Raw genomic sequence first — 209,256 nt, forward strand, 5'->3', positions numbered from 1 at the left:
TAATCCGGCGAGCATAGTTTTTATCTGCCGTTTTTTGGACAATTTTTCTCATTTGACGCCGCTCATTGCGCGGAATTGGTGGTACGATGGCCATAACTCAGTCCTTCCTTTTTGTGTTTTTTTGGTTTTGCGATTAAAAAGTTCGCAAAAATAGGACTGAGTTTCTTTGATTCGCCTACCATTTTGAAAAGCTATTTAGCAAACAGATCGGAAAGATACTAAATATCTCCTACCGCACCGTTGAAAACTATACTGCACAAATATATAAAAAAGTTGGTGTCAGCTCTGCTCAACAATTGGAAGAATACTGCCGATTGAATAATTTCGATCTTTACGTACCCGAAAAATTCTTACAACCCGGAAGTCGTATCTTGATTTGATTATCAATAAATAACAATATCAACAAAAAAATTGTTCAATTGAATTATAGTTTCAAATCACAGTAAAAATATCTTGAATCAATACCGATAGTTAACACCATATAATGCTACAAATGGCGTTAAAAATATCGGTTTAATCCTTTTTTAACTTCCAATGACTCCGATAAGAAATCCATCCAATCAGTGATCTACCTTCCATTTTTACAACCCAATGCAGATTTACATTGATCATTCTTTGAACGCAATATATTTATTGTTCAACAATAAAAAACAATTAACCAACAATGAATACAAATTAAATCAACAATAAAACAACGTTCCATTTATGCAGAGGGAAGTAAAATATGCAGCATACTGTCAATTTTTGGCCCCTAATCGGGATTGCAGTCATCATCATTGGTTTTATTATCAGGTTTAATCCTGTTCTGGTTGTAACAATTGCAGGGCTGGTCACAGGGTTAGCGGCCAATATGCCGCTTCTCGATATTCTGGAAAAGCTCGGATCTGGCTTTCTTAATACAATGAACCTATCGCTGACTATTCTATTACCTTTGGTCATCATCGGATTGCTGGAAAGGCATGGTTTAAAAGAGCAGGCTCAACGCGCCATTGCTCATATTAAAAGTGCTACAACCGGGCGTTTATTGATTGTCTATCTGTTTATACGTGAAATTTCTGCCGCTCTGGGTTTAACCAGCCTGGGTGGGCATCCACAAATGGTTCGTCCATTATTGGCACCAATGGCTGAAGGGGCTGCCGAAAATCAATATGGTGATTTACCCAAAAATGTCCGCTATCGGATCCGCGCTATGTCCGCCGCAACAGATAATACCGGATTGTTTTTTGGCGAAGATATTTTTGTCGCATTCGGCGCCATTATTTTTATGCACAATTTTATGTTGAACTCCGCAGGTATCGAGACAGAACCCCTACATATTGCCCTATGGGGAATTCCGACGGCGATTTGTGCGTTCTTCATCCATTCAGTTAGGCTATATCGGCTGGATAACAAACTTGCCAAAGAAATTGCCTCCCTAAGCCATAAAAAACACGCCAGCAAGGAGGCTATATAATGTTTCAGTTACAGTATCTCTATTATCTGGCAGGCGCTATTTTGCTTATTGTGACGGTGATGTCCTGGCGTGATAAAGCCAATCCCCGTCGTTTGACTACAGGACTGTTCTGGGGGCTTTATGGTTTTATTTTTCTGCTAGGAAACTGGAGCTATCGTTTGGCCGAGCTCTGGCTCGATAATGAAGTTCTGGCAACAAGAATCGTACATATCGGAGTAGGGATTTTAGTGGTTGTGATGGCACTACTGGCTGGATTTGGCGGAGTTCGTTTAGGTAATTATCATCAGCCAACGCCAGAGCAACGGCAGGAAAGTGCAACCCGCCTCGGTAATCGGTTATTTTTACCCGCCTTACTTATTCCGGTTATCACTATGGTGGGGGTTCTTGCGTTTAACCATATTCCCGGATTAGAACGTGCAATTTTTGGCGAAGGCAATCATACAACGCTGGCAACCCTCTTCTCTATCACTCTCGGTTGTCTTATCGCACTGATAATTGCTATCCGTATCACTCGCGAGAAAATTATACAACCTATGCAGGAGACTCGCCGCTTACTGGACTCTATAGGCTGTGTATTCATTCTGCCACAAATTCTGGCTACGCTCGGTTTACTGTTTACAGCAGCCGGGGTGGGAACAATTATCTCTTACCTGACAGAGAGTTATCTGGCAGTTGATAATCGGTTTATCGCGGTCATGGCTTATGTCTTTTGCATGGCACTCTTGACCATGATTATGGGAAATGCTTTTGCCGCCTTCCCTATCGTAACAGCCGGAATTGGGATCCCTATTCTTGTACTTCAACATGGTGGTAATCCGGCTGTAATGGCAGCAATCGGCATGTTTTCTGGTTACTGCGGTACATTGATGACACCCATGGCAGCAAATTTTAATCTTGTTCCCGCAGCGCTATTAGAGCTACCTGATCGAAATGCTGTCATCAAGGCACAGATCCCTACGGGATGTACTTTGCTGATTGCTAATGTGTTTTTACTCTATTTTCTGATGTTCTGACAACAAATGACAGGAAACAGCTATGAAAACAATTTTAGTGACTGCCTTTGAGCCTTTTGGAGGCGATACCACCAACCCTTCATGGGAAGCGATTAAGCGACTACAAGGCAGCCGAGTTGCTGATGCAAACATTGAAGTTCATCAGCTTCCCTGTATCTTTGATACATCACTGGCGCAGCTTTATACCATGATCGATAATTATCAGCCGGAATTGGTAATTTCCGTTGGATTAGCGGGAGGCCGGCCTGATATTACAGTCGAAAGGATTGCCATTAATATTAACGATGCAAGAATTGCCGATAATGCAGGTAATCAGCCGGTTGATACACCTATTATTGTCGGTGGTCCTGCCGCGTATTTTTCCAGTTTACCTATCAAGGCGATGGTCAGGGCGTTAAATATGTCTGGTATCCCTGCTACTGTTTCCCAAACAGCCGGTACGTTTGTCTGTAACCATGTAATGTATGGCTTATTACATTACCTTACACAAAAATACCCTGCCGCACGTGGAGGGTTTATCCATGTTCCTTATTTGCCAGAGCAAGCCACTGAATATACAAATATGCCCAGCATGTCTTTAGAAATAATAACGTCAGCATTAAAAACAGCTATTAAAGTCGCCTGGGAAAATAAATCAGATATCGTTGTAGCGGGTGGGGCGACACATTAAACTTACTACGCAGGTATGACCCAAGATTCATACTCTCTGAATTCAAATTTACGTTTTATTGGCGGCAACGCTAACTCTGCCGCCATAAAAAAGATTAAGATTTATTGTGTACAGATTTGTTAGGAAGCAAATATGAAAATACGAATACGAGCCCAACAGCAATCAATACAATAGTAAATCCTTTTGCATTGAATATATCCATTGCCACACCTGTTATTAAAGGCCCCATAAGACTGCCAATACCCCAAATAATACCAAATAGAGAGTTTATGGTAATCAATGTCTGACCTGAATATTTTTTCCCCGCTCTCACCAAGGATAAAGTATAAATCCCACCTCCGAATGCCCCCATAATAATGATATTAACCCATAAAAACATAGAGTTTATACTAAATGGTAATACCAATAGGGTAAGGATAAAAACTACCCCACAAATAATGTGCATTCTCTGATGATTAGTTTTATCTGCCAGCCAGCCGATAGGCATCTGGAAGATGGCATCGCCTAAAAAAATTATTGTTATCAAGGTAATGGTGATATTTTCGGGTATTCCCAATGATAAACCATATAGCGGAAACATAGATAATGCTGCTGAATCAAAAAAGGAAAAACAAAAAACACCAATCATAAGGCTGGATGCCGATATGAACAGTGGTAAGAAAGAACTTTTTATTTTTTCATTTTTTTCTGTTTGTTGCGATAGTTGTGATGAGGGGTTTCTTGCTATAAGAACAAGGCAAAGAATAGAAAATATGCTCAATAAAATGGCAGGAATTAGAGAGACAATACCAAAAATAGAAATTAACAATGGTCCAAGAAGTTGACACCCAGTGAATACAGATGTGTATAGCCCCATAAATGTCCCTTTGTATTTACCACTAGTATTATCGCTAATCCAAGATTCCCCTATAACCACAATGACACCACAAGCAAACCCCATCAGAAATCGGGGAATAGTAAGGTAATATACCTGAGTTACATAAGTAGAAAAAAAAGTAGAAACAGCTAGTAACAATAAACTAAAAATCAATAATTTATTTAAGTTAAATAAACGCGTAAGTATTGGAACAATTATGGAAGAAGTCAGCATTCCTAGCGCTGGTAATGCTGACATTATACCCATTATTGTTGAAGCACGATTTTGCTCTGCCAGCTTTAAACTGACCATTGGTAATGTATATCCCATCGCTAATCCTACGAGCGATGCCCCCAATATGATGGAAACCATATATGATTTATTAAAGCTGGCCGTCATTTTTATCTTTTTACCCTTTGTATGGTTCAACTAGATATTGGTATATATCTCTTTGTGGTAATGTGCTTCCATTAATTCTTTTACCATCATGCCAAAGGCATGATGCTGCGGGTCCCTGTCCACCATATGGGAGATAACCATGTTCCTCTAAATGTAAATCAGTATTAAGCAGGATACTGTCCGGTAAGTGTAACCTTTTATTTAATTGATGACTAATATAATCACTTGTACCAAATAAAGAAATATACATCGCATTAGCAGAATAGTTTGAATGAGAGAAATAATCTGTCAGCTCTTGATCTCCCTGATATCTTTGCAAAAAGAAAACAGGGGCAAAAAACTCTTTGTAATTGCCACCTAAAACGAGAGGCTTTTCAAATACTGTCGGCTTTATCATGCCATCTATAGGGTTTATTTCCCCACCATAGGTACAATAATTTCTATTAAGTTTAAATAGCGATGCTATTTTTATACTATGATCAACATCACTGTTAGGACCTACAATATTATTGTAGTCAGAATAAGAACCTACCTTCCCTTCTATTTCTTTTAATCTTAATATTAATTTATCCCTGAACAAATCATATATATCGCTATGGACTAGTATAGAGTTAGGGCCAGCACAATCTTGACCTTGATTGTAAAGCACAACCCGTTTAGTACTTTCGATAGCTAAATCTATATCCGCATCTTTTGATATAACAAGAGGGTTATGCCCTGCACCATTCAATATAAAAAGCGTATTTTTTCTGAAATGTTTTCTGACCTTAATTGCATTTTCTGGCGTACCGGTAAAGATAACAGCATCTGTTATTTTCACTCTTTGACTTAAAAATAATTCTTTTTCTTCATAAGAAACTGAAAAGGATTCAGATATCTTCGACATATCAATAACATTTTCAAACTTTTTGTAATGATAATGCATTGCTGTAGGTGGGCGTATACAAACATTTTCAGCCATAAGAGAAGGTATGAAACCGAAACATACAGATGCGTAAATTGGCTGATTCAATGGTAAAAATGATGTAATGCCATAAATTTTTTCCTGAAAATATGCTTCATTTTCCCCAATATTTTCTAGAATATCGACTGAACGGGAAATCTCGTCTTCAGTGACAACTTTGCATTGATATTCAGATAGGGCCTCTATCAAAGAACTACTTTGTTTTTTTAATTCACGGGATAGGATACTACACTTTTCCTTCACTTGATTAAAGTTAATTTTACCGAATAACTTTGCCATATGTAATTCTTCACTTTTATCTATATTTATCACTATGGATGAATTTGATGGGTTTATTTTAATATCAACATTTTCTTGTGAGTTATTTTCTTTTTTCTGTATATATGGGTTACTAAAGCAGTCAATAATATCTTTCCCATCATTTAACTCTATCCATGTTTTAATTCTAGGGCCACAGATATGACCAAACAGCCCTCTATACAGTAAATTCCATATTTGCGAGCTATCTTTTTCTGGAAAGATGTTTTCATAGGTATCAAATATCAATTTGAACAACCCTTCTTTATTAAAAGATATTTCTTTTTTAATTAAGCTTGTAATAATAGAAAAGTACTGTCTTTCTTTATCTGTTGCTAAACCAGCATAACGATTTTTATTGGCTTTCAAATAATAATTATAACTTATAGTTAATTCCTCTTCTGATATCGCCTCCCCATCGATTAGGTGTAAATCAAGAAATTTCTTTGCTGAGAGAAGAGTTATAGGATTTGATGCTTTTAATATTCTGGTCATCTTAATAAAAGAGAGGCGCTTTTTGTTTTTTTTCAAAACATTGACTTGATCATTTAATCTGGGGGATTGTTCTATATAAAATTTAGTCGATTTTTTAGGGTCTTTTGATAAAAAAACTTGGATAGCTTCTCGTGTCAGAAGACTTTTGGCATCTTGCAGAGAAAAACCATTTCCTTTTGACTTAGATATTTTTTTCCCGGAAGAATCAAGAAATAATCCATATTTGTAAAGACGAGGGCTAGGTCGATTTAATACACTGAAAATCTGACGAACAACTGTAGCTGAATCTATCAGATCTTCTCCATGCATTTCAAAGTGGATGTTTCTATGCAGTAATCGCATACTCCAATCAGCTTTCCATTGGAGTTTAGATTTTCCGTTTAATACTGAAGTTGTTTGTTCCTGATCAAATAATTCACCCTGATAAAGCTCCTGAAGTTCTACACCATATTCATACCCGGGTTTATTCACAATTTCATCTGATGGTATATAATAACTTATCTCACCTCTATCAGGATCTACATTTGTTATGATGATATGCTCAAGTACTTTCCCGGTCATTTCGGAAATAGGCATTATTATATTATATGTTCGCTGCCTCAAAAATCCGGTAGATTCTTTGCATATTTGATTTATAGCTGTAAAGTTTTTTAGAAATAACTTAATTGAATCATTATAATCACCATTTTTATAAGCCAGCGAATTTTTTATGATATTACAGTCTATACCATATTCTTTAGCAAGCTCTAACAATCGAGTTTCTGCCATTTCTGAGAATGATGAGAAAACCCCGAATGGATCTGGAACTTTGTTTACCGGCAGCCCCAGATAGCCCTTCAATTTTTCTGGATTAGGTATATTAGACGGTATCTTTCTAAATGGGTCCAAATCATCTGAAATAAGGTAAAAATTATTTTTCCTTCCTAAATTAGTTAGTTCCTTTTTAACTAAACCAGTCCGGATAATTTCACAAAGAGTCCCTATATGTGGAATTCCTGTTGGACCAAACCCAGCTCCAATATTAATGTCTTTTTCGGGGGTAACTTTATTATGTATTTCTAATGATTCAGTAACATACCACTTCATAAATAATCAACTCCTATACGAATGATTATATTGACTTGCTGCGGATAAAAGTCACACAAACCAGATTTTAAGCTCGACAAATCCCTTTACAAACCATTACCAATGGAAAGTAATAATAAAACTAAACTACATTATAATAATTTGGGTTAGAACAAAAAAATAATACTCCTATGCTTCTTCAAGTCAACGGATGCTTAATTTATCCCGTTATTATTTTTTATAATATAATTTTATTTTTTAAAGGTAATTTCTTAAACCTTATTCATATAAAAAAGAAAAATAAATTATATAAGCTTAAAGCTATTGCATAATAGAATAGGAACAAATAAAAATTAAAATAAATAACTCTCTCTATATAAAGCAATTAGAGTGAATGAATGAAATCAACAAAAAAATGGTAATTTGAAATTCAACAGGTATAGAAATAAATTAGCCACTGTAAACAGTGGCTAATCAGTCAGTGATGCAGGTAATAGTAAGAGATTCAGAAAGGTAACAACTGGTAAAAATTAAACAGCCAAATAACAATTACCGCAAAAATTGCAGCGATAATATCATCCAGCATGATACCAACCCCGCCTTTAACGTAGCGGTCAAACCAGCGGATTGGCCAAGGTTTCCACATATCAAAAATACGGAATACCACAAAAGCGACTAAAACCCATTGCCAGTTGAGAACAGGGATCGCCATTAAGGTAATCCACATTCCGATAAACTCATCCCAAACCACACAGCCCGGATCATCTACTTTCATGGCATCGGCTGCTTTCTGACAAATCACACAACCGATTATTGTACCCAACAGAATAGCCAGCCAGATCCCCCATTGCGGTAACTGTACCAACAGTAACCAGAATGGAATAGCCGCCACGGAACCCATTGTGCCCGGCATTATCGGCGATAATCCGCTACCGAATCCGGTAGCCAGCAAATGCCACGGGTTGCTCATTTTCAGGTGGCGTTTTGCGTCATCCATGCGTTCCCTCCGTCTGGTCATCCTCTGCATGTGCTGATGGATAGTGAGCTTCCTGCGGTTTTTTGTCAGTTCTGAAATGGTCAAACCCTTTCAGATCCAGCTCAACTTCTTCGTTATTGTTAAAGTAACGGATGCCTTCTGATTCTGGCCTGATTTGCCCAATACAACAAAAACTGGCGCCTGTATGTGCTAATGCCATATTTAATGCACCACGATTCAGTTCCGGTACAGTAAAGCACAATTCATAATCTTCGCCACCACTCAAAGCCCAGTTTAAGGCCTGTTCTGGCGTTGCATATTTCTGCACTGCTTCAGAAAAAGGCAGAGCATCAAGATTAATACGTGCGCCACACTGGCTGGCGGTCAGGATATGATTCAAATCAGAAATCAGCCCATCAGACAGATCAATCGCTGATGAGGCTAAATCACGCAGTGCCTGCCCTTGCAAGACTCGCGGTTGTGGACGAAGATGGCGTTTAACCAACCAGTTGTGGATCGATATTTCTTCGATTTTCAGACGATCCTGCAACAAAGCCAGCCCTGCCGCACTATCGCCCAACGTTCCGGTGACATAAATCCAATCACCGTTTTTAGCACCTGTACGACGTAATGCTCTACCAGCGGGAACCAGACCATGTACAGTCAACGTAAGACTCATCGGGCCTTTGGTTGTGTCTCCGCCAATTAACTGCATTCCGTAATAGTTCAGTTGTTCAAACAGACTATCACTAAACCGCTTTAACCACTCCTCATCCACAGAAGGCAAGGTTAAGGCCAATGATGCCCAGGCGGGGTCTGCCCCTACAGCAGCTAAATCACTGATATTGACAGCCAGTGCTTTATACGCCAAATCTTCTGGAGCAATATCAGGCAGAAAATGAACACCAGAAACTAATGTATCTGTTGTCACTGCCAGTTCTTGTTTTTCTGCAACGGTCATCAGCGCACAATCATCACCAATCCCTAGATTCACATCACGTCGGCGGATAACATGGCGATTGAAATAACGTGCAATGAGGTCAAATTCACCACATGCCATAATAGAATTCCAAAAAGTGACTGACGATAAGAACATGAGGCCGGGAAACCGGCCTCATGTTTAAAATCATCGAGTTATAATAGGGGCTATTGGCAGGCAATCACTTTTTTCTACGTGCTACCGGGCCAGCTTTGTCCAATACCCCGTTCACGAATTTATGGCTGTCTTCAGCACCGAAGGTTTTCGCCAGTTCGATACCTTCATTGATAGCCACTTTGTAGGGGACATCATCACGAAAGCTTAGTTCAAACATCGCAACGCGCAAGATAGCCTTTTCCACCTGACCCAACTCTTCGAGCTGGCGGGAAAGATAAGGAGCCATCAAGGCATCCAATTTTGTCGCATTGACCGCTACCCCGGACAGCAATTCACGGAAATAGGTGACATCAACACCGTTTACGTCCTGCTCTGACAGAAACTGCAATTCAACATCCGCGATGCTGTTTTTAGATAATTGCCATGAATAAATTGCCTGAACAGCACACTCACGAGCACGACGACGAGCAGCAGGTTTCACAAAATTCCCCTTAATTAAAACTAAAACTTAAGCCTTAATGGCTTTAATTACATTGATCATTTCCAATGCGGTCAAGGCAGCTTCTGCGCCCTTATTACCCGCTTTAGTACCCGCGCGTTCAATTGCCTGTTCAATATTTTCGGTTGTCAGCACACCAAATGTGACAGGAATATTGCTGGACATTGCCACGCTAGACAGGCCAGAGCTACACTCGCCGGCAACATATTCAAAGTGGGCCGTACCGCCACGGATAACAGTACCCAAAGCGATCACCGCATCATATTTTTTGGACTCAGCCAGTGCCTTAACGGTCAACGGCAATTCATAAGCCCCCGGAACCCATACTACGGTGATATTGTCCGAAGAAACCTGACCGATGCGTTCCAGCGCATCCACGGCCCCTTCCAACAGGCTGTCATTAATGAAGTTGTTAAAGCGGGCGATCGCAATAGCGATGCGGGCTTCAGGAGCTGCAACAACACCTTTGATTACGTTCATAGCCTTCCTTATATCTTATTCATATCCGCAGGGGCGCGGATCTTATCACATTCTTTTTCTCTGCGTCTTGATTTATGTTCAAACTTAAATCAGAGCGGTTTTAAACGAAGACGGACATCAGGCCCAATCTGTTGGACATCTATCAGCGTGAATTCAGGCGCATCCGATAACTTTTGCAGTTCAGGGATGGCGAACAGCCCACGGGCACTATTTCCTAATACCTTGGGAGCAATATAGAGGATAAGCTCATCCACCAGCCCCAGAGACAGTAATGCACCAGCCAGCGTTGGACCACATTCCGCCCAGACAGAGTTTACCTGACGTTTACCAAGCTGCATCATCAACAGCACTAAATCAACACCTGTACCGTGTACCGGCAGTAATATTTTTTCTATATTATCGGGCCATTGCTGTTCATTTTTATCAGCACTATCTGCTCTATCTGAACCATCTAAGTCAGTGTGTGCTAACCAACATTGACCGGTTTGCTGAACTACCTGATGCTGCGGAGTGACTCGATTTTTACTATCGACAATGATACGAACAGGCTGACGCAAAGATTCCTGCGGATAGACGGCCTGTGTTTCTGCGTCCAGTTCATTCCAGCGGACTGTCAGTGACGGATCGTCTGCCAGTACCGTTGCACTGGTACTCAGGATTGCACTGCATTGTGCTCTCAGTTTCTGTACATCCTGCCGGGCGGCTGGTGAAGTGATCCACTTACTTTCACCCGACGCCAGTGCGGTACGCCCATCCAGTGATGCTCCCAGCTTCAATTGCAGATAAGGAAACCCAGTGCGCATACGCTTGAGGAATCCTTTATTCAGCATTTCGGCCTGTTCCATCATCAAGCCATGTTCAACCGCAATACCTGCCTGCTGCAATTTATATAAACCGCGTCCCGCTACCTGTGGATTCGGATCCTGCATTGCCACTACAACGCGGCTGATACCTGCTGCAATCAGAGCATCAGAACAAGGAGGGGTTTTACCGTGGTGGCTGCATGGCTCAAGAGTCACATAAGCGGTTGCACCTTTTGCTTTTTCACCGGCCATACGAAGCGCATGGACTTCGGCATGGGGCTCACCCGCACGTAAATGAAAACCTTCCCCGACAATCTGATCATCTTTAACGATCACACAACCTACATTCGGATTCGGGGATGTGGTAAAACGCCCCTGATACGCCAATTCCAGCGCACGGGACATATATGTTTCATCAAGAGTCATATAGCAGCCTCTAGTCTTGTAGTCTGGCGATCTCTTCGCCAAATTCCCGGATATCTTCAAAACTACGGTAGACAGATGCAAAACGGATATAAGCTACTTTATCGAGCTTTTTCAGTGCATCCATCACAAAATTTCCAATCATTTTAGAGGGGATTTCACGTTCTCCCGTTGCTCTAACCTGAGATTTAATGTGGCTAATTGCTGTTTCCACATCATCGGAGCTGACAGGGCGCTTTTCCAGTGCTTTCTGCATACCACGACGCAATTTTTCTTCGTCGAAAGGCTCCCGAACATCATCACTTTTAATCACTCTGGGCATGACCAGTTCTGCAATTTCAAACGTGGTGAATCGTTCATGACATTCGAGACACTGACGGCGGCGGCGCACTTGTGAGCCATCCCCTACCAGACGGGAATCAATAACTTTTGTATCAACGGCTGCGCAAAATGGGCAATGCATATTGTTTCCTGACAGTTAACCGAACAGGAAGACAGTTTACCCTGAAGTGATAATGAAAAACACCCTGTAAGTGAGCACTCACAGGGTGTTTAAATTAGACGGTTTATGTTATTAAAAGCTATGCAATTACATACAGAAACATAATTAAGGAAGAATGGAAGGCTGATCTGCCCCTTCTTTCTCTACTTTCTGCACAATCATATGCTCACGCTTCATGCCCAGTTTTAACGCCAATGCAGAAGCAACATAAATGGAAGATGCCGTACCAATGGAAACCCCGATTAACATCGCCAGTGAGAAGCCTTTCAGCATTTCGCCACCGAAGATATAAAGCATTACCACTACCAGCAATGTTGTTGCAGAAGTCATGATCGTACGGCTCAGGGTTTGAGTCAGAGAAACATTCGTAATTTCATACGACGTACCACGACGTATCTTACGGAAGTTCTCACGAATACGATCCGAAACCACAATACTGTCATTCAGTGAATAACCGATAACAGACATCAACGATGCGACGATGGTCAGGTCAATTTCAATGTGGAATAACGACAATACGCCCAATGTAATGATAACGTCATGCGCCAGTGCGATAACAGCACCTAGCGCCAGACGCCATTCGAAACGGAATCCGACATAAATCAGGATACAGATTAGCGCCACCAACAGAGCCATTGCCCCAGTCTGGGCTAATTCGCTTCCCACACTTGGGCCTACAAATTCAACTCGTTTAACAACTGCGTCTTTATCTATATCCGCGTTAATGACCGAGATGATTTTATTACCCAGCTCCTGACCCGCGTTACCTGTTGCCGGAGGCATACGAACCATCACATCACGGCTGCTGCCGAAGTTTTGCAGAAGTGGATCAGCAAAACCATTTTTCGCCAGACTCTCACGCATCTTGTCCAGATCTGCGGGTTTGCTCAGGTTTATCTCAATTACCGTACCGCCGGTAAAATCAAGCCCCCAGTTAAACCCACGCGTTGCCATCATAGCGATGGAAGCAACCAACAGCAGCAATGAGATAGTAAAAGCAACGTTGTCCCAGCGCATAAAGTCAATGACTTTACGCCCATAGTTTAATTGTTCAACAGTATAATCCTGTGCCACAACGTGCTCCTTAAATTGACAGCTTATTGATGCGCTTACCACCATACAGCAAGTTCACGATTGCACGTGTTCCTACAATGGCAGTGAACATTGACGTCGCGACACCGATACTGGTTGTGATTGCAAAGCCCTTGATGGAGCCTGTTCCCACAGCATACAAGATCACAGCGGTAATCAGCGTCGTCAGGTTGGCGTCAATAATACTGGAAAACGCACCTTTATAACCTTCATGTATCGCCTGCTGGACAGTACGCCCGTTGCGCAGCTCTTCTTTAATACGCTCGTTTATCAAAACGTTCGCATCGACGGCAACGGCCAGAGTCAGTACGATCCCCGCAATACCCGGCATCGTGAGTGTCGCCCCCGGCAGCAGAGACATGATACCAACAACCAGTACCAGGTTCGCCAACAGTGCGCTACTCGCGATCAGACCGAATTTACGGTAGTAAACCACCATGAACAGTACGGAGGAAATCAGCCCCCACAGACAGGCTTCAAGCCCCTGTTCGATGTTCTGCAAACCAAGAGTTGGCCCGATTGTACGCTCTTCAACAATCTGAATGGGTGCAATCAGAGCACCGGCACGCAACAATAACGATAGCTGACGAGCTTCGTTCGGGTTACTAATCCCTGTAATACGGAAACTATTACCCAGACGAGACTGAATAGTCGCAACGTTGATGACTTCTTCATGTTTAGCCAAGAGCGCACGACCGTTAGCATCTTTCTTACCGCTGTCTTTATACTCCACAAACAGGGTAGCCATCGGCTTCTGTAAGTTATCTTTGGTGAAGTTAGACATTGCAGTACCACCGGCACTATCCAGTGAGATATTGACCTGCGGATAACCGTTCTCATCAGTGCTCGAGGTTGAATCGGTGATATGGTCACCGGTCAGAATCACGCGCTTATACAGCACAACAGGATTGCCATCGCGGGTATATTTCAGCTCTGAATCGCCCGGAATACGGCCCGATACAATGGCACTCTGATCAACATTGGTGTTTACCAGACGGAATTCCAGTGTTGCCGTTGCACCAAGAATTTCTTTCGCGCGGGCGGTATCCTGAATACCCGGTAATTCAACAACAATACGATCCGCACCCTGACGCTGTACCAGAGGCTCAGCAACGCCTAACTGGTTAACACGATTACGCAGGATTGTGATGTTCTGCTGAACGGCATAAGAGCGGGCTTCGCGCAGACGCTCATCCGTCATAACCGCTTTCAGCGTACTGTTATTACCAGTAGAGAATACAAGGTCACGGTGACGAGGTTCGAGGTAGTCTTCTGCTTTAGAGCGGGCATCATTATCACGGAAACGGATTTCTACACCGTAATTTTCTGCCTTGCGGATAGTGGAATAAGCAATGCCCTGTTCACGCAGTTCGGTACGCAGGCTATCAATATTCTGTTCCTGAAGCTTGCTCAGGGCGGTGTCCATATCGACTTCCATCAGGAAGTGAACCCCACCACGCAAATCCAGCCCCAGTTTCATCGGCTCTGCACCGATTTTACTTAACCAGACAGGTGTCGCAGGCGCAAGGTTTAATGCCACGACATATTGTTCGCCCAAAGCCGAAACCAGTGCTTCACGGGCGCGGAGCTGAACATCAGTACTATTGAAACGAGCAAGGATTGCGCCATTTTCCAGCGCAATGGACTTACTCTGAATATGATCTTTATCTAAAACATTACGGACTTGGTCCAGCGTTTTTTCACTGGCGGCGATACCTCGCGCGCCAGTGATTTGTACAGCCGGATCCTCACCATAAAGGTTGGGAAGTGCATAAAGCAGACCGATGAGGATCGCAGCGATCAGCATCAGATACTTCCACAAAGGATAACGGTTCAACACGGCAGTTCCCTTCGGGAAAATCGGAAAATTAAATAGCTTTCATTGTACCTTTCGGCAGAATGGCAGCAACGAAATCACGCTTGACAGTTATTTCTGTGGTGTCATTCAGGGCAATAACAACGTAGCCCGTTTCAGACACTTTAGAGACACGACCAACCAAACCACCAGAAGTCAGCACTTCATCTCCCTTGGAGATGGAATCCATCAGTTTTTTATGTTCTTTGGTGCGTTTTTGTTGTGGACGCAGGATCATGAAATAGAAAATCAGGCCGAAAACAACCAGCATGATAATCAGAGAATATGGGTTTCCCTGAGCTTGTGCTGGTGCGCCAGCAGCTGCCGCAGCTTCAGAAATAAAAAAACTCATCAAATATCCCTCATTGTTATCGAAAACACTTATTTTGCGAAAAAACAGTTTACAAACAAACAGATTACGAAAATTGGTTATCGAAAAAATTGCTATCGAAAATCGACAGTGGCTCGATCAAAAACCAGCCCAATATGCTACACACATTGAGGCTGGTTAGTCACGCCAAATTATACATTTAACGGTGGAACGGGTTTACCGATCCGCTGATAAAACTCTTCAACAAACTGTTCCAGTCTGTCTTCTTCAATGGCTTGACGAATTCCAGCCATCAGACGCTGATAATACCTTAAATTATGTATCGTATTCAGCCTTGCACCAAGAATTTCGTTACAACGATCAAGGTGATGCAGATATGCACGACTATAATTCCGGCAAGTATAGCAGTCACAATGCTCATCTAATGGCGATGTGTCTTCTTTATGCTTCGCATTGCGGATCTTGATCACACCTTCCGTTACAAAAAGATGACCATTTCGGGCATTACGGGTCGGCATAACACAGTCAAACATATCAATGCCGCGACGAACACCTTCAACCAAATCTTCCGGCTTACCAACGCCCATTAAATAGCGTGGCTTATCCTGCGGAATTTGTGGGCAGACATGTTCCAAAATGCGATGCATATCTTCTTTTGGTTCACCCACAGCCAGACCACCCACTGCGTAACCGTCAAAACCGATTTCCACCAGCCCTTTGACAGATACATCACGCAAATCTTCATAGACACTGCCCTGAATAATACCAAACAGCGCATTTTTATTGCCCAGCTCATCAAAACGCTGGCGGCTGCGTGCTGCCCAACGCAGTGACATTTCCATAGAACGTTTGGCATAATCCCAGTCCGCTGGGTATGGCGTACATTCATCAAAAATCATAACGATATCGGAACCCAGATCATGCTGGATTTCCATTGATTTTTCCGGGCTGAGGAAAACAGGCGTTCCGTTAATAGGATTGCGGAAATGAACACCTTCTTCCTTAATCTTACGCATAGCACCGAGGCTGAAAACCTGAAAACCGCCGGAGTCAGTCAGAATCGGGCCGTGCCACTGCATAAAGTCATGCAAATCTCCATGCAGTTTCATAATTTCCTGACCCGGACGCAACCAAAGATGGAAAGTATTGCCCAGCAGGATTTGTGCTCCTGTATCTTTAACCTCTTCCGGTGTCATACCTTTAACTGTGCCGTAAGTTCCCACTGGCATAAAGGCAGGTGTTTCCACTACACCACGATCAAAAATCAGACGGCCACGGCGGGCATGCCCATCCGTTTTTTGTAACTCAAATTTCACTTAACCTCCAGACATCAGAAAAACAGTCTGATGTTTGACTTAAAATGATGCATTCTAAACACTAATGACGCCACTGTACACGCCAGCCTTGTGATATACGGTATGTCAATATTTACGAATTTTTGTGCCATTCTTACTTCCTTGTGACACAATTTTGTCAAAGTTGACACATCATTAAAAAAGTTTGAAGGATATTAGGAAATTTTTGTGTGCCAAATGTGCCTCACCTTTTTGCTAACCTTCTGATATAGCTTCGGTCCAGAGGGTTCAAAAAAACTGCATGAAGCAGCTTATCTGAATTGACGGGTTTTAATCCAATATCAATGGTGTCAGCCTGCATTCATAAAGTGCCGCCAATGTTTCTGGTAAAAATAAAAAACACCAATAAACCAGAGATGAAACTTCCACCAATCCCATCAGTTATTTGATAAATTTGATTAATTACCTGCCTGTCATTGTATGTCATCCTGCAATAAAACATGCACCTATCAAATATCGTTTAAGACAGTTATTTCAGTATCGATAAACCACGTTATTGATATTCACTGGCGGAGAAGTCATCCAACGCCTTTATATTACTTGGCAATGTGTATTGTTGATTAAATGAGGGAATAACGATGCAAAATCAAAAGACTGACGTCCTTGTTTCAGAAGAGAGTAACCTCGCTGTTGTTACAACACCAGAATATGTCAAAAAAGCGATTGCAGAACACGCTCAAAGCCGCAACCATCCAGATGCCACTCTACAAGATAAAGGTTTTACTATTCTGAGTAATGATACCGGCAGTGATAGCGAGACGATGGCGGCAACACCAAAAGCGGTTAAAACGGCTTATGAGTTGGCGAATACGGCAAACAATAACGCTAATAACGCGAACAATGCGGCTAATAGTGCAAATGACAATGCTAATACTCGCTTAGCAAAGGCTCAGAACGGGGCTGACATACCGGATAAGAAAGAATTTGTTAAAAACCTTGGAATAGAAACAGTCATGGAAGGATTATCCTTGCCTGTTGGCGTTCCTGTACCCTGGCCAACAGAAACACCACCAGAGGGTTGGCTGATATGTAATGGTGACTCATTTGATCCTGTAAGATACCCGAAACTTGCGCTTGCTTATCCCTCTGGTGTACTACCCGATCTGCGAGGAGAGTTTATTCGCGGTTGGGATAATAGCCGAGGAGTGGATACTGGCCGACATTTACTTTCTAATCAAGCAGCAGATATTGCGCCACATAACCACAGAATTCACCGCATGTGGTCTAGATCCACTGCTGGGGCTGAGAATTTAGGGACAGGAAACGCCATTTTTAATAGCGTTCAAAAAAACATTAACTATGGTGCTGATCCCAGAGGATTAGGCATTGCCATAGGGATGGGATCTGGTGGTTATGGTTATATGGATAATGCGGTTGCTAACTCGACAGGAAAAGAAACTCGCCCCCGCAACATAGCCTTCAATTATATAGTCAGAGCTGCTTAATTATGAGTAACCATTTAACCCGCAATTTTCTGCGGGTTAATCATTCCCTCAATCCATCTATTCAGATTGATCAATATCAGTGGCAACCTCTACCATCTCTTTTGCAGCTATTGAGTTGCGATTAATAAACATCGCATCGCCATAACTAAAGAAGCGATACTTTTCAGTTACTGCTTCCTTATAAGCACTCATGGTATTTTTATAACCCGCAAATGCAGAAACCAACATGATTAAAGTGGATTCCGGCAAATGGAAATTGGTAATCAGAGTGTCAACAACCTGATATTCAAACCCCGGATAGATAAAAATTTGGGTATCATCAAAAAACGGGGCAATCAGCCCATCCTGACAAGCTCGGGCCGCACTTTCCAGCGAGCGGACGGATGTTGTCCCCACAGCTACAACTTTATTGCCACGGGCCTTACATGCCAGTACTGCATCAACAACATTCTGCGGTACTTCTGCATACTCAGCGTGCATGATATGGTCTTCGATGGTATCTACACGCACCGGCTGAAAAGTCCCCGCTCCGACATGCAGAGTGACAAACGCCATTTCGACACCTTTTTCACGTAAGGCAGCCAAAAGCGGCTCATCAAAGTGCAATCCGGCAGTCGGTGCAGCAACGGCGCCCGGACGCTCATTGTATACCGTCTGGTATAATTCCTTATCTGATTCTTCATCAGGACGGGCAATATAAGGCGGCAATGGCATATGACCGATTTCATCCAGAATGGTCAATACATCACGCTTATCATCGAAACGAATCTCAAATAAAGCATCGTGGCGGGCCAGCATGGTAGCCTTAACGATCTGATTACCATCAGGCGCTTTATCTTCGCCGAGGATCAGTTCAGTACCCTCTTTTGGAGCCTTGGATGCACGAACGTGAGCGAGTACTCGCTTATCATCCAACATCCTTTCGACCAAAACTTCTAATTTGCCACCTGTTGCCTTACGGCCAAACAGGCGGGCAGGAATAACCCGGGTGTTATTGAAAACCAGCAGATCACCTGCTTCCAGTTTATTCAGCACATCAGTAAAAATACCGTGAGTCAGCTCCCCCGTTTCCCCATCAAGGGAGAGCAAGCGGCAGCCACTGCGCTGTGGTTGGGGATAATGAGCAATTAACTCTTCTGGCAGTTCAAATGTAAAATCAGCGACACGCATTATTATCTGTATCATTCAAAAAAACAGGCGGACTAGTCTAGTGCTGCACGGGCAATGGTGCAAGAAAGAAGCATATTAGTTTAACTATTTGCGTTATACTCTCACCATGAATTTTCTCGCACACCTCCATTTAGCTACATTATCTGAAAGCTCTCTGCTGGGTAATTTAATGGCGGATTTTGTCCGTGGAGCCCCGGAAGGCCGGTTCGCTCCTGATGTTGTCTCGGGCATTCGACTTCATCGCAGGATAGACAGCCTGACAGATAGTCATCCGCTGGTCATCGAAGCCCGGACTCTATTTCGTAGCGAATATCGGCGCGTAGCCCCTATAACCCTTGATATTATCTGGGATCATTTTCTGTCCAAGCACTGGAACAAACTCGAAAAGAACTACTCCTTGCCTGAGTTTGTGCAGCTAGCGCGCAATCAAATAGAGCCTCACATCAGTGTTACCCCTGAAAAATTTCAGGAGCTGAATCAATACCTCTGGTCACAAAATCTGCTTATCCGTTACGCTGATCTGACATGCATTGCCAATGTGCTACAGGGTATGGCACGCAGACGCCCTAAATTATCCGCACTGGCAGGTTCTTATCAGGATATCGAAGAGCATTACTCTGATTTTGAAACACTATTCTGGCAGTTTTATCCGCAAATGATGGATCTTGTTATGAACAACAGCCTGCCCAGACAGGAAATTTCGCCAGAACCTTGCACTTTTTCCAAATAGCTTTATCTTATGGTAGGCCAAAAGGAATTAAAAATAGGTTATTGATAGGTAAAAGCTATTATATCAATTGGTAATTTATCCTTTATTGCTATCACTTAATTCCTTATGCTGTAACCCGTTTCCACAAACACCTACAGAATTTTTAGGAGTCAATTATGGTTTTAGTAACCCGCCAAGCCCCTGATTTTACAGCTTCTGCAGTTCTCGGTAACGGCGAAATCGTTAATAACTTCAACCTGAAAAATCACCTGAATGGTCGTCCAGCTGTTATCTTCTTCTGGCCAATGGACTTCACTTTCGTTTGTCCTTCTGAGCTGATTGCTTTCGACCATCGTTATGAAGAATTCCAAAAACGTGGTTTTGAAGTTATTGGTGTTTCTTTCGACTCTGAGTTCGTTCACAACGCATGGCGTAAAACTCCAATCAGCGAAGGCGGCATTGGAGAAGTTAAATACCCAATGGTTGCTGACATCAAACGTGACATCATGAAAGCATACGGCATTGAGCATCCAGAAGCGGGTGTTGCTCTGCGTGGTTCTTTCCTGATTGATAAAAACGGTGTTGTTCGTCATCAGGTTGTTAACGATCTGCCACTGGGCCGTAACATTGACGAAATGCTGCGTATGGTTGACGCGCTGCAATTCCACGAAGAACACGGCGAAGTTTGCCCTGCACAGTGGGCAAAAGGCCAAGAAGGTATGGGCGCTTCTCCTGAAGGCGTAGCAAAATACCTGACTAAAAATGCTGACAAACTGTAATCTTCGTCAGTATTCAATCCTTTAATAGCATCACATTGTTAACGGATTTTATAAACCAGCCGCACTGTCGGCTGGTTTTTTCTTATCCATTGTCTTGCAGGCTGCCTCTTTGTTAGTTGCACTCACTTGCCACAATCACACAGTTTTTTTACTTGTTTTTTACTTGCCGCCGCGAAGTAACTTCAAATCCGAAGTATGCAAATGAAGATTCATTATTAAATATTCCGAATTATTGACTGACACATAGAAAATCATCTTCCCAAAATCCTGAGCTTCCGATAATGTTATATTACAAATAATTAACATAACCTTATAACCTTTTGGGCCTTCCCCTACAGCCCAAAAATCAGGAGGAAAATATGTCCAAAACATGGAAAATTCCGTTCATCGTCGCCTCACTATTCGTTTCATCCTCTCTTTACGCAGCCACCGGACTGGCAGTTGAAGCCAAGCAGGGCATGGTTGTCAGTGCACAACATCTGGCATCCCAGGTGGGTGTTGATATTCTCAAAATGGGTGGTAACGCTATTGATGCCGCTGTTGCTGTAGGCTATGCAGAAGCTGTCGTTAACCCCTGCTGCGGTAATATCGGTGGTGGTGGTTTCATGACCATCCATCTGGCAGATGGTACAGATAAATTTATTAATTTCCGTGAAACAGCACCTGCGGCGGCCAGTGCCGATATGTATCTGGACAAAGACGGTAATGTTATCAAAGGAGCCAGCCTGTACGGGTACTACGCTGTTGGTGTACCGGGAACAGTTATGGGGCTGGATACTGCGCTACAAAAATACGGTACATTAACCCGCGAACAAGTAATGGCTCCGGCCATCAAGCTGGCTCGTGAAGGTTACATCCTGACCCGTGGTGATACCGATATTATGGATACCACAGTCAAACGTTTTGCTCAGGATCCAGAAGCTGCCCGAATTTTTCTGCGTAAAGATGGCACTCCATTCCAGCCCGGAGACAAATTAATTCAGACTGATTTAGCCAACACGCTGGAAATGATTGCCAAGCAAGGACCGGATGTTTTCTATCATGGCAAAATTCCTCAAATCATTGAAGAAACTTCAAAGAAATCAGGCGGGATCATCAAAGCAGCTGATTTTGCCAATTATACTATTACCGAAACAGCGCCCGTTACCTGTAGCTATCGCGGATATAAATTTATCTCTGCGCCTCCACCCAGTTCCGGCGGGGCCACACTGTGTGAAATACTGAACATTGTTGAAGGTTATGACCTGAAATCGATGGGGTTCAACTCAGCAGCCTATATTCACACCCTGACTGAAGCCATGCGCCATGCTTACATCGACAGAAATACCTATCTCGGCGACCCTGCATTTATTAAAAACCCGCTTGATCGCTTGTTAAGCAAAAGTTATGCAGAATCCATCCGTAAAGAGATCCAGCCGAACAAAGCGACACCTTCCAAATTGGTGCAACCGGGTATTGGTCCGCATGAAAAACCGGAAACAACGCATTATTCTGTGGTAGATAAAGATGGTAATGCGGTATCAACAACTTATACCATTAATGGGCGCTTTGGCGCTGTCGTTATTGCACCGGGAACCGGCTTTTTCCTCAATGATGAAATGGATGATTTCACCACGAAAATTGGCGCGAAAAACATGTATGGTCTGGTTCAGGGAGCAACCAACTCCATTGCCCCCGGTAAGCGCCCACTATCATCAATGAGCCCGACATTAGTGACCAAAGATAATAAAATTTTTCTGGTTTTAGGTTCTCCGGGGGGTTCAAGAATTATCTCCATTACTTTACAGGCCGCGCTGAATATCATTGACTTTGATATGCCGCCACAAGAAGCCGTGAACAGCCCACGTATTCATCACCAATGGCTGCCAGATGAAGTCTATTATGAGCAGCGTGGTCTTTCGAAAGATACCTTAAATCTGCTGGAAAAAATGGGCTATAAAATGGTGGAGCAGACTCCATGGGGTGCAACTGAATTAATCATGATAGGTTTGCCGGGTGCAGCCGGAGTTTCTCCGGTCAACTCATCAGGTAATGACTCTGCTGTTTCAGGCAAGGTCCGCGAAGGATATATCTATGGAGCCAATGATGTACGGCGACCAGCCGGTGCAGCCATCGGCTATTAAAAACAATACCCTCAGCTAAAAAACGCAGTTAAAAAAATAAGGGTGGGCATTCAAATGCCCACCCTTATTTATTTTAGCTATTTTTCAAAGCCACTCAGATAGTGTGTTAGCTAGGCATAAGACCGTGTACTAAAATCACCCCAATGCATAATGGCCCGACATATCTCCATATAAACAATAAACACTGGCGGCTCCGCGATGGCATATTCTCAGGAATTAAATCATTAGCCTTACGTGACCAGCCAAATACGAGGCAAATGATAATCCCGAACAATGGCATCAGAACATTGGACGTAATGAAATCCAGCATGTCAAAGATGGTTTTTCCACCTAATGTAACGTGACTTAGCGGGCCAAAAGATAAGGAAACAGGGATCCCCATTAACATAATCGATGCCGTAACGACTAAGCTTGCTTTACGGCGCCGCCATTTAAAACGACTCTGAACATAAGCAACAATGTGCTCAAGTAATGAAATTGCTGAGGTCAGTGCGGCCATCAGTAATAACAAAAAGAACGTGACTGCTAGAATTGAACCACCGGGCAGACTCGCAAAATAAATTGGCATTGTCATGAACGTTAAGCCGGGGCCTGCATTGGGTTGTAAACCAGCCGCAGCCAAAGCAGGAAAAATCATCAGACCAGCCAATACACAGACCAAACAGGAGAGGATTACAACCCAGATACTCGACCTACAAATACCTTTGTTACTCGGTAAATAGGAACTATAAGTAATGTGGATACCCAAACCGATAGAAAGTGAAAAGAATGCCAGCCCTAATGCATCTAAAACACCTTTTCCGGTCAATTTATTGAAGTCTGGGTATAAAAATAATTTTAGACCTTCTGATGAGCCGGGTAAGCGGATACCAACAATAATCAGCATTATCATGATCAGGAATAACATTGGCATCATGACCTTAACTGCTTTTTCCAAGCCTTTTTGCACACCAGATAGCACGACGTAACAAGTTAGCCCTGAAAATGCCAGATGTGCAATTATCGGCCACCAAGGATCACTAATGAAATTGGTGAAAATAGATGTCAGTTGAGAGGTATCTGTAATATTTAATTGGCCTGTGCCCGCCATCACCGTATAACCGATGGTCCAGCCACCGACAACACTGTAGAAACTATAGATACACCATGAGCTCAGTACACCTATAAAGCCAACCCATCCCCAGTGTTTACCGAGTAATTTTTTAAACGCATTAACAGCCACTTCACTTGTACTACTGCCCAGTATATTTTCAGCTAACAGGACAGCTAGTCCAATCACAAAACTAAACAATAAAAATACAATCAGAAATGCACCACCACCATTTGTGGCTGAAACATAAGAGAATTTCCAAATGGCACCAATGCCAACGGCAGATCCGGTTGCTGCTAATATATGTCCCAAACGGGAAGTCCATTGTTGACTCATGCTAACCCCCGAACAGATACGGTGCCAGCACATGTATCCAGTTCCACAGCAGTCAGCAAAAGAGCCGCATCAGCGTTCCAAACACGCTCACTTGCCTTCAGGTTAACCATAGATGGGGAAATCGTATCTTCTGCCCCGCGGGATGGGGCAAAGGTCATAAAACCGAATGCCCAAATATCTTTAGATGATAAACAGTATGTCATAATAATTGTTAACTTATTGTTTTAAATACAATTACAGATAAGATAGTAACCAATGCAGTTAATTGGGTTCCACTCGCGAAACTGGATCCTGATCCAACAATCAGTGGTAGCATCATATTCACTAATCCCCGCAAGATACAAAATGATAGCGATAAAAACAGCCACAATCGCCAATAACTATCTCTAGATAAGGTGCCACTTATCCAAACAGCGTTTAAGTGTCTCCATTATCTCGTCGATATTATTGTGTAATGAGTCTGTTAGTATCTCATTTATGTTCTGAATCATCTTGACCCAGAATAGATATGACGGAGCAGTGGATTATCGTAGATAATGCCACGATATACTGTTGGGTGCTACGTTTAGTGTTTTCACTCAATCTAATGAGCCTCACGCTCGTTGCCATCAATTAAAGTAGTGCAAACTCCACCACGTTCGGCATACCTAATGCCGGAAGTCATCAGAAGAAAGCATCGCAATCTGGTAAAATAACTACCTATATATTCCTTAAGTACCTAAATATATATAATTTTTCGTTAATACCAAAAAGGTGATATTTAAGCTCACATTAATATTAAAGAATATTGACTCAATAAATATAATCTGAGTAAACGTATAAAGGTGCCGAAATAGTTACTCTGATTGAGCAAACTCATAGCCCTATCGAATCCGCTCCCCCCCTTGACTAACACGCTATTAATGCTATAAAACTTAAAACTGTCAATTCATTTTTATATCCAACTATATTTTATAGGGGATTAATTTTTATTATTAAACTCATGAATGATTTTCCTGCTTGGAAAAAATTATTAGCATTAATTACCCCATAATGGTATTCAGCCTTACCTTTACACTCACCAGAAAAACTTCAGAACACTCGACAGTAATTACCTTTCTTTCAAACTTTTTACTTACATTATTGTGGAGATTTATAATATCGCTTATCAAGCGAAACAAAATTCTATTTACTGTTCAATAACGCAATTATCTTTTAAAAATAATAGATAACCCATAAAGGTAAAAAGCGGCACAAATTAGTGCCGCTTATCGTTTCTAAAAATAAAATTAACGAATAATAATCGCTTCTATTTCTGCTATACCTCGTGCTTTGGAATTTTTCTTTCTGCCACAATAAGGTCATAAATAGCAAATATACCCACCGACGACAAAGTCGGAATTAGCCATGCCAGTCCTTGGTCAGCCAGAGGGAGATGTGTCGCCCATTCCGGCAAAAAATGAACAAGATAATTTGAAGCCTTAGCTGCATCCAGCACCCCAAACATCAGACTCACCAGCATAGCCGGAGCCAGTATCCGGGAAAAGTTATTCCACAAACCACTGGTGAAACTCAATAGTACTAACACAATACAAGGTGGATAAATTGCTGTAAGCACCGGAATTGAAAACGTAATCAAATGGCTCAACCCCAGATTGGAAACCAGCATGGAGAAAAAAGCCAATAATAAAACCATTGCACGATACGACAATGGCAGGTAACGACTGAAGAACTCAGCACAGGAGCAAGTTAAGCCAATTGCAGTCGTCATACAGGCCATAAAGATCAGTACCGCAAGGAGAAAACTGCCATAGTTACCAAAAGTATTCTGAACATAAGCATGTAAGATCACTGCACCATTCTCAGCATTAGGTACTAATGCACCGCTACCTTCACCTAATTTGAAAAAAGAGAGGTAAGCCAGCGTAAGAAAAAGCCCTGCGATTAAGCCTGCATATATGGTGTAGCGAGTCAGTAATGCAGAAGACTCCACTCCTCTGGAACGCACAGTATTAACAATCACAATACCAAAAACCATTGCCCCCAGAGTATCCATAGTCAGGTAACCATTCACAAAACCATTTGAGAATGGCATTTCCTGATAAACATCAGTCGCCGGAATCGGATTACCTGCCGGCCACAATATAGCTGCAATCCCCAGAATAACTAATGCAGACATCTTAATAGGCGCTAATATACGTCCAACATTATCCAATAATTTACCGGGATAAAGAGATATCAGGATCATCAACAGAAAATAGATGACACTGTAAATGAAAAGCGGAAGTTTGCCGCCTCCGGTTATTGGCGCAATACCGACTTCAAAAGAAACCGTTGCCGTTCTCGGTGTTGCAAATAGTGGGCCAACCGCCAAATAACAGACAGTAGCCAATATCAAACCCGCCGTTTTCCCCATGGGAGAACTCAGCGCTTCAATACCGCCACCGACTTTCGCTAGCGCAATAACAGTGATAACAGGCAGACCAACAGCGGTCAGCAAAAAGCCAGCAGCTGCAATCCAAACATTCTCTCCGGCCTGTAAGCCAACCATAGGCGGAAAGATAATATTTCCCGCCCCGACGAATAAGGCAAAGGTCATAAAACCTAATGCCAAAATATCTTTAGATGATAAACGATGTGCCATAGTGATTGATAATATATTATTGTTTAAAATTACATATGAAATGATAAGTGCTATAAACGCGGTTACGAAATGTAAATAAAAAAACCGCTATAAGCACCGAATTTTCATTGGTAAACTGAATTTTTACTTTAATTCTGAGAGGAGCTTATGCTCAGTGATAAGCACATGCTACCCAATCAGAGTAACAACCAGAATCGCCAACAAACAAGTATAAGTAAAGCGTTTATATCGCAAAAAGGCAAGTAGCAAACCAAAAAGCAGAACAATATTCCAAATTAAATTTCAAACATGGTGGTTACTCTTATCTATAATTGAATGCTTAATATATGATTTTCATTTTCCCATTATTTTTTACTAATAAGTCTGAATTTAAAAAAACACTTTCTAATAATGATTAAATTCACCAGAGTTTTTTTCATTATGAATAAAATTCGGTTTTATATTTACTGATAAGCACAATTATTTTAGTGAAAAAATGAACAACAAAAACACCACAGCATAAATCCATGCTGTGGTGTTTCATTTTCTTATTACTACAAAAACATCAAAATATAATAATCAGCTTTGTCCCTGCTGGATTTCATGCTTTGGGAGTTTGGCTTCTCCCGCAATGCGATCATAAAGAGCAAATACAACCACTGACAGCAGAGTTGGTATTAACCATGCCAGACCTTTATCTGCTAAAGGTAGATGAGTGGCCCACTCTGGCAGCAAATGTAACAGGTAATGAGATGATTTAATGGCATCCAAAATCCCAAACATCAGGCTTACCAGCATAGCTGGGGCCAGAATACGGGTAAAATTATGCCACCAGCGGTTAGTAAAACTCAGCAATATCAGCGCAATACAAGGGGGATAAATTGCCGTAAGTACCGGAATTGAAAACGTAATCAGATGACTCAGCCCCAGATTGGAAACCAACATGGAAAAGAGCCCCAAAAGTAAGACCAGAGTGCGATAAGAAAGTGACAGATAGCGGCTGAAAAACTCAGCACAGGCACAAGTTAAGCCTATTGCAGTTACCATACAAGCAATAAAGATCAGTATCGCAAGGAAGAAACTGCCATAGTTACCAAAAATATTCTGAACATAGGCATGCAGAATAGCCGCACCATTGTCAGCCGTAGGTACTAAGTCGCCACTACCCTCTCCCAGTTTGAACAAAGAAAGGTAAACCAGAGTCAGACAAAACCCTGCAATCAAACCTGCCCACATCGTATAACGCGTCAGTAATGAAGAAGATTTCACTCCTCTAGAGCGTGCAGCATTGACAATAACAATGCCAAATACCATCGCCGCCAGAGTATCCATTGTCAGATAGCCATTCACAAAGCCGTTTGAAAACGGAATCTCCTGATAAGTATCAATGGCAGGAATAGGATGCCCTGCCGGCCATAGTACAGCAGCACCTCCAAGAATCACCAGTGCCGCTATTTTGATTGGTGCCAGAACATGCCCGACGCTATCCAATAATTTGCCCGGATATAGCGAAACCAAAATCACCAGCAAAAAATAAATAACACTATAGATAAAAAGTGGAAGGTCACCTGAACCTGTTAACGGAGCAATACCCACTTCAAAAGAAACTGTTGCTGTTCTCGGCGTTGCGAACAACGGACCAACAGCCAAATAGCAGATCGTTGCCAGTATTAAACCCGCTGTTTTACCGATAGGAGAACTCAGCGCTTCAATACCGCCACCGACTTTTGCCAGGGCAATAACAGTGATAACAGGCAAACCTACAGCCGTAAGCAAAAAACCAGCAGCAGCGACCCAAACATGTTCACCTGCCTGTAAGCCAACCATAGGTGGGAAAATGATATTTCCCGCACCAACAAACAGGGCAAAGGTCATAAAGCCTAATGCCCAAATATCCTTAGATGATAAACGATGTGTCATAATGATTGTTACATTATTGTTGCTAAAAGAATTGCATATACAATAGGAAATATTGCAAGCACTTGAATTTTCACTGGCGAAACTGGTTCCTGATGAAACAGTCAGTAATTAGTATCATATTTACTGATACTTGTTAGATACAAAATGATAGTGGTAATAACAGGTAGAATCGCCAACAACTGCCCACAAGTAAAACTTTTATAGCGTTAAAAGGCAAGTAACAAACCGAAAAGCAGAGCAATATTTCAAACTAATTTCAAAATTAGTGATTATTATCATCTATCATTGATTACACCCTATATGATTTGCACTTTTTTTGCCCACATTGGCTAATAAATCATTTTATTGCCTGTATTATTACCATTTAATTTTATTAACCTTATGATTTTTTAATCAGTTTCTGTATCAGGAGCAATACACTGCAGAGGTAATAAAAAGCTGAATACAGAACCTTTCCCGACCGTACTTGTGATATCAAGATGAGTATTGTAGTGGTGTAAGGCATGTTTCACGATCGCCAGCCCCAACCCGCTTCCACCCGCTCTTCTCGAACGTGAACGTTCAACGCGATAGAAACGTTCTGTCAGGCGCGGTAAATGTTCAGGGCTGATCCCGGGTCCATTATCCTCGACTTTAAACAGCGCTCCATGAACTGTTCTCAACCAACTGACCTCTATGCGGGTTCCTTGTTCGGTATGGTTAATAGCGTTATGGATAAGATTCGACATTGCGCTTCTGAGCTGCTCTTCACTTCCGAGCACATATAGTGTGTTATCGACATTAAATACAATATCATGCTGTTTATCTGCCAATGTCTGTACTTCCTGCTCTAATAAAGCCAGCATAGCCGGAACATCGACCATATTGTGCACATCTACCTTTGAGCCACTCTCAATTCTGGAAAGATGTAGTAACTGACTGACCAGAGAATCCATTCTCCGTACCTGCTCCTGCATAGTACCCACTACTTTCTGACTTGCTTTCCCGCTGAGCTCCTGATCCTGCATCATTTCCAGATAACCCTGTAGCACTGTTAACGGCGTTTTCAGTTCATGACTGGCATTTGCGAAAAAATCACGACGGGAGTTTTCCAACCGTCTTTTTTGCGTGATGTCACGGGCAATCATCAATAATTGATTTTCCGAGTAAGGCATCAACTGAAATTCCACGATATGACCATTATTTAATTCAAGAGAGAGAGGAGAAGTAAAATCACCCGCTACCATATAACGGCTGAAATCAGGGTAGCGAAGAAGATTGAAAATAGACTGCCGATTATCCTCTGGCCAGCGAAACCCTAATAAATGCTGAGCCAGACGGTTACACCAGAAAATATTCCCTTCCACTGTCATCATTACCAAAGCATCCGGCAATGATTCTGCGCCACTGCGGAACCGTTTAATTAATAATGCCAGTTCCCTGCGTCGCTTACGATTACGTTGCTGTAACTGGTAAATACCATAGAAAACTGGTTCCCATCCTCCCCTGCCAGTCGGAGGCAACATACTGCGATCAAGCCAGAGCCAGTCAGATAACTTCAGTAAGTTATAGCCATGCCATACTAATGCCAGAAGTAATGCAATAACCAGTAACCACGCCAGTTGGCCGACAAAGAAAGACAAAATCACTGCGGGCAGACAGAAAATAAATAACCCCAGTACCAGCTTTTTCCAGGATAATCTCTCAAGCACTTAACTCTCTCCAGTACAGGTTTGTTGTTTTTCAAGTTGCCTCATTATTGGCTTCTCAAACTGAATTTATGTAGGTAGCCAAAACCTGACCGGAAAGGTTAATAACGGGTAGAAAAGCGATAGCCTGTGCCACGAACAGTCTGCACCATTTTATCATGTCCACCCATTTCTAGTGCCTTACGCAAGCGGCGAATATGTACATCTACCGTGCGATCCTCTACATAAACATTCGCTCCCCACACATAGTTGAGCAACTGCTCGCGACTATAAACACGCTCCGGGTGCGTCATGAAAAAATGAAGAAGTTTGAATTCGGTTGGTCCCATATCAACACTTTGCCCCTGACTGGAAACACGGTGAGATATAGAATCCAGCATCAGTCCTTCTATATTGATAATATCTTCTGCTGCCATAGGGGAGATACGACGCAATACAGCTTTAACGCGGGCAATTAACTCTCTGGGGGAAAATGGCTTGGTAATATAATCATCAGCACCAACATCAAACCCACGCACTCGATCTTCCTCTTCCCCCCGTGCAGTCACCATCATGACAGGAATATCTTTGGTGGGGTTATTACGCTTCATCTGTTTGATAATTTGTATTCCTGAACCACCTGGTAACATCCAGTCCAACAGGACTAAATCAGGATAAGGTTCAGACAAACACCCTACGGCAGTGTCATAATCTTCTGCTTCAACAGGCTCATATCCGTTTTGCTCCAGAACAAAACAGACCATTTCACGAATTGGGGCTTCATCTTCAACAACCAAAATACGTCTAACCATGGTTAATCCTGTCAGTATGATTGAAGTCAGCAAAATTCACAGTGAACTATTGTGAGTCAATTTTATTACAGTTTTATGAAATAGATTTCATCTTAATCATAAAACTGTAACCAACCTTACGAGGAATTTATCAACCAATTACTCTATTTCATTGCCATTGCGAAGCCGCTCGAAAATCTGTGAATGAAATTATAATTACCCACGACATCCGCAGAACACACATTATAATTAACATCTGAACAGGGCAGGCTGGACGCAAGGACAGCGCAGAGCAGTAACACAGGCAAGATAAGCAGAGCAAAAATATGCGGATTATTCATACGTCAGACTGGCATCTTGGGCAATATTTCTTTACTAAAAACCGTGCGGCAGAGCATCAGCACTTCTTACAGTGGCTTATCAGACAAATAAATGAACATCAGGTTGATGCCCTGATTATTGCCGGAGATGTTTTCGATACAGGTTCTCCGCCCAGCTATGCCCGGGAACTGTACAACAGATTTGTGGTAGACCTACAATCCACTGGCTGTCAGCTTGTCATTCTTGGAGGAAACCACGACTCCGTCGCAACACTCAATGAATCAAAAACCCTGTTCTCTTATCTGAATACCACTGTTATTGCCTGTGCTGAAACTGATACCCAACAGCAAATTAAGGTATTGAATAACAAAAATGGTCAGGCTGGAGCCATTCTGTGCGCTATTCCTTATCTACGCCCGCGAGATATTATGTTCAGTAAAGCAGGCCAGTCAGCCATACAGAAACAACAGGCTTTACAGGATGCCATCTCTGCACATTACCACCAGCTCTACCAACAGGCGTGTAGCTTACGGGAGCAGCTTGGCCAATCTCTGCCGATTATTGCAACCGGGCATTTAACCACAGTTGGAGCCTCCACAACTGACTCCGTGCGGGATATTTATATTGGCACATTGGATGCCTTCCCGGCACAAGCATTCCCTCCTGCTGACTATATTGCTCTGGGGCATATTCACCGCCCTCAGTCTGTCAATAAAACTGAGCATATCCGTTATAGCGGTTCTCCCATTCCATTGAGTTTTGATGAAGTTGGACAAGAGAAAAGTGTCTGTCTGGCGGATTTCAAGGAAGATAAATTCAATCGCCTCACCCTGTTACCTGTCCCGAATTATCAACCAATGCAACTCATTCGGGGTAATCTGCAACAAATAGAAGAGCAATTACACACTTTCAGTGACTATCAGGGAGAGCGCCCTGTCTGGCTGGATATTGAAGTAGCAACGCAGGATTATCTGCATGACATTCAGAAACGTATTCAAACTATGGCTGCGGATTTACCTGTAGAAATTATTCTGTTGCGCCGCAGCAAAAGTGCTCGTCAAATCTCATTATCAGAGAAAAATAAAGAGACGCTGACTGAATTAAGCGTTTCCGAAGTTTTCGAACGACGGCTGGCTATGGCTGAAATTGACGATCAGCCAAAAAAACAGCGCCTGACGACTCTGTTCAGGCAAACATTGGATGATATTACTCAGCAGCGTACACAGAAATAATAGTCAGAAATAACGGTCAGGATGCAGTATGAAAATTCTTAGCTTACGGTTGAAAAATATTAATTCTCTACAGGGTGAATGGAAAATTGATTTCACAGCAGAGCCTTTTGCCAGCAATGGATTATTCGCCATTACCGGCCCAACCGGAGCGGGAAAAACTACGCTTCTGGATGCCATCTGCCTCGCCTTATATCACGAGACTCCCCGGCTCAGTACCATTTCAGCCAATCAGAACGAATTAATGACCCGTCATACCGCAGAATGTCTGTCAGAAGTCGAATTTGAAATCAAAGGTGTTGCTTATCGGGCATTCTGGAGTCAGCGGCGTGCCCGTAATCAGGCTGATGGAAAACTCCAATCACCGAAAGGAGAATTGGCGGATAAAAAAACAGGCAAAATTCTGGCTGACAAAATTCCCGATAAAAAAGAAAAGATTGCTGAAATAACCGGACTTGATTTTAAACGGTTTACTAAATCTATACTCCTGTCACAAGGGGATTTTGCGGCATTTTTAAACGCCGATGATAAAGATCGGGCTGATTTATTGGAAGAACTTACCGGTACAGAAATTTATGGCATTCTGTCACAGGAGATTTATCAGCGCCATAAAGAAGCCCAGTCCGAATTGAATATTCAGCAGGCAAAAGCATCTTCAATTGAATTATTAACAGCAGAACAACTGGAAGAATATCGCAATCAACAACAACGGCTGATTGCCTCAGAAATTCAGCTTGGTCAACAGCTAAAAGATTTACAGGTTGCTGAGCAATGGGTTGTACGGCAGCATGAACTAGAACAGTCACTAACGAACCATAAGTTATCACTGCAACAGACTGAACAGGCTATACAGGATGCTTCTCCTCAGTTACAACAATTGACTGCCAGCGAACCGGCTGAAAAAATCCGACCATTCTGGGATGAATACAATCGGGCTTTAACCGAACAACAGCGCCTTGATGAGCAAAGCAGAAAAATCCAATTCGAGCTGCAACGACAGGTTGCTTTACTGCAACCCGCCCAACAAAAACAGCTTAATTTGGAACAGGCTCAAAAAGAATATCAACAGCATCATATACAGCAGGAGAAATTGATCTCGGAACGGGTTACGCCACTCGATCATAAGATTGCTATTCAGTCTAAGGATCTGCTCACGCTGGAAAAAGAAGCTACTGTACAGAATCAGGAACTCGCTGAAATATCAGCTCAGTATCAACTGGCTGAAAACCAGCACATATCGCTGAATAAAGAACAGAAAGTGTTGGAGACATACGATGAAAAACATCCTCATTTCCGCACTCTCGACAAACAGTTACCGAAATGGCAGCAACTCTTTTCCCGTCAGAAAGAAAAACAGGAACAGATAACCAAGCTCAGACAAAAACAACAACAAATGGCTACTGAGCTTGCCCGTACAACTGAAAACCTGAATAGTTTAAATACAGTTCTGGAAAAACAGGCGGCACAATACCAACCATTACAGAATTCACTTGAACTTGCAGAAAAAAAACTGTTGAGCTTACAAACCCAATATTCACCCGATCAACTACAAAAACAGTTATCAGATTACCAATCACAGCTCAATTCACAAAACCAACTGGAAATTTTTCTGCCTCAAGTCGAGCAAATACAGGCAACGATCTTAACTAATCAAGCGCAATTTGCACAAACACAATCATTACTGAAGCCTTTACCTGATCAGTTAAATACCCTTGAGATACAACTGACAGAAACACAACAACACCATCAGGATTTAACCGCCCGAATTCGTCTGGAACAGCGTATTATTAGTCTGGAACAGGAGCGTAATCAGCTCAAAGAGGGGGAAGCCTGCCCGCTTTGTGGGTCAAATAACCACCCTTTGATTAGTGAATATCAGAACATCACCCTACCAAAATCAGAAGAGCGGCTGAAAATTCTTAGCCAAAAAATAGAGCAGCTACAGGGAGAGCGTTCTGCTTTACAGCAAAAGCAGCAGTTCCAGCAACAGCAGAGTGAACAACTACAGCAATCCATAGAACGTTTCACATCCCAGCTGGCAGAAATCACTAAACAATGGCAGTACCATTGCCAACAACTGCTAGCACCCGAATTACCAATGGAAGCTGAATCTGTCAGGCACTTTATTACCCTGCGCCAGTCAGCCTATACCCAATCTCAGAAACAATATGAAATACTGACGCAGGCTGAAAAGCAGTACCAAATTGCAGAAAAAACACTCTCAGCTCATCGTGAACAATCCAAATCAGATGAACAAAAATCAGCATTGGAAAAAGTCAGGCAAGAGTCATATCAGAGGCAATTGAAGGAAAATACGGCTGAACTCCATCAGGCAGAAACAGAATATGCCACAACAACAGAGCAATTAATCAATACATTACACGATACGCCGTTTACACTGCCAGAGCCGCAGGAAGTAGGAAATTGGTTACAACAACGTGAAACTGAATTGAAAAACTATCACAGCTCCCGCGAAAAATGGCAGCAATTGCAGCAGGAACAGGCCGTCCTGCAAAGCAAACTGAATGAACTGGAAAAACAAAAAAGCAGAATAATCAATAAACACCAAATACTGACTGAACAGCAACAACAGCAGAAACAGGTATTGCAGGAAACCCAGCAGCAACGTTATCAATTATTTGGCGAACAATCCGTCAACACTGTACGTCAGGAATTGCAGCAAAAAGCGAGCGAACTGGGTAACGCCTGTACACAAGCCACTGCTGATCTACAACAGTTACAGAATCAGGTAAATCAATTAACGGGTGCTGCGGGTGAAATCACACGAAGCTGCCATATTGCCGAAGCCGCATACAAACAGGCATCCGACACCTTCCAGCAAGGTCTGCAACAACAAGAGTTTCCTAATCAAGCCTCTTTTGAACAGGCTTTACTGATGCCGGAACAACGAGAAAATCTTCAACGGCTGCAGGAACAACTTGCCAAACAGAATCTGCAGGCTAAAACACGGTGCCACGAATCTGAAACCCTGTTACAGCGCCACAGGGAAAAATCACCGTTACTGTTGGAACAGTTTGAACCATCACAACTAGCTGAGTTGTTAAGTAATACCGCCAATGAATTAAAACAAAATAACCAGCAGCAAGGTGAAGTCAAAAACCGGCTCACCAGTGATGCCAACAGTAGACATCATCAGCAAGAATTGTTAGATCAAATAGCTCTCTCACAACAGAATTATGATGACTGGAGCTATCTCAATAACCTGCTCGGCTCTGCGGATGGTGCTAAATTCCGGCGTTTTGCTCAGGGGCTGACACTGGATCATTTGGTACATCTGGCAAATAGCCGGTTAGAAAAATTACATGGCCGTTACTATCTGCAACGCAAACGACAAAACAAAGATGATGTCGGCCTTGAGTTACAAGTGGTTGATATGTGGCAAGCCGATGCTATTCGAGATACCAAAACGCTTTCCGGCGGCGAAAGCTTTCTTGTCAGTCTGGCACTGGCATTAGCACTATCTGATCTGGTGAGCAACAAAACCCAGATAGAATCCCTGTTTCTTGATGAAGGATTTGGCACGCTGGATTCTGAAACTCTCGATATCGCACTGGATGCACTCGATCACCTTAATGCAACCGGGAAAACCATCGGCGTTATCAGCCATGTTGAAGCCATGAAAGAGCGTATCCCTGTGCAAATCAAAGTGGAAAAGATGAATGGATTAGGGGTTAGTAAACTAGAGTCAGAATTCAGGGTTCGTTGATATGTATTAGCTCACACACGATCTTGATCTATAATGCAGCTCCTTTTGCAACATATTCAGAACAACATGGAAAGATTTATTGAAAACACAATGTATGCCTCTCGTTGGCTACTTGCACCTGTTTATTTTGGTTTATCACTGGCTTTATTTGCACTAGCTATAAAATTTTTTCAGGAGATCATTCACGTCCTGCCACATATTTTTTCCATCGCTGAATCAGAGTTGATCCTGACTTTGCTTTCTCTGATTGATATGGCTCTGGTTGGCGGATTATTAGTGATGGTCATGTTCTCCGGTTATGAAAACTTTGTTTCAACATTAGATATCGAAGAGCACAAAGAGAAATTAAACTGGTTAGGAAAAATGGACGCCACTTCGCTTAAAAATAAAGTTGCGGCTTCCATTGTTGCCATTTCATCCATTCATCTGCTGCGTGTCTTTATGGATGCTCGGAATGTGCCGGATAGTAAATTAATGTGGTATGTGATTATCCACCTCACTTTTGTGGTATCAGCATTTGTGATGGGATATCTGGATAAACTCACACGCCATCATCATTAGAAAGAAATCTTACCCGCCCTAATGCCAGTTCAATATTACTTGCTGGCATTAAGGGGCTCCGTTCTTTTTCGTGAATGACCATTCGCGGTTTCTTTCTGTAATTCGTCGATAAACCTATCTACGAACATTTCAACTATCTCACTTCTGCTCGTTCCAAGCCGATTGGATAGCCCGTCTATTTTTCGGATGACAGACATCCGTAATGACAGGGAAACCGGTTTCTTCTTTTCCTTATCAAGGAAAACGTGGCTGGTGGCTTCCTTTAATTCAAAGTTATTATGCTGAGTGAGCAGCTCTTCAATCCTGCGCACCTCTTTTCTGGTCAATAACCCCTTATCTACTAGTTGGTAAGTATTTCCAATTTTGCTAAACCGGATATCAGCACGATAGTGATCCCTTAGTTCCCTTAAAGTACGAGTCAATGTTGGACCAGAACAACTAAGTGCCTCGATCACTTTTACCTTGCTGACAGGTCTTTCATGAGAAAGCAGCAAAGTTAATTTAAAATTTCTGAGTTGTTTGGGGCTAAGTAACATCGTTTTCAATTACCAAGTCAGGAATACGGTAACTTCCTAATATATAAACACAGCATCCAGCATAGCTTCTCATGCTGGTAAATCAATATTAAAGCGAGTTAAAAACCCCATAATTTTCAGTTTCACTTCCTGAACAGACACCATTATATTTCGCCCGTTCCAGAATATTTACAGCCCAGCGCCAGTGTGTAGCCGGTTCACACATTGCGCCCTGAAACTTAAATACCGCCTGCTTTGTATTAAGGATTTTTAAGGCATCAGCATAATCATGGTTGTTCACCATCAATGCCTTATGGATATGTTCTATTTGCCGTGGATGAATAGCTGTTTTCCCGACAAACCCATGAGCAATATCCAATACAAGCTCTTTCTCAAGTAACTCCAGATTATCAATATGCTCACAAACGGGAGCTGTTAAATAAAAACCTCGTGAACCAAAAACAGCCACCAGCATTTTTATCACATACCCCATTGGGCCATCATATAACGTGAGTTCACGCGAACGACGTATCGAAATAAGATTCATCAGATCATTACCACCAACACGTAACGCAATGACCCGCTCGCAGAAAGGGTGAGATTTTAGCTTATCGGCCAAATAGTTCATTTGCTGCACATCAAAAACATCTTCAGTTTCCAATGTCGGCATAACGCCAAGATGCGTTGAAGCAATAATATCCCACCATTCAGGTAATAATGATTGCGTGAATTTAGGCAATACCAGACCCGTGACAAGGCTAAGATCAACAGTATTGACCAGATATCGTCCCATAGACTCATTCCGTGGGCGGATAAAAATCAATGGATAATGATCAGTATTAGCGGCTGAACCCTTAGCCGCAGCCAGTATCTGTAATACAGATACGAGGTTTTCGATAGCGACGGGAATATCCTCTTCTACGACCGAATCCTCCAGACAAATCACCAAAGAACGTAATCCTACCACTTTATTACACAGGATAATTTCCGGAATATCTGGGCGGGTCGCTGGCATATAAAGTGTCGCGCCAAGCTGGTTTGCGAAAGGGTTCTGTTTCATCGGATCACCTTTTTTATGCTACTTTTTTGATAATCGTGACTGCCCGATATTGGCCAATCAAATCACCTACTTCTGTAATGGCAACATTTTTCTGCTGTGCCAGATAAACCAGCAAAGCAACGTCAGGATCATTTTTAGAACGGACAAGTACCTGTTCAGGAACACGCCTCAGCACAGCACGCGTTGCTTCCGCAATTCCCGGTTTGATACGATTAATGCTATTGACCTCATATAAATCAGCAAGAGTGGAAATAACTTTCTTACTTAATTGCAGTAAAACCATTTTCTCCTGAGGCTGCCAATCAGCCGCAGGTATGGTCGCCAAATCCAGATGCCCCCGGCATTCAGCAACAGTATCTACCAGCATTCCACTGCATTCAAACTCACTCAGATGATCACATTTCACACATCCATGCAACCCATTTTCACTCCAGATTGAACGCGATATTAACCCTGATACCGGTGCTCCCATGATCCCAAAAGGAATTAACCAATCATCATCACTGGCTGCCAGCCACGAACATCCACACGGATCGGCCAGTACGACCAAACGGGGAATACCTGAATAACCCGGCCGTCCAGCTAATGAACGGGATAATTCTGCTGTAATCGCACCTTTACCTGTCCAGCCATCCACAAATACCAGACCAGCCGTCCCATGCTGCTGTTCTATATACGAGAGCGCCGTATCATCAATGCCACGATCCCGTATGATACTGATCCCATAGTGATACGAATGTTGCCCCATATCCCGTAAAACCTGATGCAACATCACACCCAGAGGAACTCCCGCCCTGACTAAGCTCACCAGCACAATAGGTGTGTCACCAAAACGTGATACCAAAGCTTTGGCAAGCATAACAACTTCAGTTGCCAGTCTGGTTGCTCCTATTTCCAGTGCTTTATCAAACAGTTCAAGGTGATAAGAGGTCGGTTCTGGTTCCTGACTCAACATTTCAGAATAATGACGGGTGCCAGACTGAATTAACTGTTCTTTAATCTCAACCGGTGTCATTTCAATCTGAACAGGCTTTAGTAAGAAATGAACATCACCGCTGGCGTAAGAGCCAGAAAAAGGAAGAAAACTATTCATTTATTTAGGGTTCCGAATAAAGAAGCCGTTAATGTGTCAGCAAATTGACTGCGTTGAGGGATCGCAAGCCAGTCACACCATTTCATAAACCGATGATCACTTAAGCTATCCCCCATGCCAATAACAGGAAAAACACCTCTCTCATCGTGAAGCCTTTGCAGAAGGTGATGAGTTGCCAATCCCTTATCGACACATTTAGGTAGAAAAGCGAGGTTATTATCGTTGTAGTGAAAATAAAAATCGTCGGCATCAAAAATATCACTCATCACCTGAGTCACTGCTGTAAGCAGCGTCTTAAGCTCTTTTGCCCGATTATGCTTATTACACTTAAACGAAATATAAACAGGGACATCACCATATTCATAGTTAATGCGTGACCATACAGAAAAACCGCCGGATGCTATCAGTCGATTCCCCTGATATTCCAATTCCAGCAATTTATCCCGGTAATGCTGAAGTTCAGCCAACATATGTGACTGCCATACCTGATCCGCATGCCCTTCCGGTGTCAGAAGCACCGCACCGTGAGTGGCAATACGCCATGAAGTGAACGGAAGCTGTACCCGGCTAAGCTGCTCTGTATTTCTGGCTGTCACAGGGATCACTTCCGCATTCGCCAACAGCCAGTCAACCAGCATAGCCTGCTGTTCTGTCATATAACTATGAGGAGCCTGCTGCCTGTCTACAGTCGCTACGCGAAGCGAGGTAATATCCGTCAGATCATTTATTTTCCGGCAGGTTTGAAATAACGTATCGTCAAGATCAGTAAAAAATACGGGCTTAATCATAAGTCACAATCTCTATCACTGGAGCAACCAGAGATAATTGCTCCATCAGATTCGGATCAACTGCGGCTTTAGGTGTTTCAAGGCAGAGTAGGACGCGATCAAACTGCTGGTGCGCTACGTTATAAAGAAAATTGGGGATCCCCAGACCATAATTATCCGTAAATGCCATCACAGACTGAATAGCGTGCCCGCAAGAGATAGGAGAACGGGTTGTCGAACCAAACTTCACGGCAGCCCCTTCTTGTTCAAGGCGTTCTGCCAGCAAAAACGGTTGCCAGACAAATTCACTGGAGCCCAGCACCAAGACCTTTTCACCAACGTTAGCCAGGATCTCAGCTCCCAGATCATATTGAATATCGTCCAGCCCCAAGCGCCCCCAGTTCTGCGTGCCGATAATATCGATTTTTCCCCGTGCCGTGACATTCACCGCAGGCATAACCGGCACAGGAGCTGAACTATCCGCATCCCATTGCCACTCACCTTCTATCAGGGAAATAACTGAGACAGGAAGCGGGCAGCGTTTTATGATGCTTTGCCCACTCCAGTCCGTCAGAGTCACTGTAATGATATGTTCAATATGTTCCAGCCCGGCACAACGCAATGCTTCAAACAGATTGAGAAAAGTATTGCCAGTCGTTGCTTCATCATCAATCAGAACCAGTGTACGGGCATGGCTTACCCGCTGGCGCAAATGTTCTTCTTTCGGCCAGTAGATCAGATGGTCTGTTGCATGACTATGATTTTCCTTAAACTCACACAACAAATCACCTTCAACCGGATGGCGTGTTGATGTCAGAAATATCGGAGAAGTAACTTTATGCCGGGTTTCCTGAAAAACCCCCGCCGCCAGACCAACCGCCGTTTCTGCCATCCCGATATAGAGCACCGGCCCGGGAAGATCAACTGGGAACTTATCTGACAACTGCTGATAAACTGTACGCATAATAGACGGACTGACCGGAATATGACGCCCGAGCACTTTGCTGACAAATAAGAATGCCCTTTTCGGATTACGTCGTTCAGCAATATCAAACAACGCTTCCAGAGACGTTTCACCACACTCAGCCGTCACAGTTAATGTTCCGCTGTTTAACTGTTTTTGATAGCTTTGTTTTTGATAACTTGTTTTTTGGTAACTTTGCTTTTTATTCGCCGGGAATGAGTGACGCTGAAGATGATTACATGCGGTCATACAGAAGCCTTTTAAAAGAATTTCAGCAATATCAGGAAGTGAGGCAAAAGCAGTGGTGATTCTTTCATAAAACAAATTTCCCTTTCATAAACCAAATTTTTTTATCCAGACAACGCCTATTGCTAAATAGACGTTAGCCAAATTTGTTACGTCCATTTTCCAGTTCAAATTCGGTGAAATATGCGCCGAAGTCTAGAGCTTAGCCACACTTAATGTCAATCATAATATGATTTTTTAAATAAGAATTTGTTTGACTTTTCTCCATGGAAAAGAAATGATAAAACACGAAGCCAGATTGCTCTCTATCATACATTTAACAGATAGTTGCAATTTGTGAGGATCATAATATGACAGGATTTCAGCTATATATCTGGTCATATTATGATTTTCTACATAAGTGAAATTATCGCAATTCACTGATAGCGATTCACGATAAAAAACAAATCACTTATAAAACAATTCACCGATAAATAAGAGGTGTTATTAATGGTTTCATTGAGTAAAAATCAGTCCGTTTCGCTGACCAAACAGAGTACTTCGCTGGCTAAAATTGATTTTGGTCTGGGATGGGATCCAATAGCTCAAAAAAAAGGCTTCCTGTCACGTTTGTTCGGCGGAGACAGTAATGAAATTGATCTGGATGCCAGCTGCATTCTGCTCGATGCATCCGGCAATTCCATTGACATTGTCTGGTTCGGCCAGCTTAAATCCGAATGTGGTTCGGTAAGGCATAGTGGCGACAATCTGACAGGAGAAGGCGACGGAGATGATGAAGTCATCAGCGTCGATTTGGTTAAACTGCCTGCCAATGTTGAATACCTTGCTTTTACCGTTAATAGTTTTCGCGGTCAAACCTTCAACGATGTTGAAAATGCGTTCTGTCGTGTTGTTGATCAAAACGGCAAAGAGCTGGCGCGCTACCAGTTAAACGAACAGGGTGCTCATACCGGCATTATTATCTCTTCCCTGCGCCGTAATAGCGGTATGTGGGATTTCACCGCACATGGGGTTCCCTGCCGTGGGCGTACCATTGATGATATGTATCCACAAATCGTTGAAACGGTGGTGTGCTGATGAATCTGACTCCGGGGGGAAATGCCCCCGTCTCCAATCAAATGCTGACCATCAGGGTACTTTCAGGTTCAGCAGTCGATGTCTCCGCTTTCCGTCTGTATGCTGATGGTAAGGTGCAGGGCGATCCGGATATGGTCTTTTATGGGCAACCGGATAATGACGATAACACCATTCGCCTGTCCGGCGGTAATACCAATACCGCATTTTCCGTTAACCTGCCGGCTCTTCGGCAAGACGTCCAAAAAGTTGCATTCACCGCGACCTGCGATGGCAGCCAGACTATCTCCAGCCTTCGCAGCCTTTCTATTCAGGTCGAACTGAATGGGAGTGTGATTTTACAGGGGCACGTTGAAGTTCAGGGGCGTACAGAAGCCGCATTGATCCTCGGTGAACTTTATCGCCGTAATGGTGAATGGAAGTTTCGTTTTATTGCTCAGGGTTTTAATGGTGGCCTTCAGCCTCTGGCAGAACATTTTGGTGTTGATATTGTCGATGATACGCCAGCGTCGCCACCAACTCCTGAACCGAAAAGTGTCAATCTGAGCAAGGTTTCTCTGACGAAAGAAAAACCCGCTATCAGCCTGAGTAAATGTGACAACTTCGGTGAGATCCGCGTCAATCTTAACTGGAATCAGGGAGCAGCGCCTGCCAGCCGTGGCATGTTCCAGAATCTGTTTAATACCAGTAAAGGGGTAGATCTGGATCTCGGTGCCTTCGTCCGGCTCCGCGATGGCACCCGTGACGTTATACAGGCATTAGGGAACGGTTTCGGTGCTTATCATAGCGAGCCTTATGTCCAGTTACAGGGGGATGATCGCACAGGCAGTGTTACTGATGGTGAATGGCTCCATATCAATGGTCTTGAGTGGAAAAATATCAGTGAAGTGCTGATCTATGCCTTTATCTACGAAGGTGTACCGAGCTGGAACAATACGGATGGTATTGTCACGATTTACGTCAATGACCAGCCTCCGATTGAAACCCGTCTGACAGAAGGGCATAACCGCAAAAATATGTGTGCCATTGCCCGTCTTGTTAATGACAACGGTGACATTCAGGTAGAGCGTATCAACCAGTATTTTAGTGGTCATAAAGAGATGGACCAAGCTTTTGGCTGGGGCTTTCGCTGGACATCGGGCAGTAAATAATACGTTTAATACATACTCGTTATACAAACTAACGGAGGGACTTATGTCCTTTTTAAACAAAATCAAATCGGCATTCAGTGCAGGCCGCGAAGAGCTGACCAATCAGGTTGGCCGTTTCAAAAACAAAAAATTCATGGAAGGAACTGTTGCTGTGTGCGCGCATGTCGCAATGGCAAGTAACGGTGTCAGCTCTGAAGAAAAACAGAAAATGGTGGGATTCATCAAAAGCTCCCCTGAACTGAAAGTCTTCGATACGACTGAAATTATCGAATTCTTCAACAAGCTGGTCAGCAGTTATGAATTTGATGCTGATATCGGTAAAGGCGAAGCGATGAAATACATCATGGCGCTGAAACAGCAGCCGGAAGCAGCACAGCTTGCTTTACGTGTCGGAATTGCTGTTGCCAAAAGTGATGGCGACTTTGATAACGATGAAAAAAATGCTGCCAGAGAAATATGCACAGCCTTAGGCTTTGTACCGGCAGATTTCGATCTGTAATCGCGGATAATTAAGAGGCTTACTTCATGGTATCCACGCACATTGGTTTTCCGATGGAAACCGTTGCTGTATTTATTATTCTGTCGGTTGGTGCGCTCTTTATCGACCTTTTTATGCATCGTCATGATAAGCCGATTTCGCTGCGCAGTGCCGCTCTTTGGTCTGTCTTCTGGGTTGCTGTCGCTTTTGTTTTCGCGGGATTCCTGTTTGTCCATCACGGCGCCGAAGTCGCAAGCCTGTTTATCACCGGTTATGCACTGGAGAAGGTGCTTTCCGTCGATAACCTGTTTGTCATTATGGCAATTTTTTCTTGGTTCGCTGTCCCGGATCGTTATCGCCACCGCGTTCTTTACTGGGGCATAGTTGGTGCCATTGTCTTCCGTGGTATTTTCGTTGCTATCGGGGCAAGCCTACTGACATTGGGACCGTGGGTTGAAATGGTTTTTGCCGCCATCGTCGGCTGGACAGCAGTTATGATGCTGAAAAGTGGTGACAATGATGATGAAATCGAAGATTACTCACAACACTTAGCCTACCGCTTGGTGAAGCGTTTCTTCCCTATCTGGCCGAAACTGCGCGGTCATGATTTCATGCTCACTCAGAAAGAAGTCGATGCAGAGCTGGCAAAACCAGAAAATGCTGATGTAACGATCGGCCGTAAAACCAGTGATCTTAAAAACAATAGTGAAAAAGCGGGGCGTGTCGGTAAAGCGGCTCTTTATGCCACGCCACTGATGCTGTGTCTGGCTGTAGTTGAACTTTCTGACGTCATGTTTGCTTTTGACTCTGTTCCCGCGGTGATTGCTGTCAGCCGTGAACCATTGATCGTTTACAGTGCCATGATGTTCGCCATTTTAGGTCTGCGTACACTCTACTTTGTACTGGAGGCACTGAAAAAGTATCTCGTCCATCTGGAAAAAGCCGTTATTGTCCTGCTGTTCTTTATTGCTATCAAATTGGGGCTTAACGCATCTGAACATATGTTCCACCACGGTTACTCTATTTCGGCGACAAGCAGCCTGTTTGTCGTACTCGGGGTACTGGCTGCCGGTATTATTGCCAGCTTGCTGTTTCCCGAAAAAGAAAAAACAAGCTAACTCCATAAATAAATGAGGAAAAAATAATGGGTGTATCTCTTTCTAAAGGCGGTAACGTTTCTTTGACCAAAGAAGCGCCAACAATGAAAAATGTTCTGATCGGTCTCGGCTGGGATGCCCGCGCGACTGACGGACAGGACTTTGACCTTGATGCTTCAGCGTTCCTGCTGGCAGCAAACGGCAAAGTACGCGGTGATGCTGATTTCATTTTCTACAACAACCTGAAATCTTCTGATGGTTCTATTATGCACACTGGCGATAACCGCACCGGTGAAGGGGATGGTGATGATGAATCACTGAAAATCAAACTGGATCAGATCCCTGCTGATGTAGATAAAATCGTTTTTGTTGTCACCATTCATGATGCTCAGACTCGTCGTCAGAGCTTCGGACAGGTTTCAGGTGCGTTCATTCGTCTGGTTAACGATGACACACAAGCTGAAGTTGCCCGTTATGACCTGACTGAAGATGCTTCGACTGAAACTGCGATGCTGTTCGGTGAACTGTACCGCCACAATAGTGAGTGGAAATTCCGTGCAGTTGGTCAAGGCTATGCGGGTGGCCTGGCATCTGTTTGTGCTCAGTATGGCATTAACGCAGCCTAATTCGCTTTAATTAAGTGATTTAATACAAAACCCTGCCTGATAATATCGGCGGGGTTTTTATTTCCTGAATAAGATTAACACTTCTCACAACATAATTTTCTCACCACTTAAAGTACTGCTAAAGTATTACGAAATCTCCAAATAACACAAGGAACGTCAAATGAGTCTTCATGTTTTATTTCGCCACACTGATATCCCCGAGTTAACCCTCAGTGGCAGCAAACTCAGTGATGCCGGGTTTATTTCTGATTCACTCTTTCATATATCCCAGCACTCAGATGGGATAATTCTTTCTCTGCTTGCCCCCGAGACTGATCTTACTGATCTGATCCACCAAATTGAAAACAAGCCAGAACAGGGAATAGATAATATTCGTGAAAATGGAGAACTCTATCTTGCCGGCGACTGGCTAACTGACAGTCAATTGATAGAGCAACCCATTAATATTGAAATAACGTTCGGGAAAATAATTCTTAAACCTAAGCAATAATGTCAAACTTTTTGTCGCAATATGCCAGATAACTCAACCGGAAAAATACGCCATTTTCTCCGGTTGAGTTCTTAGTTCCAAAAAAGCGAAAGTCTATTTTCCTCCCGCCAAATCCATAAAATTACCCGTTACATACGATGCATCATCAGATAGCAACCATGCAATCGCTGCTGCGACTTCTTCAGGCTGCCCGCCTCTTTTCATCGGCAGGGAATCTTTAATTCTGTCAACCCTGTCAGGTTCACCGCCATCAGCATGGATTTCGGTATAAATTAATCCGGGGCGAACGGTATTTACCCTTATCCCCTGTGCCGCAACTTCCAGAGATAACCCCGTGGTCAATGTATCTACAGCCCCTTTTGAAGCAGCATAATCGATATATTCATAGGGAGCCCCCAACCTTGCCGCTGCTGATGAAACATTAACAATCGCCCCACCCTGTCCCCCATGCCGGAAAGCCATTCTTTTGACTGCCTCTCTGGCACACAGAAAATAGCCCGTGATATTGGTGGCAAACATCTCATTCAAACGCTCAGCAGTTAGCTGCTCAATGGTAGTCTGAGCCTTTAAAATGCCCGCATTATTCACCAGCCCAGTGATATACCCCAGTTCCTTTTCCGCCTTCTGAAACAGAGCCATAACCTGCTGTTCATCGGTTACATCCATCTGAACAGCCAGTGCCGATTGCCCCAGGCTTTGGATCATGTCCACAACTTCCTGTGCGCGTTCTCTGCGAGAGCGATAACTAATGCAAACATGATGCCCTTTCTTTGCCAGATCAAGCGCTGTTGCTTTACCAATACCACGGGAACCACCCGTAATAATTGTGACTTTCTGCATAGGGCTATCTTCCTCATTATTTATGTTGAGTTTATTAATGCTTAATGACAAAAAGATCTTTCGTGGCTGTAAATCCGGATATATTGGCATAATATCCCCCAATATAAGGTTTTACTAATACCGCAGTCACAGCATAATAAACGGGTGCGATAGGAGCATCTTTTATCAAAATATCAACAGACCTCTGAAAGTCAGCCTGATTATTGGTTTCTCCCGCTTTTTCCACCGAATTATCAAACTCTTTATTTGAATAGAATGAAGTGTTATTACTCTGGTTAGTACTGAATATATTTAAAAAGGATACAGGATTATTATAATCCCCAATCCATCCTCCCCTGACGACATCAAACTTACCCTGATGTTCATTATCCAGCATGACTTTCCATTCTTCGGCTTGTAATTTCGCAATGACACCAAGATTCTTTTTCCACATAGAAGCAGCAGCAATTGCAATTTTTTTATGTTGCTCTGATGTATTATAAACCAGGTTAAATTTAAGGGGATTGTTCTTATTAAAACCTGCTTCAGCTAATAATTCCCGTGCTTTTTTATTTCGTTGTTCTTGTGTCCACGAAGCATATTCCGGCAATTTAAATTTAAACCCACCAATCCCCGGTGGCAGTATGGTATAAGCAGGTATCTGGCCCTGAGCAACAACCCGATTAGCAATAATATTCCGATCCAAAGATAAATTTAAAGCCTGTCTGACTCTGGTATCATTAAACGGATATTTTTTATTATTAAAATCATAATAATATGTACTCAGAAGCGGCGTAATATGAATCTGTCCTCCTATTGTTCGTTTTAATGAAGAAAAGTCTTCTAACGGAATAGTAAATGTCATATCAACCCCTCCGGCTAAATAACGATTTAATTCTGATTTATTTGACGAAATGGGTAGATACGTGACTTTATTAATTACCGTATTTTCATCATCCCAATAATAGTGATACCTGACTCCAACAACCTTTTCATTAACATGCCATTCAGATAGCTTAAATGGCCCACTAGAGACAAAATATTCAGGTTTTACCCATTTATCACCATATTTTGTCACTACTTTTTCATTAATCGGGTACAGAATCGGAAAGGCTAACATTTGTAGAAAATAACCAACCGGTTTCTCCAATTTAACCTCAACCGTCGCATCGTCCAGCGCTTTAACACCCAATTCTTCCGCTTTCTTCTGGCCATTAAGAATAGCTTGCGCATTGACAACGAAAGCATCAGCAAGATAACTGCCATAAGGAGAAATTGTTGCAGGCTCAATCAACCGCCGCCAGCTGAAAACAACATCATGAGCAGTGATAGGTGTACCATCAGACCATTTGATACCTTTTCTTAAATGAAACACCCACGTTTTATTATCTTTTGTTTCCCAGCTTTCAGCCAATCTGGGTTCAATTTTATTGTTTTTATCCGTTCCGACTAATCCTTCAAAAAAATCATTGATAATATTCAGTGAAACATTATCTTCAGCTTTATCAACATCAAGTGATGCAGGTTCTGCACCATTATTACGAATAACCTCCTGTTTTTCATTCAATTGTATACCGGGTGGAATAACGGCGGCATAGGATGAAGTAATACTAAAAAATATCATAGTCATAGAATAAACTAATATTTCCATTCCTCTATTAATTATTTTATTTAACATGTCATTTTCCTCTATTGCTGTAATATAATTTTTATTATTAATTAGAAACATTGTCGTGTACTTTAAATAAGGCATACACATCTATTATTTAATAATAGCACTTGAAAAAATAACATTTTAAAAAAAGCCAATTAATGATTTCGATGATGAATAGCACAGTAAAAAAAGCTGCAACTGAGCCAGATGCAGCTTGAATTCTGATAAGGATAATTTTCTTATACTTTAATGTTCTATAATATAAAGATCTTTAGTAAAGTATTCCCCCCTTGAGTTGATATTAAAACCACCAACATAAGGTTTAACCATATTATGATTAACGTAATAATAAATAGGGATAGAAGGTAAGTCCTTTGTTAATATATCTGATGCCTGCTGATAATAATCTTTAGAGTTAGTCTCACCTGCTTTTTTCACCAAATTATCAAAGATACTATTTTCATACAGGGATGTATTTTTTACTTGATTAGATAAAAATAAAGCTAAAAATGTCATCGGGCTATCATAATCCGCAACCCATGCCCTGCGGATAACATCAAACTTCCCTTGATGCATGTTATCCAACATAACCTTCCATTCTTGGTTTTCCAAAATGGCATTTACACCAAGATTTTTTTTCCACATTGAGGAGACAGCAATAGCAATTTTTTTATGTCCTTCCTGCGTATTATAGAGCAAGTTGAATTTAAGTGGATTGTCTTTATTAAATCCAGCTTCATTTAATAACTCCTTGGCTTTGGCAACCCGCTTCTCCTGAGTCCAGGAAGCATATTCAGGCTGGTCAAAATTAAATTTTCCAATATTAGGAGTAAGCATTGTATAAGCTGGCAACTGCCCTTGCCCTAATATTTTATCAACAATAACATCGCGATCTATGGCTAAACTCAGTGCTTGTCTTACTCTGATATCATTAAAAGGTATTTTTTTATTATTAAAATCATAGAAATATACGGTTGATTTGGGAGAAATATGTACCTCGTTAGGAAGTGATTTCTTTAATGATGGATAAGAGTCTGCCGGAATAGTAAAGGTAATATCAATTTCTCCCGCCAAATAGCGGTTCAAATCTGCTTTCTCTGAGGACAAAGGAAGATACGTCACTTTATTAATAACTGTATTTTTATTATCCCAGTATTGGGTATTTCTGACGCCAACTAATTTCTCATTTACAACCCATTCAGAGAGTTTATATGCCCCACTCCCAACAAAAGCTTCCGGTCTAGTCCACTTATCGCCATGTTTTTTTACCGCCCTCTCACTAATAGGAAACATAACCGGATGAATTAACATCTGTAGAAAATCCCCAATAGGTTTCTCTAATTTGACTTCCAGAGTCAAATCATCCAAAGCCTTTACGCCAAGTTCTTCTGCTTTTTTCTTTCCTATCAACACTGCGTTTGCATTCACAATAAAAGCATTTTCAAGATAACTGCCATAAGGTGAAACAATATCAGGATCAATCAAACGTCGCCAACTGAATACCACATCATGAGCGGTAATAGGAGAACCATCTGACCATTTAATATCTTTTTTCAAATGAAAAACCCATGTTTTATTATCACTAGTTTCCCAACGTTCTGCTAATCTTGGTTCGATATCCCCCTGTTTATTAATATGAATAAGCCCGTCAAAGAAATCACTGATAATATTAAATTCAACATCACTTGAAACTTTATGGATATCCAGTGAGGCCGGTTCTGAACCATTATTACGTACAATTTCCTGCTTAGCCGCCAGTTTTGTTCCTTCCGGCACAACAGCGGCGTAAGATAATGAAACATTTCCAAATATTGCTGCAATAACACAAGAGAGTATGCTGATTTTTTTCTTTACTGCTAAATTAGTCATCATTTTTTGTATAGCCATAATAAAGCTCTCCATAATTATATTATCACTTAAACATTCATCATTATATTTCTCTATAAAAAACTGACTTACCTGCCATCTAAAAAAACACTTCAACACTTGTTTTCACGTTACATATTTGGCATATCTTCTGACGCCAATATCAAAAAATAATTTAGCCACAATAATTAAAATTAATGTGATGGCTGACTGAATAAAAAACCACTTCACGCTCATTATCCCATTTGCAACTGAAGCGGGAACGCCAGTTATAAATAAACAAGGAAGTACAAACATCAGAATAATACGTATCAAGCCGTGAAAAGACTGCTCAGGCCTGACTAACACCTTAAAACAAGGGTTAGAATATTTAATACTGACTAAAGCAGATGTCCAGAATATGCTCGTTCTTATGATCCATGTGATCGCTGTCAGAACTGAAACCCCCTCAAAGACCATGATTAAATGTAAAAATATGTACAAAATATCAGTATTTAAATAAATATGAACAGCAAAAAACAATACTAAAGATAAAAATGACAATAAAAAGTGTTCAAATGCAATTCCTGTTGCAACATAAAGAAACTGAGTATTTATCGGCAGTATCAAATGTGGATCTAATTTTAATGACTTAACTTTATTTGTCAGTAAAAAACTTCCTCTTCCGAATAAAAAAAGATAAAAATTATCTACTAGACATACAGTAGTAAAAAAGATAAAAACGAAGTCATTAGACAAAATATAATCAGAAGATTTTGATCCTAAAATGGCATACCAGAAAAAACCCTGCGCCACATAGAAGTTAAAATTAATAAAAGCCGCCATCCAAAAATTAAAAGGGCTTTTTTTAGCTTCTGATAAACTATTTTTAAACCCCATAAATATAATATTAAGCATTGCCATTATACCCTTGATTATATTTTATCATATAACTCCAGATGACACTGAAAATTATCATCAGGAAGAACATTACCAATAAACCACTCAGTATAAAGTAAAGAGAAATTGAATTTGTTGCAATTTTCACAGGAACGTAAGTAATATATTGAAAAGGAATATAATTAAAAAACATTTTTATGGTGTCATTAAATACATCTAATGGTATTACGGCACCTGATAATGCCCATGATAACGTATCCTTTACCATAATAAAGGAGTAAGCCCCTCTGAACTTAAAAGCCATACAAGATAATATCATTGTTAAATATAAGTTAATGAATAAACCTATACATAACGCAACCAACAGCCATAAAAAGTTTGGCAAGTTACCCTGATACCAGATGATGAAAATAACTAATGGAGACATAACAAACATTCTGGCTAACATCTGCCCAAAAGCATACTCAGAATAATACAGCAATATTGACTTTGGCATGATAATTAACCTATCAATACTACCATCTTCAATATTGAATGCTAACCTCTCCGGAAACCCTGAAATACTTGTTAACTGAAAAATCATCACTGACCATAATATATAAGTGATTATCTCATTACGTGTGTAATGAGCAAAATCACTTGAACCTGTCATTGTACTCCAAAAGGATAATTCAACAGCATACAGTGTTATTATAAGAAAGTAGTAGCCTAATATAATATTCTTAGCTCTGATAGCTTCTATAAAAGAGAATTTAGCAATCACAAGAATAACCTCTCTAAATATATCGCATTCTTTTCCTTGGAATCACATTCATTCAGGTTTACTCTTGATACTTCGCCCTCTTTCAGAAAGATAATATCCTTACAGATATCAGCTATATCTATCATATTATGTGAAGTAATAAGTATTTTACTCTCATTGTTATCAGCATAATCTTTTAAAATACTACGTAATAAAATCTGTGATTCTATATCCAATCCAATCGTTGGCTCATCCAAAATAAGAAGCTTTGGCTTATTCAACATATGTATTAATAAATTAGATTTAACAGACTGGCCTAAAGAACACGTTTTTGCTGGTTTCCTTGCAATATTTCTAAGATTCATCATCTCTATCATGCTCTCAACATGATCTTTATCATAAATACGTTTATATATTTTTGAAAAAAGTTCTATATTCTCATAGAGAGATAACTCCTCCCAGAGCATTGACCGATTTCCAAAAAGGACACCAAGGTTAGATAAAAGCTTTGCAGGACGCCCATATGGAGAGGTGCCAAACACAGTAATATCACCAGAGTTTGGTGTTAAAATTCCCGTAATTAACTTTATTAATGTTGTTTTACCTGCTCCATTTTTCCCCAGCAATCCAATAATTTTCTCATCATTAAATATTTCAATACTTAGGCTTTCAAATAATTTCACCTCAGTTTCATTTGATTTAAATAAATTCTTAAAAAATCCATTCTGGATTTCCCTGTTTCGATAGCTAAAATATAAATTATTTATTTTTATCATATAAATTTACTAATTGTAGTCAGAAATATACATGCCCACTAAATATGTGTGCTCTCTACCCTTCATAACTCAATAAAAACTTATAAAAATTTCAACCCTGCTGGCTGTTTTATAATTCTTGCCAACATCTGATGTCAATGTTTATTTCTTATTGCTATCTGGCCTAATTACATACGTGTGATACTATTCATTACAATATTTTATCATGACCATTATCACCATAATCACCTGATTTAATAAATTATTTATTTTATTGATTGAGAGAGAAATAATTGCCCATTGAATAATAATAAGAAAAATTAATTCATAATGAAAAATAAAACATGAGTTTTTCATCAACTAATAAAAAGAAATAACACCTCTAAAATACAACAAAAACAAATCTAAAAAAACATAATATCTGGTATCAGACATATAAATTAATGTTAAATTTCACACCTAAGTTATAATTACATGCAAAAATAATGATTTCATATAGGAATTATTTGATTAACAAAAACACAACATTTGTTTCCAAAAACATTATATGCATCACAATTATCATGTAGTATTAGCTCATATCTCCGTGATCAGAGATATGAGCAATCATTTTATTAGAACCGTATTTAGTGTTTAATCACATACATATCTTTTGTCAGATAGTAGCCTCGTGGATCAACATAAACACCTCCAAGATAAGGTTTAATCATTTTATGATTCACAGCCGAATAAATAGGGATAATTGGGGTATCCTCAGTAATAATATCTAGTGCTTTTTGGTAACCCGCTTTATCATTTGTTTTCCCTGATTCCATAACTATTTCATCAAATTGTTTATTTGAATAATATGATGAATTTTGTGTGTGATCTGTAGTGAATATATTGAAATATGTCATCGGGCTATCATAGTCTGCAATCCAGCCATATCTGACAAGATCATATTTACCCTGATATTTATTATCAAGAACTACTTTCCATTCTTGATTTTGTAGGGTTGCCTCAATACCCAGATTTTTTTTCCACATTGAGCTGAGGGCAATAGCCACTTTCTTATGAGCTTCAAGCGTGTTATACAACAGAGTAAATTTAAGTGGATTGTTCTGGTTAAATCCGGCTTCCTTTAATAATGCTCTGGCTTTTTCGACCCGTTGTTCCTGCGTCCAATCAGCAAAATCCGGTTGTTTAAAATCAAAACCGCCAATACCGGGAGGTAGGAAAGTATAAATAGGCTTTTGCCCCTGCCCTAACACTTTATCAGCGATAATATCTCTGTCTATTGCCAGATTTAATGCCTGCCTGACCCGAATATCAGTAAACGGTGCTTTTCCGTTATTAATTTCATAATAATAAGCGCCCAGTCTGGGAGAAACATGCACTTGTTCCGGATATTTTTGCTTTAATGATGCGAATGAGTCCTGTGGAATTGTCAGGGTAATATCTATTTCACCCGCCAGATAACGGTTCAAATCAGATTTTGCTGATTCTAAAGCAAGGTATGTGACTTTATTAATAACAACATTTTTATTATCCCAATAATAGGGGTTTCTGATACCCACTACTTTTTCATTAACTACCCACTCAGATAATTTAAATGCACCGCTACTAACAAAGTGTTCAGGCTGTATCCATTTATCACCATATTTTCTGACCACTTTTTCGCTGACAGGAACCATGACAGGATGAGCCAGTCTCTGTATAAAATCCCCGATAGGTTTATCTAACTTCACTTCGAACGTATAATTATCCAATGCTTTTATGCCTAATTCATTAGCACTCTTTGTGCCTTTAAGCACATCTTTAGCATTCATTACCGCAGCATCAATCAGATAGTTTCCATAAGGTGAGCCAACTGCCGGATCAAGTAAACGCTGCCAGCTAAAAACCACATCATGGGCAGTGATAGAAGAACCATCAGACCATTTAGCATCCTGTCTTAAACGAAAGACCCAGTTTTGATTATCCTGAGTTTCCCAGCTAGTTGCTAATAAGGGAGCAATATTACCTTGTTTGTCGGTATACACCAGATTATCGAAAAAATCATAAATAATATTAAAATCGGTATCACTTTCAACTTTATGCACATCCAATGAAACAGGTTCACTACCATTATTACGTACCACTTCCTGCTTTTCCGCCAATTGTGTTCCGGGTGGAATAATGACCGCATGGGATACAGTGACTACACCGGCTAATGTTATTGCAGCCAAACAGGATAATTGTTTTATAGCTCTATTTTTAATATTTTTTATTTTCATTGTTTTAATCCTGCAAATGGGATGAGAGCCTATTAAGACTCTCTATCTGTTTATTAATGTTTTATGACATAAAGATCTTTCGTTGAAATATACTCCATGGGAGTAGGATGAAAACCACCAATATAAGGTTTTACCAGCTTATTACTCACGTAGTAATAAATAGGAATAACAGGTGTGTCATTGGTTATGATATCCATTGCATTTTGATAATGTTTTATGTCGTTAGTTTCCCCTGATTTAAGGACCATTTGATCAAAATCACTATTTTCATAGAGCTGGATATTATTACTATTGCCTGTTACGAAAATATCCAGAAATGACATCGGGCTATTATAATCTGCTACCCATGCATACCTGACTATATCAAATTTACCCTGATGCATATTATCCAGCATGACTTTCCATTCCTGATTTTGCAGTACAGCATTCACATCAAGATTTTTTTTCCACATTGAACTGACTGCTATAGCTATTTTTTTATGAGTTTCTCTTGTGTTATAAAGCAAATCAATTTTTAGTGGATTATTTTTATTGAATCCGGCTTCATTTAATAATTCTCTGGCTTTTTTAATCCGCTGTTCTTGTGTCCACCCTGCATATTCAGGCGGAATTAAATTTAACCCACCAATATTAGGAGGAAGGACATTATAAGCCGGTAACTGCCCCTGCCCCAAAACCTTATCGGCAATAACATCTCTGTCAATGGCTAAACTTAATGCTAACCTGACCCTGACATCATTGAATGGCGGTTTCTTGTTATTAAAAGCATAATAATAAGTGGATAGCATAGGCGTAATATGCATCTGATCGGGAATTTCTTTTTTTAATGATGCAAAGGCATCTAATGCGATTGTTTTAGTTATATCAATTTCACCTGCAAGGTAACGGTTCAGATCGGCTTTTTCAGATACGATGGTGACATAAGTCACTTTATTAATGACTGTGTTTTTATCATCCCAATATTGAGGATTTCTGACCCCAACAACCTTCTCATTCACTGTCCACTCAGACAGTTTAAAAGCACCGCTACCAACGAATGTTTCTGGCTGCGTCCACCTATCACCATATTTATTGACTGTTTTTTCACTGATAGGAACCATAACCGGATGAGTTAACATTTGTAAGAAATACGCGACTGGCTTCTCCAATTTCACTTCCAATGTAGAATCATCCAGCGCTTTTACCCCAAGCTCTTCGCCTTTTTTCTTACCCAGTAATACATCATTCGCATTTGTCACATGAGCGGTTGCAAGATAACTACCATAAGGAGAACCCATTGTCGGCTCAAGTAAACGCCGCCAGCTGAATACCACATCATGAGCGGTAATCGGCGTGCCATCAGACCATTTAATACCTTTTCTTAAATGGAAAACCCATGTCTGGTTATCCTTCGTTTCCCAGCGCTCCGCCAGTCTGGGTTCGATATTACCTTTTCTGTCGGTGTAGACCAAACCATCAAAAAAATCATGAATGATATCTAACTCAGTATTACTTTCTACTTTATGTACATCCAATGAAGCAGGAAATGAGCCATTATTACGCACGATTTCCTGTTTTTCTGCCAACTCTGTGCCGGGTGGCACAACCGCCGCCTGAGCAGAAAAACTAATACTGCCTAATGCAATGGCTATTGAGCAGGTTAATACTTTCGATGTTGTGTTTTTTATCATTCCAGAAATTATTTTCTGCATCGTTTGGTTACCCCCATTATTATATTTTTACTTTTTTTACATTAATTATTTTAATTAGATTTTTAATTCAGAAATAGCCTATTACAAGCAGGCTATTTCTATTGAAGATTAATGTTTAATAATATAAAGATCTTTTGTCATAATATGTCCCAATGGGCTAACAAACAGGCCGCCGACATAAGGTTTGACTAATTTAACACGGACGAAGTAATAAACTGGAATGGCAGGTGAATCATGGGTAATAATATCAAGTGCTTTTTGATAGATTGCTTGCTCATTAGTTTCATCTGCCTTTAATACTAACTTATCAAATTCTGGATTACTGTATTTTGTTATATTATTTGTGTTTCCTGTCATGAAAATTTCCAGAAAGGTAAATGGGCTATTATAATCTGCCTGCCAAGCATATCTGCCAACTTCAAAGTTACCCTGATACAGCGATTCTGTCTGCGATTTACTTTCCTGATTTTCCAGAATAGCATCAACACCGAGGTTCTTTTTCCATATTGAACTGGCAGCAATAGCAAGTCTTTTATGAGCATCAGAAGTGTTATATAAAAGTTTAAATTTCAGTGGATTACCTTCATTAAAACCCGCTTCATTTAATAACGCTTTAGCTTTTTCAACGCGCTGCTCCTGCGTCCACGAAGCATAATCAGGATGTTTTAATTCCATCCCTCCACTACCCGGAGAAACTACATGATAAGCTGGTTTTTGGCCTTGCCCTAGCACCCTGCCAGCAATTACATCCCTGTCCAACGCTAAAGTCAGTGCCTGTCTGACCCGCACATCGTTAAATGGGGGTTTTTGCGTATTGAAAAGATAATAAGAAACACTCATTATCGGTTTAATATGGTATTGATCACCCAGTTCTTTTTGTAATTTAGAAAAGAAATCTGTTGGCCCACCATTAGAAATATCAAGTTCTCCTGCCAGATAGCGATTAAGATCCGCCTTATAATCAGATATTGGCAAGTAAGTAACTTTATTAATTATGGTATTTTTATTATCCCAATAATGAGGATTTCTGACACCAACAATTTTCTCATTCACGACCCACTCAGAAAGTGTAAAAGGCCCGTTACTGACAAAAAATTGTGGCTGTGTCCATTTGTTACCATGTTTTGTAACAACCTTTTCATTAAGTGGAGACATAACCGCATGTGCCAACATTTGCAAAAGGCCTGCTTTTGGTTTTTCCAGTGTGACTTCTAAAGTTTTATCATTCAGGGCCTTAATACCGAGTTCTTCCGGTTTTTTCTTACCGGATAATACAGCCTGTGCATTGGTAATATTAGCCTGAACCAGATAACTCCCATAAGGAGAAACAGTATCCGGTGTCACCAACCGCCGCCAAGTGAACACCACATCATGGGCAGTTACCGGTGAACCGTCTGACCACTTCGCCTCTTTTCTTAAATAAAAAATCCATGTTTTATTATCTGTAGTTTCCCAACGTTCGGCTAAAGCAGGGATAATTTTTTCTTCTTTGTCGGTATCCACTAGACGTTCAAAGAGATCCACTAAAATATCAAATTCACTGCTACTGTCTGATTTATGCGGATCCAAAGAAGCGGGTTCGGAAAAATTATTGCGGGTGATTTCTTGCTTTTCGGCTAATTGGGTTCCGGCAGGGACTACAGCAGCGTAAGAATATGTGGCACTTCCCAGTATAAGACTTACAGAACAGGTTAATACTCTGGCAATTTTATTTTTTATTAGCCTTGCCATTATTTTTTGCATATTAGCGCTCTCCATAACTGTTTTTATTATTTATTCAATATCTCATTTATTATTACTACCTTAATTATTATTACGTTATAAATATTACGTTTATAAGTAATACATTCACTTAATTTGAAAAGATTAAAAATATAAGTGCAATGCATAACAATTAGCATTGCACTTATTATTTAAAACAGCAGAAAGATTACAGTACCTGTTTGATGGTGATTTTATCTACAGTAATTTTTTGTATTTACAATCACCATCACATTATTGGCTACTTATATCCGTGATTCTGTCTTTTTTCGGGTAAGCAATCGGTGATTTCTCGGCAAAATATTTCACCACCGCATCCACATCAGGAACACTGTATACCGGATCGGTGCCTTCTTTAAATACGGAGAAATTACTGCCTCCGGTTGCCAGATATTCGTTAGCCGCTACACGGTACTTGGCTTTCATATCAACTGGCTTGCCATTAATCTTCATAGAGCTGGCGATCACACGCTGCCCTGCCGGTTTTGAGCTATCCCACGAGTATTCAAGAGAATGAGATACCGCCATCACACTTGGGCGCGTGCGATCCCACTGTTGTTCCAACGCGCGCTTGATCTGTTCACCGGTCAGCGTCTTAGTCACCATCACATTAGAGAACGGCTGCACGGTGTAAATCGCGTTATAAGTGACATCCCCTGCATCCATTGGCGCACGGATACCGCCATTATTTACGAAGGCAATCACGGCACCGCCACTCTCTTTTGTCGTTGTCGCATACAGGTGTGCATCTGCGATCACTTTACCTAATGCAGATTCACCACCGGATGTCGGTTTCTTATTCAGATCACTTTCCAGTTTCCCGATCACGCGATTTGCCAAAGGTGTCGCTATTTTTTCGTAAGAAGATAATAACTCCGTCACTTTCGGGTCTTTGCCATATTTATAGTTATCAACCCAAATATTTTTTGCTTTGAAATCGACAACATCTCTGGTGGTTTTATCCAGTTTCAGATCCAGCTTAGTAAGCAAAGCACCATTAGCCTGAGCAGAAGTGACCGATTTACCGTTAATCACGCAGTTATAAGCCTGATGAGTATGGCCGCTGATCACGAAATCCACTTCTTGATCCAACTGATTGACGATATCGATGATTTTTCCGGTTATGCCATTACAGGCATTAACATCAACACCACCAGCGTCACGTCTTTGCATTGCGCCTTCGTGGATCAGTACCCCAATGGCTTTTACACCCTTTTTCTGCAATTCTGGCACCAGCGCATTGATAGTTTTAACTTCATTGGAAAAGCTCAGACCAGCCGTTCCCTGAGGTGTGACAATTGCCGGTGTACCTTCCAGTGTCAGGCCAATAAAGGCCACCGGAATTCCTTCAAATTCTTTGATGGCATATTCCGGAAATAAGGTTTTACCGGTTTCATCAACTGTGACGTTAGCCGACAGATACTGAAACCCAGCGCCTTTAAATGGTGCTGGCCCCTGACAACCTGTTACCGGATGGCAGCCACCATTCTGCTTACGCAACAGCTCAGTTTTACCTTTATCAAATTCGTGATTCCCCACCGAAGTGGCTTCCAGACCAGCAAGGGTCAGAGCTTCAATACTGGGCTCATCGTGGAACATCGAGGAGAGCAACGGGCTGGCACCAATTAAATCACCGGCGGCAACCACGATATTATTCGGGTTATCCTGTTTCAGCTCTTTAATCAGCGTTGCCATATGTTCGATACCGCCGGACTGATTTTTAGGTGCCTTCAACGCGCCATGAAAATCATTCAGACCCAGAACTCGTACATCCACGATATTTGATGATTCATTAGCCGGCTTGGTTGCACACCCTGCCAGCAATGCTGTGCCAATTACAATCGGAAGTAATTTATATTTATAATTCATCTCATTATCTCTTTAAATCAGCTATCAAAGTGTAACCGTCATCTTTCAGGTTACAGCCCAAAGCTGCAACCTGAAACTTATAGGCAGTACAATTAAGCGTTATTTTTTATCAGTCAGATCAATTTGATAAATGGCAAACCCGACATCATCATTTTTCAGGTATTTCACCGGATATTGGGCATGTTCTTTAATAAATTTCGCTGCTTTTTCTGATGGAGATGTTTCAAAACGGATATCCAGTTGCTTATCTGTTTTGATTGGCAGGAATGACCAGTTATTTTCCGCCTGTGTTGATACCACACCCTGCTCTTTGGTTGTTCTGGAAATATAAGCTGCCAGAACGGAGCGGTTTTCATCCGGTGAAGCAAATGCGATGTGATCTTCTCCGGTTCCGGCAAATTTACCGCCGTAACCACGGTAGTTATTGGTGGCAATCAGGAAGGTGGCTTTTGGATCGATAGGTTTACCCTGATAAGTAACATCCTTGATACGGTTCGCATCTTTATTGATAAGCTGGCAATCCGTGTCGTATTTCGCGGGTTGAGTCAGATCTACCTTATAGTTGACGCCACTAATAGTATCGAAATTATAAGTACGGAAACCATCCCAGTTCAGTAATTCCTGTGGCTTGGTCGAGTTCGGATCGATCTGGTTATACATACCAACTGAACATTCCAGCCATTCAGTAACATCAGCACCACTCGCTTTGACTACAACTAACGTGTTCGGGTAGAGATACAAGTCTGCGGCATTGCGGAATGTCAGATCACCTTTTTCTACTTCAACGAAGTCAGCAGGAGCATTTTTACGTCCACCCGCTTTGAATGGTGCAGCAGCTCCCAGAACCGGTAAGTCAGCCAGATCAGGATCGCCTTTGATAAAGCGTTTGGTGTAATCAACCTGCGCATCATTGACGATCTGAACCGTCGGATCACTCTGGATCAGGGCAAGGTAACTGTACATATTGGCAGAGGCTTTACCAATGTGCTTACCGACAAAATCACGGGTTCCCTGATTAGCTTTATCGATAATCGCTGCCAGCTTATCATCACGCTCAACCAGTGCTTTCTTATGGGCTTTATCGTAGATAGGGCGCGCTTCTGCTTTAGCAGATTCCACTTTCCATTCACCACCGTCGTTGTTGATAACCATATCAACAACGCCCAGATGATCTCCCCATTGGCCCGGCATTACCGCTGGAATGCCATTGACTGTGCCGTTAGCCACATCGACACCTTTAATCCCGGCATACTCTTTATTTGGGAAAACGCCGTGAGAATGACCGAACATGATGGCATTGATGCCAGGAACTTCGCTCAGGTAGTAAACCGAGTTTTCCGCCATCGCTTTATAGGGTTCCTGCGAGAAGCCGGAGTGCGGAATGGCAATAATCAGATCTGCACCTGCTTTTTTCATTTCAGGTACGAATTTTTTCGCCGTTTCGGTGATATCGTTGACAACGACTTTGCCATCCAGATTCGCTTTATCCCAGATACTGATCTGTGGCGGAACAAAACCGATATAACCGATCTTAATCGTGTGCTCTTTGCCTTCCCGATCTTTAACCGGAGTATCGACAATAATATAAGGGGTAAAATAATTTTTACCGGTTTTGGCATCCATAACATTGGCGTTGACATAAGGGAACTCAGCTCCCGCTATCGCCTGTTTCAGGTAATCCAGACCAAAATTGAACTCATGATTACCGAAGTTACCTACGGTATAACCCATGGTGTTCATAAGTTGGTGAGCCGGGTGAACTTCACCCTGTTTCAGCCCTTTTGCCGCCATATAATCTGCCATCGGGCTACCCTGAATCAGGTCACCGTTATCAACCAGAATGGCATTGGTCACTTCAGATTTGGCTGCTTTAATCAGGCTTGCAGTACGAACCAAACCAAACTGTTCAGTCGGTTTATCCTTAAAGTAATCGAAATCAATCAGATTGCTATGAACATCTGATGTCTCCATAACCCGTAAATCAACGGTCGCTGCATTGACATTAAATGCCACCAACATTGCCAGTGCTGAAATTTTCAACCCATGCTTCAACATGTTATACCCCTTTGTAGAGAGGAGAACCGGTAAAAGCTCTCCCATAACATTTTTCTTAGAAAGAATTTATTCAATTAAAAAAACAAACGTGCACCGGTTTCCAGAATGGTCTGTTTCTTATCTCTGTAAACCGGGTTGTCACTGCGGGCATCATCATATGCCGCTTCAACAAACAGACGTATGCTATTGTACTGAGAAACAGAAAAACGTTTATCTAAACCAACGGTGTAAGTCTGTTTTTTATAGTTGAATGTGTTGGAATCACCGTCACGCAGGTAATAACCTGCATACATGCCGCTTTCAATTTTATCCCAGTGCCATTTCGCACCCAGGCCATACAGGTTTGCTTTCCAGTTTCCTTTGACGGAATTGGAACTGAGTTTACTGTTTCCGCCTTCCTGATAAATCATGCCTGAGTTGCGGGAACGTGCCTGTCCGTAATCCACACCAACAGAGAATTCACGTCCGGGGAAGTAATATTCCATACCAAAAGCCAGTAAACTGTCTTGTGGGGAAACATCAGCAACTTTACGCTCGCCACCCGCTATTTTTCGGTGTGCTTCTCCCGTTGCCGCGGAGTAACCAGCATCAAATTTCAGGCCAAACTTTGATTCATAGAAACCAACAACAGAATAGGCGTGGCGCAAATCACCATGCTGGCGATCTTTATCTGAACCAGATTTACCACTGTAAGTGGCAGCAAGCTTAAAGCCTTCATAACTGTTGGTCTGAATAAAAATTGTTTGCGGCAGGCGAGTCACGAAATTGTTTTTGCCCACCCCGTCATTGCTGTAGCCTGTTGCACGGCTCAGGACATCACTGAAATAAAATACGCCTGTGTTGCCATAGCCGTAGCTGGATTTTTTTACCCAATCAATAGGAATATAAGTCCGGCCTAATTGAATCTGGCCATAATCACGATGGGATGCGCCGATATAACCAAGACGATTGTACATTTCAAAACTGGTTTTAGAATTATCGCTATTTGATCTTTGAGTATCTGAACCCCATTCCATTTTACCAAATACGCGAATATCTCTGGTTAATTGATGACTACCACCAATACCAATGCGGCTGCCATCATCGCGAATATTGATATCGCGATCCTGACTGGTGGTTTTTGCCTTCAGACGAAACTGCCCAATCAAATCGACTTTGGTTCCCTTGTCATTGTAAACCGTAACAGCACCAGCGCTGCCAGAAATAACCAATAATCCAATTAATGCCGCCAATGGCTTCATGCTTTTCATAATAAGACACCCACAAAGATTAATTTTTAGGTAATACGTCCCGCTATCACGAACTGTGCGCAATATATTCAGGGCAATAAAAACCCGTCACTATTTTCGTGAAAATAAAAGACGTGTTTAAAAAATGATAGAATCAGTATTATTGATTATTATTTCTAATGAAATTTCCTCGTTAGAATATTTATAACATGCCATATTTAACCAGCAATAAGATTAAAAAATGAAAGTGAAAAATAAAAAACAGGAGAATTAAATCTCCAATATCATGTTGTACTACATTGATGTATTAAGTTCGTGTGCTGTATTCATCCCATTACACGTATTTATAATAACTAAAGAAAACAATGTTTTTCGTGAAGGGGTGCACACTAATTAAAACAGGTTAGAAAAAATTTACACTAATATGTGACATGAATCATAAAACAGCCTTTCATCGTTTAAATATCATCATTACAGACTATTTTTACCACAGCACAAAAAATGTATTCTTTATATTAATTTTTATTATTCACAATTTAATAAATCGATTTTTTTATAATCTATAAAAACTCATAAAATTAAATTCAATGAATATATTTAATCAACCTCAATCGAAATATATTTTTATTATTATAAAAAATATATGATTAATAATACGCATTGATTGCACTTTTATTTTTGTTATTACCCGTAACATAGAAATACAACTCATGCATTAAATTGAAAATTTAACTTAAGTCAGGTTAAGGTAAAATTTATTTTTTTACACGCAGTCAGCCAAAGACAAAAAGAAATGTCTTATACATTATGTTTATTCATCGGTCTAAATGGTATGCCCTTCATCTTTCAGAAAAAATAAAGGGCAATATGCGGTTATTTATGAGAATGAGGCCATAACCACGCAGCTCCGCGCACTCCACTGGAATCACCATGCAGCGCTTTTTTGAAAGGTGTTGCACACTCGCCACCAAACACCCACTCGCTGACTAAGCCGGGCAGAGTCTGATAAAGACGATCAACATTACTCATACCACCGCCCAAGACAATAACATCGGGATCAAGCAAGTTAACGACCTGTGCCAATGCCCTCGCCAGACGTCTTTCATAACGCTGGATAGCCAGTTCTGCGATTTTATCCCCTTGTGCCACGGCCTCCATGATTTCATGGCCTTTTTTGTGTATACCACTGGCGCGGAAATAATCTCTCATAAAGCCGGTTCCCGATACAAACATCTCGGTACAACCAGGTTTACCACAGAAACAACGCACCTCTTCCTGATATGCACGGTCTTCATCATCCATCCACGGCAACGGGTTATGACCCCACTCTCCAGCCAGACCATTGCCACCCGCATGGACTCTGCCATCAAATGCCAGACCCGAGCCACAGCCAGTCCCGACAATAACCGCAAATACCATTTGTTTGCCTGCCGCCGCACCATCAGTCGCTTCTGATACAGCCAGACAGTTCGCATCATTAGCAACCCGGACTTCGCGCCCCAACAGGGCAGAAATATCTCTGTCCAGTACCTGATCATTCAGCCAGACAGAATTGGCATTTTTAACTTTTCCGGTAAAAGGTGAAATTGCACCCGGAATACCAATACCGATTGTTCCTCTCTGACCAGTTGCCTGTTCAGCATCTGCTATCAAACCGGAAATCGCAGCCAAAGTCTGCGGGTAATCGTTGCGGGGAGTATCTACCCGCTTACGAAACAGCTCTTTTCCCTGATCGCCCAATGCGATCACTTCAATCTTGGTTCCACCAAGATCAATACCTATACGCATAGCTTACCTTTTTCTCTGTGGTTAACCGTTAGCTGAATTTTTCAGCCTAACTGGATCGTGTTGTTACAGGATCATTGCCTGAGCAGCATTAACAATCAAGAACTATAACGTCACTTTGTTTTAGGAATTGGACGTTTGTTTTCAGAATTGTGCATAACCAACAAAAAGAAAACCTATAAAACAACGGGTATGAATTTCTAGGGCTTCACCACATGATTCGTTATCATGCACAGCTACGCTTTTCAAATAACGTTTATATGACGTTTGTCACAATGCATAAATATGGGGTAACCGCATGTTATGGTTCAAAAATTTAATGATTTACCGTTTAAACCGAGAAATATCGCTTTCTGCGGATGAACTGGAAAAACAATTAAGCCCACTGGCATTCACCCCATGTGGCAGTCAGGATATGATGAAAACAGGCTGGGTTCCGCCAATGGGTGCTCATGGTGAAGCACTAACACATGCAGCAGGTAATCAGATCCTGATCTGTGCACGCAAAGAAGAAAAAATGTTGCCTTCTCCGGTCATTAAACAGGAACTTCAGGCCAAAATTGCCCGTCTGGAAGGAGAACAACACCGGAAATTAAAAAAAACCGAGAAAGACTCGCTGAAAGATGAAGTGATTCATACTTTATTGCCAAGGGCATTCAGCCGTTTCAGCCAGACTTATATCTGGATAGATACTGTTAACCATCTGATTATTGTCGATTCCGCCAGTGCCAAGCGCGCTGAGGATAATCTGGCATTGCTCAGAAAAACGCTGGGTTCATTGCCTGTCGTTCCTCTGACGTTTGCTGATCCTATTGAGTTAACATTAACTGAATGGGTTCGTTCAGGAGACCTGCCTGCGGGTTATGCTCTGATGGATGAAGCAGAATTGAAAGCCATTCTGGAAGAAGGTGGAGTTATCCGCTGTAAGAAACAGGAGTTAGTATCTGACGAAATAGCAACGCACATTGAATCCGGGAAATATGTCACCAAACTGGCGCTGGACTGGGAAGAACGGGTTCAGTTCATGTTGTCAGATGATGGCTCTTACAAGCGTATAAAGTTCAGCGAAACATTGCGTGACCAGAATGACGATATTGATCGTGAAGATGTCGCCCAACGATTTGATGCCGATTTTACGCTGATGACGGGTGAGTTAAGTGCGCTGATAAAAAATACGATTGATGCTCTGGGTGGTGAAGCAGAAAGCTAATTTATATCGGGTAGAGCCTCAATGACAGCACCATTGAGGCTCATTACTTCAGCTATTATCAGAAACGATATACTAGGCCAACACCCATTACGTTATCAGTATTAAGCTTAGTTGCTTTTGTGAAAGCATTATCTTTCAGAAGATTAATCTGATATTCAGCATAGGTGCCCAGATTTTTGTTGAAATTATAAGATGCACCGACAGAAATATACTTCACCAAATCTTCAGAATTTTTGTTTGTTAACAGATTATTCTCACCCAGATCCTTACCTAAATCTTTACCTTTGGAGTAAACATAAGCAATCCCCGGACGCAGACCAAAATCAAATTGATACTGAGCGGTTAACTCGATGTTTTCAGTTTTGTTTGCGAACATCACGCGGTTATCCACTGAGCTGCCAAATCGGGTCAGGTTACGAGCTTCTCCGTACATAGCGGCCAGATAAACGTTATTTTTATCGTATTTTGCTGATACCAGCCAGGCTTCTGCTTTGTTCCCTTTTGCCAGCACCTTAGCTGATGCAGTACCGTTTTTCTGATCTGTAGTACGGTTAGAATTGCCATAAGAAGCAGCTACAGTAAAACCATGCCCCAAATTATAGGAGCTGGAAAGACCGACACCATCACCATTCTGCCGCGCAATATCATTACGGGTATTTAGGGTTCCGCCATCATTCTTAGCCTGATATTGCAGAGCGAAATTCAAACCGTTTACTAACCCGAAAAAGTCAGTATTACGATAAGTTAACAACCCTGTTGCACGGCTCATCATGAAGTTCTCAGTGGCGGCCATACTATCCCCACCAAACACAGTCATCATATCTGTCAGAGCGTTAGCATCATAGACAACACCAAAGTTACGCCCATAATCCAGTGTGCCGTACTCACCCAGTTTAAAACCGACAAAAGCCAGACGCGTTCTTGCAAATTGGCTACTTTCAACTTCAGTTCTACTGGCACCCATATTGAATTCCCAGCGCCCATACCCGGAAATAGAATCTGTAAGCTGGGTAGTTCCTCTAATACCAATACGACCAAAGGAATTATCCCCTGCTTCTTTGCTTTTTGATTTAGCAAAATAACGCTGAACTTCAGCTTTGCCATATAAATCTATTTTATTACCATCCTTATTATAAATTTCAGCCGCATTTGCAGTCCCAGTTATAAAACAAGCCGGAATTGCCATTGCTATTGCCATTGCTATTACGTTGTGTTTTGTCATTATTATGGTCCTCACTTGTATTGTTATTTTACCTTTTGCCACCGCCATGAAATACACTTTCTAAGAAACACTTATTCAATAAAGAAATTTCCCAAAAGATTAATTAGGCGGATTAACATTTAGCAATCTTTGTTACTTTATGGTTAATTTTGTAATTAGAAATAGCGATACTAAGATCCAATTTAACCTTTTGCTAACAAAATTTATCCAAAAGTGCTATCCTGTGAAGCAGGTCACGTAATGAGCAGAGATTCAATACTCTAATAGCATCAATTATGTCAATTAATTATTAAAAACAGTAAGTTATAAAAAATCAGGCCAGTAATGAAAAAGAGACGATATAACCCTAAACAGCATTTTTCACTGTTAAGTATTATGGACCACATGATAATCACTTATTGTAAATATTGACAACTGCCGAAGAGATCTGTATTTCGTGGAAATTGGGATATTTCCTTTTATTCCGAGGGAGCATTCCTTATATTTTTAAATGAACAACGCCAATCCAGTACAATAAATATTAACAACCTATAAGGTGCTAAAATGGCAGAAAACTACCCGCGAGCACGAGGCAGACCAGCAATTCCGGAATCAGAAATACGCCAAAAAATTCATGATATTACTCTTTCTCTCTTGCTAAATCAGGGCTATAACAAAACAACCATGGATGTTATTGCCCAAAAAGCTAAAATCGCCAAAAAAACACTTTACCGTTTTTTTAAAAACAGAGAAGAACTAATTGAGCAAGTTGTATTAGACTGGCAAGATAATTCCCCTCCATCTCTAACCAAAAATGCCAGTACTTCCCATCAAGTGATAATATTATTAGAAAAATATTTAAAGGATATTTCTGATAAGTATTTGTCTGAAAATGAAGTGGGGTTATTTAAATTATTACAGTCTGATTTCCCTCATCGCAATACTTTACTGGAAAAGTATCAAAAAAGCGGTATCGAAAACAGTAAAGTTATTTTAGAAAGCTGGTTAAAAAATCAACATGAGCAAGGAGTGTTAAATAAGTTTAATTATAATACTTTCAGTGAGCTGGCTATTTCCATGGTCATTTCTGAACCACTTAGGAAAATGGTATTAGGGCTGATCCCGCCTTTACCAGAAACAGATGTTTCACCACAGATTACAGCAATAATAAAATTAATATCTATTGGTTCAGATAAGAAATAAACCTTTCCATTCTAATTTTATTTCACAGCAAAAGAATTGGCGTTGAGGTTATAATAAAAATCAACGCCTGCTTTTTAATAATTAACAAAATCCTCATCTTTCAATATCAACATTATCACCTGATCTGATGAAGATTCTCCGAAACTGTTCAAAGCAAGTTATTTTATTTAGCTGATTAATCATTTCATCCTGACTGAAAACATCCAATAACGCATCATAACACTCCGCAAAACACGCCCTGTCGATTCTGTTTATCGCAATCAAAAAAACAACATGTACACGCTCACTTTCCCCCCAGAGAATACCTTTTGGGCTGATAGCGACTGCAACACCGGTCTTTATCGCATCCATCTTTGCTGAATGCGGTAATGCCAGCATACCAAACGCAGTTGAAGAAGCGCTTTCCCGCTGATAAACATAACTGACAAAATCGGCCTCAGTATAGCCCTTTGCAAACATAGTCTGGCAGAGCACATCGATAAGTTCATCCCTATGCTGAAAACCGGGTTCAAACCAGAACAATCCCGGTTCAAAAAACAGGTCAAAATTACGTTGTAGCACTCTTCTTTTCCTGTTCGCATTAGCGATATCAATTTTACCAAGCAACTGTGCACGCCTATCTCGCATCTGAAAAGGAGAGATACACACTGTTTCATATTTATGACTGGAAGGAATATTTATAGTTGTAATCAATAACTCAAATTCAAAACACTCCAGTTCAGAAGGCTGTGATATTATTTTAATAATATTTATTTCATCACCAAAATCACGTAATAACTGGTGGTATATTTTGTTTTCAATGCCCTTATAGCCCGGACATAAAAGTACTGTCTGTACTTTGTGACCTTTAGTTTTTTGTCGTTCAAATTCAGCACCAACATGTAAAGCAAGAAAAGAAATCTCATCTTCATTCAGTTTATTACCAAAAAACTCATTTAATTGTAAGGAAATAAAAACAGCGATATCAAAAACAGTACGACATTCTTTTTTTATCATATCCAACATAGGGTTTCTGGTATGAACATTGTGCTGCAAGCGTATTTTCAGACCTGCAATATGCAAACAGAATAATGAAATAAAATCATCCGTTGCTAAATTAATCAAATAATGCTCTGCTACCGATTCAGCGAGCTGTCTGGAAAGCTGATATAAATCCGCTTTGTCTGATTCAATTAATTTATTTTTCCCTGTCTGAGTAATATTGGTATTGATTTTCAGTAAGGTGTAACAAAATTTTCTCTCATTCTCTTCTATAGGAGTATTAAAAGTATCTTGTAACCTGTCACACAGCTCTTCTGTTATTGATTTTAATCCCTGATTTTCTTCTATAAAGGCCAATTGGTTTTTTAAATACTTGCCATAATTTAATCGCTTGAGCAGTATCAAAAAGCGCAGCACAAGATTTGTATATGAGAGTTCATAAACAGAGTAGCCCCGATTATTAAATACCTGCGCAATAATATCAGATATAATTTCAACCTGCTGTTCCCCGAATAATATTACCAATTTTTTCAAATCCAGAGTTCTGTAGTCTGCCTGCTCCATGATGGTATGATAGGCTAACTCTCTTAAGTCCAGCTCAGAGCCTATAATTTCAAAGCGGTTATTTTTGCATAAGAACCTGACATTAAATTTTTCAAAGGAACCATTCATTTTATATATCACTGATTTTAAAGTTGAATCACTGATATATAAATCTGCACTGAGATCATAAATTTTATTACTTTTCCTGAATAACAGAATAGACTTAATCAGATAACATGCTCTTTCCTGATAGGTTCTCGGAAAATCACTGAGTTTTTGCTTCAATTTAAGATTTGAATCAGATGATAAAACATACCCTGAACGTCCGGAGATAATGATTTTACTCCTGTAGGATTCATTAATTTCCAGCACATAATTTTTGACAGTTCTGATTGAAACATTTAAAACCTGAGATAATTTAACGGCTAAAACCGGGTTATTTTGTTCCATTAAGTAATTCAATAATTCTTTCTGCTTAGGCCTTAGCATTATAACCCCCCTGTTAAATGAACAAGTAACGCTTAAAACTTACAAATTAAACCAATTAAAAAAACAGAAAATTGCCCTCCTGAAGTGAAAACAGATAATTGAATATTAAATCCGAATTTAAGATAGTAGTTTATATATCCGAAAACAAAAATCAATTAGCGACAAAATAATGAGGAGTTTATATGAAAACCATTTTTATTATGTTGTGTTGTGGTGCCGGTATTTCCAGTGGAATGCTGGCTACAAAAACCAGAAATGCTGCCAGAAAAAAAGAATTATCCGTTACTGTTGAAGCCAGAAGCGAAAGCGAAGTTACTGAGTATTTTTCAGTAATCGATATTTTATTTCTTGGCCCTCATTATGCCTCCCAACAAGAAGAATTCCAGAAACATGCTGATATTTATAATATTCCCGTCATTGTCGTACCTCAAAATATCTATGGCAAACTGGATGGCGAGGCATTGCTGGAATTAGCTATAGCCACACTAAACAAATAAATTGAATCATTAACATTATTATTTACAGCACCGGGGTTTTTTATTTATATCCAATTGATGGAAGAGAAAATAATAAAGAGAGATGCAAAATGAAAGCATTTATGTCGTGGTTATCTGATTCGTTTGCACCAGCGATGCAAAATTTCACTAAACGACCATGGGTTGCTGCTATTTCTGGTTCCATGCAGAAAAACATCCCATTTATTTTAGCGGGTTCACTGATATTTTTTTATAATGTATTTCGTTCTTATCTTCCTTTTTTACCCAATCTTGGTCGAATAGCTGAATATTCCTTTGGCATGCTCGGCTTAATTACAGCGTTTATGATTGCCAATCAGATGATGGAAAAACTTCATCATTTTCGGTATACCCTGATTGCCGGCCTGACGTCCATTTGTGTTTATATGATGTTCATTAAGCCAGAGTTTTCTGACGGTAATATGATTGTTAGTTTTGAACGATTCGGCCCTGCAGGAATTTTACTGGGGATTGTCACCGGCCTGTTTGTTTCCTATCTTTTCCACTTATACACAAAAATAGGTTTTCTGAAAGACAGTACTCTACCTGATTTTGTCACTGGCTGGATACACGCCATTATTCCGATTCTGCTTTCTATCGGAATCGGAACATTATTAGTATTCACCTTTGAAATTGATATTTTCTCCCGCCTGCTTTACCTCTTTTCACCTATTGCTGCATTCGGTCAGACACTGCCGGGCTTTATATTGATGGCATTAATTCCGGCTATTGCATTCTCAATGGGGATTTCCGTCTGGACATTTACTGGCCTGCAAATGCCTATTTTTATGCTTGGTATCAGCACCAATATTACTTTGGTGGCGGCAGGTCAGGCCCCGACCAATATTGTGACTTATGAAACCATGTATACAGCGGCGTTAATCACAATGGGTGGAACCGGTGCCACTCTCGCACTGAATCTTTTAATGCTGTTTTCAAAATCCAGAGATCTTAAGGCAACAGGTTATATCTGTATCGGGCCTTCGTTTTTCAATATCAATGAGCCACTGGTGTTTGGTACACCAATTGTGCTCAACCCACTGCTCATGCTACCGATGTGGATTAATGCGATCACCAGCCCGATCATTATCTGGGTGTTTATGCGCTCCGACTGGCTGAATATCCCTGCCAAAATGATTCAGGTCGGTCAAATACCAGCCCCGTTTTCCAGCGTCATGATTACTGAGGACTGGCGGGCGATTATCTGCTATTTGGTGCTAATGGCCGTGTTCCTCGTGACCTGGTATCCCTTCTTTAAAGTGTATGAGAAAAAACGCATTGAAGAAGAAAGCCTCAACGCAGCATAAAACGACTCTACTACAAGGAAAAACAATCATGAATAGTGAGGAAAATATCTTAATTGCTATTTCTATGGAAATTATTCTCGATGCAGGTAATGCCAGAGAAAAAAGTGAAAAAGCAATGAAATTCGCTCGTAATGACGATTTTGAAAATGCTCGCATATATATGGAAAAAGCACGAAAGATGATGTTGTCAGCTCATCAAACACAAACTGATGTTATTCAAAAAGAGACTCAGGGCGATGATATTAAATTAAGTCTGCTATTTATTCATGCTCAGGATACGTTAATGACGATACGTAGCGAGTTACTCCTGAGAGAAGAAATAATTGATTTATATAAACACATTAAAAATGTGAACGATAATAAAGGAAAAAATCATCATGACGAAAAATAACACGCTATTTCCTGAAACGTTTCTCTGGGGCGCCGCAACCAGTGCTTATCAGGTTGAAGGCGCAGCAGAAAAATATGGTAAGAAATTATCACAGCAAGATATTCTCAATAATAAACCCGGGTTAGCTGATTCTCATATTACCAGTGATCATTATCACCGCTATAAAGAAGATGTTGCCTTAATGAAAGAACTGGGATTAAAAGCCTATCGTTTTTCTATCGCATGGTCGCGTATTTTTCCTGATGGCATCGGGAAACCCAATGATGAAGGCGTACAGTTTTACCATAATCTTATCGATGAATTATTAGAAAATGGCATTACACCAATTCCAACGCTTTATCATTATGATATGCCAATGGCTTTGGTGGAAAAATACCACGGCTGGATTGACAGACAAAGTGTCAATGATTTTGCCTACTACGCTGAATTTGTTATCAAAGAATACGGCAGGAAAGCCAAGTACTGGCTGACGATTAATGAACAAAGCATTATCGTACAATTCTGGACGAAAAAAAGTTTTATTCCTGAACAGTATCTCGATAACGAACAGATTAAATATCAGATAAATCATCACATGAATATGGCTCACGCGATCGCCTGTAAATTAGTCCATCAATGGGTGCCGGAAGGTCAGGTTGGGGCAGCATTGGGATATTCAGCTATTTATCCGTTGACCAGCAAACCAGAAGATAATCTGGCAGCTCAGAATGCCAATGATCTGCGTAATTACTATTTCACCGATATTTATTTGAAAGGCGAATATAATCAATCCGCTTTGATCTACCTGAAAAGCCAGGGGCTGGCACCTAATATTGAAGATGGGGATATGGCGTTAATCAAAGAAGGATATTCTGATTTTCTGGCTCTCAATTACTATTGCAGCCATGCAGCCGCCGCCGCACCAGCAGGTGCTCAGAGGCGCATGGATGGCTTTAATCCGACAGGTATCAAAGGGCAAATGGACGGTTATGAGATCCAGCCTGATTACTATCAGATCCACAAAAACCCACAGCTTGATACTACCGACTGGGATTGGTCTATTGATCCGCTTGGGCTTGAGTATCTATTACGCGATTTATATACCCGTTATCAAAAGCCATTAATGATCACCGAAAATGGTTTTGGCGCTGATGATATTCTGGAATCTGATGGCACCATTCATGACAGCTATCGCATTGATTATCTGAAACAACACTTACAAGCGATTAAACGGGCAATGGATTCCGGCGTTGTCGTGCTTTCCTATAACCCGTGGAGTTTTATTGATCTTCTTTCCACCAGCAATGGTTATAAAAAGCGATATGGTTTTGTTTACGTCAACCGCACTGATGACGACCTCAAAGATCTCGCTCGTTATAAGAAAGATTCATTTTACTGGTATCAGAATGTTATCCAGACACGTGGTGGTTCATTAAACGAATAGAATAGGAATAAGTGATCTAATGACTGAATATTCCGTAATAGTCACAGCCCCTTCGGGGCTACATACCCGGCCTTCGGCACAACTCTGTAATTTAGCCAAGACTTATAGTGGCACAGTAGAAATTATCAGAGGAGATAAAGTCGCTAATTTAAAAAGCATGTTCAAAATTATGTCGATGGGAATTAAAAATGGCATGGAAATTATTGTTCGGGTAGAAGGAGAAAACGAAGAGGAAATGGCGAAATCCGTTGTTGATCTTATTCGTAGTATTAAAGAGTAAACTTTATTGTTTATTTATTGGAAATAAATTATGGTCTCTTTTGATGAAATGGAAAGTATTGCACACCAGCTTATTTCTCCGACACAATTAAATAAATATATTAAATATGGTCACGTCGCTGCGGCCATTCAGTGTGAATCCGGCCATATTTATACCGGAGTGAGTATTGATACTTCCTGCTCTATGGGATTTTGTGCAGAGCACGGTGCCATCGCCGATATGATAAAACATGGAGGGAACCGGATAATTAAAGTTATCGCGGTTAATAAATCCGGCGATATTATTCCTCCCTGTGGTCGCTGTCGGGAATTTATCAGCCAGATAAATCGGGAGAATATACACACCGAAGTGAAAGTAAATAAAGAGGTGGTTTTACTATTGGGTGAATTATTGCCGTTTGATTGGAAAAATATGTAAGCATTTTTACTTTTAATTAATGTCAGATAGAAAAACCTGCCCGAATTTATTATTCGGGCAGGTTTTTTTACTCATACAAAATTAATTTTGTAGCGTTTATTTCGCTTCTACCGCTTCCATTCCAACCAGCCCTACTTTGAGGTAACCCGCTTTACGCAGAGAGTCCATGACACTCATCAGAGTTTCATAATCCACGCTTTTATCCGCCTGGAAGAAAATCGTGGTCTCTTTATTGGACTGAGTTGTCTGATCCAAGACTGAAGAGAGCGAGTCACGGTCAACCTGTTGATCACCGACAAATAACTGGCTGTCGGCTTTAACTGTCAGAAAGACCGGTTTCTCCGGCCGTGGCTGTGGCTTAGCTGTGGATGCCGGTAAATCAACCTTGATATCAACGGTTGCCAGTGGTGCGGCCACCATAAAGATGATCAGCAGCACTAACATGACATCAATAAAGGGTGTGACGTTAATCTCGTGTAATTCACCGCTATCGTCCAAATCTTCATTAAGACGTATTGCCATAATTAATTACCTTGCTTCTGCTTTATCAGTTTTTCTGTCAGCCAAATCAAGATCACGACCAAGCAACAAAATTGCCTGTGCCGCAGTATCACCAACCTGCCCACGGTATGATGAAATAACACGGGCAAAAATGTTATAGATAACGACCGCAGGAATTGCAGCGACCAGACCCAGTGCGGTTGCCAGCAGTGCTTCTGCAATACCCGGAGCAACAACGGCAAGGTTAGTGGTTTGTGAATGGGCAATACCAATGAAGCTGTTCATGATCCCCCAGACAGTTCCGAACAGGCCGACAAACGGTGAAATTGCACCGATAGTTGCCAGATAACCGTTTCCACGTCCCATATGGCGGCTGATTGCAGCAACTGCACGCTCCATACGGAATGAAGTGCGCTCTTTTGTACCGTCTTTATCGATACTTTCGGCAGATAAGCTGCGCTCAGTCTGTGCTTCGCTCAGTAACAAGCGGCTAATGCTGTTCTTAGCGAAGTCTGAGGAAATTTTTACTGCCTCATCCAGACTGGCAACATCAGCTAAAGCCAGCTGTTCTTTACGTAAGCGGCGACGCGCTATTAACAGTTCAGAGCCTTTAGAGAAGAAGAGTGCCCATGTAATAATAGAGGCAATCACCAGACCAATCATGACGCTTTTTACGACCGCATCAGCATTCTGATACATACCAAAAACGGAAAGATCCGTTGCAAAACCGCTGGACAGATTTTCTGTTTCTGTCGCCACTGTGGTTTCTACTGCACCAGCTTCTGTTATTTCAGTAACTTCTGTAGTGACTGTTGGCTGTTCTGCCGTCGCTGCCTCGCCCGTTTTCTGCGCTTCACCTTGCTGTGTCTCTGTTTTCACTTCACTAGCCTGTGGAGCCACGGAAGATACCGGTGTTTCCGGCGCTGCTACCTGAGTGGCAGCCTGATTTTCTGGCGCGGTAACCGCTGTAGTTGGTGCAGTATTAGCTGGTGTAGTATCAGCCCATGCTGAACCTGTTAACCCGAATGCCAATAGAATAGAAGCTGTCAAATTACGCATCAGTTAGCCTTACTCTCTTTTTTATAGATTCTGTTACTTAGCAGTGAATCGCTACTCATCTTGCTAATCCTGATATATCTGTCGCCTTTCAAACCGCCTCTTTGTTGGCTGAAGCTCGAAATCGATTAGGTATATGTTTTATCACTTTTTGCCCAGTTTCATGTTTTTCATCACATAAGGGAAAAAGTCCGTTCCAAATGATATCAGACATTGCGCGATTTGATAGTAATTATCATTACTATTTAATAAAAAAAGTGGTAATAAAAAGGGGTTATCCCATCCATTTTTTCTTTTTTACCGTTCTCACTCACCTTGAATTTTTGTCAAGTTGTAAGAATCCCTTTGTAAAAAATCTGACTATTCTTTTAACTTGCTAATGATCATACACAATGGATTTCAAGATGCGTCGCGGCGGCAAGGGAGTTCATCCCCAGGAGCATAGATAACTATGTGACTGGGGTGAACGAGTGCAGCCAACAAAGAGGCAACTTGAAAGACGAAGTGTATATTTAAGCAATCGTGATGAGTCAGGGGGAGGGTTATATGTCAGAAAAAAAATTGGAAACCAGGCTAGTTGAAGTCGGGAGAAAGCGTAAATACACACAGGGAGCGGTTAATCCTATTATCCAGCGTACTTCATCCGTCATTTTCAAGACGGTTGATGATATGAGGCATGCGATAAAAAACAGGGCTAACGGTGAGCTGTTTTACGGGCGGCGTGGCACTCTGACGCATTTTGCTTTTCAGGAAGCAATGGCTGAACTGGAGGGTGGAGTGGGCTGTGCTTTGTATCCTTCGGGTACTGCCGCTATTACCAACAGCATTCTGGCATTTGTAGAAACAGGTGACCATGTTCTGCTAACCGGTACAGCTTATGAACCGACTCAGGAATTTTGCAAAAATATTCTTAAAAAGATGCATATCTCTACTGATTATTTTGATCCTCGACTCGGTGAAGAGATTGCCTCACTCATTCAGCCAAACACAAAAGTCATCTTTCTTGAATCCCCCGGTTCTCTCACTATGGAGGTTCAGGATATTCCCGCTATTGTACAGGCGGCCCGACGGGTTAATCCCGATATCGTTATTATGATCGATAATACCTGGGCTGCGGGTGTTCTTTTCAGAGCACTGGATTTTGGTGTCGATATTTCTATTCAGTCCGCGACAAAATATATTATCGGCCATTCAGATGGCATGCTTGGTACGGCTGTTGCCAATAAACGCTGTTGGGATCAATTACGGGAAAGCTCTTATTTGATGGGGCAGATTGCTGATCCTGATACTGTTTATTCCGCAAATCGAGGGTTACATACTCTGGCTGTCCGCTTAAAGCAACATGAAGAAAGCAGCCTTATCATTGCTAATTGGCTCTCCCAACGCCCCGAAGTCGCTGAGGTTTATCACCCTGCACTGCCTTCCTGTCCCGGTCATGACTATTTCCAACGTGATTTTACTGGTTCCTGCGGGCTGTTTTCTTTTATGTTGAATGTCAGCCTGACTCCCAAGCAGCTCTCTGACTATCTGGATAATATGCAATATTTTAAAATGGCATTTTCCTGGGGAGGATTTGAATCACTCATTCTGGGCATTTCCCCTGAGTCACTCGCAATCCTGCGTAATTATCATTTTCCCCAAAAAACAGGAACGTTAATTCGTGTGCATATCGGGCTGGAAGATCCCCAGGATTTAATAGATGATCTGGATGCTGGCTTCTCCCGCATTACGTTGAGTTAACTGTTTTATTTTTATACTCTTCATTTTACAGGTGCTTCTTTGCTGGCAATTTCCCCCCGCCACCACAACGCATCCTGTAATCCATGATGTGTATATGCTGAATCAAATCAACTATCCTGCTGTCGTTTTGCGGTACACTGGAACACATGGACTTGTATGATTAATTCGATTGTATGACACTGGTTGTACAAAAATTGTCATAAAGATATTGTACCGAAATTACAGGATAAATATGGAAACGTTAAGCGGGATCGTGCAAGCGCTTTGGCAGCATGATTTTACCCTACTCGCCAATCCCGATGTCATCTGGATTATTTATGGTGTTATCTTCGTCACACTGGTATTGGAAAACGGTTTATTGCCTGCCGCATTTCTGCCCGGTGATACTCTTCTGATCCTCACCGGAGCTTTAATTGCCAAAGGTGTCATGGGGTTTGTTCCGACTGTCATATTATTGACGATTGCTGCCAGTCTCGGATGCTGGCTGGGGTATTTGCAGGGGCGCTGGCTGGGACACACCCGAATGATCAAAAACTGGCTAGCCCAGCTTCCGGCAGAGCAGCGCCAACGGGCGAATGTCTTATTTGCCAAACACGGTTTAACGGCATTGTTAATCGGCCGTTTCCTCGCTTTTATCCGTACTCTCCTACCCACCTTCGCAGGTATTTCCGGTCTGAACAGCAAACGCTTTCAATTTTTTAATTGGTTAAGCGGCTTCTTATGGGTCATCATAATTGTGAGTTTTGGCTATGCCCTGAATCAGATACCCTTTGTTAAAGCGCATCAGGATTTGGTCATGAATATTTTGATGATCTTACCTGTTATTCTGTTAATCAGCGGACTAGGTGCTTCGCTATTGATGTACTGGCGTCATAAAAAAGCATCATCACACAAAAACAAATGAGCAAATCGGTTATTTACCGCTGTTCCCAAAATCACACTATTTTTTCTAGCTATTAACTTATCAACAAAAAAATTAAACAATCCGAGTCCACTCAGACAAGCATCATACAGCCAATAATCTGGCATTAAGATACATGATCCTGCATAGAGTGGACTCTATCACTGCAATAAACCAACATAACTCAATAACCGAATGTTAAAACATGGGAAAAGTTTTTGTTATTCAGTCAGTAAGGATTGTTGTTATGCAAAACTTCACACTACACACCCCAACCAAAGTCATTTTCGGTAAAGGACAGATAGCCCAGTTACGCAATGAAATACCTCAGGATGCCAGAATATTGCTACTTTATGGTGGTGGCAGTATTAAGAATAATGGCGTTCTTGCTCAGGTTCATGCTGCACTGGAAGGTTATTCCGTTGACGGATTCGGCGGAATTGAACCAAACCCTGCCTATGAAACACTTATCAAAGCGGTGGAATATATACGCCATCACGATATCAATTATTTACTGGCTGTGGGTGGCGGCTCGGTCATTGATGGCACAAAATTCGTTGCTGCCGCAGTCAATTATTCCCATGAAGATTTATGGGAAATTTTGACAACCAACGGTGAAAATATCACTTCTGCACTTCCGTTCTCATGCGTTCTGACGCTACCCGCCACAGGCTCTGAAACAAATAATATTTCGGTGGTCAGCCGCCTGAAAACACACGATAAGCTGCATTTTGTATCACCTTTTATTTATCCTAAAGTCGCTATTCTCGATCCTGAAGTCACTTATTCCCTTCCTCCCCGCCAAACCGCAAATGGTATTGTTGATGCATTTGTACACACACTGGAGCAATACCTGACTTACCCTGTCAATGCAAAAGTACAGGATCGCTACGCCGAAAGTTTGCTTCTCACATTACTGGAAGAAGGGCCAAAGGTACTCAAAGATCCCAGAGATTATGATGCGCGAGCCAATATTATGTGGACGGCAACTCAGGCCCTCAACGGGCTTGTGGGGGCAGGCGTTCCACAGGACTGGGCAACCCACATGCTGGCACATCAGTTGACAGCTTTTCACAATTTAGATCACGCTCAGACACTGGCGATTATTTTGCCGCATCTCTTACAGGAAAAGCGGGATACTAAACACGCAAAACTTCTGCAATATGCTGAGCGTATCTGGCATTTTACGGAAGGAACGGAAGAACAGCGTATTAATCAGGCAATCCATGCCACTCGTGAATTTTTTGAAAGTCTCGGTGTAAAAACCCATTTCTCTGATTATCAGCTTGATGGCAGCTCTATACCGGGAATGATCCAAAAACTAGAACAGCAGGGTTTGGTTGCTTTAGGTGAACACCAGGATATTACGCTTGAAGTTAGCAAGCGGATTTACGAGGCGTCCATCTGATATTCCAAATCTGGAGGAGGTAAGAATGGGTCAGCAGACAATTATTAAACTCGTTGACGGAAATCTCATGCCGCAATTAGGAATTGGAGTCTGGCAGGCGAGTAATGAACAGGTTGTTAAAGCCATCGATACCGCGCTGAATGTGGGTTATCGTTCTATTGATACAGCCGCGATTTATCACAATGAAACAGGTGTCGGAAAAGCATTGCGGGAAAGTTGTATCCCACGCGAGGAGGTTTTTATCACGACCAAGCTGTGGAATGATCGCCATCAGGATGCAAAAACCGCACTGCAAGAGAGTCTGGATAGATTACAGCTGGAGTATATTGATCTCTTTCTAATTCACTGGCCGGTTCCCCAACAGGATAAATATGTTGAAACATGGAAACAATTTATTGAGTTAAAAGAATCGGGGCTCGTCCGCAGTATCGGGGTATGTAACTTTCATATTGAACATTTGCAGAAACTATTTTCAGAAACAGGCATTGTGCCTGCTATCAATCAAATCGAACTGCATCCCCTGATGCAACAGAGGCAACTGCATTCATGGAATGCCACACACCATATTATCACTGAGTCCTGGAGTCCGTTATCCCGGGGCGGTAAAGGTGTTTTTGATCATCCATTAGTTGAAAGTCTGGCAATTAAATATGATAAAACACCTGCTCAGATTGTTATCCGCTGGCACCTCGACAGTGGCATGATTGCTATTCCTAAATCAGTCACGCCTTCACGCATTAAAGAAAACTTTGATGTTTTTGATTTCAGGCTGGAGAAAGAGGATCTGACTATCATGGCTGGATTGGATATTGGTAAACGCCTTGGCCCCAATCCCGATACTTATAATCTGACAGTCCTCAATTTAGGATGATACTCATATAAAACCACCAAATGATCTGCCTTAATAAACGACGAAATCGTTCCTCCAATCAGGCCTGAATTCTGTTTTATACAGAGTTCAGGCTGTTTAAATATGCTTATATCTGATGTTAAATTATACTTTGGTTAATGGGTACGAATATTGCCTACGGTTTGATTAAGGAGTGCTTATGTGGAACATATCTCCGAAAATAGGGTATATGCAGTATCTGGCAACGTTTATGTCGCCAATAGAAGCTCATATTATTCGGGGCAGAATGCTATCAGAAGGCATCTATGCCCAAATATTAGATGAAGGAGTGGTATGGAATACTTATATGTGCTCCCATGCCTTTGGTGGTGTGAAGCTGCTGGTTCATTATTCTGAGCATCAACGTGCTGAAAAAATACTTTCAGGTATTTATGATAATCAATATTTATTAGACGAAAAAAATGCAGAAATTAAAGACCCGGTTTTAAACCAATCAATCCCCCCTTTATATGAATTAACAAACACGGCATTAGTTATATTATTATTTCTGATATTTGGTATTGCATTACCCTTAAAATTTAATCACTGAATACTAACATTGGATAAAAAAGCAGAATATTCCTATATTCTCGCTGTAAGAATGATAATTAAAAAACTCATTAACATTATAGGAAATATAAATAATAACTATATTTAATATCTATATATAAAGAGAGGTCTATCTTTACCTCATCACTTTAGATAAAGCAAAAATAGATTGCACAGCGGAAAAGGAAAACAAGAGTAATAAAAGGAAAAACGTTTATTTATAGTGATACTCAGAAAACATTTTCATGGTGAAATTTTATAATACCGGAGTAAATGATAATGACTTACATAATAATTTCTTTATTCATGCTTATCCCTTTTTTCTTTTTGATAAAGCACCTTTTATTATCACATCATATTTATCACAATGTTTCAGGCATTATACTGACAATTCTGGCTATTTCTTTTCATATGTATGTTTTTCGTTTTGATCACATTCCGCTGCTTAGTTCAGCTCTACCGCATCACACCATCATTTTTTACGGTTCAATAGCGGCGGCACTGTTACATTGTGTGATTTATTCTATTTGCGTCAAATTGTATTACGATAAATAGCGGTAAGGAACAGCGCTGTGTTTGGCTTCATTTTAGTCAGCAGACCATCTTGCTCAATACAGCACCGTTTCTTTTCTGCCCGGAAAACTATTTCTCAAAGCACTTTTTATTTAAATAGTCTTTATTTAAATAAAGGTAGTTCTGGCACCAATACCAGTTAACGGGCAGATTCATCTCCTTTATTATTTTCATCCGATGATTTGGTTTTGGCAGTCAACAAATAAGGGGATTGCTGCCAACGGCTGGGAGCTAGCTGTAATAAATTATGAGCAAGAATAAAGCCAATCGCCAGAGCTAATAGCAACATGACCCTGAGCAGATTAGTCGTATTATCCACCTGCTTGGCTTCTGTTGCCAACCTGTGTGTATCCAGAGTCAGGCGCAGAAAACCTTTCGGTTTATTTTTTCCCGGTATAGGAACCACAATTTGCTGATTGAAATAACTGCCCGCTTTTTTACCATCCAAAGATAACCGTTCCCGGACAGAAACCAGTTCACCACTCCGCGCAATCTGTATTCCGTTTTCCAGATAAACACTGGCATCGAGAATACGACTTTTATTGGTTAAATAGTTCAGATTATCCATAATCTTTTGATTATTGACTTCCTTGCTGCCATTCTCCATATCAGCAGACAGGCTGAATGCAACCTGTTTTGCCAATGTCCTTGCCAGATCTTCAAACTGATCCATATGGGCCTGTTGTTGTGAACGGCTAAAATAGGATACGCCCTGCATCAACAAGACCAATAATGCTATACATATTAAGATAATTGCGGTTTTGTGCAGTCGAAATTTTAATTTTGCTTTACTCATAGTTATCCCACCTAATGCTCGTTACATTCCATGTTGCCAGATGCAGTAGTGATAAGATAGTTTGAAAAGCATTTTTTGCCTGCCCTATTTATTACATGTTACATGGAATTACAGGAGTCGATATTCATGTCTAACAATCTGGCCTATCGTTACTTACCCGATGAAATCCATAAATGGCCGGGATTACCACTATCTCTCAGTGGAGATGAAGTCATGCCACTGGATTACCGAGCAGGAGACAGAGGCTGGCTGTTGTATGGCCGCAATCTGGATAAACAACGGATCAGTGATTTTCAGCATCGTCTGGGAGTCGCTATTGTTGTTGTTTCCTCATGGCGCATTGATGATTATCAGGTTGTTCGTATCGCCGGCGGCTTGTCGCCGCGTATCAAACGACTGGCGGATGAGTGTTGTCTGGATGTTGTTCCGTTGGGACAGATCCCCCGTCTGCGTTCACCCGGTTTATTAGTCATGGATATGGATTCAACTGCCATTCAGATTGAATGTATTGATGAAATTGCACGACTGGCTGGTGTAGGTGATAAAGTTGCTGAAATTACAGAGCGAGCCATGCAGGGAGAGTTAGATTTCTCAGAAAGCCTGCATCAACGGGTTGCCCAACTGGCTGGCGCTGATGCCGCAATATTGCAGCAAGTCATGGATTCTCTGCCTCTTACATCCGGTTTAACCAGTCTTGTCCGCAAACTACAATCCCTCGACTGGCATGTCGCCATTGCCTCCGGAGGCTTTACTTTCTTCGCTGATACTCTGCGCCAGCAACTACGTCTTTTTGCCTCCGTTGCCAACCAACTTGAAATAAAGGACGGCAAATTAACCGGCAAAATCAAAGGGCCAATCGTTGATGCGAAATATAAAGCCACCACATTAATACGGCTGGCAAAAGAGCTGGATATCCCCCTTAGCCAGACTGTCGCCATAGGCGATGGTGCTAACGATTTGAAAATGATCCGCAAGGCAGGTCTGGGCATTGCCTATCACGCAAAACCAAAAGTATACACGCACGCTAAAGTAGGTATTCGCCATGCGGATCTAATGGGCGTTCTGTGTGTTTTGAGCGGTGGCCTGAAACACGAAGAACGTTAAAAATTATTTTGTGGAAGTATAGGGAGAATAGAGTGGCAAAAGCAGCAAAACGGGCATTTGTCTGTAACGAATGTGGGGCAGATTACCCCCGCTGGCAGGGGCAGTGTACTGCATGTCAGGCATGGAATACCATCACGGAAATCCGTTTAGCCGCGGCGTCCTCTCCCCGCAATGAACGTTTCAGCGGTTACGCAGGGGATGCCGGAGTCAGCAAAGTACAAAAACTTTCTGAAATCAGTCTGGAAGAATTGCCCCGATTTTCTACCGGATTTAAAGAGTTTGACCGCGTACTGGGTGGAGGCGTCGTTCCCGGTAGCGCTATTCTGATCGGCGGTAATCCGGGAGCGGGGAAAAGTACCCTGTTACTGCAAACCATGTGTCTGCTATCTGAACAAATGAAAACCTTATATGTCACCGGTGAGGAATCGTTACAGCAGGTCGCCATGAGAGCACACCGACTAGGCTTGCCGACAGATAAACTGAACATGCTGTCAGAAACAAGTATTGAGCAGATTTGCCTGATTGCCGAGCAAGAGCAGCCTAAGCTGATGGTTATTGACTCCATTCAGGTTATGCATATGGCTGATATTCAGTCTTCTCCCGGCAGTGTGGCACAGGTCAGAGAAACAGCGGCTTATCTGACCCGATTTGCCAAAACCCGGGGAGTTGCAATCATTATGGTCGGCCATGTGACTAAAGATGGCTCTCTGGCAGGCCCGAAAGTACTGGAACACTGTATTGACTGCTCAGTGATGCTGGATGGTGAAGCCGATTCCCGTTTCCGAACTCTCCGCAGCCATAAAAATCGTTTCGGTGCAGTTAATGAGCTGGGTGTATTCGCCATGACTGAACAGGGGCTACGGGAAGTCAATAACCCTTCTGCTATCTTTTTAAGTCGTGGTGATGAAATTACTTCCGGCAGTTCTGTCATGATTGTCTGGGAGGGTACTCGTCCCCTGCTGGTGGAAATTCAGGCACTGGTCGATCACTCTATGATGCCTAATCCACGCCGGGTAGCTGTAGGGCTTGAGCAGAACCGACTGGCAATTTTGCTGGCAATATTGCACAAACATGGTGGTTTGCAAATGGCTGATCAGGATGTCTTTGTTAACGTCGTGGGTGGTGTGAAAGTGACAGAAACCAGCGCCGACCTTGCTTTACTGCTCTCTTTAGTTTCCAGTTTCCGTGACCGCCCTCTGCCCCGTGATTTGGTTGTCTTTGGTGAAGTCGGGCTTGCAGGAGAAATCCGCCCTGTTCCCAGCGGTCAGGAGCGTATTTCAGAAGCGGCTAAACATGGCTTTAAACGAGCAATTGTGCCCTATGCCAATATGTCCAAAAAATCATTGCCTGACATGAAAGTATTCGGCGTTAAAAAATTGTCAGATGCTCTGTCTGTTCTTGATGATCTGGATGATTAATATATACCTCGTCTTTCAAGTTGCCTCTTTGTTGGCTGCACTCGTTCGCCCCAGTCACATAGTTATCTATGTTCCCGGGGATGTACTCCTTTGCCGCCGCGACGCACCTTGAAATCCATTGTGTATAGCCCGATAACCGGCCAGTTTTGTTTTTACCTTTCCCTGTTGGCATGCTATGTTGTTTAGTATACTAAACAACATAGGGGGTTATATGGGGCAGTTTGACTATTTAAAAGAGGCAATTAAACAGGCGAATCACACTTTACAACAAGTTGCTGATGCAAGTGGCATGACGAAAGGCTATTTAAGCCAGCTCATTAACGGCAAGATAAAAAGCCCGAGTGCACAGAAATTAGCATCTCTTCATCAACATTTAGGATTGGCGTACCCTATGGAAAAGAAAACTATCGGTGTTGTGTTTGGTAAATTTTACCCGTTACATACTGGGCATATCTATTTGATTCAGCGAGCATCCAGCCAAGTCGATGAATTGCACGTTTTTCTCTGTTACGATGAATTACGGGATCGAGAGTTGTTTATCAACAGTTCCATGTCTCAGCAACCTACCGTCAGTGATCGCCTGAGATGGCTGTTACAAACATTCAAATATCAGAAAAATATTCATATCCATTCTTTTGATGAACAAGGTATCGAACCCTACCCAAACGGCTGGGAAAAATGGAGTCAGAGCGCAAAACAATTTATGTCTGCAAAAGGCATTACCCCTCAGTATATCTATTCCAGCGAAGCACAAGACGTTCCTCTCTATAAAGAGCATTTTGGCATTGAAACCATTCTTGTCGATCCACAACGTTCATTTATGAATATCAGCGGTAGCCAGATACGGCAGGCACCTTTCCGCTATTGGGAATATATTCCAACAGAAGTAAAACCTTTCTTTGTACGTACGGTTGCCATTCTCGGAGGCGAATCCAGCGGGAAATCCACACTGGTCAATAAACTGGCCAATATGTTTAACACAACCAGTGCATGGGAATATGGGCGTGAGTATGTATTTTCCCATTTAGGGGGAGATGAGATGGCGCTGCAATACTCTGATTACGATAAAATAGCTTTAGGTCACGCTCAATATATTGATTTTTGTGTAAAATACGCAAACAAAGTTGCTTTTATTGATACTGATTTTGTCACAACACAGGCATTTTGTAAGCGCTATGAAGGAAAAGAACACCCCTTCGTTCAGGCACTGATTGATGAATATCGATTTGACTTAGTCATCTTATTAGAAAATAACACCCCTTGGGTCGCTGACGGGTTAAGAAGCCTGGGAAGTGAACAGGATCGTAAAGCGTTTCAGCAATTGCTTGAAAGTATGTTAAAGAAAAATAATATTGATTATGTATGTGTTAACTCACCTGATTATGATCAACGTTTTCTTCAGTGTGTAGAACTGGTTCAAGAAATGTTAGCGTATTAACAATTGTTCATGTTCTCCAAAATAAATTTCAAGTTGCAGCAACCGAAAATAAACAATTATACCGGGCGGCAACTTGAAAGATTAAAGTATATATACTATTAGCCTAAACTGTTATTAGCGTAATGATTAATTAAAATGATTTATTTTCTATGGCAATTTTTGTTATTTTATGTTTTATTCTCGATTGTACTCTAATTAAATGTTTCGTTTAGTTATTTTTACAATAGTAACAAAATAGATTCTGTTAATAATATTTTTTGATGCTTAGGTTTCTCCGTTTAGGCTTGAATTGTCAGAAGATAAGTCATTTAATGGACGGACCTGTTGATTTATCTATATAAAATTCTTTTATTATCAATGATAACCACACACTTTACATGTGATTTCTATTAAAGGATGGAGGTGATGTAAAAAAAAACATTATATTTTTTATATGAGTAAAATGACTTTTTTCCTTATTATAAAATTGGAATAAAAACAGAATAATTTATACCTTTTTTATGTATGTTGTCTTTTTCTTAGTAACGACGAAAATCATTAACATTTTACTCTAAGACTAAGAAATATCTCATTTATCATATAATAATTGTAAATAATAATTGACATAAGTTTAGTATATTATTACCGAGATATTTCACAAATGAACTATTTGAATTCATATTATGTCTTATTGATATTAATAATACTGTAAATAGATTTAGATAACATATTTAAGGAAAAAGCTTTAACTTTTTAACCTAATTGTGTTGAGAATATGAACTTAAATCAATTTAAATCGATTGAAGTTATCAATATTTCATATGGTTTAACTGGTAATACAGTTAATTATGAAATGATTTCAGACATCACATTTTCTATTATACCAGGTGAAATTACTTTGATAACAGGGCCGAAAGCATCCACAAACAGCACATTGCTATCGATTGCTTCGGGTATGTTACAACCAGATCAAGGAGATGTATTCATTAATAATAACAAGCTAAAACTAATGAGTGATTCCGAGTTAGGTCAGTTTCATTCACAAAGTAGTGGGTTCATTTTCCAGAGTTTTAATTTATCCAGTGAACTTACGCTGTTAGATAACTTGTTATTGTCTAATTCTTACGGATTATCCCTTTCCCGGGAGCTGGCAGTAAAAATTGCACAGAAGTCGTTAGATATTGTGAAATTAGGTGATAAGAGCCGTTACTATCCAGGTGAGCTTTCTGAAAATGAAAGACAGCGAGCAGCTATGGCAAAAGCCATCGTGAAAAGACCTGAATACTTGTTTGCTGATGAACCGACTCGTCACCTGAACCATCAGGAATTAAAGATGTTTATTGATATCTTTAAATTTATCGCTCATGAGCAGAAAGGCACCGTCGTTATCGCCTCTCAGGATAAGCGCCTGATTCAATATGCTGACAGCATGATTACTCTGGAAAGCGGTAAAATTGTTAAGACATATGAGTCCTTTCAGGAACGAAGAGTAATGGTATCCTGATTGTTATTTCCTTAAAAAAACGGCCTGATATCAGGCCGTTTTCTATTTCACTGAAATCAGTTTTACTTGCTGATTTTTTTATACTTAATACGGTGCGGTTCCAGTGCTTCAGCACCCAGAGTACGCTTCTTGTAATCTTCGTATTCGCTAAAGTTCCCTTCAAAGAAAGTCACTTTACCTTCATCCTGATAATCGATAATGTGCGTTGCAATGCGGTCAAGGAACCAGCGGTCATGGGAAATAACCATCGCACAGCCAGGGAATTCCAGCAGGGCATTTTCCAACGCACGCAGTGTTTCGATATCCAGATCATTGGTTGGTTCATCCAGCAGCAACATGTTGCCACCAACCTGTAGAAGTTTTGCCAGATGCAGACGGCCACGCTCACCACCGGATAATTCACCCACGCGCTTGCCCTGATCCACACCCTTAAAGTTAAAGCGGCCAACATAGGCGCGGCTTGGGATCTCAAAGTTACCAATGCGCATAATATCCTGCCCACCGGAAACTTCTTCCCATACCGTTTTCTTATCATCCATGGCATCGCGGAACTGGTCAACAGAGGCCAGTGTTACTGTTTCACCCAGCGCGATTGAACCGGAATCAGGCTGTTCCTGCCCGGACAGCATACGGAACAACGTTGATTTACCGGCGCCATTCGGACCAATAATCCCAACAATTGCGCCTTTTGGCAGAGAAAAACTCAGGTCGTCGATCAGAACACGATCACCATAAGATTTGGTCAGATTGCTGACTTCCAGTACTTTGTCTCCCAGACGTGGGCCTGGTGGAATAAACAACTCACTGGTTTCATTGCGCTTTTGATACTCAACATTGTTAAGTTCCTCAAAGCGGGCCAAACGTGCCTTACCTTTAGCCTGACGCCCTTTTGGATTCTGACGAACCCATTCCAGTTCTTTCTCAATGGATTTACGGCGAGCCGCTTCTGAAGCAGCTTCCTGCGCCAGACGAGCATCTTTTTGCTCCAGCCATGAAGAATAGTTACCTTCCCACGGAATACCTTCACCACGGTCAAGTTCCAAAATCCAGCCAGCCACATTATCGAGGAAATAACGGTCATGGGTAATTGCAACGACAGTGCCTTCATAGTCGTGCAGGAAGCGTTCCAGCCACGCCACAGATTCTGCATCAAGGTGGTTGGTTGGTTCATCCAGCAGCAGCATGTCTGGTTTTTCCAGCAGCAGGCGACAAATTGCCACACGGCGACGTTCCCCCCCTGACAGGTGCTCAATTTTAGCATCCCATGCAGGTAAACGCAGAGCATCCGCCGCTCTCTCAAGCTGATTATCCAGATTATGACCATCGTGAGACTGGATAATTGCTTCCAGTTCACCCTGCTCTTTTGCCAGTTTGTCAAAATCTGCATCAGGATCAGCATATGCAGCATACACTTCATCAAGACGTGTCAGCGCATGTTTAACTTCGCCAACGGCTTCTTCTACCGCTTCGCGAACAGTGTGCTCAAGATTAAGTTTAGGCTCCTGTGGCAAATAGCCGATTTTAATCCCAGGCTGTGGGCGAGCTTCCCCCTCAATATCTTTATCAATGCCCGCCATGATACGCAGTAAGGTCGATTTACCGGCACCATTCAGACCAAGAACACCGATTTTTGCTCCGGGGAAAAAACTAAGAGAGATATTTTTCAGAATATGCCTTTTCGGGGGAACAATTTTTCCAACCCGGTGCATACTATAAACATATTGAGCCAATGTAATTTACCTTTTGATAATTAAGGGAATATCTATATTCATTTACGTTTAAGGGGCATGGATGGGGTATTTTACCCTAAATTAATGCCGTCGTGTTGCTACCTGTTTAGCATTCTTTTCACACGATCAAACGGAGGTGAGGTAATGATCTTTATCTTCCGGGCTACCTCTTCGTTGGTTTGGTGTCGGCTTTCCTCACTCATCCCAGCCTACGTTTTTATCAATAGATGTTTATCTATTCTTCCAGAGATTAATGAGAAGTTCCTGCCCCACAGCGGAAATCAGCCTTTTGACTGAGGAAATTCGTTTCCGACGAATTTGCCATTTCCTTGCCACTGCGATGTATCTTGAAACTCCTTGGGAATTAAGAATACTGAAATGCAGCTTTTCTATTTTATCATCTAATTGAAATAATTAACGTATTGCATGAATCAAATGAATTAATAACCGATTATGGCAATAATATTTAATTCATATCTTTTTTCTTACTTAAACTTGCAATCAAACCACTAATTTTTACATTCATTAGTATGATAAAACACTTCAATATTATTATAATTAAAACAATTAATGTATTGTTTGTTACCGTCAATTTTCTGGAGGAGTATGTGACTATAAATAAGTGGCAGCATTTTATCATGGCTGTCAGTCTGGCTTCTGTTGTTGGTATAGCACAGGCTGATTCTCTGGAAGCCCAGCGTGAGCGGTATCAGGCAATAAAACTCGCATGGGATGCGAAAAACATGCAAGAAGTTGAACGGTTGATGCCCACACTGAAGGATTATCCCCTGTATCCTTACCTTGAGTACCGGCAATTAGTTCATAACCTAAAAATGACATCTCCTCAGCAGGTACGCCATTTTATTGACACTCACCCAACCCTGCCACCGGCTAATTCCCTGTCATCCCGATATATCAATTTACTGGCGAGTGACGGAAACTGGCATAGCCTTCTGGCATTCAGCCCCCATAAACCAAATACTGTAGTAGCAAGCTGCAATTACTATTTTGCTAATTGGGTAACCGGAAAGCACAAGACGGCGTGGGAAGGTGCCAGAGAAATTTGGTTACGAGGGAGTTCGTTACCCGATGATTGTGACAGTTTACTGAACGTCTGGGAGCGTTCCGGCTATTTATCCGTAAATTTAATATTGCAACGTATCGAACTTGCCGTAAACGAGAATAACACGACACTTGCCAATTATCTTATTAATCGCCTGCCCTTCGACTACCATAGCTTAAAGGCTCATTTACAAAAACTACAAAGTGATCCCACATCTGTTGAACATTTTGCCAGAATGGTAAAGCCAACGAACTTTACCCGCTTCTTTGTCACTAATGCGTTTTCCCACTTTGCCCGTAAAAATACAGAAAAAGCCCGGCTCAGTATTCCTTCCATCGCCCGGGCACAAAAAATGAATGAAACAGAAAGACAGAAATTAAAAGATATCGTGGCCTGGCAATTAATGGGGGAGATTACACCGGAACAAGAAAAATGGCGGGATAACGCAATTCGCACATCACATTCCAGTACATTAATCGAACGTCGTGCCCGTCTGGCTCTCAGGAATGCTGATGAAAAAGGGTTAGCTGAATGGTTAAGTCTTTTACCTAAAAATGTCCTGAAAAAAGATGAATGGCAATACTGGAGCGCCATCACCTTATTGAATACAGGAAAGAAAAAAGAAGGAGACTCAATACTACGTAAGCTAATGGAACACCGTGGTTTCTACCCTATGGTAGCAGCACAGAAATTACATTTGCCCTATCCTCTGGTTATCAATAAGTCAGAAAGGCCTGACGCTTCCATTGCGAAATTGCCACAGATTAAGCGGATACGTGAATTAATGTATTGGCATATGGATGATCTGGCCCGTTCAGAATGGATCAACCTCGTTGCAGCACAAAACAGCACAAAACAAGAGCAGCTAGCCCGCTATGCTTTTGAACAGAACTGGCCTACCCTCAGTGTGCAGGCTACGATTGTGGGCAAAATGTGGGATCATCTTGAAGAGCGTTTTCCTCTGGCATGGCAAAATGAGTTTGCTCATTTCACCTCAGATAAAAGTATTTCACAAAGTTATGCCATGGCTATTGCACGACAGGAAAGTGCGTGGGATCCACAGGCTCGCTCACCAAAAGGGGCAAGCGGATTGATGCAACTCATGCCAGCAACAGCAGAACATACCGCAAAGAGTAAAAAAATTGATGGCTACGCCAGCAGTAACCAATTGATGAACCCGACCATGAATATCAAACTTGGCACTGCATATCTGGAATCGGTGTACCAGAGTTTCGGTAATAACCGCATACTCGCCAGTGCTGCTTATAATGCAGGCCCCAGAAATGTTGAGCGCTGGCTGGCTAATAGTGCAGGAAACATCAATGCCATCGCATTCATCGAAAGTATTCCATTTGCTGAAACACGTGCCTACGTCAAAAATGTTCTGGCTTATGACATGTTTTATCATAATTTTATGGGAAAATTAGTTAATGTCTTAACCGATTCAGAATGGCAAAGACGGTACTAATTCCAGATACAATTATGGTATGATTTTGTACTAGTTAAATAGTATGGCTAAAAATTATGACACAAAATCATTTGATTGACCCTGCACTTTCCCCAGAAGAGGGTGATGACTGGTTTGCTTTTGTAGAATTATTACAAACAGCATTCGAACAAAATTTGCAACATCAGATTTTGCAGTTATTATTGACACCCGATGAGCGTACAGCACTATCAACCAGAGTTCGGATTATTCAAGAATTAATGCGAGGGCAAATGAGCCAGCGCGAGCTGAAAAACGAACTGAGTGTTGGGATTGCAACAATCACGCGTGGTTCAAATAGCCTGAAATCAGCGCCAGCTCACGTCAAAGAATGGCTGGAAACACAATTATTGAAGTAAATCTATTGTGGTAATAATCGGTTAGAAAAGAGCATTTCGATATTATTATACACAATGGATTTTAAGGTGCGTCGCGGCGGCAAGGGAGCTCATCCCCTGGAGCATAGATAACTATGTGACTGGGGTGAGTGAGCGCGGCCAACAAAGAGGCAACTTGAAAGACGAAGTGTATAGATACAGAGGCCATAACGTCATGGCCTTCTGTGACTGGATCATAAAAGTTGGTTATTCAATATCTTTGTAAATTTCATGATGAATAGGAACGAGAGCCAGTATCAATGCCTGATGATAAACACTAGTGCGAGTCAGGATACCATTGGTAAAAAAGCCAATTGCCCCGCCTTTCTGTTTGATATTATCAACACCGGTCAAATAAGCCATTTCGTGACCAAGCTCACGCCCTTCACGAATGCCTTCCAGTACCTTTTCAGGCAGCATCAGGCTGGCAGAACGCGATTCACCCCGAATTTGTTTATATTCAATAACCATCCAGGCAAATGTCATGTCATCTTCGATTCCGGCTTCAACACCGACCCAAAAATCGGCTTCCGGCCGAACCTGACGAGCAGCCATAACCCGATGGCGGGCACCAGTACGAGTTTCAGTATTACCAATTGGCTGTTGAGGAACACTGCTATCTACATCGACATCTTCTATACGATATGTTCCTGCTCCAAAAACATCATCAAATGCAAGGCTAATCGCTTTTATTTTCGCAGGGTTAGTGGTTGCAGCAATAACATGGTACATAATAAATAAGTAATCCTTTGAACTATTTCATGATGCAGTATAACGGAAAATAAATATGTTACAGGTATATCTTGTTCGTCATGGCGAAACAGAATGGAACTTGGCTCGTCGTATTCAGGGACAATCTGACAGCCCATTAACTGAAACCGGACGACGTCAGGCACTCTTGGTAGCACAAAAAGTAAAATCAGAGAACATCACACATGTTATCACTAGTGACCTCGGTCGCACACGCCAAACCGCAGAAATTATCGCACAAGCTTGCGGTTGTGAAGTGATATTAGAGCCTCGTTTACGGGAAATAAATATGGGTGTTCTTGAAAACCGTGATCTGAACTCCCTGACCCAAGAAGAAGAAACATGGCGTAAAAGTCTCGTTGATGGCACACCAAATGGGCGGATACCAGAAGGCGAATCCATGAGTGAGTTATCTGAACGGATGCGTGCCGCACTGGAAAGTTGCCGTGACCTGCCAGCCGGAAGCCGCCCTTTACTGGTAAGCCACGGGATGGCATTAGTCAGTCTGGTCTGTTCAATTTTAGGATTACCGGCCAACTCGGAACGCCGCTTACGGCTGAGAAACTGTTCTATCTCAAGAGTCGATTATCAGGATAGCCCATGGCTGGCTCCTGGCTGGATCGTTGAAACAGCGGGCGATATCACACATCTGGATATGCCCGCACTAGATGAGCTGCAAGGTTAGCGCTGAATCGGAATGAGATATTCAAATTCCACAACGTGGCTTTGAGACTCATCCTGCAATTTTTTCCTTTCAAGATTAGTCAGATAGTATCGCTCAACATCATACCCTTTTCTGCGGGTAATATTTAATTGAGGTAAACAGACAGTGTAGATATTGGAGAGAAACTCATCGAGCTGATCTTCTTTACCAAAATAACTGAATGAAATGTACTCCCCACCCGGTAAAACAACCGGCTGGCTATCCTTGGTGTCAAAGGTCGCATACTCCGGCTCTATTGCCGTGGTATAGAAAACTGTCTGCTCATCCTCATGCTCCGCGCTGACGGTGGAGTGATGCAAGCCATACAGTTTAGGCGGCAAGACTTCCGCGTGTTGCAAATAAGCAATCCAGTAATTGTGGCGCATTTCCGTACAGGCTTTTGACCATTGTTCCAGAGTGTAAGAACAGCTGTGCTCAATACCCGTCAGCAACTGATCTTCCAGAATCACAAACTTATGTTCAGGTAACGGTTTGTTATCCAACATAATAGGAGCACAAAGACCGCTAGCACACCACTCTTCACTTCGGCGGTAAGAGGCTGGCGTCCGATTAAACTGTTTTTTGAATGCTCTGGTAAAGGTTTGTTGAGAATCAAAACGATATTGCAGAGCAATGTCCAGAATGGGACGACTAGTCAAACGCAGCGCAACAGCAGCTTTAGACAGCCGTCTGGCGCGGATATAAGAACCAATCGCTTGTCCTGTAACATCCTTAAACATGCGCTGTAAGTGCCACTTGGAATAACCTGCTTTTGCTGCAACATGATCGAGGGACAGAGGACGATCCAGATTATTATCCAGCCAATGCAGCAGATCTCGAATGATGTTGGTTTGATCCATACATATCCCTAATTCATCAAGACAAAAAGAAAACCATACAACTGTAAGATAACTGACTGTTATAAAAAAATTTAAGAATGAAAATGCTATATAGATTAATTAATAATGAGTACCTATCATTTCCAAACACTAAGATGATTTTAACTACCTGATTTTTCACTTCATCAGGCATACCGTCGTTTTCACAACACAGTCCTTTTCCCTGTCATGACAGCAATACCTATTGTGGCTATCCAAACAAACGTTACTTTATTGCTACTCCTAAGAAGCGGCATTTTCTCTTGCGTGATAAAACAAAGCACCATGACATAATCGCAATGGATAAAGTCAGACACTAAATTAAACAAGAAAAATCTTGGAATAAACTAATGGTAAATCTGATCATTTGCAAGCTTAGCTTTAGGATCCTTTACAACAAATGTAAAGATCAATAATTAGATAATCGTCTCCTACCTGTTTATATTAGTAGATAAAAATCATCTGACCTTCGATTCCAGCGGCTTTCGATAAAGAAAGAATTTTCACGCAGTATTTAGAAAATAATGGAAATCATGAAGGCCAGCTTAAAGCCCTTTTGTTTACTCATTTTGCATGTATATTTAGCTATAATGCCATGTTTTTCTTTATAGATACATAAACTAATCAAATGACGTTACAAAAATCATTAATTCGCATTATATGCTAAAACTGGATATTTTCACTGCCTTTATTTAATTAAAGTGGACTAAATATGGTAACAATTAAGAAAATAGTGATTGCTGTTGTCCTGCTGTGTTCTCCAACGATCCTGCACGCTGAAGAGATCGGCTCTGTTGATACTGTGTTCAAATTTTTTGGCCCGGATAACAAAATAATCATTGAAGCTTTTGATGATCCTGATGTTAAAAATGTGACCTGCTATTTAAGCAGAGCAAAGACAGGAGGTATCAAAGGAGGCTTGGGATTAGCGGAAGATACTTCTGATGCCGCAATTTCCTGTCAACAGGTTGGCCCGATCGAAGTAGCAGAAAAGATCCTTAAATCGCCGAAAAAAGGGCAGGTTGTTTTCCAGAAAAGAACGTCGCTGGTATTTAAAAAGCTTCAGGTTGTTCGCTTTTTCGACCCAAAACGTAATTCTCTGATCTACCTTACTTATTCCGATAAAGTTATTGATGGTTCACCAAAAAATGCCATCAGCGCCGTACCGATTATGCCGTGGAAAGAGTAAGGTACTACAATCAATAAAATTAAAAGCCCTGATGCCATTAGGTATTCAGGGCTTTTAAAAAGATAAAGTATTTTTACGAATACGATATTTTTTAGAATAAATCGCTGGTAGGCATGGTATCGATTAGTCTTCTAAATCACCACAAAAACGATAACCTTCACCATGAATGGTAGCGATGATTTCCGGAGTATCCGCTGTAGATTCAAAATGTTTACGAATCCGGCGGATAGTCACATCGACAGTACGATCATGTGGCTTCAACTCACGCCCAGTCATCTTTTTCAACAGTTCTGCACGAGTCTGAATTTTCCCCGGATTCTCACAGAAATGGAGCATCGCACGGAATTCACTGCGTGGCAGTTTATAATGATCTCCCATCGGGCTGACCAGAGAACGGCTGTTGATATCCAGCTCCCAGCCATTAAACCTGTAGCTTTCAACCTGACGACGTTCTTCACCTACATGGCTCAGATTCATCGTACGGGAAAGCAGGTTACGTGCCCGAATGGTTAACTCCCGTGGGTTGAAAGGCTTAGTGATGTAGTCATCAGCACCAATTTCAAGCCCAAGTATCTTATCCACCTCATTATCACGCCCAGTTAAAAACATCAGGGCAACATTCGCCTGTTCACGTAATTCACGGGCAAGGAGTAACCCGTTTTTGCCTGGCAGATTGATATCCATAATCACTAAGTTGATATCGTTATCTGACAAAATGTTGTGCATTTCTGAGCCATCAGTGGCTTCATAAACAACATACCCTTCAGCTTCAAAAATGCTTTTCAGGGTATTGCGTGTGACAATTTCGTCTTCAACAATCAAAATGTGCGGGGTTTGCATAGTTGCTACCTAAAATCGCTAAAAAAATAGAACCTGTATGACATAAGCCGTTATTATTAATAGAAAATATTCTGTTCTCGTTCTGAATCACAGAAAACGGGCTCATGTCTAAAAAATAAATGTTGTTGATATGTTTTACGCTAAAAGCACCTGTTACTTTTCTCTGAGGGTACATACCTAAAAAACCCCAATCAGAACAGGAGCTATATTAGTCTATTAACAGCAATATAACAGCTAGTAATGCATTTGCCCTCTAAAAAAACCAACTTTTGTTGATACATATCAAAATCAATTGTAGCACGTTAACATTATTTGTAATTGTTAATTTTAAATTAACAATATTGTTATATTTATGGTAATTTTATGTTAATTAAAAGTAGTGTTATCTCCAACATCTAAAGAGATCACACGACACTCAAATGTTAAAATCAGCGTGTTTTATCATAAAGACGAAATAATTACAAAATATGTTTTTTATAAAATTAAATGCTAATAAAAATATTCGAAGCCGGATAATGACCAAATCAGTTAAAGATACTTTGAACGATTACAACACAGAAAATGGCGCTTTTTCCCGCTGTAATTGTAAAAATTATTTGACTTCGACCACACTTTCCTTTAACCAATAGGGGTCGAACAGAATAAAAAGACAGACAGGAAACCATGCGAGACATCAGCCCGAAAAATACAATTACCTCAAAAGTAATCACTGCAAACACAATCACCACGATTACCACCGGAACTACAGGTTACGGTGCGGGCTGACGCATAAAATAAAATAGTAAAAAGCCCGTATCCAACAAGATACGGGCTTTTTTTTGACCCTTTTTTAACAGTAAGTCAGGAGAGAAATACCAATGCGTGTACTTAAATTTGGAGGCACTTCAGTCGCAAACTACCAACGCGTACTGAGTGTGGCAGATATCGCTGAAAGTGAGCTACCCCTTGGGCAGGTTGCTCTAGTCCTTTCTGCCCCCGCAAAAATCACGAACCATTTAGTGGCTATGGTCGCTAAGACGGTTGCAGGGCAGGATATTGTTTCCAACATCAGCGATACTATCCAAATATTTACTGATTTACTGTCGGGGTTAAAAGAGCATCAGCCGAATTTCGATTATGAAAACCTGAAAACGCTCATGGAGCGTGAGTTTGCGCACCTGAAACAAACACTGCATGGTATTTCTCTGTTAAAACAGTGCCCGGATAGCATTAATGCCTCCCTGATTTGCTGCGGCGAAAAATTATCCATTGCTATTATGGCTGCCGTATTACAAGCCCGCGGGCATAAAGTTTCTGTGATCGATCCGGTTAAAAACCTGCTTGCTCATGGGCATTACCTCGAATCTACCGTTGATATCCACGAATCCTCCAAACGTATTGCAGCCCTGAATATTCCTTCTGACCATATTATTCTGATGGCCGGTTTTACGGCCGGTAATGATAATGGTGAGCTTGTCGTTCTCGGACGTAATGGTTCTGATTACTCAGCCGCGGTGCTGGCCGCCTGTTTACGAGCAGATTGCTGTGAAATCTGGACTGACGTAGATGGCGTTTATACCTGTGATCCACGATCTGTTGCCGATGCCCGTCTGTTGAAAAGCCTGTCATATCAGGAAGCAATGGAACTTTCCTATTTCGGTGCAAAGGTGCTTCATCCCCGGACTATTGCCCCTATCGCCCAGTTCCAGATCCCCTGCCTGATTAAAAATACTGTCAACCCTGATGCGCCGGGTACCTTTATCGGAAACGGGCAAAAAGATGACAGCATGCTTATTAAAGGGATCACTAACCTGAATCATATGGCGATGATTAACGTTTCAGGCCCCGGTATGAAAGGCATGGTAGGTATGGCAGCAAGAGTCTTTGCTGTGATGTCCCGTTCAGGTATTTCCGTTGTGCTGATCACTCAGTCTTCATCAGAATACAGCATCAGTTTCTGTGTACCGCAAAAAGAGCTGAACAGAGCACAGAAAGCGCTGACCGAAGAGTTTTATCTGGAGTTAAAAGATGGTGCGCTTGATCCTATTGATGTTATCGATAATCTCGCCATTATTTCTGTCGTGGGTGACGGAATGCGTACACAGCGTGGCATCTCTGCCCGGTTCTTCTCGGCACTGACCCGCGCCAATATCAATATCATTGCTCTCGCGCAAGGCTCATCAGAGCGTTCCATCTCCGCAGTGATTGACAATGATAACGCAACAACCGCAGTGCGGCTCTGCCATCAAATGCTGTTCAATACCGCTCAGGTGGTTGAAGTCTTTGTTGTCGGCGTAGGCGGTGTCGGAAGTGCATTAATCGAACAAATCCGCCGCCAGCAGTCATGGCTGAAGCAAAAACACATTGATCTGCGTGTATGCGGAATTGCCAACTCACGGGCGATGTTAACCGATATGCAGGGCATCAGTCTGGATAATTGGCAGCAGGCTTTGTCAGAAGCCAGCGAACCTTTCAGCCTGAGTCGTTTAATCCGGCTCGAAAAAGAGTACCATCTCCTGAATCCGGTTATCGTTGATTGTACATCTAATCAGTCTATCGCTGAGCAGTATTCCAGCTTCCTGAGTGATGGCTTCAACGTTGTTACGCCGAATAAAAAAGCCAATACGCTTTCCATGGCCTACTATCGTGAGATCCGTCGTGCGGCAGAAAACTCAAAACGTAAATTCCTGTATGACACCAACGTAGGCGCAGGCTTACCGGTTATCGAAAATCTACAGAATTTGCTGAATGCCGGTGATGAGCTGGTTCAGTTCAACGGGATCCTGTCAGGTTCTCTGTCTTATATCTTCGGTATGCTGGATGAAGGGATGACACTTTCGCAAGCAACCCTGCTGGCAAAAGAAAAAGGCTTCACTGAACCTGATCCTCGTGACGATCTCTCTGGCATGGATGTTGCGCGTAAGCTCTTAATTCTGGCCCGTGAATCCGGTTATGAACTGGAATTGGAGGATATTCACGTTGAGCCTGTTTTACCTGCCTCATTTGATTCCAATGGTGATGTCTCTGACTTCCTGCAACGTCTGCCACAGTTGGATCAGGAATTTACCCGCCGGGTTGTCGATGCCGCAGAGCAAGGAAAAGTGCTGCGCTATGTCGGTATTATTGAACAGGGCCGCTGTATGGTGAAAATCGCTGCCGTTGATGGTAATGATCCGCTGTATAAAGTTAAAAATGGTGAAAACGCACTGGCTTTCTATACCCGTTATTATCAGCCTATTCCGCTGGTACTGCGCGGTTACGGCGCTGGAAATGATGTAACGGCAGCGGGTGTTTTTGCTGATATATTACGCACTTTGTCATGGAAATTGGGAGTGTAATGATGGTCAGGGTTTATGCACCTGCCTCTATCGGAAACGTTGGAGTTGGGTTTGATGTGCTCGGTGCGGCGGTTTCTCCGGTTGATGGCTCACTGCTTGGTGATTGTGTTTCAGTCAAAGCCGCAGAAAAGTTTACGTTAAGTAATGAAGGGAAATTTGTCAGCAAGCTGCCCGGAAATCCCAAACACAATATTGTTTACCAATGTTGGCAACTCTTTTGCCAGCGTTTGGGTAAAGAACTGCCCGTTGCCATGACACTGGAAAAAAATATGCCGATAGGCTCCGGGCTGGGTTCCAGTGCCTGTTCAGTTGTTGCTGCACTGGTCGCCTTAAATGAATATACCGGCCATCCTTTTGATCGCGACCAGTTACTGGAGATGATGGGAGAACTGGAAGGACGAATTTCCGGCGGCGTACACTATGACAATGTCGCACCCTGTTATCTTGGCGGCCTGCAACTTATTATGGCACAGGAAGTGATGCCGCAGGGAGATGCTGTTTGCCAATCCATTCCCGCTTTTGAGGACTGGTTGTGGGTGATGGCCTACCCCGGCATCAAGGTTTCTACATCAGAAGCCCGCGCCATTTTGCCTGACCACTATTCACGCAGTGATATCATTAATCATGGCCGTTATTTTGCCGGATTTATTCATGCCTGCCATACCCGGCAATCCAGTTTAGCCGCCAACTTAATGAAAGATATTGTCGGCGAACCTTATCGCACACAACTTTTACCCGGTTTTGCAAACGCTCGTGAAGGAGTAAAAAAACTGGGGGCGCTGGCATGCAGTATTTCTGGCTCTGGCCCGACACTGTTTGCAATTTGCAATGAAATGGCAATAGCTGAAGAAGTCGCTCAATGGCTGCAACAACATTACGTACAAAATGATGAAGGTTTTGTTCATATTTGCCGTCTGGATCTCGCAGGCGCACGACAGATAGGGTAATAGGTAAGATAATAATGAAATTATATAATTTAAAAGACAGTCACGAGCAGGTCAGCTTTTCACAGGCCGTTAAACAAGGATTAGGAAAACAGCAGGGATTATTTTTCCCACAAGATTTACCTGAATTCAGTCGTGCCGAAATTGATGAATTATTAAAACTGGATTTTGTCAGCCGCAGCCAGCGTATACTTTCGGCTTTTATTGGTGACGAAATCCCGACTGACCAGCTAGCTGAACGTGTTAAAAATGCGTTTGCTTTCCCGGCTCCTGTATCGACTGTCGAAGATGACATCGCCTCACTTGAGCTTTATCACGGCCCGACACTGGCCTTTAAAGACTTTGGCGGCCGCTTTATGGCACAGATCCTGGCTCAGATTGCAGGAGAGCAGCCGGTCACTATTCTGACCGCAACTTCCGGTGATACCGGTGCAGCAGTTGCTCATGCCTTTTATGGTCTGAATAACGTGCAAGTTGTGATCCTCTATCCAGAAGGAAAAATCAGCCCGCTACAGGAAAAACTATTCTGTACATTAGGTGGCAACATCCATACTGTTGCGATTCAAAGTGACTTTGACGCCTGTCAGGCATTGGTTAAACAGTCATTTGATGATGAAGAACTGAAACAGGCACTGCATCTCAACTCTGCAAATTCCATTAATATCAGCCGTCTTTTGGCGCAGATTTGCTATTACTTTGAAGCCGTTGCACAAATTCCGGCAGAAAAACGTGACCAACTGGTCATTTCAGTTCCAAGTGGCAATTTCGGCAATCTGACCGCGGGTCTGCTGGCAAAATCAATGGGATTACCAGTGAAGCGTTTTATCGCAGCGACTAACATTAACGACACCGTTCCCCGTTATCTGGCAGAAGGAAAATGGCTGCCGAATCAAACCATTGCCACCCTTTCCAACGCAATGGATGTCAGCCAGCCTAATAACTGGCCACGCATTGAAGAACTGTTCCGCCGTAAAGACTGGGCACTCAGCGAACTGGGTAATGGCGTTGTCGATGACAAAACCACGCAGGACACCATGCGCGAACTGGCAGCAAAAGGCTATATTTCTGAGCCACATGCTGCGGTTGCTTATCGCATTCTGCGTGACCAGTTACAGGATGGTGAATATGGCTTATTCCTGGGAACTGCGCATCCGGCAAAATTCAAGGAAAGTGTCGAAGAGACACTCGGCCAGACATTACCATTGCCACAAGAATTAGCAGAACGTGCAGATATGGAATTGTTATCCCACCTCCTGCCTGCTGATTTCGCTACATTACGCAAATTTCTGATGGCAAAAGCCTTGAAATAACCTAGCATTTGTCACTCCACTCATTATTGTGGAGTGACACTATTTATTAATGCTTACTGGCTATCAATGCTAAGGGTTATCAATGCTGCTCAGGGCGTTTAAACACCAGTTCATTTTCTTTAGATAAGGATTCATCAAACGCATATCCTTCCAGACTAAACTCCACCAGCCGCGTAGGATCAGTTAATTGGTTCTGAATGATAAACCGGCTCATCAGGCCACGGGCTTTTTTCGCATAGAAGCTGATAACTTTGTATTTGCCATTTTTTTCATCCAGAAAGACCGGCTTAATAATCCGGGCTGCCAGCTTTTTCGTATTGACGGATTTGAAATACTCGTCGGATGCCAGATTTACCAGAACATCATCCCCCTGTTGTTCCAGTGCCGCATTCAGGTTTTCCGTGATGCGATCTCCCCAGAATTTATACAAATCCTTACCACGGGGATTTTCCAGTTTGATCCCCATTTCCAGACGGTAAGGCTGCATCAAGTCAAGTGGACGCAAAACCCCATATAATCCGGATAACATTCTTAAATGAGTCTGGGCAAAATCAAAATCAGCATCTGAGAACGTTTCTGCCTGCATCCCGGTATAAACATCGCCTTTAAAAGCTAAGATCGCCTGACGGGCATTTTCCGGTGTAAAATCCGGCTGCCATTCACCAAAACGTGCGGCATTCAGCCCCGCCAGTTTGTCACTGATCCCCATCAAGCTGCTGATTTGTGCCGGCGTTAACGTACGACAAACATCAATTAACTGTTTTGACTCCTCCAGTAATGCAGGTTGACTATACTTTTTTGTGGCAAGCGGACTTTCATAATCAAGTGTTTTGGCCGGTGAAATAGTAATAAGCATGATTTTGTTCCGAATTTTTGAATGGTTATTCTCAATAATCGAGGCTTTTCCTCTCCAATTTAGCAAAAATAACCGGAAAAAGGGGAATAACAACGATAGGATTTTCCTAGCTTACGAGCCGAGCCTGACCATGTTATTATCACAGGATGGCGAGGCAACAATGCCAAAGATTTTACGTATAACGATGAGATATTAAACATGACCGATAAACTGACTTCCCTGCGTAAACTGACAACAGTTGTAGCAGATACCGGGGATATCGCGGCAATGAAACTGTATCAGCCGCAAGATGCAACAACTAACCCTTCTCTGATTTTGAACGCTGCCCAGATCCCAGAATATCGCCAACTGATTGATGACGCCATTGAATGGGCACGTGCTCAGAGCGACTCCCGTGAACAACAGATCATTGATGCCGGCGATAAATTGGCGGTTAACATCGGTCTGGAAATTCTGAAACTGATCCCCGGCCGTATTTCCACTGAAGTTGATGCCCGCCTCTCTTATGACACCGAAGCCAGTGTCGCAAAAGCAAAACGCCTGATCAAACTGTACAACGAAGCAGGCATCAGCAATGATCGTATTCTGATCAAACTGGCTTCCACATGGCAGGGTATCCGCGCTGCGGAGCAACTGGAAAAAGAAGGTATCAACTGTAACCTGACCCTGCTGTTCTCTTTTGCTCAGGCTCGTGCTTGTGCGGAAGCCGGTGTTTTCCTGATTTCTCCATTCGTTGGCCGTATTCTGGACTGGTACAAAGCAAACAGCGATAAGAAAGAATTCGCACCAAATGAAGATCCGGGTGTGATTTCCGTTTCTGAAATTTACCAGTACTATAAAGAACACGGCTATAACACCGTTGTTATGGGTGCAAGTTTCCGTAACTCCGGTGAAATTCTGGAACTGGCTGGTTGTGACCGTCTGACTATCTCTCCTGCATTGCTGAAAGAACTGTCTGAAACGGCAGGCGAAGTTGAGCACAAACTCAGCTATGAAGGTGAAATCAAGCCACGTCCTGCAGCAATGACTGAAGCTGAGTTCTATTGGGAACATCATCAGGATGCGATGGCAACCGAAAAACTAGCGGAAGGTATCCGTAAGTTTGCTATCGATCAGGGTAAACTTGAAAGCATGATCGCTGACTTACTGTAGTCCTGAGCGGTACGCTATACCCATTGGATTTTGAGTTGCATCGCGGCGGCAAGGGAGAGAATCCCCGGGAACATAGAGAACTATGTGACTGGGGGGAACGAGCGTAGCCAACAAAGAGGCAACTTGAAAGACGAAGTGTATATTTTTTCTTCCTTAAAGGCGACATAATAACCGTGTCGCCTTTTTCACTTTCACTATTTTAATCATTTGCTGTTAATTGAGGTTCGCATGAATGTATTACGCATTGGCCTCGTGTCTGTTTCTGATCGTGCTTCCAATGGTATTTATCAGGACAAAGGTCTACCTGCATTAGAAGAATGGTTGGGAAAAACGGTAACGACGCCTTTCAGTATAGAAGCCCGCCTGATCCCTGATGAGCAAATCCTGATTGAGCAAACTCTGTGCGAATTAGTTGATGAATTGGGCTGCCATTTAGTTCTGACAACAGGTGGAACAGGCCCTGCTCGTCGTGATGTTACCCCGGATGCAACTCTGGCAGTTGCTGATCGTGAAATGCCCGGATTTGGTGAGCAGATGCGCCAAATCAGCCTTCAATTTGTGCCCACCGCAATTTTATCCCGTCAGGTAGGCGTGATCCGCAATCAGGCATTAATTCTCAACCTACCCGGGCAGCCTAAAGCTATAGCAGAAACGCTGGAAGGGTTGAAAGATGATAGCGGAAAAGTCTTAGTACCCGGAATTTTTGCCAGTGTACCTTATTGCATTCAGTTGTTAGATGGCCCCTATATCGAAACTGATGAAAGCATTGTCTCAGCCTTCAGGCCTAAAAGTGCCCGCCGTTAAGATCTTAATGCTGGCTGGCTGTTGTTATTACTCAACTTGTTATTGCTCAACCAGCAGAAGTTATATTTTGAAAAGGTTCTGAATACATCAGAACCTTTAAGAAACAGAGCGGGCTCAAATCAGGCTTCCACCATGAGTTTCAATAACCTGTTTATACCAATAGAAACTTTTCTTACGACGGCGTTCCAGCGTTCCGGTCCCTTGCTCATTCTGATCAACATAGATATAACCGTAACGCTTGGAAATCTCCCCTTTTGAGGCGCTAATCAAATCAATAGCTCCCCAGCTGGTGTAACCCATGACATCCACACCATCTTCAATGGCTTCCCTAACCTGCACAAGATGGTCATTCAGATAGCTAATGCGGTAATCATCCTGAATTGTCCCATCGGCTTCTACGGTATCTTTGGCTCCCAGACCATTCTCAACAATAAACAGCGGCTTCTGATAACGATCCCATAATAAATTCAGTAACGTTCGCAATCCGACAGGATCTATCTGCCATCCCCATTCTGAACTGGCCAGATGGGGATTCGGGATCATATTCAGAATATTGCTCTGCTTTTTCTGATAGTCCGCTTCATTCCCGGAAGTACACCCACTCATGTAATAACTGAATGAGATAAAATCCACCGTATTTTGCATCTCAAGCTTATCCTGTTCAGTTATCGTGACTTCAATTCCATTTTCCCGGAAATAACGCAGTATATAACCCGGATATACCCCACGAGCCTGAACATCACCAAAAAACAGCCATTTCTGGTTTTGCCGGAGAGTAGCCAGCACATCATCCGGTTTACAAGTCAATGGGTACATCAGCCCACCCAATAACATATTGCCGATACGGGCATCAGGGATAATTTCATGGCAAAGTTTTACCGCGCGGGCACTGGCAACCAATTGATGATGAATGGCCTGATAGATTTCTGACTGTGTGCTGTTTTTCGGCAACCCGACGCCGGTTAGTGGCTCATGTAGTGACATATTGATTTCATTGAATGTCAGCCACAATTTCACTTTTTTCTGATAACGAGTGAAAACTGTGCGGGCATAACGCTCAAAGAAATCAATTAGTTTACGATTTCCCCATCCACCGTGTTTTTTAACCAACGCCCACGGCATTTCATAATGGGATAACGTAATGACTGGCTGAATCCCGTATTTCGCCATTTCATCAAATAACCTGTCATAAAATGCCAGACCCGCTTCATTGGCTTGCATTTCATCGCCCTGAGGAAAAATCCGGCTCCATGCGATGGAAGTACGCAAACAAGTGAATCCCATTTCTGCAAACAGAGCGATATCTTCGGGATAACGATGATAAAAATCGATAGCGATATCTTTAAGGTATTGCGTACTCTCAGACTCTCGCTCAATGACCGGCCCCATAATTCCCTGTGGCTGGACATCCGAAGTAGAAAGACCTTTCCCGTCAGCTAAATAAGCGCCTTCAACCTGATTGGCAGCAATGGCTCCTCCCCACAGAAAATGTGTCGGAAACTGTTTCATACAAATATCCTCTCGGGTGACAAACTAATTGATCAATAGGGTGTTAATGATACTTTTCACTGTTAACTTTCTTTTGTAGAAGACCTGTGCGGAGAATTAGAAGAAGCCGGAAGCCCGAACAGCCACGTGAGTACAGTGGAAATGATAAAGGCCAGCGCTGTGCCAATCATTGCCCCCCACACCGTGTTATTGACACCTGTTGGTGGGATCATCTGAGTGAAGGTAAAAATATTCACCAGCCCCGCTGAATAAATTGCGCCTTGGTAATACCCCACCACCGAACCACCAATTGCCCCCGCAACGCAGCCAAAAATAAATGGGCGTCGGTAAGGCAAAGTCACACCATAAACCGCAGGTTCAGTAATACCGAACATACCGGAAGTCGCAGCAGAACCCGCCAGCATTTTTAATTTCGCATCCCGCGTTCGCAGAAATACCCCAAAGGCCGCACCTGTTTGCCCTATCACCGCGGGAAGCAACAGAGGTGTTAATGTATCGTGCCCGAGAACCGCCAAATTATTGATAGCAAGAGGAACGAATCCCCAATGAAGGCCGAAAATCACAAAAACCTGCCAGACTGCTCCCATAATCGCCCCAGCCAGTGCAGGAGCTACCCCATATACCGCCTGATAACCACCAGCCAGCAATTGGCTCAGCCATGTCGCCATTGGTCCGATAACCAGAAACACCAGTGGAACAATCAATATGAGGCAAATAAGAGGAGTGACAAATCCCTTAATCGTGGCAGGAATGTGAGCATTCAGCTTTCTCTCCACTTTACAGCTAACCCAGGACGCAAAAATAATGGGGATTACCGATGCACTGTAGTTCAGGAATGAGAGCGGGATCCCCATGAAGTACTCTGTAGAGCTTCCCGCACTTGTTGATGCCTTAAAGGCGGAGATAATCATCGGATGAACCAATGCTCCCCCGATAGCCATCGTAATAAAAGGATTGCCGCCGAATTTCTTACCGGCTGTATAACCGAGCAATAGCGGAAAAAAGTAGAATAAAGAGTCGCTGGCAGCATACCAGACATGATAAGTCCCGCTATCAAGAGACATCCATTTCAGAGTAACAGCAACCGCAAGCAGCCCCTTCAAAATACCCGCCGCCGCCATAACACCTAAAAATGGGGTAAAAATACCGGATACAACATCAATAAACTGGTTAAAAAGGCTATCTTTTTTATTATTAGCGAAATTCGGAAGCTCCGCGGTATCTGATGTTTGCTCAGCAGAAGTCAGTTCTTGCTGAATAGCCTGATAAACATCACCGACCTGATTCCCGATAACTACCTGAAACTGACCTCCGCTTTCGATAACCGTGATAATACCTGACTGAGCTTTTAACTTATCAATGTTAGCCAGAGCACTATCCCGTAATTTAAATCGTAGCCGGGTTGCACAATGGATGAGACTGATAATGTTCCCCTGACCACCAACATCCGCAATAATTTCCTGAGCTAATAGCTGGTATTTCATACTATTTTTTCCCCATTCTTCCATAGCGTGTTATTTTTCTATACCCCGTGGATTTCAAAATATATCGCGGTAGCAACTGCTCGATGAAAGGTCGAAGCCTCTTTAACAACCTCAAAATACATAAACTATACTTATGCAATGATAATCAGAATGAGTAGAATGCAGCCCACCAAAAGACAACTTGAAAGAGGGTGGGTATATTGAATGGAATACAAAGCAGTACACTTTCTTCAAGCGAAAAAAAACCTGACAACCCTTCCAACACAGCAATTTAGGAAATCATTGTCAGGAGTTATACCCTAAAGATCTTCAAGTGAAGCAACTGACAATAACTTCAACTTAAAGAACAACAAGTATATCTGCGTAAATGTTTAAAATAGTGATAATTCAATTTTAAAGCCTAGTTTCTTTTGTAAATCACTCAAATTTCTCGTCATAAAAATGTGACAATGATCGCGATATTCCAGATAACTCATTCCCGTTAAGAGCAAGCTGCGTCGCGGCCGCAAGGGAACTCATCCCTGGGAACATAGATAGCCATATATTTATAAAATCGGTGACTGAGGTGAGTGAGCACAGCCAACAAAGAGGCAACTTGAAAGACGAAGTATATAAGCTGTATTAGTCATCACTTTGCCTAGTGCTCGAACCATCGGGAAAACTTTGATATCATGATATTCAATGAATCTATTGAATATCATGATATTGGGAACCAGATGTCAATGTTTGATAAACAAATTCTTGTTGAGATTGCCGAAATAGCCAAAGTACTGGGAAATGTCCATCGCCTGACATTACTTGAGTGCCTGATGAGTTCTGAGCAATCCGTCGAATGCCTGTCAGAGCTTTCCGGCCTGTCTATTGCTAACACATCCCAGCATCTGCAACATTTAAAACGTTCAGGTATCCTGCAATCCCGTAAAGTCGGTAAACATGTGTTTTATCGTCTGGGGGATGGCCCGGTTATGGATATCATTACCGCTATCCAGAAATATGCTGAATTTAATCGGGCAGAAATGCGCAGATTGATCGATGATATGGATAATCAGGAAGCCATTTCATGGGATGAATTGTTGGATCGAATCAAGGAAAAGAGCACCATACTATTGGATGTCAGACCGAAAGAAGAGTTCAATCAGGGGCATTTACCGAATGCCATCAATATCCCGATTGATGAACTGGAGAACCGATTAGATGAACTGACTTCCAACTCAAATCTTATCGCTTACTGCCGCGGCCCCTACTGCGTTCTTTCTGCCAATGCCCTTGAGTTATTACGCGCCAAAGGCATTCGTGCCCGCCACTTTAAAAAAGGATTTTCCGGTTGGAAAGATGCCGGGATGGATGTTGAAAGTATCTCTTAGGTTATTATAGGCCTGTAACAGGCCTATCACTTACAGTTTTCTATTCTCAAAACACAGCGCAATGACACAATAACGGTTCTGCACTGTGCACAAAATCAGAATAATAAAATAAATCATATTATTAGAAATAGATAATGCTTATCGTAAATCTAATACATTGTTTTCTTTTATAGATAGCAATGCGCAGATTCATATATCCAATACTATGTTTATGGATCAATGTGATTGAACCAGATAAGAATTAAAGGAGGTCTATTTCATATATGGTCATGTCTTTCTGCTATTCCAATAGAATTAGATGATTATTGCACAAAAGGTGTTTTACGTAATCGGAAAATCCATCAGGTCGTTAATATTTTCAAGAATTATTATGAAGCAATGATTAACGATTTACTCCTGCATCAAATTGAAATAAAAAGAAAAAACAGAACACGCAATCTATAAGGTAAAATTTAATTTTGCCTAATGACGTGTCTTTTGTCTAAAAACCGAAGATTAACATCTATAATATTATAATGTTACCCCACCTTACAAAAATCACAGATTAAATACCTTTTAATATTAAATTAGATCTGTTTTTAGCTTTATTAGAGTCTGATAGAATCATCAGTATACCTGTTGTTTTTCAATATATAGTTTTCTTAACTACATATTGAGATCCATAAAGTATATAAACTCATATGAAAAATATTTTATAACTATAAATCGGTACCTTATGTCACAACATCACAATCGTTCTCTAAACAAACAGGATTATAAAACTCTTTCTCTGGCAGCTTTAGGCGGAGCATTAGAGTTTTATGACTTTATTATCTTTGTTTTTTTTGCTGTCGTACTGGGGGAACTGTTTTTCCCTGCTGACATTCCTGAATGGCTCCGACAACTCCAGACTTTTGGTATTTTTGCCGCCGGTTATCTGGCACGGCCTTTAGGCGGGATCATCATGGCACATTTTGGTGATCTGGTCGGGCGCAAAAAAATGTTTTCTCTCAGTATCCTGCTCATGGCTTTACCTACATTAATTATCGGCATGTTACCGACCTACGCTACAATTGGCATTATCGCCCCACTACTTCTGTTAGTGATGCGAATTATGCAAGGAGCGGCAATCGGTGGTGAAGTTCCCGGTGCATGGGTATTCGTGGCAGAGCATGTTCCCCGTAAACATATCGGTTTTGCCTGCGGAATACTGACTGCGGGATTGACTCTCGGTATTTTACTTGGCTCTCTGGTCGCAACTGCAATTACTTCGGTTTACAGTAAACAGGAAGTTTTAGACTGGGCATGGCGTTTGCCTTTCTTCCTTGGTGGTCTCTTTGGCCTCTGTGCCATGTACCTGCGTCGCTGGCTACATGAAACGCCGATATTTAAGGAAATGCAGGCACGTAAGGCATTATCAGATGGTCTCCCCCTGAAATCCGTCATTCAGAATCATAAACGAGCCATTACTGTTTCCATGTTGCTGACCTGGCTTCTTTCTGCGGGTATTGTCGTCGTCATTCTGATGACTCCTACCTATATGCAGACAGTTTTTCATCTCGAACAACCCATGACGCTGAAAGCCAACAGTCTGGCAATTGTGTCACTTTTTATTAGCTGCGTATTAGTCGGGCATTTCTGCGATAAATGGGGGGCTAGCAAGGTTTTATTAGCAGGCAGCTTATTACTGGGCACAGCCGCTTGGTTCTTCTACCACAATATCAGTCATGATCCCATCAGACTATACAGTGCTTATGCAATCGTAGGGTTCTCTGTGGGGGTTATCGGTGCTGTACCTTTTATTATGGTTCACAGTTATCCACCGGAAGTCCGCTTCAGCGGTATTTCTTTTTCATACAATCTGGCCTATGCCATTTTTGGCGGACTAACACCAATTATCATCACTCTGTTAATGCAGTATACGCAATTAGCTCCCGCATACTATATGCTGATGCTGTCTGCGATAGGAGTGTTATTAGGGCTTTATCTGAGTAAAAAAACAATATCAGGTAATCAGACAATATAAAGCAAGAGATAATCATAACCACCCGCTATATGGGTGGTTATGATTGGTGAGATAGGCTAAAGAGTTTAGTATAAAAATAGATCAATGCATTTTCACTGTTACTCACTTCTTTAATCCGACAGAACCTTTTTATTTCTCTAGAACAACTCCACCCAATTGTCGCCTCGGTAATGCTATAACAAGCTCTAGAGTCGCTATCACAGCGAGCGTAGTGATAAATAAGGATTTGCCTGCTTCAACTAATATCCAACCACCTATTATTGGAAAACCGAATATCCCTACAAAGTAGGAGACAACGAACCAAGTAAGCGCTGCATGGCGATTCTCAAGAGCAGATTCATTTATCGCCCAAGTTTGGATAACAGGATAGACCAATCCATACCCCAGACCCGTTAAAATAGCGGCTACAATCTGAAAGGTTGAATGAACAGGTACACCAAACAAAGATAAAATGCCCAGAACTAAAAATGACATAAGTGTGATAACAAGTGGAATACGAGGTACAGTTGATAAATAGCGAGCCAGCAGAAGCCGTGATATAACCACAGTCACTACATGAACAGCAAAAAATGTGCTGGCTCTTGAATCTGTTCCTTCCACAATTGAACTCTGGAACGACATCATGCCAGAAAACACGCAGCCCCCCAGTCCTACCATAATAATCGGACGGATTGCACTAGTAACCGCAATCTTCGATATATTCTTTATCCAGGGCCTTAATGACAATTCCCGTTGAGCCTGAGGTTCTCTAAACCCAAATACCATTAAAAATAGCGATGCAAAAATAGCAACAACACCAACAAGAAGAAACGCTATTAGAATAGGTATTTTTAGTTGTTCAACAACGAGGTAGAGTAAAATTGGGCTGCCACAAATTCCTGCCATCTGGAAAGCACTGAAACGTGTAAACCAGTATCCTCTATCTGCATCAGAAATACGTTCAGACAACGCCATTGGTCCGCTGATATAGAACATGCCCCAACCAAGGCCAATCAGAAACGCGCCTATACGTGGCATGTAGCTCAGATCACCCGCGGAACCGCTGAGAAAAAAATAACCACATGACACTGATAAAGCAGCTAAGGCTGCGAAACGCGATGCTTCCAGCCTCCCGGCAAACCATCCAACTAAAGGAACACCAATCAAAGTGCCGATTAAAGCCACACTCAGTGTCATTCCTGCGTCAATATCACTCCCTCCTTGTGACCGAAAAAATTCAGAAATTAAGAAAGTCGCTCCATATCCACCCGCAGTAAAAGTCGTGCCGAAGAGGAGAAAAAGTGCTGATGTCGTTCGCATAAATCAAATCCTATATCACTAAGAACTGAATGCTCTTGGAACCATAGACCTCAGTTTATTTATTGCTTCTTTCAACTTATGGCAAACATAGTCTATTTCTTCTTCATTGTTAAATCTTCCCAAACCGAAACGTACACTGGCTTGAGCTTGCTCATTACTAACACCTATAGCCTTTAGCACATGTGATGAAGCTCTGTTTGCAGACGTGCATGCAGACCCTGAGGACAGTGCAATATCAGAAAGCTCAAGCAACAGTGAATCTGCATCTATTCCTTCAAACGATACATTAAGTAACCCCGGCAGGCATGCGGTTAGATGGCCGTTTATCCGAATACCTTCCACATTTTCAATAAGATATTGTCGCAATATATTTCTCAGATGACCTAATCTCTGTGATTCGTCTGGTAAGTTTTTAACAGACAACTCAACTGCACGACCAAATCCCACTATCCCTGGGACATTAAGAGTACCAGAGCGCAGACCCCGTTCATGTCCGCCACCAACAATGAGGGGAGATAAAGCAATATTTTTATCACGCGAGTTGATATAAAGTGCTCCAATACCTTTGGGACCATATATTTTATGTGCAGAAAATGAGGCTAGACTAATATTCAGACGTTGTACATCAAACTCTATTTTGCCAAGCGCCTGTGTAGCATCGGTATGAAAAATTATATCCTGCTCTTTACAAAGAGCGCCTATTTCCTCAATTTTTTGCAATGAACCAATTTCATTATTTGCCGACATAATAGAAACTAGATAAGTATCATCTCTCAATGCGCGATGTATTGAATCAGGGGATACAACACCGTCACTTTGTGGTTGCACATAGGTAACGTCTATTCCCATTGATTCAAGTTTAGCGCAACAATCAAGAACAGCCTTGTGCTCAATCATTGATGTGATGACATGCCCTTTTTTATTTTTATGCTGAAGAGTTGTGATGGCAAGATTAATCGACTCGGTTGAGCCAGATGTAAATATAATATCCGATGGGCTTACTGCATTGATTGATGATGAAATTAATTTCCTAGCATGCTCAACGGCCTCTCTGGCTTTCCAGCCAAAAGCATGGCTGATACTAGATGCATTGCCATACTCATGAGTAAGATAAGGCATCATAGATTGAAGCACTTCAGGATCTAATGCAGTTGTAGCATTATTATCTAGATATATTAATTTGGATAGAGTTTGCATAATGTTCCACTTTGTAATGTGAAGATGGAATTATATTATTTAAAATAATTAGGCAATTGTTATATCACCCTGACTCACATCACCCGTTTCGCTAACGAGGTTAAGACGAATAGCACTGGAAACACCTAACATATGGCTAAGTTGGAGTCCGCGAGCATATGCTAGCGCTCTGGACCACACACAATCTTCAAAAAATACTTCCAAAAGTGTATCTGTATTATTACCTGCTGCTTTTTCAAAATATTCTTTTGTAATAGCTGCGCAGGTGAGTTTTTGAGTTGGCTCTTCATAAGAAACATCAGACATTGATGGTTTGGAATCTGATGTGCTTTTGGCAACCATACGTTGCTTGAGTATTTCGGGAATTTCCTCAGAGGCAAGAATGTGAACTAAGTGCTGCCTAGCGGAATCCTCATGAATAACTCGTATTTCACTAAGTGATATTTGATGCTTTTCAGCTATGGGTAAAAAAACGTTTACAATTGAGGTGTGGAGTTGGCTCAAACGAGGGTTTCTTTTTTGAGAATTAGATAGATTATCTGCCAAAAATTGTAGACGAAATATTCCACGGTGATCGAAAGCTATAGATATTCTTGGTAATTGACCACATTTATCTTGGATTTTTTTTGCTAATACAAGCGCTGCTTCAAAGGCTTTTAGTTGTGCTTCGACAACTATTTTATCCTCTTGGTCAAGATAAACACGTGAATTGCCAGCGAGTATACTAATATTATTTTCTTGTATATTTATATTCATTAACTATTCGCTCGTCATATTTAATTGTTAATCCACGCAGATGAAGATAGCACATGAAAAATTCATCAAAAAATTTTCAAATTGAAAAGTATAAGCTAGATCAAAATATTATATGAGGTTAGAATTAGGGCTTGGATAAAAATTAAATTCCTCGTTTAACTTATTAAAAGCAGTGACAATCATCCTTTCTCAATATTTACCACCCTGATGATTCCATGCTTTATGGGATATGTCTTCACACCAAAACAATAAAGTCTTAATTTTATTTTTAATTGTTCTCCAATAAACATTTTTATTGTTTGCAACTTAATAAAAATTAATAACCCTACTGTTACTTGAGTCTATTCATGGGGTTTTTAATATAAATCAGTAGCACATGTAAAAATTAACACTAAAGTTTTTTATTAACTAATACCTTTCCAATATGGGATATAATGGCTCTGTAATTAATTAAATAGAATTCAATATAGATATAGAAATTAAAATAGAAGTAATTATAAAATCTGGTATTTACCATAGCTTTTATTCGGTTATAAAGAAAAAACAGGATGAGTAAAACGACTCATCCTGTTCATTTTTGCCGGACAGCTAATTACATCTGATATCAGGCGTGTTTTTTCTCACCAATTGGCAAAATGGTACGGCCATATTGTTCATTCAGAACTTCAGCCATTGCCAGATAGAAAGCACTTGCCCCACAAATAACACCTTCAAAACCAGCAAAAGTCAGAAGGCTGGCGTTACCAGTGATGTTACCAATCGCCAGCAGAGCGAACAGTACAGTCAGGCTACCGAAAATGAACTGCAAAGTGCGGTTAGCTTTCAGAGTGCCAAAGAACATAAACAGCGTGAAAATACCCCACAGTGCAAGATAAACGCCTAGGAACTCAGAGCTGGTTGCTTCTGCCAGACCCATTTTTGGCAGGAACAGCACACCAATCAGACTCAGCCAGAACATTCCGTAAGAAGTAAATGCAGTTGCACCGAATGTATTTCCTTTTTTGTACTCAATGATGCCTGCCAGCACCTGAGCCAAACCACCATAAAAAATTCCCATACTTAAAATAACAGACGTTAATGGGAAAAAACCCGCATTATGCAGATTCAATAAAATGGTTGTCATGCCAAAACCCATCAAACCCAATGGGCCTGGGTTCGCCAACTGATTAGAACTCATATTTTCCCTATAAATTCAAATAAAACAAAGTATTAAAAAAGATTCTCATAGCACTTTTCTATGCCAGAAAACCATAAAAGGCGGCGGATCATAATGTGATGGCATCAACTACACAATGCCCTCAGAAAAATTTTTTTATTAAATCTCAATTTTTTTTCAATCTCCCCCTTGATGCTGAGCTGAATGACCCCATCTAAGTCTCAACTACAGTTACTACTGACACTTCAGTAACGGCTGAAAACATACAATGAGGAATTTCTGGCAGACAGTGCCATTGAAAAGAAAACATTCATCCTCATATAGCGTAGTAACTTGACCGAATATATGAATTCTTTGTGGAGGCGTTTAGATGGGTAAAATCATTGGTATCGACTTGGGAACTACCAACTCTTGTGTAGCAATTATGGACGGCACAACAGCACGTGTGCTTGAAAACAGCGAAGGTGATCGTACAACCCCTTCAATCATCGCATATACTCAGGATGGTGAAACTCTGGTTGGTCAACCAGCTAAACGTCAGGCTGTTACTAACCCGCAAAACACCCTGTTTGCCATCAAGCGTTTGATTGGCCGTCGTTTTCAGGACGAAGAAGTACAGCGTGACGTTGCTATCATGCCATACAAAATCACCAACGCAGACAATGGTGACGCATGGCTGGAAGTAAAAGGCCAGAAAATGGCACCACCTCAGGTTTCTGCTGAAGTCCTGAAAAAAATGAAGAAAACCGCAGAAGACTATCTGGGTGAGCCAGTAACAGAAGCAGTTATCACTGTTCCTGCTTATTTCAACGATGCACAGCGTCAGGCAACTAAAGATGCGGGCCGTATCGCAGGTCTGGAAGTTAAGCGTATCATTAACGAACCAACTGCGGCAGCTCTGGCTTATGGTCTGGATAAAGAAGTTGGTAACCGTACTATCGCAGTTTACGACTTGGGTGGCGGTACTTTCGATATCTCTATCATCGAAATCGACGAAGTTGACGGCGAAAAAACGTATGAAGTTCTGGCAACCAACGGTGATACTCACTTGGGTGGTGAAGACTTCGACAGCCGTATGATCAACTATCTGGTTGATGAGTTTAAGAAAGAACAAGGTATCGATCTGCGTAACGACCCACTGGCTATGCAGCGCCTGAAAGAAGCAGCAGAAAAAGCGAAAATCGAGCTGTCTTCCGCTCAGCAGACTGACGTGAATCTGCCATACATCACTGCAGATGCAACCGGTCCTAAGCATATGAACGTTAAAGTAACCCGTGCAAAACTGGAATCTCTGGTTGAAGATCTGGTGAAACGTTCTATCGAACCACTGAAAGTTGCACTGAATGACGCTGGTCTGTCTGTATCTGACATTCAGGATGTCATTCTGGTTGGTGGTCAGACTCGTATGCCAATGGTTCAGAAAGCTGTTGCCGACTTCTTCGGTAAAGAACCACGTAAAGACGTTAACCCTGATGAAGCAGTTGCAATGGGTGCGGCAGTTCAGGGCGGTGTACTGGCAGGTGACGTGAAAGACGTTCTGCTGCTGGACGTAACTCCACTGTCTCTGGGTATCGAAACCATGGGTGGCGTGATGACTTCTCTGATTACGAAGAACACCACTATCCCAACTAAGCACAGCCAAGTATTCTCTACAGCAGAAGACAACCAATCTGCGGTAACTATCCACGTATTGCAGGGTGAGCGTAAGCGTTCCAGCGATAACAAATCTCTGGGTCAGTTCAACCTGGACGGCATTCAGCCAGCACCTCGTGGTATGCCTCAGATCGAAGTGACTTTCGACATCGATGCCGATGGTATCCTGCACGTTTCTGCGAAAGACAAAAACTCTGGTCGTGAGCAGAACATCACCATTAAAGCATCTTCTGGTCTGAATGAAGAAGAAATCCAGCAAATGGTACGTGATGCAGAAGCTAACGCAGAAGCTGACCGTAAGTTCGAAGAGCTGGTTCAGACTCGCAATCAGGCAGACCAACTGGTTCACGGCACTCGTAAGCAAGTTGAAGAAGCTGGCGACAAACTGACTGCTGACGAAAAAACCGCTATCGAGAAAGCTGTTGCTGAGCTGGAAACTGCGGCGAAAGGTGAAGATAAAGCTGAAATCGAAGCGAAAATTCAGGCTCTGGTTGAAGCATCTAAGAAACTTCTGGAAATCGCACAGCAGCAGGCTCAGGCAGGCGCAGCTGATGCAGAAGCAGGCAATGCCGCGAAGAAAGATGACGACGCTGTAGACGCTGAATTCGAAGAAGTTAAAGACAAAAAATAATAGCCCTTAGCGGGCAAAGTAACAGGACGCCTGTTACTTGTTAACTAGCACGGGCGTTGAGGTAACACTCTACGCCCGTTTGTGCGTGTTAGGGGTAAACAATACGATGGCAAAAAAAGACTACTACGAGGTTTTGGGTGTCTCCAAGACCGCTGATGAAAAAGAGATCAAGAAAGCCTATAAGCGACTGGCAATGAAATTCCATCCTGACCGTAATCAGGGTGATAAAGAAGCTGAAGCCAAATTTAAAGAAATTAAAGAAGCGTATGAGATCCTGACAGACTCTCAGAAGCGCGCAGCTTATGACCAATATGGTCATGCCGCCTTTGAACAGGGTGGTATGGGCGGAGGTGCTGGCGGCTTCGGTGGTGGCGCTGATTTTAGCGATATCTTTGGTGACGTTTTCGGAGATATTTTCGGTGGTGGCCGTCGTCAACAGCGTCCAAGCCGTGGTTCTGACCTGCGCTACAGCATGGACTTAACACTGGAAGAAGCTGTCCGTGGTGTGACCAAAGAGATCCGCATCCCAACTCTGGAATCCTGTGAAAGTTGTCATGGCAGTGGTGCAAAAGCAGGCACTAGTCCTGAAACCTGTTCTACCTGTCAGGGTGCTGGTCAGGTACATATGCGTCAGGGCTTCTTTACTGTTCAGCAGCCATGTCCTCAATGTCATGGCCGTGGAAAAATCATCAAAGAACCATGTAACAAATGTCACGGTCACGGTCGCGTTGAAAAATACAAAACACTGTCTGTTAAAATCCCGGCAGGTGTCGATACCGGTGACCGCATTCGTTTAAGTGGTGAGGGTGAAGCTGGCGAACACGGCGCTCCGGCAGGTGATTTGTACGTTCAGGTTCAGGTTAAAGCGCACCACATCTTCGAACGTGATGGCAGCAACCTTTATTGTGAAGTGCCAATCAACTTTGCAACTGCAGCACTGGGTGGCGAAATTGAAGTACCGACTCTTGATGGTCGCGTCAGCCTGAAAATCCCGGCGGAAACTCAGACCGGCAAATTGTTCCGCATGAAAGGCAAAGGCGTTAAATCCGTTCGTGGCGGTGCACAGGGCGATTTACTGTGCCGTGTTGTCGTGGAAACTCCGGTTAAACTGAACGAAGAACAGAAAGAGCTGATGCGTCAACTGGGAGAATCTTTTGGTGGAAAAAGCGGGGAAACCAATAGCCCACGCTCCAAAAGCTTCCTTGATGGCGTGAAAAAGTTTTTTGATGATTTGACTAAGTAATTTAGTTTATTTATCAGAAACGAATTTACTCAGCCAAAAGTTGGTTTTAGTTCCCCAGTCACATAGATAAGACAATTGTGTGACTGGGAATGTTCTTAGCCAGCAAAAAATAGCTTAGAAGACGATAAATGTCTCCGACAAATTAGAGTCATCCCCCTACCCTAATTTCATTCCGACAACCCCACTGACAATCACAACACAAGCCAGCAATCGCATTTTGCTAAACGGTTCCCGTAAGATGAAAACCGATAATAGCATTGCAAATAATATGCTGGTTTCGCGTAATGCAGCGACCAGTACAATTGGAACATGGCTCATTGCCCAAATGGCAATACCATAGCTGACTAGCTGCATGAATCCACCAAGAAGCCCCGGTTTCCAATACTGACGAATACTTTGTCTGACAGTATTTCTGTATTTGAAATACATCATCCCACCCATTACCCAACCATAGACAGCAAACAGCCACAGAATATAAGTCAGGGCATTATCACTGACTCGGGCCCCTACACCATCAACCAACGTGTAACAGGCAGTAAAAACAGAAGTTGTAATCGCTGCAATCAATGCCCTGCGATCCAGTCGGAGAGATTTCTTCCCATAAGGAAATGCAATAAAAATGACACCAACAATAATTAAACCAACACCCAGCATCGCTAAAGGTGGTAACGTTTCCTGTAAAATAATCCAACTCAGCAAAGCGGTAATAAGCGGCGCACATCCTCTGGCTATGGGATAGATCTGGTTTAAGTCTCCCATTTGATAAGAGCGGCTTAAAAACAGGCAATAACCAATTTGTAGTACACAAGATAATATTAACCACGGCAGAGAGCTAATTGTCGGTAATCCAACCCAGAATAACCCCAAAGTTGAGATTAACCCGGAAAAAAACGCGATAAGTGCAATTCCCAAAAATCGATCAGCACTCACTTTTATCACTGCATTCCAGCTGGCATGTAATAAGGCAGCTCCAAGCACGGCAAATAATACTAGTGTTTCCATAATCGTATTTACCTTTGTCTTTTTATTGTTATTGATTAGTTTTTATTAAGTTAATAAATCATCCTCCATAAATCCCTAAGTTAGTCAAACTTAATTTCTCTCGAGTAACCCTCGGAAAACACAATGTTAAAAACACATTAAATCGAATATATCGAATCATATCGCATAAATAACCTACTTTTTCCGAAATCAAAGTTAATGTAGTATTTATAACTTCATTAGCCATAATCACGATATTTATAGCCACATTATTTATAAAAATAATATTTATACCCAATATTCAGGTAACTATTGTCTCTACAACAATAGTATCGACAACCTAATTCATCTTATAGGTTATTAATTTATGACTGCAATTATTCGTCAATTCTTAAAATTAGAAGCAGCGGGAGGGATACTCCTCATTATTGCTGCCATTATTGCGCTGATGATGGCAAATACGCCATTGCAGACTATCTATCATCAGTTTCTTAACTTGCCCGTTGCGGTTCAGTTTGCTGCACTGGAAATCAATAAACCATTATTACTATGGATAAATGATGGATTGATGGCCGTTTTCTTCCTGATTGTTGGTCTGGAAGTTAAGCGAGAACTCATGGAAGGTTCTTTAGCCAGCCGTGATAAAGCCATTTTTCCTGCCATTGCAGCCCTCGGAGGTATGCTTGCCCCAGCATTAATTTATCTACTCTTTAACGGCAATGATGAAATCACCCGTCAGGGTTGGGCTATTCCCGCCGCCACCGATATTGCATTTGCTCTTGGTGTGATGGCTCTCTTAGGGAATCGCGTACCTACAGCGCTAAAAGTATTTTTGCTGGCACTGGCAATTATTGATGATTTAGGGGTCATTATTATTATTGCCCTGTTCTACACCAAAAGCGTTTCAATGGTTGCTCTGGGGCTGGCTGCGACAATGATAGGGCTGCTTGTATGGATGAACTGGCGTGGTGTTGCCAAAACATCCGCTTATTTGGTGGTTGGAGTAATTCTGTGGGTTTGTATCCTTAAATCAGGTGTTCATGCCACGTTAGCGGGAGTGATTGTCGGTTTTCTGATCCCTCTGCGCTGTAAAAATGGTCACTCACCTTCCGAAGCACTTGAGCATGGTTTACATCCGTGGGTAGCGTATTTAATCCTGCCACTCTTTGCTTTTGCCAATGCCGGGATTTCACTACAAGGAGTCTCTCTGGAAGGTTTAAGCGGCATGTTACCTGTCGGTGTTGCTCTTGGCCTGTTTATCGGAAAACCGTTAGGCATTTTCCTGATTAGCTGGCTCTCAGTGAAGTTGGGTATTGCCAAATTACCGGCAGGAATTGGAATGCAGCAAATCTTTGCAGTCTCTGTCCTGTGTGGAATCGGCTTTACAATGTCTATTTTTATTTCCGGTCTGGCATTTGAAGGTCTTAGTGAAGACTTCAGTACCTACTCACGTTTAGGGATATTGATTGGCTCGACCACCGCTGCTTTTATTGGCTATGGTTTGCTCAATAAACTCCTGCCAAAGAAGGTTTTAGCGAAGAAAAAAATATAGCCAAATGCCGTCGAATAGACTAATTTAGGCGCATAATCGAGACAATTCCAAATTAATTCATCCTCTTAATATTCACGGTATAACGTCTCACCTGCTGTACCGTGGATATTCATATTAGAAGAAAATAGGAGAGCATCATAATCTGGCAGCCTGAAACGTAAGGTCACGGCTGTTGTACAGATATGAGGTATACACAAGGATAAATATATGCGGGTTTCACATTTAAACTTTAACCACCTTTACTACTTTTGGCATGTTTGTAAAGAAGGTTCTGTTGTCGGGGCTGCTGAAGCTCTATACCTGACACCACAGACTATTACCGGCCAGATTAAGGCGCTGGAAGAACGCATGGGTGGAAAACTGTTTAAGCGTCAGGGAAGAGGATTAGTTCCGTCAGAGCTGGGACAACTCATTTTCCGCTATGCTGATAAGATGTTTATGCTCAGCCAGGAAATGCTGGACATCGTCACCTACAGCAGAGAATCAAACCTGCTGTTTGATGTCGGGGTCGCAGATGCCCTGTCCAAACGTCTGGTCAGTAAGGTATTAGAAACCGCGGTAGTGGAACATGAGAAAATCCATCTGCGTTGCTTTGAATCAACCCATGAAATGCTGCTTGAACAGCTCAGTCAACATAAACTGGACATGATTTTATCTGATTGCCCGGTTGATTCCACTCAACAGGAAGGCCTGTTTTCCGTCAAGCTGGGAGAGTGCAGCATCAGTTTTTACTGCCGCGAACCGATCCCGGAAAAACCTTTCCCTGAATGTCTGGAAGAACGTCGTTTACTGATCCCCGGCCGTCGTTCAATGCTGGGCAGAAAACTGCTGACATGGATACGCAATAAGAACCTTGAGGTTGAGGTATTGGGAGAGTTTGACGATGCAGCATTAATGAAAGCGTTTGGTATGTACCATAATGCTATTTTTATCGCTCCATCTTTCTATGCCAATGATACTTTTGCTGACAGCGATATTATTGAGATAGGCAGACTGGAATCAGTACAGGAAGAGTATTATGTCATCTTTGCTGAAAGAATGATCCAACATCCGGCTGTTCAGCGCGTATGTAACAAAGATTTCTCTGATTTATTCAATGTTCCGTTAAAAAACAGATTAGAGAAATAATACGAGCCAACATCATCGGGTATATACAAAAAAACCGGCAAAAGCCGGTTTTTTCAGCATAATTAAAACAACGAATTACATTGCTTTAATTTGCGCTGCCAGAGCAGATTTATGACGTGCTGCTTTGTTTTTGTGGATCAGACCTTTACAGGCGTGACGATCAACAATTGGTTGCATGTCATTGAATGCGTTCTGTGCAGCTTCTTTATCGCCAGCAGCGATTGCCGCGTATACTTTCTTGATAAAAGTACGCACCATAGAACGACGGCTTGCGTTATGCTGACGGCGTTTCTCAGACTGTACGGCGCGTTTCTTAGCTGATTTGATATTAGCCAAGGTCCAACTCCCAAATATATTCTATCGAGGACAATTCAAAGGCCGAGGAATATGCCTGTTCAGCCTTCTTTTGTCAATGGATTTGTGCAAATAAGCGTCGTTGTACGGCGACGCTGGTTACGTTGTGATGGGGCAGGATTTTATCAGCTTACTGAAAGGGAATACAGCCTTTCACAATAAAAAACTCAATGAATCACTGAGAAATGCGATAAATTAAATATTTTTCGGGCATCTAACCTGTTTTTATTGTATGAATCAGGTTATTAATTAAAACCCTTTGTGATCGTGGGTTAACCTTGTGCGCTGTACAAGGTATAATCCGGCAATTTTCACGGTATTGAGCCAGCTATGGAGCTAATTCGCGGTATACACAATATCCGGGCGCGTCACCATGGTTGCGTGCTGACGATTGGTAATTTTGATGGTGTCCATCGCGGGCATCAGGCTTTATTGAAACATTTGAAGCAAGAAGGGCTGCGTCTCGGGTTACCGACAATGGTGATGATTTTCGAACCGCAGCCTCTGGAAGTATTTGTCGCTGATAAAGCACCAGCCCGCCTGACACGGCTACGGGATAAAATAAAATATTTATCCCAGTATGGTGTTGATTACTTGTTATGTGTGAAATTCGACAGAAATTTTGCTGCCAATTCACCGGAAGCATTTGTTTCCCGGTTGCTCGTGGAAAAACTGGGTGTTAAGTTTCTGGCGGTTGGTGATGATTTCCGTTTCGGTAAAAACCGTCTTGGCGATTTTCACTATCTACAGCAGGCAGGTAAACAATACGGCTTTGATGTTGCCAGTACAGACAGCTTTTGTGACAGTGGTCTGCGGATCAGCAGTACCGCCATTCGGCAATCATTGCAACATGATGATCTAACATTGGCTGAAACATTACTGGGGCATCCTTACAGCATAAGTGGCCGGGTCGTTCACGGTAATCGTCTGGGAAGGACTATTGGCTTTCCCACGGCAAACTTACCTCTGAAGCGGCTGGTTGCTCCCGTGAAGGGCGTTTATGCTGTTGAAGTTTACGGTTTAGGTGATACTCCTTTGCCGGGTGTTGCCAATATCGGAAATCGCCCTACCGTTTCTGGTCAGGGCCAGCAACTTGAAGTACACCTGATTGATACCCAAATGGATCTGTACGGGCGTCATATTGATGTGGTATTGCGCAAAAAATTGCGTGATGAACAGCGATTTGCTTCGCTTGATGCACTTAAACAGCAAATCGCAAATGATGTGGTCTCTGCGAGAGAATACTTTTTGCAGCGATCCTAATCATCTACTTGAACCCCACTTGAGGGGTATAGCGGAAAATTGGAACTGAGAATCTATAATGAGTGACTACAAAGACACCCTAAATTTACCGGAAACAGGGTTTCCTATGCGCGGGGATTTAGCCAAGCGCGAACCAGATATGTTGAAACGTTGGTACAAAGAAGGTTTGTATCAGGCCATCAGGAAAGCAAAATCCGGCAAGAAGAGCTTTATTTTGCATGATGGTCCTCCATATGCAAACGGCGATATTCATATTGGTCACTCAGTTAATAAAATTCTCAAAGATATTGTTGTTAAGTCCAAAGGATTATCTGGCTACGATTCGCCTTATATTCCGGGTTGGGACTGCCACGGTTTACCCATTGAGCTCAAGGTTGAGCAGATTATTGGTAAGCCGGGGGAAAAATTTTCCGCCGCAGAATTCAGGGCTGAGTGCCGCAAATATGCAATGACTCAGGTCGAAACACAAAAAGCGGGTTTCAAACGTCTGGGTGTTCTGGGTGACTGGGATAAACCTTACCTGACCATGGACTTCAAAACTGAAGCAGACATCATTCGTGCTCTGGGTCGTATCATTGGCAACGGTCATTTGCTGAAAGGTGTTAAACCTGTTCACTGGTGCACTGACTGTGGTTCTTCCCTTGCTGAAGCTGAAGTTGAATACTACGATAAAACTTCCCCTTCCATTGATGTCCGTTTCACTGCCGTTGATGCAGATGCCGTCTATACCAAATTTGGCGTACAACCACAGAATCTGCCGGTTTCTCTGGTCATCTGGACAACCACACCGTGGACACTGCCTGCTAACCGTGCAATTGCACTGGGTGCAGAAATCACCTATCAATTGGTTAAAGTTAACGATGAATGTCTGATTCTGGCAGCAGAATTAGTCGAATCCGTTATGCAGCGTGCAGGTATCACTTCATGGGAAGTGATGACCGATTGCACAGGCGCTGATTTAGAATTGATGCGTTTCAACCATCCATTCATGGGCTTTGAATCTCCTGCAATTCTGGGTGATCACGTCACACTTGATGCGGGTACAGGTGCCGTACATACTGCCGGTGGTCATGGCCCGGATGACTATACTATCAGCCTGAAATATGGTCTTGAAATCGCGAACCCGGTCGGCCCTAATGGCTGCTACATCTCCGGAACTTACCCATCACTGGATGGTCAGTTTGTATTCAAGGCGAACGATATCATCGTTGAGCTGCTGCAAGAAAAAGGCGCATTACTTAGCCTGGCAAAAATCCAGCACAGCTACCCTTGCTGCTGGCGTCACAAAAAGCCAATCATCTTCCGTGCAACGCCACAATGGTTTATCAGCATGGATCAGAAAGGCCTGCGTGAACAATCACTGAAAGAAATCAAAGGTGTTGAGTGGATCCCGGGCTGGGGACAGGCACGCATCGAATCCATGGTCGAAAACCGCCCGGATTGGTGTATATCCCGTCAGCGTACATGGGGTGTACCAATGTCTCTGTTCCTGCATAAAGAAACACAGGAACTGCATCCTCGTACACCAGAGCTGATCGAAGAAGTTGCTAAACGTGTTGAAGTGGATGGCATTCAGGCATGGTGGGATCTGGACATGTCAGAGCTGCTGGGTGATGAAGCGGCAGATTACATGAAAGCTCAGGATACACTGGATGTTTGGTTTGACTCAGGAAGTACCTGTTCTTCCGTTGTCGATGCCCGTCCTGAATTCAATGGCCATTCCGCTGATATTTATCTGGAAGGCTCAGATCAGCACCGTGGCTGGTTCATGTCCTCGCTGATGATTTCTACCGCTATTAAAGGCAAAGCACCTTACCGTCAGGTTCTGACTCACGGTTTCACCGTGGATGAACACGGACGTAAGATGTCCAAGTCCATCGGTAACACCGTTAGCCCACAGGATGTGATGAACAAGCTGGGTGCAGATATTCTGCGTCTGTGGGTAGCTTCAACCGATTACTCCGGCGAAATCGCAGTTTCTGATGAAATCCTGAAGCGTTCTGCTGATGCTTACCGCCGTATCCGTAATACTGCGCGCTTCCTGCTGGCAAATCTGAACGGTTTCGATCCTGAGCAGCATATGGTGAAAGCAGAAGACATGGTGACTCTGGATCGCTGGGCGGTAGGTCGTGCGCAGGCGGCACAGGCTGATATCCTCAAACACTACGATGAATACGATTTCCATGCTGTTGTTCAGCGTCTGATGCAGTTCTGCTCTGTAGAAATGGGTTCATTCTATCTGGATATCATCAAAGATCGTCAATACACCGCAAAAAGCGACAGTGTTGCACGTCGTAGCTGCCAGAGCGCTCTGTATCATATCGCAGAAGCATTGGTTCGCTGGATGGCTCCGATCCTTTCCTTCACTGCTGATGAAATCTGGAATGAACTGCCGGGTAAACGTGCACAGTTTGTTCTGACCGAAGAGTGGTACGATGGCCTGTTCGGTCTGGCAGATAGTGAAGATATGAACGATACTTTCTGGGCTGAGCTGCTCGAAATTCGTAGTGAAGTGAACAAAGTACTGGAACAGGCTCGTGCTGATAAACACATCCGCAGTTCACTGGAAGCTTCAGTAACACTGTATGCTGATGAAGCACTGGCCAGAACACTCAACAAACTGTCAGATGAGTTACGTTTTGTGCTGTTAACTTCACAGGCAGAAGTTGCTGCGTACACCACTGCCAGTGATGATGCACAACAGAGCGAACTTCAGGGTCTTAAAATTGCCTTCCGTAAAGCAGATGGTGAAAAATGCCCACGTTGTTGGCACTATGCTAAAGACTTGGGATTGGTGGCGGAACACGCAGAACTTTGTGGCCGCTGTGTGACTAACGTTGCCGGTAACGGTGAAGAGCGTAAATTTGCCTGATGAAGAAACCCATTTGTTCCACTGGCCTCCGCTGGCTTTGGTTAGTTGTTGTGGTATTGATATTGGATCTGGGCAGTAAGCAATTAATATTGCAGAACTTCAGCCTGTATGAATCTATACCACTTATACCCTATTTTAATCTGGCTTATGCACAGAACTTTGGGGCAGCCTTTAGTTTTCTGGCTGATAAAGGCGGCTGGCAGCGTTGGTTCTTTGCATTGATTGCAATTGCCATCTGTATCACATTGCTGGTTATGATGTATCGTTCCAGTGCCAAGCAGAAACTGAGCAACATTGCTTATGCTTTGGTGATTGGTGGGGCACTGGGAAATCTGTTCGATAGGCTGGTACACGGCTTTGTTGTCGATTTCATCGATTTTTATGTCGGAGAATGGCACTGGCCTACCTTTAATATTGCAGACTCTGCAATTTGCATCGGGGCAGCACTCATCATCATTGAGAGTTTTACCAGCCCGGGTGATAAAAAAGCCTCATCGAAAGAACAGTCATCGAAAAATAGTCACTAAAAAAACAATAAGAAACCAGCCTCGGTAATAAAACCGGGGCTGGTCATTCCATCAATACCCAGTGGATTTCAGGTTGCATCACAGTGGCAAGTGAGTAAAGCAGCCAACAGCGAAAAGGCAACTTGAAAAGACGACGGGTATAACTGCAATCGTTTTTTATTAAAAGGTTTGAGCGATATGTCAATGCAGGTGCAGGCGCACAGTGCTGTTTTATTACATTTCACCCTAAAGCTGGATGATGGCTCAACAGCAGACTCGACTCACAGTCAAGGTAAACCCGCATTATTCCGTTTAGGTGATGGCAGCCTCTCTGAGCCACTGGAACAACAGCTTCTTGGCCTGAAAACTGGCGATAAACATCAATTTACACTGGCAGGCGAAACTGTTTTCGGCAAACATAATCCTGATTTAGTACAATACTTCACGCCTCGTGATTTTGCGGATTCAGGTATTCCTGAAGCTGGCACTATCATGCTATTTACGGCGATGAACGGCAGTGAAATGCCGGGATTTATCAAAGAAGTCGCGGAAGGTTCCATCACTGTTGACTTTAACCATCCGCTGGCTGATCAAAACATCACTTTCGAAATTGAAGTGTTGGAAATAGACCCTCAGTTGGAGGAAAACCATGCAAATATTGCTGGCTAACCCTCGTGGTTTTTGTGCTGGTGTTGATCGTGCCATCAGCATTGTTGAGCGTGCATTAGAACTCTATGGCGCTCCGATTTATGTTCGTCATGAAGTCGTTCACAACCGTTATGTGGTTGACAATCTCAGAGCTCGGGGCGCTATTTTTATTGAGGAAATTTCAGATGTACCTGATGGTGCAATTCTGATTTTCTCCGCACATGGCGTTTCGCAGGCTATCCGTACAGAAGCCCGCTCCCGTAATCTGACCATGTTGTTTGATGCCACCTGTCCTCTGGTGACAAAAGTACATATGGAAGTTGCCCGGGCGAGTCGTAAAGGCAAAGAAGCCATTCTGATCGGGCATGCCGGCCACCCGGAAGTAGAAGGCACAATGGGGCAGTATAACAACCCTGAAGGCGGTATGTATCTGGTGGAATCACCGGAAGATGTGTGGAAATTGCAGGTTAAGGATGAAAATAACCTGTGTTTCATGACACAGACTACGCTTTCTGTAGATGATACCTCTGACGTTATTGATGCACTTAATACCCGATTCCCGAATATTATTGGCCCACGTAAGGACGATATCTGTTATGCCACAACTAACCGTCAGGAAGCGGTGCGTGATCTGGCAACCGATGCCGATGTTGTTCTGGTGGTAGGCTCCAAAAATTCATCAAACTCCAACCGTTTGGCTGAACTGGCACAACGTATGGGAAAACCCGCTTATTTAATTGATTCTGCCGAAGATATTAAAGAGGAATGGGTTGATAATATCAGCGCTATTGGCGTCACTGCCGGCGCCTCTGCCCCGGATATTCTGGTGCAGCAGGTCATTGAGCGTTTGAAAACTCTGGGAGCAAAAACAGTTAATGAACTGCATGGACGTGAAGAAAATATTGTCTTTGAAGTCCCGAAAGAATTGCGGGTTGATATAAAAGAAGTTAATTAAAGTATTTTTCACCCGGCTTTTTGTTAGAAAATTTAATTGATTAATCATGAATAATTTTTCTTGCAAAAAGCCGGGGCTACAGTTTTTATAATGCGTTAATGGTAATTTAAATAAAGTTATATGTATAACGCTTAGAATGCCCATCCCATATCCATTTATCCGGTCTTTTAGCAGGGTCTAACTCTAGGTTTCTACCTTTGTCAATAAATCCCATCTTCATATACGCTGGCTTTGCTTTCTCAAATGGCTGGAGTTTTAGTTTTCCTTTTTTGCCTGACTGCTGTGATTTATTGACTGCATATTCAACCAGAAAAGGGCCACAGCCTCGGATACCACAGTGTGTTGCCAACAAATAAATATGAGGTAACTTATGCTTCATTGATAACTGCATAACACCTACAGGAACTCCCTTAAAATAAGCAACAAAAAATACCATACCTAATTTACTAATATTTTTTGAGTCAGCAATGTAACCCGCTATATTTTCCTCAATCCCCACAAATATATCGAGTGACTCACCATATCTTGCATTCCAACTTTGTTGCTCTGAACTAATCGGGCCAGAAGAATCGTCAACTTTCCAATCAGGAAGCATTGTTTTATTTTTTATCATTCTCGTTGCATGTAGTGCATCTGAGGCTTTAACTTCTCTAACGGTGATAAAACATCTGATATCAATTGATGTTAGCCATAACTCTGAAAAGGATTTAGTGCGGGTTAGAGAACCTAAACCCATAGGATGAGGAACGTTAAAAGATTTTGATCTAAACATATTATGATCCACCTTATTTTTATAAAAAACAATTTGGTTTCCTTTCCTTGTTTTTATTATGATTTCAATAAAAGTATTCACATTAACTGTCAAAAAATATAAACCAAAATAGAACATCACAATGAAATAATAGTTAAATCAAACCGAATAACCAAAAAAATAACTTATAACGACTTGCTTTATCACATCATTTCTATTTATCAAAAATTTCAAACTTTTATTCTGGCGTAATATTAAATAACTTACGGTTTGGATTAACTCTATATTCATATTTTTTATGCAGAAATAAATACTAGACGAATTGCAAATCCAATCAGAATTAAGCCAATTACACGTTCAAACCAGTATCCCATCTGAATAAATTTCAACCTGATCACCGAATTAGAAAAAAGCCAGCTAACCAAAATAAACCATGCTGCATTCACCATACACATCCATACACCATAAAAAATCTGAACAGATAACGGCGTCGTAGTGCTTACCACGGTTGTAAAAACAGCCAGAAAAAATAGCGTTGCTTTAGGGTTGGTCGCATTTGTCATAAACCCGATAAAGAAAGCCCTTCGAAGGGTTTGTTGCTGCGCTGGCGCTTCATAGGAAAAGGCAAAATCAGCCTTTTCCGGTTTACTTCTGATAAATTGAATACCCAAATAGCATATATATACACCACCAATTATTTTGGCGACTGTCATCAGCCAAGGCGTTGAGTGGATTAATGCACCAACCCCAATCAGTGTATAAATCACGTGGACTGATATACCCACACCAATACCAATAGCAGTAAAAATACCCACCCAACGGCCAAAGCGTATGCTTTGTCTGATAGTCACGGCAAAATCCGGCCCCGGCGCAACAACAGCCAGAAAATGGATCAGCGCAAGCCCCAAAAATTCATGTAGATAGTTAGAAAGCATATTTAATACTCTTTATATAAGCAGAATATCCTGATTGTATTAAATAAACTCAGTAGCGATAATCCATCCAAAAACCAAATAACTTTTGACCTATGAGCACAAATAACACGATAACCCTGATGCGGGAAATGGCTATTTTCGCCAAAGTGGTTGAAACAGGTAGTTTCTCTGAAACTGCCCGTCAGTTAGCAGCTACGCCTTCTGCTATTAGCCGTTCTGTAGCCAGACTAGAAAAAGCGCTCGGAACCCGCCTGCTACAAAGAACAACACGTAAACTTCGTTTAAGCGAGAGTGGGAAACAGGTTTATGAACATTGTCTGGACATCATGAATTCAGCTCAGGCCGTCATGTCTGTATCAGGAAACTTTAGCGGTGAACCGCTAGGTATAGTCCGGGTAAGTGTGCCTAAAGCTGTAGGGCGTTTTGTCGTTCATCCTCATATACCGGCTTTTCTTACCCGTTACCCTAAAGTCGATGTCAGTTTGCGGCTTGATGACAGGTATGTTGATTTAATAGATGATGAAGTTGATCTCGCCATACGGATCACGGATCAGCCCCCTCTGGGCCTGATGGGGCGACGATTACTGAAGATTTGGCATATGTTATGCGCCACACCGGAATACCTTGCAGAACACGGGATACCACAACACCCCCATGATCTGAAAACCCATAGCTGTATCTATCTTGGTGAAGAACCGGGAGATTCACGCTGGAAGTTCAGTCAGGGTAGCAAAACTGTCACTGTCAATATTCAGGGGCGTTACGCAGCTAATCATACCGGTGTAAGGCTTGATGCAGCACTGAAACACATCGGTATTAGTAGTTTACCTTATTTTACTGCCAGACATGCTTTACAGCAGGGGCGACTGGTTCAGGTACTGTCTGACTGGAATTTTAAGGCTAATTATACTGGTGAATTATGGGTTCTTTATCCTCCAACACGGTATTTATCCCCGAAGCTTAGTGTATTTATAGAGTTCCTTGCTGAAAGACTCCGACAGGAGAATATCCAAGATAAAAAAGTCGCCAAAGAACCTCATCATTATCATTACGAATTACCTGAGGCCGAAGAGTAACCCATCTTTAGCATTTTTTATAACTACCCGTCTGATCTCTGTTTTCCTAATGGCATCCCTCTAAGTCTGGCACAGCCCGCTATTGCCAGTTAAGCTGTAGGCAATTTACTTTATCACCTCAATTAAAAATTGATATTCACTATAGCGGGGGCCTTATGGCTGATACAGATATTCGCATTGCTATCGTAGGGGCCAGTGGCCGTATGGGGCGTAATCTCATTCAGGCCGTTCAGCAGGCGGATGGCGTTACACTGGGAGCTGCTCTGGTACGTTCAGGTTCTTCATTAGTGGGAGCGGATGCCGGAGAATTGGCTGGTATTGGTACGAACGATATTACGATCCATGATAACCTCCACTCTGTTATTGATGACTTTGACGTTTTGATCGACTTTACCCTCCCGGAAGGCACACTGACCTATCTCGCCATTTGTCACCAACACCGCAAAGCGGTGATCATTGGTACAACCGGGTTTGATGACGCAGGCAAACAAGCTATTAATGATGCTTCCCGTGATATTCCGATTGTTTTTGCTGCGAATTTCAGTGTTGGTGTCAACCTTGTCCTGAAACTGTTGGAGAAAGCGGCAACAGTAATGGGGGAGCATACAGACATTGAAATTATTGAAGCTCACCATCGCCATAAAGTGGATGCGCCCTCAGGAACCGCGCTGGCTATGGGGGAGTCTATTGCTCACACATTAGGCCGTGACCTGAAAACATGTGCAGTCTATGCCCGGGAAGGCCATACGGGCGAACGAGACCCGAAAAGTATTGGTTTTGCCACCATAAGAGCCGGTGATATTGTCGGAGAACACACTGCTATTTTTGCTGATATTGGGGAGCGAGTCGAGATAACCCATAAAGCCTCAAGCCGGATGACTTTCGCAAATGGTGCTGTTAAAGCCGCAACCTGGATAACCAATAAAAACAGTGGCCTTTATGACATGAAAGATGTCCTTAACCTCGAAAATTTATGATTTATTGAATTCATAACTTAATGTAATTACGCAATTATTTTCCAATTAATGCGTAATTACATATTTAAATAGCGAATATAACATTCATCGTCAATTACTCATACTTTTACACCGCAAATTGTCATTTTTATCATCTTTTCTCCCATAGGTACTGAAAATCACACGTTTTTTTCAGTTTTAAAATTTAATTTCACATTAATCGAGCATATAATCGCACTTTACTTATAATTTTCAGGCATATTTCAACAATGTTGGATTGAGCCTCGCAAAAAAACCAATAAAAAAGGGATTTTTTGTAGACAAGCCCCGTTCTCATCATTAGAATGCGCGCAATTTGCCAAAATTTCGACAAAGAACATGATTGGCATTGATTTAAAGGATTAATTCCGAATTAATATGCATTGAGTGCGATTTGTTATTCATTCCCGGAGGGCGTTTTGATTAAGTCAGCTATATTGGTTCTAGAAGATGGGACCCAATTTCACGGTCGCGCCATAGGTGCAGAAGGTGTGGCGGTTGGTGAAGTGGTCTTCAATACCTCAATGACCGGATATCAAGAAATACTTACCGACCCTTCCTATTCCCGCCAAATTGTTACTCTCACCTATCCTCATATTGGAAATGTCGGCATTAATAGTGCTGATGAAGAATCTCCCGCCATTCAGGCCCAAGGCTTAGTAATCCGCGATTTACCACTCATCACCAGCAACTATCGTAGTGAAAATAATCTGTCTGATTATCTGAAAAATCATAACATTGTTGCGATTGCTGATATTGATACACGTAAACTGACCCGACTGTTGCGCGAAAAAGGGGCGCAAAACGGCTGTATCATTGCGGGTAATGAAGCGGATGTTCAAGTTGCGCTGGAAAAAGCAAAGGCATTTCCTGGCCTGAAAGGTATGGATTTGGCGAAAGAAGTCACCACAGCTCAGTCTTATCAGTGGTTACAGGGAAGCTGGACACTGGCAGAAGAGCTGCCGGAAGCCCGTAAAGAACAAGAATTGCCATACCACATTGTCGCTTATGATTTTGGTGTAAAACGTAATATCCTGCGTATGCTGGTGGATCGTGGCTGCCGCGTGACTGTCGTACCAGCCCAGACGCCTGCGGATGAAGTGCTGAAAATGGCACCAGATGGGATCTTCCTGTCCAATGGTCCCGGTGACCCAGAACCTTGTGACTATGCCATCGAAGCAATTAAAACCTTCCTGGATACTGAAATCCCTGTATTTGGTATCTGTCTGGGGCATCAGTTACTGGCTCTGGCAAGTGGCGCAAAAACGGTCAAAATGAAGTTTGGTCACCACGGTGGCAACCATCCTGTAAAAGATTTAGATCGCAATGTCGTGATGATTACTGCACAAAACCACGGATTTGCCGTTGATGAAAGTTCATTACCAGCAAACCTGCGCGTAACCCATAAATCACTCTTTGACGGCACACTGCAAGGTATTCACCGTACTGACAAACCTGCATTCAGTTTTCAGGGGCACCCTGAAGCCAGCCCTGGCCCGCATGAAGCCGCTTCTCTGTTCGACCACTTTATTGAATTGATTGAACAGCATCGTCAGCAAAACGCTCAGAACACCAAATAATCAGGAGAAAAAGGAAAATGGCAAAACGTACTGATATTAAAAGTATCCTGATCTTGGGTGCAGGTCCGATTGTTATCGGTCAGGCATGTGAATTTGACTACTCAGGTGCGCAGGCCTGTAAAGCGCTGAGAGAAGAAGGTTACCGTGTCATACTGGTGAACTCCAACCCGGCAACCATCATGACTGACCCGGAAATGGCTGATGCAACTTATATCGAGCCGATTCACTGGGAAGTCGTACGCAAAATCATTGAGAAAGAACGTCCGGATGCCGTCCTGCCAACAATGGGCGGGCAAACAGCACTCAACTGCGCACTGGAACTGGAACGTCAGGGTGTATTGCAGGAATTCGGCGTCACCATGATTGGTGCAACCGCTGATGCCATTGATAAAGCAGAAGATCGCCAGCGTTTTGACAAAGCGATGAAGAAAATCGGTCTGGATACTGCACGTTCCGGCATCGCTCATACTATGGAAGAAGCATTGGCAGTCGCTGAAGACGTAGGCTTCCCTTGTATCATCCGCCCTTCTTTCACCATGGGTGGAACAGGCGGTGGTATCGCTTATAACCGAGAAGAGTTTGAAGAAATCTGCGAACGCGGTCTAGACCTTTCTCCAACGAATGAATTGCTGATCGATGAATCACTGATTGGTTGGAAAGAGTATGAAATGGAAGTTGTCCGTGATAAAAATGACAACTGCATTATCGTCTGCTCCATTGAAAACTTTGACCCGATGGGTATCCATACCGGTGACTCCATCACTGTCGCCCCAGCCCAGACTCTGACGGATAAAGAATATCAAATCATGCGTAATGCCTCGATGGCAGTACTGCGTGAAATTGGTGTAGAAACTGGTGGTTCAAACGTACAGTTTGCAGTGAACCCTAAAAATGGTCGCCTGATTGTCATTGAGATGAACCCGCGAGTCTCCCGTTCATCCGCTCTGGCTTCCAAAGCCACTGGCTTCCCTATTGCAAAAATCGCTGCAAAACTGGCGGTTGGTTACACCCTTGACGAGCTGATGAATGATATCACCGGTGGTCTCACTCCTGCTTCTTTCGAACCATCGATTGACTATGTCGTCACTAAGATCCCTCGTTTCAACTTCGAAAAATTTGCCGGCAGTAATGACCGTCTGACCACTCAGATGAAATCCGTTGGTGAAGTCATGGCGATTGGTCGCACTTTCCAGGAATCTCTGCAAAAAGCATTGCGCGGTCTGGAAGTCGGCGCAACAGGTTTCGACCCGAAAGTTAATCTGGATGACGCACAATCACTGACCAAAATCCGTAGCGAACTGAAAGATGCTGGCGCTGAGCGTATCTGGTTCGTTGCCGATGCTTTCCGTGCGGGTATGTCCGTTGATGGTATCTTCAACCTGACCAACATTGATCGCTGGTTTCTGGTACAGATTGAAGAGTTGGTTCGTCTGGAAGATATGGTTGCAGAGCAAGGCATCAACGGCCTGACTTCCAGCTTCCTGCGTCAGTTGAAACGTAAAGGTTTTGCTGATGCGCGTCTGGCAAAACTGGCTGGCGTATCCGAAAAAGAGATCCGTAAACTGCGCCATGATTATGGTCTGTATCCAGTTTACAAACGTGTGGATACCTGTGCGGCTGAGTTTTCAACTGATACGGCTTACATGTACTCCACTTATGAAGATGAGTGCGAAGCTAACCCAAACAATGATAAGCCAAAAATCATGGTATTGGGTGGTGGTCCGAACCGCATCGGGCAAGGCATCGAATTCGATTATTGCTGCGTACACGCTGCTCTGGCGCTGCGCGAAGACGGTTACGAAACCATCATGGTTAACTGTAACCCTGAAACAGTTTCAACAGATTACGACACCTCCGATCGCCTTTATTTTGAGCCGGTAACACTGGAAGACGTACTGGAAATTGTCCGCGTTGAACAGCCAAAAGGCGTGATCGTACAGTACGGCGGCCAGACTCCGCTGAAACTGGCGCGCGAACTGGAAGCAGCCGGAGTGCCAATTATCGGTACCAGTCCGGATGCCATTGACCGTGCAGAAGACCGTGAACGTTTCCAGCAAGCAGTAAACCGTCTTGGCCTGAAACAGCCGGCAAATGCCACTGTGACAACCATCGAACAGGCGATTGAAAAAGGTAACAACCTCGGTTATCCGCTGGTGGTTCGCCCTTCCTATGTACTGGGTGGCCGGGCAATGGAAATCGTCTACGATGAAACTGACCTGCGTCGTTATTTCCAAACCGCAGTCAGTGTTTCTAACGATGCTCCGGTTCTGCTGGATCGTTTCCTTGATGATGCTGTCGAAGTTGATGTGGATGCTATCTGTGACGGCGAACGCGTCCTGATCGGCGGGATCATGGAACATATTGAACAAGCGGGAGTTCACTCTGGTGACTCAGCCTGCTCCTTGCCTGCCTATACCCTGAGCAAGGAAATTCAGGATGTTATGCGTAATCAGGTTGAGAAACTGGCCTTTGAATTACGTGTCCGTGGTTTGATGAACGTTCAGTTTGCTGTGAAAAACAACGAAGTCTATCTGATCGAAGTGAACCCACGTGCAGCACGTACAGTACCATTCGTTTCCAAAGCAACGGGCATGCCGCTGGCGAAAGTCGCTGCGCGCGTAATGGCTGGGCAATCCTTACAATCACAGGGTGTAACCAAGGAAATCATCCCACCTTACTATTCCGTGAAAGAAGTCGTATTGCCATTCAATAAATTCCCGGGAGTTGACCCGATTCTGGGGCCAGAAATGCGCTCTACCGGTGAAGTCATGGGTGTTGGCCGTACCTTTGCTGAAGCTTTCTCCAAGGCAATGCTGGGAAGTAACTCCATCATGGGTAAAAAAGGCCGTGCGCTGCTGTCAGTACGTGAAGGCGATAAAGAGCGTGTTGTTGATTTGGCAGCTCAATTAGTTAAGCAGGGCTTTGAACTGGATGCAACTCATGGTACTGCGGTTGTGTTGGGTGAAGCAGGAATTAATCCACGTCTGGTAAACAAAGTGCATGAAGGTCGCCCGCACATTCAGGACAGAATCAAAAACGGTGAATATGACTACATCGTCAATACCACCGCAGGCCGTCAGGCGATTGAAGATTCTAAACTACTTCGTCGCAGCGCACTGCAATATAAAGTGCATTATGACACAACCCTGAATGGCGGTTTCGCAACCACCATGGCGCTCAGTGCTGACCCGACTGAGCAGGTCATTTCCGTACAGGAAATGCACGCAAAAATTACCAAGTAATTTAAGCGAATAAAAAACAGCTCCCCCAAAGTTGGTTATCCAATCAGTAAGGGAGCTGTTTTTTTAGTAAAAATAAGATCAATAATTTTAGTCTGAAAATGACTGAAAATCTGCATCATATCCATATGTAAAATATAATAGGAATTTACTTCATATCCTTCTTAATAACTTCATCCAATAACTATTTAACGCCACTGTAACATGCAATAACCTTCAAAAAATCTCCGATTATTCTTAAACAGAACAAATTTGATTTTATTTTAATCTTGAACATACTTTATTAAATCAAAGTATAATTTTTGGCTCGACCTTTCAGGAAATATTTCTTTTTTTCTAGGAAGAGTTAATACACCGCTTTATTTCCTCAGGAGTAATGTAATGAAAAAAACCATCATCATTGCTGTGCTGAGCAACATGTTTGTTTTATCTACCGTTCAGGCTGATGGAAGTGGAACCATTAATTTTAGCGGCAAGTTGAATAGTCAAACCTGTGCTGCGGCGGTTAATGGTGCAGCAAATTCGGCTCCAGCAAGCATCACCCTGCCCAGCGTGCCGATCAGTATGCTGAGCACGAATGGCAATACCGCTGGCCAAACCAAATTCACGATAGATGTGACCGGATGTGCTCAGAATGCTTCCTCCGGTGCCGATACGGTTAAAGCTAGTTTTAATAGTTCCAACGCAGATAAAAATGGCTACCTTACCAATACTTCCACCTCAGATGGTGCAACGAATGTCGTTCTAGAGTTGATAGATGGTCAGGATAAATCTGCTATTAAAGTAGGATCTCCATCTCAGTATAACGGTAATTATGTCAATATTGTCGATGGTAAAGCAACCTTGCCATATTCCGTGAGTTATTTAGCAACTGGCGCAGCAACCGCAGGTAATGTGCAATCCAACGTTACTTATATACTGATTTATAAATAATCAAAATCTAAATTTAAAACGAATTCTAAATACACTGCGGCCAATAGATGGGCGGGTCAGAAAGGTTGAATTTCCCGGAGGACATAAAATTATTCACTGCGACATTCATGTAATGCTGAAATAGCCGCACTTTTTTATCTCCGTAATAAAACTAGGAGAGCAGAGTTCTCCACCCATAATTTTGCATTTTATTTGGGAAATTTTTTACTTTTTTCTTTTTTTAAAAGGTAAGTATTCATGACTCTGACCCGTTTATTTTCTGCAATAACCCTTTTTCTGGTAATGAGTATATCGTCTACGTATGCCAGCATACAAATTAACACTACCCGGGTGATTTACCATGCAGCAAAAAAAGATGTCAGTGTTCAGGTCAATAATTCAGGGAAGTACCCCGTTCTTCTGCAAAGCTGGACAGATGACGGACACCCAGAAATAAAACCTGATGTGATGCGCACGCCTTTTGTACTGACTCCACCGTTAACGCGGGTCAATGCGGATACGGGGCAGACACTGCGCTTGTCTTTTATCGGTCCAGCACTACCATCAAACCGCGAAAGCGTGTACTGGCTGAACGTGCTGGAAATCCCACCAGTGGACAATAAAGATAAGAATCTGATGCAGGTGGCATTTCGTACCCGTATCAAGCTTTTTTACCGCCCTAAAGAACTGGATGATAAGGGCGCACAGGAAGCAGCATCGCAGCTACATTGGCACCCTCAGGGAAATAAAATTACGCTAACTAACCCGAGTCCTTACTACGTATCTGCGGTCGGTATTACCGCCACTCATGCGGGCAAAAAGAGTTTAGTGCAGGCAGATATGATCCCTCCGAGAAGCAACGCTGATTTCTCCCTGCCTGCCGGTATAATAGCAAACAGTATCGATAGCGTAACCGTAGATGCCATTAACGATTACGGTGCAGTCGTTACCGTGCCTGTCGCTCGGCAATAACGCTGTAGGATATCAACATGCGTAAGGCCTTCCTTACTGGAATGATAGTGACAGGGCGCACCGTCATCTGGATTTATTCCTTCCTGCTCGCGATACCACTTATGGCCGCAGAGCCTTATGGTGCTGATAATGTGGAATTTAATACATCATTCCTTGACAGTGCCTATACTGCCAGAGTCGATCTAAAACAATTCAGTCATAGTAATGGAATGCTGCCGGGACAGTATCTGGTGGAAATTTACCTGAATGATGAACTGGCCACAACGGAAAAAATAAACTTCAACAAAATGTCCGATGACCGGGTCGTTGCCTGTATGACACCGGCATTACTGGCACACCTTAACGTCATACCTGCTGCGCTTCATAATACCGATAAACTGGCCGATGGAGGCTGTACGCCAGTGGAGCAAGTCATTCCTTCTGCTCGCGTGACCTTCGATGGAAGTAAACAGAAACTAACAATAGCAGTACCGCAGCGGGATATACAGAAAGCAGCACGAGGCAGTGTGCCACCGTCACAGTGGCAAAATGGCAGCATGGCTGCTTTCGTCGGCTATAACACTAGCGCCTACCAGTCTCACTATAAGGGAAAAACTTTTAACTCACAGTACGTAAGCCTGAACAGCGGACTGAATCTGGGAGGCTGGTATATCCGCCATAATGGTTCCCTAACTCATCAAACCGGGCTCAGCAGTCGTTATCAGAGTTTGAACACTTATGTTCAGCATGATATTACCCCCATACGAGGGCGCTTTCTGGCAGGCCAGAGCAACACAACCGGTCGACTGTTTGATTCTGTGCCCTATACCGGGATATCAGTGTTCAGCGACGACCAAATGCTGCCTGAATCACAGCGCGGCTACGCACCCGACATTCGCGGGATTGCGCAAAGTAATGCCCGTGTTACGGTTCGTCAGAACGACAATGTTATCTATGAAACCACCGTTCCGGCAGGTGAATTTGTTATAGATGACCTCTACCCAGCTGGATATGGTGGTGACCTGAACGTCACTGTGCGAGAGGCAGACGGTAGTGAAAATACCTTTCTGGTACCCTACTCCTCAGTGGCTGACCTACTCCGCCCGGGGGCTTCGCGCTATGAAGCTGTTGCCGGAAAATATCGTCAACTGAATCACAGTAGCGAGCTGCCATTTTATCAAGCGATCTGGCAGCAAGGCATCACAAATATTTTATCTCTGTACGGCGGTGGACAATTCAGTAGAAACTATCAGGCATATCAGGCTGGTGGTGCGGTTTCCACGTTCCTCGGAGCACTAGCACTAGACGTAACACAAGCGAACACCACAATGGCTGGTGATAAACTCAGCGGGCAGAGCTACCGCCTCACGTATAATAAATTGATTTCAGATACAAAGAGCAATATTTCTTTGGCTGCCTACCGACTATCCACGCGTGATTATCTCGATTTTTCCCAAGCCATGCAGTATCAAAATCGGCAAAAAAGCGATGAAATATATGCAAGATTACTGAACCAAACCAAAAACCGCTACAGCTTAACCCTAAACCAGAGACTACCGGAAGATTGGGGATTGCTCTCATTTAGCGGATTGTCACAAAACTACTGGGATCGGCGCGGTCATGATACACAGTACCGGCTGGGTTACTCAAACCACTGGAAGCGTCTGAGCTATTATCTAGCTGCCACTCGAAGTCGAAGACCGGAAGGTTTGATAGAAAACAGATGGCTATTCTCCCTCAGCTTACCACTAGGGGATGAGCGCCCTGTCACACTGAGTTCGACAATATCCCACGATGGCATGGGTGGGCTCGCGGAGCAGGTTTCTCTGTCAGGCACAACGGGTGAGCGTCAGCAGTTTAGCTGGGGCATGTCGGGAATGCACAGCAAACGAAGCGGTAGCTCCGGCAGCGTCAGCGGACAGTATCTTTCCCCTTTGGTGGCCGCGAATGCCTCCGCGGGAATTGGGCGTAATAGCCGCACCCTATCCGCCGGCCTGTCAGGTTCTGTAGTTGCACATCCGCATGGCGTGACGCTGACACCATACAATGCTGATACTTGGGCAGTAGTGAATGCTCCGGGTGCTGCTGGAGCGGAAGTCACCAACTATCCGGGATTGATGTTGGATCACTGGGGAAACGCAGCCATTCCGCTCCCCCTACCATACCAACACAATGTAGTGAGTCTTGACCCTAAAAACATCTCCCGACAGGTGGAGTTTGAGAGTACAGCGCAGAATGTAGTACCCCGTGCAGGAGCGATAGTGGTGGCGAAATTCGGAACTCGTCAAGGATACGCGCTACTGTTGGTACCATCTGAAGGAGAAGCAGGCCTACCATTTGGTACGACCGTGACAGATAACCAAGGAAACAGTGTTGGCATGGTGGGTCAAGGAGGAATGGTATATGTACGCGTGAATGACAAAACCGGAAAGCTGTTCGCCACTCAAGATAATAAGGCCAAGGCAGCGATCTGCGTGATATCGTTCAGCATCACTGATGAAACTGAATTATTACAAACAATAAAATATCATTGTGGAAAATAACGATGAGACAACAACTGCATTCGAATTATATCAAACGGGCGATAGTGCTATTGCTAGTGGTTTTTACTTTATTTTCAGGGAGAGTATTGGCTATGTGCAATCCTTCTCCTCCTCCAGCACCAGTCTATCACGCTCCATTGAAATCCATTTCACTTACCGTAGGTAATGATAACAACAGTGCACAGTTGTATAGCTATCACGCCCAATTAAATATGGGATATACCTGTACTGGCAATCCGCCTTATACATACAGCATGAAAGTAGTAAATGGCACCTTAGCCGAAGGTTACAGCGATGTATACACAACAAATATACCCGGAATCGGGATTAAGTTTGTGAGGCTAGTTAGTAACCAAGATGTAAACGGAACAGGAAGTTTCTCTGTTAATATTAATGCCTTATTTATTCGCACACATACAGGAAGATTGAGCTCTGGAAATATAATTGGAAATCAATTGCCAAAAGTTTCTGGAGTTATTCTTGATAGTGATGGTGAGGAATATGCAAACCCATTGTATACACTGGGCTATAGTGGCTTAATACCCATTACGGTTGCAAGTTGTGCAACTCCTGATAACCTCACCTATTCTCTGAAAACGGTTCACTCAGGAGATTTCTCAGGAGTGAATTCAGCAACGGCCTGGGTTAATACGCCTGTTACATTGAAATCCTGCAGTGACTTTTATGGTTATATGTCCGGAGGCTTTTATGAGTGGTCATCAACAACACCTAATGATATTGGGGAGAAAGGAGTGATAAAGGCAAAAAATACTTTGTTAATGCATCTAAAACCAAATACGCCCATCATTAATTCTGAATTGGGAATTATTGGTCTTGATGAAACAGGAATGCAAGCCGCAGGGGGTATAGGTATTCAATTGGGTATACAATCCAACAGAACCTATATACCTGTAAATTTATCAGCACCGATACAAGTGAATCCTGTATTGGGTGACACTTCCAAAACTGTACAGTTTAATCTTGGAGCAAGGTATATTCAAACAGAAAAGGCGATAACCCCTGGTTTAGCAAATGCCAGTGTCATCTATACTATTAATTACCAGTAGTCACATATTATTCTCGAATAACAATGCTCCAGCCCTCTATGGCTTGTTCTTCTTTTACTCATTTTTTACGATAGAAAGAGAGTGTTTAGATAGTGTATTTAAGAGTTTTAATATATAGATTTTTTTTGATGCCTACATATTGAATAGTCATCAAGATAAATGTAATCTGCATTTGTAACTTACCTCAAATAGCACGCTTAAATAATATTATTAGTACCGTCAAAAATTATTAAAAATTCTTCATAAAATGAATATGTTATAAAACCTCTACTAATTTCACAGCAAAAATAAACATTTTAAATCATAAATAAATTTTTTAATGATATTTTTTAGAAAAAATTTAGCCATGCATCTATAACATACCAGTATAAAAAATACATTTAACTTATACAGTGAAATAAAAGAGGAAAAAATGACTCAAAAAATAACAATAACAACCAGTAATGGTTCGATTTTAAATGATAATTCAAAATTAATTATAAACCAGAGATTGAATTTAGTAATTAAGTTAGCAGGAGGAGATCAAGATTTTAAAGATCATGATACTGTAACTGTAACCTCCAATGCAAATTGGGCAACTATAAATAACGGAAATGGTATAAAGGTTAATATAGATAAGAAAGATAATAAACAAGCCTCAATTAAAGATGTGATTTTAAATATAGATAGCTCAAGTAATAACGTAGGAAGAAATATAGAAATCACTGTTCAAACAACTAATAACGGTTATAAAAAAGAACCTTTCAATTATACAGTTACAGATCTAGATCTAGATAGTTTAAAATTAGTTTTTGAAAAAAATTATTTAAAAACACCAACCCAAAATAATAATCCAACTAATGGAGATAGTGGAAACTTAATTAATACACTAGTGTCTGCTACAGTTAAAGACAGTAGTGGTGTAGCAATGCCAAATTTTAGTATTACCATAAAACGTGACTTTCAGGATCAACTATCACAATTTTATTTCTTAGACAAAGAAAATAAACCTATAACAGTCAATACTAACTCTAAGGGAGAAGAAACAGAGTTTACATTGATATCAGATGAAAATGGAAGTATAATTTTTTCTGCATACCCTAAAATTAACACATCTGCTGTATTAGGCTTACAGAGTCTACCAGATGGGCTTCCCATTAGTCAGAATTCGGATGGACTATTATTTGTTTTAAGTGGGGAGCCTGATGATTATCATAATCTTTTACCTGCTCCTCAAATAGAGGAATTATCTGATGAAAATATATTAACAGTGAAACCGGGAACAAGTCAATTTCATGTCGAGGTTATAAACCCGAACACCTCAAATACATATTATCTATTATTTTTTGTGAATGGAAAATATGTTGGCGAGGCTAATGAAATTACTGGAAATAATAATATACCTGATACTTTTATATCTAAACTACCATACCAGGTATTTCCTATAGCAAAAAACAATCTCTTTAGTTATGCTCAGGCCACACGCGAAGGTAGTGTTTCATATTCTCTAGAATTACCTGTAACATATAACGGTGGTTCAGCTAATAAGCCAGATTCTTCTATTACTAGAGAATTAGTTGCTCCAATACTGTATTCAAGCAAAGGAATAGCTCCGCCAAATTTACCTATAAATCAATATGATACAATTAATTACCCTGATATTGAAGATTATATAACAAACGGTGGAACAGCTCTTTATGTAGTAATTGATGTTGACCCAAATGACCCTCACAAAATATCTTATGGAGATACTGTATACGTAGATATTTATATCAATTCCGCAAATAGAGGCTCACAACATAAATCATATCCACTCACTATACTTAAAGAAAAATCAACAGTATTTTTATCTATTCCTTATGGTCCTATAGTAGATAACGATGCTGAAAACAACCACTCAGGTAGTTTTTATATTGAGTATTATATATTAGACACAGTAAATAATATTCGTAGTAAGTCCAGTCAGATTTGGTCAGGCTTTATAGAAACAGCCAGGCCTGGATTACCTAACGGGTAATGTAAAATATGCAGTTATAATAATTAGTTATGGCAACAATTTAATATACTCATTAAATGAGTATTGTGAGCATAATGCTATCAGCTCATATAGTTATGAGCTGATAGATAAAAATCACAGAACAGCATAACAGGAGCATTGCTGAAAGTCTGCAGTAATATATCTGCACAGACAGGATGCGTGATGATAATAAAAATGACAGAAAATAATAAAATTAGACATCCCTGTATCGATCAGAATAAAAATGGCATGATCGATATTGTCGCATACAGGGCACGTGGTGATACACATTTAACCCTATCAGTTCCGCACCATGAAGAATTAGATGATTCATATCAAATAACAGGCTATATAGAAAATGGTAAGGGAGAAATAATAACATCCTTACAAAATGTTTCCAGAAATAAAGAAAATTTATCTTATAGTCTATTGTTTTCATTAGATGACTTTATCATCAATGATGAATATGAAGTATATTATGTTATTATTAAACCTTCAGGCGAGAGGTTAATTTCTGAAAAATTAAATATCACTATTAAAAGTGATAGCTATTATCTGAAAGCCCCTAAATTCCCTCAAGCCGATCCAGACGGAGTCATTGATATTGGTGGTATGGATGTATCCAAAATTACCTATATAGAAATGGTTGTTCCGTATTATTCTGGTGAAGAGGATGGTGACATAATACAGGGTTATCTTACTATTGAAGGAGGAGATACAATAACATCTGAGCCTTATCTTGTTGAAACAGAACCTGCTGACACCTACATCGTTGTGTTTGATAAACATAAATTTTCAACCAGTGGCCAGTATCAAGGATATTATACTGTTAGTAGACAGTCCGGAAGTAAGTCCCCTCCTTCTCCTGAAAAAAAGGTTATTATTAAGGTTCCACCAACAAATCCACCTGTCGACGACTCTGATTTTTTAATCATGGGCGCCCGCTCTACTCTTTACGGTGCTGCTAACGCCCTTCCAGGACCACAATGTCTCACAGCCTGGGATATGAAACGTAATCCAATTAAAGTCACTTGGTCATATATCGGAATCCCAAAAACAGATATAACTTGGCAAAATAATCATTCTAGTTATTTCTATGATAGTGCACCTTATTTACCTATAACAGCAACTTCAACGTCAGGCAAAACGGTCACACTTAACCCACTCAACATTTTTGGTAATGGAGGAGGACACGACAATGTGTATTCAGATTTTTCCGAATATCAAACAGGTTATATACCAGTCAGCTTAATTTATGGTGTGCCAGAATGTTTTACCTCCAGTTTTGCAGCATTGCTTAATAATCGTGATTTAGTTATCTGGGGAAATATAAATCCTAAATCCCTAGGTATTGTCGATAACAATGTGAGTAAAGCTGTTGCAGCAGGTTGTGGTTATTTGGCTCTAAAAGAAGATGGGGCATTATCATTTTGGCCATCAGCCACTGACATGGATCTTGGTGGTTCACCTCCCACGGGGAACGATTTTATTGATATTGGATTGGGAGGAACATGTGCAATGGGTCTACGCTCTGATGGAACATATTTACATTGGGGATATTATAATATATCTCCTTCAATCAGTCATGTAGACTCTACTGATAAGTCTTTATTCTTCGCCGATGATATATCTCTATATATCATTGATATGGAGATGAAAGTAATTCGTAAACTTATGTCTCAGTATTTTCCTTATGCTAATTACCCTGGTTATGTGGATTCTAATTATTCTATTCACTCAGAAGATTTAAATAATCCTCGGGTCTTATCGTCTTTTTTTGGTAATGAAGTTATGTACATCAATAATAATGGTACATTGAAAATGAAGTCATATACAGATTATACTCAAGCTGGAGATAGTATACTTCTATCTCTTTCTGTTTCTGGCTTATATTATAATGGAGATTTTGTTGGGGGATCCGGTCAAGATATGGATTTGATATATACGGCTATTATATTGAATTCTTCTAGTCAGGCATTGTTCTTAACTTCACCACGAGAATTCTATTACTCACTGGACTCTAACCCTTTGATAGTCGATAATGTTGCCGATATATCATGCAATAGAGATACAGCTATATTAAGACATCATGATGGTACTGTCACAGCAGTAAATAAAAAAAATCTTACTAAATCGACAATAAATATTTATAAAAAAATTTCCCAAGTTACTTGCTCGGCTAAGGCCTTTGCCGCATTACATGTAGATGGTACCGTTTATGCTTGGGGTGATAAGGATTATGGTGGTGTGATTGATGAGAAAACCCAAGCTCAGCTATATAATGTCAGAGCTATTTACGCTACAGGAAAAGCCTTTGCGGCTTTGACATCAGATAACAGAGTGGTGACTTGGGGAAATAGCCTTGTTACTGAACATAATGATATTGTAGAAAAATATATTAATGGAAACATCAGTTATTACGCTCAAAACGAATAAGGTAATATTGATACAGTAATCAAGGTACAACGCTGAAAAATCCGATTGGTTGTCCTGATAAATAAAAAGCCATCCATTTTTTGAGATGGCTTTTATATAAATTTAATCACACCTTCTTAATTAATACTTTTTATTCAATATAAATCTAATATTGTTTCAGCCACACAGGTATGTTGGTTTTTCATTTGAGGAGCGGGTTTAATAAAACAATCTTCCAGAAACCAGCTTGCAGGTGTTTTCAGAGTAATAGAGACAACAACCAAATGTTCCAGACTAATTCGATTCGTTCCCCGTTCATAACGTGATAACTGCTGGTGACTGACGCCGATTCTGTCCGCCAGCTCTGCTGCTGTTATCCCAAGCTCTTTTCGCTTCATTTGGATCCGTTTACCTACCAGCATACTGACTCGCATAGTATCTTTACCCTCATTATAAATAGGTTAGTAAGACAACTGCTGTACCTTCATATTTACCGGCTTTCGGTTGTATTAATGTGTGCAGTGTTGAAGTCAGAGTGAAAGTGGAAGGTATATATTTTCCCTCAGCAGTGACATTCACTCCATCTGCTGCATTCTTTCCATCAATCTGTAATGCTGAATAAATTTGTTTATTAGCATCGAGATAAACTTTGGGTTCGTTATTAATAGACTTAACCTGCAACATTATTTTGTTGCTATAAAGTGCACAGCTAAACTGGCCATTAATAGAACGGGTTGCGTTATTAACTTCTGAGGCTTTTAATTCACCATAAGCAATTTCAACGGGAACAATAAGTTCACAACTCTGGTTTGCAGGCGGTAATTTATTGCAGGTTGAATTAGGAAATTTTTGTGCTGTACCATAACCTGATGATATCTGGTTGGTATAAAACAAGCCGACACACTGTGCATTCGCAGTAATAATCGGGAATGTGACCCGTTTAGGAATTCCAAGCTGGCTTTTATAAGCCCGCATGACATCTGCGGTTGTCCGGTATTTATGGGCGTCAGTCAAACAGACCTTTGCATCAATACAAGAGCCATACATACCCGGCTGTTTACCATTGTTATACTGGACATCCGGGCCAACATAACATTGCGGCTTGTTATAACAAGGGTTCTCAATTCCCTCTTCTTCCGTCCATTCAATCAGCTCCATTGTCGTAATGGTTTGTTTACCCGATGTAGTGGTATTCACGGGCATAACATAAGCTCCACCATAAGAATATGAAGCAGTTAAGAAAAATAATGATGCAGAAAACTTCATTAATGATTTTGTAATATGACGCATAATTTATTTCCCTAAATAGCCCCAAGCCTGGCCCGAATATCATGGAATCCACTCAAAAGGCTGGCGTAGCTATTCATAACTAAGCTCAAAAGTTGCCATCGCATTGAACTCTCCGACACCAATTTTGTTTTGCAAAAGTGCGTTAGGATCGGCTTTGACATAGGCCTGAAACGGAATGACATGACTACTGTTCGTGCCAGCAAGTGAGAACTGAGCCGTTTTATTAAAAGGAAGTGGTGTACCATCCAGTTTTTCCATACCAATAGCCGCACCAGAAGCATTGCTGCCGTGACTGAACGCCAATAATCCCGGCTGCTCTTTGCTCTCTTGCCCGACAAATTTGATATTCACTTTCTGCGCGACTTTGGGGTCACACTCTTCCAAATGCAGACGGAATGGCTGGCTTGGTGTGCGCTGATATAAATAAAGATCCCGGCTGGTAATGCTGCCAAAATCCACTTCCATCGCTTTATCTTCCGGTTTAATCACACAGGAAGGCGCCAGTACAGTCATCGTAATTCTGACATTTTGACGAAGGTTATCTTGCGCATAAGCACCTTGCAGGCTGCTCATTCCCAACAGGAATAAGGCCGGCAGTACTAATAATTTCCGCGCACAGTCAGAGAACTTTATATTTAACGAATTCATTATTCTTTATCCTAAAATTCATTATGATTGGGTGAAGTCTGTTTTGTGATTCACCAAATCTAATCAGCCCTCTTCATCGAGAATCTTTGTCACCGTACAGTTATTGCCACTACAACTAAAAGCTAACTGCGGGTGTCCGCCATAGTCATTGACATAAGTCAAGATAGGGTTACTACCGAAAGCGCTGGCTGTTCCGCCCAGTGTTTCACTGCTTTTAGGTGCCAGCATGAATGGTTTGAACCCCTCGACCGGCTTGCCTTTAACTTGACTCTGGCCTTCTGCAATCGTGACGTAATACGGCGTTGGGTTATTCAGCACATACTGGTTTCCCTGACGGGTTAACGTCAGTTTTTCCTGCCACGGGTTTTCCAGATCCACACGACGTGCGATAACCGCTTCCGGGCGGTAGAACAATTTAATTTTCGTCTGTATCGCGAGTTGCAAAACATTTGATTTTTCACTGCGTGGTGGAATTTCACGGACGTTGAAATAGAACAGGCTTTCTCTATCCAGAGGTAATTGCGCTATCGCGGGTAGTGTCTGAATCTTAATCTGGCTCTTCATCCCGGCTTCAATACGCTGAACAGGCGGAACAACAACAAGTGGGCTGTTGATTTTATTTCCCTGCTCATCTTCAATCCATGCCTGTGCTAAATAAGGCAAATCAGGGTGTTGATTCTCAATATTTAAGCTGACAGATTTTTCATTCCCATTAAAAATAGCCCGGGTGCGATCTAATGCTATCGCCGCCGTTGCCTGATGGACTGACATTAAACTTGTTACCGTCACGGCAGCTATCATTAGAATTTTTTTCAGTTTCATAGTGTCATTAGCTCATGCTTTAAAAACGTATATTTGTATTACTGCGATCAATTAATATCGGCATTACCGCATTAAAAATTAATGTAATACTTCATTAAAAACCTATTTCATGGTTTTTTTTATTGCTTTTTACTTATCATTTACATTTAAAAACTGGCAAGGCAGCAAAAATGCGGTTGAATACTCTGATGAGATATTATCTGGTACAGTCACCTCACACTGAGCATGTCCATCCCAATGAATCTGCAATTTCTCACCCTTTTTCATTCCACTCAGGTAGGCATATCCATCATCACTCACCATGCCAATTTCCCGTTGGCTGGCGTTCATAACAGATGCACCAAAAGGCGGGAACGAACCATCAGGCAAACGGATCACTGTCATGGCTTTAATCCCGGATATCACCTGGAATTTACGATATCCAATGGCACCTTCGGTTAATGTCGCCAACTGAACCGAACGCATTGCTTCCACGTCATCCGGCAATTTATCCAAGTCAATATTTGCGGTATTACGGTGATAGCTGTTCACATCAGCCAGTACAGCTTTGCCAAAGTAATTGGAGTGAATTGAAGAGCCGTAAGACTGGACAGGCACATTCCGTACACCTTCGGTATCTACCATCAGGCGGGTTGCACCAGCTATATTTGTACGGTGTAAAGCGACTCCTTTACCCGTTGCAGTGATCCCACCCTGTAAACCCAGAGTCGCGCTAGTATTACTATCGGATTGATGGCTGGCGCTGGCGGTCACCAATGCTTCATCACCATAATGAGTGTAATAACCGTCTACTGTTGCCCTTCCACGTGTATTCACACCTGTTGAAATGCGATAGTTATTACGATCATCAATTCGATTGAAATAACCGACTGTATGACCATTACCCTGACGATTGACTAATCCGTTATAACTGACAGTTCCTGTTTCTCCCCAAGGAATGGAAAGACTCAGATACAGACCATCATCTTTTTTATTGTCAAAATTGTTACGATAAGCGGATAAATTGACATAGATACCTTTATAACGGTCTATATCCAGATGCTTAGATAAAGAGAGGTCATAGCGGTTATTCGTTGGCTTATTCCAGTAGGTCTGGTGGCTATAGCTGAAAGTGGTGCTGAACCCTAATTCATTAAATTGTTTATTTAAATTAACGGTATAGAGTTCTTTTCCACTATCAGAGGATATATTTCGGGAACGGTAACGACGGTCAATATATTGCCCCATACTCATGAAATCACGTTCAGAGAAGCGATATCCGGCGAATGTCAGCTGACTGTTGTACTCTTCAAAACGCTTCGAGTAACTGAGGCGATAAGATCCCCCCGTCAACGTTTTGTTCTCACCTGGCAATTTTGCTCTTGAACCTGTTACATCAAACGCCAATGCCCCAAACATCAGCAAATCACGTCCTATCCCCAGCGATAAGGCGTCATAGTCACCCGCAGCCAAAAGCCCGCCATACAATGACCAACCGTTATTGATCCCCCAGGAAAATTCTCCCAAACCAAAAGCCGGCCCTTCGCGACGATGTTTTTCATTCGTGGATTGTCCGCCAATAAATTTGTACTGCACACGTCCGGGGCGCGTTAGGAAAGGAACAGTTGCCGTATTGACCTGAAATTGCTGGACTCCACCATCCTGCTCTTCAATTCTGACATCCAGTGTTCCTGCTACGGCATCACTGAGATCCTGAATACGGAATGGACCTGCGGAAACCTGAGTTTCATACAGCACTCTTCCCATCTGGCTGATAGTGACTTTGGCATTAGTTCTCGCAACACCTGTAACCTCTGCGGCATAGCCGCGTAAATTAGGCGGCAACATATTTTCATCTGTTACCAGACTAATCCCGGTGTAACGGAAGCTATCGAAAATATTGGAATTAAGGTAACTCTCTCCCAGTGTCAGCTTAGCTTCCATAGTAGGAAGGGCGCGATACGCGTAGTAACGGGTCCAATCCCAACTGCGTTTTCTGGAGCTGGAGCGATTTGTATCATCCGAACCGTTCTTCCCGGTATTAGTGTGATCGTATCTGCTCTGCCAGTTTGCACGGAAGCGCCACGCGCCGGCATTAATACCAGTCGTACCATTTGCACTGATTTGCTGGCGCGCATTACCATGATCTGGTTTAGTTGCCTGTGCATAAATGTTGTAATCAAATAACAATCCGGGGACACCTTCATCCCAGCGGGAAGGAGGATCCCAGTTCGGTGATTCATATTCCAGATAGATTTTAGGAACAACTAAATACAGGGTATAAGTGGCTAAATCCCCTTTAACCATGGTCCCCGGCAGGCTATTCAGATCAAGGCATTTTTCATTATTCTGCCAGACTAATTTATCGGCCCATTTTGATTGCAGGCCGATTCTTTTCACTAATTCGGGTGAAATACAGGCTTCACTGCCTTGCGGATCATTATCCGGCACGAGGAAGTCAATAGGATACATATCCTGCAATTCAGACTGATTCACCCGAACTGCCATCATATAGTTCCCCGGCATGATATAACCTGCACGGGAAAACTTCTCCAAATCAATATTGGAGCGTTCATTAATATCCAGAGCATCAGTATTGAATTCAATAGGCTTAGAATAAGCAAACTGGATACCGGACAGAGAAAATAGTATCAGGGCAGAAAGTAGCTTAATACCGGGCTTCGAAGGTTTTGTATTTATTTTATTAGCTATTCTTTGTTTATTAAGCACGTGGTTTTTATTAAAGATTCTTTTTCTATTACTGCGTGTTTCTTTATTAACAGACGAAAAATCATGATTCATAGAAGCTATAAACCAAGCCATAACATCCTCTAAGCAATGAATCGTTAATAATTCAATTTGAATTTAATTACTGCCTGATAGTGCCAAATCCGTATGTATGGCAGAATGTGTGATTTTCCGAATATAGGTAACTGAGAAAACATCAACTTCAATTAACTCTAAAGAAGATTTCCAATTCTCAAGCCACTTAAATCGCTTTCTTATCAGTTTTAAACACCGTTATTAGACACAGTGCATGTTTGAAATAGGCTGAATAAGATGTCAGGAAACCCAAATAAAAATCAAAATGACATGGGCTTCCTGACATTCAGCAATTAAAAACTAGCCTTTAGTTTTCACTATTACAGGTAGTTCATAGTAAAGTATGCGAATGCATAGAAGTCACCTGTTGTTACAGTCTGACCAGGAATAACTTTCAGGTTTGCATCGAAACGCAGGCGGTTATCAACTGCATCTACACCAGTTGTAGGTGTGCCGAAACGAATCAGTCTTCCGTTCTCACCGTCATTTAAGTCGCCAATTTGGATGCCTACACCTTTAGCTTTACCTTTAATAGCTAAAAGATCGCCATTAGCATCAACCGTATCGCCTGTGAACGTTGTGGAAATTTTCTTTCCTGTGATATCAGAACATTTGTCTAAAATAATATCAAAAGGTATACGTTCGGATTGACCATCTTTGTTGGACTTAAACTTAGAAGTCCGAACTTCGCCAAAATTAACATCAATATGGGAATTTTTAATTGAACAAGTCGGATTAATAATAGAACCTTTGAAGTGAACGAAACCACGATCATTCATGTTGTCGTCACTTCCACCTGCATTTGCAGCGCCTGCAGTTAAAGCGACACCAAGACCTAAAACCATTGCCAATTTATTCAGTTTCATAATCGAATTTATACCTTTTAATTAAAAAGTAGGGATTTATATTCAAGGAATGTCCTAAACCCAGAAATTAATTTCTGGCTTTTAGGATAATTGCTATTTAGTTTTTTGACAGACGGCTTAACTGTTCAACTAAATGAAATCGATATTATGATTCTATACAAAGCACCCTAAGTCAAATTTCAGCGGATAAAACTGGCAATGATCCCTAACTGCGTATCGGATATGAGTTTTTACCAAAAACCACGCATAGACAGCAATATATTTTACTGATAAACATGTAAATTTAGATTATTTTCCTGAATTGCATCTCACAAAGACGAATAGTTTAGAATCTTAGTTTGCGCATCTTTATTGAGCGATTTTGTCTTTTTTAAAATAAAAAAATACTCAATTAAACTGAGATAATGATAAAAATTAGATTTTAATATCAAAACAAAAGGAGAAGACAAAATATAAGCAAAATATTCATCTATTTTAGAAAATTAACACGCTAATTATAATATTAAATTATTACTTTAGTTGAATGGGTGTTTTTTGTTAAAAATATTCATTTATTATTTTCATAATAAAATCAGCGATTGATAAAATGAAAACAGACAAACAAATAAATGAGATTAATTCTTAATAAAACCATCTGAAAAACATATTATACTGGATAATAAAAAAGCCCTTCTCATTATAGAGAAGGGCTTTTATTTTAATAAAGCAATTAAATTACATTATTTTTAATTGTCACCTAACAAAATAGATTCAAGAGCGATTTCAATCATGTCATTGAAAGTAGTCTGACGCTCTTCAGCGGTAGTCTGTTCACCTGTACGAATATGGTCAGAAACAGTACAAATTGCTAGTGCTTTTGCACCAAATTCAGCCGCAACACCGTAAATGCCAGCCGCTTCCATTTCAACGCCCAGAATGCCGTATTTTTCCATGACATCGAACATTTGTGGGTCTGGAGTATAGAACAGATCCGCAGAGAAAATGTTACCAACGCGCGCATTGATATTTTTCGCTTTAGCTGCATCAACCGCATTACGGATCAAATCAAAGTCAGCGATTGCTGCAAAATCATGATCCTTAAAACGCAGACGGTTGACTTTAGAGTCAGTACAAGCACCCATGCCAATCACTACGTCGCGAATTTTAACATCTTCGCTTACGGCACCACAGGAGCCAATACGGATAATCTTTTTGACACCAAATTCGGTGATCAATTCTTTGGCATAAATGGAACAGGATGGAATGCCCATACCGTGCCCCATGACTGAAATACGACGGCCTTTATAAGTACCAGTGAAGCCGAGCATACCGCGCACATCGTTAACCTGACGCACATCTTCCAGAAAAGTTTCTGCAATGTATTTTGCACGCAGTGGATCGCCTGGCATTAAAACAACATCAGCAAAATCGCCCATCTCAGCATTAATATGTGGGGTGGCCATAAATCTATTCCTTGTTTTTATTATACCCGTTGTCTTTCGGGCTGCCTTTTTGGTGGCTGTGCTCGCTCCTCCCGGTCACATAGCTACCTATGCTCCGGAGATTCACTCACTTGCCGCCGCGATGCCGCTCAAAATCCATAGGGTATGGGTATTAAAAAAATATTAGCGATCGGGGAAGCCAACGGCTCCCCCGGAAAATCAGAACATCACTTTGCCGTAATCCATTGGTGTCAGGTCGAAATATTTCGCTACTGTCTGACCAATGTCAGCAAAGGTTTCACGATGCCCTAATGAGCCTGGTTTTACCTTTGGCCCATAAACCAGTACAGGTATATGCTCACGGGTATGATCCGTACCCGGCCAGGTTGGATCACAACCGTGGTCAGCCGTCAGGATCAGAATGTCATCTTCTTTCACCATCTTCAGCATTTCCGGCAAACGGCGATCGAACAGTTCCAGTGCAGCAGCATAACCGGCTACATCACGGCGATGACCGTAAGATGAGTCAAAATCAACAAAATTGGTGAATACAATCGTATTGTCACCGGCTTGCTCCATCTCTATCAATGAAGCATCAAACAGTGCATCAATTCCCGTCGCTTTCACTTTTTTAGTGATACCAACATTCGCGTAAATATCAGCAATTTTACCAATGGAAACCACTTCACCCTGTTTCTCATCAACCAGTTTTTTCAGTACAGTCGGGGCTGGTGGCTCAACAGCCAAATCATGGCGGTTTCCGGTACGCTGGAAGTTACCCGCTTTATCGCCGACAAACGGACGGGCAATTACACGACCAATGTTATAACCGCCATCAGTGAGCTCTTCACGGGCGATTTCACATAATTCATACAGTTTATCCAGACCGAATGTTTCTTCGTGACAAGCAATCTGGAAAACAGAATCCGCTGAGGTATAGAAAATCGGTTTACCCGTTTTCATGTGCTCTTCTCCCAGCTTATCCAGAATAACAGTACCGGAAGAGTGGCAGTTACCCAGATAACCCGGCAGATTGGCACGTTCAACCAATTTATCCAATAACTCCTGCGGGAAACTGTTTTCTAACTCGTTAAAATAACCCCAGTCGAATAAAACCGGAACGCCGGCAATTTCCCAATGACCTGATGGCGTGTCTTTACCAGAAGAAAGTTCACTCGCATAACCATAGGCACCGATAATTTCGGCATCTTTATCCAAACCAACCGGGAAAGTTCCACTGGATTCTTCCGTTGCTTTTCCTAGTCCCAAACGGCTCAGATTCGGTAACTTCAACAATCCCTGACGACCGATATCAGCTTCACCACGAGCGCACTGTTCTGCAATATGCCCTAAAGTGTTAGACCCTTTGTCACCAAATCTTTCTGCATCTGCACTCGCACCGATACCAAAGGAATCCAAGACCATGATGAATGTACGTTTCATAATTTTCTCCTGTGTCAATTCACGCTATCAATGCGGGAACTGCCAGCTGTTAAAATCTATTCAATACTTCTGTTGAATTATCCACCAATACGACGATAAACCATCTGGGTGGCGACTTTCATTCCGGCATCCACTTCTGCTGCCGAAGTATGTGCCTGTTGAAAAACAAGCGATGCACGCACAGCCTCTGCCGCCATATGCCAGTCATCTTCATTATTGGCATGAATCACCATCAGAGGAGTATCTGTGTTTACTTCTGAGCCAAGCGCAATTATATCACTCAGCCCCACACTGTAATTGATCGGATCAGTCGCTTTGCGGCGACCACCGCCTAATGCAACGACTGCCATCCCCAATGCACGGGTATCCATTTCTGTTACAATGCTTTGTTTTTTAATTATATTATTTTCAGCAAATACAGGTCTGCTGAAAGAAGCTGTCGGTAAATAACAGTCATAGTTTTCAATAAAATCAGCAGGCCCTTTCTGAGCTGCCACCATACGCCCGAATATTTCCGCAGCCTTACCATTATCGAGTACTGCCTGTAATTGACGATATGCAGCATCACGATCTTCTGCCAGTTTACCCGATACCAACATCTCAGCAGATAATGCCATCGTCACTTCAAATAACCGGGGATTGCGGTATTCTCCTGTCAGAAACTGCACCGCTTCACGCACTTCCAGCGCATTTCCGGCACTGGATGCTAATACCTGATTCATATCTGTCAACAGCGCCGTTGTTTTACAACCCGCACCATTAGCCACCGCAACAATCGATTCCGCCAACTGTTCTGACTGCTCATAAGTCGGCATCAATGCGCCAGAACCGACTTTCACATCCATAACTAAAGCATCTAATCCTTCAGCCAGTTTTTTGCCCAGAATAGAAGCGGTAATCAGCGGAATAGAATCAACGGTAGCAGTAATATCACGTGTTGCATAAAAACGTTTATCCGCTGGTGCCAGCGAGTTAGTCTGACCGATAATTGCAACACCCACATCCCGGATAATGTCACGGAACCGGTGATCATCGGGGAAAATATCAAACCCGGGGATGGATTCTAATTTATCCAGCGTTCCTCCGGTATGACCTAATCCACGCCCTGAAATCATCGGAACATAACCACCACATGCTGCAACCATTGGCCCCAACATCAGGGATATCACATCACCAACTCCACCCGTCGAATGTTTATCCACAACCGGACCGGGCAAATTCAACTTTTTCCAGTCAAGGACTGTACCAGAATCACGTACCGCCAATGTTAAGGCAATCCGCTCTTCCATCGTCATATCCCGGAAATAAATGGCCATCGCCAGAGCAGCAATTTGCCCTTCTGATACCGTATTATCACGCACAGCGTTAATAAAGAAGCGGATTTCTTCTTCGCTCAGTGAAAAACCATCTCGTTTTTTGCGGATAATTTCCTGTGCCAAAAACAAAGCTACCTCCCATTATCATTGTCTGAGAAGAACAGTAGTCATGAATCAGCTCTATCTTAACGAACATTCAAGGCATTGTTATTGATCTTAAACGACTGTTTTTATAACTTCTGCATTCAATAACTTGTGCTTCCAATAACTACTGTTCTCAATAATTACTATTGTTAATAACTACTGTTTTGTTTTTGACCCTGATGACCCAGCGCCGTCAATAAGCTACCCAGCAGACTGGAAGCGCCAAAACGGAAATGGCGGGAGTCTGCCCATTTGTCGCCCATGATCCGGCCTGCCAGTGCCAGATACTGTGCTGCTTCTTCTGTTGTGCGAACACCACCCGCCGGTTTAAACCCGACAGTCTCTCCCACGTCCATATCACGGATAACACTCAGCATGATCTCTGCACTTTCCAGTGTCGCATTAACCGGCACTTTTCCGGTTGATGTCTTAATAAAATCAGCGCCTGCTTTAATTGAAATTTCAGAGGCCTTACGGATCAGCGCAGCGTCTTTCAGCTCTCCGGTTTCAATAATGACTTTCAGCCAGACACCTGATTCAGCACAGGCGTCTTTACAGGCTTTAACCAGATCAAAACCAATTTGTTCGTTACCCGCCATCAAGGCGCGATAAGGGAAAACCACATCCACTTCATCTGCACCATAAGCAATCGCTGCACAAGTCTCCGCCAGCGCGATATCAATATCATCATTGCCATGAGGGAAGTTCGTAACAGTCGCAATCCGGATATCCGGAGTTCCCTGTTCACGTAGTACCTTACGGGCGAGGGGAATAAAACGCGGATAGATACAGATGGCCGCAGTATGCCCTGCTGGGCTGTTTGCCTGATGGCAAAGTGCTGTCACTTTCTCATCAGTATCATCATCATTGAGTGTAGTTAAATCCATCAAGCTCAGCGCACGCTGAGCAGCTGCGGTTAAATCGGTCATAAAACTCTCCAACGGTATTTTTATCGTAACTGAATCAGTTCACATATTCTTCCGAACATTTAATCGCTAACTGTTCCGAATTATTAATGTATTCATATGTTGGTGAGCGGACTTGGTTCCTTGAAGATGTTGCAATGCCTCGATATGACAGCAACAACAGAGTTCCTTCTCTCCGCACCTTTTTCTTTAGTTTGATTTTTTCAGCTTGTCTTGCCCGGCAGGTATTAGCTTAATCAATGAAATCTTGATTCATCATTATTTGAACATGTAAGTATGTAATAATTCATGCTTAGAATCACACTAATCAAATGAAAATTGCAATTATTATCATTTTATCGTGATTGAAATCACATTGATTAAGCCCGGAAAAAATAAAATGCAGGTAAGAAACTCACCTGCATTCAATTTAGTCTGTATTTTCTGGTTAGACTTCCTAATTATGCCAGAGAGAGGAAGAACCCTGCAATTGTGGCACTCATCAGGTTAGAGAGTGAACCAGCCAATACGGCTTTCAGACCAAAACGGGCAATATCACCACGACGGCTTGGTGCCATACCGCCTAAACCGCCCAGCAAAATAGCAACAGAAGAAAGGTTAGCAAAGCCACACAGTGCGAAAGAAATAATTGCTTTCGTATGTTCAGAAAGAACCTGAAGTCCCGCAGCGCGGACAACATCATCCGGTTTCAGGTATTCACCAAAGTTCATAAATGCAACGAATTCATTAACTACCAGTTTCTGTCCGATGAAAGAACCAGCAACTGTTGCTTCATTCCACGGTACACCAATCAGGTAAGCGATTGGTGAGAATACCCAGCCTAACAGCAGTTCCAGAGATAATTGCGGGTAATTGAACCAGCCACCAATGCCACCCAGAATACCATTCAGTAGAGCAATCAGAGCAATAAATGCCAACAGCATTGCACCCACATTCAGAGCCAACTGCATACCGGATGCTGCACCAGATGCCGCCGCATCGATAATATTTGCAGGACGGTCTTCTGCTGATACCAGAGACATCGCATCAACATTATCGTGAGTGGTTTCAGTTTCCGGTACCATCAGTTTTGCAAACAACAGGCCACCCGGCGCTGCCATGAATGACGCTGCAATCAGATATTCCAACGGAACACCCATTGATGCATAACCCGCCAGTACAGAACCGGCTACCGATGCCAGACCACCACACATCACCGCAAATAGTTCGGATTGTGTCATGCTCGCAATATAAGGACGAACAACCAGAGGCGCTTCAGTTTGACCAACGAAGATATTCGCTGTTGCTGACAGGGATTCAGTACGTGATGTTCCCAATACTTTTTGCAGGCCACCACCCAGAATCTTGATGATTAGCTGCATAACACCAATGTAATACAAAACGGCAATCAGAGAAGAGAAGAAAACGATGACTGGCAGAACGCGCAGGGCAAATACAAAACCGCCACCGCCGAACAGCTCAAACATTTTGTTGGATACCAGACCGCCAAAAATGAAATCCATTCCCTGCTGACCATATCCAATTACATTGGAAACACCTTTTGACATTCCACCCAGAATGTCTTTACCTGCTGGTACATAGAGTACAAATGCACCAACAATAACCTGAATCAAGAAGGCACCAAGGACAGTGCGGATTTTAATAGCTTTATAATTACTCGAGAAAAGTACTGCGATAAAAATCAGCACTACCATCCCTATCAGGCTCATAATGAGTTGCATTGGAAGAATCCCTGTTCACTGAATGAATTAAAAATATGTCAGTTATATTGTGAGTTCCTACTGACACTGTGTGTGGAGGCGATTATACCCAGTAGTAAAAAAGAACAAGCAACTGACATCACAAATTAATGCAGCAAAAAGTAATATAAAAACAGAAAATGAGACTTATATCACATATACCCATTTTATTTATCAGGGTTTAGATAATTTTGCGGTAAAAAAGGAAGAAATGAGAAGATAATGCCAGTTAAATATTATTAATGTTTATTTCGACCAGAATAGCCTATTTTGCTCAACCAAAAGTAGACTATTTCCACTGGGATAAATTAGCTGATCGCAAATAATTCCATGCTATTTTGATAAATTTGGCGGGAAATTTCATCCGGAGATTCAGGACGTAATTCACACAATACAGAAAAAACCTGCGCGATTCTTTCGGGTCGGTTTGGCTGCCCCTGAAAACCGGCTAGTGGCATATCAGGTGCATCCGTTTCCAATACTAAAGAGGAAAGAGGCAGACGAGCTATCGTATCACGCGTTTTTTTCGCTCTTTCATACGTAATCGTTCCCCCGACGCCAATGTAAAAACCCATACGTACAAAGGCCTGCGCCTGAGATAAGCTACCAGCAAAACCATGAATAACGCCGGTGCGTGGAACATGATGTTTTCGTAACATTGCCGCCAGTTGATCGTGGCTTTTGCGGGAATGAAGCAAAACAGGCAACTCATATTTTTTGGCCAGCTTGAGCTGAGCTGCCAGAACGCTTTTTTGCCGCTCAAACTGGGGTTCTGCCATATACAGATCAAGACCAATTTCACCAACCGCTACACAGTGAGGAAGTTTCTCTTTGAGTTTCTGCTCCAGACAATCCAGATCTGTATCATAATGTTCATTAATATATAAAGGATGCAATCCAAACGCGGCATAGATTGCCTGATACTTAGCCGCCAAATCAGCAACCCTCTGGAAATATACCTGACTGACAGTCGGCACAATAATTTTTTCAACGCCCACTTGTCTGGCTCGTTCTAAACTTGCAGCTTCATCACCCGAAAAAGGAGGGAAATCAAAATGGCAATGTGTGTCAATAAACATCTATTTATCCATATCATACACTTCGTCTTTCAAGTTGCCTCTTTGTTGGCTGCGCTCGCTCACCCCAGTCACCGTTTTTATAAACATACGGTTATCTATGTTTCTGGGGGTTCACTCTCTTGCCACCGCAATGCATCTTGAAATCCATTGTGTATATTTGTCGTCATCATTATTGTTCGTCATAATCGTTATTGATCATAGTGGTACCAGTCAGTGGCATCTGCTCGCTGTCATTCACACCGGTTTCCTCTGCCATTCTTACCGAAGTACCTATTGCAGGGGTATGCTCACTACACATAAAACTATTGCGACGGAAACAATTACGGTTCGTTCCATCGTGGTTTAAACCGCTGCGGGAAACACCATAACTTTTACGTCTTTCCGGCCCAAACTTACCACCGACAAAAGTATGTCCGATAGTCGCCAAAAAGTACCGCCCACAACGTCTACCCAGATGATAATCCGTGTTCAATGCTTTCGTTTTACTCCCCAGAGCCATAGTTGCCAACGGTGCGGGTGGCCTAATTTCGAAGATTTGTACGTCATCCGGTGGATTTTCAATAAACCGTTGTGTCCGGAAGTAGCTTGTAGCATGCAGCTTCAACATTCTGAGCATTTTTTGCTGACTGCTGGTTTCCAGCCAGCGTTCCACTCGCTTGAACCACTGTGACGTATAATAAAGCTGCGAAGGCACTGTCCTGACCACGACAATAGTATCAGCTCCCCGGCGATATGCCTCTTCAACCGGAATCGCATCACTAATGCCACCATCCTGATAAACGATACCATCGAGCGTTACACCATTGCGATAAAATCCGGGGATTGCACTGGAAGCCTTGATAATTTCCATCCAGTTACTTTCATCAGGTTGAAAATAACTGGCTTCGAAATTATCAGCACGGCAGGTACACATATAAAACTCACGGCCATCATCAAAATGATCCATCGCAATAGGAATGTTTAAGGGAATTTGTTCAGAGATCATATCAATATACCAATCCAAATCGATAAGATGCCCGCCCCGGACAAAGCGCAATGGGTTGAAGAAAATCGGATTGGTTGTGTACTTGTTGATCACCTTACGGGCATAGCCTTTTTGACCGCAGATATAAGCAGAAAGGTTCTGAGCACCAGCCGAAGTACCAAGAAATAATTCGAACGGGTTAAAATTTAACCTTAGAAATTCATCCAACACACCTGCGGTAAAAATTCCCCTCTGCCCACCACCTTCACAGACAAGTGCAATTTTTCCCGGTTTTATCCGCGATGTATAAGCTAAAGGTTCTATATTACCCAACGTAATTGGAATATGTTTCCCCACATTTCCCCCCTACAAAGTCAATGTCAGTTTCAAGGTGTCATTTGAATTATGATCATCTTTCAGTAATTAGTAATAATGTTATGCAAACAATTCATCACCCAAGTGATTTCTCATTTGAGCAATGCATCCGTAAAGCCTGTATTAAATAATGGAGATTAATTCACCAACAGGCAAGTTATTACCAATAATATGAATAGATCTTATCCGTTATATTCTTGAAGAGATAATCGCTTAATTAGATTAAGTTTTATTTGGGGAATAAGCCGGTAGAGTGACTTATTATCAGTCACTCTCAACAAAAAATAGATTATTTTTTGATGGACAGGGTGCTGTTTACGGCCTGAACGCCTTCCACTTTATGAGCAAGCCTGATAGCTCGTTTTGCCAACTCTTCGTGTTTGACAAAACCAGAAAGATAAACCACGCCTTTTTCTGTTTTCACTGAAATATTATTATCGTGACTATTAAGCCCGGTATCTTCCAGAAAATTTTCTTTTATTCGGGCAGTAATAACACTATCGTCCGAATTATTATCTGCTTTTTTAAGGGAATTCTCGATTTTTTTCCCACTATGATTTCTTGAATCATTAATTTTCTGGTCTGTATTTTCCTGTGTTTTACCTTCTGGCTGATAAGTTGAAGATGTGCCTGCTGCCAGTGCGTTACCACCTATGAGTACCGAGCCTAAAACAACAGCCAGGAATGAGTTTGTGAACTTTAAATTTTTCATCCTACTACCTTCCTTCCTTTTATCTAAGCCAGAATTTCAAAGGATGATATATCAATAAATTATGCAAATGGTATGAGCTTTACAATAACTAACGTATATTTTCTTATACCTAGAAATGATGCTTTTAAATAAAGCAGAAAGTATTAATTATGGTAGGAAAAATAAAAAAGGCCAACGAGGTGTTGGCCCATAAAAATATCAATGTTCCCGTGTCTTACGGAAAACTACCTCAGGATAACGTTCGCTGGTCAGGTTTAAATTAACCATAGTTGGTGCAATGTAGCTCAGGTTATCACCACCATCAAAAGCCAGGTTTTGTTCATTCTTACGTTTGAACTCTTCCAGCTTTTTGACATCACTACATTCTACCCAACGAGCGGTAGAAACGTTGACAGGCTCATAGAGTGCTTCTACGTTATATTCACTCTTCAGCCGGGCAACAACAACATCAAACTGAAGCACACCCACAGCACCAACAATCAAATCATTATTGGTCAATGGGCGGAATACCTGTACTGCTCCCTCTTCCGACAACTGAACCAGACCTTTCAGCAATTGTTTCTGTTTCAGAGGATCACGCAGACGAATGCGGCGGAACAATTCAGGAGCAAAGTTAGGAATACCTGTAAATTTCAGCTCTTCACCCTGAGTGAAAGTATCACCAATCTGGATAGTACCGTGGTTATGCAGACCAATAATATCGCCCGGATACGCATCTTCAACATGAGAACGATCACCAGCCATGAAAGTCAGTGCATCTGAGATAACCACATCTTTTTTGATACGAACCTGACGCAGTTTCATGCCTTTTTCATATTTACCGGAAACAATACGCAAAAATGCCACACGGTCACGGTGTTTCGGGTCCATATTGGCCTGAATTTTGAACACAAATCCGGAGAATTTTTCTTCTTGTGCTGTCACTTCGCGCGCATCAGTCTGACGCGGCATTGGCGTTGGTGCCCACTTAACCAGACCATCCAGCATATGATCGACACCAAAGTTACCTAACGCAGTACCAAAGAATACCGGCGTCAGTTCACCCTGCAAAAAGGCATCCAGATCAAATTCATGTGATGCGCCTTTGACTAACTCCAGCTCTTCACGCAACTGTTCGGCCAGCTCTTCTCCGACAGCAGTATCCAGCTCAGGGTTATCCAAGCCTTTAATAACCCGGACTTCCTGAATAGTATGCCCCTGACCGGATTGATACAGATAAATTTCATCCTGATAGAGATGGTAAACCCCTTTGAAAGACTTACCACAACCGATAGGCCATGTGATCGGACAACAAGCGATCTTCAGCTCATTTTCGACTTCATCCATCAGCTCCATCGGATCACGAATATCACGGTCGAGCTTATTCATGAATGTCAGAATTGGCGTGTCACGCAGGCGGGTAACTTCCATCAGCTTACGGGTACGATCTTCAACACCTTTTGCCGCATCAATAACCATCAGACAGCAGTCAACCGCTGTCAGAGTACGGTAAGTATCTTCAGAGAAGTCTTCATGCCCCGGCGTATCCAGCAGGTTAACCAGACAATCACCATAAGGAAACTGCATCACTGAGGTGGTAATGGAAATACCACGTTGTTTTTCCATTTCCATCCAGTCTGATTTAGCATGCTGATTGGAACCCCGGCCTTTTACCGTTCCCGCTTTCTGAATTGCCTGTCCGAATAACAGGACTTTTTCAGTAATCGTCGTTTTACCCGCATCGGGATGCGAAATTATTGCAAATGTGCGCCGTTTCGCAACTTCTTGCAGAAATGGAGAATTTGACATCTATTGAAATCTTCTATTCTGTACGCGGATCGATACCATATTGAGGCGCCATCAGAGACCCTTAATCCATCCAATCCGGTATGTTAATTGGAATTAGCGTTTATTTTCGCTGAACTTGGCGTCATAAACAACTAATGATACGCAAGATGATGATGCAGAAAATCATCATGACTTCATCAGATTCAATCTACATTCCCTTTCTCCTGAATCGCAAAAGTTCATAATACGGGTACGTCACTCATACTCACCCAAACAGCGGTAACGCCATAATAATGGCATCTTCCTTACCTGTCGCGGTCGGGTAATAATTTTTGCGGATGGAAACTTCATTGAAGCCCAGATCTTCATATAATCCAATCGCAGACTGGTTGGAACACCGGACTTCAAGCCATAACGTATTTATCTGCTTTTCAGGTAATGTGTCAATCAGATAATTTAATAGCGTTCTTCCATGCCCTTGTGATTGATATTCCGGATGGATAGCGATATTAAATAGCGTTGCTTCATCCAAAATATACTGGGTTATTGCAAAACCAATTATCTGGTTATTAAGCTCGATCTTATAATTGAGATAACGCTCTCCCTGATTAGAGTAGAATGTTGTCTCACTCCACGGAAAGGGGTGGCTGGCCTGTTCTATCTGGAAGGCCGCGGGAAGATCAGCGGGAGTTAATAGAGAAATATTCTTCATAATGGTAAATTTGTTGCCAAAGAGAACGTTTTGCATCCCCATCAAGGGATAAGTCATTTAATGCCGGGCTTCTCAAAGAAATCCCTTGTATTGATAAGGTAATATCAACCCCCAGCAGCCAGCATGGGCAGCGGATTGATTCTGAAAGCAGCTCAACATCTTTTGTTGTGATGCAATAAACTAATGAGGCATCAATCCCCATGGCTGTGAAAATATCAGCAAGTAATGAATGGCTTAAGTCAATGTGATCATGAGTAATGATCAACAGACGAGTTGAGTCAGGGATGAGGACAGATAATTCACCCCGCAGGGCCGCAGGGTTACGCAGAACCCATTGGGTGATACCCAACCGGGTTAGTGATCTGTCACGCTTCGTCATCGTGTTTTATTCCATCTGCCATAAAAAATAACAGGTAATATATACCCAGTAGATTTCAGGCTATCAGCAGTAAAACTGTCACCTGAAAGATGAGCGGTATAGTATCAGAGGGCTTATCTCTGCGCCAACAACATGGCATCCCAGCTTTGCCCAAAGATAATTATGACCGGATAAAGACTTATAAGGAGCTATACATAGATGTCAGCATTAACACCGGCCAGTGAAGTTATCCTGCGCCATCAAGAGCAATTCCACTCCCATCATCTGCTCTTCGCAGGCGATCTTCAGGATACACTGGCAACGGAAATCGAAGCCGCAAGTGTGCGGGTACACACTAGTCAATATCATCACTGGCAATCCCTGATCCGTACATTAGGTGATAATGCTCAGTTTGGCCTTACGGCTGACAAAGCGTTTGTCAAAGATTGCGATACGCTGATTTATTACTGGCCAAAAAGCAAGCAGGAAGCCCGTTTCCAACTCCGCAGCCTGTTTTCCATCCTGCCTGTCGGAACAAACATTTTTATTGTCGGCGAAAACCGCAGTGGTGTGCGTAGCGTTGATAAGTTGATGGAAGGTATTGTTACTTTCCGCAAAGTCGATACTGCCCGCCGTTGCAGCCTTTTTTATGGTCAGCTTGAACAACAGGTTCAGTTTGATCAGAACAACTGGTGGCATAGCTATCAGGTTGGGGATACCATCGTCAATACACTGCCCGGCGTATTCAGTCAGGATGATCTGGATGTCGGCAGCCGTCTTCTGCTTTCCACTTTTGATAAACCGATTTCCGGCAACTTGCTGGATATTGCCTGTGGCTCTGGTGTACTGGCCGCAGTGTTGGGTAAAAATAATCCCGATTTGTCACTGACTCTCAGCGATGTCAATGCAGCCGCCATAACATCCAGTAAAGCAACATTGAAAGCCAATAAACTGGAAGGAAATGTTGTTACCAGCAACGTCTATTCTGCTATTGAAGAGAAATTCAACTGGATAGTCTCTAATCCGCCATTCCATGATGGTCTGAAAACCAGTATGGCAGCCGCTGATGACATGATACGTATGGCACCAAATTATCTGAAATCCGGTGGTAAATTCCGCATCGTAGCAAACTCGTTTTTGCCTTATGCTGATTTACTGGATAGCGCTTTCGGCAGTCACGAAGTTCTTGCCCAGACAGGTAAATTCAAGATTTACCAAGCCACCAAGAAGTAACAAACAAAAGACCGCTATTGCCCATCTCCCCGGAAGGGCAATAGCAACATGTCGATTTTTACATCAGTCATGCTTTCTTGCGATAAATAATGATTGACGTCAGCCGTAAAATCTCTAGAATGCGCCCCCATGCTATCTGTTTAAAGATGGTATCTGAATTTGCGAGGGTGGCGGAATTGGTAGACGCGCTAGCTTCAGGTGTTAGTGTTCTAACGGACGTGGGGGTTCAAGTCCCCCCCTTCGCACCAAATCAGATAGTTATCATTAAACAAATCAGATAAATAGCAGTACCTGCGAGGGTGGCGGAATTGGTAGACGCGCTAGCTTCAGGTGTTAGTGTCCTAACGGACGTGGGGGTTCAAGTCCCCCCCTTCGCACCACTGTTACTATTTATATGATTTTCCTCTTGTTACTCTTATTTTCCCCTCCCTATCTTATTAACATATCCAGTTTCTTAATTCTATTTCACCATCGCATTCCTGAACTCAAATTCCCTCTATTATCTGTTATATCTTCTCAAAACTATCACTATTTCCTGAGAAATCTAAAAAATCACTTTTTATACATTAATATTATTAAATTTATTTATACATAATAAATCCATAAATAATAACACGTTATTACTTATACTTTAATTTAAAAAACAGACATTAAATCATTTAATTAATACGGTAATTATTTTATTATTTTTTCTGGCGTAATTTAAATATTGAAACTAACATTAATATATATTTACTGAGAATGCCATGCTGATTATTAATATTCGAGACATGATTAATTACCATGAAATATCAAAAAAAACACACCTATTTCATTAAAAAGGTAATAAACCTATTCTTTATCATTCAGAGAATATGCTATTCATAAAAGAATCAAGCGCTGCCCATACTATATTCGGATCTCATAAAGATGTTGATTATAAATATCATGAATGGCATCAAGACAATTTCTATATATTCCCTAATAGCAATACAAGTTAATTACCAAAGACTTACCCATCGCACACAAGAAGGAGACCTTTACCTTTGGTTTCTTTGGGGTAAATATAGCACGCAGAGAATCGCTGGTGCTGATTATACAATAAAAAAATATATGATGAGAAGAACCGATCCAGTATTAAAAGGGAAGCTACTCCACAAGAAAATATATTTACGACACCACGCACCGATGCTATTAGCGTGAGCCTACTTTTTTTCGAAAGTCCAGCGGTTAATTTTTGGGATAATGAATCTGATCAAATTCCACAATTCAAATTTCACGATATTTACGGCAATGAATCAGTCTGGCTAAAAGTGGTTGTGGATGTAAATAATGCGAGTGAATTTTATCTACAGGAGGGCTAAACGGATGCAGAAATTTCCGGCTTCCATCATATCCTTTCCTCAAAAATAGGTGATAACTATGAGCAATAATTTTTTCTCTCAGGCGACAAATTTCCAGAGTTCCACCACAGGCAGTGTAGATCCGCGCACCGGGTTATTTAATTGTACGATGCCGCTGGCACATCTGATTGGAAATACCCTACTGGGGCCGGAGCTGACGCTGGCGCTGTCCTACAGTCCGCTGAACCCGATGAATATCGGGTTTGGTGTGGGTTTTTCGCTCGGGCTGACACACTATGATAGTGAAAAGCAGCTGTTGATGCTCTCTACCGGCGAACGGTATAAAGTCTATGAGACGGATGATTCGGTTTCTTTAAAGCAGTATAAACAGGATGTGGTGCGGTTTGAAAAGGATGTCACGAAGGATGTTTACCGGGTTATCCATAAATCGGGGCTGATGGAAATCCTCAGTGGTCCCTTGAATGCCTATAATCTTAAAATACCAATGCGCATTATCAACCCGTTGGGGCACTCCCTGAAACTAGCGTGGAATTACGAGATAGTCGGCCTCCCCCGCCTTGCCACGATATCAGATGATAATCAGACGCTATTCAACATCGATTATCAAACCGGTATTTATACCGACATGACAGTCTGGCCCGGATCAACGGAATCGTATACCATCCGCCTCATCTTTGAGAATGATCGGGTCGTTCAAATTCGTAATAATGTCGATCAGCAGACATTAAGCTGGGGATTGGAATATGAATCAGACTGCGGTTTTCTGACCCGGATTACTTCGCCGACGGGATTCGTTGAATTTGTCGATTACGACCCGGATGGTCACCAGTTTCCCGACGAGGCCGGCCTACCACCTTTACCCTATGTAACCCAATACACACAACAGACAAAAAATTCCCCTGATGTCATCAGGCACTATGAATATACCGAACCTAATTTTCTGGGTTACGAAAATAAGGAGAGCTGGAATGAGGACGAAGATTACCTCCTCTACGGCAAGATGACCTATTACCTCTACGGCTCCACCGAGCACTGGAACAACGGCAGCGAACAGCGCCACATTCTCCGGCGTTACAATAGCTACCACCTGCTGATTACTGAAAACGTGCAGCAAAACAGTTGCCAGCGCCAGCATGAAACGCACTATTATGCTCAAATCGGGCTGGAATTTGCTCAGCAGCCCCCGCAATTTCAGTTGCCAAAATCCGCTACCATCCGGTTTATCGCTCAGGCGGATCAACCGGACGATGCCCCGCTGACGAGGGAGGAAACCACGCAGACAGAATTTGATACAGCAGGCAACCCCACCTTACAGATTGCTCCGGACGGTACCCGAACCGAATGGGTGTACTACCCGGCTGAAGGCGAAACATCCACCAAGGATAACACGGTATACTGCCCGGCAGATCCGCACGGGTTTGTGCGTTACGTAAAATCGAAAAAAATCATTCCCCCGCCGGTCACCGGCTATGACGATGTGCCCGTCCATCAGGAGATCTACCGCTATGCTTCCCTGCCCACACGCCCAGATAGCCTGACAGATCATGCGGTGGTGTGTACCCGTCAGGAAGTATACAGCGATAAGATCTTGCTGCATATCCGCCAGACCGAGTACCGGGATGAGCCGGAGGGTCCGCATCATGGGCGAGTGGACTCGGTGGTAGAAACCGTGTATAGCCTGCAGGATCCCGCCTCCGCGCAGCCCCGCTCCCCGTGGAACAGTCAAAAAACTTTCGTCTATGCCCTGAACGCGGGTCAGCTCCGGTGTACCACACAATGGTGCGGGCATGACGGATTCACGCTCAGTAGCATACAGGAAAAATCCTGTCTCAGCGGTAAAATCGGCTATCAACAAAATCCGCAGGGCTGCACGACACACTACCTCTATGATGCGCTGGGCCGTTTATTGACGCAGAAGGATAATGCCAACACCGATTATGCCCGTGAGAAGGGGTACACATATTCCCTTGAAGCGCCGGGTGTCGTCACCACAACGCAGACCGATGTCTGGGGAAATCAGGCCCGTTGCCAGGCTGATGGGCGCGGGCAGGTTTATCAACTGGATATTCTGGCGAAAAAACTGGACATTCTGGCGAAAGAACAAGCGACTACAGACTGGCACCTCCTCTCAAAGAACGGGCGGGATAGCTGGGGGCGGGTGGTGACGCAGTCTCACCATGACACACTACCGACCGGCCCCGATCCTGCGCAGCCCGATACCGTGAAGACGTGCTCGATCTCCCTTAACCAGCAGATCACCTACGATGACTGGGGACAACCCAGCCTGATTACCTCGGATACAGGCCAGCGTAGCCGGCAGGTGTTTAATCCGGTGACCCAGATCACCCGCTGCACTACTGAGGTGGATGGCCTGACATTCGGTTATACGGAAACGGCCTACAATCTGCGACATCAGCCTCTGACGGTAACGCTGTATGACAGCCAGGGCCAATTCGTCAGCCAGCAACAGAACGAGTATGACGGGCTGGGGCGGTTGCGGGCCACGGTGGATGCACTGGCACAGAAAACGCAATACACCTATGACGCTTTTCATCGCGTTGCGACGATAACGTACAGCGATGGTACCGTGGTGCAGAAAAGGTATGCGTCGTTCAGTGCGGATAATTTAGTGACGCAAATTGTGGCGGACGGGAAAGTGCTGGGTCAGCGGGTGTTCGACAGCCTGCATCGGGTCATCTCGGTCACGGTAGGCGGTCGGACACATGAGGCAACCTATACCTGCAGTAATCCGGCACCTGAGATAGTCACTGACCCGCTCAAACAGACGGTTCACCAACAGTATGAACCCCGTCTGGGAAATGCCTTGCTTCAGCGAACCACCGCGGGGATCACCCAGACCTTTAGCTATGACGCCAAAACCGGCGCGATGATAAACGCGGTGGCAGAAAAACAGGTATCACAGCAGTGCGAGTATACCCCCGCCGGCTTATTGCGGCAGGAAACGACCACGTTTAACGATACCGGTGTGGCCAGGCATACTCAATACACGTATTCCCCGGGCGGCCAGCTGACGGCCTGTCAGGATGTGACTGGCACCCGCCGCCAGCGGTATTTTGATACACAGGGGCGTCCTGTAATGATAACAGACAGCGCGATAAACGTGACGATGTCCTATGATGCTGCCAGCCGGTTAAACTGCTGGACGGTGCATGATAACGCCCAGTCGCAATCACTGACCACCACACTGACCTGGGATGACCTCGGCCGGGAAACGGAACGCCGGATTGACAGTGGAACGGACGTACTGACCCTGACGCAGACCTATACGGTGCTCGGTCAGCTCGCCAGCCGGGAAACCCGTTCACAGCAGGCCGGGTTGTTGCGTCAGGAAAGTTATACCTATGATGTCGCCCGCCGCTGGCTGACAGATTACCAGTGTTCGGGCACGGAATGCCCTCAGGATGCGTATGGCATGAGCCTGCGCCGCCAGCAGTTTACCTATGACCGGTTGGGCAATATGCTGACCTGTGTGACTACATTGGCGGACAATAGCCGCGACACCGCCACCTTTACCTACAGTCCGTCCGATCCCTGCCAGTTATACCGCATTACCCATACGCACCCGGCCTACCCGGCGAAAATTACGCTAACCTACGATGCTGGCGGCCGGTTGATTCAGGATGAGAGCGGGAACCAGCTGACCTACGATGCGCTAGGGCGGCTGATCTCAGTGACGCTGAAAGAGAAAATCAGCACGTACGGGTATGATGCCGCAAACCGACTGGTTCTGCACCGGCTGGACAATACCGGGACACAGGAGCTGTACTATCAGGGCAATGCTCGCGTCGCAGAAGTGCAGCGTGAAAGCGGCACGGCAACCCGTCTGGTGCATGCGAACGGCACACCGGCCGCAGTAATCGCCGGTGATAAGACCCATTTACTGGGCACCGATGGGCAGGGCAGTCTGCTGATAGACCAACCGGGCAGCGGCACACCGACCCGTTATCGTTACACCCCCTATGGCCAGCAGGCAGCCGATGAGCAGAACATGGTACTGCCCGGTTATACTGGAGAACGTGCCGACCCGACAGGAGGGGGTTATCATCTGGGCAATGGCTACCGCACCTATAGCCCGGTGCTGATGCGGTTTACCGCACCGGACAGCTTAAGTCCATTCGGGGCTGGAGGCCTCAATCCGTATGCTTACTGTTTGGGTGATCCGGTCAACCACAGCGATCCGAGCGGACATATGAGCTGGGGCAGTATTTTCGGCATCGTACTTGGTACGGTTGGCCTGTTAGCGGGGCTGGCCATGGCCATTCCGACCGGCGGTGCCTCGTTGAGTATAGACGGTGCGATTATAGCAGGTATCGGATTTTTGGGAGATGCGACCAGCATTGCCAGTGTGGCCACCGAAGAGAGTAACCCGCAGGCCTCCGCCATACTGGGTTGGGCCTCGCTCGGGCTGGGGGCATTGAGTCTGGGCAGTGGATTGCTGGGCGGGCTGACTCGCGGGATGCGGCAGGTGGGTGAGCAGCTGTCCGACAGTTTTGCCCATGGGCTGAGTGGCAGAGGCGCGGCTCAGGCAGGAAGCAGTAGCCACTACGCAGTGACAACAACTGAAACCGAGTATACTCGTAATTTTAGGAAATTGATGAACTTAGGTGGTTCTGAACTTATTGATAATCAAATGAATACTATTCAGATTGATTGGAATACCACTCGACATCTAATTCCAGAAAGTGAGTATGGGGCAAGTTACAAGACACTTTTAAAACTAGGGGTTGATGAATCTCCATCTGGAAGTAATGTATGGAAATTAAAAACGGATGCGTCGGGGTTAGATCGTATTATGGGTGGTAGTCATCATGTAAATATCACAAGAAACATTTACGAAAAATTATATTTGCCATTTATTAATGATGCAACATTAGTTACTCATGCTTCAAATACTAATAATATACGAGCTATAATTGATCACCAAATATTAAATAGAATTCCGTTTGATGCAAACATCATGAATTCAATAAGGATGTATTGGACTGCAAGTCATTATAGTGGGACATTTAAAGATTGGCTTGTCGCTGAAATGGTATTAAGATTCCCTAATAATGAACAAAATATAAGAGAGACGGCAAGTGTTATTTATATGGATAATACAAAGATTTTTGCTGATTTTTATAATCTTTACCTTTAGTTAACAGTTTATTTATACACTTGTTATTAAATGTTTTTATATTATTTAATAATTAGTTTTTTATCTGCATATTATCCATTACACGAAATTAACCTGAAGATAAATCCGGCAAAACCATTATCTCCCCATAAGGGGGAGATAATGGTTTACCATGAAAAATAAAAGATAACTTTATCTATGATCTTATTTCAATTTTATGAGGTACTGATTTTACTTCATTGTAGCTTATATTATCGAATTTATCCTAATCCGATCATTCGTACTGATTATACGTTATTAAACCATTCAGAATTGAACGATGATATTGATCGGGTACATCTTGTCTTATTGTTTCAACCCCATCGCATCACGTATGGTAAAGAACAAATCTGTCTGATCAGTCAAGCCAACGACATTAGCAGCATGTGGGCCATAAGCCGCAACACGTAACTGCGTACCAGTATGATTCTGTTTGCCTTCTTCTGCGTTGCCATAGTTGACCGTAATAACCGCACCATCTTTGGTAATCAATGAACGGGTCAGGCCGGGTGATTTAACATCATTAGCAATAATCTGGCTGGAATGGGCATGATCAGCGGTAACGATAACTAACGTATCTTCATGCTGTCTGGCAAATTTCAGCGCAGCCTGAACAGCTTCATCCAGCGCCACCGTTTCCCCAATTTGGGCGCAAGGGTTAGCTTCATGATCTTGTTTGTCAATCGAGGCACTTTCTACCTGCAAGAAAAATCCATTTTTGTTAGCCTTCAGCAAATCAATCGCTTTTTCTGTTAACTGTACCAATGTCGGTTCATCAGAGCTACGCTTTGCATTAATTTGGCACTTCATCGGTGCTTCATTAAGATTACCGTGATAAACCGCTTTTGGTCCCTCCCAGATCACATCCATGTTTCCATTGCTAAATATGCCTAATAACGGCTTTTTCTGACTGGTCGCTTTAATATTGCTCAGTGATTTTATATCCGTTACCCATTGATAACCCTGATCTAGCGCCTGTTGCTTCAGGGTATTTCCTTTATTAGCTCCGGCTGTTGATTGTTGCTCAAAATATTTAGCCCCTCCTCCCAGAGTGACATCAGCACGCGCCGTCAAAAGCTGTTCTGTGATAGAACCTCTGCCACCTTTATCCAACACTTCTGTCGGGCATTTTTCTAACGCTTCCTGTGGATCCCGGCATTTACGATTGGTGATATGCGCATATAGCGCGGCAGGAGTTGCGTCCTGAATTTCAGCTGTTGTCACATTTCCTGTGGCTTTTCCATTCTGCTTTGCCAACTCCAGTAATGACTGATGCGGCTTGCCGAAAACATCAATGCCGAGCGCGCCATTATAGGTTTTCACTCCTGACGCCCACGCGGTAGCTGAAGCAGCGGAATCCGTGACATAATCTGGTTTCTTGGTCTCTTTATCCAGTGAGTAGTGTGTATATTGCCCCGTGAAAGGAAGAGCATCGATTCCCTCGAAAAAACCACCAGCACCTTGTGCGTAGTTGCGGGCCAGCGTAATTTCAGAATCCCCCATGCCATCACCAATAAACAAAATGACATTCTTCGCTTTTGTATTATTTAAAGCTGCTTTAAGTGCATCAGTTTGATCCTGAGTCAGGCGACGGGCACCACCAAACTGAGTAAGCTCACCATGAGCAGAACGTTTTTCTGCCATGATGTTATCCGCACTCGCACTATTAGCTTGCGCAGATAAACATACGCCTGACGCTAATATAGCGACAGTCATAGCAAGAAAATTTTTTGTACGATTATGAAATGTAGAGCGATGGGACAGGTCATTGCAGAACATAGGTGATTCCTTATGATCGGGAGAATTAAAAAACACCTTCTACCCAAATAGTAAACACCCAATATGGCATTTTTGTGAAACCGCAATGACACATTTATGACAATACTTATACAGCATTATGGAAACATTGCTTTTGGATCAATGGCTTTGGAAATATCAGCCTAAAACCATTTTTCAACATTGATAAACGATTAAGTTGCCTCGTTTTGTCTGACACGAAGCAACTTTAAACCACTTAAGCATCGATATTCTGCAACGATCAATACCGTATCATGACTGATTTCAGTTCTGTGTAATACTCGATGAATGCCTTGCCAAACTCCCGACCGAATCCTGATGATTTTATCCCTCCGAATGGAAGGGCAGGATCAAGATACGTATGCATGTTAACCCACAAAACACCGGCCTGAATACGCGGGATCATTCGCATCGCCTTGCTGAGATCATTTGTCCATAAGCTGGCGGATAAACCGAATGGCGTTGCGTTCATCATAGCAATCAGCTCCTCCTCATCATCGTAACTAAGGAAAGTCCCTATTGGCCCGAATGTCTCTTCTTTCATCAACGTATCATCTGCACTTTTGGCTCTGATCACGGTGGGCATTACAAAAAAGCCTTTCCCTTCCAGTGCGCGACCGCCATAGACAATTTCATTCCCTTCCTGACGCGCTTTTTCAAACAGGGACAGAATTTTTTCATAGTGCTCTTTATTGGCTAAAGGCCCCATTTCCGTCGTTTCATCAAGGGGAGAACCAATTTTCATCGCAGACAGACGTTCAGAAAGTAACTTCAAAACTGCATCCATATGAACAGAAGGAATATAGAAACGTTCTGCTGCTGCGCAGATTTGCCCCTGATTCAGATATCCGGCTTCCAATATTCCATCAACTATCTTCTCTACAGGCATATCTGATAGGAAAGCCGCTGCGTTTTTACCGCCCAGCTCCAGCGTTGCACGGAACTGCCCCTGTTCCATGACAGATTTGCCGATGAGTTTACCTGTAGGTACTGATCCGGTAAAAGACACTTTGGAACACAACGGATGAGTCAACAGCTTAGTTCCTACACCGGCTCCGGAGCCATTAACGATATTAATCACGCCGTCAGGAATTCCGGCTTCTTTTGCCAGTTCCGCCACGCGCAACATTGTTAACGGGGTATATTCGCTTGGTTTCAGAACAATCGTACAACCGCAGGCCAAAGCGGCCCCCAGTTTCCAGATGGCAATCATGATCGAGAAATTCCAGGGAATAATCCCGACGACCACGCCGACAGGTTCACGACGGGTAAAGGCGGTATATTCTTCACCCTTGAAAGATGGCAAAGAAACATTCAGTGTTTCGCCACTTATTTTGCTCGACCAGCCAGCAAAATAGCGCAAGTATTGGACAGAGGCTCCAACTTCCAGCATACGTGATAACTGAATGGTTTTTCCTGAACATAGAGTTTCCAACTGGGCAAGTTCTTCGCTATGTTTTTGCAGCAAATCCGCCAGCCGTATCAGACAATCTCCACGTTCCATCGGTGAAATCCTAGCCCATGAACCATGAAAAGCATCAGATGCAGCCTGCATAGCGGCATTGGCTTCGACCTCACTTCCCTGATTAACGGTAGCGATCACCTCATCAGACGCGGGGTTGACGACTGAAAAGGTTTTGTCTCCCTGACCACGAACGGATTGTCCATTAATGTAATGGCCATGAGAACGCTGCAAAAAAGCCGTAACGGACGCCAGCAAAGTGATGTCACTCATGATGTTACCCTCCGTCAGCCGGAAATCTGAGAATTGATACACGCCATATAATGTTTCACGAAGCGTTCACTGGTAATTTCCCACAAAACTTCCGTACCTTTGGCAGCAAACCATGAATCACCTTTGTGATATTCGGCCACAACACCTGTTTTAACATCCGTCAGTTTCACAGAACCTTCATGCACCGTTGCCATTTCATCAAAGGGATAAACCATCTTAAATTTCCCTCTGGTACAGGCAAAAATACCGCAGGTCAGATTATCATTTGGTTCCCCGTGAACCATGGCAACACTTGCCTGTGGGTCACCTTCTACTACAACAGAACCAAGATTAGTCACACTACCAATCGGCATTAACTCAGGAAGTGATTTCTCTAACAATAACGGCTTTATCATGACTTTTACCTTTCAGAATTTATTGTGCAAAAAGAAATTTATGTGCAAAAAAACAGTGAAAACCCAAAAATCAGTAAAACTAACGACGCCCTTTCCAGTAGCCTGAAAGCTGATGCCAACTCTTTCCGAGAGAAAGATATATATGCCTCAGCTGCTCTTTACCAATAACATTCATATGCGGGATAGAGCTCAGCAGAGAATAACGATCGGAGCCCTCACTCATACCTTCTGCCAGCACTTTACAGATAATATGACTTGGTGTTACCCCAAACCCTGAATAACCCTGAACGTAAAAGACATTGTTATGCTGTGGCAAAGAACCTATCTGCGGGAACAGGCTGACGCTACAGCACATCGGGCCTCCCCATGCCAGTTCAATCTTCACATCTTTCAGGTAGGGATAAACATCCAGCATGCGATTCCTGTTCCATGCTTTTAAATCAGAAGGGATATATTCGAGATACTGCGTTGCACTACCAAACAATAGCCGGTTCTCTTTAGTCACCCGCCAGTAATTGATGATGGGACTGATATCGCTATAAGCTCCGTGGATAGGGCTGACTCTTTCGATCATTTCGTCTGACAGCTCTTCTGTCATTAACTGAAATGCATAAGTATTGATTGTTTTTTTATAAATTGTTGGTTCAAGACCATTCAGAAACGCATTACATGCCCACAGCATTTTATTTGCCCGTACAGAACCCATTGCGGTGCGTACGGTAACTCTTGGGCCATATTCAACATTCAAAACCTGACTGTTTTCGAAAATTTTGACGCCGTACTCTGTGGCAGCCTTAGCTTCCCCTAACAACAGATTCAGAGAGTGAACATGCCCACCTCCCATGTGTTTCAATGCAGAGGTGTACAGATCTGAACCGATGACTTTTTTAACATCTGAACCGGTATAAAGCTCAATTTCATCATCGGGGCAGGCTGCCTGAAACTCTTTCAGCCAACTTTGCAACGTCTTATCCTGCCTGGAGTTATACCCTAAATAGCCATAACCAGAGCAAAAATCCGCATTGATATTATATTTGGCAATCCGCTCCCGGATTATTCCTGCGCCCATGTTGCTGATTTTAAATATGGTCTCCAGACCTTTCTCACCGACGTGGCGTTTAATCCGATCCAAATCATGACCAATGCCAGCCATAACCTGCCCACCATTACGCCCTGTTCCTCCATATCCAAGCGTTCTTCCTTCCAGAATCGCTATATTGGTAATACCTTTTTCTGCCAGCTCCAATGCTGTATTTACACCAGAAAACCCACCACCAATGATAACAACATCAACATCCAGATCTTCTGTCAATGTTGAAAAGCGAAGATCATATTTTTTAGTTGCTGCATAGTATGTTAATGAATCGATCTGATTATTCATATTACACCCCGTGAGCATCAGCCTATACCCTGATATGTTCAAGGATACCTGTGCATTGACTGAATGTTATTTATTCAATTAACGTTTTTTATTCAAGCAACACGATAAAGCCAGATCAAAAAACATTAATAAATTAATAAATACACAAATTTGCCATCTGCCATTTCTTATCATTTATATATGAATCATACGCAATTAAAATGCTCAAATCCTTTGTTGTTTATATGTTAATTAAATCACAATAATAAAAACTATTGTTAATAGATTGCATTTTTTATCATGTCGTTTTGTGATGGTCAGCGGAGGAATTTTTATTGATGCTGAATTATTCTTTGTGGGTATATTTACTTTAGGCGCCATAAAAGGAATGAATATGTCTCCCAAGAAAATTATTCTCGATTGCGACCCTGGTCATGATGATGCCATTGCTATGCTGCTTGCTCATGGCAACCCTGATATCGAACTCTTAGCTGTAACAACTGTTGTGGGCAATCAAACTTTAGATAAAGTTACCCATAATGCGCTTTCCATTGCCCGTATCGCTAATATCCGTAATATTCCTTTTGCTGCTGGCTGCTATCGGCCGTTGGTCAGGGAGATCAAAACAGCTCCTGACATTCATGGAGAAACGGGACTGGATGGCCCTATTTTGCCTGAACCGGAAATAAAACTAGACGCTCGCCATGCCGTTGATTTAATCATTGATATCATCATGGAACATCCGCCCAAAAGCGTCACATTAGTCCCAACCGCAGGCTTGACGAATATTGCTCTGGCTGTGCGTAAGGCACCACAAATTGTGGAGAGAGTAAAAGAAATAGTATTAATGGGAGGTGGTTACCATGAAGGTAACAGAAGTGCCGTTGCAGAATTCAATATATTAATAGACCCGGAGGCGGCACATATTGTTTTCAATGAAAAATGGCCTCTGACAATGGTCGGATTAGATCTCACCCATCAAGCACTAGCAACACCGGAAGTTACTGAAGAGATAGCCCAAATAAATACACGCCCTGCTCAGTTTGTGTTGGATTTACTCCAATTTTATGGAAAAAGTTATCGGATGACACAGCGGGGTTTCGACTACCCTCCCGTCCATGATCCTTGCGCTGTCGCTTATGTGATTGATCCCAGTGTTATGACCACACAAAAAGTTCCCGTTAATATCGAAATGTCCGGAACCTTAACCACAGGTATGACTGTTGCTGATTTTCGCTTCCCGCCTTCAGAGGACTGCCATACTCAGGTTGCTGTAAAACTGGATCAGGCAAAATTTTGGCGGATGGTTATCGATGCCCTAAAAAATATTGGTGAGACCGATCACTGAGAAAGCTACCTGACAAACAGACCAAAATCACCTTTGAGCTAGTTGTATATGCTCAAAGGTGATAAAACTTCACTTTCAGAACGATATAAGAAACAGAACAACGGATTATTTAACCGGAAGAAATAGAAGCTTTAAAATCAAACAATTCATTCAGCTCAATCTGCAACCCATTCGCAATCACATAAATAATTTCTAAGGTAGGATTTCTGACACCGCGCTCAATACCGCTGACGTAGGTTCGATCCAAACCACACTTATCGGCAAAAGCCTCCTGCGACATCCCGGCTTCTTTCCTGAGATATCTAATCCTTTGCCCGAAAAGGGATTTGATGTTGTTAGGTGTTTTCATCCGATAAGTATCGATTCGTGTTACTTATCCGACCACGGACTATGAGTCACATTTAAATCTAAGTTATGTTATTATGCGTGACTCATAGTCTACTAATAAATTATTTCTTTTTAATTGAAAAATGACAGGTAACCGGAGAAATTAAAAATGGAAAATAAAGATTGGCACTCCGCCGATATCATTGCTGAATTGAAAAAACGCGGCACAACATTGTCAGAAGTCTCACGTACAGCGGGGCTGGCATCATCAACACTTGCGAATGCTCTACAGCGTCACTGGCCAAAAGGGGAGCGTTTAATCGCAACCGCGCTGGGGCTTACGCCAGAAGAGATATGGCCTTCTCGTTATGAAAAAAAGTAAGCAAAATAAAACCCAGCGTAATGCTGGGTTTTATTTTAATGCTAATCAATGAATTACAAAAAATCAGCTAGCAAGTTTCAAACCAATAATGCCAACCACAATCAGGCCAAGGCTTAATATTCTGGCAATATTTGCAGGCTCACCCAATATCATAATTCCAAAAATTGCTGTACCTACCGCCCCAACGCCTGTCCAAATCGCATAAGCTGTTCCTGCCGGAAGACTTTTCATAGCATAAGCCAGTAACCCTACACTGATAGCCATCGCACTGGCAGTGATCAAGCTCGGCACTAAACGGGAAAACCCCTGTGTATACTTCAGGCCCACAGCCCATACAACTTCAAATAAACCTGCAATGAGAAGTATCAACCAAGACATGTTTTAACCTTATATCTAATGGAAGCGGGGCCGTCCCCAATGAGATGACGTTTATCCGGGTCGTCCCAGATAACGATAGGAAATGAAAAGGAATTATAACGATCAACCCAAACCGCTGCAATGGTCGTAAAAATGACCATAAAAAAACCGCAACCTCTGGACGAAGAGGCTGCGGTTTTTCTAAAATAACAAAGCGAGATTATTTCACGCGAGAGACGTATTCGTTAGAACGGGTATCAACTTTGATAACTTCACCGATCTGGACAAACAGAGGTACTTTTACTACCGCGCCAGTGCTGAGAGTAGCTGGTTTACCACCAGTACCTGCGGTATCACCTTTCAGGCCTGGGTCGGTATCAACAATTTCCAGCTCAACAAAGTTTGGTGGAGTCACAGCGATAGGACGGCCATCCCACAGTGTCAGAACACATTCTGCCTGATCGATCAGCCATTTAGCATTGTCACCAACAGCTTTCACATCTGCAGCTAACTGCTCGAAAGTTTCGTTGTTCATGAAATGCCAGAATTCACCGTCGTTGTACAGGTAAGTCAAATTGACATCCATAACATCTGCACTTTCAACGGAATCGGTTGATTTAAAAGTTTTTTCTAGCAGTTTGCCAGAAATCAGCTTACGAATACGAACACGGGCAAATGCCTGCCCTTTACCTGGTTTAACAAACTCACTGTCAAGAATAGCGCACGGCTCGCCATCTAACATGATTTTAAGACCTGAACGGAATTCATTGGTACTATAAGTAGCCATGGAGATCCTCTAATTTTTAACGAAATGGCTTAGCCAAAAAATGGCACACATTATAACCCATATTCACCCTGCCAGAGAAGTCTGGCTACAACAACTTACTGATGTTATCACTGATCCCAGTGAGTTGTTGCAATTGTTATCCCTGAACACGCACGCCTTATTGAAAGAAGGTAATGAGGCGCGACGCCTGTTTCCCTTGCGTGTGCCAAGAGCATTTGTATCACGAATGAAAAAGGGCGATCCGCAGGATCCCTTATTACTACAGGTTTTAACTGCACGAGAAGAGTTTGATACTCCAGCCGGATTTTCCACTGATCCATTAGATGAACAGCATCCGGTCGTTCCGGGGTTATTACATAAATATCGCAACCGGGCGTTATTAATGGTTAAAGGAGGTTGTGCGGTAAACTGCCGTTACTGCTTCCGACGACATTTCCCTTATGAAGATAACAAGGGCAATAAAAGTAACTGGCAATCAGCGCTAGAGTATATTGAGCAGCATACTGAGCTTAATGAGATCATTTTCTCTGGCGGTGATCCTCTGATGGCAAAGGATCATGAACTGGATTGGCTGATTACTCAACTTGAGTCTATCCCTCATATTAAACGGCTACGTATTCACACCCGTTTACCCGTCGTTATTCCCGACAGAGTGACGCTTTCATTATGTAATCGTCTGGCACAATCCGATTTGCAGGTCATTATGGTCACTCATATTAACCATGCAAACGAAATTGATGAGGCATTCCGGGAGAGTATGGCTCGGCTGAAACAGGCCGGAGTCACCCTGCTGAATCAGAGTGTTCTGTTACGAGGCGTAAATGATGACGCTGATATACTGGCTGATTTAAGTAATTCGTTATTTGATGCCGGTATTTTGCCTTACTACATTCATGTGCTGGATAAAGTACAAGGTGCAGCACACTTTCTTGTCAGTGATGAAGAAGCAAAAGCCATTATGCGGGAGCTATTAACCAAAATTTCTGGCTATCTGGTACCGTGTCTGACAAGAGAAATCGGCGGTGAACCGAGTAAAACCCCATTGGATTTAGGGTTAAAAAATAATTAACCAGCGAGGTTTCTTTAATATTTTCGCGATAACAGGCAGTGCACAGAAATTCAGACAGCTAGCTCACCATGTTGCAAGCTGCTTTTCTGGGCATTGCCCGAATTCAATATGCTGCTTATCACATACACTCAAGGGCATTTATAGACTTGACCAACCATCTTGCTGTCGAGGGGAATAAAGCTATTTAACAATCCCTCTGACGGGCTATTTACGCCATATATCACGTTCCCACCCATCTCAGCGGCTTTATTACGCAAATCATTAGCCGCACCACGCATAGAACTGCTTTCACTACCGACGCCATTAAGCCAGTTACTTTGAGTTCCCGTCACTTCACCTAACCGCTGGCATTCATTACCCGGCTGAGTGTCCACAAAACGCACACCGGAACCTGCTGAAGTTAATTGATTATTTGTCGTGCATCCCGCTAACAGCAACACCGATGCGCCGAGCAAAAATTTTATTCGCATGTCTTCCCTCGTTGATTACTCTAACTTCATACACTTTGTCTTTCAAATTGCCTCTTTGTTGGCCGCGACGCATTTTGAAATGCATTGTGTATATTACGATGATAAATTTAATCTTTTGTATGCTATTAACAGAAGAAAGTAAAAAGGCGAGCAGAAAAATCTGCTCGCCTTCAAAGTTTTAGCCTAATGGGTGGGAGATCCCATCATCAGGATGAGCGCATTACATCATGCCGCCCATTCCACCCATACCGCCCATGCCACCAGCTGCGCCTAAGTCAGCTTTGTCATCTTTTGGCAGTTCAGTGATCATCGCTTCAGTTGTGATCATCAGACCCGCGATAGATGCTGCGAATTGCAGTGCAGAACGAGTTACTTTGGTTGGATCCAGGATACCCATTTCGATCATGTCGCCGTACTGTTCAGTTGCAGCGTTATAACCGTGGTTGCCTTGACCTGCTTTAATGTTGTTCACAACAACAGATGGCTCTTCGCCTGCGTTCTCAACGATCTGACGCATTGGTGCTTCCATTGCACGCAGTGCAACACGGATACCCACGTTCTGATCTTCATTGTCACCAGTCAGGCTTGTGATAGCACCTGCAACGCGAACCAGCGCCACACCACCACCAGCAACAACACCTTCTTCTACTGCTGCACGGGTTGCATGCAGTGCATCGTCAACACGTGCACGTTTTTCTTTCATTTCAACTTCAGTCGCTGCACCAACTTTGATCACAGCAACACCGCCTGCCAGTTTCGCTACGCGCTCCTGCAGTTTTTCACGATCATAGTCAGAAGTTGATTCTTCGATCTGCTGACGGATTTGACCAACACGCGCTTCAATCGCGCTTGCTTCACCTACACCGTCAATGATAGTAGTGGTGTCTTTGTTGATAACAACACGTTTCGCCTGACCCAGATCTTCCAGAGTTGCTTTTTCCAGCTCCAGACCAATCTCTTCAGAAATAACAGTACCGTTAGTCAGGATAGCAATATCCTGCAGCATTGCTTTACGGCGATCACCGAAACCTGGTGCTTTAACCGCAGCAACTTTCACGATACCACGCATGTTGTTCACAACCAGAGTAGCCAGTGCTTCACCTTCAACATCTTCAGCGATGATGAGCAGAGGTTTGCTTGCTTTAGCTACACCTTCCAGAACAGGCAACAGTTCACGGATGTTGGAAACTTTTTTGTCTACCAACAGGATGTATGGGTTTTCCAGTTCAACAGAACCTGATTCTGGTTTGTTGATGAAATAAGGAGACAGGTAACCACGGTCGAACTGCATACCTTCAACAACATCCAGTTCGTCTTCCAGACCAGTACCTTCTTCAACGGTGATTACACCTTCTTTACCGACTTTATCCATCGCTTCTGCGATCAGTTTACCTACAGTTTCGTCGGAGTTTGCAGAGATTGTACCAACCTGTGCAATTGCAGTGGAATCAGAGCAAGGTACGGACAGTTTTTTCAGTTCTTCAACAGCGGAAACAACTGCTTTATCAATACCACGTTTCAGATCCATTGGGTTCATGCCAGCAGCAACTGCTTTCAGACCTTCGGTGACGATTGCTTGGGCCAGAACGGTTGCAGTAGTTGTACCATCACCAGCCGCATCGTTAGCTTTAGAAGCAACTTCTTTAACCATCTGTGCGCCCATGTTTTCGAATTTGTCTTCTAATTCGATTTCACGTGCTACAGAAACACCATCTTTAGTAATTACAGGTGCACCAAAAGATTTATCCAAAACAACATTACGGCCTTTAGGACCCAGAGTCACTTTAACTGCATCAGCCAGTACATTCACACCACGCAACATTTTGCTGCGAGCATCATTACCAAATTTTACGTCTTTAGCTGCCATTGTATCTTTCCTTTAAATTCGTTCAATTAAGAAGATCTGAGCGTAAGATTTTCAATTACGCTTCAACAATTGCCAGAATATCGCTTTCAGACATGATCAACACTTCTTCGTTATCGATCTTCTCTGCTTTAACACCGTAACCTTCATTAAAAATAACGATATCACCCACTTTAACATCCAGAGCTTTAACATCACCGCTTTCCAGGATGCGACCATGGCCAACAGCAAGAACTTCACCACGGGTAGATTTGCCCGCAGCTGAACCGGTCAGAACGATTCCACCAGCAGATTTAGATTCAACTTCTTGACGTTTGACGATAACACGGTCGTGTAATGGACGAATTTTCATTGATAGATCTCCTATAAATAAAGTCCATATCAGGTAAGAGGATTGATACCAGAACCCAACAGAACCAGTACCATGAAGCTACAAGTTGGGGCTTATAGGCAGTACTTCAAGGGGGGATAGCAAAAAATATTTCACTTTTTTATTACCCGTAACACTCTCAGGCAGTATGGGCTGAAGTTATTTCTTATTATGGTCATTATCATTATGATTTTTTTGATCATCGCGAGTAATCTTATTCGAAGCATCATCCTGCCTGCGCTCATACTCTCCTTCAAATGTCTGACCATGATTACTATCCCGGCCATATCCACCACGAACATTCGGACGGTAAAAAGTCAGATGTGGCAGTAACTTAGCTGTCAGCAATTTTTGCACAGGCGGCAACAACAATAATAGCCCGAGAAAATCGGTAAAAAAGCCGGGAATAATTAACAGGAAACCCGCCATGACCAAAGAAACACTTTTGATTGCTTCTTCCGCAGGGCTTTCTCCGGCAGCCATTTTCTGCTGCATTGACATAAAATTTTTTATGCCCTGATTACGAACCAGAGAAACCCCAACACAGGAAGTCAGAACAACCAATAACAGCGTTAACAGAACGCCGACCTCAGAAGCGATGCGGACAAACAGTACTGATTCGATATAAATCAGCAGACATATCAGGATAAGAGGAAACCAGCGCACGTTGTTCTCCTGTAGTTGAAGAAAATGAATTGAAGAAAATGAAATTGGAGCAATTTAAGTTAAAGCAAATTAAGTTGAAGCAACTTAAAATGTGGCAGCCTAAAATGAGGCACCTGAAAGATGAAGGATATAAGCCGGTATTCTCATCCGCTTTAGGCGCTGTATATACTACCAACGCATTTTTATTACCACGAATCGCGTTTATAACCCAGCTCATTGATAGCAACATCTATAGATGACTAGTTTGCATGGATAACATATGTGGGGATAACAATAACGGTTTTCAATACTTAAGACATTTGACTTTTTACCTGAGTAACCGTGACCTCAATCACACATATGTCATTTCATTAGTAAAATCGTACTATAAAGTGATCCAGGTTCAAGGCATTTCTGACAAATCCACATATGATCGCGCCTGCAATTTTGTGGTAATCACCTAATATCACAGCGATTGCTGTCGGCAACATTATCTCAACAAACATATAACAAACAGTAAAACGTATCCAATTTAAGAAGGTTCTCATGTCAAACAACATTCGTATCGAAGAAGACCTGTTAGGTAAACGTGAAGTCCCTGCTGAAGCCTATTACGGTATTCACACTCTACGTGCGATTGAAAACTTCTATATTAGTGACCGCTCCATCAACGATGTCCCTGAATTCATTCGCGGCATGGTCATGGTGAAAAAAGCGGCAGCACTGGCAAACAAAGAACTCCATACCATTCCCGGCAAAGTTGCAGATATCATTGTCAAAGCGTGTGATGAACTGCTCAACACAGGCAAATGTATGGATCAGTTCCCTGTTGATGTTTTTCAGGGTGGCGCAGGTACCTCGCTGAACATGAATACGAATGAGGTGCTGGCAAATATCGGTCTTGAATTGATGGGGCATCAGAAAGGTGAATATGAGTACCTGAACCCCAATGATCATCTGAACAGAAGCCAGTCAACTAACGATGCCTATCCTACCGGTTTCCGTATTGCTGTTTACAACGCAATCATGCAGTTGGTTGATTCAATCGAATTATTAAAAGCGGGCTTCGACAAAAAAGGTATTGAGTTCGACGATATCCTGAAAATGGGTCGTACTCAATTGCAGGATGCGGTACCAATGACTCTGGGTCAGGAATTCCGTGCTTTTTCCATGCTATTAAAAGAAGAAATTAAAAATATTACTCGTACCGCAGAGCTGCTGCTGGAAGTGAACCTTGGGGCAACCGCTATCGGTACTGGTCTGAACACAGCACCTGGCTATCAGAAACTGGCTGTAGAAAAGCTGGCAGAAGTGACCGGCTTGCCTTGTGTACCTGCCGAAGATTTGATTGAAGCAACTTCTGACTGTGGTGCTTATGTTATGGTTCATAGTGCCCTGAAACGTCTGGCTGTTAAGATGTCTAAAATCTGTAACGACCTGCGTCTGCTCTCTTCCGGCCCACGTGCTGGTCTGAACGAAATCAACCTGCCAGAATTGCAGGCAGGTTCTTCCATCATGCCAGCCAAAGTAAACCCTGTTGTTCCAGAAGTTGTTAATCAGGTTTGCTTTAAAGTTATCGGTAACGATACCTGTATCACTATGGCAGCAGAAGCGGGTCAGTTGCAGCTGAACGTTATGGAACCGGCTATTGGTCAGGCTATGTTTGAATCTATTACTATCCTGAGCAACGCTTGCCGCAATCTGGTTGAGAAATGCGTTAACGGTATTACTGCCAACAAAGAAGTCTGTGAAAGCTTTGTCTTTAACTCTATTGGTATCGTGACCTACCTGAACCCATTCATCGGTCACCATAATGGCGATATCGTAGGTAAAATCTGTGCAGAAACAGGTAAAAGCGTCCGGGAAGTTGTTTTGGAGCGTGGTCTGCTGACAGAAGCGGAATTAGATGATATTTTCTCTGTTGAGAACCTAAAAAATCCGACTTACAAAGCAAAACGTTTTGATGACTAATTAAATGATTATAATAACGAGTTCGTCTTAATTTTTAAGGCACGCTATTCCAACCGGAAGCGTGCCTTTTTAATTGGCAGCAAACACAAATTATTAACCATAGATTTTCATAAAACTAAATAAATGAAGGAGTATGTAACATGTTAGCCGTAGAATTGGTTATTGTTCTGCTGGCCATTTTTCTGGGGGCAAGATTAGGGGGAATCGGAATTGGCTTTGCGGGTGGAATTGGCGTTTTAATCCTCGCCATTCTAGGTGTAAAACCAGGCAGTATTCCATTTGATGTTATCTCAATTATTATGGCTGTGATTGCTGCAATATCAGCAATGCAAATAGCGGGCGGGTTAGATTACCTTGTCCAGCAAACTGAAAAATTACTGCGTAAGAACCCAAAATACATCACAATCCTCGCACCTATAGTCACTTACTTTCTGACTCTATTCGCAGGTACAGGGAACATCTCACTGGCAACACTGCCTGTTATTGCCGAAGTTGCTAAAGAACAGGGCATCAAACCGTGTCGTCCACTTTCGACTGCTGTAGTCTCCGCTCAAATCGGGATCACCGCCTCCCCTATCTCTGCGGCAGTGGTTTATATGGCTTCGGTTATGGAAGGGCAAGGTATCAGCTATATTCATTTGCTGATGATACTGCTGCCATCCACATTTTGTGCCATCGTGTTAATGTCATTCATCATTTCATGGCTTTTCGATTCCAAGTTGGCAAATGATCCTATCTATCAGAAACGTCTGGCTGACGGCCTGATAGAGATGCGCGGTGCGTCTCAGATTGAAATCAAACCGAAGGCAAAGCTCTCTGTTCTGTTATTTTTGCTGGGTGTTATCGGCGTCGTTATCTATGCGGTTATCAATAGCCCGAGTGTCGGGTTAGTTGAAAAACCCCTGATGAATACCACCAACGCGATTCTGATTATTATGCTGAGTGTTGCAACGCTCACCACGATTATTTGTTCCGTCAATACAGATGCTATTCTGAATTCGAGTACTTTTAAGGCTGGCATGAGTGCCTGTATTTGTATTCTGGGAGTGGCCTGGTTAGGTGATACTTTTGTTCAGGCGAATCTCGACTGGATTAAAGAAACTGCCGGTAACCTGATTCATTCTCGCCCTTGGTTACTCGCGGTTATTTTCTTCTTCTGCTCAGCCTTATTGTATTCACAGGCAGCAACTGCGAAAGCATTAATGCCAATGGCATTAGCGCTGCATGTCACACCGCTGACTGCAATTGCCTCTTTCTCTGCAGTTTCCGGGCTGTTCATTCTGCCAACTTACCCAACTTTAGTTGCCGCAGTACAGATGGATGATACCGGCACAACCCGTATCGGACGTTTTGTTTTTAATCATCCGTTCTTTATTCCGGGTACGATTGCTGTTGGGCTGGCAGTCACATTCGGCTTTCTGTTCGGTGGTATGATTCTGTAGGCTTCAGGCTTTATGTTTGATTTTCAGGGGGGATTAAAACCCCCTGAAATATTTTCTTTCTTTTATCTTCTATTTTCTTCTCTGAAAAAAACACCTCTTTGCATTAATATTAATCAATCAGCTTTTTGTCTCAGATTCCATCGGTTATAGTGCTCGTTTTAGTCGTAGTGCCGATTCTGGTAAATTTCACCCATTGACTCCCTATAACTGGCAGGTAAAAAAGTATCTATGATGAAACGTATTCTCATATTGTTTCTACTGTTCGGTGCAATCAGTGCGTTCCCTCTTAAATCCAGTGCGCTGTTTGAGCAACCCGGACAATTGGGGCAGAATCGGTATCTTCCCGCTGAACAGGCATTTATGTTTGATTTTCAGCAAAAAGGGGAACAATTGACGCTAAGTTGGGATATTAAGCCCGGTTATTACCTCTATAGAAAACAGTTCATCATCACACCCGATCAGCAAACTTCTTTAGGCCATATAGACTTTTCCAAAGCAACAGCTCATGAAGATGAGTTTTTTGGCAAAACTGAGGTTTATTTTCAGTCAGCACACATCAATATTCCTATCCTTGGTGCAACAAATGACTCAACACTTCAGGTAACCTATCAGGGCTGTGCGGAAGCAGGATACTGTTATCCTCCAGAAACAATCAGCGTGCCACTATACGCCGTAAGCGCGCCCATAAAACCATCAACGGATGAAACACCAAAACAGTCAGAATCTAAATCTTCTGAGATAAAAGCATCCCAAAGTGAATCACAGCCGCAGGAAAAAACGTTACTCAAAACGGATCAAATGCCATTTTCGCCCTTATGGGCATTATTGATTGGTATAGGTATCGCATTTACTCCATGCATCCTGCCAATGTATCCGTTAATTTCCGCTATTATTCTGGGACAGAAACGCCCTGAGAGCCTGAAACGTATCTTCTGGTTGGCAATGAGCTATGTGCAGGGAATGGCCATCACTTATACAACCTTAGGATTAATTGTCGCCGCAGCAGGTTTACAGTTTCAGGCCGCATTACAAAGCCCTTATATTCTGATAGGGCTTTCCGTCCTGTTTATTCTATTGGCACTATCCATGTTCGGAGTGTACTCACTCCAGCTCCCTTCTTCCGTTCAAACCCGTTTGGTGAACTGGAGTAACCAGCAAAAAAGTGGTTCCTATTTTGGTGTATTCGTCATGGGGATGTTGGCGGGCCTGATTGCATCTCCCTGCACAACCGCCCCGCTCAGCGCCATTTTACTGTACATCGCCCAAAGTGGTAACGCTGTGCTCGGTGGTCTGACACTTTATCTGTATGCACTGGGAATGGGTTTACCACTTATAGCCGTGACTTTATTCGGTCACAAATTCTTACCCCGCAGTGGCCCGTGGATGCAATACGTGAAAGAAGCATTCGGCTTTATTATCCTTGCGCTGCCAATATTTTTGCTGGAAAGAGTTCTGGGAGATGTATGGGGAATAAGGTTATGGAGCATATTAGCAGTTGCCTTCTGTGGCTGGGCTTTTTCATTGACGCTAAACCACAAAAACGGTTGGTTACGTACCCTACAGCTCATCTTACTGGCACTGGCTTTAATCGCCTCACGCCCTTTACAGGACTGGGTATGGGGAAATCCTGTTACAGAACAACAACAAGCATCTTTAGCATTCCAACAAATCAGTGACTGGCCGGAATTGAGTCAGATTCTGGCTGAAAATCGCCATAAACCGATCATGCTGGATCTCTATGCAGAATGGTGTGTCGCCTGTAAGGAATTTGAAAAATATACGTTCCGTGACCCACGAGTCCAAAAGCAACTAAGTCACTTTCTCATATTGCAGGCCAACGTTACAGAGAATGGCCCTAACCAGAAAGAATTGCTGAAAAAACTGGAAGTGCTGGGACTTCCCACTATCTTGTTTTTTGACACACAAGGCCAGGAAATACCCAACTCACGAGTCAACGGATTTATGGATGCGGAACGCTTTAATCGCCATTTACAGCATTTATACCCAATAGCTTCAGAACAGATAAAAGATCAATAAAAAACATTTAAAAGGAGAGCAACAGTGCAGCGTGAATACGTACTTAATCATGTACTCAATTTACTTGAGCAACAGGGTCTGTCAGTAACACTGGAGGCACTTTTGGCTCCCCTGAACATTGATATCGACCAAATAAAACATTTCTGGCCAGACCGCGAAGCCCTACTTTATGACTGCCTGCGTTTCCACAGCCAGCAAATAGAAGCCTGGCAACGCCATATTCTGCTGGATGAAACATTATCCCCGGAACAAAAGCTATTAGCTCGTTACGATACTCTCAAAGAAAAAGTACAGGAAAATCGCTGCCCCGGTTGCCTATTTATTGCAGCCTGTAGTGCTTTTCCTGATACCGACCACCCTATCCATCAATTAGCTGCATTACAAAAACAAAGCTCATTCCAATATTCGAATGGGCTACTACAGCAAATTGGCATTGAAAATAGTGAACAAGTTGCCAAACAGATGGAACTTATCCTTGAAGGATGCCTTAGCAAGCTATTAGTGAAAAAAGATATTGAAGATGTGGTAACCGCAAAACTGCTGGCTCAGGATATTCTGACCATAGCTAATTGCCGAAAAGAGGGTGCTTTAAGTTAAAAAAAGCTAGCAAAGATGAATAATTGCGCTTAATTAGTATAAAAATTCCGCCAACGACCATTTTTCATGTTTTTTTCTAAAAAAGTCGTTGACGGATTGGAGTGAATACTGTTTAATGCGTCCCCGTTAGCCCGGATAGCTCAGTCGGTAGAGCAGGGGATTGAAAATCCCCGTGTCCTTGGTTCGATTCCGAGTCCGGGCACCAAGTTTCCATGCGGGTTTGTCGTAGGTTGTTAAATTTCCTGACAAAAGCGCGAAAAAGAATCAATCGTTAATTAAATGTTAGATCCTAATCAGTTCAATTTGTACTGTTTAGTTGAGAAGAACATTTAAGACAAGATAACAGGGTAGCTATTTTAACAGTTACCCTTTTCTCGTTTAAGGTAATGATTTCAGTAATTGATTCTGATGTCAAGTGAGGTGAAAACTTCGCGGGATGCCAGTCCGGTATCAATCATCTTTTCATACCATATACCATCCATTGTTGATGCAGGGCAGTTCAGTCAATACCCTCCTCCTGACCGAAAGCCGCCCTGTTCTTTTTAATCCGTTTTACTCCTTATCATCAGAACGATCGGTGTACAAACCCAATTCCCGCTCCAGCGTTTTGCCCGTTACTTCCATATCGAGATCAATGTACTCCATCGTGGTCGCGACATTACGATGCCCCAGTAATCTTTTCACCAACGGCAGGTTCCGATCCGGCGATTTCATCAATGTCGTGGCCACGGTATGACGAAAACGGTGGGGCGAGACCGCAAAATCACACTCTCTGGACAGCCGGCGAAAGAAAGAACGGAGCTGCTGTTTTTCCCGGTTGATATCATATTGGTAACGGGAAAGCCGGCTGGGGTGCGGCACACTTAATCGGCTGAGATCGAAAATCGGATCGTCGGCTTTAGCGCCGGCAGCCATCGCCCTTTCCACTAATTTTGCCAGCCGGGGTTTGAGCGGTGGGATAATCGGTACTTCCCATTCACTGTGGTTTTTACTGCCTTCCAGCCCCAGTTCAATATAATTGCTTTCCAGATTAATATCCCGCAGCCGCAGGTGCAGTAACTGGTTCTGGCGCATCCCCGTAAAGCGCAATGTCGCCAGTACTGTTGACCAATACCAGGTCGGATACAGGGCGCAACGCCCTCCCCGTGGCATCACCCCGGTTCTTTCTTCTTCAGCAAACTTTCCCATCAACAGATTAATACGGGTTATCTGCGATTGACTCAAAATCTTCTTCTTTTTCTTCTCTTTTTTAACCACCGCATTGTTAAACGGGTTTTCGGTGTGGGGCAGCAGTTTTTGTTCCATGCCGAAATTAAAGATCGCCCGCAGGTGAGCCACCTTATTATTCCAGGTGTGGCTCGACTGTTTTTTCTCCACCAGAAGATGGCGCCGCCACCGCAGCACATCCCGGTGAATAACCTGCGCTGGTGAGGCCGCTTCCCCCATAAACCGGGTAAATCCCTTCGCCACTTTACGGTAACTCCACTCGGTATCCGGTCTCAGGATATGTGAAAAAAAGTACTCGTCTAATAATTCTTCCCAGCCCATTATTTCTTCTGTTCCGTGCATCATTTTTTCCTGTTATCAACAACCCAACCCGTCGGCTTTTCAATATAGAAAGCCGTTAATCATTCCGTTAAAATTAATTACAAACTAAAATTGTTTCATTGTTAATATCATGACGACTCATTCCCGGCAGGAGCAACATTTTCTGACGGCCTGCCTGTGCGTTTGTTTATTTCTAAATCGTTATCATTCTCATTTGCATTAATAAGCAATGAAACTTCATCATTGGATTGAAATAATGACAATAACGTCCGGGTATCGTCGGCCGTCGATGGAGAGGGACTTTTCATTTCAGTTGCGGGAGCAGCCGATTGGGTTTCCGGCCTTGTACCAGCTTCGGAAGCCAGGGCAGTTTCGGCTGCCGTTGGCAACCCCCCCTGTTTCACTAGCGGGGAATGCACCTGCCCGGCTGCGTCCTGAAGCAACGCGTCAATCAGGGGGACGGAGGAGGGACGACCATTGAGGTGCAACATCAGGCAATGCCAGGCTTCCGGCACGGAAACCAGCCACATGATGGCTTTTTCCGGTAACAAACTGGCGGCCAGCAAGGCTTCCTGTGGCACCGTCAGGGCATTTTCCGGTGTGCGAAAGCGGAAACGAAAAGGGTTACCGGGGATACAGACACCCGGCTGCCAGAAATGCCCGTCATCCAGCTCCCCTTCCAGTTGCCGCAACAACGGCAGGTGGTAAAATAATGCCGTCCAGAATACGACGGTCTGCCATAGCAGGCTCTGGGCTGCCTGTGTTTCCGGTGCGGCCCCGGGGGGTAACAGATGTCCCTTCGCCAGCCGCACGGCACAGGTGGTAAATTGCAGCGTCAGGTCAGCAAATCCCCCTGCCCCTGACCAGTCACCCTCTGGTGTAGCGGGCACCTGTTGGACACGGCCCAGCAATTGCTTCACCGGCGCGAGATAAAAACGCTGATACAGCCCTTCGGGCAGGGCACTGTTTTGCCATAATTGCTGAAGACACTGACGGCGCAGTGGGGTGGCCAGTAACTTATCCACCGATTGCGGCCGGAAATAGCCCCGGCTGTCACGAATGGCTTCCGGTTGTTGTTCGGATGATTTTTGCGGTGTGGCAGACTGGCGGGCAAAATGCGATTTAATACGCTGAAACATGGCTTTTCCTCTTTCGGTTCAAATTGGGCCCAGTGTCGGTGAATCCCGGTCTGAAACAAGGAAAAACTCTTTTTGCGGAAATGAAAATTAAACTGACTCGATTCACCCACCGACTCGCTTATCGGATCACCTTAATTTTCACTATAAATCAATATATTAAAACTACTCGAAAATAAGAAAGCGCCCCGAAAGGCGCATTAGAGTAACAGAACAGAGGCTGAAAAAATTCAGGCGGCCTGTGGCTGCTGATGCGCCCGTAAACGGTTCGACCAGTTACCCAGATAATGGGCCGGCGTGTAACGTGTCCGTTTGCTGCCGCCATCATCCAGCGCATTGCCGACAGTGACCGCGGCCGGAATGCCGGCCAGAGAAAGCTGGACGTAAGCCATCACCGCGGCCAGCGGGTCAATATCAATCGCTGACACCCACAGGCTGCATAACGGATCATGTCCCTGCTCTCTCAAGACGTCGGCAGCGGCCAGTGTCATACAGCCCGCCCCACAAGCCGGCTCGTACAGGGTCACAAAGGGTTTCTCCTGCAAGCGTGCGGAAACATCCTGCAACTGTATCTCCGCCATCATTCTGGCGACACTCCAGGGCGTAAAGAACTGCTGAAGGTGTTTATTCCCCAGCTCCAGCCGCATAAACACCGTGCCGAGAAAATCGCCGGGCGCTTCTGCCAGTGCCAGCACGGCAGTGGAAAAGAGTTTTACAATCCGATCAACATCTTCCCGCGCATATTTCCTGATGGTTTTCAGATAAAACTGCTCCAGCTCCTCACTGAAACAATATTTATTGTGAATGGCCGCCATTGCGCAGTGACAAAAATCCCGGAAGACCTGATAACGAGGCTGATAGCGGGCGGTTTGATTAAACAGCGAGATAAATTCCTGTTGGTAATCGGTACGAGACGCCATGGCGTGTTTTCCTTGTCGCATAAAAATAGGGAAAACACGCCCCGGAAGGGGAACGTGCTTCCCCCTTCGGTTGAAGTGAAAATAAAGAATAAGGTACTGAACAAATCGCTACTGTCCGACAGCAATCGCCGGCAGTGCCTGACTGATTTCGGGTTGTTCACCGTTAACCAGATAGAGTGCAGGCCGGTTTTCGCGTCCGGGTAAGCCGTTACCGCTGTCTACATGCTCACCCTGATCATAACAATCGTAGCCTTTGAGGCTTCCTGACGGTTCGCTGTACCAATGGCGGATCTCGCAATCAAACATCGCTGACAGTTCCCCCATCAGTTCCGCAGAGGGCGGTGCCCACGGTGAATCAAAACGCACGGTTAAGCTGCTGACATTACGCCGTTCCCAGCGGACATGGTGACCGAACGGCCATTCCAGCCCGTAGTGCTCGTCGTAGAACTGTACGGTGGAGGCAATGCCTTTCAGCAATCCGCTGCTGCCGTTAATCTCGGTCGCTAACCGGGTCGGCATGATCATCAGCATATCGCAGGGCTGGGCGGATGTCGGAGACACATTCAGCCTGTCCCAGCAGGCGCCGGTATCGGGACTATCAGACCAGCTCACCATACCGAACCAGTCGGTATACTGGCGGATCAGGAGTGATGCGATAATCTCACGCGCCGGTTCCGGAATATTTTCCCAGCGCAGCAGACTTAAGCCCGACTGGCGGTACAGATGGTCGATACGTTTAATGGTGTCGCCGGTTAGCAGCGCATTATCCTGTAACAACATCAGCCACTGCTCAAAGGCCAGATGTTGCGCAGTCGGTGCCGCAGTACCTCGTATCAGCGCCGGATAAGGCGCGTAAGTCAGGGGTTTGGTGGGTTTCAATATCCCGGCGCACCCGGCCAGAAACAGCCGCAGACTCTGCAAGACTGCCTGACGGTAACGGGGCGCTTCTTCGCCACAGACCCATTGCTGCATCACATCGATACAAACGGATTTGCCGGTGATGTCCAGTTGATTCGTGATCCACTCTGCCATGGTTAAGTTCCTCTTGATTGATAATGTTAAATAAAGGAGGAACTGTCCCGGCGGGGAGTCAGTTCCCCCGTTGGGTAAGTAAAAGAGGATTTAGTGACTATCCGGTTTTAAAATATCAGCCAGCTGACTGTCGAAAATGACCATCAGTTCGTCATGCACATCCAGATAAGGCGTACCAGGCGTGATGACCGGGGCATTCAGCCGGGTTAAATCGTACTTATCGACTAATTCGTTAATGGCCTCAGAGGGTCGGATGCCGTTTTGTATCAGTTCAGCGACCGTGTCTGTTTCACACAGCGCCGTATCCTTCAGACTCAGACCGAAATGCCGTTTCAGCAATTCTGTCGCAATCACCTGCCAGACGGTTAAACGTAACGATGTCATCGTCATGCTCCGCCATTAAACGTGGAGAGTCGTGCTGTGCCGGAGAATATCCCGCACTTCACGGCACTGTTGATAACAGGGCGAAACCCCATGCAGCGACAACAAATGCGCCTCATGCCACAATGCCCGGGCAGCCTGTGTATTCTGCCAGCTTTGCTCAAGCACGGCTGACTGACATAACTGCTGCTGTCGCTTTTCCAGTGACAGGCGTTCTGAGGCCAGTGTCACCGGCTGCGCCCAGACAATCTCGTCATAAAACCGGCCACCGAGCACTTTTCTGTCCCCGGCGTCATAAATCATCACGGTCAGCGGAAAAAAACGCCCTGCGTTTGATGAGATAACGTTTCCGACACCGGCCAGTCACCCAGCAGATGGATAACTTTCAGCCGCTGCACCGCTTCGGTTACCGAGGCTGCTTCACACACGGTCAGGGTTTCTTCCCGCAGTGATTGCCTCGCTTGCGGGTGTTGCATCAGGCCGGTGACCTGCACGGTAAAAATGTCTTCATGGAATGTCGTCCCGGCTTCATCCGGTACCGGTAAAAAAATCGGGTTCATCGGTATTTCCTTGATTGAATGTCAATGAAGAAAACACCCGCCCGATACCGGGAAGGTGTTTTCGGCTCCCTGGTCAGGCGCTTAAGAAAAGCGAAGGAGTATCAGCAATATCATGGGCTGATAACCTCATTGATGATGATTATGATTATTATTGATACGGCGGATTAATGACGGACTCAGCACCTTATCTGGCGTGCTTAAATCCAGTACAGTACGTATCAGTTCAGCTTCCGGGTGTTGCCGCGCATATTCATGCAGTTCGCCGAACCGGTACGCATCCTCATTGGATTCATCCAGTACCGAGATACGGGCAAACACCGCTGTCGTCACCGCCAGCCCGAAGGCATCAGCAGACAGCGTGACGGTTAACGCACTGTCCGGCAAGTAGACAGAATACGTGGTGACGGATGTCGGCACCATATAGGTCAGCTGTTCAGAAACATCACGCCGGTCCCAGTATTCATACTGATATTCACCACATAACTGTGCGGCGGTATTGGCAATCAGAAACCCCAGAAACAACCGCTCCAGCGGTTTTTTGCCGGGAAACACGGCAGACAGCGCAGGACTGTCCAGCATGATCAGGTCACTTTTTTGCATCATGTTCTCCTGTCAATAAAAAAGACGGAGAACACCCTGCCCGACGGGAAGCTGTTCCCCGTCCGGGTGACTGGCATCGTGCCAGAGTAGATTAAATTATCGTCATGCTCCCGCTAAACCTAAAGCCGCCCGGATACACGGGGCCTGGGGATGTTGCAGCGCGTATTCCCGCAAATCACAAAACCGTTCAGCAATTTCATCGTGCTTCATCAGTGCCGTCAGATAGCCCAGTACGCTCAGGGTGACCATCAGCCCGAACGTATCCGCGGATACTTCGCCGTTAAAGTCAGTGGTCTCGATTTTGACCCCATACGTGTCAGCGCGTGTCGGCACAGCATAGGCAATGTTGTCCGACACTTTCCGGCACTGCCATGTATCACTCCGGTAATCTTCACACAGCGTGACCGCCGCTTTAATGACCGTGTATTCCAGCAGTATCAGTTCAAGTGGACTGCTTCGCGGAAAGACGTCCGCAAAAGGGGACAATTCAGACACCGGTACAGCATGCACCGTTGTCCTGGTTTCGTTTTGTTGCATTGTGGACTCCTTAAAAACAACGGAGAACACCTTGCCCGGCGGGAAACGTATTCCCCGTTGGGTGGCTGGCGTCATACCAGGGTGGATTAAATAACCTTCATCATCAACAAAGATGATATCTGCTTCCAAAGGTGGGCAGATGTACCACACAGTGTGTACTCCCTTGCAGGCTACGGGAGTGTGGGTGTCGCTGCCCGAAGGTGATCCTCACAAGCGACCGGATCATCAATAAGTCTTATCACGCTAATAAACGGAAGTCATAAGGTCAATGTGTAATTCATTTTCCGGGACAGAAAATAATGTCAGAAGCGCGATGGCATTATTTGAAGTGATTCGAATACAATCTAGCCGTTCCAATTTTATGGTGTGACCAAATCAGGCAACTTGCTCTAACGCACTTCTGGACAATTTCGAGTTAGAGCTGATGTTCAAAATTGAATTCTTTGCATAAGCAAAATTTAGAAAAAGCAATGTTAGAATCCACCGCAATCGCTAATGATATTTCAGGTTTTGGCTTAGATCTGTTCCATTCTGACAACTGCAACGTTGGCTATTCCAAGTCCTGTTAGAGTGTCACAGTGTACTTTCTCATCATCAGGGTCATAAAAAGTCGCAACCCATTTAGCATCAGGTCTGACTGATTGCTCCAACTTCTGAAAGTAGGATAAATCTACGTCAGCTAATGAGTGACCGAGAATTAACTCATCAACATGTTCATCGGCTTTCCCGTGAATGAATAGCACGTTCTCATCGGGGATTGCGTAGTATTGAGAAAGCGTATCTGTGTAGTTGAATGTGAGGTAAACAGCGTCTCTATCAATGTTTACTGATCGGCTGTGATCAAACTGAGGAAACTGTACAGCCAAAATGAACTCTTTGAATGCTTTATACAGATCAGTGGTTAGAAGTCCAAGTATTCGCTCCATCTCAATTTCAAGCGTGTATCGGTCTCTGTCTCGAAAGTCATCTGAAGAATAGTTTGGCATTGCATCCATGTTTGCTTCCAAAACTGAATCTTTATCAAGCAGTGACATACTCGTTTCAAATTCAGACCATAAAGGGTCTGACATTGATGTCGAGTAGTTTGGATTTAGGTCACTTAAACCGTAATGTTCGATCAGTAGCTCGTATGTTTCACTGTAGTTGTTTTTGAGATAAAGCCCGAAAGATGTGTATCTAGTGTCAATGCCATGATGAACATCAAAACCATTACCAATTACATATAGCTTCATGTCACTCACCGTTGATATCTAGTTCTTTGAAGCTAATGACTTCGGAGTCATCATCAGTCAGCTCGAAATACGTATCTTGGAAGTAAAACTCCTCAATGTATGCGTTAGCTTTTAATCCATCGGTATAGGCAAGTGTTAAGTGGGCAGTGTATGTTTCTTTGTGTCTTACTGTTGACTCATTACTCAAGACGAATACATATTGCTTGTCTTCAGGATCCCAAGGTGAACGGTCATAATCTGAGAATCGGTATTCAGCCGTAACAACCACCTCAAACTCTACTTCGTACTCAGCCCACTCGGCATCGACATTCTGTAAGTTTTTCTTCTCAACGTTCACCGAGTTGATTTCTATAGAATTAATAATCTCATCGAAAGGATCTGCGTTTTCATAGTTGAACTCACCATCTTTGAGAGCTTGCAGGGCATCCGCTTTAATTTGTTCTAGGAGTTGTTCGAATATTTCATCAGCAAATTTGGCTGGTTCTTCGTACGCTTTGTCGCTTCGAACAATCAAGTCAATTAGGTCATCGACGTTTTCAAGATGAATGAAGTTATCTTCTTGTTCACAGAATGATTTCATATCGCCATCGTCGCTAACGATGTAGGCTGAATGTCCTCTAGCCAAGCTCACCTGTTTAATAGCTTCTAGCGCGAATGCATCAGGAAACTCGTGCTTTTTTGATTCTTTGCCAAAGGGAGGGAGGTTGTTGAAGTAAGCATCAAATACAACTTGAGGGTTAACAGTACTTACATCAATAGTTTCCACGTAGCCGTTTTCGACGAAATCATCAAACTTTTCACTGATAACAGCATAAATATCATCACCTTTAACTTTGGTGAAAATGCCATGACAATCAAGATCGGGGGTGTTTCTTAGGAACATCGCATCTTTTTGCATCTTCTTTATCATAGAAGCAGCTTCTTCAGATTTGCGTTTGAGATGGGCGTCGATCTCTTTCCTTGTCACATCAGTAATGAGCAAGTGGATTTTCTCATCTTCAATTAGTTCTTGAAGACGACCAAGAGCGTGTTGTCCAAATTGATAGTTTTTCTTTTCAAAAGCGTTTGTATCGATAAAAACTAGCCTTGTCTGTAATTCCATAATCAATACCTTGAACACATGGTGTAAATTGTCATCAAATAAATTGATAAAATAATCGAGTGGTTAACCAACTAATAGCATATTGATTCATTACAAAAATTCGGGCAAGTAACGAGTTAGCAAGGTGTGATGAGGAATAGCTTTAAATGATTTTGGGGCAAAAACAAGCCAGAGATAGATAATGAATGAAATGATCAAATGTAAAATTCAGTTTTATTGTACTTACCATAAAGCCAGATAATCTATAAGTCAGTACACGTTTATTTATTCACCCTCAATATTCCGGTAATACACCTGCCGGATATAGCGTCCTCGCGCATCGCCATGCCCCAAATCCATTGATACCAGTGCCTGTGCTTCCTGCTCGCTGAACCCCTGCGCTTTGTAATGTTCACCAGATTGCTGAGCAAAATGGTAACGCATACTGTGTGGGGCTTTCTTGCCGCTCAGACCGGCACTTCTGACAATATACCGGTAACGATCTATGGCCTGAATAACCGTCGGTTTATCAATCAGTTTGCCGCTGCGCCCTGCCTGCTCGCATTCAGCGTAGGCAATAGCATGTTGTAAGGCTTCCCGATTCAGTATCAGCGTCTGTCTGGGTCGCCCGCCTTTGGTGCCGAATACCACCCGCACTGAGGTATGCCCGTTTTCCAGCGCTTTTTTCCAGGTCGCTAAGGATTTATAAGCTTCCACCGCTTCTTTGGTACGCAGCCCCAGTACATATGCCAGTTGCATGACCGCCGCCACGCACCGATCTTTTTGCTCAACCTGCTGGAAAACCGCCTGAAACTCCGCAGGCATTAATGCCGTTTTAGTACCTGTGCGACTCGTCTCGACAATACCCAGTGCCCGGTTACTCAGACGGGCGTTATCCGGTGCAGCCAGTTTATGCCTGCCCGCCTGCCTTAAAATCGTTCGCAGGGCTGACATCTCATTTTGCAGGGTTCGGTGGCTGATCTTGTTGGCCTTACGCTCAGCAATATAGCGCTCAATATATTTGGCTTTGAGGCTGTCCATCTGCCGGAGCCTGATACCATTGTCTTTCAGAAAGTTAAGGAACTGTCGGGCAATCCGTTCTCGAGCCGCGACCGTTGCAAAACTTCCGCGCCCGTTTCGGGCATGGGTGATAAATTCTTTTCTGAACCGTTCGATTTTCGAACGTGCCGATTTCTGCGCCATTCCCGCCTCTCCCGCTAATTTGCTTCTTTTTTATTCGTTCTTAAACCAGTCCCTGCGTATCGGTTCAGGTTCACCGTTCCGTGGTGCGTCAGATAATGTGTAGCAGGGGAAAATTGCGTTGAGTTTTTGCAGGAGTTCGCTACGTGCTGAACACGGCGGTGGAGTACTCCCCGTTCAGTGCCTGATTTTCGTCAGGATGAACGCCTCATTAATCATGACGTGGTGTGATTTCTCCTTTTTTACTGCATCAGCCTGTTGTCAGGCATGGGGTTAAAAAACAAACGAATAAAAGGATTCAGGATTAGAAAATGCCTGAAATAACGGGTGACTTTGAGTAATGCGTAGTTCAAATCGGTCGTAAAGCCAGACCGAATGCGCTCTGAGCGTTGAAGCCCGGCGACGTCACTTGGTAATCGCTACGCTTCAACACAAGTGACGCCGCGCAATATTCGGGACGCTGATCGTGATGAATAGACAATATGAATGTATGTTGTACAGATAAAAACTGTATCGTTTGACGTAAGACAGAGCCTGTTTTGCTCTGTTGTGTGAGTAGCCGGTGATGAATCACACCGGGAAACTTTCATCCTCAGACGGAGGGTTAGGTGTCCGGGGATATCTGCTTCCAAAAGTGCGCAGATGTACCGCAATTTAGCTCTCCCTTGCAGGCTACAGGAGTTTTAGTTCGCCGCTTTACGCTGATCCTTACAGGCGGAAGATCATCAGTTAACAGAAAGAGAGTAGCGATTGTGTCAGCCACGGTCAAACGATGTTTAAGACCCCGTTTTCACGGTATATTTTCAGCCAGCCTGAATACCTGTCTTTCTAAAAGAAATAAAAATAACTTTTCATCTTTTTTATACCCATATTATTTCATGGTGATAGTTGTTATTATCTAAAACAAGCCTCTGATTTGTATTTTAATAAGAATGAAATATCTATTTTTGTCAGGGTATATTATTTTAGGATTCGGTTTAAAAATGTGTTCATTATTTTAAACAACCCCATTTGTGATCGTTATCATAAAATGAAAATGATCATGATTTCTAAGATACTTGTAGTTTTATATTTATAAATAAATCATTACGTTAATTAATTCACCCTGACTCTGACAGCAATAAATCACAACACAATGCATTCACTATTGATAAAAACAAAGCGCATTACCCTGATGGCGCAATGATTTTAACTTTTTCCGCTGTCATTGCCCGGCTGGTTTTTTATTTCGCTTGATTTCATTTGGTTTTCATTCAGGCCTTATTTATCATTTCCTCTCCTGATTATTTTTCATGTATTAAACGAAATAGTCCGGTCTGTGCGTCTTTTCAGATTATTTCCGGTGCCCGATATAAAAACAGCCGATGGATGTTTTCATCTTCCCGTTTGTCACAGACAACGCCGGACGAATTTCAATGTTGTGCCCGGACGTGATGGCCGACAGTTATCACGTTATCCGTCATCATCTCAGGGAGACACCTATGTCAGTGAAAAAGCACATCGCAAAACTTCAGCAGGGAAAGGCCCTGTTTGAGCAGGGGCAACAAGCCACCCGGCTGGCTCAGCAGACAACCGGGAGCTTCGTTGGGCACGAACCGGGGCTGGCAAAGAAAGCCGCCGGGGGTCACAGCGCCGCCACCAACGCCCTGCAAAAAGCCAGTCAGTTTCTCAGTGATGGTGCCCCCAGCGGCCTGCAATTTACCCTGACGGCGGGCGGTCTGGCACCAGAGACCTTTGTCGTCACGGATTTTACCCTGAATGAGCATTTTTCTCAGCCATTCCAGCTGGAGGTCGGATTGGCGAGTGCTGACCCCGCCATCGACTTTCCTGCGGTACTCGACCGCGCTGCCACGCTGACAATCACACAGAATGGGGTTGAAAGCCGGAGTATCACCGGTATCGTTGCCAGCTTTGAACAGGGCAATACCGGGTTGTACCAGACCACCTACCAGATGAGTATTCGCCCGGACCTGTGGCGCACCACCCTGCGTCAGAATTCGCGTATTTTCCAGCAACTGAACATTGAATCCATTATCACCAATATTCTCAAAGAGCACGGTATCCGCGATGTGGTCTTCAGCCTGCGCCATGCCCACCCGGAACGAGAATTCTGTGTGCAATATCAGGAAAGTGATTTTGCTTTCCTGCAACGCCTGACCGCAGAAGAAGGTATCTTCTACTTTTTTGAATGCGGCAACGGGCGCAATACGCTGGTGTTTGCCGATGATGCCGGCTCTGTCCCACCGGGCATTATACTGCCCTACCAGCCGGGTGATACCAGTACGCTGGGCGAGCCGGCGGTGAGCCACCTGACACACCGGGCACAGGTTCGACCGGCGATGGTGCAACTCAAAGACTACACCTTCAAAAATCCGGCGTGGCCGGCCGAATTCAGCCAGCAGATGAAGGAGGACACGCTCCAGCAGGGGTATTACGAACATTACGACTATCCGGGCCGTTTTAAGGATGAGGCGCATGGTAAGGATTTCACCCGTTATCGTCTGGAAGCACTGCGCAACAATGCCGTGACAGGACAAGGCCGTGGTCATGCGATTGCGATCCAGCCGGGACGGTTATTCACCCTGTACAACCACCGGTCATGCTCCCAATGATTAGATCTTGTGATAAACTCCCTACTTTTTATTCTGGGTGAGATATGGCTAAAGTGGATGTGATTTGTCGTTACTGTCATAA

The 209,256-nt window shown here is 42.8% G+C and carries 169 protein-coding genes, 3 tRNA genes, 3 pseudogenes and 1 other annotated feature; of the genes and pseudogenes, 78 read left to right on the top strand and 97 right to left on the bottom strand.

Annotated features, from left to right (window positions below; all coding sequences use genetic code 11):
* Positions 1–188: 188 nt before the first annotated feature.
* The 4 genes and pseudogenes from AACS92_RS14550 to pcp all read left to right on the top strand — a co-directional run.
* Positions 189–380: pseudogene (locus AACS92_RS14550) on the top strand (helix-turn-helix transcriptional regulator); the annotation flags it as partial.
* A 344-nt stretch (positions 381–724) separates the two neighbouring features.
* Entirely contained in the window at positions 725–1,453 is a 729-nt protein-coding gene (locus AACS92_RS14555; protein ID WP_099108718.1) for a DUF969 domain-containing protein, read from the top strand.
* Complete coding sequence (locus AACS92_RS14560) at positions 1,450–2,466, top strand: DUF979 domain-containing protein (protein ID WP_193756869.1); 1,017 nt, start codon at positions 1,450–1,452, stop codon at positions 2,464–2,466. Before AACS92_RS14555 ends, AACS92_RS14560 begins: the two co-directional genes overlap by 4 nt.
* Positions 2,467–2,488: 22 nt before the next feature.
* Positions 2,489–3,136: a pyroglutamyl-peptidase I gene (pcp, locus tag AACS92_RS14565; protein WP_099108720.1), complete on the top strand. Its 648-nt coding sequence runs from the start codon at positions 2,489–2,491 to the stop codon at positions 3,134–3,136.
* A gap of 94 nt (positions 3,137–3,230) precedes the next feature.
* On the opposite strand, the gene AACS92_RS14570 is transcribed toward pcp, so the two are convergent.
* The 12 genes from AACS92_RS14570 to tgt form a co-directional block, all read right to left on the bottom strand.
* The gene (locus AACS92_RS14570; protein ID WP_099108721.1) at positions 3,231–4,391 is read right to left on the bottom strand and encodes an MFS transporter; all 1,161 of its coding nucleotides are present in this window, start codon (positions 4,389–4,391) and stop codon (positions 3,231–3,233) included.
* A 10-nt stretch (positions 4,392–4,401) separates the two neighbouring features.
* Positions 4,402–7,233 (bottom strand): aldehyde dehydrogenase family protein, encoded by a 2,832-nt coding sequence (locus AACS92_RS14575; protein WP_099108722.1) that lies wholly within the window; start codon positions 7,231–7,233, stop codon positions 4,402–4,404.
* 484 nt (positions 7,234–7,717) lie between these two features.
* Positions 7,718–8,209: a phosphatidylglycerophosphatase A gene (pgpA, locus tag AACS92_RS14580; protein WP_099108723.1), complete on the bottom strand. Its 492-nt coding sequence runs from the start codon at positions 8,207–8,209 to the stop codon at positions 7,718–7,720.
* A complete protein-coding gene (gene thiL, locus AACS92_RS14585; protein WP_099108724.1) occupies positions 8,202–9,248 on the bottom strand; it encodes a thiamine-phosphate kinase in 1,047 nt (348 codons plus the stop codon). Before thiL ends, pgpA begins: the two co-directional genes overlap by 8 nt.
* A 100-nt stretch (positions 9,249–9,348) precedes the next feature.
* Positions 9,349–9,765 (bottom strand): transcription antitermination factor NusB, encoded by a 417-nt coding sequence (nusB, locus tag AACS92_RS14590; RefSeq protein WP_099108725.1) that lies wholly within the window; start codon positions 9,763–9,765, stop codon positions 9,349–9,351.
* A gap of 27 nt (positions 9,766–9,792) precedes the next feature.
* Positions 9,793–10,263 (bottom strand): 6,7-dimethyl-8-ribityllumazine synthase, encoded by a 471-nt coding sequence (gene ribH / locus AACS92_RS14595; RefSeq protein ID WP_099108726.1) that lies wholly within the window; start codon positions 10,261–10,263, stop codon positions 9,793–9,795.
* Positions 10,264–10,352: 89 nt separating this feature from the next.
* Entirely contained in the window at positions 10,353–11,492 is a 1,140-nt protein-coding gene (gene ribD / locus AACS92_RS14600; RefSeq protein ID WP_099108727.1) for a bifunctional diaminohydroxyphosphoribosylaminopyrimidine deaminase/5-amino-6-(5-phosphoribosylamino)uracil reductase RibD, read from the bottom strand.
* A gap of 10 nt (positions 11,493–11,502) precedes the next feature.
* A complete protein-coding gene (gene nrdR, locus AACS92_RS14605; RefSeq protein ID WP_099108728.1) occupies positions 11,503–11,952 on the bottom strand; it encodes a transcriptional regulator NrdR in 450 nt (149 codons plus the stop codon).
* Positions 11,953–12,096: 144 nt separating this feature from the next.
* Entirely contained in the window at positions 12,097–13,065 is a 969-nt protein-coding gene (secF, locus tag AACS92_RS14610; protein WP_099108729.1) for a protein translocase subunit SecF, read from the bottom strand.
* A gap of 10 nt (positions 13,066–13,075) precedes the next feature.
* A complete protein-coding gene (gene secD / locus AACS92_RS14615; protein ID WP_099108730.1) occupies positions 13,076–14,923 on the bottom strand; it encodes a protein translocase subunit SecD in 1,848 nt (615 codons plus the stop codon).
* A gap of 28 nt (positions 14,924–14,951) precedes the next feature.
* A complete protein-coding gene (gene yajC, locus AACS92_RS14620; protein WP_047962359.1) occupies positions 14,952–15,290 on the bottom strand; it encodes a preprotein translocase subunit YajC in 339 nt (112 codons plus the stop codon).
* A 170-nt stretch (positions 15,291–15,460) separates the two neighbouring features.
* Positions 15,461–16,585, bottom strand: coding sequence for a tRNA guanosine(34) transglycosylase Tgt (gene tgt / locus AACS92_RS14625; RefSeq protein ID WP_099108731.1), 1,125 nt, complete (start codon positions 16,583–16,585; stop codon positions 15,461–15,463).
* 617 nt (positions 16,586–17,202) lie between these two features.
* On the opposite strand from tgt, the gene AACS92_RS14630 reads away from it, so the two are divergent.
* Complete coding sequence (locus AACS92_RS14630) at positions 17,203–18,069, top strand: phage tail protein (RefSeq protein WP_099108732.1); 867 nt, start codon at positions 17,203–17,205, stop codon at positions 18,067–18,069.
* Between the two features lie 57 nt (positions 18,070–18,126).
* Here AACS92_RS14630 and queA read toward each other — a convergent pair whose 3' ends face one another.
* Positions 18,127–19,239 carry a tRNA preQ1(34) S-adenosylmethionine ribosyltransferase-isomerase QueA gene (gene queA, locus AACS92_RS14635; RefSeq protein ID WP_099108733.1) on the bottom strand — a complete coding sequence of 371 codons (1,113 nt, stop codon included), beginning with the start codon at positions 19,237–19,239 and terminating at the stop codon, positions 18,127–18,129.
* A 106-nt stretch (positions 19,240–19,345) separates the two neighbouring features.
* Here queA and AACS92_RS14640 point away from each other — a divergent pair, with 106 nt between their 5' ends.
* The 3 genes from AACS92_RS14640 to ggt all read left to right on the top strand — a co-directional run bounded on the left by AACS92_RS14640 (position 19,346) and on the right by ggt (position 22,850).
* The gene (locus tag AACS92_RS14640; RefSeq protein ID WP_099108734.1) at positions 19,346–19,969 is read left to right on the top strand and encodes an acyl carrier protein phosphodiesterase; all 624 of its coding nucleotides are present in this window, start codon (positions 19,346–19,348) and stop codon (positions 19,967–19,969) included.
* A gap of 155 nt (positions 19,970–20,124) precedes the next feature.
* Positions 20,125–20,727, top strand: a complete 603-nt coding sequence (locus tag AACS92_RS14645) for a peroxiredoxin C (RefSeq protein WP_099108735.1) — start codon at positions 20,125–20,127, stop codon at positions 20,725–20,727.
* Between the two features lie 359 nt (positions 20,728–21,086).
* A complete protein-coding gene (gene ggt / locus AACS92_RS14650; RefSeq protein ID WP_099108737.1) occupies positions 21,087–22,850 on the top strand; it encodes a gamma-glutamyltransferase in 1,764 nt (587 codons plus the stop codon).
* A 106-nt stretch (positions 22,851–22,956) separates the two neighbouring features.
* Here the strand turns inward: ggt and AACS92_RS14655 are convergent, their stop codons facing one another.
* From AACS92_RS14655 to phoB, 6 genes are all read right to left on the bottom strand, one after another.
* Positions 22,957–24,276 (bottom strand): sodium-dependent transporter, encoded by a 1,320-nt coding sequence (locus AACS92_RS14655; RefSeq protein ID WP_099108738.1) that lies wholly within the window; start codon positions 24,274–24,276, stop codon positions 22,957–22,959.
* Positions 24,273–24,479 (bottom strand): branched-chain amino acid transport system II carrier protein, encoded by a 207-nt coding sequence (locus tag AACS92_RS14660; protein WP_099108739.1) that lies wholly within the window; start codon positions 24,477–24,479, stop codon positions 24,273–24,275. The genes AACS92_RS14655 and AACS92_RS14660 overlap by 4 nt, the downstream gene beginning before the upstream one ends.
* Positions 24,480–25,573: 1,094 nt before the next feature.
* Positions 25,574–26,899: a branched-chain amino acid transport system II carrier protein gene (gene brnQ, locus AACS92_RS14665; protein WP_099108740.1), complete on the bottom strand. Its 1,326-nt coding sequence runs from the start codon at positions 26,897–26,899 to the stop codon at positions 25,574–25,576.
* 558 nt (positions 26,900–27,457) lie between these two features.
* Positions 27,458–28,798 (bottom strand): branched-chain amino acid transport system II carrier protein, encoded by a 1,341-nt coding sequence (gene brnQ, locus AACS92_RS14670; RefSeq protein WP_099108741.1) that lies wholly within the window; start codon positions 28,796–28,798, stop codon positions 27,458–27,460.
* A gap of 389 nt (positions 28,799–29,187) precedes the next feature.
* Complete coding sequence (gene phoR / locus AACS92_RS14675; protein ID WP_099108742.1) at positions 29,188–30,489, bottom strand: phosphate regulon sensor histidine kinase PhoR; 1,302 nt, start codon at positions 30,487–30,489, stop codon at positions 29,188–29,190.
* Between the two features lie 98 nt (positions 30,490–30,587).
* Positions 30,588–31,277, bottom strand: coding sequence for a phosphate regulon transcriptional regulator PhoB (gene phoB, locus AACS92_RS14680; protein ID WP_099108743.1), 690 nt, complete (start codon positions 31,275–31,277; stop codon positions 30,588–30,590).
* A gap of 305 nt (positions 31,278–31,582) precedes the next feature.
* Here phoB and sbcD point away from each other — a divergent pair, with 305 nt between their 5' ends.
* The 3 genes from sbcD (at position 31,583) to AACS92_RS14695 (ending at position 37,094) form a co-directional block, all read left to right on the top strand.
* Positions 31,583–32,809, top strand: coding sequence for an exonuclease subunit SbcD (gene sbcD / locus AACS92_RS14685; RefSeq protein ID WP_099108744.1), 1,227 nt, complete (start codon positions 31,583–31,585; stop codon positions 32,807–32,809).
* Positions 32,810–32,837: 28 nt separating this feature from the next.
* On the top strand, positions 32,838–36,533 hold the full coding sequence (locus AACS92_RS14690) for an AAA family ATPase (protein ID WP_099108745.1): 3,696 nt from the start codon (positions 32,838–32,840) through the stop codon (positions 36,531–36,533).
* Between the two features lie 66 nt (positions 36,534–36,599).
* A complete protein-coding gene (locus tag AACS92_RS14695) occupies positions 36,600–37,094 on the top strand; it encodes a TIGR00645 family protein (protein ID WP_099108879.1) in 495 nt (164 codons plus the stop codon).
* Between the two features lie 35 nt (positions 37,095–37,129).
* On the opposite strand, the gene AACS92_RS14700 is transcribed toward AACS92_RS14695, so the two are convergent.
* From AACS92_RS14700 to AACS92_RS14720, 5 genes are all read right to left on the bottom strand, one after another.
* Positions 37,130–37,630: a tellurium resistance protein TerW gene (locus tag AACS92_RS14700; protein WP_099108746.1), complete on the bottom strand. Its 501-nt coding sequence runs from the start codon at positions 37,628–37,630 to the stop codon at positions 37,130–37,132.
* 88 nt (positions 37,631–37,718) lie between these two features.
* Positions 37,719–38,669 carry an HpcH/HpaI aldolase/citrate lyase family protein gene (locus AACS92_RS14705; RefSeq protein ID WP_099108747.1) on the bottom strand — a complete coding sequence of 317 codons (951 nt, stop codon included), beginning with the start codon at positions 38,667–38,669 and terminating at the stop codon, positions 37,719–37,721.
* Between the two features lie 13 nt (positions 38,670–38,682).
* Positions 38,683–39,762, bottom strand: coding sequence for a cysteine protease StiP family protein (locus AACS92_RS14710; protein ID WP_099108748.1), 1,080 nt, complete (start codon positions 39,760–39,762; stop codon positions 38,683–38,685).
* A complete protein-coding gene (locus tag AACS92_RS14715; protein ID WP_099108749.1) occupies positions 39,759–40,550 on the bottom strand; it encodes a hypothetical protein in 792 nt (263 codons plus the stop codon). Before AACS92_RS14715 ends, AACS92_RS14710 begins: the two co-directional genes overlap by 4 nt.
* Positions 40,543–41,742, bottom strand: coding sequence for a phosphoribosyltransferase domain-containing protein (locus tag AACS92_RS14720; protein WP_099108880.1), 1,200 nt, complete (start codon positions 41,740–41,742; stop codon positions 40,543–40,545). The genes AACS92_RS14715 and AACS92_RS14720 overlap by 8 nt, the downstream gene beginning before the upstream one ends.
* A gap of 486 nt (positions 41,743–42,228) precedes the next feature.
* Between AACS92_RS14720 and AACS92_RS14725 the strand changes: the two genes are divergently transcribed.
* The 6 genes from AACS92_RS14725 to AACS92_RS14750 all read left to right on the top strand — a co-directional run bounded on the left by AACS92_RS14725 (position 42,229) and on the right by AACS92_RS14750 (position 46,655).
* Positions 42,229–42,816, top strand: a complete 588-nt coding sequence (locus AACS92_RS14725; protein ID WP_099108750.1) for a TerD family protein — start codon at positions 42,229–42,231, stop codon at positions 42,814–42,816.
* Entirely contained in the window at positions 42,816–43,964 is a 1,149-nt protein-coding gene (locus AACS92_RS14730) for a TerD family protein (RefSeq protein WP_099108751.1), read from the top strand. The genes AACS92_RS14725 and AACS92_RS14730 overlap by 1 nt, the downstream gene beginning before the upstream one ends.
* Positions 43,965–44,007: 43 nt before the next feature.
* Positions 44,008–44,463 carry a tellurite resistance TerB family protein gene (locus tag AACS92_RS14735; RefSeq protein WP_099108752.1) on the top strand — a complete coding sequence of 152 codons (456 nt, stop codon included), beginning with the start codon at positions 44,008–44,010 and terminating at the stop codon, positions 44,461–44,463.
* Positions 44,464–44,489: 26 nt separating this feature from the next.
* Entirely contained in the window at positions 44,490–45,560 is a 1,071-nt protein-coding gene (locus tag AACS92_RS14740) for a TerC/Alx family metal homeostasis membrane protein (protein WP_099108753.1), read from the top strand.
* 26 nt (positions 45,561–45,586) lie between these two features.
* On the top strand, positions 45,587–46,165 hold the full coding sequence (locus AACS92_RS14745; RefSeq protein ID WP_099108754.1) for a TerD family protein: 579 nt from the start codon (positions 45,587–45,589) through the stop codon (positions 46,163–46,165).
* 160 nt (positions 46,166–46,325) lie between these two features.
* A complete protein-coding gene (locus tag AACS92_RS14750) occupies positions 46,326–46,655 on the top strand; it encodes a SymE family type I addiction module toxin (RefSeq protein WP_099108755.1) in 330 nt (109 codons plus the stop codon).
* Between the two features lie 93 nt (positions 46,656–46,748).
* On the opposite strand, the gene AACS92_RS14755 is transcribed toward AACS92_RS14750, so the two are convergent.
* From AACS92_RS14755 to mak, 13 genes are all read right to left on the bottom strand, one after another.
* Positions 46,749–47,495, bottom strand: a complete 747-nt coding sequence (locus tag AACS92_RS14755) for an SDR family oxidoreductase (RefSeq protein ID WP_099108756.1) — start codon at positions 47,493–47,495, stop codon at positions 46,749–46,751.
* Positions 47,496–47,529: 34 nt separating this feature from the next.
* Entirely contained in the window at positions 47,530–49,152 is a 1,623-nt protein-coding gene (locus AACS92_RS14760; RefSeq protein WP_099108757.1) for an ABC transporter substrate-binding protein, read from the bottom strand.
* Between the two features lie 222 nt (positions 49,153–49,374).
* Complete coding sequence (locus AACS92_RS14765) at positions 49,375–51,015, bottom strand: ABC transporter substrate-binding protein (RefSeq protein ID WP_241537885.1); 1,641 nt, start codon at positions 51,013–51,015, stop codon at positions 49,375–49,377.
* A gap of 105 nt (positions 51,016–51,120) precedes the next feature.
* Positions 51,121–51,897 carry an ABC-2 family transporter protein gene (locus tag AACS92_RS14770; RefSeq protein WP_241537886.1) on the bottom strand — a complete coding sequence of 259 codons (777 nt, stop codon included), beginning with the start codon at positions 51,895–51,897 and terminating at the stop codon, positions 51,121–51,123.
* Positions 51,884–52,636: an ABC-2 family transporter protein gene (locus AACS92_RS14775; RefSeq protein WP_099108759.1), complete on the bottom strand. Its 753-nt coding sequence runs from the start codon at positions 52,634–52,636 to the stop codon at positions 51,884–51,886. The genes AACS92_RS14770 and AACS92_RS14775 overlap by 14 nt, the downstream gene beginning before the upstream one ends.
* Positions 52,633–53,391, bottom strand: coding sequence for an ATP-binding cassette domain-containing protein (locus tag AACS92_RS14780; RefSeq protein WP_099108760.1), 759 nt, complete (start codon positions 53,389–53,391; stop codon positions 52,633–52,635). The genes AACS92_RS14775 and AACS92_RS14780 overlap by 4 nt, the downstream gene beginning before the upstream one ends.
* Before the next feature lie 605 nt (positions 53,392–53,996).
* Positions 53,997–55,625, bottom strand: coding sequence for an ABC transporter substrate-binding protein (locus tag AACS92_RS14785; RefSeq protein WP_099108761.1), 1,629 nt, complete (start codon positions 55,623–55,625; stop codon positions 53,997–53,999).
* Positions 55,626–55,678: 53 nt separating this feature from the next.
* Positions 55,679–57,316 (bottom strand): ABC transporter substrate-binding protein, encoded by a 1,638-nt coding sequence (locus AACS92_RS14790; protein ID WP_099108762.1) that lies wholly within the window; start codon positions 57,314–57,316, stop codon positions 55,679–55,681.
* 108 nt (positions 57,317–57,424) lie between these two features.
* Positions 57,425–59,059, bottom strand: a complete 1,635-nt coding sequence (locus AACS92_RS14795) for an ABC transporter substrate-binding protein (protein WP_241537888.1) — start codon at positions 59,057–59,059, stop codon at positions 57,425–57,427.
* Between the two features lie 252 nt (positions 59,060–59,311).
* Complete coding sequence (locus AACS92_RS14800) at positions 59,312–60,946, bottom strand: bifunctional metallophosphatase/5'-nucleotidase (RefSeq protein ID WP_099108764.1); 1,635 nt, start codon at positions 60,944–60,946, stop codon at positions 59,312–59,314.
* A 99-nt stretch (positions 60,947–61,045) separates the two neighbouring features.
* A complete protein-coding gene (locus tag AACS92_RS14805; RefSeq protein ID WP_099108765.1) occupies positions 61,046–63,001 on the bottom strand; it encodes a bifunctional 2',3'-cyclic-nucleotide 2'-phosphodiesterase/3'-nucleotidase in 1,956 nt (651 codons plus the stop codon).
* 74 nt (positions 63,002–63,075) lie between these two features.
* A complete protein-coding gene (locus AACS92_RS14810) occupies positions 63,076–64,251 on the bottom strand; it encodes a porin (protein ID WP_099108766.1) in 1,176 nt (391 codons plus the stop codon).
* Positions 64,252–65,103: 852 nt separating this feature from the next.
* Entirely contained in the window at positions 65,104–66,018 is a 915-nt protein-coding gene (mak, locus tag AACS92_RS14815) for a fructokinase (RefSeq protein ID WP_099108767.1), read from the bottom strand.
* 295 nt (positions 66,019–66,313) lie between these two features.
* Between mak and rdgC the strand changes: the two genes are divergently transcribed.
* The gene (rdgC, locus tag AACS92_RS14820) at positions 66,314–67,225 is read left to right on the top strand and encodes a recombination-associated protein RdgC (RefSeq protein WP_099108768.1); all 912 of its coding nucleotides are present in this window, start codon (positions 66,314–66,316) and stop codon (positions 67,223–67,225) included.
* 58 nt (positions 67,226–67,283) lie between these two features.
* Here the strand turns inward: rdgC and AACS92_RS14825 are convergent, their stop codons facing one another.
* A complete protein-coding gene (locus AACS92_RS14825) occupies positions 67,284–68,447 on the bottom strand; it encodes a porin (protein ID WP_099108769.1) in 1,164 nt (387 codons plus the stop codon).
* Between the two features lie 543 nt (positions 68,448–68,990).
* Between AACS92_RS14825 and AACS92_RS14830 the strand changes: the two genes are divergently transcribed.
* Entirely contained in the window at positions 68,991–69,629 is a 639-nt protein-coding gene (locus tag AACS92_RS14830; protein ID WP_099108770.1) for a TetR/AcrR family transcriptional regulator, read from the top strand.
* A gap of 93 nt (positions 69,630–69,722) precedes the next feature.
* Here the strand turns inward: AACS92_RS14830 and AACS92_RS14835 are convergent, their stop codons facing one another.
* Entirely contained in the window at positions 69,723–71,642 is a 1,920-nt protein-coding gene (locus tag AACS92_RS14835) for a BglG family transcription antiterminator (RefSeq protein WP_099108771.1), read from the bottom strand.
* Between the two features lie 182 nt (positions 71,643–71,824).
* Between AACS92_RS14835 and AACS92_RS14840 the strand changes: the two genes are divergently transcribed.
* The 6 genes from AACS92_RS14840 (at position 71,825) to AACS92_RS14865 (ending at position 75,975) form a co-directional block, all read left to right on the top strand.
* A complete protein-coding gene (locus tag AACS92_RS14840) occupies positions 71,825–72,139 on the top strand; it encodes a PTS sugar transporter subunit IIB (RefSeq protein WP_099108772.1) in 315 nt (104 codons plus the stop codon).
* Between the two features lie 101 nt (positions 72,140–72,240).
* Positions 72,241–73,464 carry a PTS transporter subunit EIIC gene (locus AACS92_RS14845; RefSeq protein ID WP_211284294.1) on the top strand — a complete coding sequence of 408 codons (1,224 nt, stop codon included), beginning with the start codon at positions 72,241–72,243 and terminating at the stop codon, positions 73,462–73,464.
* Positions 73,465–73,492: 28 nt separating this feature from the next.
* Positions 73,493–73,855: a PTS lactose/cellobiose transporter subunit IIA gene (locus tag AACS92_RS14850; protein WP_206602235.1), complete on the top strand. Its 363-nt coding sequence runs from the start codon at positions 73,493–73,495 to the stop codon at positions 73,853–73,855.
* Positions 73,842–75,278, top strand: a complete 1,437-nt coding sequence (locus tag AACS92_RS14855; RefSeq protein WP_099108774.1) for a glycoside hydrolase family 1 protein — start codon at positions 73,842–73,844, stop codon at positions 75,276–75,278. Before AACS92_RS14850 ends, AACS92_RS14855 begins: the two co-directional genes overlap by 14 nt.
* Before the next feature lie 19 nt (positions 75,279–75,297).
* Positions 75,298–75,558 carry an HPr family phosphocarrier protein gene (locus AACS92_RS14860; protein ID WP_099108775.1) on the top strand — a complete coding sequence of 87 codons (261 nt, stop codon included), beginning with the start codon at positions 75,298–75,300 and terminating at the stop codon, positions 75,556–75,558.
* A gap of 30 nt (positions 75,559–75,588) precedes the next feature.
* Positions 75,589–75,975, top strand: a complete 387-nt coding sequence (locus AACS92_RS14865) for a cytidine deaminase family protein (RefSeq protein WP_193756865.1) — start codon at positions 75,589–75,591, stop codon at positions 75,973–75,975.
* Between the two features lie 96 nt (positions 75,976–76,071).
* Here AACS92_RS14865 and exbD read toward each other — a convergent pair whose 3' ends face one another.
* Both exbD and exbB read right to left on the bottom strand, forming a co-directional pair.
* On the bottom strand, positions 76,072–76,497 hold the full coding sequence (exbD, locus tag AACS92_RS14870) for a TonB system transport protein ExbD (protein ID WP_099108776.1): 426 nt from the start codon (positions 76,495–76,497) through the stop codon (positions 76,072–76,074).
* Between the two features lie 6 nt (positions 76,498–76,503).
* Positions 76,504–77,535: a tonB-system energizer ExbB gene (exbB, locus tag AACS92_RS14875; RefSeq protein ID WP_099108777.1), complete on the bottom strand. Its 1,032-nt coding sequence runs from the start codon at positions 77,533–77,535 to the stop codon at positions 76,504–76,506.
* Between the two features lie 543 nt (positions 77,536–78,078).
* On the opposite strand from exbB, the gene metC reads away from it, so the two are divergent.
* From metC to AACS92_RS14900, 5 genes are all read left to right on the top strand, one after another.
* The gene (gene metC, locus AACS92_RS14880; RefSeq protein WP_099108778.1) at positions 78,079–79,272 is read left to right on the top strand and encodes a cystathionine beta-lyase; all 1,194 of its coding nucleotides are present in this window, start codon (positions 78,079–78,081) and stop codon (positions 79,270–79,272) included.
* A gap of 232 nt (positions 79,273–79,504) precedes the next feature.
* A complete protein-coding gene (locus tag AACS92_RS14885) occupies positions 79,505–80,176 on the top strand; it encodes a DedA family protein (protein WP_099108779.1) in 672 nt (223 codons plus the stop codon).
* A 244-nt stretch (positions 80,177–80,420) separates the two neighbouring features.
* Positions 80,421–81,581 (top strand): alcohol dehydrogenase, encoded by a 1,161-nt coding sequence (yqhD, locus tag AACS92_RS14890; protein WP_099108780.1) that lies wholly within the window; start codon positions 80,421–80,423, stop codon positions 81,579–81,581.
* A 25-nt stretch (positions 81,582–81,606) separates the two neighbouring features.
* Positions 81,607–82,452 (top strand): 2,5-didehydrogluconate reductase DkgA, encoded by an 846-nt coding sequence (dkgA, locus tag AACS92_RS14895; protein WP_099108781.1) that lies wholly within the window; start codon positions 81,607–81,609, stop codon positions 82,450–82,452.
* 229 nt (positions 82,453–82,681) lie between these two features.
* The gene (locus tag AACS92_RS14900; protein WP_241537889.1) at positions 82,682–83,020 is read left to right on the top strand and encodes a DUF2007 domain-containing protein; all 339 of its coding nucleotides are present in this window, start codon (positions 82,682–82,684) and stop codon (positions 83,018–83,020) included.
* A 711-nt stretch (positions 83,021–83,731) separates the two neighbouring features.
* On the opposite strand, the gene AACS92_RS14905 is transcribed toward AACS92_RS14900, so the two are convergent.
* Positions 83,732–84,388 carry a YtjB family periplasmic protein gene (locus AACS92_RS14905; RefSeq protein ID WP_099108784.1) on the bottom strand — a complete coding sequence of 219 codons (657 nt, stop codon included), beginning with the start codon at positions 84,386–84,388 and terminating at the stop codon, positions 83,732–83,734.
* Positions 84,389–84,514: 126 nt separating this feature from the next.
* Between AACS92_RS14905 and serB the strand changes: the two genes are divergently transcribed.
* From serB to AACS92_RS14925, 4 genes are all read left to right on the top strand, one after another.
* Positions 84,515–85,492 carry a phosphoserine phosphatase gene (serB, locus tag AACS92_RS14910; protein WP_099108785.1) on the top strand — a complete coding sequence of 326 codons (978 nt, stop codon included), beginning with the start codon at positions 84,515–84,517 and terminating at the stop codon, positions 85,490–85,492.
* Between the two features lie 32 nt (positions 85,493–85,524).
* Positions 85,525–86,910, top strand: a complete 1,386-nt coding sequence (gene radA, locus AACS92_RS14915; protein WP_099108786.1) for a DNA repair protein RadA — start codon at positions 85,525–85,527, stop codon at positions 86,908–86,910.
* A 211-nt stretch (positions 86,911–87,121) separates the two neighbouring features.
* On the top strand, positions 87,122–88,348 hold the full coding sequence (nadR, locus tag AACS92_RS14920; RefSeq protein ID WP_099108787.1) for a multifunctional transcriptional regulator/nicotinamide-nucleotide adenylyltransferase/ribosylnicotinamide kinase NadR: 1,227 nt from the start codon (positions 87,122–87,124) through the stop codon (positions 88,346–88,348).
* A gap of 754 nt (positions 88,349–89,102) precedes the next feature.
* Entirely contained in the window at positions 89,103–89,831 is a 729-nt protein-coding gene (locus AACS92_RS14925; RefSeq protein ID WP_099108788.1) for an ATP-binding cassette domain-containing protein, read from the top strand.
* 62 nt (positions 89,832–89,893) lie between these two features.
* Here the strand turns inward: AACS92_RS14925 and ettA are convergent, their stop codons facing one another.
* Entirely contained in the window at positions 89,894–91,561 is a 1,668-nt protein-coding gene (gene ettA / locus AACS92_RS14930) for an energy-dependent translational throttle protein EttA (RefSeq protein ID WP_099108789.1), read from the bottom strand.
* 614 nt (positions 91,562–92,175) lie between these two features.
* On the opposite strand from ettA, the gene sltY reads away from it, so the two are divergent.
* Together sltY and trpR are read left to right on the top strand one after the other, a co-directional pair.
* Positions 92,176–94,092 carry a murein transglycosylase gene (gene sltY, locus AACS92_RS14935; protein WP_193756870.1) on the top strand — a complete coding sequence of 639 codons (1,917 nt, stop codon included), beginning with the start codon at positions 92,176–92,178 and terminating at the stop codon, positions 94,090–94,092.
* Positions 94,093–94,148: 56 nt separating this feature from the next.
* Positions 94,149–94,469, top strand: coding sequence for a trp operon repressor (trpR, locus tag AACS92_RS14940; protein ID WP_099108791.1), 321 nt, complete (start codon positions 94,149–94,151; stop codon positions 94,467–94,469).
* 225 nt (positions 94,470–94,694) lie between these two features.
* Here trpR and yjjX read toward each other — a convergent pair whose 3' ends face one another.
* Positions 94,695–95,219, bottom strand: a complete 525-nt coding sequence (gene yjjX, locus AACS92_RS14945; protein ID WP_099108792.1) for an inosine/xanthosine triphosphatase — start codon at positions 95,217–95,219, stop codon at positions 94,695–94,697.
* A 55-nt stretch (positions 95,220–95,274) separates the two neighbouring features.
* Here yjjX and gpmB point away from each other — a divergent pair, with 55 nt between their 5' ends.
* Positions 95,275–95,922, top strand: a complete 648-nt coding sequence (gene gpmB / locus AACS92_RS14950; RefSeq protein ID WP_099108793.1) for a 2,3-diphosphoglycerate-dependent phosphoglycerate mutase GpmB — start codon at positions 95,275–95,277, stop codon at positions 95,920–95,922.
* Here gpmB and robA read toward each other — a convergent pair.
* On the bottom strand, positions 95,919–96,800 hold the full coding sequence (robA, locus tag AACS92_RS14955; protein ID WP_099108794.1) for an MDR efflux pump AcrAB transcriptional activator RobA: 882 nt from the start codon (positions 96,798–96,800) through the stop codon (positions 95,919–95,921). The two genes, gpmB and robA, sit on opposite strands and share 4 nt — an antisense overlap.
* Positions 96,801–97,530: 730 nt before the next feature.
* Between robA and creA the strand changes: the two genes are divergently transcribed.
* Entirely contained in the window at positions 97,531–98,007 is a 477-nt protein-coding gene (gene creA, locus AACS92_RS14960; protein WP_099108795.1) for a protein CreA, read from the top strand.
* 123 nt (positions 98,008–98,130) lie between these two features.
* Here creA and arcA read toward each other — a convergent pair whose 3' ends face one another.
* Positions 98,131–98,847: a two-component system response regulator ArcA gene (gene arcA / locus AACS92_RS14965; RefSeq protein WP_099108796.1), complete on the bottom strand. Its 717-nt coding sequence runs from the start codon at positions 98,845–98,847 to the stop codon at positions 98,131–98,133.
* A gap of 705 nt (positions 98,848–99,552) precedes the next feature.
* Positions 99,553–99,668 (top strand) — a sequence feature (Thr leader region).
* Between the two features lie 36 nt (positions 99,669–99,704).
* Here arcA and thrA point away from each other — a divergent pair.
* The 3 genes from thrA to thrC are packed head-to-tail and all read left to right on the top strand — an operon-like array spanning position 99,705 to position 104,418.
* The gene (gene thrA / locus AACS92_RS14970) at positions 99,705–102,164 is read left to right on the top strand and encodes a bifunctional aspartate kinase/homoserine dehydrogenase I (RefSeq protein ID WP_099108797.1); all 2,460 of its coding nucleotides are present in this window, start codon (positions 99,705–99,707) and stop codon (positions 102,162–102,164) included.
* On the top strand, positions 102,146–103,111 hold the full coding sequence (gene thrB, locus AACS92_RS14975; RefSeq protein WP_099108798.1) for a homoserine kinase: 966 nt from the start codon (positions 102,146–102,148) through the stop codon (positions 103,109–103,111). Before thrA ends, thrB begins: the two co-directional genes overlap by 19 nt.
* 14 nt (positions 103,112–103,125) lie before the next feature.
* Entirely contained in the window at positions 103,126–104,418 is a 1,293-nt protein-coding gene (thrC, locus tag AACS92_RS14980) for a threonine synthase (protein WP_099108799.1), read from the top strand.
* A 79-nt stretch (positions 104,419–104,497) separates the two neighbouring features.
* On the opposite strand, the gene yaaA is transcribed toward thrC, so the two are convergent.
* Positions 104,498–105,274 carry a peroxide stress protein YaaA gene (gene yaaA, locus AACS92_RS14985; RefSeq protein ID WP_099108800.1) on the bottom strand — a complete coding sequence of 259 codons (777 nt, stop codon included), beginning with the start codon at positions 105,272–105,274 and terminating at the stop codon, positions 104,498–104,500.
* A 198-nt stretch (positions 105,275–105,472) separates the two neighbouring features.
* Here yaaA and tal point away from each other — a divergent pair, with 198 nt between their 5' ends.
* The gene (gene tal / locus AACS92_RS14990) at positions 105,473–106,426 is read left to right on the top strand and encodes a transaldolase (RefSeq protein ID WP_099108802.1); all 954 of its coding nucleotides are present in this window, start codon (positions 105,473–105,475) and stop codon (positions 106,424–106,426) included.
* A gap of 228 nt (positions 106,427–106,654) precedes the next feature.
* Entirely contained in the window at positions 106,655–107,230 is a 576-nt protein-coding gene (gene mog, locus AACS92_RS14995) for a molybdopterin adenylyltransferase (protein WP_099108803.1), read from the top strand.
* Between the two features lie 114 nt (positions 107,231–107,344).
* On the opposite strand, the gene AACS92_RS15000 is transcribed toward mog, so the two are convergent.
* Together AACS92_RS15000 and AACS92_RS15005 are read right to left on the bottom strand one after the other, a co-directional pair.
* Positions 107,345–108,739, bottom strand: coding sequence for a glycoside hydrolase family 1 protein (locus AACS92_RS15000; protein ID WP_099108804.1), 1,395 nt, complete (start codon positions 108,737–108,739; stop codon positions 107,345–107,347).
* 98 nt (positions 108,740–108,837) lie between these two features.
* A pseudogene (locus AACS92_RS15005) lies at positions 108,838–110,223 on the bottom strand (PTS transporter subunit EIIC); the annotation flags it as partial.
* A 722-nt stretch (positions 110,224–110,945) separates the two neighbouring features.
* Between AACS92_RS15005 and AACS92_RS15010 the strand changes: the two are divergent.
* Positions 110,946–111,587 carry an ArsR/SmtB family transcription factor gene (locus tag AACS92_RS15010; protein WP_099108885.1) on the top strand — a complete coding sequence of 214 codons (642 nt, stop codon included), beginning with the start codon at positions 110,946–110,948 and terminating at the stop codon, positions 111,585–111,587.
* 715 nt (positions 111,588–112,302) lie between these two features.
* Positions 112,303–113,592, top strand: coding sequence for an MFS transporter (locus AACS92_RS15015; protein WP_099108805.1), 1,290 nt, complete (start codon positions 112,303–112,305; stop codon positions 113,590–113,592).
* A 129-nt stretch (positions 113,593–113,721) separates the two neighbouring features.
* Here AACS92_RS15015 and AACS92_RS15020 read toward each other — a convergent pair whose 3' ends face one another.
* From AACS92_RS15020 to satP, 4 genes are all read right to left on the bottom strand, one after another.
* Positions 113,722–114,891: an MFS transporter gene (locus AACS92_RS15020; protein WP_099108806.1), complete on the bottom strand. Its 1,170-nt coding sequence runs from the start codon at positions 114,889–114,891 to the stop codon at positions 113,722–113,724.
* An 18-nt stretch (positions 114,892–114,909) separates the two neighbouring features.
* Entirely contained in the window at positions 114,910–116,088 is a 1,179-nt protein-coding gene (locus AACS92_RS15025; RefSeq protein WP_099108807.1) for a cysteine desulfurase family protein, read from the bottom strand.
* Positions 116,089–116,136: 48 nt separating this feature from the next.
* Positions 116,137–116,838 (bottom strand): hypothetical protein, encoded by a 702-nt coding sequence (locus tag AACS92_RS15030; RefSeq protein ID WP_169926597.1) that lies wholly within the window; start codon positions 116,836–116,838, stop codon positions 116,137–116,139.
* A 610-nt stretch (positions 116,839–117,448) separates the two neighbouring features.
* Positions 117,449–118,021: an acetate uptake transporter gene (gene satP / locus AACS92_RS15035; RefSeq protein WP_099108809.1), complete on the bottom strand. Its 573-nt coding sequence runs from the start codon at positions 118,019–118,021 to the stop codon at positions 117,449–117,451.
* Between the two features lie 349 nt (positions 118,022–118,370).
* On the opposite strand from satP, the gene dnaK reads away from it, so the two are divergent.
* Entirely contained in the window at positions 118,371–120,284 is a 1,914-nt protein-coding gene (gene dnaK / locus AACS92_RS15040; protein WP_099108810.1) for a molecular chaperone DnaK, read from the top strand.
* 106 nt (positions 120,285–120,390) lie between these two features.
* Positions 120,391–121,527, top strand: a complete 1,137-nt coding sequence (gene dnaJ / locus AACS92_RS15045; protein ID WP_099108811.1) for a molecular chaperone DnaJ — start codon at positions 120,391–120,393, stop codon at positions 121,525–121,527.
* 156 nt (positions 121,528–121,683) lie between these two features.
* On the opposite strand, the gene AACS92_RS15050 is transcribed toward dnaJ, so the two are convergent.
* Entirely contained in the window at positions 121,684–122,529 is an 846-nt protein-coding gene (locus AACS92_RS15050; RefSeq protein WP_099108812.1) for a DMT family transporter, read from the bottom strand.
* 346 nt (positions 122,530–122,875) lie between these two features.
* Between AACS92_RS15050 and nhaA the strand changes: the two genes are divergently transcribed.
* Both nhaA and nhaR read left to right on the top strand, forming a co-directional pair.
* Positions 122,876–124,060: a Na+/H+ antiporter NhaA gene (gene nhaA / locus AACS92_RS15055; RefSeq protein ID WP_099108813.1), complete on the top strand. Its 1,185-nt coding sequence runs from the start codon at positions 122,876–122,878 to the stop codon at positions 124,058–124,060.
* A gap of 207 nt (positions 124,061–124,267) precedes the next feature.
* Positions 124,268–125,188 carry a transcriptional activator NhaR gene (nhaR, locus tag AACS92_RS15060; protein ID WP_099108814.1) on the top strand — a complete coding sequence of 307 codons (921 nt, stop codon included), beginning with the start codon at positions 124,268–124,270 and terminating at the stop codon, positions 125,186–125,188.
* 75 nt (positions 125,189–125,263) lie between these two features.
* Here nhaR and rpsT read toward each other — a convergent pair whose 3' ends face one another.
* Positions 125,264–125,524 carry a 30S ribosomal protein S20 gene (gene rpsT, locus AACS92_RS15065; protein ID WP_092513125.1) on the bottom strand — a complete coding sequence of 87 codons (261 nt, stop codon included), beginning with the start codon at positions 125,522–125,524 and terminating at the stop codon, positions 125,264–125,266.
* Between the two features lie 348 nt (positions 125,525–125,872).
* On the opposite strand from rpsT, the gene ribF reads away from it, so the two are divergent.
* From ribF to ispH, 5 genes are all read left to right on the top strand, one after another.
* Positions 125,873–126,805 carry a bifunctional riboflavin kinase/FAD synthetase gene (gene ribF / locus AACS92_RS15070; RefSeq protein WP_099108815.1) on the top strand — a complete coding sequence of 311 codons (933 nt, stop codon included), beginning with the start codon at positions 125,873–125,875 and terminating at the stop codon, positions 126,803–126,805.
* Positions 126,806–126,863: 58 nt separating this feature from the next.
* The gene (gene ileS / locus AACS92_RS15075; protein WP_099108816.1) at positions 126,864–129,677 is read left to right on the top strand and encodes an isoleucine--tRNA ligase; all 2,814 of its coding nucleotides are present in this window, start codon (positions 126,864–126,866) and stop codon (positions 129,675–129,677) included.
* Positions 129,677–130,204: a signal peptidase II gene (gene lspA, locus AACS92_RS15080; RefSeq protein ID WP_099108817.1), complete on the top strand. Its 528-nt coding sequence runs from the start codon at positions 129,677–129,679 to the stop codon at positions 130,202–130,204. Before ileS ends, lspA begins: the two co-directional genes overlap by 1 nt.
* 177 nt (positions 130,205–130,381) lie before the next feature.
* On the top strand, positions 130,382–130,852 hold the full coding sequence (gene fkpB / locus AACS92_RS15085; protein WP_099108818.1) for an FKBP-type peptidyl-prolyl cis-trans isomerase: 471 nt from the start codon (positions 130,382–130,384) through the stop codon (positions 130,850–130,852).
* Complete coding sequence (ispH, locus tag AACS92_RS15090) at positions 130,833–131,786, top strand: 4-hydroxy-3-methylbut-2-enyl diphosphate reductase (RefSeq protein WP_099108819.1); 954 nt, start codon at positions 130,833–130,835, stop codon at positions 131,784–131,786. Before fkpB ends, ispH begins: the two co-directional genes overlap by 20 nt.
* A gap of 106 nt (positions 131,787–131,892) precedes the next feature.
* On the opposite strand, the gene AACS92_RS15095 is transcribed toward ispH, so the two are convergent.
* Positions 131,893–132,651, bottom strand: a complete 759-nt coding sequence (locus tag AACS92_RS15095) for a GNAT family N-acetyltransferase (protein ID WP_206602236.1) — start codon at positions 132,649–132,651, stop codon at positions 131,893–131,895.
* Between the two features lie 182 nt (positions 132,652–132,833).
* Complete coding sequence (locus tag AACS92_RS15100; RefSeq protein WP_099108821.1) at positions 132,834–133,472, bottom strand: LysE family translocator; 639 nt, start codon at positions 133,470–133,472, stop codon at positions 132,834–132,836.
* A gap of 92 nt (positions 133,473–133,564) precedes the next feature.
* Between AACS92_RS15100 and AACS92_RS15105 the strand changes: the two genes are divergently transcribed.
* The 10 genes from AACS92_RS15105 (at position 133,565) to AACS92_RS15150 (ending at position 150,267) form a co-directional block, all read left to right on the top strand.
* Entirely contained in the window at positions 133,565–134,548 is a 984-nt protein-coding gene (locus tag AACS92_RS15105) for a LysR family transcriptional regulator (RefSeq protein WP_099108822.1), read from the top strand.
* 155 nt (positions 134,549–134,703) lie between these two features.
* Positions 134,704–135,525 (top strand): 4-hydroxy-tetrahydrodipicolinate reductase, encoded by an 822-nt coding sequence (dapB, locus tag AACS92_RS15110; protein WP_099108823.1) that lies wholly within the window; start codon positions 134,704–134,706, stop codon positions 135,523–135,525.
* 437 nt (positions 135,526–135,962) lie between these two features.
* On the top strand, positions 135,963–137,123 hold the full coding sequence (gene carA, locus AACS92_RS15115; RefSeq protein ID WP_099108824.1) for a glutamine-hydrolyzing carbamoyl-phosphate synthase small subunit: 1,161 nt from the start codon (positions 135,963–135,965) through the stop codon (positions 137,121–137,123).
* Positions 137,124–137,140: 17 nt separating this feature from the next.
* The gene (gene carB / locus AACS92_RS15120; protein ID WP_099108825.1) at positions 137,141–140,365 is read left to right on the top strand and encodes a carbamoyl-phosphate synthase large subunit; all 3,225 of its coding nucleotides are present in this window, start codon (positions 137,141–137,143) and stop codon (positions 140,363–140,365) included.
* 378 nt (positions 140,366–140,743) lie between these two features.
* Entirely contained in the window at positions 140,744–141,295 is a 552-nt protein-coding gene (locus AACS92_RS15125) for a fimbrial protein (protein ID WP_099108826.1), read from the top strand.
* A gap of 237 nt (positions 141,296–141,532) precedes the next feature.
* A complete protein-coding gene (locus AACS92_RS15130) occupies positions 141,533–142,246 on the top strand; it encodes a fimbrial biogenesis chaperone (protein ID WP_099108827.1) in 714 nt (237 codons plus the stop codon).
* Between the two features lie 17 nt (positions 142,247–142,263).
* A complete protein-coding gene (locus tag AACS92_RS15135; protein WP_099108828.1) occupies positions 142,264–144,768 on the top strand; it encodes a fimbria/pilus outer membrane usher protein in 2,505 nt (834 codons plus the stop codon).
* A gap of 2 nt (positions 144,769–144,770) precedes the next feature.
* On the top strand, positions 144,771–145,835 hold the full coding sequence (locus AACS92_RS15140) for a fimbrial protein (RefSeq protein WP_153044749.1): 1,065 nt from the start codon (positions 144,771–144,773) through the stop codon (positions 145,833–145,835).
* 412 nt (positions 145,836–146,247) lie between these two features.
* Positions 146,248–147,831, top strand: a complete 1,584-nt coding sequence (locus tag AACS92_RS15145) for a hypothetical protein (RefSeq protein ID WP_099108830.1) — start codon at positions 146,248–146,250, stop codon at positions 147,829–147,831.
* A 183-nt stretch (positions 147,832–148,014) separates the two neighbouring features.
* A complete protein-coding gene (locus AACS92_RS15150; protein ID WP_099108831.1) occupies positions 148,015–150,267 on the top strand; it encodes a hypothetical protein in 2,253 nt (750 codons plus the stop codon).
* Positions 150,268–150,401: 134 nt separating this feature from the next.
* Here AACS92_RS15150 and AACS92_RS15155 read toward each other — a convergent pair whose 3' ends face one another.
* From AACS92_RS15155 to AACS92_RS15235, 17 genes are all read right to left on the bottom strand, one after another.
* Complete coding sequence (locus tag AACS92_RS15155) at positions 150,402–150,680, bottom strand: helix-turn-helix domain-containing protein (protein WP_099108832.1); 279 nt, start codon at positions 150,678–150,680, stop codon at positions 150,402–150,404.
* Between the two features lie 16 nt (positions 150,681–150,696).
* The gene (locus AACS92_RS15160; protein WP_099108833.1) at positions 150,697–151,536 is read right to left on the bottom strand and encodes an MrpH family fimbial adhesin; all 840 of its coding nucleotides are present in this window, start codon (positions 151,534–151,536) and stop codon (positions 150,697–150,699) included.
* Positions 151,537–151,605: 69 nt separating this feature from the next.
* Complete coding sequence (locus AACS92_RS15165; protein WP_099108834.1) at positions 151,606–152,184, bottom strand: fimbrial protein; 579 nt, start codon at positions 152,182–152,184, stop codon at positions 151,606–151,608.
* 63 nt (positions 152,185–152,247) lie between these two features.
* Positions 152,248–153,006: a fimbria/pilus periplasmic chaperone gene (locus tag AACS92_RS15170; RefSeq protein WP_099108835.1), complete on the bottom strand. Its 759-nt coding sequence runs from the start codon at positions 153,004–153,006 to the stop codon at positions 152,248–152,250.
* 129 nt (positions 153,007–153,135) lie between these two features.
* A complete protein-coding gene (locus AACS92_RS15175) occupies positions 153,136–155,808 on the bottom strand; it encodes an outer membrane usher protein (RefSeq protein ID WP_241537891.1) in 2,673 nt (890 codons plus the stop codon).
* A gap of 320 nt (positions 155,809–156,128) precedes the next feature.
* Positions 156,129–156,674 (bottom strand): fimbrial protein, encoded by a 546-nt coding sequence (locus AACS92_RS15180; RefSeq protein ID WP_099108837.1) that lies wholly within the window; start codon positions 156,672–156,674, stop codon positions 156,129–156,131.
* A gap of 725 nt (positions 156,675–157,399) precedes the next feature.
* Entirely contained in the window at positions 157,400–158,116 is a 717-nt protein-coding gene (gene deoD, locus AACS92_RS15185; protein WP_099108838.1) for a purine-nucleoside phosphorylase, read from the bottom strand.
* A gap of 198 nt (positions 158,117–158,314) precedes the next feature.
* The gene (deoB, locus tag AACS92_RS15190; RefSeq protein WP_099108839.1) at positions 158,315–159,538 is read right to left on the bottom strand and encodes a phosphopentomutase; all 1,224 of its coding nucleotides are present in this window, start codon (positions 159,536–159,538) and stop codon (positions 158,315–158,317) included.
* A gap of 77 nt (positions 159,539–159,615) precedes the next feature.
* Positions 159,616–160,983, bottom strand: a complete 1,368-nt coding sequence (gene deoA / locus AACS92_RS15195) for a thymidine phosphorylase (protein WP_099108840.1) — start codon at positions 160,981–160,983, stop codon at positions 159,616–159,618.
* A 164-nt stretch (positions 160,984–161,147) separates the two neighbouring features.
* Entirely contained in the window at positions 161,148–161,927 is a 780-nt protein-coding gene (deoC, locus tag AACS92_RS15200) for a deoxyribose-phosphate aldolase (protein WP_099108841.1), read from the bottom strand.
* A 437-nt stretch (positions 161,928–162,364) separates the two neighbouring features.
* The gene (locus tag AACS92_RS15205) at positions 162,365–163,633 is read right to left on the bottom strand and encodes a NupC/NupG family nucleoside CNT transporter (protein ID WP_193756871.1); all 1,269 of its coding nucleotides are present in this window, start codon (positions 163,631–163,633) and stop codon (positions 162,365–162,367) included.
* A 338-nt stretch (positions 163,634–163,971) separates the two neighbouring features.
* Complete coding sequence (locus AACS92_RS15210; protein ID WP_099108843.1) at positions 163,972–164,742, bottom strand: TatD family hydrolase; 771 nt, start codon at positions 164,740–164,742, stop codon at positions 163,972–163,974.
* A gap of 169 nt (positions 164,743–164,911) precedes the next feature.
* Entirely contained in the window at positions 164,912–166,063 is a 1,152-nt protein-coding gene (locus tag AACS92_RS15215; protein WP_099108844.1) for a patatin-like phospholipase family protein, read from the bottom strand.
* Positions 166,064–166,370: 307 nt separating this feature from the next.
* Positions 166,371–166,793: a BON domain-containing protein gene (locus AACS92_RS15220; RefSeq protein WP_099108845.1), complete on the bottom strand. Its 423-nt coding sequence runs from the start codon at positions 166,791–166,793 to the stop codon at positions 166,371–166,373.
* Positions 166,794–166,991: 198 nt separating this feature from the next.
* Positions 166,992–168,581 carry a peptide chain release factor 3 gene (gene prfC, locus AACS92_RS15225; RefSeq protein WP_099108846.1) on the bottom strand — a complete coding sequence of 530 codons (1,590 nt, stop codon included), beginning with the start codon at positions 168,579–168,581 and terminating at the stop codon, positions 166,992–166,994.
* A 244-nt stretch (positions 168,582–168,825) separates the two neighbouring features.
* The gene (gene rimI, locus AACS92_RS15230) at positions 168,826–169,272 is read right to left on the bottom strand and encodes a ribosomal protein S18-alanine N-acetyltransferase (protein ID WP_099108847.1); all 447 of its coding nucleotides are present in this window, start codon (positions 169,270–169,272) and stop codon (positions 168,826–168,828) included.
* Positions 169,241–169,651, bottom strand: a complete 411-nt coding sequence (locus AACS92_RS15235) for a DNA polymerase III subunit psi (protein ID WP_099108848.1) — start codon at positions 169,649–169,651, stop codon at positions 169,241–169,243. The genes rimI and AACS92_RS15235 overlap by 32 nt, the downstream gene beginning before the upstream one ends.
* Before the next feature lie 198 nt (positions 169,652–169,849).
* Here AACS92_RS15235 and rsmC point away from each other — a divergent pair, with 198 nt between their 5' ends.
* The 4 genes from rsmC to AACS92_RS15255 all read left to right on the top strand — a co-directional run bounded on the left by rsmC (position 169,850) and on the right by AACS92_RS15255 (position 177,364).
* On the top strand, positions 169,850–170,863 hold the full coding sequence (rsmC, locus tag AACS92_RS15240; RefSeq protein ID WP_099108849.1) for a 16S rRNA (guanine(1207)-N(2))-methyltransferase RsmC: 1,014 nt from the start codon (positions 169,850–169,852) through the stop codon (positions 170,861–170,863).
* 161 nt (positions 170,864–171,024) lie between these two features.
* A tRNA-Leu gene (locus AACS92_RS15245) sits at positions 171,025–171,111 on the top strand.
* A gap of 45 nt (positions 171,112–171,156) precedes the next feature.
* Positions 171,157–171,243: transfer RNA gene (locus tag AACS92_RS15250), tRNA-Leu, on the top strand.
* A gap of 1,021 nt (positions 171,244–172,264) precedes the next feature.
* Positions 172,265–177,364 carry an RHS repeat domain-containing protein gene (locus AACS92_RS15255; protein ID WP_099108851.1) on the top strand — a complete coding sequence of 1,700 codons (5,100 nt, stop codon included), beginning with the start codon at positions 172,265–172,267 and terminating at the stop codon, positions 177,362–177,364.
* A 324-nt stretch (positions 177,365–177,688) separates the two neighbouring features.
* Here the strand turns inward: AACS92_RS15255 and phoA are convergent, their stop codons facing one another.
* From phoA to AACS92_RS15275, 4 genes are all read right to left on the bottom strand, one after another.
* The gene (gene phoA / locus AACS92_RS15260) at positions 177,689–179,161 is read right to left on the bottom strand and encodes an alkaline phosphatase (RefSeq protein WP_193756867.1); all 1,473 of its coding nucleotides are present in this window, start codon (positions 179,159–179,161) and stop codon (positions 177,689–177,691) included.
* A 259-nt stretch (positions 179,162–179,420) separates the two neighbouring features.
* The gene (locus AACS92_RS15265; RefSeq protein ID WP_099108852.1) at positions 179,421–180,914 is read right to left on the bottom strand and encodes an aldehyde dehydrogenase family protein; all 1,494 of its coding nucleotides are present in this window, start codon (positions 180,912–180,914) and stop codon (positions 179,421–179,423) included.
* A 14-nt stretch (positions 180,915–180,928) separates the two neighbouring features.
* On the bottom strand, positions 180,929–181,309 hold the full coding sequence (locus tag AACS92_RS15270; protein ID WP_099108853.1) for a cupin domain-containing protein: 381 nt from the start codon (positions 181,307–181,309) through the stop codon (positions 180,929–180,931).
* A gap of 79 nt (positions 181,310–181,388) precedes the next feature.
* Complete coding sequence (locus AACS92_RS15275; RefSeq protein WP_099108854.1) at positions 181,389–182,690, bottom strand: NAD(P)/FAD-dependent oxidoreductase; 1,302 nt, start codon at positions 182,688–182,690, stop codon at positions 181,389–181,391.
* 373 nt (positions 182,691–183,063) lie between these two features.
* On the opposite strand from AACS92_RS15275, the gene uriH reads away from it, so the two are divergent.
* Positions 183,064–184,017, top strand: coding sequence for a uridine-preferring nucleoside hydrolase UriH (gene uriH / locus AACS92_RS15280; RefSeq protein ID WP_099108855.1), 954 nt, complete (start codon positions 183,064–183,066; stop codon positions 184,015–184,017).
* A gap of 109 nt (positions 184,018–184,126) precedes the next feature.
* Here uriH and AACS92_RS15285 read toward each other — a convergent pair whose 3' ends face one another.
* Positions 184,127–184,366 (bottom strand): helix-turn-helix domain-containing protein, encoded by a 240-nt coding sequence (locus AACS92_RS15285; protein WP_099108856.1) that lies wholly within the window; start codon positions 184,364–184,366, stop codon positions 184,127–184,129.
* Between the two features lie 147 nt (positions 184,367–184,513).
* Here AACS92_RS15285 and AACS92_RS15290 point away from each other — a divergent pair, with 147 nt between their 5' ends.
* Entirely contained in the window at positions 184,514–184,726 is a 213-nt protein-coding gene (locus AACS92_RS15290) for a helix-turn-helix domain-containing protein (protein ID WP_099108857.1), read from the top strand.
* A gap of 63 nt (positions 184,727–184,789) precedes the next feature.
* Here the strand turns inward: AACS92_RS15290 and sugE are convergent, their stop codons facing one another.
* Positions 184,790–185,104, bottom strand: coding sequence for a quaternary ammonium compound efflux SMR transporter SugE (sugE, locus tag AACS92_RS15295; RefSeq protein ID WP_099108858.1), 315 nt, complete (start codon positions 185,102–185,104; stop codon positions 184,790–184,792).
* Positions 185,105–185,303: 199 nt separating this feature from the next.
* Complete coding sequence (gene efp / locus AACS92_RS15300) at positions 185,304–185,870, bottom strand: elongation factor P (RefSeq protein ID WP_099108859.1); 567 nt, start codon at positions 185,868–185,870, stop codon at positions 185,304–185,306.
* A gap of 40 nt (positions 185,871–185,910) precedes the next feature.
* Between efp and epmB the strand changes: the two genes are divergently transcribed.
* A complete protein-coding gene (epmB, locus tag AACS92_RS15305; RefSeq protein ID WP_099108860.1) occupies positions 185,911–186,939 on the top strand; it encodes an EF-P beta-lysylation protein EpmB in 1,029 nt (342 codons plus the stop codon).
* Positions 186,940–187,067: 128 nt separating this feature from the next.
* On the opposite strand, the gene AACS92_RS15310 is transcribed toward epmB, so the two are convergent.
* The 4 genes from AACS92_RS15310 to AACS92_RS15325 all read right to left on the bottom strand — a co-directional run bounded on the left by AACS92_RS15310 (position 187,068) and on the right by AACS92_RS15325 (position 190,309).
* On the bottom strand, positions 187,068–187,409 hold the full coding sequence (locus AACS92_RS15310; RefSeq protein ID WP_099108861.1) for a DUF4156 domain-containing protein: 342 nt from the start codon (positions 187,407–187,409) through the stop codon (positions 187,068–187,070).
* A 220-nt stretch (positions 187,410–187,629) separates the two neighbouring features.
* The gene (gene groL, locus AACS92_RS15315; RefSeq protein WP_099108862.1) at positions 187,630–189,276 is read right to left on the bottom strand and encodes a chaperonin GroEL; all 1,647 of its coding nucleotides are present in this window, start codon (positions 189,274–189,276) and stop codon (positions 187,630–187,632) included.
* A 55-nt stretch (positions 189,277–189,331) separates the two neighbouring features.
* Complete coding sequence (locus tag AACS92_RS15320) at positions 189,332–189,625, bottom strand: co-chaperone GroES (RefSeq protein WP_099108863.1); 294 nt, start codon at positions 189,623–189,625, stop codon at positions 189,332–189,334.
* A gap of 177 nt (positions 189,626–189,802) precedes the next feature.
* The gene (locus tag AACS92_RS15325; RefSeq protein WP_099108864.1) at positions 189,803–190,309 is read right to left on the bottom strand and encodes an FxsA family protein; all 507 of its coding nucleotides are present in this window, start codon (positions 190,307–190,309) and stop codon (positions 189,803–189,805) included.
* Positions 190,310–190,834: 525 nt separating this feature from the next.
* On the opposite strand from AACS92_RS15325, the gene aspA reads away from it, so the two are divergent.
* From aspA to AACS92_RS15350, 5 genes are all read left to right on the top strand, one after another.
* A complete protein-coding gene (aspA, locus tag AACS92_RS15330) occupies positions 190,835–192,259 on the top strand; it encodes an aspartate ammonia-lyase (protein WP_099108866.1) in 1,425 nt (474 codons plus the stop codon).
* A 140-nt stretch (positions 192,260–192,399) separates the two neighbouring features.
* Positions 192,400–193,701 (top strand): anaerobic C4-dicarboxylate transporter, encoded by a 1,302-nt coding sequence (locus tag AACS92_RS15335; protein ID WP_099108867.1) that lies wholly within the window; start codon positions 192,400–192,402, stop codon positions 193,699–193,701.
* Positions 193,702–193,929: 228 nt separating this feature from the next.
* Complete coding sequence (locus AACS92_RS15340) at positions 193,930–195,738, top strand: protein-disulfide reductase DsbD (protein WP_099108868.1); 1,809 nt, start codon at positions 193,930–193,932, stop codon at positions 195,736–195,738.
* Between the two features lie 24 nt (positions 195,739–195,762).
* Positions 195,763–196,335 (top strand): division control transcriptional repressor DicD, encoded by a 573-nt coding sequence (dicD, locus tag AACS92_RS15345; protein ID WP_099108869.1) that lies wholly within the window; start codon positions 195,763–195,765, stop codon positions 196,333–196,335.
* A 129-nt stretch (positions 196,336–196,464) separates the two neighbouring features.
* Positions 196,465–196,540 (top strand) — tRNA-Phe (locus AACS92_RS15350).
* A 347-nt stretch (positions 196,541–196,887) separates the two neighbouring features.
* Here the strand turns inward: AACS92_RS15350 and AACS92_RS15355 are convergent.
* The 12 genes from AACS92_RS15355 to AACS92_RS15410 all read right to left on the bottom strand — a co-directional run bounded on the left by AACS92_RS15355 (position 196,888) and on the right by AACS92_RS15410 (position 206,565).
* Positions 196,888–197,904: a tyrosine-type recombinase/integrase gene (locus tag AACS92_RS15355; RefSeq protein ID WP_099108870.1), complete on the bottom strand. Its 1,017-nt coding sequence runs from the start codon at positions 197,902–197,904 to the stop codon at positions 196,888–196,890.
* A gap of 107 nt (positions 197,905–198,011) precedes the next feature.
* The gene (locus tag AACS92_RS15360) at positions 198,012–199,022 is read right to left on the bottom strand and encodes a TraI domain-containing protein (RefSeq protein ID WP_099108871.1); all 1,011 of its coding nucleotides are present in this window, start codon (positions 199,020–199,022) and stop codon (positions 198,012–198,014) included.
* 227 nt (positions 199,023–199,249) lie between these two features.
* Positions 199,250–199,939 (bottom strand): N-6 DNA methylase, encoded by a 690-nt coding sequence (locus AACS92_RS15365; RefSeq protein ID WP_099108872.1) that lies wholly within the window; start codon positions 199,937–199,939, stop codon positions 199,250–199,252.
* 108 nt (positions 199,940–200,047) lie between these two features.
* On the bottom strand, positions 200,048–200,971 hold the full coding sequence (locus tag AACS92_RS15370) for a DUF1281 domain-containing protein (RefSeq protein ID WP_099108873.1): 924 nt from the start codon (positions 200,969–200,971) through the stop codon (positions 200,048–200,050).
* A gap of 90 nt (positions 200,972–201,061) precedes the next feature.
* Positions 201,062–201,355, bottom strand: coding sequence for a TA system toxin CbtA family protein (locus tag AACS92_RS15375; RefSeq protein ID WP_099108874.1), 294 nt, complete (start codon positions 201,353–201,355; stop codon positions 201,062–201,064).
* A gap of 15 nt (positions 201,356–201,370) precedes the next feature.
* Positions 201,371–201,655 carry a hypothetical protein gene (locus tag AACS92_RS15380; protein ID WP_241537893.1) on the bottom strand — a complete coding sequence of 95 codons (285 nt, stop codon included), beginning with the start codon at positions 201,653–201,655 and terminating at the stop codon, positions 201,371–201,373.
* 5 nt (positions 201,656–201,660) lie between these two features.
* Positions 201,661–201,912, bottom strand: a complete 252-nt coding sequence (locus tag AACS92_RS15385) for a hypothetical protein (RefSeq protein ID WP_241537894.1) — start codon at positions 201,910–201,912, stop codon at positions 201,661–201,663.
* 126 nt (positions 201,913–202,038) lie between these two features.
* Positions 202,039–202,515, bottom strand: a complete 477-nt coding sequence (locus tag AACS92_RS15390) for an antirestriction protein (RefSeq protein WP_241537895.1) — start codon at positions 202,513–202,515, stop codon at positions 202,039–202,041.
* 99 nt (positions 202,516–202,614) lie between these two features.
* Positions 202,615–203,199: an antirestriction protein gene (locus tag AACS92_RS15395; protein ID WP_241537896.1), complete on the bottom strand. Its 585-nt coding sequence runs from the start codon at positions 203,197–203,199 to the stop codon at positions 202,615–202,617.
* 365 nt (positions 203,200–203,564) lie between these two features.
* Positions 203,565–204,281, bottom strand: coding sequence for a bacteriophage abortive infection AbiH family protein (locus tag AACS92_RS15400; RefSeq protein WP_099108876.1), 717 nt, complete (start codon positions 204,279–204,281; stop codon positions 203,565–203,567).
* A 1-nt stretch (position 204,282) separates the two neighbouring features.
* Positions 204,283–205,383, bottom strand: a complete 1,101-nt coding sequence (locus AACS92_RS15405) for a PIN domain-containing protein (RefSeq protein ID WP_099108877.1) — start codon at positions 205,381–205,383, stop codon at positions 204,283–204,285.
* A 264-nt stretch (positions 205,384–205,647) separates the two neighbouring features.
* Positions 205,648–206,565 carry an integrase domain-containing protein gene (locus tag AACS92_RS15410; protein WP_099108878.1) on the bottom strand — a complete coding sequence of 306 codons (918 nt, stop codon included), beginning with the start codon at positions 206,563–206,565 and terminating at the stop codon, positions 205,648–205,650.
* A 1,339-nt stretch (positions 206,566–207,904) separates the two neighbouring features.
* Here AACS92_RS15410 and AACS92_RS15415 point away from each other — a divergent pair.
* Together AACS92_RS15415 and tssI are read left to right on the top strand one after the other, a co-directional pair.
* Entirely contained in the window at positions 207,905–208,096 is a 192-nt protein-coding gene (locus AACS92_RS15415; protein WP_153044751.1) for a hypothetical protein, read from the top strand.
* Positions 208,044–209,156, top strand: a pseudogene (tssI, locus tag AACS92_RS15420) (type VI secretion system tip protein TssI/VgrG); the annotation flags it as partial. The gene AACS92_RS15415 and the pseudogene tssI, both read left to right, overlap by 53 nt.
* Positions 209,157–209,256 lie beyond the last annotated feature (100 nt).

Source organism: Xenorhabdus sp. KJ12.1, from assembly GCF_963876495.1.
Lineage (GTDB): Bacteria > Pseudomonadota > Gammaproteobacteria > Enterobacterales > Enterobacteriaceae > Xenorhabdus > Xenorhabdus stockiae.

What these genes read in the sequence shown, in the direction of transcription:
- ispH (WP_099108819.1), top strand. Translation starts at nt 130,833, where the DNA reads ATGCAAATATTGCTGGCTAACCCTCGTGGTTTTTGTGCTGGTGTTGAT.
- AACS92_RS15410 (WP_099108878.1), bottom strand. Translation starts at nt 206,565, where the DNA reads ATGGCGCAGAAATCGGCACGTTCGAAAATCGAACGGTTCAGAAAAGAA.
- deoB (WP_099108839.1), bottom strand. Translation starts at nt 159,538, where the DNA reads ATGAAACGTACATTCATCATGGTCTTGGATTCCTTTGGTATCGGTGCG.
- deoC (WP_099108841.1), bottom strand. Translation starts at nt 161,927, where the DNA reads ATGACCGATTTAACCGCAGCTGCTCAGCGTGCGCTGAGCTTGATGGAT.
- AACS92_RS15340 (WP_099108868.1), top strand. Translation starts at nt 193,930, where the DNA reads ATGATGAAACGTATTCTCATATTGTTTCTACTGTTCGGTGCAATCAGT.
- AACS92_RS14780 (WP_099108760.1), bottom strand. Translation starts at nt 53,391, where the DNA reads ATGATAAAAATAAATAATTTATATTTTAGCTATCGAAACAGGGAAATC.
- AACS92_RS14720 (WP_099108880.1), bottom strand. Translation starts at nt 41,742, where the DNA reads ATGACCGCATGTAATCATCTTCAGCGTCACTCATTCCCGGCGAATAAA.
- AACS92_RS14725 (WP_099108750.1), top strand. Translation starts at nt 42,229, where the DNA reads ATGGTTTCATTGAGTAAAAATCAGTCCGTTTCGCTGACCAAACAGAGT.
- serB (WP_099108785.1), top strand. Translation starts at nt 84,515, where the DNA reads ATGTCTAACAATCTGGCCTATCGTTACTTACCCGATGAAATCCATAAA.
- lspA (WP_099108817.1), top strand. Translation starts at nt 129,677, where the DNA reads ATGAAGAAACCCATTTGTTCCACTGGCCTCCGCTGGCTTTGGTTAGTT.
- AACS92_RS15205 (WP_193756871.1), bottom strand. Translation starts at nt 163,633, where the DNA reads ATGAGCCTGATAGGGATGGTAGTGCTGATTTTTATCGCAGTACTTTTC.
- aspA (WP_099108866.1), top strand. Translation starts at nt 190,835, where the DNA reads ATGTCAAACAACATTCGTATCGAAGAAGACCTGTTAGGTAAACGTGAA.
- brnQ (WP_099108740.1), bottom strand. Translation starts at nt 26,899, where the DNA reads ATGGCACATCGTTTATCATCTAAAGATATTTTGGCATTAGGTTTTATG.
- AACS92_RS15160 (WP_099108833.1), bottom strand. Translation starts at nt 151,536, where the DNA reads ATGCGTCATATTACAAAATCATTAATGAAGTTTTCTGCATCATTATTT.
- ileS (WP_099108816.1), top strand. Translation starts at nt 126,864, where the DNA reads ATGAGTGACTACAAAGACACCCTAAATTTACCGGAAACAGGGTTTCCT.
- AACS92_RS14885 (WP_099108779.1), top strand. Translation starts at nt 79,505, where the DNA reads ATGGAAACGTTAAGCGGGATCGTGCAAGCGCTTTGGCAGCATGATTTT.
- brnQ (WP_099108741.1), bottom strand. Translation starts at nt 28,798, where the DNA reads ATGACACATCGTTTATCATCTAAGGATATTTGGGCATTAGGCTTTATG.
- AACS92_RS14705 (WP_099108747.1), bottom strand. Translation starts at nt 38,669, where the DNA reads ATGAAACAGAACCCTTTCGCAAACCAGCTTGGCGCGACACTTTATATG.
- AACS92_RS15405 (WP_099108877.1), bottom strand. Translation starts at nt 205,383, where the DNA reads ATGGAATTACAGACAAGGCTAGTTTTTATCGATACAAACGCTTTTGAA.
- AACS92_RS14830 (WP_099108770.1), top strand. Translation starts at nt 68,991, where the DNA reads ATGGCAGAAAACTACCCGCGAGCACGAGGCAGACCAGCAATTCCGGAA.
- AACS92_RS14765 (WP_241537885.1), bottom strand. Translation starts at nt 51,015, where the DNA reads ATGGCTATACAAAAAATGATGACTAATTTAGCAGTAAAGAAAAAAATC.
- AACS92_RS15380 (WP_241537893.1), bottom strand. Translation starts at nt 201,655, where the DNA reads ATGATTTATGACGCCGGGGACAGAAAAGTGCTCGGTGGCCGGTTTTAT.
- AACS92_RS14645 (WP_099108735.1), top strand. Translation starts at nt 20,125, where the DNA reads ATGGTTTTAGTAACCCGCCAAGCCCCTGATTTTACAGCTTCTGCAGTT.
- AACS92_RS15050 (WP_099108812.1), bottom strand. Translation starts at nt 122,529, where the DNA reads ATGGAAACACTAGTATTATTTGCCGTGCTTGGAGCTGCCTTATTACAT.
- robA (WP_099108794.1), bottom strand. Translation starts at nt 96,800, where the DNA reads ATGGATCAAACCAACATCATTCGAGATCTGCTGCATTGGCTGGATAAT.
- nhaA (WP_099108813.1), top strand. Translation starts at nt 122,876, where the DNA reads ATGACTGCAATTATTCGTCAATTCTTAAAATTAGAAGCAGCGGGAGGG.
- AACS92_RS15140 (WP_153044749.1), top strand. Translation starts at nt 144,771, where the DNA reads ATGAGACAACAACTGCATTCGAATTATATCAAACGGGCGATAGTGCTA.
- thiL (WP_099108724.1), bottom strand. Translation starts at nt 9,248, where the DNA reads ATGGCATGTGGTGAATTTGACCTCATTGCACGTTATTTCAATCGCCAT.
- deoD (WP_099108838.1), bottom strand. Translation starts at nt 158,116, where the DNA reads ATGGCCACCCCACATATTAATGCTGAGATGGGCGATTTTGCTGATGTT.
- AACS92_RS15365 (WP_099108872.1), bottom strand. Translation starts at nt 199,939, where the DNA reads ATGGCGTCTCGTACCGATTACCAACAGGAATTTATCTCGCTGTTTAAT.
- AACS92_RS15125 (WP_099108826.1), top strand. Translation starts at nt 140,744, where the DNA reads ATGAAAAAAACCATCATCATTGCTGTGCTGAGCAACATGTTTGTTTTA.
- AACS92_RS15360 (WP_099108871.1), bottom strand. Translation starts at nt 199,022, where the DNA reads ATGTTTCAGCGTATTAAATCGCATTTTGCCCGCCAGTCTGCCACACCG.
- AACS92_RS14715 (WP_099108749.1), bottom strand. Translation starts at nt 40,550, where the DNA reads ATGATTAAGCCCGTATTTTTTACTGATCTTGACGATACGTTATTTCAA.
- trpR (WP_099108791.1), top strand. Translation starts at nt 94,149, where the DNA reads ATGACACAAAATCATTTGATTGACCCTGCACTTTCCCCAGAAGAGGGT.
- AACS92_RS15275 (WP_099108854.1), bottom strand. Translation starts at nt 182,690, where the DNA reads ATGAATAATCAGATCGATTCATTAACATACTATGCAGCAACTAAAAAA.
- dnaK (WP_099108810.1), top strand. Translation starts at nt 118,371, where the DNA reads ATGGGTAAAATCATTGGTATCGACTTGGGAACTACCAACTCTTGTGTA.
- AACS92_RS15155 (WP_099108832.1), bottom strand. Translation starts at nt 150,680, where the DNA reads ATGCGAGTCAGTATGCTGGTAGGTAAACGGATCCAAATGAAGCGAAAA.
- AACS92_RS15320 (WP_099108863.1), bottom strand. Translation starts at nt 189,625, where the DNA reads ATGAAAATTCGTCCATTACACGACCGTGTTATCGTCAAACGTCAAGAA.
- exbB (WP_099108777.1), bottom strand. Translation starts at nt 77,535, where the DNA reads ATGCGTAATTTGACAGCTTCTATTCTATTGGCATTCGGGTTAACAGGT.
- phoA (WP_193756867.1), bottom strand. Translation starts at nt 179,161, where the DNA reads ATGTTCTGCAATGACCTGTCCCATCGCTCTACATTTCATAATCGTACA.
- AACS92_RS15390 (WP_241537895.1), bottom strand. Translation starts at nt 202,515, where the DNA reads ATGATGCAAAAAAGTGACCTGATCATGCTGGACAGTCCTGCGCTGTCT.
- AACS92_RS15020 (WP_099108806.1), bottom strand. Translation starts at nt 114,891, where the DNA reads ATGCGAACGACATCAGCACTTTTTCTCCTCTTCGGCACGACTTTTACT.
- AACS92_RS14860 (WP_099108775.1), top strand. Translation starts at nt 75,298, where the DNA reads ATGACTGAATATTCCGTAATAGTCACAGCCCCTTCGGGGCTACATACC.
- ggt (WP_099108737.1), top strand. Translation starts at nt 21,087, where the DNA reads ATGTCCAAAACATGGAAAATTCCGTTCATCGTCGCCTCACTATTCGTT.
- AACS92_RS15290 (WP_099108857.1), top strand. Translation starts at nt 184,514, where the DNA reads ATGGAAAATAAAGATTGGCACTCCGCCGATATCATTGCTGAATTGAAA.
- AACS92_RS15100 (WP_099108821.1), bottom strand. Translation starts at nt 133,472, where the DNA reads ATGCTTTCTAACTATCTACATGAATTTTTGGGGCTTGCGCTGATCCAT.
- satP (WP_099108809.1), bottom strand. Translation starts at nt 118,021, where the DNA reads ATGAGTTCTAATCAGTTGGCGAACCCAGGCCCATTGGGTTTGATGGGT.
- AACS92_RS15015 (WP_099108805.1), top strand. Translation starts at nt 112,303, where the DNA reads ATGTCACAACATCACAATCGTTCTCTAAACAAACAGGATTATAAAACT.
- creA (WP_099108795.1), top strand. Translation starts at nt 97,531, where the DNA reads ATGGTAACAATTAAGAAAATAGTGATTGCTGTTGTCCTGCTGTGTTCT.
- ribF (WP_099108815.1), top strand. Translation starts at nt 125,873, where the DNA reads ATGGAGCTAATTCGCGGTATACACAATATCCGGGCGCGTCACCATGGT.
- ribD (WP_099108727.1), bottom strand. Translation starts at nt 11,492, where the DNA reads ATGACTCTTGATGAAACATATATGTCCCGTGCGCTGGAATTGGCGTAT.
- AACS92_RS15270 (WP_099108853.1), bottom strand. Translation starts at nt 181,309, where the DNA reads ATGATAAAGCCGTTATTGTTAGAGAAATCACTTCCTGAGTTAATGCCG.
- AACS92_RS15000 (WP_099108804.1), bottom strand. Translation starts at nt 108,739, where the DNA reads ATGAAACAGTTTCCGACACATTTTCTGTGGGGAGGAGCCATTGCTGCC.
- AACS92_RS15170 (WP_099108835.1), bottom strand. Translation starts at nt 153,006, where the DNA reads ATGAAACTGAAAAAAATTCTAATGATAGCTGCCGTGACGGTAACAAGT.
- AACS92_RS15130 (WP_099108827.1), top strand. Translation starts at nt 141,533, where the DNA reads ATGACTCTGACCCGTTTATTTTCTGCAATAACCCTTTTTCTGGTAATG.
- AACS92_RS15150 (WP_099108831.1), top strand. Translation starts at nt 148,015, where the DNA reads ATGATAATAAAAATGACAGAAAATAATAAAATTAGACATCCCTGTATC.
- AACS92_RS14845 (WP_211284294.1), top strand. Translation starts at nt 72,241, where the DNA reads ATGTCGTGGTTATCTGATTCGTTTGCACCAGCGATGCAAAATTTCACT.
- mak (WP_099108767.1), bottom strand. Translation starts at nt 66,018, where the DNA reads ATGCGTATAGGTATTGATCTTGGTGGAACCAAGATTGAAGTGATCGCA.
- AACS92_RS14630 (WP_099108732.1), top strand. Translation starts at nt 17,203, where the DNA reads ATGCAAAATCAAAAGACTGACGTCCTTGTTTCAGAAGAGAGTAACCTC.
- AACS92_RS15105 (WP_099108822.1), top strand. Translation starts at nt 133,565, where the DNA reads ATGAGCACAAATAACACGATAACCCTGATGCGGGAAATGGCTATTTTC.
- AACS92_RS15235 (WP_099108848.1), bottom strand. Translation starts at nt 169,651, where the DNA reads ATGACGAAGCGTGACAGATCACTAACCCGGTTGGGTATCACCCAATGG.
- AACS92_RS15175 (WP_241537891.1), bottom strand. Translation starts at nt 155,808, where the DNA reads ATGGCTTGGTTTATAGCTTCTATGAATCATGATTTTTCGTCTGTTAAT.
- AACS92_RS15010 (WP_099108885.1), top strand. Translation starts at nt 110,946, where the DNA reads ATGTTTGATAAACAAATTCTTGTTGAGATTGCCGAAATAGCCAAAGTA.
- AACS92_RS15400 (WP_099108876.1), bottom strand. Translation starts at nt 204,281, where the DNA reads ATGAAGCTATATGTAATTGGTAATGGTTTTGATGTTCATCATGGCATT.
- metC (WP_099108778.1), top strand. Translation starts at nt 78,079, where the DNA reads ATGTCAGAAAAAAAATTGGAAACCAGGCTAGTTGAAGTCGGGAGAAAG.
- AACS92_RS14660 (WP_099108739.1), bottom strand. Translation starts at nt 24,479, where the DNA reads ATGACATACTGTTTATCATCTAAAGATATTTGGGCATTCGGTTTTATG.
- AACS92_RS14850 (WP_206602235.1), top strand. Translation starts at nt 73,493, where the DNA reads ATGAATAGTGAGGAAAATATCTTAATTGCTATTTCTATGGAAATTATT.
- nhaR (WP_099108814.1), top strand. Translation starts at nt 124,268, where the DNA reads ATGCGGGTTTCACATTTAAACTTTAACCACCTTTACTACTTTTGGCAT.
- AACS92_RS14800 (WP_099108764.1), bottom strand. Translation starts at nt 60,946, where the DNA reads ATGAATTATAAATATAAATTACTTCCGATTGTAATTGGCACAGCATTG.
- AACS92_RS14555 (WP_099108718.1), top strand. Translation starts at nt 725, where the DNA reads ATGCAGCATACTGTCAATTTTTGGCCCCTAATCGGGATTGCAGTCATC.
- mog (WP_099108803.1), top strand. Translation starts at nt 106,655, where the DNA reads ATGAATGTATTACGCATTGGCCTCGTGTCTGTTTCTGATCGTGCTTCC.
- AACS92_RS14730 (WP_099108751.1), top strand. Translation starts at nt 42,816, where the DNA reads ATGAATCTGACTCCGGGGGGAAATGCCCCCGTCTCCAATCAAATGCTG.
- phoB (WP_099108743.1), bottom strand. Translation starts at nt 31,277, where the DNA reads ATGGTTAGACGTATTTTGGTTGTTGAAGATGAAGCCCCAATTCGTGAA.
- AACS92_RS14855 (WP_099108774.1), top strand. Translation starts at nt 73,842, where the DNA reads ATGACGAAAAATAACACGCTATTTCCTGAAACGTTTCTCTGGGGCGCC.
- carB (WP_099108825.1), top strand. Translation starts at nt 137,141, where the DNA reads ATGGCAAAACGTACTGATATTAAAAGTATCCTGATCTTGGGTGCAGGT.
- AACS92_RS15310 (WP_099108861.1), bottom strand. Translation starts at nt 187,409, where the DNA reads ATGCGAATAAAATTTTTGCTCGGCGCATCGGTGTTGCTGTTAGCGGGA.
- AACS92_RS15220 (WP_099108845.1), bottom strand. Translation starts at nt 166,793, where the DNA reads ATGAAAAATTTAAAGTTCACAAACTCATTCCTGGCTGTTGTTTTAGGC.
- rsmC (WP_099108849.1), top strand. Translation starts at nt 169,850, where the DNA reads ATGTCAGCATTAACACCGGCCAGTGAAGTTATCCTGCGCCATCAAGAG.
- groL (WP_099108862.1), bottom strand. Translation starts at nt 189,276, where the DNA reads ATGGCAGCTAAAGACGTAAAATTTGGTAATGATGCTCGCAGCAAAATG.
- dapB (WP_099108823.1), top strand. Translation starts at nt 134,704, where the DNA reads ATGGCTGATACAGATATTCGCATTGCTATCGTAGGGGCCAGTGGCCGT.
- AACS92_RS14700 (WP_099108746.1), bottom strand. Translation starts at nt 37,630, where the DNA reads ATGTTACTTAGCCCCAAACAACTCAGAAATTTTAAATTAACTTTGCTG.
- AACS92_RS15285 (WP_099108856.1), bottom strand. Translation starts at nt 184,366, where the DNA reads ATGAAAACACCTAACAACATCAAATCCCTTTTCGGGCAAAGGATTAGA.
- AACS92_RS14750 (WP_099108755.1), top strand. Translation starts at nt 46,326, where the DNA reads ATGAGTCTTCATGTTTTATTTCGCCACACTGATATCCCCGAGTTAACC.
- fkpB (WP_099108818.1), top strand. Translation starts at nt 130,382, where the DNA reads ATGTCAATGCAGGTGCAGGCGCACAGTGCTGTTTTATTACATTTCACC.
- AACS92_RS15265 (WP_099108852.1), bottom strand. Translation starts at nt 180,914, where the DNA reads ATGAGTGACATCACTTTGCTGGCGTCCGTTACGGCTTTTTTGCAGCGT.
- AACS92_RS14825 (WP_099108769.1), bottom strand. Translation starts at nt 68,447, where the DNA reads ATGACAAAACACAACGTAATAGCAATGGCAATAGCAATGGCAATTCCG.
- AACS92_RS14840 (WP_099108772.1), top strand. Translation starts at nt 71,825, where the DNA reads ATGAAAACCATTTTTATTATGTTGTGTTGTGGTGCCGGTATTTCCAGT.
- epmB (WP_099108860.1), top strand. Translation starts at nt 185,911, where the DNA reads ATGGCACACATTATAACCCATATTCACCCTGCCAGAGAAGTCTGGCTA.
- AACS92_RS14865 (WP_193756865.1), top strand. Translation starts at nt 75,589, where the DNA reads ATGGTCTCTTTTGATGAAATGGAAAGTATTGCACACCAGCTTATTTCT.
- gpmB (WP_099108793.1), top strand. Translation starts at nt 95,275, where the DNA reads ATGTTACAGGTATATCTTGTTCGTCATGGCGAAACAGAATGGAACTTG.
- sbcD (WP_099108744.1), top strand. Translation starts at nt 31,583, where the DNA reads ATGCGGATTATTCATACGTCAGACTGGCATCTTGGGCAATATTTCTTT.
- AACS92_RS14810 (WP_099108766.1), bottom strand. Translation starts at nt 64,251, where the DNA reads ATGAAAAGCATGAAGCCATTGGCGGCATTAATTGGATTATTGGTTATT.
- rdgC (WP_099108768.1), top strand. Translation starts at nt 66,314, where the DNA reads ATGTTATGGTTCAAAAATTTAATGATTTACCGTTTAAACCGAGAAATA.
- exbD (WP_099108776.1), bottom strand. Translation starts at nt 76,497, where the DNA reads ATGGCAATACGTCTTAATGAAGATTTGGACGATAGCGGTGAATTACAC.
- rimI (WP_099108847.1), bottom strand. Translation starts at nt 169,272, where the DNA reads ATGAAGAATATTTCTCTATTAACTCCCGCTGATCTTCCCGCGGCCTTC.
- AACS92_RS14900 (WP_241537889.1), top strand. Translation starts at nt 82,682, where the DNA reads ATGTCGCCAATAGAAGCTCATATTATTCGGGGCAGAATGCTATCAGAA.
- AACS92_RS15255 (WP_099108851.1), top strand. Translation starts at nt 172,265, where the DNA reads ATGAGCAATAATTTTTTCTCTCAGGCGACAAATTTCCAGAGTTCCACC.
- yaaA (WP_099108800.1), bottom strand. Translation starts at nt 105,274, where the DNA reads ATGCTTATTACTATTTCACCGGCCAAAACACTTGATTATGAAAGTCCG.
- AACS92_RS14640 (WP_099108734.1), top strand. Translation starts at nt 19,346, where the DNA reads ATGAATTTTCTCGCACACCTCCATTTAGCTACATTATCTGAAAGCTCT.
- thrA (WP_099108797.1), top strand. Translation starts at nt 99,705, where the DNA reads ATGCGTGTACTTAAATTTGGAGGCACTTCAGTCGCAAACTACCAACGC.
- nadR (WP_099108787.1), top strand. Translation starts at nt 87,122, where the DNA reads ATGGGGCAGTTTGACTATTTAAAAGAGGCAATTAAACAGGCGAATCAC.
- yqhD (WP_099108780.1), top strand. Translation starts at nt 80,421, where the DNA reads ATGCAAAACTTCACACTACACACCCCAACCAAAGTCATTTTCGGTAAA.
- AACS92_RS14760 (WP_099108757.1), bottom strand. Translation starts at nt 49,152, where the DNA reads ATGTTAAATAAAATAATTAATAGAGGAATGGAAATATTAGTTTATTCT.
- AACS92_RS15210 (WP_099108843.1), bottom strand. Translation starts at nt 164,742, where the DNA reads ATGTTTATTGACACACATTGCCATTTTGATTTCCCTCCTTTTTCGGGT.
- arcA (WP_099108796.1), bottom strand. Translation starts at nt 98,847, where the DNA reads ATGCAAACCCCGCACATTTTGATTGTTGAAGACGAAATTGTCACACGC.
- AACS92_RS15180 (WP_099108837.1), bottom strand. Translation starts at nt 156,674, where the DNA reads ATGAAACTGAATAAATTGGCAATGGTTTTAGGTCTTGGTGTCGCTTTA.
- AACS92_RS14770 (WP_241537886.1), bottom strand. Translation starts at nt 51,897, where the DNA reads ATGGCAATGCTTAATATTATATTTATGGGGTTTAAAAATAGTTTATCA.
- AACS92_RS14735 (WP_099108752.1), top strand. Translation starts at nt 44,008, where the DNA reads ATGTCCTTTTTAAACAAAATCAAATCGGCATTCAGTGCAGGCCGCGAA.
- AACS92_RS15385 (WP_241537894.1), bottom strand. Translation starts at nt 201,912, where the DNA reads ATGAACCCGATTTTTTTACCGGTACCGGATGAAGCCGGGACGACATTC.
- dnaJ (WP_099108811.1), top strand. Translation starts at nt 120,391, where the DNA reads ATGGCAAAAAAAGACTACTACGAGGTTTTGGGTGTCTCCAAGACCGCT.
- thrB (WP_099108798.1), top strand. Translation starts at nt 102,146, where the DNA reads ATGGAAATTGGGAGTGTAATGATGGTCAGGGTTTATGCACCTGCCTCT.
- AACS92_RS14785 (WP_099108761.1), bottom strand. Translation starts at nt 55,625, where the DNA reads ATGAAAATAAAAAATATTAAAAATAGAGCTATAAAACAATTATCCTGT.
- prfC (WP_099108846.1), bottom strand. Translation starts at nt 168,581, where the DNA reads ATGTCAAATTCTCCATTTCTGCAAGAAGTTGCGAAACGGCGCACATTT.
- AACS92_RS14740 (WP_099108753.1), top strand. Translation starts at nt 44,490, where the DNA reads ATGGTATCCACGCACATTGGTTTTCCGATGGAAACCGTTGCTGTATTT.
- dkgA (WP_099108781.1), top strand. Translation starts at nt 81,607, where the DNA reads ATGGGTCAGCAGACAATTATTAAACTCGTTGACGGAAATCTCATGCCG.
- AACS92_RS14835 (WP_099108771.1), bottom strand. Translation starts at nt 71,642, where the DNA reads ATGCTAAGGCCTAAGCAGAAAGAATTATTGAATTACTTAATGGAACAA.
- pgpA (WP_099108723.1), bottom strand. Translation starts at nt 8,209, where the DNA reads ATGGATGACGCAAAACGCCACCTGAAAATGAGCAACCCGTGGCATTTG.
- AACS92_RS14805 (WP_099108765.1), bottom strand. Translation starts at nt 63,001, where the DNA reads ATGTTGAAGCATGGGTTGAAAATTTCAGCACTGGCAATGTTGGTGGCA.
- AACS92_RS15355 (WP_099108870.1), bottom strand. Translation starts at nt 197,904, where the DNA reads ATGCACGGAACAGAAGAAATAATGGGCTGGGAAGAATTATTAGACGAG.
- ribH (WP_099108726.1), bottom strand. Translation starts at nt 10,263, where the DNA reads ATGAACGTAATCAAAGGTGTTGTTGCAGCTCCTGAAGCCCGCATCGCT.
- queA (WP_099108733.1), bottom strand. Translation starts at nt 19,239, where the DNA reads ATGCGTGTCGCTGATTTTACATTTGAACTGCCAGAAGAGTTAATTGCT.
- AACS92_RS15135 (WP_099108828.1), top strand. Translation starts at nt 142,264, where the DNA reads ATGCGTAAGGCCTTCCTTACTGGAATGATAGTGACAGGGCGCACCGTC.
- AACS92_RS14575 (WP_099108722.1), bottom strand. Translation starts at nt 7,233, where the DNA reads ATGAAGTGGTATGTTACTGAATCATTAGAAATACATAATAAAGTTACC.
- AACS92_RS14570 (WP_099108721.1), bottom strand. Translation starts at nt 4,391, where the DNA reads ATGACGGCCAGCTTTAATAAATCATATATGGTTTCCATCATATTGGGG.
- AACS92_RS14690 (WP_099108745.1), top strand. Translation starts at nt 32,838, where the DNA reads ATGAAAATTCTTAGCTTACGGTTGAAAAATATTAATTCTCTACAGGGT.
- AACS92_RS14710 (WP_099108748.1), bottom strand. Translation starts at nt 39,762, where the DNA reads ATGAATAGTTTTCTTCCTTTTTCTGGCTCTTACGCCAGCGGTGATGTT.
- yajC (WP_047962359.1), bottom strand. Translation starts at nt 15,290, where the DNA reads ATGAGTTTTTTTATTTCTGAAGCTGCGGCAGCTGCTGGCGCACCAGCA.
- efp (WP_099108859.1), bottom strand. Translation starts at nt 185,870, where the DNA reads ATGGCTACTTATAGTACCAATGAATTCCGTTCAGGTCTTAAAATCATG.
- AACS92_RS15165 (WP_099108834.1), bottom strand. Translation starts at nt 152,184, where the DNA reads ATGAATTCGTTAAATATAAAGTTCTCTGACTGTGCGCGGAAATTATTA.
- AACS92_RS14905 (WP_099108784.1), bottom strand. Translation starts at nt 84,388, where the DNA reads ATGAGTAAAGCAAAATTAAAATTTCGACTGCACAAAACCGCAATTATC.
- AACS92_RS14745 (WP_099108754.1), top strand. Translation starts at nt 45,587, where the DNA reads ATGGGTGTATCTCTTTCTAAAGGCGGTAACGTTTCTTTGACCAAAGAA.
- AACS92_RS15370 (WP_099108873.1), bottom strand. Translation starts at nt 200,971, where the DNA reads ATGGCAGAGTGGATCACGAATCAACTGGACATCACCGGCAAATCCGTT.
- AACS92_RS14655 (WP_099108738.1), bottom strand. Translation starts at nt 24,276, where the DNA reads ATGAGTCAACAATGGACTTCCCGTTTGGGACATATATTAGCAGCAACC.
- sugE (WP_099108858.1), bottom strand. Translation starts at nt 185,104, where the DNA reads ATGTCTTGGTTGATACTTCTCATTGCAGGTTTATTTGAAGTTGTATGG.
- thrC (WP_099108799.1), top strand. Translation starts at nt 103,126, where the DNA reads ATGAAATTATATAATTTAAAAGACAGTCACGAGCAGGTCAGCTTTTCA.
- AACS92_RS14925 (WP_099108788.1), top strand. Translation starts at nt 89,103, where the DNA reads ATGAACTTAAATCAATTTAAATCGATTGAAGTTATCAATATTTCATAT.
- AACS92_RS15375 (WP_099108874.1), bottom strand. Translation starts at nt 201,355, where the DNA reads ATGACATCGTTACGTTTAACCGTCTGGCAGGTGATTGCGACAGAATTG.
- AACS92_RS15335 (WP_099108867.1), top strand. Translation starts at nt 192,400, where the DNA reads ATGTTAGCCGTAGAATTGGTTATTGTTCTGCTGGCCATTTTTCTGGGG.
- uriH (WP_099108855.1), top strand. Translation starts at nt 183,064, where the DNA reads ATGTCTCCCAAGAAAATTATTCTCGATTGCGACCCTGGTCATGATGAT.
- AACS92_RS14795 (WP_241537888.1), bottom strand. Translation starts at nt 59,059, where the DNA reads ATGCAAAAAATAATGGCAAGGCTAATAAAAAATAAAATTGCCAGAGTA.
- tal (WP_099108802.1), top strand. Translation starts at nt 105,473, where the DNA reads ATGACCGATAAACTGACTTCCCTGCGTAAACTGACAACAGTTGTAGCA.
- nrdR (WP_099108728.1), bottom strand. Translation starts at nt 11,952, where the DNA reads ATGCATTGCCCATTTTGCGCAGCCGTTGATACAAAAGTTATTGATTCC.
- AACS92_RS15145 (WP_099108830.1), top strand. Translation starts at nt 146,248, where the DNA reads ATGACTCAAAAAATAACAATAACAACCAGTAATGGTTCGATTTTAAAT.
- AACS92_RS14755 (WP_099108756.1), bottom strand. Translation starts at nt 47,495, where the DNA reads ATGCAGAAAGTCACAATTATTACGGGTGGTTCCCGTGGTATTGGTAAA.
- yjjX (WP_099108792.1), bottom strand. Translation starts at nt 95,219, where the DNA reads ATGTACCATGTTATTGCTGCAACCACTAACCCTGCGAAAATAAAAGCG.
- pcp (WP_099108720.1), top strand. Translation starts at nt 2,489, where the DNA reads ATGAAAACAATTTTAGTGACTGCCTTTGAGCCTTTTGGAGGCGATACC.
- AACS92_RS14695 (WP_099108879.1), top strand. Translation starts at nt 36,600, where the DNA reads ATGGAAAGATTTATTGAAAACACAATGTATGCCTCTCGTTGGCTACTT.
- AACS92_RS14790 (WP_099108762.1), bottom strand. Translation starts at nt 57,316, where the DNA reads ATGCAGAAAATAATTTCTGGAATGATAAAAAACACAACATCGAAAGTA.
- AACS92_RS15025 (WP_099108807.1), bottom strand. Translation starts at nt 116,088, where the DNA reads ATGCAAACTCTATCCAAATTAATATATCTAGATAATAATGCTACAACT.